Source organism: Mesorhizobium cantuariense (assembly GCF_042647205.1).
Lineage (GTDB): Bacteria > Pseudomonadota > Alphaproteobacteria > Rhizobiales > Rhizobiaceae > Mesorhizobium > Mesorhizobium cantuariense.
Genome location: NZ_JBHRVD010000001.1, coordinates 2900218 through 3120381, shown reverse-complemented (window position 1 = coordinate 3120381; position 220164 = coordinate 2900218). Strand labels below are relative to the sequence as shown.

General features: G+C 61.9%; 234 protein-coding genes, 5 tRNA genes and 8 pseudogenes (2 of these 247 cut by a window edge). 97 read left to right on the top strand and 150 right to left on the bottom strand.

The window, feature by feature from the left end; translation table 11 throughout:
* Positions 1–690, top strand: the 3' portion of a protein-coding gene (locus tag ACFOJ9_RS14940) for a DmpA family aminopeptidase (protein ID WP_378979526.1). The gene continues 477 nt to the left of window position 1, outside the view; only the last 690 of its 1167 coding nucleotides appear in the window; its start codon lies beyond the left edge, outside the window; its stop codon occupies positions 688–690.
* A gap of 84 nt (positions 691–774) precedes the next feature.
* Here ACFOJ9_RS14940 and ACFOJ9_RS14935 read toward each other — a convergent pair whose 3' ends face one another.
* A complete protein-coding gene (locus ACFOJ9_RS14935) occupies positions 775–1815 on the bottom strand; it encodes a glutamine synthetase beta-grasp domain-containing protein (protein WP_056588638.1) in 1041 nt (346 codons plus the stop codon).
* Positions 1816–2130: 315 nt separating this feature from the next.
* Between ACFOJ9_RS14935 and ACFOJ9_RS14930 the strand changes: the two genes are divergently transcribed.
* Positions 2131–2328 carry a DUF2735 domain-containing protein gene (locus ACFOJ9_RS14930; protein WP_378979525.1) on the top strand — a complete coding sequence of 66 codons (198 nt, stop codon included), beginning with the start codon at positions 2131–2133 and terminating at the stop codon, positions 2326–2328.
* A gap of 100 nt (positions 2329–2428) precedes the next feature.
* On the opposite strand, the gene ACFOJ9_RS14925 is transcribed toward ACFOJ9_RS14930, so the two are convergent.
* The 41 genes from ACFOJ9_RS14925 to rpsL form a co-directional block, all read right to left on the bottom strand.
* The gene (locus tag ACFOJ9_RS14925; RefSeq protein WP_378979524.1) at positions 2429–4315 is read right to left on the bottom strand and encodes an MFS transporter; all 1887 of its coding nucleotides are present in this window, start codon (positions 4313–4315) and stop codon (positions 2429–2431) included.
* A gap of 195 nt (positions 4316–4510) precedes the next feature.
* Positions 4511–5302 (bottom strand): ATP12 family chaperone protein, encoded by a 792-nt coding sequence (locus ACFOJ9_RS14920; RefSeq protein WP_378979523.1) that lies wholly within the window; start codon positions 5300–5302, stop codon positions 4511–4513.
* An 11-nt stretch (positions 5303–5313) separates the two neighbouring features.
* Positions 5314–6186, bottom strand: a complete 873-nt coding sequence (locus tag ACFOJ9_RS14915) for a DMT family transporter (RefSeq protein ID WP_378987781.1) — start codon at positions 6184–6186, stop codon at positions 5314–5316.
* 47 nt (positions 6187–6233) lie between these two features.
* Positions 6234–7214: an RluA family pseudouridine synthase gene (locus tag ACFOJ9_RS14910; protein ID WP_378979522.1), complete on the bottom strand. Its 981-nt coding sequence runs from the start codon at positions 7212–7214 to the stop codon at positions 6234–6236.
* Positions 7215–7275: 61 nt separating this feature from the next.
* Positions 7276–7650, bottom strand: a complete 375-nt coding sequence (gene crcB / locus ACFOJ9_RS14905) for a fluoride efflux transporter CrcB (RefSeq protein ID WP_095091657.1) — start codon at positions 7648–7650, stop codon at positions 7276–7278.
* 131 nt (positions 7651–7781) lie between these two features.
* A complete protein-coding gene (locus ACFOJ9_RS14900; RefSeq protein ID WP_378979521.1) occupies positions 7782–9440 on the bottom strand; it encodes a hypothetical protein in 1659 nt (552 codons plus the stop codon).
* A gap of 309 nt (positions 9441–9749) precedes the next feature.
* A complete protein-coding gene (locus ACFOJ9_RS14895; RefSeq protein ID WP_378979520.1) occupies positions 9750–10568 on the bottom strand; it encodes an aspartyl/asparaginyl beta-hydroxylase domain-containing protein in 819 nt (272 codons plus the stop codon).
* A 160-nt stretch (positions 10569–10728) separates the two neighbouring features.
* Positions 10729–11397, bottom strand: coding sequence for a DUF930 domain-containing protein (locus ACFOJ9_RS14890; protein ID WP_378979519.1), 669 nt, complete (start codon positions 11395–11397; stop codon positions 10729–10731).
* A gap of 5 nt (positions 11398–11402) precedes the next feature.
* Positions 11403–12710, bottom strand: coding sequence for a replication-associated recombination protein A (locus ACFOJ9_RS14885; RefSeq protein WP_378979518.1), 1308 nt, complete (start codon positions 12708–12710; stop codon positions 11403–11405).
* A gap of 47 nt (positions 12711–12757) precedes the next feature.
* On the bottom strand, positions 12758–14245 hold the full coding sequence (locus ACFOJ9_RS14880) for a DegQ family serine endoprotease (protein WP_378979517.1): 1488 nt from the start codon (positions 14243–14245) through the stop codon (positions 12758–12760).
* 200 nt (positions 14246–14445) lie between these two features.
* Complete coding sequence (gene rplQ / locus ACFOJ9_RS14875) at positions 14446–14877, bottom strand: 50S ribosomal protein L17 (protein ID WP_378979516.1); 432 nt, start codon at positions 14875–14877, stop codon at positions 14446–14448.
* A 97-nt stretch (positions 14878–14974) separates the two neighbouring features.
* The gene (locus ACFOJ9_RS14870; RefSeq protein ID WP_378979515.1) at positions 14975–15985 is read right to left on the bottom strand and encodes a DNA-directed RNA polymerase subunit alpha; all 1011 of its coding nucleotides are present in this window, start codon (positions 15983–15985) and stop codon (positions 14975–14977) included.
* Between the two features lie 104 nt (positions 15986–16089).
* Positions 16090–16479, bottom strand: a complete 390-nt coding sequence (gene rpsK / locus ACFOJ9_RS14865; protein ID WP_006205444.1) for a 30S ribosomal protein S11 — start codon at positions 16477–16479, stop codon at positions 16090–16092.
* Positions 16480–16605: 126 nt separating this feature from the next.
* On the bottom strand, positions 16606–16974 hold the full coding sequence (gene rpsM, locus ACFOJ9_RS14860; protein ID WP_023757968.1) for a 30S ribosomal protein S13: 369 nt from the start codon (positions 16972–16974) through the stop codon (positions 16606–16608).
* Between the two features lie 191 nt (positions 16975–17165).
* A complete protein-coding gene (locus ACFOJ9_RS14855; protein WP_378979514.1) occupies positions 17166–17762 on the bottom strand; it encodes an adenylate kinase in 597 nt (198 codons plus the stop codon).
* Complete coding sequence (gene secY / locus ACFOJ9_RS14850; RefSeq protein WP_378979513.1) at positions 17759–19099, bottom strand: preprotein translocase subunit SecY; 1341 nt, start codon at positions 19097–19099, stop codon at positions 17759–17761. Before secY ends, ACFOJ9_RS14855 begins: the two co-directional genes overlap by 4 nt.
* 192 nt (positions 19100–19291) lie before the next feature.
* Positions 19292–19768 (bottom strand): 50S ribosomal protein L15, encoded by a 477-nt coding sequence (gene rplO, locus ACFOJ9_RS14845; protein ID WP_013531434.1) that lies wholly within the window; start codon positions 19766–19768, stop codon positions 19292–19294.
* A gap of 22 nt (positions 19769–19790) precedes the next feature.
* The gene (rpmD, locus tag ACFOJ9_RS14840) at positions 19791–19988 is read right to left on the bottom strand and encodes a 50S ribosomal protein L30 (protein WP_006205449.1); all 198 of its coding nucleotides are present in this window, start codon (positions 19986–19988) and stop codon (positions 19791–19793) included.
* 24 nt (positions 19989–20012) lie between these two features.
* Positions 20013–20576 (bottom strand): 30S ribosomal protein S5, encoded by a 564-nt coding sequence (gene rpsE / locus ACFOJ9_RS14835; RefSeq protein ID WP_006333394.1) that lies wholly within the window; start codon positions 20574–20576, stop codon positions 20013–20015.
* 131 nt (positions 20577–20707) lie between these two features.
* Positions 20708–21067 carry a 50S ribosomal protein L18 gene (gene rplR / locus ACFOJ9_RS14830; protein ID WP_378979512.1) on the bottom strand — a complete coding sequence of 120 codons (360 nt, stop codon included), beginning with the start codon at positions 21065–21067 and terminating at the stop codon, positions 20708–20710.
* Between the two features lie 137 nt (positions 21068–21204).
* Positions 21205–21738, bottom strand: a complete 534-nt coding sequence (gene rplF / locus ACFOJ9_RS14825; protein ID WP_013531432.1) for a 50S ribosomal protein L6 — start codon at positions 21736–21738, stop codon at positions 21205–21207.
* A 110-nt stretch (positions 21739–21848) separates the two neighbouring features.
* On the bottom strand, positions 21849–22247 hold the full coding sequence (gene rpsH / locus ACFOJ9_RS14820; RefSeq protein WP_006205453.1) for a 30S ribosomal protein S8: 399 nt from the start codon (positions 22245–22247) through the stop codon (positions 21849–21851).
* A 12-nt stretch (positions 22248–22259) separates the two neighbouring features.
* Positions 22260–22565, bottom strand: a complete 306-nt coding sequence (gene rpsN, locus ACFOJ9_RS14815) for a 30S ribosomal protein S14 (protein ID WP_010909282.1) — start codon at positions 22563–22565, stop codon at positions 22260–22262.
* A gap of 27 nt (positions 22566–22592) precedes the next feature.
* Entirely contained in the window at positions 22593–23192 is a 600-nt protein-coding gene (gene rplE / locus ACFOJ9_RS14810) for a 50S ribosomal protein L5 (protein ID WP_013531429.1), read from the bottom strand.
* Positions 23185–23499, bottom strand: a complete 315-nt coding sequence (rplX, locus tag ACFOJ9_RS14805; protein ID WP_013531428.1) for a 50S ribosomal protein L24 — start codon at positions 23497–23499, stop codon at positions 23185–23187. Before rplX ends, rplE begins: the two co-directional genes overlap by 8 nt.
* Positions 23500–23511: 12 nt before the next feature.
* The gene (gene rplN / locus ACFOJ9_RS14800; protein WP_006205457.1) at positions 23512–23880 is read right to left on the bottom strand and encodes a 50S ribosomal protein L14; all 369 of its coding nucleotides are present in this window, start codon (positions 23878–23880) and stop codon (positions 23512–23514) included.
* 71 nt (positions 23881–23951) lie between these two features.
* Entirely contained in the window at positions 23952–24191 is a 240-nt protein-coding gene (rpsQ, locus tag ACFOJ9_RS14795) for a 30S ribosomal protein S17 (RefSeq protein ID WP_010909280.1), read from the bottom strand.
* A gap of 11 nt (positions 24192–24202) precedes the next feature.
* Positions 24203–24403 (bottom strand): 50S ribosomal protein L29, encoded by a 201-nt coding sequence (gene rpmC, locus ACFOJ9_RS14790; RefSeq protein WP_006205459.1) that lies wholly within the window; start codon positions 24401–24403, stop codon positions 24203–24205.
* 13 nt (positions 24404–24416) lie between these two features.
* On the bottom strand, positions 24417–24830 hold the full coding sequence (gene rplP, locus ACFOJ9_RS14785; RefSeq protein WP_013531427.1) for a 50S ribosomal protein L16: 414 nt from the start codon (positions 24828–24830) through the stop codon (positions 24417–24419).
* A gap of 27 nt (positions 24831–24857) precedes the next feature.
* A complete protein-coding gene (gene rpsC, locus ACFOJ9_RS14780) occupies positions 24858–25583 on the bottom strand; it encodes a 30S ribosomal protein S3 (protein WP_013531426.1) in 726 nt (241 codons plus the stop codon).
* Positions 25583–25972: a 50S ribosomal protein L22 gene (gene rplV / locus ACFOJ9_RS14775; RefSeq protein WP_006205462.1), complete on the bottom strand. Its 390-nt coding sequence runs from the start codon at positions 25970–25972 to the stop codon at positions 25583–25585. The genes rpsC and rplV overlap by 1 nt, the downstream gene beginning before the upstream one ends.
* A 2-nt stretch (positions 25973–25974) precedes the next feature.
* Entirely contained in the window at positions 25975–26253 is a 279-nt protein-coding gene (gene rpsS / locus ACFOJ9_RS14770) for a 30S ribosomal protein S19 (protein ID WP_006205463.1), read from the bottom strand.
* Positions 26254–26269: 16 nt separating this feature from the next.
* Positions 26270–27103 (bottom strand): 50S ribosomal protein L2, encoded by an 834-nt coding sequence (gene rplB, locus ACFOJ9_RS14765; RefSeq protein ID WP_027026960.1) that lies wholly within the window; start codon positions 27101–27103, stop codon positions 26270–26272.
* Between the two features lie 22 nt (positions 27104–27125).
* Positions 27126–27419 carry a 50S ribosomal protein L23 gene (locus ACFOJ9_RS14760; protein WP_013531424.1) on the bottom strand — a complete coding sequence of 98 codons (294 nt, stop codon included), beginning with the start codon at positions 27417–27419 and terminating at the stop codon, positions 27126–27128.
* Complete coding sequence (gene rplD / locus ACFOJ9_RS14755) at positions 27416–28036, bottom strand: 50S ribosomal protein L4 (protein WP_013531423.1); 621 nt, start codon at positions 28034–28036, stop codon at positions 27416–27418. Before rplD ends, ACFOJ9_RS14760 begins: the two co-directional genes overlap by 4 nt.
* Entirely contained in the window at positions 28036–28764 is a 729-nt protein-coding gene (gene rplC, locus ACFOJ9_RS14750) for a 50S ribosomal protein L3 (RefSeq protein ID WP_378979511.1), read from the bottom strand. Before rplC ends, rplD begins: the two co-directional genes overlap by 1 nt.
* Before the next feature lie 61 nt (positions 28765–28825).
* Complete coding sequence (gene rpsJ / locus ACFOJ9_RS14745; RefSeq protein WP_010909272.1) at positions 28826–29134, bottom strand: 30S ribosomal protein S10; 309 nt, start codon at positions 29132–29134, stop codon at positions 28826–28828.
* 69 nt (positions 29135–29203) lie between these two features.
* The gene (tuf, locus tag ACFOJ9_RS14740) at positions 29204–30379 is read right to left on the bottom strand and encodes an elongation factor Tu (RefSeq protein ID WP_095090666.1); all 1176 of its coding nucleotides are present in this window, start codon (positions 30377–30379) and stop codon (positions 29204–29206) included.
* 98 nt (positions 30380–30477) lie between these two features.
* Positions 30478–32568, bottom strand: a complete 2091-nt coding sequence (gene fusA, locus ACFOJ9_RS14735) for an elongation factor G (RefSeq protein WP_378979510.1) — start codon at positions 32566–32568, stop codon at positions 30478–30480.
* A 29-nt stretch (positions 32569–32597) separates the two neighbouring features.
* Entirely contained in the window at positions 32598–33068 is a 471-nt protein-coding gene (gene rpsG, locus ACFOJ9_RS14730) for a 30S ribosomal protein S7 (RefSeq protein WP_008875664.1), read from the bottom strand.
* Positions 33069–33128: 60 nt separating this feature from the next.
* Positions 33129–33500, bottom strand: a complete 372-nt coding sequence (rpsL, locus tag ACFOJ9_RS14725; RefSeq protein ID WP_006333356.1) for a 30S ribosomal protein S12 — start codon at positions 33498–33500, stop codon at positions 33129–33131.
* A gap of 495 nt (positions 33501–33995) precedes the next feature.
* On the opposite strand from rpsL, the gene ACFOJ9_RS14720 reads away from it, so the two are divergent.
* The 3 genes from ACFOJ9_RS14720 to ACFOJ9_RS14710 all read left to right on the top strand — a co-directional run bounded on the left by ACFOJ9_RS14720 (position 33996) and on the right by ACFOJ9_RS14710 (position 36422).
* Positions 33996–34277: a transcriptional regulator gene (locus tag ACFOJ9_RS14720; protein WP_378979509.1), complete on the top strand. Its 282-nt coding sequence runs from the start codon at positions 33996–33998 to the stop codon at positions 34275–34277.
* Between the two features lie 16 nt (positions 34278–34293).
* Positions 34294–35406, top strand: coding sequence for a PLP-dependent cysteine synthase family protein (locus ACFOJ9_RS14715; RefSeq protein ID WP_378979508.1), 1113 nt, complete (start codon positions 34294–34296; stop codon positions 35404–35406).
* Between the two features lie 89 nt (positions 35407–35495).
* Complete coding sequence (locus ACFOJ9_RS14710; RefSeq protein ID WP_378979507.1) at positions 35496–36422, top strand: Gfo/Idh/MocA family protein; 927 nt, start codon at positions 35496–35498, stop codon at positions 36420–36422.
* A 299-nt stretch (positions 36423–36721) separates the two neighbouring features.
* Here the strand turns inward: ACFOJ9_RS14710 and ACFOJ9_RS14705 are convergent, their stop codons facing one another.
* The 13 genes from ACFOJ9_RS14705 to tuf (ACFOJ9_RS14645) form a co-directional block, all read right to left on the bottom strand.
* Complete coding sequence (locus ACFOJ9_RS14705; RefSeq protein ID WP_378979506.1) at positions 36722–37384, bottom strand: O-methyltransferase; 663 nt, start codon at positions 37382–37384, stop codon at positions 36722–36724.
* 83 nt (positions 37385–37467) lie between these two features.
* Entirely contained in the window at positions 37468–41664 is a 4197-nt protein-coding gene (rpoC, locus tag ACFOJ9_RS14700) for a DNA-directed RNA polymerase subunit beta' (RefSeq protein WP_024505639.1), read from the bottom strand.
* A 129-nt stretch (positions 41665–41793) separates the two neighbouring features.
* Positions 41794–45930: a DNA-directed RNA polymerase subunit beta gene (gene rpoB / locus ACFOJ9_RS14695; RefSeq protein ID WP_378979505.1), complete on the bottom strand. Its 4137-nt coding sequence runs from the start codon at positions 45928–45930 to the stop codon at positions 41794–41796.
* 251 nt (positions 45931–46181) lie between these two features.
* On the bottom strand, positions 46182–46559 hold the full coding sequence (gene rplL, locus ACFOJ9_RS14690) for a 50S ribosomal protein L7/L12 (protein WP_126069215.1): 378 nt from the start codon (positions 46557–46559) through the stop codon (positions 46182–46184).
* 54 nt (positions 46560–46613) lie between these two features.
* The gene (rplJ, locus tag ACFOJ9_RS14685; RefSeq protein ID WP_013531412.1) at positions 46614–47132 is read right to left on the bottom strand and encodes a 50S ribosomal protein L10; all 519 of its coding nucleotides are present in this window, start codon (positions 47130–47132) and stop codon (positions 46614–46616) included.
* A 393-nt stretch (positions 47133–47525) separates the two neighbouring features.
* The gene (gene rplA, locus ACFOJ9_RS14680; protein WP_109672641.1) at positions 47526–48224 is read right to left on the bottom strand and encodes a 50S ribosomal protein L1; all 699 of its coding nucleotides are present in this window, start codon (positions 48222–48224) and stop codon (positions 47526–47528) included.
* A gap of 4 nt (positions 48225–48228) precedes the next feature.
* The gene (gene rplK, locus ACFOJ9_RS14675; RefSeq protein WP_056590915.1) at positions 48229–48657 is read right to left on the bottom strand and encodes a 50S ribosomal protein L11; all 429 of its coding nucleotides are present in this window, start codon (positions 48655–48657) and stop codon (positions 48229–48231) included.
* 178 nt (positions 48658–48835) lie between these two features.
* Positions 48836–49363, bottom strand: coding sequence for a transcription termination/antitermination protein NusG (gene nusG / locus ACFOJ9_RS14670; RefSeq protein ID WP_013531409.1), 528 nt, complete (start codon positions 49361–49363; stop codon positions 48836–48838).
* Between the two features lie 27 nt (positions 49364–49390).
* A complete protein-coding gene (gene secE, locus ACFOJ9_RS14665; RefSeq protein ID WP_378979504.1) occupies positions 49391–49594 on the bottom strand; it encodes a preprotein translocase subunit SecE in 204 nt (67 codons plus the stop codon).
* Between the two features lie 364 nt (positions 49595–49958).
* A tRNA-Trp gene (locus tag ACFOJ9_RS14660) sits at positions 49959–50034 on the bottom strand.
* Positions 50035–50224: 190 nt separating this feature from the next.
* On the bottom strand, positions 50225–50710 hold the full coding sequence (locus ACFOJ9_RS14655) for a group II truncated hemoglobin (protein ID WP_378979503.1): 486 nt from the start codon (positions 50708–50710) through the stop codon (positions 50225–50227).
* A 103-nt stretch (positions 50711–50813) separates the two neighbouring features.
* On the bottom strand, positions 50814–52460 hold the full coding sequence (locus tag ACFOJ9_RS14650) for a COG3904 family protein (protein ID WP_378979502.1): 1647 nt from the start codon (positions 52458–52460) through the stop codon (positions 50814–50816).
* Positions 52461–52623: 163 nt separating this feature from the next.
* Positions 52624–53799 (bottom strand): elongation factor Tu, encoded by a 1176-nt coding sequence (gene tuf / locus ACFOJ9_RS14645; RefSeq protein WP_095090666.1) that lies wholly within the window; start codon positions 53797–53799, stop codon positions 52624–52626.
* 293 nt (positions 53800–54092) lie between these two features.
* On the opposite strand from tuf (ACFOJ9_RS14645), the gene ACFOJ9_RS14640 reads away from it, so the two are divergent.
* Together ACFOJ9_RS14640 and ACFOJ9_RS14635 are read left to right on the top strand one after the other, a co-directional pair.
* The gene (locus ACFOJ9_RS14640; RefSeq protein WP_378979501.1) at positions 54093–54980 is read left to right on the top strand and encodes a DMT family transporter; all 888 of its coding nucleotides are present in this window, start codon (positions 54093–54095) and stop codon (positions 54978–54980) included.
* Positions 54981–55103: 123 nt separating this feature from the next.
* Positions 55104–55241, top strand: coding sequence for a hypothetical protein (locus tag ACFOJ9_RS14635; protein WP_378979500.1), 138 nt, complete (start codon positions 55104–55106; stop codon positions 55239–55241).
* An 81-nt stretch (positions 55242–55322) separates the two neighbouring features.
* On the opposite strand, the gene ACFOJ9_RS14630 is transcribed toward ACFOJ9_RS14635, so the two are convergent.
* On the bottom strand, positions 55323–55580 hold the full coding sequence (locus tag ACFOJ9_RS14630) for a GlsB/YeaQ/YmgE family stress response membrane protein (RefSeq protein ID WP_378979499.1): 258 nt from the start codon (positions 55578–55580) through the stop codon (positions 55323–55325).
* A 130-nt stretch (positions 55581–55710) separates the two neighbouring features.
* On the opposite strand from ACFOJ9_RS14630, the gene ACFOJ9_RS14625 reads away from it, so the two are divergent.
* On the top strand, positions 55711–56175 hold the full coding sequence (locus tag ACFOJ9_RS14625; RefSeq protein WP_378979498.1) for a YidB family protein: 465 nt from the start codon (positions 55711–55713) through the stop codon (positions 56173–56175).
* 126 nt (positions 56176–56301) lie between these two features.
* Here ACFOJ9_RS14625 and ACFOJ9_RS14620 read toward each other — a convergent pair whose 3' ends face one another.
* From ACFOJ9_RS14620 to ACFOJ9_RS14610, 3 genes are all read right to left on the bottom strand, one after another.
* On the bottom strand, positions 56302–56715 hold the full coding sequence (locus ACFOJ9_RS14620; protein ID WP_378979497.1) for an MAPEG family protein: 414 nt from the start codon (positions 56713–56715) through the stop codon (positions 56302–56304).
* A gap of 48 nt (positions 56716–56763) precedes the next feature.
* Positions 56764–57252 (bottom strand): SRPBCC family protein, encoded by a 489-nt coding sequence (locus ACFOJ9_RS14615; RefSeq protein WP_378979496.1) that lies wholly within the window; start codon positions 57250–57252, stop codon positions 56764–56766.
* A gap of 67 nt (positions 57253–57319) precedes the next feature.
* Positions 57320–58281 (bottom strand): IS630 family transposase gene (locus ACFOJ9_RS14610; protein WP_378979495.1). Its coding sequence is split into 2 segments (ribosomal slippage): positions 57320–57940 and positions 57943–58281, totalling 960 coding nucleotides; the frame shifts between segments, so codons are not numbered across the junction.
* 148 nt (positions 58282–58429) lie between these two features.
* Between ACFOJ9_RS14610 and ACFOJ9_RS14605 the strand changes: the two genes are divergently transcribed.
* Positions 58430–59181 (top strand): IS5 family transposase gene (locus ACFOJ9_RS14605; protein WP_378979099.1). Its coding sequence is split into 2 segments (ribosomal slippage): positions 58430–58760 and positions 58760–59181, totalling 753 coding nucleotides; the frame shifts between segments, so codons are not numbered across the junction.
* 206 nt (positions 59182–59387) lie between these two features.
* Here the strand turns inward: ACFOJ9_RS14605 and ACFOJ9_RS14600 are convergent.
* The 7 genes and pseudogenes from ACFOJ9_RS14600 to ACFOJ9_RS14570 form a co-directional block, all read right to left on the bottom strand.
* A tRNA-Gly gene (locus tag ACFOJ9_RS14600) sits at positions 59388–59461 on the bottom strand.
* Between the two features lie 133 nt (positions 59462–59594).
* Positions 59595–59729, bottom strand: a pseudogene (locus ACFOJ9_RS14595) (IS481 family transposase); the annotation flags it as partial.
* A 47-nt stretch (positions 59730–59776) separates the two neighbouring features.
* Entirely contained in the window at positions 59777–61027 is a 1251-nt protein-coding gene (locus ACFOJ9_RS14590; RefSeq protein WP_378979494.1) for an NAD(P)/FAD-dependent oxidoreductase, read from the bottom strand.
* Complete coding sequence (locus ACFOJ9_RS14585) at positions 61024–61749, bottom strand: methyltransferase domain-containing protein (protein WP_378979493.1); 726 nt, start codon at positions 61747–61749, stop codon at positions 61024–61026. The genes ACFOJ9_RS14590 and ACFOJ9_RS14585 overlap by 4 nt, the downstream gene beginning before the upstream one ends.
* A complete protein-coding gene (locus ACFOJ9_RS14580; protein WP_378979492.1) occupies positions 61746–62921 on the bottom strand; it encodes a type III polyketide synthase in 1176 nt (391 codons plus the stop codon). Before ACFOJ9_RS14580 ends, ACFOJ9_RS14585 begins: the two co-directional genes overlap by 4 nt.
* A 108-nt stretch (positions 62922–63029) precedes the next feature.
* Positions 63030–63233, bottom strand: a pseudogene (locus tag ACFOJ9_RS14575) (L,D-transpeptidase); the annotation flags it as partial.
* Positions 63217–63570 (bottom strand): annotated as a pseudogene (locus tag ACFOJ9_RS14570) (phosphoketolase family protein); the annotation flags it as partial. The pseudogenes ACFOJ9_RS14570 and ACFOJ9_RS14575, both read right to left, overlap by 17 nt.
* A 281-nt stretch (positions 63571–63851) precedes the next feature.
* Between ACFOJ9_RS14570 and ACFOJ9_RS14565 the strand changes: the two are divergent.
* The 3 genes and pseudogenes from ACFOJ9_RS14565 to ACFOJ9_RS14555 all read left to right on the top strand — a co-directional run bounded on the left by ACFOJ9_RS14565 (position 63852) and on the right by ACFOJ9_RS14555 (position 66668).
* Positions 63852–65844: pseudogene (locus ACFOJ9_RS14565) on the top strand (protein-L-isoaspartate(D-aspartate) O-methyltransferase).
* Positions 65845–65944: 100 nt separating this feature from the next.
* Positions 65945–66196: a hypothetical protein gene (locus ACFOJ9_RS14560; protein ID WP_378979491.1), complete on the top strand. Its 252-nt coding sequence runs from the start codon at positions 65945–65947 to the stop codon at positions 66194–66196.
* A 3-nt stretch (positions 66197–66199) separates the two neighbouring features.
* Positions 66200–66668: pseudogene (locus ACFOJ9_RS14555) on the top strand (YbhB/YbcL family Raf kinase inhibitor-like protein).
* A gap of 119 nt (positions 66669–66787) precedes the next feature.
* Here ACFOJ9_RS14555 and ACFOJ9_RS14550 read toward each other — a convergent pair.
* Entirely contained in the window at positions 66788–67216 is a 429-nt protein-coding gene (locus ACFOJ9_RS14550; RefSeq protein ID WP_378987778.1) for a hypothetical protein, read from the bottom strand.
* 211 nt (positions 67217–67427) lie between these two features.
* Between ACFOJ9_RS14550 and ACFOJ9_RS14545 the strand changes: the two are divergent.
* Positions 67428–67637: pseudogene (locus tag ACFOJ9_RS14545) on the top strand (copper oxidase); the annotation flags it as partial.
* A 174-nt stretch (positions 67638–67811) separates the two neighbouring features.
* On the opposite strand, the gene ACFOJ9_RS14540 reads toward ACFOJ9_RS14545, so the two are convergent.
* Positions 67812–68195, bottom strand: coding sequence for a hypothetical protein (locus ACFOJ9_RS14540; RefSeq protein ID WP_378979490.1), 384 nt, complete (start codon positions 68193–68195; stop codon positions 67812–67814).
* A 275-nt stretch (positions 68196–68470) separates the two neighbouring features.
* Between ACFOJ9_RS14540 and ACFOJ9_RS14535 the strand changes: the two genes are divergently transcribed.
* Positions 68471–68866 carry a hypothetical protein gene (locus tag ACFOJ9_RS14535; RefSeq protein WP_378979489.1) on the top strand — a complete coding sequence of 132 codons (396 nt, stop codon included), beginning with the start codon at positions 68471–68473 and terminating at the stop codon, positions 68864–68866.
* Between the two features lie 62 nt (positions 68867–68928).
* On the top strand, positions 68929–70119 hold the full coding sequence (locus ACFOJ9_RS14530) for an NADH-quinone oxidoreductase subunit D (protein ID WP_378979488.1): 1191 nt from the start codon (positions 68929–68931) through the stop codon (positions 70117–70119).
* Positions 70120–70365: 246 nt separating this feature from the next.
* Here ACFOJ9_RS14530 and ACFOJ9_RS14525 read toward each other — a convergent pair.
* Positions 70366–70450 (bottom strand) — tRNA-Tyr (locus tag ACFOJ9_RS14525).
* 202 nt (positions 70451–70652) lie between these two features.
* Between ACFOJ9_RS14525 and ACFOJ9_RS14520 the strand changes: the two genes are divergently transcribed.
* Positions 70653–71510: a TrmH family RNA methyltransferase gene (locus tag ACFOJ9_RS14520; RefSeq protein ID WP_378979487.1), complete on the top strand. Its 858-nt coding sequence runs from the start codon at positions 70653–70655 to the stop codon at positions 71508–71510.
* A 116-nt stretch (positions 71511–71626) separates the two neighbouring features.
* Here the strand turns inward: ACFOJ9_RS14520 and ACFOJ9_RS14515 are convergent, their stop codons facing one another.
* The 3 genes from ACFOJ9_RS14515 to gcl form a co-directional block, all read right to left on the bottom strand.
* Positions 71627–72511 carry a 2-hydroxy-3-oxopropionate reductase gene (locus tag ACFOJ9_RS14515; RefSeq protein ID WP_378979486.1) on the bottom strand — a complete coding sequence of 295 codons (885 nt, stop codon included), beginning with the start codon at positions 72509–72511 and terminating at the stop codon, positions 71627–71629.
* A 238-nt stretch (positions 72512–72749) separates the two neighbouring features.
* Positions 72750–73547, bottom strand: a complete 798-nt coding sequence (gene otnI / locus ACFOJ9_RS14510; RefSeq protein ID WP_378979485.1) for a 2-oxo-tetronate isomerase — start codon at positions 73545–73547, stop codon at positions 72750–72752.
* A 27-nt stretch (positions 73548–73574) separates the two neighbouring features.
* Positions 73575–75356, bottom strand: coding sequence for a glyoxylate carboligase (gcl, locus tag ACFOJ9_RS14505; protein ID WP_378979484.1), 1782 nt, complete (start codon positions 75354–75356; stop codon positions 73575–73577).
* A gap of 213 nt (positions 75357–75569) precedes the next feature.
* Between gcl and bhcR the strand changes: the two genes are divergently transcribed.
* Entirely contained in the window at positions 75570–76391 is an 822-nt protein-coding gene (bhcR, locus tag ACFOJ9_RS14500) for an HTH-type transcriptional regulator BhcR (RefSeq protein ID WP_378979483.1), read from the top strand.
* A 68-nt stretch (positions 76392–76459) separates the two neighbouring features.
* On the opposite strand, the gene ACFOJ9_RS14495 is transcribed toward bhcR, so the two are convergent.
* The 4 genes from ACFOJ9_RS14495 to ACFOJ9_RS14480 form a co-directional block, all read right to left on the bottom strand.
* Positions 76460–76765, bottom strand: a complete 306-nt coding sequence (locus tag ACFOJ9_RS14495) for a BA14K family protein (protein WP_378979482.1) — start codon at positions 76763–76765, stop codon at positions 76460–76462.
* A 252-nt stretch (positions 76766–77017) separates the two neighbouring features.
* Positions 77018–78310: an IS4 family transposase gene (locus tag ACFOJ9_RS14490; protein ID WP_378979481.1), complete on the bottom strand. Its 1293-nt coding sequence runs from the start codon at positions 78308–78310 to the stop codon at positions 77018–77020.
* A gap of 435 nt (positions 78311–78745) precedes the next feature.
* Complete coding sequence (locus ACFOJ9_RS14485) at positions 78746–78967, bottom strand: hypothetical protein (RefSeq protein ID WP_378979480.1); 222 nt, start codon at positions 78965–78967, stop codon at positions 78746–78748.
* 248 nt (positions 78968–79215) lie between these two features.
* The gene (locus ACFOJ9_RS14480; RefSeq protein ID WP_378979479.1) at positions 79216–79383 is read right to left on the bottom strand and encodes a hypothetical protein; all 168 of its coding nucleotides are present in this window, start codon (positions 79381–79383) and stop codon (positions 79216–79218) included.
* Positions 79384–79538: 155 nt separating this feature from the next.
* On the opposite strand from ACFOJ9_RS14480, the gene ACFOJ9_RS14475 reads away from it, so the two are divergent.
* Positions 79539–79614: transfer RNA gene (locus ACFOJ9_RS14475), tRNA-Thr, on the top strand.
* A 169-nt stretch (positions 79615–79783) separates the two neighbouring features.
* Positions 79784–80533, top strand: a complete 750-nt coding sequence (locus tag ACFOJ9_RS14470; RefSeq protein ID WP_378979478.1) for a sulfotransferase domain-containing protein — start codon at positions 79784–79786, stop codon at positions 80531–80533.
* A gap of 244 nt (positions 80534–80777) precedes the next feature.
* Here the strand turns inward: ACFOJ9_RS14470 and ACFOJ9_RS14465 are convergent, their stop codons facing one another.
* Entirely contained in the window at positions 80778–81347 is a 570-nt protein-coding gene (locus ACFOJ9_RS14465) for a DUF2569 family protein (protein WP_378979477.1), read from the bottom strand.
* Positions 81348–81869: 522 nt separating this feature from the next.
* Between ACFOJ9_RS14465 and ACFOJ9_RS14460 the strand changes: the two genes are divergently transcribed.
* Positions 81870–83219: a hypothetical protein gene (locus ACFOJ9_RS14460; RefSeq protein ID WP_378979476.1), complete on the top strand. Its 1350-nt coding sequence runs from the start codon at positions 81870–81872 to the stop codon at positions 83217–83219.
* Between the two features lie 307 nt (positions 83220–83526).
* On the opposite strand, the gene ACFOJ9_RS14455 is transcribed toward ACFOJ9_RS14460, so the two are convergent.
* Positions 83527–83805 (bottom strand): hypothetical protein, encoded by a 279-nt coding sequence (locus ACFOJ9_RS14455; protein WP_378979475.1) that lies wholly within the window; start codon positions 83803–83805, stop codon positions 83527–83529.
* 146 nt (positions 83806–83951) lie between these two features.
* On the opposite strand from ACFOJ9_RS14455, the gene ACFOJ9_RS14450 reads away from it, so the two are divergent.
* Positions 83952–85301, top strand: a complete 1350-nt coding sequence (locus ACFOJ9_RS14450; RefSeq protein ID WP_378979474.1) for a hypothetical protein — start codon at positions 83952–83954, stop codon at positions 85299–85301.
* Positions 85302–85616: 315 nt separating this feature from the next.
* On the opposite strand, the gene ACFOJ9_RS14445 is transcribed toward ACFOJ9_RS14450, so the two are convergent.
* Positions 85617–86231: a TetR/AcrR family transcriptional regulator gene (locus tag ACFOJ9_RS14445; protein ID WP_378979473.1), complete on the bottom strand. Its 615-nt coding sequence runs from the start codon at positions 86229–86231 to the stop codon at positions 85617–85619.
* A 92-nt stretch (positions 86232–86323) separates the two neighbouring features.
* Here ACFOJ9_RS14445 and ACFOJ9_RS14440 point away from each other — a divergent pair, with 92 nt between their 5' ends.
* Genes ACFOJ9_RS14440 through ACFOJ9_RS14420 form a run of 5 tightly spaced genes read left to right on the top strand, consistent with a single transcriptional unit; the run spans position 86324 to position 90922 of the window.
* The gene (locus ACFOJ9_RS14440; RefSeq protein ID WP_378979472.1) at positions 86324–87409 is read left to right on the top strand and encodes a polyamine ABC transporter substrate-binding protein; all 1086 of its coding nucleotides are present in this window, start codon (positions 86324–86326) and stop codon (positions 87407–87409) included.
* Positions 87410–87422: 13 nt separating this feature from the next.
* Entirely contained in the window at positions 87423–88304 is an 882-nt protein-coding gene (locus ACFOJ9_RS14435; protein ID WP_378979471.1) for an ABC transporter permease, read from the top strand.
* A 1-nt stretch (position 88305) separates the two neighbouring features.
* Positions 88306–89088 (top strand): ABC transporter permease, encoded by a 783-nt coding sequence (locus ACFOJ9_RS14430; RefSeq protein WP_378979470.1) that lies wholly within the window; start codon positions 88306–88308, stop codon positions 89086–89088.
* Positions 89085–90149, top strand: coding sequence for an ABC transporter ATP-binding protein (locus ACFOJ9_RS14425; RefSeq protein ID WP_378979469.1), 1065 nt, complete (start codon positions 89085–89087; stop codon positions 90147–90149). The genes ACFOJ9_RS14430 and ACFOJ9_RS14425 overlap by 4 nt, the downstream gene beginning before the upstream one ends.
* Positions 90150–90151: 2 nt before the next feature.
* Positions 90152–90922 (top strand): MBL fold metallo-hydrolase, encoded by a 771-nt coding sequence (locus ACFOJ9_RS14420; protein ID WP_378979468.1) that lies wholly within the window; start codon positions 90152–90154, stop codon positions 90920–90922.
* Here ACFOJ9_RS14420 and ACFOJ9_RS14415 read toward each other — a convergent pair.
* The 6 genes from ACFOJ9_RS14415 to ACFOJ9_RS14390 all read right to left on the bottom strand — a co-directional run bounded on the left by ACFOJ9_RS14415 (position 90919) and on the right by ACFOJ9_RS14390 (position 97165).
* Positions 90919–91668: a TetR/AcrR family transcriptional regulator gene (locus tag ACFOJ9_RS14415; protein ID WP_378979467.1), complete on the bottom strand. Its 750-nt coding sequence runs from the start codon at positions 91666–91668 to the stop codon at positions 90919–90921. The two genes, ACFOJ9_RS14420 and ACFOJ9_RS14415, sit on opposite strands and share 4 nt — an antisense overlap.
* Positions 91669–91757: 89 nt before the next feature.
* The gene (locus ACFOJ9_RS14410) at positions 91758–93188 is read right to left on the bottom strand and encodes an amidase (protein ID WP_378979466.1); all 1431 of its coding nucleotides are present in this window, start codon (positions 93186–93188) and stop codon (positions 91758–91760) included.
* Between the two features lie 88 nt (positions 93189–93276).
* A complete protein-coding gene (locus tag ACFOJ9_RS14405; protein WP_378979465.1) occupies positions 93277–94311 on the bottom strand; it encodes an extracellular solute-binding protein in 1035 nt (344 codons plus the stop codon).
* Between the two features lie 53 nt (positions 94312–94364).
* Complete coding sequence (locus ACFOJ9_RS14400) at positions 94365–95165, bottom strand: ABC transporter permease (protein ID WP_378979464.1); 801 nt, start codon at positions 95163–95165, stop codon at positions 94365–94367.
* Positions 95158–96078 carry an ABC transporter permease gene (locus tag ACFOJ9_RS14395; RefSeq protein WP_378979463.1) on the bottom strand — a complete coding sequence of 307 codons (921 nt, stop codon included), beginning with the start codon at positions 96076–96078 and terminating at the stop codon, positions 95158–95160. The genes ACFOJ9_RS14400 and ACFOJ9_RS14395 overlap by 8 nt, the downstream gene beginning before the upstream one ends.
* A 4-nt stretch (positions 96079–96082) precedes the next feature.
* Positions 96083–97165, bottom strand: a complete 1083-nt coding sequence (locus ACFOJ9_RS14390) for an ABC transporter ATP-binding protein (RefSeq protein WP_378987775.1) — start codon at positions 97163–97165, stop codon at positions 96083–96085.
* Positions 97166–97507: 342 nt separating this feature from the next.
* Between ACFOJ9_RS14390 and ACFOJ9_RS14385 the strand changes: the two genes are divergently transcribed.
* From ACFOJ9_RS14385 to ACFOJ9_RS14375, 3 genes are all read left to right on the top strand, one after another.
* Positions 97508–100345 carry a caspase family protein gene (locus ACFOJ9_RS14385; RefSeq protein WP_378979462.1) on the top strand — a complete coding sequence of 946 codons (2838 nt, stop codon included), beginning with the start codon at positions 97508–97510 and terminating at the stop codon, positions 100343–100345.
* A gap of 518 nt (positions 100346–100863) precedes the next feature.
* Positions 100864–101637 (top strand): NAD kinase, encoded by a 774-nt coding sequence (locus ACFOJ9_RS14380; protein ID WP_378979461.1) that lies wholly within the window; start codon positions 100864–100866, stop codon positions 101635–101637.
* A gap of 192 nt (positions 101638–101829) precedes the next feature.
* The gene (locus ACFOJ9_RS14375) at positions 101830–103404 is read left to right on the top strand and encodes a DEAD/DEAH box helicase (RefSeq protein WP_378979460.1); all 1575 of its coding nucleotides are present in this window, start codon (positions 101830–101832) and stop codon (positions 103402–103404) included.
* Positions 103405–103562: 158 nt separating this feature from the next.
* On the opposite strand, the gene ACFOJ9_RS14370 is transcribed toward ACFOJ9_RS14375, so the two are convergent.
* The 8 genes from ACFOJ9_RS14370 to ACFOJ9_RS14335 form a co-directional block, all read right to left on the bottom strand.
* Positions 103563–104168, bottom strand: coding sequence for a hypothetical protein (locus tag ACFOJ9_RS14370; protein ID WP_378979459.1), 606 nt, complete (start codon positions 104166–104168; stop codon positions 103563–103565).
* Positions 104169–104428: 260 nt separating this feature from the next.
* A complete protein-coding gene (locus ACFOJ9_RS14365; RefSeq protein WP_378979458.1) occupies positions 104429–105079 on the bottom strand; it encodes an OmpA family protein in 651 nt (216 codons plus the stop codon).
* 176 nt (positions 105080–105255) lie between these two features.
* Complete coding sequence (locus ACFOJ9_RS14360; RefSeq protein ID WP_378979457.1) at positions 105256–105624, bottom strand: GFA family protein; 369 nt, start codon at positions 105622–105624, stop codon at positions 105256–105258.
* A gap of 114 nt (positions 105625–105738) precedes the next feature.
* Positions 105739–106116 (bottom strand): hypothetical protein, encoded by a 378-nt coding sequence (locus ACFOJ9_RS14355; RefSeq protein ID WP_378979456.1) that lies wholly within the window; start codon positions 106114–106116, stop codon positions 105739–105741.
* Between the two features lie 193 nt (positions 106117–106309).
* Positions 106310–106732, bottom strand: coding sequence for a GFA family protein (locus ACFOJ9_RS14350; protein WP_378979455.1), 423 nt, complete (start codon positions 106730–106732; stop codon positions 106310–106312).
* Positions 106733–106772: 40 nt separating this feature from the next.
* Positions 106773–107904 (bottom strand): peptide chain release factor 2 gene (gene prfB / locus ACFOJ9_RS14345; protein WP_378979454.1). Its coding sequence is split into 2 segments (ribosomal slippage): positions 106773–107837 and positions 107839–107904, totalling 1131 coding nucleotides; the frame shifts between segments, so codons are not numbered across the junction.
* Positions 107905–108021: 117 nt separating this feature from the next.
* Positions 108022–110478: a penicillin-binding protein 1A gene (locus ACFOJ9_RS14340; RefSeq protein WP_378979453.1), complete on the bottom strand. Its 2457-nt coding sequence runs from the start codon at positions 110476–110478 to the stop codon at positions 108022–108024.
* 213 nt (positions 110479–110691) lie between these two features.
* Positions 110692–111954: an N-acetylmuramoyl-L-alanine amidase gene (locus tag ACFOJ9_RS14335; protein ID WP_378979452.1), complete on the bottom strand. Its 1263-nt coding sequence runs from the start codon at positions 111952–111954 to the stop codon at positions 110692–110694.
* Between the two features lie 655 nt (positions 111955–112609).
* Here ACFOJ9_RS14335 and ACFOJ9_RS14330 point away from each other — a divergent pair.
* Entirely contained in the window at positions 112610–115576 is a 2967-nt protein-coding gene (locus ACFOJ9_RS14330; RefSeq protein WP_378979451.1) for an Rne/Rng family ribonuclease, read from the top strand.
* A gap of 105 nt (positions 115577–115681) precedes the next feature.
* Here ACFOJ9_RS14330 and ACFOJ9_RS14325 read toward each other — a convergent pair whose 3' ends face one another.
* Both ACFOJ9_RS14325 and ACFOJ9_RS14320 read right to left on the bottom strand, forming a co-directional pair.
* Entirely contained in the window at positions 115682–116629 is a 948-nt protein-coding gene (locus ACFOJ9_RS14325) for a glutaminase (protein WP_378979450.1), read from the bottom strand.
* A 4-nt stretch (positions 116630–116633) separates the two neighbouring features.
* The gene (locus tag ACFOJ9_RS14320; RefSeq protein ID WP_378979449.1) at positions 116634–117782 is read right to left on the bottom strand and encodes a pyridoxal phosphate-dependent aminotransferase; all 1149 of its coding nucleotides are present in this window, start codon (positions 117780–117782) and stop codon (positions 116634–116636) included.
* A gap of 145 nt (positions 117783–117927) precedes the next feature.
* Here ACFOJ9_RS14320 and ACFOJ9_RS14315 point away from each other — a divergent pair, with 145 nt between their 5' ends.
* The 6 genes from ACFOJ9_RS14315 (at position 117928) to aat (ending at position 123241) form a co-directional block, all read left to right on the top strand.
* The gene (locus tag ACFOJ9_RS14315; protein WP_378979448.1) at positions 117928–119322 is read left to right on the top strand and encodes a M48 family metalloprotease; all 1395 of its coding nucleotides are present in this window, start codon (positions 117928–117930) and stop codon (positions 119320–119322) included.
* A 61-nt stretch (positions 119323–119383) separates the two neighbouring features.
* Positions 119384–120187: a DsbA family protein gene (locus ACFOJ9_RS14310; RefSeq protein WP_378979447.1), complete on the top strand. Its 804-nt coding sequence runs from the start codon at positions 119384–119386 to the stop codon at positions 120185–120187.
* 150 nt (positions 120188–120337) lie between these two features.
* Positions 120338–120772: a type II 3-dehydroquinate dehydratase gene (gene aroQ, locus ACFOJ9_RS14305; RefSeq protein WP_057145774.1), complete on the top strand. Its 435-nt coding sequence runs from the start codon at positions 120338–120340 to the stop codon at positions 120770–120772.
* A 26-nt stretch (positions 120773–120798) separates the two neighbouring features.
* Complete coding sequence (gene accB, locus ACFOJ9_RS14300; protein ID WP_378979446.1) at positions 120799–121257, top strand: acetyl-CoA carboxylase biotin carboxyl carrier protein; 459 nt, start codon at positions 120799–120801, stop codon at positions 121255–121257.
* A gap of 10 nt (positions 121258–121267) precedes the next feature.
* Positions 121268–122611 carry an acetyl-CoA carboxylase biotin carboxylase subunit gene (gene accC, locus ACFOJ9_RS14295; protein WP_378979445.1) on the top strand — a complete coding sequence of 448 codons (1344 nt, stop codon included), beginning with the start codon at positions 121268–121270 and terminating at the stop codon, positions 122609–122611.
* A gap of 12 nt (positions 122612–122623) precedes the next feature.
* Positions 122624–123241: a leucyl/phenylalanyl-tRNA--protein transferase gene (aat, locus tag ACFOJ9_RS14290; protein WP_183452866.1), complete on the top strand. Its 618-nt coding sequence runs from the start codon at positions 122624–122626 to the stop codon at positions 123239–123241.
* Between the two features lie 9 nt (positions 123242–123250).
* Here aat and ACFOJ9_RS14285 read toward each other — a convergent pair whose 3' ends face one another.
* The 3 genes from ACFOJ9_RS14285 to ACFOJ9_RS14275 all read right to left on the bottom strand — a co-directional run bounded on the left by ACFOJ9_RS14285 (position 123251) and on the right by ACFOJ9_RS14275 (position 124828).
* A complete protein-coding gene (locus ACFOJ9_RS14285; protein ID WP_378979444.1) occupies positions 123251–123637 on the bottom strand; it encodes a hypothetical protein in 387 nt (128 codons plus the stop codon).
* A gap of 75 nt (positions 123638–123712) precedes the next feature.
* On the bottom strand, positions 123713–124306 hold the full coding sequence (locus tag ACFOJ9_RS14280; RefSeq protein WP_378979443.1) for a DUF2155 domain-containing protein: 594 nt from the start codon (positions 124304–124306) through the stop codon (positions 123713–123715).
* Positions 124307–124429: 123 nt separating this feature from the next.
* Positions 124430–124828, bottom strand: a complete 399-nt coding sequence (locus ACFOJ9_RS14275; protein WP_378979442.1) for an NADH:ubiquinone oxidoreductase subunit NDUFA12 — start codon at positions 124826–124828, stop codon at positions 124430–124432.
* A gap of 332 nt (positions 124829–125160) precedes the next feature.
* Here ACFOJ9_RS14275 and panB point away from each other — a divergent pair, with 332 nt between their 5' ends.
* Positions 125161–126003, top strand: a complete 843-nt coding sequence (gene panB / locus ACFOJ9_RS14270; protein WP_378979441.1) for a 3-methyl-2-oxobutanoate hydroxymethyltransferase — start codon at positions 125161–125163, stop codon at positions 126001–126003.
* On the top strand, positions 126000–126851 hold the full coding sequence (gene panC / locus ACFOJ9_RS14265; RefSeq protein ID WP_378979440.1) for a pantoate--beta-alanine ligase: 852 nt from the start codon (positions 126000–126002) through the stop codon (positions 126849–126851). The genes panB and panC overlap by 4 nt, the downstream gene beginning before the upstream one ends.
* A 53-nt stretch (positions 126852–126904) precedes the next feature.
* Here the strand turns inward: panC and ACFOJ9_RS14260 are convergent, their stop codons facing one another.
* From ACFOJ9_RS14260 to gatB, 3 genes are read right to left on the bottom strand one after another with little or no spacing between them, the layout of a single operon-like run.
* Positions 126905–127342, bottom strand: a complete 438-nt coding sequence (locus ACFOJ9_RS14260) for a VanZ family protein (protein WP_378979439.1) — start codon at positions 127340–127342, stop codon at positions 126905–126907.
* Between the two features lie 26 nt (positions 127343–127368).
* Complete coding sequence (locus ACFOJ9_RS14255; RefSeq protein ID WP_378979438.1) at positions 127369–127857, bottom strand: GNAT family N-acetyltransferase; 489 nt, start codon at positions 127855–127857, stop codon at positions 127369–127371.
* Positions 127858–127861: 4 nt separating this feature from the next.
* Entirely contained in the window at positions 127862–129361 is a 1500-nt protein-coding gene (gene gatB, locus ACFOJ9_RS14250; protein WP_378979437.1) for an Asp-tRNA(Asn)/Glu-tRNA(Gln) amidotransferase subunit GatB, read from the bottom strand.
* 281 nt (positions 129362–129642) lie between these two features.
* Here gatB and ACFOJ9_RS14245 point away from each other — a divergent pair, with 281 nt between their 5' ends.
* On the top strand, positions 129643–129900 hold the full coding sequence (locus ACFOJ9_RS14245; protein WP_023759402.1) for a YjhX family toxin: 258 nt from the start codon (positions 129643–129645) through the stop codon (positions 129898–129900).
* 48 nt (positions 129901–129948) lie between these two features.
* Here ACFOJ9_RS14245 and ACFOJ9_RS14240 read toward each other — a convergent pair whose 3' ends face one another.
* Together ACFOJ9_RS14240 and ACFOJ9_RS14235 are read right to left on the bottom strand one after the other, a co-directional pair.
* Positions 129949–130380 carry a CBS domain-containing protein gene (locus ACFOJ9_RS14240; RefSeq protein WP_109671710.1) on the bottom strand — a complete coding sequence of 144 codons (432 nt, stop codon included), beginning with the start codon at positions 130378–130380 and terminating at the stop codon, positions 129949–129951.
* Positions 130381–130467: 87 nt separating this feature from the next.
* Positions 130468–131226 carry a rhomboid family intramembrane serine protease gene (locus tag ACFOJ9_RS14235; RefSeq protein WP_378979436.1) on the bottom strand — a complete coding sequence of 253 codons (759 nt, stop codon included), beginning with the start codon at positions 131224–131226 and terminating at the stop codon, positions 130468–130470.
* A 389-nt stretch (positions 131227–131615) separates the two neighbouring features.
* Between ACFOJ9_RS14235 and ACFOJ9_RS14230 the strand changes: the two genes are divergently transcribed.
* From ACFOJ9_RS14230 to ACFOJ9_RS14215, 4 genes are all read left to right on the top strand, one after another.
* Positions 131616–132248, top strand: a complete 633-nt coding sequence (locus tag ACFOJ9_RS14230) for a PAS domain-containing protein (RefSeq protein ID WP_378979435.1) — start codon at positions 131616–131618, stop codon at positions 132246–132248.
* 184 nt (positions 132249–132432) lie between these two features.
* Positions 132433–133050, top strand: coding sequence for a PilZ domain-containing protein (locus tag ACFOJ9_RS14225; protein WP_378979434.1), 618 nt, complete (start codon positions 132433–132435; stop codon positions 133048–133050).
* Positions 133051–133320: 270 nt separating this feature from the next.
* Positions 133321–133929 (top strand): transglutaminase-like cysteine peptidase, encoded by a 609-nt coding sequence (locus tag ACFOJ9_RS14220; protein ID WP_378979433.1) that lies wholly within the window; start codon positions 133321–133323, stop codon positions 133927–133929.
* Between the two features lie 268 nt (positions 133930–134197).
* Positions 134198–134758: an ankyrin repeat domain-containing protein gene (locus tag ACFOJ9_RS14215; protein WP_378979432.1), complete on the top strand. Its 561-nt coding sequence runs from the start codon at positions 134198–134200 to the stop codon at positions 134756–134758.
* Between the two features lie 44 nt (positions 134759–134802).
* On the opposite strand, the gene ACFOJ9_RS14210 is transcribed toward ACFOJ9_RS14215, so the two are convergent.
* Together ACFOJ9_RS14210 and ACFOJ9_RS14205 are read right to left on the bottom strand one after the other, a co-directional pair.
* Complete coding sequence (locus ACFOJ9_RS14210; protein WP_127383253.1) at positions 134803–135330, bottom strand: gamma carbonic anhydrase family protein; 528 nt, start codon at positions 135328–135330, stop codon at positions 134803–134805.
* 19 nt (positions 135331–135349) lie between these two features.
* Positions 135350–135691 (bottom strand): DUF6949 family protein, encoded by a 342-nt coding sequence (locus ACFOJ9_RS14205; RefSeq protein ID WP_378979431.1) that lies wholly within the window; start codon positions 135689–135691, stop codon positions 135350–135352.
* A 125-nt stretch (positions 135692–135816) separates the two neighbouring features.
* On the opposite strand from ACFOJ9_RS14205, the gene ACFOJ9_RS14200 reads away from it, so the two are divergent.
* Positions 135817–136542, top strand: coding sequence for a hypothetical protein (locus tag ACFOJ9_RS14200; protein ID WP_378979430.1), 726 nt, complete (start codon positions 135817–135819; stop codon positions 136540–136542).
* A 67-nt stretch (positions 136543–136609) separates the two neighbouring features.
* On the opposite strand, the gene ACFOJ9_RS14195 is transcribed toward ACFOJ9_RS14200, so the two are convergent.
* Complete coding sequence (locus ACFOJ9_RS14195; protein ID WP_006200852.1) at positions 136610–136813, bottom strand: DUF3126 family protein; 204 nt, start codon at positions 136811–136813, stop codon at positions 136610–136612.
* 151 nt (positions 136814–136964) lie between these two features.
* On the bottom strand, positions 136965–137813 hold the full coding sequence (gene cysE / locus ACFOJ9_RS14190) for a serine O-acetyltransferase (RefSeq protein ID WP_378979429.1): 849 nt from the start codon (positions 137811–137813) through the stop codon (positions 136965–136967).
* A 147-nt stretch (positions 137814–137960) separates the two neighbouring features.
* On the opposite strand from cysE, the gene ACFOJ9_RS14185 reads away from it, so the two are divergent.
* Positions 137961–138566: an HD domain-containing protein gene (locus tag ACFOJ9_RS14185; protein ID WP_378979428.1), complete on the top strand. Its 606-nt coding sequence runs from the start codon at positions 137961–137963 to the stop codon at positions 138564–138566.
* Between the two features lie 30 nt (positions 138567–138596).
* On the opposite strand, the gene ACFOJ9_RS14180 is transcribed toward ACFOJ9_RS14185, so the two are convergent.
* Positions 138597–139502 (bottom strand): LysR family transcriptional regulator, encoded by a 906-nt coding sequence (locus ACFOJ9_RS14180; protein WP_292182780.1) that lies wholly within the window; start codon positions 139500–139502, stop codon positions 138597–138599.
* Between the two features lie 121 nt (positions 139503–139623).
* On the opposite strand from ACFOJ9_RS14180, the gene ACFOJ9_RS14175 reads away from it, so the two are divergent.
* The 7 genes from ACFOJ9_RS14175 (at position 139624) to speB (ending at position 145497) form a co-directional block, all read left to right on the top strand.
* The gene (locus tag ACFOJ9_RS14175) at positions 139624–140616 is read left to right on the top strand and encodes an ABC transporter substrate-binding protein (protein WP_378979427.1); all 993 of its coding nucleotides are present in this window, start codon (positions 139624–139626) and stop codon (positions 140614–140616) included.
* 104 nt (positions 140617–140720) lie between these two features.
* On the top strand, positions 140721–141503 hold the full coding sequence (locus tag ACFOJ9_RS14170; protein WP_378979426.1) for an ABC transporter permease: 783 nt from the start codon (positions 140721–140723) through the stop codon (positions 141501–141503).
* Between the two features lie 9 nt (positions 141504–141512).
* Complete coding sequence (locus tag ACFOJ9_RS14165; RefSeq protein ID WP_378979425.1) at positions 141513–142283, top strand: ABC transporter ATP-binding protein; 771 nt, start codon at positions 141513–141515, stop codon at positions 142281–142283.
* A complete protein-coding gene (locus tag ACFOJ9_RS14160) occupies positions 142280–143035 on the top strand; it encodes an SDR family NAD(P)-dependent oxidoreductase (RefSeq protein ID WP_378979424.1) in 756 nt (251 codons plus the stop codon). The genes ACFOJ9_RS14165 and ACFOJ9_RS14160 overlap by 4 nt, the downstream gene beginning before the upstream one ends.
* Complete coding sequence (locus tag ACFOJ9_RS14155) at positions 143029–143736, top strand: SDR family NAD(P)-dependent oxidoreductase (RefSeq protein WP_378979423.1); 708 nt, start codon at positions 143029–143031, stop codon at positions 143734–143736. Before ACFOJ9_RS14160 ends, ACFOJ9_RS14155 begins: the two co-directional genes overlap by 7 nt.
* A 12-nt stretch (positions 143737–143748) precedes the next feature.
* Positions 143749–144519 carry a creatininase gene (locus ACFOJ9_RS14150; protein ID WP_378979422.1) on the top strand — a complete coding sequence of 257 codons (771 nt, stop codon included), beginning with the start codon at positions 143749–143751 and terminating at the stop codon, positions 144517–144519.
* A gap of 12 nt (positions 144520–144531) precedes the next feature.
* A complete protein-coding gene (gene speB / locus ACFOJ9_RS14145) occupies positions 144532–145497 on the top strand; it encodes an agmatinase (protein ID WP_378979421.1) in 966 nt (321 codons plus the stop codon).
* Positions 145498–145540: 43 nt separating this feature from the next.
* Here speB and ACFOJ9_RS14140 read toward each other — a convergent pair whose 3' ends face one another.
* The 4 genes from ACFOJ9_RS14140 to ACFOJ9_RS14125 are packed head-to-tail and all read right to left on the bottom strand — an operon-like array spanning position 145541 to position 147912.
* Positions 145541–145882: a hypothetical protein gene (locus ACFOJ9_RS14140; RefSeq protein ID WP_378979420.1), complete on the bottom strand. Its 342-nt coding sequence runs from the start codon at positions 145880–145882 to the stop codon at positions 145541–145543.
* Positions 145883–145938: 56 nt separating this feature from the next.
* Entirely contained in the window at positions 145939–146706 is a 768-nt protein-coding gene (locus ACFOJ9_RS14135) for an alpha/beta fold hydrolase (RefSeq protein WP_378979419.1), read from the bottom strand.
* A gap of 20 nt (positions 146707–146726) precedes the next feature.
* Positions 146727–147290, bottom strand: a complete 564-nt coding sequence (locus ACFOJ9_RS14130) for a DUF192 domain-containing protein (RefSeq protein ID WP_378979418.1) — start codon at positions 147288–147290, stop codon at positions 146727–146729.
* Between the two features lie 25 nt (positions 147291–147315).
* The gene (locus tag ACFOJ9_RS14125) at positions 147316–147912 is read right to left on the bottom strand and encodes a cold-shock protein (protein ID WP_378979417.1); all 597 of its coding nucleotides are present in this window, start codon (positions 147910–147912) and stop codon (positions 147316–147318) included.
* A gap of 218 nt (positions 147913–148130) precedes the next feature.
* On the opposite strand from ACFOJ9_RS14125, the gene ACFOJ9_RS14120 reads away from it, so the two are divergent.
* A complete protein-coding gene (locus ACFOJ9_RS14120) occupies positions 148131–148571 on the top strand; it encodes a VOC family protein (protein ID WP_109671723.1) in 441 nt (146 codons plus the stop codon).
* Between the two features lie 113 nt (positions 148572–148684).
* Positions 148685–148978: a DUF2218 domain-containing protein gene (locus ACFOJ9_RS14115; RefSeq protein ID WP_378979416.1), complete on the top strand. Its 294-nt coding sequence runs from the start codon at positions 148685–148687 to the stop codon at positions 148976–148978.
* A 5-nt stretch (positions 148979–148983) separates the two neighbouring features.
* Here ACFOJ9_RS14115 and ACFOJ9_RS14110 read toward each other — a convergent pair whose 3' ends face one another.
* A complete protein-coding gene (locus tag ACFOJ9_RS14110; RefSeq protein ID WP_378979415.1) occupies positions 148984–149544 on the bottom strand; it encodes a DUF1697 domain-containing protein in 561 nt (186 codons plus the stop codon).
* Entirely contained in the window at positions 149541–150797 is a 1257-nt protein-coding gene (gene ilvA, locus ACFOJ9_RS14105) for a threonine ammonia-lyase IlvA (protein ID WP_378979414.1), read from the bottom strand. The genes ACFOJ9_RS14110 and ilvA overlap by 4 nt, the downstream gene beginning before the upstream one ends.
* A gap of 170 nt (positions 150798–150967) precedes the next feature.
* Here ilvA and ACFOJ9_RS14100 point away from each other — a divergent pair, with 170 nt between their 5' ends.
* The 3 genes from ACFOJ9_RS14100 (at position 150968) to ACFOJ9_RS14090 (ending at position 154853) form a co-directional block, all read left to right on the top strand.
* On the top strand, positions 150968–152371 hold the full coding sequence (locus ACFOJ9_RS14100) for an aminopeptidase P family N-terminal domain-containing protein (RefSeq protein WP_378979413.1): 1404 nt from the start codon (positions 150968–150970) through the stop codon (positions 152369–152371).
* 101 nt (positions 152372–152472) lie between these two features.
* Positions 152473–153546: an alpha/beta hydrolase gene (locus ACFOJ9_RS14095; protein WP_378979412.1), complete on the top strand. Its 1074-nt coding sequence runs from the start codon at positions 152473–152475 to the stop codon at positions 153544–153546.
* A gap of 143 nt (positions 153547–153689) precedes the next feature.
* Positions 153690–154853, top strand: coding sequence for an alpha/beta hydrolase (locus ACFOJ9_RS14090; protein ID WP_378979411.1), 1164 nt, complete (start codon positions 153690–153692; stop codon positions 154851–154853).
* A 258-nt stretch (positions 154854–155111) separates the two neighbouring features.
* Here the strand turns inward: ACFOJ9_RS14090 and ade are convergent, their stop codons facing one another.
* Complete coding sequence (gene ade, locus ACFOJ9_RS14085) at positions 155112–156929, bottom strand: adenine deaminase (protein WP_378979410.1); 1818 nt, start codon at positions 156927–156929, stop codon at positions 155112–155114.
* 197 nt (positions 156930–157126) lie between these two features.
* On the opposite strand from ade, the gene ACFOJ9_RS14080 reads away from it, so the two are divergent.
* The 5 genes from ACFOJ9_RS14080 to ACFOJ9_RS14060 all read left to right on the top strand — a co-directional run bounded on the left by ACFOJ9_RS14080 (position 157127) and on the right by ACFOJ9_RS14060 (position 159840).
* Positions 157127–157792 carry an outer membrane protein gene (locus ACFOJ9_RS14080; RefSeq protein WP_378979409.1) on the top strand — a complete coding sequence of 222 codons (666 nt, stop codon included), beginning with the start codon at positions 157127–157129 and terminating at the stop codon, positions 157790–157792.
* Between the two features lie 273 nt (positions 157793–158065).
* Positions 158066–158150, top strand: a tRNA-Leu gene (locus ACFOJ9_RS14075).
* Between the two features lie 108 nt (positions 158151–158258).
* Positions 158259–158636 (top strand): type II toxin-antitoxin system RelE/ParE family toxin, encoded by a 378-nt coding sequence (locus ACFOJ9_RS14070; protein WP_378979408.1) that lies wholly within the window; start codon positions 158259–158261, stop codon positions 158634–158636.
* 15 nt (positions 158637–158651) lie between these two features.
* Entirely contained in the window at positions 158652–158975 is a 324-nt protein-coding gene (locus ACFOJ9_RS14065; RefSeq protein ID WP_378979407.1) for a helix-turn-helix domain-containing protein, read from the top strand.
* A gap of 91 nt (positions 158976–159066) precedes the next feature.
* On the top strand, positions 159067–159840 hold the full coding sequence (locus ACFOJ9_RS14060) for a restriction endonuclease (protein WP_378979406.1): 774 nt from the start codon (positions 159067–159069) through the stop codon (positions 159838–159840).
* On the opposite strand, the pseudogene ACFOJ9_RS14055 reads toward ACFOJ9_RS14060, so the two are convergent.
* The 4 genes and pseudogenes from ACFOJ9_RS14055 to ACFOJ9_RS14040 all read right to left on the bottom strand — a co-directional run.
* A pseudogene (locus tag ACFOJ9_RS14055) lies at positions 159838–160269 on the bottom strand (IS630 family transposase); the annotation flags it as partial. The gene ACFOJ9_RS14060 and the pseudogene ACFOJ9_RS14055 overlap by 3 nt on opposite strands.
* 7 nt (positions 160270–160276) lie before the next feature.
* Positions 160277–160669 carry a helix-turn-helix domain-containing protein gene (locus ACFOJ9_RS14050; RefSeq protein WP_378979405.1) on the bottom strand — a complete coding sequence of 131 codons (393 nt, stop codon included), beginning with the start codon at positions 160667–160669 and terminating at the stop codon, positions 160277–160279.
* An 895-nt stretch (positions 160670–161564) separates the two neighbouring features.
* A complete protein-coding gene (locus tag ACFOJ9_RS14045) occupies positions 161565–162353 on the bottom strand; it encodes a hypothetical protein (protein ID WP_378979404.1) in 789 nt (262 codons plus the stop codon).
* Positions 162326–163723, bottom strand: a complete 1398-nt coding sequence (locus ACFOJ9_RS14040; RefSeq protein ID WP_378979403.1) for a KAP family P-loop NTPase fold protein — start codon at positions 163721–163723, stop codon at positions 162326–162328. Before ACFOJ9_RS14040 ends, ACFOJ9_RS14045 begins: the two co-directional genes overlap by 28 nt.
* 953 nt (positions 163724–164676) lie before the next feature.
* Between ACFOJ9_RS14040 and ACFOJ9_RS14035 the strand changes: the two genes are divergently transcribed.
* A complete protein-coding gene (locus ACFOJ9_RS14035; RefSeq protein WP_378976343.1) occupies positions 164677–165498 on the top strand; it encodes an IS5 family transposase in 822 nt (273 codons plus the stop codon).
* 50 nt (positions 165499–165548) lie between these two features.
* Here ACFOJ9_RS14035 and ACFOJ9_RS14030 read toward each other — a convergent pair whose 3' ends face one another.
* Entirely contained in the window at positions 165549–165977 is a 429-nt protein-coding gene (locus ACFOJ9_RS14030) for a hypothetical protein (RefSeq protein WP_378979402.1), read from the bottom strand.
* Positions 165978–166518: 541 nt separating this feature from the next.
* Here ACFOJ9_RS14030 and ACFOJ9_RS14025 point away from each other — a divergent pair.
* Positions 166519–166713 (top strand): hypothetical protein, encoded by a 195-nt coding sequence (locus ACFOJ9_RS14025; RefSeq protein WP_378987772.1) that lies wholly within the window; start codon positions 166519–166521, stop codon positions 166711–166713.
* On the opposite strand, the gene ACFOJ9_RS14020 is transcribed toward ACFOJ9_RS14025, so the two are convergent.
* Positions 166706–167284 (bottom strand): NUDIX domain-containing protein, encoded by a 579-nt coding sequence (locus ACFOJ9_RS14020; protein ID WP_378979401.1) that lies wholly within the window; start codon positions 167282–167284, stop codon positions 166706–166708. The genes ACFOJ9_RS14025 and ACFOJ9_RS14020 overlap by 8 nt on opposite strands.
* A gap of 154 nt (positions 167285–167438) precedes the next feature.
* On the opposite strand from ACFOJ9_RS14020, the gene ACFOJ9_RS14015 reads away from it, so the two are divergent.
* From ACFOJ9_RS14015 to ACFOJ9_RS14000, 4 genes are all read left to right on the top strand, one after another.
* On the top strand, positions 167439–168542 hold the full coding sequence (locus ACFOJ9_RS14015; protein WP_378979400.1) for an NADH:flavin oxidoreductase/NADH oxidase: 1104 nt from the start codon (positions 167439–167441) through the stop codon (positions 168540–168542).
* Positions 168543–168676: 134 nt separating this feature from the next.
* Entirely contained in the window at positions 168677–169012 is a 336-nt protein-coding gene (locus ACFOJ9_RS14010) for an SH3 domain-containing protein (protein ID WP_378979399.1), read from the top strand.
* Positions 169013–169165: 153 nt separating this feature from the next.
* A complete protein-coding gene (locus ACFOJ9_RS14005) occupies positions 169166–169444 on the top strand; it encodes a DUF982 domain-containing protein (RefSeq protein WP_352629032.1) in 279 nt (92 codons plus the stop codon).
* Between the two features lie 29 nt (positions 169445–169473).
* Positions 169474–169713, top strand: a complete 240-nt coding sequence (locus ACFOJ9_RS14000) for a DUF2188 domain-containing protein (RefSeq protein ID WP_378979398.1) — start codon at positions 169474–169476, stop codon at positions 169711–169713.
* A gap of 63 nt (positions 169714–169776) precedes the next feature.
* Here ACFOJ9_RS14000 and ACFOJ9_RS13995 read toward each other — a convergent pair whose 3' ends face one another.
* Entirely contained in the window at positions 169777–170061 is a 285-nt protein-coding gene (locus tag ACFOJ9_RS13995) for a hypothetical protein (protein ID WP_378979397.1), read from the bottom strand.
* 100 nt (positions 170062–170161) lie between these two features.
* Positions 170162–171130 (bottom strand): alpha/beta fold hydrolase, encoded by a 969-nt coding sequence (locus ACFOJ9_RS13990; RefSeq protein ID WP_378979396.1) that lies wholly within the window; start codon positions 171128–171130, stop codon positions 170162–170164.
* A 238-nt stretch (positions 171131–171368) separates the two neighbouring features.
* Between ACFOJ9_RS13990 and ACFOJ9_RS13985 the strand changes: the two genes are divergently transcribed.
* The 8 genes from ACFOJ9_RS13985 to ACFOJ9_RS13950 all read left to right on the top strand — a co-directional run bounded on the left by ACFOJ9_RS13985 (position 171369) and on the right by ACFOJ9_RS13950 (position 179771).
* Positions 171369–172112, top strand: coding sequence for a competence/damage-inducible protein A (locus tag ACFOJ9_RS13985; RefSeq protein ID WP_378979395.1), 744 nt, complete (start codon positions 171369–171371; stop codon positions 172110–172112).
* Between the two features lie 81 nt (positions 172113–172193).
* Positions 172194–173027, top strand: a complete 834-nt coding sequence (locus ACFOJ9_RS13980) for a universal stress protein (RefSeq protein ID WP_378979394.1) — start codon at positions 172194–172196, stop codon at positions 173025–173027.
* A 250-nt stretch (positions 173028–173277) separates the two neighbouring features.
* Complete coding sequence (gene gpt / locus ACFOJ9_RS13975; protein ID WP_120017341.1) at positions 173278–173778, top strand: xanthine phosphoribosyltransferase; 501 nt, start codon at positions 173278–173280, stop codon at positions 173776–173778.
* A 210-nt stretch (positions 173779–173988) separates the two neighbouring features.
* Positions 173989–174477 carry an NUDIX hydrolase gene (locus ACFOJ9_RS13970; RefSeq protein ID WP_378979393.1) on the top strand — a complete coding sequence of 163 codons (489 nt, stop codon included), beginning with the start codon at positions 173989–173991 and terminating at the stop codon, positions 174475–174477.
* 123 nt (positions 174478–174600) lie between these two features.
* Positions 174601–174912 (top strand): PilZ domain-containing protein, encoded by a 312-nt coding sequence (locus ACFOJ9_RS13965; RefSeq protein WP_378987769.1) that lies wholly within the window; start codon positions 174601–174603, stop codon positions 174910–174912.
* Positions 174913–175570: 658 nt separating this feature from the next.
* Positions 175571–179353: a vitamin B12-dependent ribonucleotide reductase gene (locus ACFOJ9_RS13960; RefSeq protein ID WP_378979392.1), complete on the top strand. Its 3783-nt coding sequence runs from the start codon at positions 175571–175573 to the stop codon at positions 179351–179353.
* 6 nt (positions 179354–179359) lie between these two features.
* Positions 179360–179563 (top strand): type II toxin-antitoxin system HicA family toxin, encoded by a 204-nt coding sequence (locus ACFOJ9_RS13955; RefSeq protein ID WP_378979391.1) that lies wholly within the window; start codon positions 179360–179362, stop codon positions 179561–179563.
* A gap of 1 nt (position 179564) precedes the next feature.
* A complete protein-coding gene (locus ACFOJ9_RS13950) occupies positions 179565–179771 on the top strand; it encodes a type II toxin-antitoxin system HicB family antitoxin (protein WP_024504399.1) in 207 nt (68 codons plus the stop codon).
* A 50-nt stretch (positions 179772–179821) separates the two neighbouring features.
* Here ACFOJ9_RS13950 and ACFOJ9_RS13945 read toward each other — a convergent pair whose 3' ends face one another.
* The 3 genes from ACFOJ9_RS13945 to ACFOJ9_RS13935 all read right to left on the bottom strand — a co-directional run bounded on the left by ACFOJ9_RS13945 (position 179822) and on the right by ACFOJ9_RS13935 (position 181961).
* Positions 179822–180436 carry a hypothetical protein gene (locus ACFOJ9_RS13945; RefSeq protein ID WP_378979390.1) on the bottom strand — a complete coding sequence of 205 codons (615 nt, stop codon included), beginning with the start codon at positions 180434–180436 and terminating at the stop codon, positions 179822–179824.
* A 4-nt stretch (positions 180437–180440) separates the two neighbouring features.
* Positions 180441–180842 (bottom strand): hypothetical protein, encoded by a 402-nt coding sequence (locus tag ACFOJ9_RS13940; protein WP_378979389.1) that lies wholly within the window; start codon positions 180840–180842, stop codon positions 180441–180443.
* 153 nt (positions 180843–180995) lie between these two features.
* Entirely contained in the window at positions 180996–181961 is a 966-nt protein-coding gene (locus ACFOJ9_RS13935; RefSeq protein WP_378979388.1) for a DUF3592 domain-containing protein, read from the bottom strand.
* A 244-nt stretch (positions 181962–182205) separates the two neighbouring features.
* On the opposite strand from ACFOJ9_RS13935, the gene ACFOJ9_RS13930 reads away from it, so the two are divergent.
* Complete coding sequence (locus tag ACFOJ9_RS13930) at positions 182206–182577, top strand: VOC family protein (protein ID WP_378987766.1); 372 nt, start codon at positions 182206–182208, stop codon at positions 182575–182577.
* A gap of 43 nt (positions 182578–182620) precedes the next feature.
* Here ACFOJ9_RS13930 and ACFOJ9_RS13925 read toward each other — a convergent pair whose 3' ends face one another.
* Both ACFOJ9_RS13925 and ACFOJ9_RS13920 read right to left on the bottom strand, forming a co-directional pair.
* Positions 182621–183229 carry a class I SAM-dependent DNA methyltransferase gene (locus tag ACFOJ9_RS13925; RefSeq protein WP_378987763.1) on the bottom strand — a complete coding sequence of 203 codons (609 nt, stop codon included), beginning with the start codon at positions 183227–183229 and terminating at the stop codon, positions 182621–182623.
* A 39-nt stretch (positions 183230–183268) separates the two neighbouring features.
* Positions 183269–183439 carry a hypothetical protein gene (locus ACFOJ9_RS13920; protein ID WP_378979387.1) on the bottom strand — a complete coding sequence of 57 codons (171 nt, stop codon included), beginning with the start codon at positions 183437–183439 and terminating at the stop codon, positions 183269–183271.
* Between the two features lie 104 nt (positions 183440–183543).
* Between ACFOJ9_RS13920 and ACFOJ9_RS13915 the strand changes: the two are divergent.
* Positions 183544–184454: pseudogene (locus ACFOJ9_RS13915) on the top strand (LysR family transcriptional regulator).
* Between the two features lie 10 nt (positions 184455–184464).
* Here ACFOJ9_RS13915 and ACFOJ9_RS13910 read toward each other — a convergent pair.
* The 5 genes from ACFOJ9_RS13910 to ACFOJ9_RS13890 all read right to left on the bottom strand — a co-directional run bounded on the left by ACFOJ9_RS13910 (position 184465) and on the right by ACFOJ9_RS13890 (position 188476).
* On the bottom strand, positions 184465–185544 hold the full coding sequence (locus ACFOJ9_RS13910) for a glycoside hydrolase family 25 protein (protein WP_378979386.1): 1080 nt from the start codon (positions 185542–185544) through the stop codon (positions 184465–184467).
* Between the two features lie 149 nt (positions 185545–185693).
* Positions 185694–186473, bottom strand: coding sequence for a phosphodiester glycosidase family protein (locus ACFOJ9_RS13905; protein WP_378979385.1), 780 nt, complete (start codon positions 186471–186473; stop codon positions 185694–185696).
* A gap of 69 nt (positions 186474–186542) precedes the next feature.
* Positions 186543–187415, bottom strand: a complete 873-nt coding sequence (locus ACFOJ9_RS13900) for an undecaprenyl-diphosphate phosphatase (RefSeq protein ID WP_378979384.1) — start codon at positions 187413–187415, stop codon at positions 186543–186545.
* 187 nt (positions 187416–187602) lie between these two features.
* Positions 187603–187800, bottom strand: coding sequence for a hypothetical protein (locus ACFOJ9_RS13895; RefSeq protein WP_136617393.1), 198 nt, complete (start codon positions 187798–187800; stop codon positions 187603–187605).
* Between the two features lie 277 nt (positions 187801–188077).
* The gene (locus ACFOJ9_RS13890) at positions 188078–188476 is read right to left on the bottom strand and encodes a GFA family protein (protein ID WP_378979383.1); all 399 of its coding nucleotides are present in this window, start codon (positions 188474–188476) and stop codon (positions 188078–188080) included.
* A gap of 115 nt (positions 188477–188591) precedes the next feature.
* Between ACFOJ9_RS13890 and ACFOJ9_RS13885 the strand changes: the two genes are divergently transcribed.
* Positions 188592–188927, top strand: a complete 336-nt coding sequence (locus ACFOJ9_RS13885; RefSeq protein ID WP_378979382.1) for a hypothetical protein — start codon at positions 188592–188594, stop codon at positions 188925–188927.
* Complete coding sequence (locus ACFOJ9_RS13880; RefSeq protein WP_378987760.1) at positions 188899–189621, top strand: 2OG-Fe(II) oxygenase family protein; 723 nt, start codon at positions 188899–188901, stop codon at positions 189619–189621. Before ACFOJ9_RS13885 ends, ACFOJ9_RS13880 begins: the two co-directional genes overlap by 29 nt.
* Positions 189622–189674: 53 nt before the next feature.
* Here ACFOJ9_RS13880 and ACFOJ9_RS13875 read toward each other — a convergent pair whose 3' ends face one another.
* The 3 genes from ACFOJ9_RS13875 to ACFOJ9_RS13865 form a co-directional block, all read right to left on the bottom strand.
* Positions 189675–190631, bottom strand: coding sequence for an alpha/beta fold hydrolase (locus ACFOJ9_RS13875; protein WP_378979381.1), 957 nt, complete (start codon positions 190629–190631; stop codon positions 189675–189677).
* Positions 190632–190657: 26 nt separating this feature from the next.
* Positions 190658–191143 (bottom strand): SRPBCC family protein, encoded by a 486-nt coding sequence (locus tag ACFOJ9_RS13870; protein WP_378979380.1) that lies wholly within the window; start codon positions 191141–191143, stop codon positions 190658–190660.
* A gap of 397 nt (positions 191144–191540) precedes the next feature.
* On the bottom strand, positions 191541–191789 hold the full coding sequence (locus ACFOJ9_RS13865) for a ParB N-terminal domain-containing protein (RefSeq protein ID WP_013532091.1): 249 nt from the start codon (positions 191787–191789) through the stop codon (positions 191541–191543).
* A 200-nt stretch (positions 191790–191989) separates the two neighbouring features.
* Between ACFOJ9_RS13865 and ACFOJ9_RS13860 the strand changes: the two genes are divergently transcribed.
* Positions 191990–192406: an acyl-CoA thioesterase gene (locus ACFOJ9_RS13860; RefSeq protein WP_378979379.1), complete on the top strand. Its 417-nt coding sequence runs from the start codon at positions 191990–191992 to the stop codon at positions 192404–192406.
* A gap of 15 nt (positions 192407–192421) precedes the next feature.
* Here the strand turns inward: ACFOJ9_RS13860 and ACFOJ9_RS13855 are convergent, their stop codons facing one another.
* Positions 192422–193381, bottom strand: a complete 960-nt coding sequence (locus tag ACFOJ9_RS13855) for a LysR family transcriptional regulator (protein WP_378979378.1) — start codon at positions 193379–193381, stop codon at positions 192422–192424.
* Between the two features lie 135 nt (positions 193382–193516).
* On the opposite strand from ACFOJ9_RS13855, the gene ACFOJ9_RS13850 reads away from it, so the two are divergent.
* The 9 genes from ACFOJ9_RS13850 to ACFOJ9_RS13810 all read left to right on the top strand — a co-directional run bounded on the left by ACFOJ9_RS13850 (position 193517) and on the right by ACFOJ9_RS13810 (position 202180).
* The gene (locus tag ACFOJ9_RS13850; RefSeq protein ID WP_378979377.1) at positions 193517–194299 is read left to right on the top strand and encodes an ABC transporter substrate-binding protein; all 783 of its coding nucleotides are present in this window, start codon (positions 193517–193519) and stop codon (positions 194297–194299) included.
* Positions 194300–194363: 64 nt separating this feature from the next.
* Positions 194364–195011, top strand: a complete 648-nt coding sequence (locus ACFOJ9_RS13845) for an amino acid ABC transporter permease (RefSeq protein ID WP_109669723.1) — start codon at positions 194364–194366, stop codon at positions 195009–195011.
* A 12-nt stretch (positions 195012–195023) separates the two neighbouring features.
* Positions 195024–195683 (top strand): amino acid ABC transporter permease, encoded by a 660-nt coding sequence (locus ACFOJ9_RS13840; RefSeq protein WP_378979376.1) that lies wholly within the window; start codon positions 195024–195026, stop codon positions 195681–195683.
* The gene (locus ACFOJ9_RS13835; RefSeq protein ID WP_378979375.1) at positions 195680–196444 is read left to right on the top strand and encodes an amino acid ABC transporter ATP-binding protein; all 765 of its coding nucleotides are present in this window, start codon (positions 195680–195682) and stop codon (positions 196442–196444) included. The genes ACFOJ9_RS13840 and ACFOJ9_RS13835 overlap by 4 nt, the downstream gene beginning before the upstream one ends.
* A gap of 8 nt (positions 196445–196452) precedes the next feature.
* The gene (locus ACFOJ9_RS13830) at positions 196453–198096 is read left to right on the top strand and encodes a N,N-dimethylformamidase beta subunit family domain-containing protein (protein WP_378979374.1); all 1644 of its coding nucleotides are present in this window, start codon (positions 196453–196455) and stop codon (positions 198094–198096) included.
* Between the two features lies 1 nt (position 198097).
* Positions 198098–199483, top strand: coding sequence for an aminotransferase family protein (locus tag ACFOJ9_RS13825; protein WP_378979373.1), 1386 nt, complete (start codon positions 198098–198100; stop codon positions 199481–199483).
* 4 nt (positions 199484–199487) lie between these two features.
* Positions 199488–200417 carry a BKACE family enzyme gene (locus ACFOJ9_RS13820; protein ID WP_378979372.1) on the top strand — a complete coding sequence of 310 codons (930 nt, stop codon included), beginning with the start codon at positions 199488–199490 and terminating at the stop codon, positions 200415–200417.
* Between the two features lie 135 nt (positions 200418–200552).
* A complete protein-coding gene (locus tag ACFOJ9_RS13815; RefSeq protein ID WP_378979371.1) occupies positions 200553–201155 on the top strand; it encodes a GNAT family N-acetyltransferase in 603 nt (200 codons plus the stop codon).
* Positions 201152–202180 carry a histone deacetylase family protein gene (locus tag ACFOJ9_RS13810; RefSeq protein ID WP_378979370.1) on the top strand — a complete coding sequence of 343 codons (1029 nt, stop codon included), beginning with the start codon at positions 201152–201154 and terminating at the stop codon, positions 202178–202180. Before ACFOJ9_RS13815 ends, ACFOJ9_RS13810 begins: the two co-directional genes overlap by 4 nt.
* 18 nt (positions 202181–202198) lie before the next feature.
* On the opposite strand, the gene ACFOJ9_RS13805 is transcribed toward ACFOJ9_RS13810, so the two are convergent.
* From ACFOJ9_RS13805 to ACFOJ9_RS13795, 3 genes are all read right to left on the bottom strand, one after another.
* Positions 202199–203464 carry a cysteine desulfurase-like protein gene (locus tag ACFOJ9_RS13805; RefSeq protein WP_378979369.1) on the bottom strand — a complete coding sequence of 422 codons (1266 nt, stop codon included), beginning with the start codon at positions 203462–203464 and terminating at the stop codon, positions 202199–202201.
* A gap of 52 nt (positions 203465–203516) precedes the next feature.
* On the bottom strand, positions 203517–204584 hold the full coding sequence (locus tag ACFOJ9_RS13800) for an aldo/keto reductase (protein ID WP_378979368.1): 1068 nt from the start codon (positions 204582–204584) through the stop codon (positions 203517–203519).
* A gap of 117 nt (positions 204585–204701) precedes the next feature.
* The gene (locus ACFOJ9_RS13795; RefSeq protein ID WP_378979367.1) at positions 204702–205190 is read right to left on the bottom strand and encodes a hypothetical protein; all 489 of its coding nucleotides are present in this window, start codon (positions 205188–205190) and stop codon (positions 204702–204704) included.
* A gap of 393 nt (positions 205191–205583) precedes the next feature.
* On the opposite strand from ACFOJ9_RS13795, the gene ACFOJ9_RS13790 reads away from it, so the two are divergent.
* Positions 205584–205748, top strand: coding sequence for a hypothetical protein (locus ACFOJ9_RS13790; protein WP_109669696.1), 165 nt, complete (start codon positions 205584–205586; stop codon positions 205746–205748).
* A 59-nt stretch (positions 205749–205807) separates the two neighbouring features.
* On the opposite strand, the gene ACFOJ9_RS13785 is transcribed toward ACFOJ9_RS13790, so the two are convergent.
* Positions 205808–206314: a DUF1993 domain-containing protein gene (locus tag ACFOJ9_RS13785; RefSeq protein WP_378979366.1), complete on the bottom strand. Its 507-nt coding sequence runs from the start codon at positions 206312–206314 to the stop codon at positions 205808–205810.
* A 138-nt stretch (positions 206315–206452) separates the two neighbouring features.
* On the opposite strand from ACFOJ9_RS13785, the gene ACFOJ9_RS13780 reads away from it, so the two are divergent.
* Positions 206453–207505, top strand: a complete 1053-nt coding sequence (locus ACFOJ9_RS13780; RefSeq protein WP_378979365.1) for a DUF1176 domain-containing protein — start codon at positions 206453–206455, stop codon at positions 207503–207505.
* Between the two features lie 27 nt (positions 207506–207532).
* Here the strand turns inward: ACFOJ9_RS13780 and ACFOJ9_RS13775 are convergent, their stop codons facing one another.
* The 7 genes from ACFOJ9_RS13775 to ACFOJ9_RS13745 all read right to left on the bottom strand — a co-directional run bounded on the left by ACFOJ9_RS13775 (position 207533) and on the right by ACFOJ9_RS13745 (position 214057).
* On the bottom strand, positions 207533–208384 hold the full coding sequence (locus tag ACFOJ9_RS13775; RefSeq protein WP_378979364.1) for an alpha/beta hydrolase: 852 nt from the start codon (positions 208382–208384) through the stop codon (positions 207533–207535).
* 269 nt (positions 208385–208653) lie between these two features.
* On the bottom strand, positions 208654–210264 hold the full coding sequence (locus tag ACFOJ9_RS13770) for an NTP transferase domain-containing protein (RefSeq protein ID WP_378979363.1): 1611 nt from the start codon (positions 210262–210264) through the stop codon (positions 208654–208656).
* On the bottom strand, positions 210261–210965 hold the full coding sequence (locus ACFOJ9_RS13765) for an XdhC family protein (protein WP_378979362.1): 705 nt from the start codon (positions 210963–210965) through the stop codon (positions 210261–210263). The genes ACFOJ9_RS13770 and ACFOJ9_RS13765 overlap by 4 nt, the downstream gene beginning before the upstream one ends.
* Before the next feature lie 6 nt (positions 210966–210971).
* Positions 210972–211310: an XdhC family protein gene (locus tag ACFOJ9_RS13760; protein WP_056594403.1), complete on the bottom strand. Its 339-nt coding sequence runs from the start codon at positions 211308–211310 to the stop codon at positions 210972–210974.
* Between the two features lie 45 nt (positions 211311–211355).
* Positions 211356–212600 carry a vWA domain-containing protein gene (locus ACFOJ9_RS13755; RefSeq protein ID WP_378979361.1) on the bottom strand — a complete coding sequence of 415 codons (1245 nt, stop codon included), beginning with the start codon at positions 212598–212600 and terminating at the stop codon, positions 211356–211358.
* A 3-nt stretch (positions 212601–212603) separates the two neighbouring features.
* Positions 212604–213533 (bottom strand): AAA family ATPase, encoded by a 930-nt coding sequence (locus tag ACFOJ9_RS13750; protein WP_127327566.1) that lies wholly within the window; start codon positions 213531–213533, stop codon positions 212604–212606.
* On the bottom strand, positions 213530–214057 hold the full coding sequence (locus tag ACFOJ9_RS13745) for a flavin reductase (protein WP_292645515.1): 528 nt from the start codon (positions 214055–214057) through the stop codon (positions 213530–213532). The genes ACFOJ9_RS13750 and ACFOJ9_RS13745 overlap by 4 nt, the downstream gene beginning before the upstream one ends.
* A 193-nt stretch (positions 214058–214250) precedes the next feature.
* Here ACFOJ9_RS13745 and ACFOJ9_RS13740 point away from each other — a divergent pair, with 193 nt between their 5' ends.
* Positions 214251–215324, top strand: coding sequence for a branched-chain amino acid ABC transporter substrate-binding protein (locus ACFOJ9_RS13740; RefSeq protein WP_378979360.1), 1074 nt, complete (start codon positions 214251–214253; stop codon positions 215322–215324).
* Positions 215324–216349 carry a P1 family peptidase gene (locus tag ACFOJ9_RS13735; protein WP_378979359.1) on the top strand — a complete coding sequence of 342 codons (1026 nt, stop codon included), beginning with the start codon at positions 215324–215326 and terminating at the stop codon, positions 216347–216349. The genes ACFOJ9_RS13740 and ACFOJ9_RS13735 overlap by 1 nt, the downstream gene beginning before the upstream one ends.
* Before the next feature lie 14 nt (positions 216350–216363).
* Here the strand turns inward: ACFOJ9_RS13735 and ACFOJ9_RS13730 are convergent, their stop codons facing one another.
* Positions 216364–216618, bottom strand: coding sequence for a DUF2171 domain-containing protein (locus tag ACFOJ9_RS13730; protein ID WP_013532118.1), 255 nt, complete (start codon positions 216616–216618; stop codon positions 216364–216366).
* Positions 216619–216753: 135 nt separating this feature from the next.
* Between ACFOJ9_RS13730 and ACFOJ9_RS13725 the strand changes: the two genes are divergently transcribed.
* From ACFOJ9_RS13725 to purB, 3 genes are read left to right on the top strand one after another with little or no spacing between them, the layout of a single operon-like run.
* The gene (locus ACFOJ9_RS13725) at positions 216754–217479 is read left to right on the top strand and encodes a DUF2259 domain-containing protein (protein WP_378979358.1); all 726 of its coding nucleotides are present in this window, start codon (positions 216754–216756) and stop codon (positions 217477–217479) included.
* Positions 217476–217997, top strand: a complete 522-nt coding sequence (locus ACFOJ9_RS13720; RefSeq protein ID WP_378979357.1) for a hypothetical protein — start codon at positions 217476–217478, stop codon at positions 217995–217997. The genes ACFOJ9_RS13725 and ACFOJ9_RS13720 overlap by 4 nt, the downstream gene beginning before the upstream one ends.
* Before the next feature lie 59 nt (positions 217998–218056).
* Positions 218057–219364: an adenylosuccinate lyase gene (purB, locus tag ACFOJ9_RS13715; RefSeq protein WP_378979356.1), complete on the top strand. Its 1308-nt coding sequence runs from the start codon at positions 218057–218059 to the stop codon at positions 219362–219364.
* 71 nt (positions 219365–219435) lie between these two features.
* On the opposite strand, the gene ACFOJ9_RS13710 is transcribed toward purB, so the two are convergent.
* On the bottom strand, positions 219436–220164 hold the 3' portion of the coding sequence (locus ACFOJ9_RS13710; protein ID WP_378979355.1) for a VOC family protein. It continues 84 nt past the right edge of the window; 729 of the gene's 813 nt are visible here — the last part of the coding sequence; the start codon falls outside the window, past its right edge — the gene reads right to left on this strand; it ends in the stop codon at positions 219436–219438.

The window sequence follows — 220164 nt, the reverse complement described above, 5'->3', positions numbered from 1 at the left end:
GTCACCGTCGACCACGCCATGGCAGCGATCGACAGCGCTGCCTCCGGCAATATCGAGGAAGGCTCGGTCGGCGGCGGCACAGGCATGAACTGCTACGCCTTCAAGGGCGGCTCAGGCACCGCCTCGCGCGTGATCGGCTACGGCCACCGCGATTACACGGTCGGCGTGTTCCTGCAGGCCAATTTCGGCTCGCGCCACGAACTCAACATCGCCGGCGTACCGATTGGGCAGGAACTGGCGGCCGACAATCCGATGGAAGCCTATTTCAGCGGCCAGCCGACAGGCGCCGGCTCCTGCATCGGCATCGTCGCCACCGACGCGCCGTTGCTGCCCGGCCAATGCAAGGCGCTGGCGCGGCGGGTGCCGCTAGGCCTGGCGCGGACCGGCACCACCGGCTCGCATTTCTCCGGCGACATCTTTCTCGCCTTCTCGACCGCCAACCCGGACGCGCTCAACGGCCGCTTCCCGCAGGGTCCGGCGAATGAGCAGAGCTACGGCCATATGAACTTCATACCGTGGGGGCGGATGGACGCTTTCTACGCCGCTGTCGTGCATGCGACCGAGGAGGCCGTGCTCAACGCCCTGGTCGCCAACCAGGAGATGATCGGCCGCGACGGCAACCGTACGCCCGCCCTGCCGCATGACAGGGTTGTGGCTGCGCTGAAAGCGCGTGGTGCAATCCCCGGCTAAAGTTGCGCCACATCACCAGCCCACAAGCAAAAGGCCCCGGCGCACAAACGCCGGGGCCTTTTTTTGTCGTTCACGCCGAAACGCTTACGCGGCGGCCGAAACCTGGGCGCTCGCCGGCACCGAAGCGATCGTCTTCAGTATCTGCGAGGCGATCTGGTAGGGATCGCCCTGCGAGTTCGGGCGGCGGTCTTCCAGATAGCCCTTGTAGTCGCTCTTGATGAAGGAATGCGGCACGCGGATCGAGGCGCCACGGTCGGCAATGCCATAGGAGAACCTGTTCCACGGCGCGGTCTCGTGCTTGCCGGTCAAACGCTTGTCGTTGTCCGGGCCGTAGACGGCGATATGGTCCATCAGGTTCTTGTCGAAGGCCGCCATCAGCGCTTCGAAATAGGCCTTGCCGCCGACTTCCCGCATATAGGCGGTCGAGAAGTTGGCGTGCATGCCCGAACCGTTCCAGTCGGTGTCACCGAGCGGCTTGCAGTGATACTCGATGTCGATGCCGTATTTCTCGGTCAGGCGCTGCATCAAATAGCGGGCCATCCACATCTGGTCGGCGGCCTTCTTGGAGCCCTTGCCGAAAATCTGGAATTCCCACTGGCCCTTGGCCACTTCGGCGTTGATGCCTTCGTGGTTGATGCCGGCGGCGAGACAGAGGTCGAGATGCTCCTCGACAATCTGGCGCGCGACGGAGCCGACATTGGAATAGCCGACGCCAGTGTAGTACGGGCCCTGGGGTGCGGGATAGCCGCTCTCGGGGAAGCCGAGCGGGCGGCCGTCCTTGTAGAAGAAATATTCCTGCTCGAAGCCGAACCAGGCGCCCTCGTCATCGAGGATGGTGGCGCGCTTGTTGGAGGCATGCGGCGTGACACCATCGGGCATCATGACTTCGCACATCACCAGCACGCCGTTGGTGCGGGCGGGATCGGGATAGACGGCGACCGGCTTCAGCACGCAATCGGAGCTGTGGCCCTCGGCCTGCTGGGTCGAGGAACCATCGAAGCCCCACAGCGGCAGCTGCTCGAGTGTGGGAAATTCGGCGAATTCCTTGATCTGCGTCTTGCCGCGAAGGTTGGGGACCGGGGTGTATCCATCGAGCCAAATGTACTCGAGCTTGTATTTCGTCATTCTAGCCTCTCGTTGCTTGATCACCGAACCTGGATGACGCCGGCGCGCCGAGCCATCCAGCAGCCCAGCTGCCAAGTCGATAAAATGCAATTCGTGTGCCATTTCCGCTGCGCGGGGTGCGTCAAAAATGCCCCCTCATCCCGGCGATGCAGCCAAGCCGCCTAAGTAATGCGCCAAGATCGACCAAAGGCAGAATTTGCTTAAATAACAGGCAAATGCTGATCTTTCTTTAGGCATCTTGCCTAACCGTATTGCAGGACCTACTTTGGTGGAAAGGTGAATCGACAAGGTTCGGCAGAAGAAAGGATCCCGACAATGGAAATCATTTCCACGCGACCGTCGGCCAAAATTCTGATGTTCCCGGCGGCAGCGCGCGTCACTGCCTCAAATTTGAGCGGAAAGGCTAAGTTTGCAGCAGAGCTTGCCTCGCTGCGCGGTGTACGGACGGATTTCGGCGACGGCTGGTACCACGATGCGGCCATCGAGGAAGAGGCCCAGGGCCACAAGAGCTGACAACAAGGGCGACCGGCCCTCGTCAACGAATTGGCCTGAAAAGATAAAGCCCGGCGCGATTGCTCGCGCCGGGCTTTTTCTTTTATGCTGGAGCTGTCAGCTACTGCTTGTCGTGCAGGTTGGTTCCCAGCGTATCCCTGACGAAGATCATGCCGATGATCAGCGACATCGCCGCGATCACCACCGGATACCAGAGACCGTAGTAGATATCGCCCTTGGAGGCGCTGAGCGCGAACACGATCGCCGGCAGCAGGCCGCCGAACCAGCCATTGCCGATGTGATAGGGCAGCGACATGCCGGTATAGCGGATGCGGGTCGGGAACATCTCGACCAGGATCGCCGCGATCGGCCCGTAGACCATGGTCACGTAGAGGACCAGGATGAACAGGATGCCGATGACCTTTGCCCAGTTGACCGCCGCCGGGTCGGCAAACATCGCGAACGCACCGGCCGCCGGAACACTGTAGACGGTCACGTCCGTGGCGCCGGCAGCGTCATCGGCCGTCAGCAGCTTGTCCTTGACCGCCTGGGCGAGCGGGACAGTGGCCTTTTCACCGGCGCGAATGGCTGCCGCGTCGAGCTTCAGTTCGGGATTGGCCGCGACAAAGGCGTCGAGCTTTTGGTCAGCAACCTTGGCGGCGGCACGCTTCAGCGGATAACCGCCATCCTGAAGCGCCAGGTTGATCGCCTTCTTGAAAGCCGCATCGCTTGGAGCTGCCTTATCAGCGGCCGCCACGGCGTCGTAAGACATCACGGTCTCGGCGCCAATCTTGACGCTGGCCGCTGTTCCCGCTGCCGCTGTCGTGAGGATGTCATAGGGCACCGAGCTCTTGGCCAGGAAGTCCGTCGCAATATCGCATGAGGTGAGAGGCTTGCGTGTTCCGGTCGGATTGAACTGGAACTTGCAGTCCCCCGGTGCAGCGGTCACCGTCGCACGCGTGTTCTGCTGCGCGGTGGCGAGCGCCGGGTTGGCGGCCCAGGTCAGCGCCTTGAACAGCGGGAAGGTGGTGACGATCGCCAGCGCGAGACCGGCCATGATGATCGGCTTGCGGCCGATCTTGTCGGATAGCCAGCCGAACACGACGAAGAAGACCGCGCCGAGCGCCAGCGCAATCGCGATCATGATGTTGACCGACTGTGGGTCGACCTTGAGCACATTCGCCAGGAAGAACAGCGCGTAGAACTGGCCATTGTACCAGACCACGGCCTGGCCGGCGGTGAGGCCGAACAGCGCGAGCAACGCGATCTTGGCATTCTTCCATTGGCCGAAGGCTTCCGTCAGCGGCGCCTTGGAGCCCTTGCCCTCGTCCTTCATGCGCTGGAAGGTCGGCGATTCGGCAAGCGAAAGGCGGATCCAGACCGATATGCCGAGCAGGATGGCCGAGAGCAGGAATGGAATACGCCAGCCCCAGGCCGCGAAATCTTCCTTGCTCAGCGAATTCTGCACGATCAGGATTACGATCAGCGACAAGAACAGGCCGAGAGTGGCCGTCGTCTGAATCCACGACGTATAGAAGCCGCGACGATCGTCGGGAGCATGCTCGGCGACATAGGTCGCCGCACCGCCATATTCACCACCGAGCGCCAGGCCCTGCAGCATGCGCAGCCCAACCAGGATGATGGGCGCCGCGATGCCCCAGCTCGCCGAACCTGGAAGCAGGCCGACCAGGAAGGTCGACAGGCCCATGATCATAATGGTGACGAGAAATGTGTATTTGCGGCCGACGAGATCACCGATGCGGCCGAACACCAGCGCGCCGAACGGGCGCACCAGGAATCCGGCGGCGAAAACCAGCAGCGTGAAAATGTTGCGCGTCGACTCCGGATAGGAGGCGAAGAATGTGGCGCCGATCGCCGCCGCCAGTGCGCCGTAGAGATAGAAATCATACCATTCGAAAACGGTGCCGAGCGAGGAAGCGAAGATGACTTTCTTCTCTTCCCGCGTCATGCCGCGGCTTGCTTCGCCGGCGGTTGATGCCATTGCCATTGAGTTGTCCTCCCGTGAGACCCTTGTCCTCGATGCTGCGCGACATTTGTCCGTGTTCTCCTCCGAACGCGGACTCAAGCACAGCCATCACGGAAAAAATGACAGAAAGCAGCCGCCAAAGGCAGCGCGTCTTTGGGATTATGACTTTGGTATTAGGTGCGCTGCGGGATGAAGCGGAGCGAGCGGCGAAACCCGTTAGCCCTTGAGCGCTTCGAGCAGGCCGATAGCGGCCATCATGTCGCGCTTGCGAGCCGAGCGGCGCGCGACCGCTTCGGCGTCCTGCCCCCAATGCTCGATCTGCCAGTCCTCGTCGACATGACCGGCGGCCCAGGCCGCCTCGGCGTCGAGGTCGCCGAAATCGACAGCCAGTGCCAGCAGCGCCGAACCGGTCAGCGACGTCATCACATGGATGGCGGCCAGCCGCAGCGGCTCAGTTCGCTGGGCAAGATGGCTGCCCAGCACGGCGATGCTTTCGCGTGGCTGCTCGACATGGATGATCCCCTCGGCGAGATTGAAGCGAACCCCGAGCGTCGCCCTCGCCCAGTCGATCACCGGGTCCCAATGCTGGTTCTGCCGCTCCACCAGCCCCTGCGGCGCGTCGGCGCGGTAGCAGAGCAGATCGGACGAGGCAAAGCGCAGAATGTCTTCCAGCACCGCCTGCGGGTCGCTGGCGACGCCATCGATTGCGGTGTTCACAAGGCGCATCACCGGCATGGTCACCGGATCGATGGTCTCGCCTTGCGCGGCGAACTCGTCGGCGACGAGTGCCGCCGCCGCCTCGGTCGGCAGCGCCAGCAGCGCCTTGCCCGGCGTGCGCACCGGCTTGCCGTCGAGATGCACGGCAAAGCCATTGTCCACCGGCGCGACAGAGACGGTCTTGTAGAAGCGCTTCGGCAGATGTGTCTTCATCTGGATCTGGGCGCGGCGCACCGGGTCCGGGTCGGAAAGATATTTGCCCGCTTCGAGATCGTTGAGGATATCACGCATAAAAGTCTCTCTCACACCGGCGTCAGCTTGCGCACCGGCCGGTTGACGATGATCAGGCCGGCGGCAATCAGGGCAAGTGCCAGGGAAATGCGCATGGTCAGCGGCTCATTCAAGAACATAGCGCCGCACAGAACGCCGAAAACCGGTGACAGGAAGGTGAAACTGGACAGGCCGGACGCCGGGCAGCGCCGCAACAGCCAGAACCACAGCACATAGGTGAAGGCGACGATGTAGACGGCCTGGAAAAGCAGAGCCAAAGTCGGCAGCACGGTCGGATCGCGAACGGGCGGACCAGCGAGGGGCAGCACCAATATGCCTACGATTGCAGCCCCGGCGAGCTGGTAAAGCAAGAGCTTCTCGGCGCTCGCCTCGACCAGCTTCGACCGCTTGATCAGGATGTTGGTCAAAGCCCAGAAGAGTCCGGAGCCGAGGCTCAGCAGATCGCCGAACAGCATGTCTCCGCTACCGCCAAGCTTGTCGGAAAAAACCGCGGCAAGGCCGGCAAAGGCCAGCAGCAGACCGAGGAATTTTCTCAACGTGATCTGCTCGCCGAGCAGGAAATGGCCGCCGAGCAGCATCCAGAATGGCATTGTGTTGACCAGCAGCGTGTTGCGGGCAACGGTGGTGTGCTCCAGGCCGACGTAGAGGCACAGGAACTCGATGCCGAAAAGCACGCCAACCGCGATGCCGGCGAGCAATGTTCCATCACGGGTGAAAAGCGCTATGCCGCGCCAACGGCACCAAACAAAGACGCAAAGACCGCCGATGATCGAGCGCGCGATCGACAGGAAGACCGGGTCGTAGCCGGCATAGGAGATCTTGGCGGCGACGTAATTCAGCCCCCAGGAAAAGGTCAGGCCGACCATGATGGCGGCGGCGGCCATGTCGACCGTGTCGCGCCGGTCGAGCGCGTCGGTGGCGCCGCTCACAATCAGTCCTCCGCGCTGGCGTCGTCGAAGCCGATCAGGTTCCAGCTCTGGCGCATATGCGGCGGCATTGGCGCGGTGACATCGATGACGCCTTTGTCGGGATGCGGAATGATGATGCGGCGCGCGTGCAGATGCAGGCGGTTTTGAATACCGCCGGGAAAATCCCAGTTGGTGTCGGCCTCGAAATATTTCGGATCGCCGAGGATCGGGCAGCCGATGTAGGCGGCATGGACGCGAAGCTGGTGGGTGCGGCCGGTATAGGGCTCCATTTCCAGCCAGGTCATCGTCTGCGCCGCCTGCTCGATGATGCGGTAGTAAGTTACCGCGTGGTCGGCGCCCTTTTCGCCATGCGCGGCGACACGCACGCGGTCACCGTCCGGCGTCGGCTCCTTGATCAGCCAGGTCGAGATCTTGTCCTCGCGCTTGGGCGGCACGCCCTTGACCAGCGCCCAATAGGTCTTCTTGGTCTCGCGGGCGCGAAACGCTTCCGACAGCTTCATGGCGGCAAGCCGGGTGCGGGCAACAACCAGCACGCCCGAAGTGTCGCGGTCGAGCCGGTGGACCAGCCTGGGCTTCTCGCCCTTCTGGCTGCGCCAGGCTTCCAGCATGTCGTCGACATTGCGGGTGACGCCCGAGCCGCCTTGCACGGCAAGACCCGCCGGCTTGTTGAAGACGAAAACCTTGGGGTCTTCATGGATCAGCATTTTCGCCAGGACGTCGGCATCGCCCTGGTTGCGGATCGAGTGACCGGTCAATGCGCTCTCGCCCTTCTTGTCGACCTCGAGCGGCGGAACGCGGACCATCTGGCCGGGCTCGACGCGGGTATCGGCCTTGACGCGACCGCCATCGACGCGGATCTGGCCGGAGCGCAGCAGCTTTTGCAGGTGGCCAAAACCAAGGCCCGGGAAGTGGGTCTTGAACCAGCGATCGAGCCGCATGCCCGCCTCGCCGGCCTCCACCGTGATCTGTTCAACGCCTGCCATATTCTTTTCGCTTATCCGTTTCCCGAGCAGGGCTCGGCCTGCTCTCGGCGCGGCAATAGCATTATGAAACGGTTCTTGCGAGCCAAAGTCCCAGAAACAGGGCGATAATGGCGCCAATGACGCTGGCAAGGGCATATCCAAACGCCGGCAGCGTGGCTCCCCGCTCCCAAAGCGTCGCGAAATCAAGCGAGAAGGCGGAAAAGGTGGTGAAGCCGCCGAAGATGCCTGTGGCAACGAACAGCCTGAGCTCGTTCGATCCGCCGCGGCGCGCCAGGGTGGCGATGAACAGGCCCATGGCGAACGAGCCAACGATGTTGATGGCCATCGTGCCCCAGGGATAGTTGGGGCCGACAAGGCGCAGCGCGCCAATGTTGGTGAGGTGGCGGATGCCGGCGCCGATGCCACCGCCAACCACAACGAGAAGAAGATTGAACATCTTCGTCTACTGCCCCTACACAGGCGGCCTGGTCAATCCCCAATGCGTGTGAGGCCCCGAGGCGTACGGAGCCGCCAGGCTCGGACAGTCGAAACCGTCAGCAACCGCCTCGCCCTTGCCAGACCTGATCGTCACCACGCAGGCGTTGCCCAGCCCGGATATTTCTTCCTGAACTCGCTGTACAAGGCATCGATTTCCGTTTTGCTGACCGGGCGCACCTGTTCGTAGAGGTAGCCCTTGACGCCGCCGGACAACTGGTATGCCGCAATGCGCTTATACGCGGCGCCGATGCCATTCCCTTCGATGATGGCTTGGTCTGGTATCGTGACACAGAGCTGCGCACCGGGCTGCAAATGGGTAACAGGAGGGTCGGTTACGACGACATATCTGGACTGCAATGCTTTCGGTCCGAATTGATCACGACTATCCACCTGGCAAGTCCATTCGATGTGAGCGTACAGGTCTTCGTTCATGCCAAACAAAAGCCAGTCGTTCATGACCGAACCTGAGGCAAATACGGAAACACGGTCCTCAGGCCCCATCTTGTCGAGGAGCTCATCGACGAGGCGTCTGTATTCGGAGACATTGTCAAGATGAAGAGGAAGCGTGTCCTCCCTGGCAAAAACGTAGCTGACCGGCGACAGCAACTGACGGCCGATCGGAAAAAATGTGCCCAAAAAAGCAAGTCCAGCGACAACGGCTATGGCGATGGTTGACCATCGCGATCTCAGCGCCGGTATCGAAACGATGGCGACGATTGCCTGGGCGTAGGCAGGAAAGAGCCAAAGAAATATCGGCATTGAATGATGGCGGTCCGGATCCTGAGTCCGGGTGAAGAGGAAAAAGGTGAGCGCCGATGCAACGGCACAGAACAAGGAAAATCTGTTGCGTCGTATGACAGAGATGTAGAGGCCCAGTATGATCAACAGCCAGTTTATATAACTGAGCCGGGATATCATCTGATCAATTTGGGAGGCGAAATTCGTCCTGTATCCGCTGTAAAGGTCACCGTAGCTGGTTCCTAGAATCTTGATGATCAAGGGTAGCTGGAAGATCCATGCTGCTCCGGCAATAACAAGAATCGCGCACACGCCCCCTAGCGCAGGTTTCCACAGTGCCGAAAAGTTCCGCTCTTCCGCGACCTGCAGCACACAAAAGAATGCTGCAGAAATCCCAATTCCTATGGCGGCGAACGCATACCAGCGGCGGAGCGTGAACGCCAACCACAGATAGGCACCGACGCGTATTCCACTGATCACCGGTCCATGGATCAGGAATCTCGATTTCCAAAGAAAATAGGTCGCCGCAGAAAGCACCAGACAACCGGCAACATCTGGCATCCCGCGCAACGTCGCTGCCCAGAACGGAGTGTAGAGAAAAGCCGCAATCCATACGACGAGCCAGATTCGAGGTGGAGAAGTCGTGGAGACAGCCTCCAGGTAACTCATTCTGCCTATGAAAAGAGCGGTCGGAACAAGGTAAATCGTGACTATTGCGGCGACGAATGAAAGCCTTGAACCGCCGAAGAGTATGTAAAACGGCATCAGAGGGGCAAAAATAGCCGCACTATAATCATCTGTCTCGATAGAGGCCCTCAATTGCGGCAGCCATTTGAGGGGACTCTTCAGCAGGAACGCCCCCTGCTCGTTAAACGCATTGAAATAAGAAACGAAGTCCCAATAATAGACGGGTTGTTCGAGATTTATATATAAGGCGGCGAAAACAACACCCAGAAACACGGTGCATATGTAAGTCTTTACCCAGAATCCGATTGTGTCGTTCTTCGTCACGTGAGGCCACCAGGAACGGAAGAGGCACAAGCTGCCAAGGCTAACCGGAATAGGGCCGATGCAGCCAAAAGCGATACAGCAAAATGGGAATCACTTAAGATTCGTATTATGAACTAACGTAAGCTTGAATGGGATGGATACCTAAACGAACGAACACAGAAGCGTCGAAAACGCCTTGAAGAACTCCGCAAAGACAATCGGCTTTGCTGCATCAACGCTTGGCGATGCCTTAAGGCGTGCATAAGCAATCCGCCACATTCAAGCACCCGAATGCCGCCGGCGAAGCCGGCAGCGTTGATGATCCCGGGCTCAGGTCGTCTCGGGCTTCTTCGGCTTGGTCGAACCGATCATCTTCCAATTCTTGTAGAACATGGAATTGATGCGCTCGACGCTCACCGAGACGATGGCGAGCATGGCCGCGATCAGCCCGGGAACCGGGGACGGCCTGATAATGTCCATGAAAACGCAGTAGCGGCGCCCGTCATACTCGTTGACCGAGCGATGCAGCAGCGTGTCATCGAAGATGAACAGCGGATTGTCGTACCAGTAGTTCTTGACGTTGCCGCACTCGACGAAAATCTCCGATTTCACCGGGATCAGATTGTAGAGAATGCGCAGGCTGAGCCGCAGCGGGCCGAAGTGCCAGGACGTCGATTCGCGCTTGCTGAAGACGGAAACGGCGATGGTCTTGATGTATTTGAAATCCTTGTTGAACTCGGCGACGTTGTCTATTCTGTGCTTGCCGTACCACTGATAGACATACATGCCGCGCCGGCCAACGCCGAAATTGGCGTCGATATCGGCGATGATCTCGTCCTTGCGCGCCTTGAAGATGTCCAGGACCTCATTGACCTCGCGCTGATAGTCGGCGGGAAACTGCTCCAGCTTCCACACGCCCGGATTTCGGTAGCACAAGAGGTCGACCAACAGGTTGAAGGGCGAAAGCAGCCAGGTGAACAGGCCGTTGCCGAGGAAGTAGCCTGAGAACAGCGACAGATCCTTGCGATCGTTGCGCAGCACATCGATCAGGCCACAGATGATGAAGATCGTCGTCAGGATCGGGATGAAATAGAAGCCAAGGGCGAGAAGCGGGATGGCAATGGCGAATTTGCGAAGGGTTTTTGTCATTTTTCCACGCGCCAAGCGCGATCCTGTTGCGAATGAGATGCCAAAATCACGACAACGACCACCGCCCGGCCGTGCGCCTTGATAAGGTTTTTTGGGTCACCACACAACGGCCCTGCTATTGCGGCCGGCTGGCTGCCTGATGAAGCCTGCCGGTATCAGGTCAATGAACCGCCGGCAGGCCAAGCTCGTCCCATTTTTCCCTGGGAACCAGATCGCCAACCAGGAATTCGAAGCCGACGACGCTTTCGCCATCGCCAGCCAGTTGGCATCTGAACTTCAGACCATACCAGTTTCTGCGACTGCGGAAAGCCGCACCACTCGCGGCGATCGTGGTTCCAGTGATTTTTTCCTCCGCCGTTGCGTAGGGCACGACCCGCTCCGGCTGATAATCCGTGCGCCATCGGCGAATCTGGTCCATCGCCTCGAGATTGCACAATTGCACCATGCGCTCGTCGGACGCGAAGGTGGCGAGATCGGCGCGCGCCTGCCGGCTGCGCGGATCGGCCAGCGTCTTGGCCGACAGCATTTCGGTCGGCCGGATCATGGCCGGCGCGGTGGGCGGTTGGGATACGGGTGGGGTCGCGGCCGGCAGTGACACCGCTGCCGGTATCTTAGGCGCCGCCGGCGTCGGTGGTGGTCTGGTCGAGGCCTCGAACTGTTGCGGCGTCAGGAGGTCGACCGACACCCGCTCCTCCTCCAGCCGTTTCGGCGGCTTCGGCAGCGGCATCAAGGCCAGCATCGCGGCGAGCAGCGCGTGGAGACCGACCGCGGCGGAAATGCCCCAAGGCGAAGCCTCGTTTCGAAGCGTGACGACGACCGGGCCACGCAAGCCTGCTATTCCCGGTCTTTGCGCAGCTTCGCCCAATAATCGAGCCGCTTCCTGATGTCGCGTTCGAAACCGCGCTCGGGTGGATCATAAAAGGTCTGGCGGCCCATCTTCTCCGGAAAATAATCCTGCCCCGAAAAGGCATCCGGCTCGTCATGGTCGTAACGATAGCCGGCGCCGTAATCCTCCTCTTTCATCAGCTTGGTCGGCGCATTGAGGATGTGCTTGGGCGGCAGCAGCGAGCCGTGTTCCTTCGCGGCCCGCGTGGCCGCCTTGAAGGCGTTGTAGACGGCGTTGGATTTGGGCGCGGTGGCGAGATAGACGGTGGCCTCGGCAAAGGCGAGTTCGCCCTCGGGCGAGCCAAGATAGTCGTAGGCATCCTTGGCGGCGTTGGCGACGACCAGCGCCTGCGGGTCGGCAAGGCCGATGTCCTCCATCGCCATGCGCACCAGCCGGCGGCCGAGATAGAGCGGATCCTCGCCTGCGTCGAACATACGCGCGAGATAGTAGAGTGCGGCGTCGGGGTCCGAACCACGCACCGATTTGTGCAGCGCCGAGATCAGGTTGTAGTGGCCGTCCTGGCCCTTGTCGTAGATCGGCGCGCGGCGCTGGACGATGCGCTGCAGTCCCTCGGGATCGAAGACCTCGCCGGGTTTTGCTGCCCGCCAGACTTCCTCCGCGAGGGTAAGAGACGCGCGGCCGTCGCCATCGCTCATGCGGATGAGCATGGTCCGCGCCTCGTCGTCGAGCGGCAGCGCCCTGCCCTCGGTTTCCTCCGCCCGCGCCATCAGCTTGGCGATGCTCTCCTCGCCGAGCGAGTGGAAGACCAGAACGCGTGCGCGCGACAGCAGAGCGGCATTCAGTTCGAAGGACGGGTTTTCGGTGGTGGCGCCAACCAGCACGACGGTTCCGTCCTCCATGACAGGGAGGAAACTGTCCTGCTGGGCGCGGTTGAAGCGATGGATCTCGTCGACGAACAGCAAGGTCTGGCGGCCATTGGCCCGGCGCAGCTTGGCTGACTCGAACACCTTCTTCAGATCGGCGACACCGGAAAACACAGCCGATATCTGCTCGAAGGCCAGGCTGGTTTCGCCGGCAAGCAACCGTGCCACCGTCGTCTTGCCTGTGCCCGGCGGACCCCAGAAGATCATCGAGCCTAGCAAACCCGAGCCGATCAGCCGGGTCAGCGCACCGTCGGGGCCGGTCAGATGCTCCTGGCCGACGACCTCGCCAAGATTCTTCGGCCGTAGCCTGTCGGCCAGCGGCCGCCCGGGCGGCGTCTTTTCCGGTTCATCGGCACTGAACAGATCGGCCATGCACTTCTTTTTGGTTGGAGCATGAGCCCGTTTGCACGGGCTCTGCCCTAATAACGCAACACCTGACGCAGTATCTGCCCGCCACGCTCGACGGTAAAGCGCCACCAGCGCGTATCCGTCTTGGCCGCCAGCTCCAGGGTTGCCGCGGTATCGATGGCGGTGCCGTTCACCTCGCGCACGATGTCGCCCGGCTGGAAGCCGAAATCGGCGGCCGGGGAATCGCGGTTGATGTCGACCACGGTGACGCCCTTGATATCGGTGCGCAGGCCAAGCCGCTGGGCGAGCCGGGGCGACAGCTCCGCCACCTTGGCACCTGAGAACGGGCTGCGGCCGTGCAGCGTCAGTTCGGCAGCCCTCATGCCTTCCGGAGCGCGCTCCAGCGCGATGTCCATCGCCGCCTGCTGGCCCTTGGTCAGAACCGCGAAATTGGCATTGGTGCCGATCGACAGCGTCGCCATCCGGTAATCCAGCGCTTCGATGCTATCGACCGTCTTGCCGTTAAGCTGCAGCACGACGTCGCCGGGCTTAAGCCCTGCCTTGGCGGCCGGCCCGGTCGCCTCGACCGACGAGACCAGCGCACCGGTCGGCTTCTCCATGCCGAGCGATTCGGCAATCTGCGGCGTCACCGCTTCGAACTCGGCACCGATATAGGGCCGCTCGAAGAAGTCGAGCCCGGCCTTGGCCGCGTCGGCAAAGGCGCGAACCATGTTCGAGGGAATGGCGAAGCCAATGCCGATCGAACCGCCGCTGCGGCTGTAGATGGCCGTGTTGATGCCGACCAGCTGGCCGCCCATGTTGATCAACGCGCCGCCGGAATTGCCGGGATTGATGGCAGCGTCGGTCTGGATGAAGAAGCTGGAGTCCGACACGCCAATATGGCTGCGGGCAAGTGCCGAAACGATGCCGCTGGTGGTGGTCTGGCCGACGCCGAAGGGATTGCCGATCGCCAGCAGCAGATCGCCCACTTCGAGCGCGTCGGAATCGCCGATGGCGATCACCGGAAACGGCTTGTCCGAGGTGATCTTGAGCACGGCGAGGTCGAACGTCTCGTCCTTGAGCAGCACCTTGCTGTCGAATTCGCGCCCATCCGCAGTCGCCACCTTGACCTGATCGGCATCCTTGATGACGTGGTAATTGGTGACCACGACGCCGGTCGGATCGACCAGCACACCAGAGCCCAGAGACGACTGCGCGCGCGGCTGCGAGCGGCCGAAGAATTCCTCGAAGAACGGATCGCCGTCGAAAGGCGACGTCACCTTGGCGGTCTGCGAGGCATAGACGTTGACCACGGCCGGCGCCGTCTGCTTGACCAGCGGCGCAAACGACAGCTGCACCTCCTCGCGGCCGAACGGCACGCGCTTGTCGGGACCGGATGTGGCGTTCTCGCCCTCGACGCCATGCAGCAGGTCGGTCAACACATCGGACAGGCCGGGGTCGGTCTTGGCCTCCTCGGCCAATGCCTGCCTGACCACCGGTGCGGCCGCGAACGCCAGCATGGCGAAGAGCAGAACAAGGGACAGTCGGGTGGCGCGCATTCACGAATCCTCCAAGGCGAGTTCGGGGGCATTGTCCCGACGATTGTGCAAAATGAAAGGCTAAGCCGCTGAAATCCGATTATTTTGGCCAAGGACGGTTGCTTCCGGCCCGAAATCGGCTGTGGCCGCTGGTTTCAACTTCCGGAAAACAAAAAAGGGGCCCGCAGGCCCCTTTGGATTCACTCGGGAAAGATCGAGCCTTATGCGGCTTCGGCGTCCGCGTCGGTGCCTTCGGCTTCGATGCGGGCGCGGTCGCCGGCGCCCTTGGCCGAGGTGTCGCGATCGACGAACTCGATGACAGCCATGGCGGCGTTGTCACCGTGACGGAAGCCCGCCTTCATGATGCGCAGATAGCCGCCATTGCGGGTGGCATAGCGCGGGGCGATGGTGTCGAACAGACGCTTGACGACGCCTTCATTGCCGATCTGCGCGATCACCTGGCGGCGGGCGTGCAGGTCGCCGCGCTTGCCGAGCGTCACCAGCTTCTCGACGATCGGACGCAGATCCTTCGCCTTCGGCAGGGTGGTGACGATCTGCTCGTGCTCGAGCAGCGACACGGCCAGGTTGGCGAACATCGACTTGCGGTGGCTTATGCTGCGGGCGAACCGGCGGCCTTTAAATCCATGGCGCATGGCTCTTCTCCTTCATTGCGGGTTCGAGAGGCCTCAGCCTCAATGGGTTAGCCGCATGATCTTGTCCGAAAAGTCGTGCAACTTTTCGGGATCATGCTCAATATTGATCTTCGTAACGCTTGGCGAGGTCTTCGATGTTTTCCGGCGGCCAGTCCGGCACTTCCATGCCGAGGTGCAGGCCCATCGCCGCCAGGACTTCCTTGATCTCGTTCAGCGACTTGCGGCCGAAGTTCGGGGTGCGCAGCATCTCGGCTTCGGTCTTCTGGATCAGGTCGCCGATATAGACGATGTTGTCGTTCTTCAGGCAGTTGGCCGAACGCACCGAAAGCTCGAGTTCGTCGACCTTCTTGAGCAGCGCCGGGTTGAAGGCGAGCTCGGTGACGGCCTCGGTGGCGACTTCCTTCTGCGGCTCGTCGAAGTTGACGAACAGGCCGAGCTGGTCCTGCAGGATGCGGGCGGCGAAAGCCACCGCGTCCTCGCCGGTGATGGAACCGTCGGTGTCGATCGTCATGGTCAGCTTGTCATAATCGAGAACCTGGCCCTCGCGGGTGTTCTCGACCTTGTACGAAACCTTCTTGACCGGCGAATAAAGGCTGTCGACCGGGATGAGGCCAATCGGCGCGTCTTCGGCGCGGTTGCGGTCGGCCGGCACGTAACCCTTGCCGGTGTCGACGGTGAATTCCATGCGGATTTCCGCACCCTCGTCCAGCGTGCAGATGACGTGGTCGGGGTTGAGGATCTCGACGTCGCCAACCGTCTGAATGTCGCCGGCGAGAACCGCACCCGGTCCCTGCTTGCGAACGACCATGCGCTTGGGGCCATCGCCTTCCATGCGGATGGCGATTTCCTTGATATTCAAGACGATGTCGGTCACGTCCTCGCGCACGCCGGCGATGGACGAGAATTCATGCAGAACGCCGTCGATCTGCACGGCGGTAACAGCCGCACCGCGCAGCGAAGACAGAAGCACGCGGCGCAGCGCGTTGCCCAGCGTCAGGCCAAAGCCACGCTCGAGCGGCTCGGCGACCAGCGTGGTCAGCGTCTTCTTCTTCGACGAGAACTCGATCTTGTTCGGCTTGATCAGTTCTTGCCAATTTTTCTGGATCATGATGCTTTCCTTCCGTTGACCCGCCACCATCCAATCGTGGCGGGCGACCTGGAATGCCGTGGAGGAGCGCCCAAAGGGCGCTCGCGCGACGTTCGGTAAATTGCTTAGACGCGACGCTTCTTGCGCGGGCGGCAGCCATTGTGCGGGATCGGCGTCACATCACGGATCGAGGTGATGGTGAAGCCGGCCGCCTGCAGGGCGCGCAGTGCCGATTCACGACCGGAGCCAGGTCCGCAGACCTCGACTTCGAGCATGCGCATGCCGTGTTCCTGGGCCTTCTTGGCAACGTCCTCGGCAGCCATCTGGGCAGCGAACGGGGTCGACTTGCGCGAACCCTTGAAGCCCTGGGCACCGGCCGACGACCAGGCAATCGAATTGCCCTGTGCGTCGGTGATGGTGATCATCGTGTTGTTGAAGGTCGAATTGACGTGGGCAACGCCCGACGAGATGTTCTTGCGTTCGCGACGGCGAACACGAGCGGCTTCCTTGGCCATGATAGTCCTTTCAGTTGATCTCTACACCGCCGTAATGCCAGCGGCTCCACCTTTGAAAGCGAGTAGGAAGTAGGGATTAGCGAATAGGGACCCCTACTCGCTAATGGCTACTCGCTATTCGCTCACTTACTTCTTCTTGCCGGCGATCGACTTGGCCGGACCCTTGCGGGTGCGCGCATTGGTATGCGTGCGCTGGCCGCGGACCGGCAGCGAGCGGCGGTGACGCAGGCCGCGGTAGCAGCCGAGGTCCATGAGCCGCTTGATGTTCATCGAGACTTCGCGGCGCAGGTCGCCCTCGACCTGATAATCGCGGTCGATCGCCTCGCGGATCTGCAGCACTTCCGCGTCGGTGAGCTGGTTGACGCGACGCTCGGCCGGAATGCCGACCTTGTCGACGATCTCCTGGGCGAACTTCTTGCCAATGCCGTGAATGTACTGAAGCGCAATGACGACGCGCTTGTTGGTCGGAATGTTGACGCCGGCTATACGAGCCATGTTCTTCTCTTCTCCATGTGGGCCGGACAAACCGGCGCTATCTTAAGTTGCCCCGCGTCCGGTGGAGGCCGGCCCATGCGGGAGTTTCCAGTTCAAAGCGGCTGCCTTGCCCTTGCGGACAAGCAAAGCCCATGCCTGATAGGAAGACGGGCCGCCATACCGCAGCGAACCGCTTCCGTCAAGTGCAATCGTTAATTTCCCCGCGTTGCGTCCTTGAGCACCGCTTCGATCTGCTCCGTCACAGCATCGATATCGGCCATACCGTCGACACTCCGGAGCTTGCCCTTGGCATAGTAGTAGCCAATCAGCGGCGACGTCTTCTTGTAGTATTCTCTCAGACGCTCCTCGAACACGGTCGGATTGTCGTCCTTGCGAACGGGCAGGCCAGCGGCCTGTGCTTCGTCGGCGCGCTTGACGATTCGGCCAACCAGCGCCTTATCGTCGACGACAAGTTCAATGACAGCGTCGAGGCCCTGGGAGCGATCCGAAAGCATCCGCTCGACCGCGTCCGCCTGCACCAGGGTCCGCGGATAGCCGTCGAGGATGAACCCCTTGGCGCAGTCGGGCTGATCGATACGCTCGGCGACGATAGCGTTGACGATGGCGTCGGACACCAGCTCACCGGCATCCATCACCGCCTTGGCGCGCTTGCCGACTTCGGTGCCTGCCTGAACGGCAGCACGCAGCATGTCGCCCGTCGAAAGCTGGGGTATGCCGTGTTTCTCTACCAATCTTTGTGCTTGCGTCCCCTTGCCCGCTCCTGGCGGCCCAAGCAATATCAACCTCATCTGGCTTTCTTTCCCCCGCGCAGCTTCGACTTCTTGATCAGGCCTTCATACTGGTGCGCAATCAGGTGGCCCTGAATCTGCGCAACCGTATCGAGCGTGACACTGACCACGATCAGAAGCGATGTGCCACCAAGGTAGAATGGTACGCCAGTCGCCGAGATCAGGAACTCCGGCAGCAGGCAGACCAGCACCAGATAGATGGCGCCGACGACGGTGATGCGGGTGAGAACGTAATCGATGTAATCGGCGGTGCGTTCGCCAGGACGATAGCCCGGGATGAAGCCCGAATGCTTCTTGAGCTGGTCGGCGGTGTCCTTCGGGTTGAAGACAATCGCAGTGTAGAAGAAGGCGAAGAACGCGATCATAGCGGCGTAGAATGCCATATAGAGCGGCTGGCCATGGCCGAGTGCGGCCAGGATTGTGCTTGCCCAGGCCGGCATGTTGGTCGTCTGCGAGAAGCCGGCGACAGTGGCCGGCAGCAACAGCAGCGACGAGGCGAAGATCGGCGGAATGACGCCCGCCGTGTTGAGCTTCAGCGGCAGGTGCGAGGTATCGCCCTGGAACATGCGGTTGCCGACCTGGCGCTTCGGATACTGGATCAGCAAGCGGCGCTGGGCGCGCTCGAAGAACACGATCAAGGCGATGACGACGATGGCGAGCACGATGATCGCCAGGATCAGGCCGGTCGACAGCGCGCCGGTGCGGCCAAGCTCCAGCGTGCCGGAGATGGCGTGCGGCAGGCCGGCGACGATGCCGGAGAAGATGATCAGCGAAATGCCGTTACCGATGCCGCGGGCGGTGATCTGCTCGCCGAGCCACATCAGGAACATGGTGCCGCCGACCAGTGTGACGACGGTCGAGATGCGGAAGAACATGCCGGGATCGCTGACGATGCCGTTGCCACCTTCCAGACCGACCGAAATGCCATAGGCCTGAACCAGCGCGAGCAGCACGGTGCCGTAGCGCGTGTACTGGTTGATGACCTTGCGGCCCTGTTCGCCTTCCTTCTTCAGCGCTTCAAGCGACGGGATGACCGAGGTCATCAGCTGCATGATGATGGAAGCGGAGATGTAAGGCATGATGCCGAGCGCGAAGATCGCCATGCGCTGCACGGCGCCGCCGGCGAACATGTTGAACATGCCGAGCACGCCCTTGCTCTGCGAGGAGAAGGCCTGGGCGAAGGCGTCGGGATTGATGCCGGGAAGCGGGATGTAGGTGCCGAGGCGATAGACGAGCAGCGCGCCGATCGTGAACCAGATGCGTTTCTTCAGGTCCTCCGCCTTGGCGAAGGCCGAGAAATTCAGATTCGAGGCTAATTGTTCAGCAGCCGAAGCCATGCCTGATTCTCCGCTTGGTAACGCTTGATGGCCCTGAGGTCAGGCGGCGCGTTTCACCGAAGCTCACGAGATAAGCTCCGGGCTCTAAACATGCAAGCGGCCGCGTTGACGCGGCCGCCTCGTTGAGCAGATCAAAGCGCAATCGTGAGCAAAAACGGGTCCCACTTTTGCCGATCGCGCTTCAAATTGCCGTTACTCGGCAGCTGCCTTTTCCTGCGGCAGCTTGACCGAACCGCCGGCCTTTTCGATCTTCTCGATCGCGGCCTTGGAGGCGCCGGCAACGTCAAAGGCGAGCTTCGCCTTGATCTCGCCGTCCGAGAGGATGCGCACGCCGTCCTTGACGCGGCGGATAACGCCGGCGGCAACCAGCGATTCAGCCGTCACTGTCGCCTTGGCGTCAAGCTTCTTGGCATCGATGGCCACCTGAATGCGGGCCAGCGACACGACGGTGAAGCTCTTGGCGAAGATGTTGTTGAAGCCACGCTTCGGCAGGCGCCGGTAGAGCGGCATCTGGCCACCCTCGAAGCCGTTGATGGCAACGCCGGAGCGCGCCTTCTGGCCCTTGACGCCGCGACCGCCGGTCTTGCCGGAGCCGGAGCCGATACCACGGCCGAGACGCTTCTTGGAGTGCGTCGCGCCGTCCTTGTCACGCAGATCGTTGAGTTTCATCTGAGTTCTCCTGCGCTCTGGCTCAGCCCTCGTCCACGACGCGGACGAGATGCTGGACGGCAGCGATCATGCCGCGCACGGAGGGCGTATCTTCCAGCGTGCGCTGCTTGTGCATCTTGTTGAGGCCGAGGCCGACCAGCGTCGCGCGCTGTTCCTTCGGACGGCGGATCGGCGAACCGATCTGCTCAACGGTGATGGTCTTGGTTGCTTTCTTGGCCATGGTCAAAATCCCTGGTCAGATCGACTATTCTTCAGCCGCAACGGCGGTGCCGCGGCGGGCCTGAAGGGTCGAATACTTGATGCCGCGAGCAGCAGCCACATCCTTGGGATGCATCTGGCTCTTCAGCGCGTCGAAGGTGGCGCGAACCATGTTGTAGGGGTTCGACGAACCCATCGACTTGGCAACCACGTCATGCATGCCGAGCGTCTCGAAGACAGCGCGCATCGGGCCACCGGCGATGATGCCGGTACCTTGCTTGGCAGCGCGCAGCAGCACGCGTCCGGCGCCCCAGCGTCCCTCGACGTCGTGATGCAGAGTACGACCCGAGCGCAGCGGCACGAAGATCATGTCGCGCTTGGCCGATTCAGTTGCCTTGCGGATAGCTTCCGGCACTTCGCGCGCCTTGCCGTGACCAAAGCCGACGCGGCCCTTCTGGTCGCCGACGACGACGAGTGCTGCAAAACCGAAGCGACGGCCGCCCTTGACGACCTTGGCGACGCGGTTGATGTGGACGAGCTTGTCCACCATGCCGTCATCGCGTTCTTCACGATCGCGGCCGCGGCCGCCATCCCTACGTTCCTGTGCCATATCCTGTTCCTTGTTTTTTTCCGGAAGCACGGTTGCTGATAAGATCCGGCGCCTCTGTGGGTCACCGGGGGCGAAATCATTCCCTTCGCATAATCTTTATCCGAAAAGTCTGCAACTTTTCGAGATTATGCTTAGAAGCTCAGACCACCTTCGCGGGCAGCCTCGGCGAGCGCCTTGACGCGGCCGTGATAGATGTAGGCGCCGCGGTCGAAGACGACTTCCGTGACGCCGGCCTTGGTGGCGCGCTCGGCGATCAGCTTGCCGATCGCGGCGGCAGCGGCGGTGTCGGCACCGGTCTTGAGCGAACCCTTGAGGTCTTTCTCAAGCGTCGAAGCGGCAGCGATGGTGTGGCCCTTGGCGTCGTCGATGACCTGCACGTAGATGTTCTTCGACGTGCGGTGAACCGACAGACGCGGACGCTCACCGGCGACCTTCTTGATCTGGCGGCGGACGCGCTGCGCGCGGCGCTGGATGGATTCTTTGGTAGCCATGATAGTTCCTTGCCTTCAAAAAACGGGGGCCGCCATGTGCGGTAGGCGAAAGCGCCTCCCGCGGCCGCTCCCCGCGGCGTTACACTTCTTAGCTTGGTCCTTTCCGAAAAGTCTTCAACTTTTCGGAGCCAAGCCCACTACTTCTTCTTGCCTTCCTTGCGGACGATCTTCTCGCCAGCGTAACGGACGCCCTTGCCCTTGTAAGGCTCGGGGCCGCGGTATTCGCGGATCTCGGCGGCAACCTGGCCGACTTGCTGCTTGTCGATGCCGGCCACGGTGATTTCGGTCGGCTTCGGCACGGTGATGGTGATGCCCTGCGGCGTCTCGTAGACGACGTCATGGCTGAAGCCAAGTGCCAGCTGCAGGTTCTTGCCCTGAAGTGCTGCGCGATAGCCGACGCCGGTGATCTCGAGCTTCTTTTCGAAGCCGTCCTTGACGCCCTGCAGGATGTTGACGATCTGCGTGCGCGACATGCCCCACTTGGAGCGGGCGGTCTTGGTCTGGTCGCGCGGCTGGACAGCGATCTCGCTGCCTTCCATCTTGACCAGAACTTCGTCGTTCACCACGAACTTCAGCTCACCCTTGGGGCCCTTCGCCGTCACGGTCTGGCCGTTGACGGTCGCGGTCACGCCCTGCGGCAGCGAAACGGGTTTCTTTCCAATACGAGACATTTTGTTGTCCTCGTCACTTCTCTTGTTTCAGGTCTCTGTCTTCGGGCATGATCCCGAAGACCGGATTCCAATTTTCCCACGCTAGATTAGAAGATCTGGCACACGCCAGATCAGAAGATCTGGCAGAGGATTTCACCACCGACGTTCTGTTCGCGCGCTTCGTGGTCGGCCATCACGCCCTTCGGTGTCGAAAGGATGGCGATGCCGAGGCCGTTGGCGACGTGCGGAATCGACTTGGCCGAAACATAGACGCGGCGGCCTGGCTTCGAGACGCGGGCGATTTCGCGCACGACCGGCGCGCCGTCGAAATACTTCAGCTCGATCTCGATTTCGGACTTGCCGTTGTCGAAGTCGGTCTGGCTGTAATCGCGGATATAGCCTTCAGCCTTCAGCACGTCGAGGACGCGGGTGCGCAAACGCGAGGCCGGCGTCGAAACGCTCGACTTCTTGCGGCCATACGCGTTGCGGATGCGGGTCAGCATATCGCCGAGAGGATCGCTCAATGACATGTTATGTCCTCCTTACCAGCTCGACTTGACCAGGCCCGGGATCTGGCCGTTGTTGCCGAGATCACGAAGCGCGATGCGCGATACTTTGAGCTTGCGATAGTAGGCGCGCGGACGGCCGGTGACTTCGCAGCGGTTGCGGATGCGGATCTTGGCCGAGTTGCGCGGCAGGGCAGCAAGCTTGAGCTGAGCGCGGAAGCGCTCTTCCATCGGCTTGGACTGATCCATGATGATCGCCTTGAGGGCAGCCCGCTTGGGACCGTACTGGTCGGCAAGCTTGCGGCGCCTGTTGTTCTTCTCGACTGAGCTGGTCTTTGCCATTTCAGATTTTTCCTTTTCTCGCTGCCGTTACTGGCGGAAGGGGAAGTTGAAGGCCTTGAGCAATGCCCTGGCTTCGTCGTCCGTCTTCGCAGTCGTACAAACGATGACGTCCATGCCCCAGATCTGATCAACCTTGTCGTAGTTGATCTCCGGGAACACGATGTGTTCCTTGATGCCCATGGCGTAGTTGCCACGGCCATCGAAGCTCTTCGGATTCAGTCCGCGAAAGTCGCGGACGCGCGGCAGTGCGATGTTCACGAGGCGGTCGAGGAACTCATACATGCGTTCCTTGCGCAGCGTGACCTTGGCGCCGATCGGCATCTTCTCGCGGACCTTGAAGCCGGCGATCGAGTTGCGGGCGCGGGTGACGACGGCCTTCTGGCCGGCGATCATCGCCAGGTCTTCGGCCGCGATCGAAGGCTTCTTCGAATCGGCGGTCGCTTCGCCAACGCCCATGTTCAGCACGATCTTGTCGATGCGCGGAACCTGCATCTCGTTGTCGTAGCCGAACTGTTCCTGCAGCGCCTTGCGGATGGTCTCGTTGTAGACCTGCTTGAGGCGCGGCGTGTTCTGAGCCTTGGACTGTTTGCTTTCAGCCTTGGGCTTCGTGGTTTGAGCCTTAGCCATTGATGACTTCTCCCGAGCGCTTGGCGACGCGCACCTTCTTGCCGTCCTTCTGGAAGATGAAACCGACGCGGGTCGGCTTGCCATCCTTGGGGTCGGCCAGCGCGATGTTCGACAGCTGGATCGGCGCTTCCTTGGTGATGATCCCGCCCTCTTGGGACTGGGACTGCTTCTGGTGACGACGGATCATGTTGACGCCGCGCACCAGCGCGGTGTCTTCCTTCGGCTGCACCGAGAGGACTTCGCCCGAACGGCCCTTGTCCTTGCCGGCCAGCACGACGACCTTGTCGCCTTTTCTAATCTTTTGCATTGGTCCGGCTCCTTACAGCACTTCAGGCGCGAGCGAGATGATCTTCATGTGGTTCTTGGCGCGGAGTTCGCGCGGAACCGGTCCGAAGATACGCGTGCCGATCGGCTCTTTCTTGTTGTCGACGAGAACGGCCGCGTTCTTGTCGAAACGGATCACGCTGCCGTCCGGGCGGCGGATGTCCTTGGCCGTGCGAACCACGACCGCCTTCATCACATCGCCCTTCTTCACGCGGCCGCGCGGGATGGCTTCCTTGATCGACACCACGATGATGTCGCCCACGGAAGCGTATTTCCGCTTCGAGCCGCCCAGCACCTTGATGCACATGACACGACGGGCGCCGGAATTATCCGCGACGTCGAGGTTTGTTTGCATCTGAATCATGACTGGCCGCCTTCTTCTTTTCTAACGGGATGGGCTCAAAGCCCCTCCCCGGTCTGTCCAAAATTCGTTGTTTACGCCTGGTCCGAAGACACGACGATCCAGCGCTTATCCTTGGAAATCGGCTTCGATTCCTGGATGAACACCTGATCGCCTACCTTGTGGGCGTTGTTCTCGTCGTGCGCCTTGTACTTCTTGGTCATGCGCACGGTCTTCTTCATCACGGGATGCGTGAAGCGCCGTTCGACCTTGACGACAACCGTCTTCTCGTTCTTGTCGCTGACGACGGTGCCCTGCAGAATGCGCTTTGGCATGGTTTTCGTCCTTAAGCCTTCTTAGCCGCGGACTTTTCCGCAGCGATGGTCTTGATACGCGCAATATCCTTACGGACCTGTCTCACGCGCGCGGTCTTCTCAAGCTGGCCGGTGGCCTTCTGGAAGCGCAGGTTGAACTGCTCCTTCTTCAGGCTGGCCAGGTCGTCGGTCAGCTGGTCCTGGGTCTTGGTCCGGATGTCTTCGGCTTTCATGATCAGCCCGTCCTTATTCTGCGATGCGCTGCACGAAGCGCGTCTTGACCGAGAGCTTGGCCGCGCCGAGACGCAGTGCCTCACGGGCGGTTTCTTCATTGACGCCGTCGATCTCGAACATGATGCGGCCCGGCTTGACGCGCGCCGCCCAGTAATCGACCGCGCCCTTACCCTTACCCATGCGGACTTCGGTCGGCTTCGAAGTGACCGGCACGTCCGGGAAAATACGGATCCAGACGCGACCAGCGCGCTTCATTTCACGCGTGATCGCGCGGCGGGCCGCCTCGATCTCACGTGCGGTGACGCGGTTCGGCTCAAGCGCCTTCAGCCCGAAACCACCGAAATCCAGATTGGTGCCGCCCTTTGCGGTACCATGGATACGGCCCTTGAACTGCTTGCGGAACTTTGTGCGCTTTGGCTGCAGCATCGTTCTAACTCCAAATTCCTAAATGTCTCAGGCGTTTTCGCGACGACGACCGCGCTCGCGATCACCACCACCGCCATGCGCTGCATCGCTTTCGCTGGCCCGACGCTCCGAAGCCATCGGGTCATGCTCGAGGATCTCGCCCTTGAACACCCAGACCTTGACGCCGCAGATGCCATAAGCGGTATGCGCTTCGGCCGTGCCGTAGTCGACGTCCGCACGCAGCGTATGCAGCGGCACGCGGCCTTCGCGATACCATTCCATGCGCGCGATCTCGGCACCGCCGAGACGGCCGGCGCAGTTGATGCGGATACCTTCGGCACCGAGGCGCATCGCCGACTGGACGGCACGCTTCATGGCGCGGCGGAACGCGATACGACGCTCGAGTTGCTGGGCAATCGACTGAGCGACCAGGGTCGCGTCGATTTCCGGCTTGCGCACTTCAACGATGTTGAGGTGCGTCTCGGACTTCGTCATCTCCATCAGCTTCTTGCGAAGCTTCTCGATGTCGGCGCCCTTCTTGCCGATGATCAGACCCGGGCGCGCCGCATGGATGGTGACGCGGCACTTCTTGTGCGGACGCTCGATGACAACCTTCGAGATGGCAGCCTGCTTCAGTTCCTTCTCGAGATACTTGCGGATCTTGATGTCCTCATGCAGCAGCTTGCCGTACTCGCCGGTGTTCGCGAACCAGCGCGAATCCCAGGTCCGGTTGATGCCGAGGCGAAGACCGATCGGATTGACTTTCTGGCCCATTATGCGGCCTCCCCTTTTTCTTCGACTTCACGAACGACGATCGTGAGGTGCGAGAACGGCTTCTCGATACGGCTGGCGCGACCACGACCACGGGCATGGAACCGCTTCATGACGATCGACTTGCCGACATAGGCTTCCGCCACGATCAGTGCATCGACATCCAGGTCGTGGTTGTTTTCCGCGTTGGCGATTGCCGATTCCAGCGTCTTCTTGACCGTGCCGGAAATCCGCTTGGCCGAGAATTCGAGATCGGAAAGCGCTGTCGCGACCTTCTTGCCGCGGATCAGCGCGGCAACCAGGTTGAGCTTCTGCGGGCTGATACGGATCGTGCGCAACACGGCGCGCGCTTCGTTGTCAGCAAGCCTGCGCGGAGCTTTGGCCTTGCCCATGATTATTTCCTCTTCGCCTTCTTATCCGCGCCGTGACCGTAATAGGTCCGGGTCGGAGCGAATTCACCGAACTTGTGACCGACCATGTCCTCGTTCACCGAGACGGGAACATGCTTCTGGCCGTTGTAGACACCGAAGGTGAAGCCGACGAACTGCGGCAGGATGGTGGAGCGACGGCTCCACATCTTGATCACCTCATTGCGACCACCTTCACGAACCTTGTCCACCTTCTTGAGAAGGTAGCCGTCAATGAAGGGGCCTTTCCAAATCGAACGAGTCACTTGGCGTTACCTCTTCTTAGCTCTTGCGCTGATGGCGCGAGCGCAGGATGAACTTGTCGGTCGCCTTGTTGGACCGCGTCTTCTTGCCCTTGGTCGGCTTGCCCCAGGGCGAAACCGGATGGCGGCCACCCGAGGTGCGGCCTTCGCCGCCGCCGTGCGGATGGTCGACCGGGTTCATGGTCACGCCGCGATTGTGCGGGCGCTTGCCACGCCAGACCGTGCGACCGGCCTTGCCGTCATTGATGTTGCCGTGGTCCGGATTGGACACGGCGCCGACAGTGGCCATGCAGGAGCCGTGAACGACACGCTGCTCGCCCGAATTGAGGCGCAGGATCGCCATGCCCTGGTCACGACCGACCAGCTGGCCATAACCACCTGCCGAACGTGCGACCTGGGCGCCCTTGCCCGGCTTCAGCTCGATGTTGTGGACGATGGTGCCGACCGGCATCGAAGCCAGCGGCATCGCATTGCCCGGCTTCACGTCGACGGCTTCGCCGGACACGATCTTGTCGCCGGGAGCCAGACGCTGCGGAGCGATGATGTAGGACAGCTCGCCATCGTCATACTTGATCAGCGCGATGAAGGCGGTGCGGTTCGGATCATATTCGATGCGCTCGACCGTGCCAACGACGTCGAACTTGCGGCGCTTGAAGTCGATGATGCGGTACGAACGCTTGTGACCACCGCCGATGAAGCGGGCGGTGATGCGGCCGTGATTGTTGCGGCCGCCCGACTTGGTCAGGCCCTCGGTCAGACCCTTGACGGGCTTTCCCTTGTAGAGGCCCGAGCGGTCGACGATGACCAGCTGACGGGTGCTGGGCGTTACCGGGTTGAATTTTTTCAGTGCCATGTTTCTGTCCTCGCGGCCTTGCTCAGAGACCCGTCGCGACGTCGATCGACTGGCCATCGGCCAGCGTCACAACCGCCTTCTTGACGTCGCTCTGGCGGCCAACCGTGCCACGGAAGCGCTTGATCTTGCCCTTGCGGACAAGCGTGTTCACGGCCATCACCTTGACGCCGAACAGCGCTTCGACGGCGGCCTTGATTTCCGGCTTCGACGCCTTCTTGGCGACGTTGAAGACGACCTTGTTCTGCTCGGAGGCCATGGTCGACTTTTCGGTGATCGCCGGCGAGACGATCACGTCGTAGTGACGAAGGTCGGTCATTTAAAGCGCTCCTCGAGAGCCTCGACGGCGGCCTTCGAAAGGACCAGCGTGCCGCGGCGCAGAATGTCGTAGACGTTGATGCCCTGGATGGGCAGCACGTCGATGTTGGGGATGTTCGTCGCCGCCAGCTTGAAGTTCTTGTCAAGCTCGGCGCCGCCGATCAGCAAAGCGTTGGTCAGGCCCAGCGTCGCGAAATTCGCGATCAGCGCCTTCGTCTTGGCCTCGGTCAGCTTCAGCTCGTCGATGATGATGATCGACGCGCTCTTGGCCTTGGCCGAGAGAGCATGCTTGAGGCCGAGAGCGCGAACCTTCTTCGGCAATTCGTGCTCGTGGCTGCGAACGACCGGGCCGTGGGCCTTGCCGCCGCCGCGGAACTGCGGAGCGCGTGCCGAATGGTGACGGGCGCGGCCCGTACCCTTCTGCTTGTACATCTTGGCGCCGGTGCGCGCGATCTCGGCGCGGCCCTTGGTCTTGTGCGTGCCCTGCTGCTTCTTGGCAAGCTGCCAGCGCACGACGCGCTGCAGGATGTCTTCGCGCGGATCAAGGCCGAAAATCTCGTCGGAGAGTTCCACCTTGCCGGCGTCCTTGCCGCCCAGCGTTGTGATCTTGAGATCCATTATTCCGCTCCCTCTGTGGCCGGAGCCTCGTTCTTGGCGCCACTTTCGGCAGCAACGGCGCGGATCGCGGCAGGCTTCGGCGCATTGGCCGGCAGTGCCACCTTGGCCGCATCGCGGACCAGGATCCAGGCGCCCTTCGATCCGGGAACCGCACCGCGGATCAGGATCAGGCCGCGGTCGGCGTCGGTCGAGACGATCTCGACATTCTGCGTGGTGACGCGGGTGTCGCCCATGTGGCCAGCCATATGCTTGCCCTTGAACACCTTGCCCGGGTCCTGACGCTGGCCGGTCGAACCATGTGAACGGTGCGAAACCGAGTTACCGTGCGTGGCGCGGCCACCACCCATGTGGTGGCGCTTGATAACGCCCTGAAAACCCTTGCCGATCGTCGTGCCCGTCACATCGACCTTCTGGCCGGCGACGAAGTGCTCGACGGTGAGCTCGGCGCCGACATCGATCATGTTGTCGGCGGAGACGCGGAACTCGGCAACCTTTGCCTTCGGCTCGACGGAAGCGGTCGCGAAATGGCCGCGCAACGCCTTCGACGTGTTCTTCACCTTGGCCAGGCCAACGCCGAGCTGAACAGCGGTATAGCCATTCTTCTCTTGCGTGCGCTGGGCCACGACCTGGCAGTTCTCCATCAGGAGAACAGTGACGGGAACATGTTCCCCGGCATCGTTGTAGATGCGGGTCATTCCCACCTTCTTTGCAATCACACCTGAACGCATCGGTTCAATTCCTTTAGAGTTCCGGGCCAGGGGCACCGCCCCCTACCGCGCTCTCATTCCCTTAGAGCTTGATCTCGACGTCGACGCCGGCGGCCAGATCGAGCTTCATCAAAGCATCGACTGTCTGCGGGGTCGGATCGACGATGTCGAGCAGACGCTTGTGCGTGCGCATCTCGAACTGCTCGCGGCTCTTCTTGTCGACGTGAGGCGACCGGTTGACCGTAAACTTTTCGATCCGCGTCGGCAGCGGAATGGGGCCGCGGACGTTGGCACCGGTGCGCTTGGCCGTCGACACGATTTCCTTCGTCGAGGCGTCGAGCACGCGGTGGTCAAACGCCTTCAGGCGGATGCGGATATTCTGTCCGTTCATGCGTCACTTCCTTGTTCTGGCGCGGCGCGGGCAACTCCTGCGCCCGCGACAGATCGGTTTAAGTCCAAATTACTCTTTGATGGTGACGACGATGCCGGCACCGACGGTGCGGCCGCCTTCACGGATAGCGAAGCGCAGCTTCTCTTCCATGGCGATCGGCACGATCAGCTCGACATCGACCGTGATGTTGTCGCCCGGCATCACCATCTCGGTGCCTTCCGGCAGCGACACGATGCCGGTCACGTCGGTCGTGCGGAAGTAGAACTGCGGACGGTAGTTGGTGAAGAACGGCGTGTGACGGCCACCTTCGTCCTTGGTCAGGATGTAGGCTTCAGCCACGAACTTCTTGTGCGGCTTCACCGTACCGGGCTTGGCCAGAACCTGGCCGCGCTCGACACCTTCACGATCAACGCCGCGCAGCAGCGCGCCGATGTTGTCGCCAGCCTGGCCCTGATCGAGCAGCTTGCGGAACATCTCGACGCCCGTGCAGGTCGTCTTGGTCGTCGGACGGATGCCGATGATCTCCAGCTCCTCGCCGACCTTGACCACGCCGCGCTCGACGCGACCGGTCACGACCGTGCCACGGCCCGAGATCGAGAACACGTCTTCGATCGGCATCAGGAACGGCTTGTCGAGCGGACGAACCGGCGTCGGGATGTAGGCATCGACCGCAGCCATCAGCTCACGGATCGCGTCTTCACCGATCTTCTTGTCGCTGTCTTCAAGAGCAGCCAGAGCCGAACCCTTGACGATCGGAATGTCGTCGCCGGGGAATTCGTTCTTGGTCAGAAGCTCGCGAACCTCGAGCTCGACCAGTTCGAGCAGCTCGGCGTCGTCGACCTGGTCGACCTTGTTGAGGAACACCACGATCGACGGCACGCCGACCTGACGGGCAAGCAGGATGTGCTCGCGGGTCTGCGGCATCGGGCCGTCGGCAGCCGACACGACCAGGATCGCGCCGTCCATCTGCGCGGCACCGGTGATCATGTTCTTCACATAGTCGGCGTGGCCGGGGCAGTCGACGTGAGCGTAGTGGCGGGCAGCCGTCTCGTATTCGACATGCGCCGTCGAGATCGTGATGCCGCGCGCCTTTTCTTCAGGGGCAGCGTCGATCTGGTCGTAGCGCTTGTATTCGCCAAAATACTTGGTGATCGCCGCCGTCAGCGACGTCTTGCCATGGTCGACGTGGCCAATCGTGCCGATGTTCACGTGAGGCTTGTTACGCTCGAATTTACCTTTGGCCATAATCGTTCTCCGTCTATTCTACCCGCTTGGGGGAAATTGTTATTCGCTCTTCAGATCCGGCACCGCGCAAGGGACGCGATCCGGCAGCTAAGGAACCCTTACGCGTATTTCTTCTGGACTTCCTGGGCCACCGCCGTAGGGACCGGCTCGTAGTGATCGAACTGCATCGTGTAGGCCGCACGGCCCTGGCTCATCGAGCGCAGGTTGTCGACGTACTTGAACATGTTGGCGAGCGGCACCATCGCATTGATGACCACGGCCACGCCACGCGCTTCCTGACCCTGAATCTGGCCACGACGCCCGTTCAGATCGCCGATGACGCTGCCGACGTAGTCTTCCGGCGTCACCACTTCGACCTTCATGATCGGCTCGAGCAGCTGCACGCCAAGCTTGGGTGCGGCTTCACGGAAACAGGCGCGGCCGGCGATTTCGAAGGCCAGAACGCTGGAGTCCACGTCGTGGTAGGCACCGTCGATCAGCGTCGCCTTGACGCCGATCATCGGGAAGCCCGCGAACGGACCCGAGGTCATGACGCTGTTGATGCCCTTTTCGACACCGGGGATGTATTCCTTCGGCACAGCGCCGCCAACGATCTTGGTTTCGAACTGGAATTCGCTGCTGTCCGGGTTCGGCTCGAAAACGATCTTGACGCGAGCGAACTGACCGGTACCGCCGGTCTGCTTCTTGTGCGTGTAATCCTGCTCGTGCCTGCGGGTGATCGTCTCGCGATAGGCCACCTGCGGCGCGCCGACATTGGCCTCGACCTTGAACTCGCGACGCATGCGGTCGACGATGATGTCCAGGTGAAGTTCGCCCATGCCGGAAATGATGGTCTGGCCGCTTTCCTCGTCGGTCTTGACGCGGAAGGACGGATCCTCGGCGGCCAGGCGGTGAAGGGCGAGGCCCATCTTTTCCTGGTCGTTCTTGGTCTTCGGCTCGATGGCGATCTGAATAACCGGATCGGGGAATTCCATGCGCTCGAGGATGACCGGATGCAGCGGGTCACTGAGCGTGTCGCCGGTGGTCGTGTCCTTGAGGCCAGCCAGAGCGACGATGTCGCCAGCAAAAGCCTCTTCGACGTCGGCGCGCGAATTCGCATGCATCTGCAGCATGCGGCCGATGCGCTCTTTCTTGCCCTTCACGGTGTTGTCGACCGAGATGCCCTTGGTGAGCTTGCCCGAATAGATGCGGGCAAAGGTCAACGAACCGACGAACGGGTCGTTCATGATCTTGAAGGCGAGCATCGACAGCGGCTCGTTGTCGTCGGCGTGACGCTCAATCTCGGCATCGGTCTTGGCATCGACGCCCTTGATGGCGGGAACATCGGCCGGCGACGGCAGATATTCGACGACGGCGTCGAGCAGCGGCTGCACGCCCTTGTTCTTGAAGGCCGAGCCACAGAACATCGGGTAGAACTTCACCGCGATGGTGCCCTTGCGGATCAGCGCGCGGATCTCGTCATTCGATGGCATCTTGCCTTCGAGGTAATTCTCAAGCGCCGTCTCGTCCATTTCGACGGCGGCTTCGATCATCTTCTCGCGGTATTCTTCGGCACGAGCCTTGAGGTCGTCCGGGATCTCGACGATGTCCCAGGCAGCGCCCAGCGTCTCGTCGCGCCAGACCAGCGCGTTCATCTCGACGAGATCGACAACGCCCTTGAACTCGGTCTCGGCGCCGATCGGCAGCTGCATGACAACGGCATGCGCACCGAGGCGCGAACCGATCATCTCGACCGAGCGGTAGAAGTCGGCGCCGATCTTGTCCATCTTGTTGCAGAAGATCATGCGCGGAACGCGATACTTGTCGGCCTGACGCCAGACGGTTTCCGTCTGCGGCTCGACACCGGCATTGGCATCGAGCAGCGCGATGGCGCCGTCGAGAACGCGCAGCGAACGCTCGACTTCGATGGTGAAGTCGACGTGGCCGGGGGTGTCGATGATGTTGAAGCGGTACATCTTGCCGCTGCGACCCTTCCAGAAGGTCGTGGTCGCGGCGGACGTGATGGTGATGCCGCGCTCCTGCTCCTGCTCCATCCAATCCATGGTGGCAGCGCCGTCGTGGACTTCGCCGATCTTGTGCGACTTGCCCGTGTAATAGAGGACGCGCTCGGTGGTCGTCGTCTTGCCGGCGTCAATATGCGCCATGATACCGAAATTGCGGTAGTCTTCGATTTTGTATTCGCGGGCCATCGTAGCTGCCTCTCAGTCTCGTTCGCGCTTTACCAGCGGTAGTGCGCGAAAGCGCGGTTGGCTTCAGCCATCTTGTGGGTGTCTTCACGCTTCTTGACGGCCGTGCCGCGGTTGTTGGCCGCGTCCATCAGCTCGCCGGAGAGGCGGTCGACCATCGTGGTCTCGTTGCGGTTGCGGGCCGCGGCGATCAGCCAGCGAATGGCCAATGCCTGGCGGCGCTCGGGGCGCACGTCGACCGGAACCTGGTAGGTGGCGCCGCCGACACGACGCGAACGCACTTCTACATGCGGCGCGACATTGTCGAGCGCCTGATGGAAGACCGTGACCGGCTCCTGCTTGGTCTTCGACTGAACCTGATCGAGTGCGCCGTAGACGATGGTCTCGGCGACCGACTTCTTACCGTCATACATGACGGCGTTCATGAACTTGGTGACGATCAGATCGCCGAACTTCGGGTCCGGATTGATCTCACGCTTTTCTGCACTGTGACGACGCGACATGGCTTTTGTCTCTCAATCTCATAACCCGACGCACTCAAGCAGCGCCAAGGCCGGAAAATCTTACTTCGGACGCTTGGCGCCGTACTTCGAACGGCGCTGCTTGCGGTTCTTCACACCCTGCGTGTCGAGCACGCCGCGGATGATGTGGTAGCGAACGCCCGGAAGATCCTTGACGCGGCCGCCGCGGATCATCACCACGGAGTGTTCCTGAAGGTTGTGGCCTTCGCCGGGGATGTACCCGATCACTTCAAAACCATTGGTCAGGCGGATCTTGGCCACCTTGCGCAGCGCCGAGTTCGGCTTCTTCGGCGTCGTTGTATAGACGCGCGTGCAGACGCCCCGCTTCTGCGGGTTCTGCTGCATGGCCGGGACCTTGTTGCGCTTCACCGGCGCAATGCGCGGCTTGCGGATCAGCTGGTTGACGGTAGGCATTAAACCCTCTTGTCTCTCAATTCCGTGTCTCGCCCGGTCAGGGCCGCTCAAAGCGTCATTTCCATACGCAAATTCGGGCCACAAACCGCGCCTCGCGGTCTTGCCCGAACAAATGGCAGAGGAAGCGGAACCGCTTCGTGCACGCCGGAAATGTCTTTTCGCTCGTAAAACGAACCCTGTTTGAGGCAAACTCCAAAGCGTGTCGCTTCGGAAGGGAGAGCCTCACATCGGTTCTGACTGGGCGGCTTCTACTCGTAAGACCGCGGACCGTCAAGCCCGGAGCACCAAATATTGCGCGCCGACCAAGGCTTGGCAGCCATGCGAAAAACGCATGTAATTTTCTTTCGCAATTTTGCAAGGGCAAGGAAGAAAGTGCCAAGCCTTTAGCAAAGTGAATGGCTTTGCGCTGTTGCGCTGCCCTTCTTCATGCGAAAAGGCCGCATGAGCAGTCATAACCCCCTCGCCCGACCACACACTGCCAAGAGGAATCGGCCCGTGAACGACAACGAAGAACGCCCGGTCACCATCATCACCGGTCGGGTGTGGAAGAAAAAGGGCGGCAAACCGGAAGGCGTCCACGTCATGCTGGTCGCGCCCGACGACGATTCGGCGGTGCGCCGGGCGCTCGAATCGCTTGCCGCGGAAGGTTACGCCGAGGCCGAGCTCGACCAGATCGGCGACATGGACGGCATACCTGACGAAGAGCCGCATATCTCCGCCTTCCAGGGCGCGCTCGAAGGCGAAGTGTCGATCGTCACCTTCGACATGCCGATCTGAAACGAGGGCGCCGATCATGGCAGGATCAAAAGCTATTGGACCTGCATCCCGGGACTGGGCCGACCGGGCGGTCGCCGCGATCGAAGCCGACCAGCACCGCTCGGCCGATACGCACCTCTGGAAGCTGGATCTGCCGGCACTGGCTGGCATCGACTTCTACCTCAAGGACGAATCCACCCATCCGACCGGCAGCCTGAAGCATCGGCTGGCGCGTTCGCTGTTTCTTTATGCGCTGTGCAACGGCCTCATCCGGGAAGGTTCGCCCGTCATCGAAGCGTCGTCGGGCTCGACGGCGGTGTCGGAAGCCTATTTCGCCCGCATGATCGATGTACCGTTCTATGCCGTTATGCCGCGATCGACCTCGCGCGAAAAGATCACCGCGATCGAGCACTATGGCGGCAAGTGCCATTTCATCGACGACGGCCGGCGCATCTATGCCGAGTCGGCCGAACTCGCGGCGCGGCTCGGCGGTCATTTCATTGACCAGTTCACCCATGCCGAACGCGCCACCGACTGGCGCGGCAACAACAACATCGCCGATTCCATCTTCGGGCAGATGCGCGAGGAGCAGCATCCTATCCCAAGCTGGATCGTCATGAGCGCCGGCACCGGCGGCACCACCGCCACGATCGGCCGCTATCTGCGCTACAAGCGGCATGCAACGCGGCTGTCGGTCGCGGACGTCGAGCGCTCGGCCTTCTTCGACAGCTTTGCCACGCATGACCGTGACTGTCGCTGCGAGCAGCCGTCGCGCATCGAGGGCATCGGCCGGCCGCGCGTCGAACCCTCCTTCGTGCCCGGCGTCATCGATCACATGCTGCGGGTGCCGGACGCGGTGTCGCTGGCGGCGATGCGGGTGCTGTCGCGCCGGCTCGGCCGCCGTGTCGGCGGGTCGACAGGCACCAACTTCGTCGCCATGTGCTTTCAGGCCGCGCGCATGGTTGAGGCGAGGAAGGCCGGCTCGCTGGTGACGCTGATCTGCGATTCCGGCGACCGCTATGCCAACACCTACTATTCCGACGACTGGCTGGGCGCGAACGGCCTCGACCCCTCACCTTTCGAAGCAGCTATCGAGGCCTTTCTGGCCGGCGAAAGGCTGGCGCTGCAGTTCGAGGAAAGCTGGGGCTGACCTTTCGGCGTCAGCTTGCCGGCTCCGGCTTGCCCGGGGCAAGTGTTCTGATAAGAAACGCTCATCATCACTCAATAGACGGAGCGGCCGTGTCCCAGCCCATCAAGATAGGCGTCGTCGGCGTCGGCAAGATCGTCCGCGACCAGCACCTGCCGGCCCTGGCGAAAGACCAGAACTATCGCCTCATCGCGGCTGCCAGCCGGCATGGCAAGGTGGAAAACATCCCGAATTTCCCTGATATCGAAACCATGCTCGACGCCGTGCCCGAACTCGAGGCCGTATCGCTCTGCATGCCGCCGCAGTTCCGCTACGATGCGGCGCGCACCGCGCTGATGGCAAAGAAGCATGTCTTCCTGGAGAAGCCGCCAGGCGCCACTGTCAGCGAGGTCGAAGACCTGAAGGCATTGGCCGTGAAGAACGGCGTCTCGCTGTTCGCCAGCTGGCACTCGCGCTATGCGCCGGCCGTGGAGGCCGCTCGGGCTTTTCTTAGCTCAGCCCGCATCAGCTCGGCCGCCATCAACTGGAAAGAAGATGTGCGCCGCTGGCACCCGAACCAGGAATGGATCTGGGCTCCCGGTGGCTTCGGCGTCTTCGATCCCGGCATCAACGCGCTGTCGATTGCCACCCATATCCTGCCGGCGATGTTCATCACTTCGGCGGTGCTGGATTTTCCCGAAAACCGTGCATCCCCGGTTGCGGCCCGCGTCGCCTTCCGCACCTCGAATGGATTGCCGGTGACGATGGATCTCGACTGGCTGCAGACAGGCCCGCAAAGCTGGGACATCCTGGCCGATACCGACAAGGGCGCAATGGTGCTGTCGGGCGGCGGCTCCAAGCTCGCCATCGACGGCAAGGTGGTTCATGACGAGCCGGAGGCCGAATACCCGATGCTCTACCGGCGCTTTGCCGAAATCGTGCGCGCCGGCGTCTCCGATGTCGATCTGGCGCCGCTGCAGCATGTCGCCGACGCCTTCATGCTCGGCAAGCGCAACGTGGTCGAAGCGTTCTTCGACTGATTTATGCACGCGACGGGATCGCGGACCTGGCTTGAATGCACGCTCGTGCCAGGTCGACCCCCACTCCGTCTCGGCTACGCCGAGCCACCTCTCCCCCGATCGACGGGGTAGAGGAAGGGCGCGAACCTATTGCCACCAACGCTCGTCCAACGCGGCTTCCTTTCCCTCCGGAGGGGGAAAGGTGGCGCTGCGAAGCAGCGACGGATTGGGAGAAGCCGGTCGTCAAACGAACAGCCGATGACAAGTGAATACAACCGAGTTGGTCTGATATCAGCGTCATTCAGACAATCATGGTGATATCACTCGACGATCGCAATCGCAAAACCGTCATAGCCCTTGGCGCCGACTGTCTGGATAGCGGTGCCATCCAGACAGTCGGCGCCGATGAAGGAGAATGCCGCGCGTGCGCCTTCTACATTGGGATCACGGCCACCCTGATCGAGCACTGCGCCGTCGCGGATGACGTTGTCGCAGATGATCACGGTCCCCGACCTCGAAAGCCGCATGGCCCAGGACAGATAATTCGGGTTGTTCGGCTTGTCGGCGTCGATGAAGATGAGGTCGAACGGACCGGCATTCTCGGCGCTGAGTGCAGCGAGCGATTGCAGCGCCGGCCCGACCCGCAGATCGACCCGTGCCGACACCCCTGCCCGTTCGAAATTCGACTGCGCGACGCTGGCGTGATGCGGGTCGAGTTCAAGCGTCACGATCTTGCCGTTCGCAGGCAAAGCCCGCGCCATCCAGATCGTGGAGTAGCCGCCCAGCGTGCCGATTTCGAGAACCTTCCTCGCTCCCTGAATGCGCGCAAGAAGCGAAAGCAGCTTGCCTTGCGCCGGCGACACGTCGATCGCCGGCAGGCCGTGATCATGGTTGGCCGCCAGAACGGCATCAAGGACGGGGTCCGCCTCAAACAGGGAACCGACGATGTAGTCGTCGACAGCCGCCCAGGTCCTTTTGCTCATCGTTTTCTTCTCCGATCCAATTGGGGACCTAAACGCGAAAAGGGGCCGCTTGGGCCCCTTTTCTTGTCTCTTTCGGTCCGCGCTTACTGCGCGGCAGTGGTCATGTCGGCCAGCATCGGCTCGGCGACTTCCACACCGGAGGCCTTGCGGCGCTCGTCGATGATCAGTTCGTCGCGCGAGGTGGCGATGCGCCGGATCTGGCTCATCGTGCCGCCGGTGCCGGCCGGGATAAGCCGGCCGACGATGACGTTTTCCTTCAGTCCCTGCAGCATGTCGGTCTTGCCGGCAACCGCGGCTTCCGTCAGCACTCGGGTCGTCTCCTGGAAGGAGGCGGCCGAGATGAAGGATGGCGTCTGCAGCGATGCCTTGGTGATGCCGAGCAGCACCGGCAGGCCTTCGGCCGGCTTCTTGCCGTCCTCGACCAGACGCTCGTTGACCTCTTCCAGTTCGATCACGTCGACATGATCGCCTGGAATGTAGGTCGAGTCGCCCTGCACCGTGATCTCGACCTTCTGCAGCATCTGGCGAACGATCACCTCGATGTGCTTGTCGTTGATCGACACGCCCTGCAGACGGTAGACTTCCTGGATCTCGTTGACGAGGTAGGAAGCAAGTGCCTCCACGCCCTTGATCGCCAGGATGTCGTGCGGCGCCGGATTGCCGTCGAGGATGTAGTCGCCCTTCTCGATGACGTCGCCGTCCTGGAGATGGAACGGCTTGCCCTTCGGGATCAGGTATTCGACCGGCTCAAGCGTCGAGTCATGCGGCTCGATGATGATGCGACGCTTGTTCTTGTAGTCGCGGCCAAAGCGGATCGTGCCGTCGATCTCGGCGATGATGGCGTGATCCTTCGGACGACGTGCCTCGAACAGTTCGGCAACACGCGGCAGACCGCCGGTGATGTCCTTGGTCTTGGCGCTTTCCATCGGGATACGCGCCAGCACGTCGCCGGGACGAACCTGCGAGCCAGGCTCGACCGAAAGAATGGCCTCGACCGAGAGCAGGAAGCGGGCGTCGCCGCCCTTCGACAGCTTGCCGACCTTGCCCTTGGCGTCCTGGATGGCAATCGCCGGCTTCAGGTCGTTGCCGCGTGGCGTCGAGCGCCAGTCGATGACCTCACGCTTGGTGATGCCGGTCGACTCGTCGGCCGTTTCCTGAACGGAAATGCCGTCGACCAGATCCTCGTACGACACCCTGCCCTCGATTTCGGTGAGGACTGGACGGGTATAGGGATCCCACTCGGCGATACGCTGGCCGCGCTTCACCTTGTCACCATCGTCCACGAAGATGCGCGAACCATAGGTGAGGCGGTGCGAGGCGCGCTCCTTGCCGGCTTCGTCGAGGATCAGCACCGCCATGTTGCGGCCCATGACCATCTGCTGGCCGTCGGAGTTGCGCACCACGTTGCGGTTGCGGATCTCGACCTTGCCCTCATAGGAGGCTTCAAGGAACGAGCTGTCCACCACCTGCGCGGTGCCGCCCATGTGGAAGGTACGCATGGTGAGCTGGGTGCCCGGCTCGCCGATCGACTGCGCCGCGATGACGCCGACAGCTTCACCCTGGTTGACCGGGGTGCCGCGGGCAAGATCGCGACCGTAGCAGACCGCGCAGACGCCAACCCTGACTTCGCAAGTCAGTGCCGAGCGGATGCGAACCGACTGGACGCCGGCCTTTTCGATCTGTTCCACGTCACGCTCGTCCATCAGCGTTCCGGCCTTGACCAGAATCTCGCCCGACACCGGATGGGTGATGTCGTCGAGCGACGTACGACCCAGCACGCGCTGGCCGACCGAAGCGACGACCTGACCGGCATCGACGATCGGCTGCATGGTGAGGCCCTTGTCGGTGCCGCAGTCGACGGAGTTGACGATGCAATCCTGCGCCACGTCGACCAGACGACGGGTGAGGTAACCCGAGTTCGCCGTCTTCAAGGCGGTGTCGGCCAGACCCTTGCGGGCGCCGTGGGTCGAGTTGAAGTACTCGAGCACGGTCAGGCCTTCCTTGAAGTTCGAGATGATCGGCGTCTCGATGATTTCGCCCGACGGCTTGGCCATAAGGCCGCGCATGCCGGCGAGCTGACGCATCTGGGTGGGCGAGCCACGCGCACCGGAGTGCGACATCATATAGATCGAGTTCATCGGCTTTTGACGGCCATTGTCCTCGAACTCGACCGCCTTGATGCGGGCCATCATCTCGTCGGCGACCTTTTCCGAGCACTTGGCCCAGGCGTCGACGACCTTGTTGTACTTCTCGCCCTGCGTGATCAGGCCGTCATTGTACTGCTGCTCGTATTCCTTGGCCAAAGCCTCGGTGTCGGAGACCAGCTTGATCTTGGCGTCCGGGATCAGCATGTCGTCCTTGCCGAACGAAATGCCGGCGCGGCAGGCATGGCTGAAGCCGAGTGCCATGATGCGGTCGCAGAAAATGACCGTCTCCTTCTGACCGCAGTGGCGGTAGACGGTGTCGATCATCTTGGAGATGTTCTTCTTGGTCATCTCCTGGTTGGCGGTCTCGTAAGGCACGTTGACGTTCTTCGGCAGAAGCTCGCCGATGATCATGCGGCCAGGGGTGGTGTCATGGATCTTCGACACGACCTTGCCTTCGGCGTCGACCGTGCGGAAACGACCCTTGATCTTGGAGTGCAGCGTCACCGCCTTGGTCTCGAGCGCGTGCTGGAGTTCGCCCATGTCGGCAAACACCATGCCTTCGCCCGGCTCGTTCTGGTTGACGATCGAGAGATAGTAGAGACCGAGAACCATGTCCTGCGACGGCACGATGATCGGCGCGCCGGAAGCTGGGTGCAGGATGTTGTTGGTCGACATCATCAGCACGCGGGCTTCAAGCTGCGCTTCCAGCGACAGCGGCACGTGAACGGCCATCTGGTCGCCGTCGAAGTCGGCGTTGAAGGCCGTGCAGACCAGCGGGTGCAGCTGGATCGCCTTGCCTTCGATCAGGATCGGCTCGAACGCCTGGATGCCGAGACGGTGCAGCGTCGGCGCACGGTTCAACAGCACCGGATGCTCGCGGATGACCTCGTCGAGGATATCCCAGACTTCCGGACGCTCCTTTTCGACCAGCTTCTTCGCCTGCTTGACGGTCGAGGAATAACCCTTGGCGTCGAGACGGGCGTAGATGAAGGGCTTGAACAGTTCGAGCGCCATCTTCTTGGGCAGGCCGCACTGGTGCAGCTTGAGCTCGGGACCGGTCACGATGACCGAGCGGCCGGAATAGTCGACGCGCTTGCCGAGCAGGTTCTGACGGAACCGGCCCTGCTTGCCCTTGAGCATGTCGGACAGCGACTTCAGCGGGCGCTTGTTGGCGCCGGTGATGACGCGGCCGCGACGGCCGTTGTCGAACAGCGCGTCGACGGCTTCCTGCAGCATGCGCTTTTCATTGCGCACGATGATGCCGGGGGCGCGCAGCTCGATCAGCCGCTTCAGACGGTTGTTGCGGTTGATGACGCGACGATAGAGGTCGTTCAGATCCGACGTGGCGAAGCGGCCGCCGTCCAGCGGGACGAGCGGGCGCAGGTCCGGCGGGATCACCGGGACCACCTTCATGATCATCCATTCCGGACGGTTGCCGGATTCCATGAAGTTCTCGACGACCTTGAGCCGCTTCAGATACTTCTTCTGCTTCAGCTCGGAGGTGGTCGAAGCCAGTTCCGAACGCAGGTCGCCGGCGATCTTCTCCAGGTCCATGCCGGCCAGAAGGTCATGAATGGCCTCGGCGCCGATCATGGCGGTGAAGCTGTCCTCGCCATACTCGTCGACGGCGATCATGTACTCTTCCTCGCTGAGCAGCTGGTGCTCCTTCAGCGCGGTGAGGCCAGGTTCGGTGACGATGTAGTTCTCGAAGTAGAGGACGCGCTCGATGTCCTTCAGGGTCATGTCGAGCAGCGTGCCGATGCGCGACGGCAGCGACTTCAGGAACCAGATATGGGCGACGGGCGCGGCCAGTTCGATATGGCCCATGCGCTCGCGGCGAACGCGCGACAGCGTCACTTCGACGCCGCACTTCTCGCAGATGACGCCCTTGTACTTCATGCGCTTGTACTTGCCGCACAGGCACTCATAGTCCTTGATCGGGCCAAAAATGCGCGCGCAGAACAGACCGTCACGCTCCGGCTTGAAGGTGCGGTAGTTGATGGTCTCCGGCTTCTTGATCTCGCCGAAAGACCAGGACAGAATCTTCTCAGGGCTGGCAAGCGATATCCGGATGGAATCGAACACCTGCGCAGGCGCCTGCGGATTGAAGAGATTCATGACCTCTTGGTTCATGCCGTTCTCCTTTTCGGGGTCCTCGAAAACCCCTTGCATCTAGCGCGGGCCAAACGCCCGCCGTCGTGTGTCGGCCACCGGCCGAAGAATTCGTAGGCGCGCCGCGGCATTGCGCGGCGCGCCGTTGCCTTACTCGGCCGCGTCAGGCAGCCGGATCGGGTTGTCATCGAGCTTGGTGTTCTCCAGCTCGACATTGAGGCCGAGAGACCGCATTTCCTTGACGAGAACGTTGAAGCTCTCGGGAATGCCGGCCTCGAAAGTGTCGTCGCCACGGACGATCGCCTCGTAGACCTTGGTGCGACCGGCGACGTCGTCCGACTTCACCGTCAGCATTTCCTGCAGCGTGTAGGCGGCGCCGTATGCTTCGAGCGCCCAGACCTCCATCTCGCCGAAGCGCTGGCCACCGAACTGCGCCTTGCCGCCCAGCGGCTGCTGGGTGACGAGCGAGTACGGACCGATCGAACGCGCGTGGATCTTGTCGTCCACGAGATGGTGAAGCTTGAGCATATATATGTAGCCCATCGTCACCTTGCGATCGAACGGCTCGCCCGTGCGTCCGTCATAGAGCTGCGACTGACCGCTGGTGTGCAGGCCCGCCTGCTCCAGCATAATGTTGATGTCAGCCTCATGCGCGCCGTCGAACACCGGGGTCGCGATCGAGACGCCGCGGCGCATCTGCTCGCTGAGGCGAACAATGCTCTCGTCGTCATACTCGCGAACCGGTTCGTTGCGGTCGTTGGCCGGGATGAAGCTTTCGAGCGTCTTGCGCAGCGGCTTGATGTCGCCCGCCACCTTGTACGCGTCGATCAGCTCGCCGATCTTCTTGCCCATGCCCGCGCATGCCCAGCCCAGATGCGTTTCCAGGATCTGGCCGACATTCATGCGGCTCGGCACACCCAGCGGGTTGAGCACGATATCGGCATGCGTGCCGTCCTCGAGGAAAGGCATGTCCTCGACCGGAACGATCCGCGACACGACACCCTTGTTGCCGTGACGGCCGGCCATCTTGTCGCCGGGCTGCATCTTGCGCTTCACAGCCACGAAGACCTTGACCATCTTCATGACGCCCGGAGGCATTTCGTCGCCGCGTTGGACCTTCTCGACCTTGTCCATGAAGCGCTGTTCGAGCGCCTTCTTGGAGTCGTCGTACTGGCCACGGAGCGCCTCGAGTTCGCTCTGGAGCTTTTCGTTCTCCACGGCAAACTGCCACCACTGCGAACGCGGATACTCGTCGAGCGTATCCTTGGACAGCGTCGAGCCCTTCTTGAAGCCCTTCGGTCCAGCGATCGCTTCCTTGCCGACGAGTACGTCGGAAAGACGCGCGTAGACGTTACGGTCCAGAATGGCCTGCTCGTCGTCGCGGTCCTTGGCCAGGCGTTCGATCTCCTCGCGCTCGATCGCCATGGCGCGCTCGTCCTTCTCCACACCGTGGCGATTGAAGACGCGCACCTCGACGACGGTGCCGAAAGTGCCCGGAGGCATGCGCATCGAGGTGTCGCGCACGTCGGATGCCTTTTCGCCGAAGATGGCGCGCAGAAGCTTCTCTTCCGGCGTCATCGGGCTTTCGCCCTTCGGCGTGATCTTGCCGACCAGGATGTCGCCCGGCTGAACTTCGGCGCCGATGTAGACGATGCCGGCTTCGTCGAGGTTCTTCAGCGCTTCTTCCGAGACGTTTGGAATATCGCGCGTGATTTCCTCCGGTCCGAGCTTGGTATCGCGCGCCATGACCTCGAACTCCTCGATATGGATCGAGGTGAAGACGTCATCGGCGACGATGCGTTCGGACAGGAGGATCGAGTCCTCGTAGTTGTAGCCATTCCACGGCATGAACGCGACCAGCACGTTGCGGCCGAGCGCCAGATCACCGAGCTCGGTCGACGGACCGTCGGCGATGATGTCGCCCTTGTTGACCCGGTCGCCCATACGAACCAGCGGACGCTGGTTGATGCAGGTGTTCTGGTTCGAACGCTGGAACTTCATCAGCCGGTAGATATCGACGCCGGACTTGCCCGGATCGAGATCTTCGGTGGCGCGGATAACGATACGCGTCGCGTCCACCTGGTCGACGATGCCGCCGCGGCGGGCACCGATGGCGGCTCCCGAGTCACGGGCGACGATCGGCTCCATGCCGGTGCCGACGAACGGCGCCTCGGCGCGCACCAGCGGCACGGCCTGACGCTGCATGTTCGAGCCCATCAGAGCGCGGTTGGCGTCATCGTTTTCCAGGAACGGGATCAGGGCCGCGGCCACCGACACCATCTGCTTGGGCGACACGTCCATCAGATCGACGTTTTCGCGCGGCGCCATCATCACTTCGCCGGCGCTGCGGCAAATGACGAATTCGTCGACGAAACCACCGTTCTTGTCGAGTTCGGCGTTGGCCTGCGCGACATGGTGCTTGGCCTCTTCCATCGCCGAGAGATAGACGACGTCATTGGTCAGCTTGCCGTCGACGATCTTGCGGTACGGGCTCTCGATGAAGCCGTACTTGTTGACGCGAGCGAAGGTGGCCAGCGAGTTGATCAGGCCGATATTCGGGCCTTCCGGCGTCTCGATCGGGCAGATACGGCCGTAATGCGTCGGGTGCACGTCGCGCACCTCGAAGCCGGCGCGCTCGCGGGTCAGGCCGCCCGGTCCAAGCGCCGAGAGGCGGCGCTTGTGGGTGATCTCCGACAGCGGGTTGGTCTGATCCATGAACTGCGACAGCTGCGAGGAACCGAAGAACTCGCGCACGGCGGCAGCCGCCGGCTTGGCGTTGATCAGGTCCTGCGGCATGACCGTGTCGATCTCGATCGAGGACATACGCTCCTTGATCGCGCGCTCCATGCGCAGCAGGCCGACGCGGTACTGATTTTCCATCAGCTCGCCGACCGAACGCACGCGGCGGTTGCCGAGATTGTCGATGTCGTCGATCTCGCCCTTGCCGTCACGCAGTTCGACCAACGTCCTGACCACGGCCAGGATGTCGTCCTTGCGCAACACGCGCACGGTGTCCTCGGCCTTGAGCTCGAGGCGCATGTTCATCTTGACGCGGCCAACGGCCGACAGATCGTAGCGCTCTGAGTCGAAGAACAGCGAGTTGAACATGGCTTCGGCGGTTTCGAGCGTCGGCGGCTCGCCGGGGCGCATGACACGATAGATGTCGAACAGCGCGTCCTGGCGGCTCTCGTTCTTGTCGACGTTGAGCGTATTGCGGATATAGGCGCCGACATTGACGTGGTCGATGTCGAGAACCTTGATCTCGTCTTCGCCGGTGCCGAGCAGAACCTTAAGCGTCTTCTCGTCGATCTCGTCGCCGGCTTCGAGGAAGATCTCGCCGGTGGCGAAGTTGACGATGTCCTCGGCCAGGTAGTTGCCGAGCAGATCCTCGTCGGTCGCCTTGATTGCCTTCAGACCCTTTTCGCCAAGCGCCCTCGCCTGACGGGCGGTGATCTTCTTGCCGGCTTCGACAACGACCTCGCCGGTATCGGCATCGACCAGGTCGCCGACGGCCTTGAGGCCGCGGAAACGCTCGACGTTGAACGGAATGCGCCAATGGTCGCCGGCGCGCTTGTAGGTGATCTTGTTGTAGAAGGTCGACAGGATCTCTTCGCCGTCCATGCCGAGTGCCATCAGCAGCGACGTCACCGGAATCTTGCGGCGACGATCGATGCGGGCGTGCACGACGTCCTTGGAATCGAACTCGATGTCGAGCCACGAACCGCGATAGGGAATGACGCGCGCGGCAAACAGAAGCTTGCCCGACGAGTGCGACTTGCCCTTGTCATGATCGAAGAAGACGCCCGGCGAACGGTGCATCTGCGAAACGATGACGCGCTCCGTGCCGTTGACGATGAAGGTGCCGTTCAGGGTCATGAGCGGCATGTCGCCCATGTAGACGTCCTGCTCCTTGATGTCCTTGATGGACTTGGCGCCGGTATCCTCGTCGATATCGAACACGATGAGGCGCAGCGTCACCTTGAGCGGCGCGGCATAGGTGAGATCGCGCTGACGGCATTCGTCAACGTCGAATTTCGGTCCTTCGAACTCGTACTTCACGAACTCCAGCATCGAGGAGCCGGAAAAATCGGAGATCGGGAAGACCGACTTGAAAACGGCCTGCAGTCCCTCGTCCGGACGCCCCCCCTTGGGCTCCGCCACCATCAGGAACTGGTCATAGGATGCCTTCTGAACCTCGATCAGGTTCGGCATCTCCGCAACTTCCGGGATCTTTCCGAAGAACTTGCGTACGCGTCTGCGGCCATTGAAAGTCTGGGTCTGGGCCATCGTCGCTCCTTAGCTCTAAACTCGGGACGAGCCTCGCCGCGGCTCGCCTTGCATGCTGGGCCACCTTGGCGGCAACCCTCTGTCTGTTTTCCCGGCGCCTGTCGGCGGCCGGCTAGAACGGGAGAAAACCCGTTTCCTGAAGGCCGGTTTTCGGCCCTCAGGAAAGAGGTTCTCGTACGTCTCGCGCTACGCCTCCTCCCTTACAGCGAAGGGAGTGGCGGGCGGCGCGAGGCCGCCCGCCGTTTATACGCTTACTTCAGTTCGACCTTGGCGCCGGCTGCTTCCAGCTGGGCCTTGAACTTGTCAGCGTCGGCCTTGGAAACGGCTTCCTTGACCGGCTTCGGAGCCGCTTCGACCAGATCCTTGGCTTCCTTGAGGCCAAGACCGGTGATGGCGCGGACTTCCTTGATGACGTTGATCTTCTGAGCGCCTGCCTCGGTGAGGACGACGTCGAATTCCGTCTTTTCCTCGGCCGGAGCAGCAGCGGCCGCAGCGCCGCCAGCAGCGGCAACCGCCACCGGAGCAGCGGCGGAAACGCCCCACTTTTCTTCCAGAAGCTTCGACAGCTCGGCCGCCTCGAGGACGGTCAGCTTCGAAAGGTCGTCTACGATCTTTGCGAGATCAGCCATTGTTGTATTCCTTCATCAGGTTCGAACGTGTGTTTGTGATAGCGAGGAACGGCCTCATGCCGCCTCGTCCTTCCGGGCGTAAGCGCCGATGACGCGCGCGACCGAGGCCGCTGGCGCATTGACGATCTGGGCGATCCGGGTTGCCGGCGTGGCGATCATGCCAACCAGCCTGGCGCGCAGCTCATCGAGCGACGGAAGTGTGGCGAGTGCCTTCACACCGTCGGCGTTGAGCGAGGTGGTGCCCATTGCGCCACCGAGAATGACGAGCTTGTCATTTCCCTTGGCGAAATCGGACGCGACCTTCGGCGCCGCAATCGGATCCTCCGAATAAGCAATCAGCGTCTGTCCCTTGAACAGCTCGATGATCGATGCGGAGTCCGTGCCCTGAAGAGCGATTTTGGCGAGACGGTTCTTCGCGACTTTGACGGTGCCACCGGCGGCGCGCATTTTCGACCGAAGGTCGTTCATTTGCGCGACGGTGATACCGGCGTAGTGGGCCACGACCACTGAACCTGCGTTCGAGAACGCACCGTTCAGGCCCGTGACGAGTTCGCGTTTTTCCGCTCTGTCCACTGCCTATCTCCAGTTGACCCCAATCCTGTTAACGGGAACATCCCATTCACGAGGACAGGCGTCGGGTTGCCTTTTGTCGGCCGGGCCATCCAGTAACGGATCTCCCGAACGACGCTCGAGGATCCTGCCCCCTTTCGCCACATCGACAGTCAAGCCGGCGATGCGCAGACAAAAGGCAAACACGGTTCGAACCTTTCATTGGAGCAATCGCTCCGTTGTCCGGTCTTCACCCGTCTCATGCAGGCCCAAATCGAATTAAGGCTTCTGGGCCGCCTGCAATCTCGGACAGGATGTCCGGAAACCTCTCGGCTTCCGGCACCGGGCCGCCGACAAGTCGGAGGCCCGGAATTCACTTGCGGATCAGCCCTTTAGCGGCCGATCCAAATGTTCGTATCAGGACGCGGTGAGCGTCGCGACGTCGAGCTTGAGGCCCGGGCCCATCGTCGAGGTGACCGACACCTTCTTGACGTAGTTGCCCTTGGCGCCAGCCGGCTTTGCCTTGGTCACGGCGTCGGCGAAGGCACGGATGTTCTCTTCCAGAGCCTTGACCTCGAACGAGACCTTGCCGACGCCGGCGTGAACGATGCCAGCCTTCTCGACGCGGAACTCGACGGCGCCGCCCTTGGATGCCTTGACGGCGGCGGCAACGTCGGTGGTGACGGTGCCGACCTTCGGGTTCGGCATCATGCCGCGCGGGCCGAGCACTTTGCCGAGACGGCCGACCAGCGGCATCATGTCCGGCGTGGCGATGCAGCGATCGAAATCGATCGTGCCCTTCTGGACGATGTCGACCAGATCCTCGGCACCAACGATGTCGGCGCCGGCGGCGCGAGCTTCGTCAGCCTTGTCGCCGCGCGCAAACACAGCGACGCGCACCGAGCGGCCGGTGCCGTTCGGCAGGTTGACCACGCCGCGGACCATTTGGTCGGCATGGCGCGGGTCGACGCCGAGGTTCATGGCGACTTCGATGGTCTCGTCGAACTTCACCGAGGAACGGTCCTTGAGCAGCTTCAGCGCATCACCCAGGGCATAAGCCTTGTTGGGATCGATGCCTTCACGGGTCTTCGATACACGCTTTGCAATCTTTGCCATGATCTTAGCCCACCACTTCCAGACCCATCGAGCGGGCGGAGCCCTCGACCATGCGCATGGCCGCTTCGACGTCGTTTGCGTTCAGATCCTTCATCTTCGCGGTCGCGATCTCGCGGACCTTTTCACGCGAAACCGTACCGGCCTTGACCTTGCCCGGCTCCTTGGAACCAGACGTCAGGTTAGCCGCCTTCTTCAGGAAGTAGCTCACCGGTGCCGTCTTCATGACGAAGGTGAAGGACTTGTCCTGATAGTAGGTGATGACGACCGGAACCGGCGATCCCTTTTCCATTTCCTGGGTCTGCGCGTTGAACGCCTTGCAGAATTCCATGATGTTGATGCCACGCTGACCAAGCGCCGGGCCGATCGGGGGAGACGGCGTGGCCGATCCCGCTTTCACCTGGAGCTTGAGCTGGCCTGCAATTTTCTTAGCCATCTCTTTTCCTGCCTTTGTCTATGCCGGCCCCCACTGTCTGGGAAACCCCGGCGGTTGCAGTCTGGTGGTGCGATCCATGCGGCCGGCTAAAGCCGCACTCGTCTCCCACCGTTCTCAAGGCCGCACGTTTTCTTGCGCCGCCTCCCCTGACCGCCAAACCGGCGACAGGGATTTCGGATCAGCCCTTTTCGACCTGTCCGAATTCCAGATCGACAGGCACGGCGCGCCCGAAGATCGAAACTTCCACCTTGAGCCGCGCCCGCTCCTCGTCCACTTCCTGGACGAAACCGTTGAACGACGCGAAGGGACCATCCGAAACGCGGATCGCCTCGCCGATCTCGAACGTGACCGAGGGCTTTGGCCGCTCGACGCCTTCCTGCACCTGGTTCAGGATGCGCTGCGCTTCCGCCTCGGTGATCGGCACCGGCTTGGAGTCACCCAGGAAGCCGGTGACCTTCGGCGTGTTCTTGACCAGCGAAAACACGGCGTCGGTCAGGTTGGCCTTCAGGAGCACATAGCCCGGGAAGAACTTGCGCTCGGCATCGACCTTGCGGCCGCGACGAACTTCGACGACCTTCTCGGTCGGCACCACGATCTGGTGGATATCGGCGGACAGACCCTTCTGCTTGGCCTTGTTCTCGATATCCTCGGCGACCTTCTTTTCAAAGTTCGAATAGGCGTGGACGATGTACCAGCGCGCGGTCATTTCAAGACTTCTCCGTAATCGCCGGACTCAGCGTCCGATGCCCAGAATCTGCTCGACCGCGAGGCCCATGAGCTGATCGGCGGTGAAGAAAAAGATCATCGCGATCACAGCGAAAGCCAGGACCATGACCGTCGAGATCATCGTTTCGCGTCGCGACGGCCAAGTCACCTTGGCGGTCTCCGCGCGGACCTGCTGGATAAAGACGAAAGGATTTGTGGTTTTCGAAGCCATATGCCGCTCTGTCTTCAAGACCCGTTGGCCGGGTCTCCTGGATGATCCCGCTGGCCGGGACGTGCCGCCTGAGCCCAATCTCGCGCCGAATCAGCGCAATCATTTCGCCCATGCAAATCAGACGCGTAAAGCCGGCTTCCCAGCTCCACGCGTCGCGTGTCTGTTTCGTCTACATAAAACCGATTCTTGATCCACGCAAGTGGCAAGTGTCCGCTTTATGACCAAACGCCGCCTCGGAACCATCCAGTCGTTCCGTCCCGGCTATGGCGCCCTTATGCCCCAAGAGCGCTAATATGGCAAGCGGGTCGCCGATTTTCAAAGGGCAGACCGTAGAAATATCGTTTTGAAACGCCATTTCGGGAAATGGCACGGGCAGCAGGGCTCGAACCTACGACCTGCGGTTTTGGAGACCGCCGCTCTACCAACTGAGCTATGCCCGTATCGTGCGCATGTCGGCGCAGCAGGGGCTTCCTAAAAGCTTCCGCGCGCTCTGTAAAGAGTGGTTTGCAAGCAAACGCGCCTTAACCCCTGCGCCAGAAATCGGGATAGCTGACGACCAGCCCGTCGCGGCCGATCTCGAGTTCCCGCCTGTGGGCACTATTCCGGATGCTTGCGCCCGGCTCCGCGCCGTCATGGCTTCTTATCCGGTGACCGATAGGGGCCGCCCGGCACGCCCCAGCCCCAGGCCGGCATCGGTTCCGTCTCGGGATCGCAGGTCTCGCCGAGATTGGAGTTCATCTTGGCCAGCCGCGATCCCCATTCGACATAGCCCATGAAGGCCGAACGGAATTCCGGATCGTCAGGCAGGCCGACCGCGTCGGCGGCATCGGCGAGGAGGCTGATCCAGCGGCGGCGCTGCTCCTCGGTGAGATGCTTGCCCAGATGGTGCATGACCATCTCGCGGTGGCCGCCAAATTGGTCGCTGTAGGTTTTTGGTCCGCCGAAAACCTCGCCGATGAAGGCCGCGACATGGGCGGGATGATCCGGCGACATGGTCTTGAATACCGGCCCGACGATCGGGTCCTGCGCCACCTTGTCATAGAAAGTCTGGGTCAGCCGGTTCAAGGCCTCGCTGCCGCCGGCCCATTCGTAGAGTGTCGGGATATCCTGGCTCATTCTCGATCCTCCGCCAGCCCCGGCGCCGCCAGCAGTGACGATAGCGGAAAAATCGAGAGTGTCTCAACCTGCCTCGATGGCCAGTTTCCGACGTCGCCGCGCTCTACAATTTGGCGGGCGCGTCGGCCTCGGCATTGGCGGAAGGCCGGATCCGGCAATTCTCGGGTCTCGGCACCGCCTCGCAGATGGTGGCACCGGTCAGCGCGTCGACCGATTGCAGGCTCGTCGTCAGCCCGACCTTCAGCATCATGTCGGGTTCCAGCTGGCGCTCGACCGAGCGCCGCTCGGTGGCTGCGAACAGAGCGGGATCGATCGCCATCTCCTCGAGATAGGCCTTGACCATCTGCTTTTGCCCCATCGGGTACAGGCTAAGCTGCGCCCGGGGACCGACAAGCCGCCTGACGCCACCGGCAAGCATCAGCGCGCAGGCCGAATCGCACTCCACGCCCGCATCGGTGCTCAGCCCGGCATAGGCGCCCTCTTTGGCCAGGCAACTCCACGCTCCCGGGTCACAGCCGACGAAATCGGTGCGGCCAACAGCGACGTCGAGCTTCTTTTCATGGATAAGCCGTCCGGCCGCCAGAGCGCTGAACAGGTCGCCTCCCGTTGAGCTGATCACGACCGGCAGTTGCCGGTTGCCGAGCATGGCGAGCAACTGCCGCAGCTTCTGCGGGGTCCGAGGTGTGATCACGCCTTGCGCCGAAATCCATTCCGGGCAGTCGGGATTGCAGAGCGGGTTGCTGCCGCGAACCACGACAAAGCGCATGTCTTCATCGCGCTGCACGCCCTCGGGCTCCACCGGTAGCGGGGTGGGTTTGGCTGAAGCTGTCAGGCCATCGGCTGGCTTGTTCCCCGGTATTTCGAGGCAATTCGCGGCCAACCGGTCCGGCCTGCACAGGCTTGCGGCGGTCAACAGGTCTACAGCGTCCGCACTGGTGACCAACTTCATCGCCAGCATGTCGTCGAGGGCGATCTGGTGGATGTCGGTGGCCGGGGTGCCCTTCATCGTTTCGAGCACGCTTTGTTCGATGCCCATCTGGTTGAGATAGGCCGCCAGCTTTTTCTCCACCGACTTGCTCATCTCGTAGGTCTTGTAGCTGCCGGCCTTCTTGCGGCTGACGATCTTTGTGTTGAGGACCTTCTTCTTGCCGCCCACGATGCGGTAGGTCGTCCGGTATTGCAATTTCGTGCGGATGTAGGTCGTGGTGATCTGATGGACGCCGAGATAGGCCCATTCGCCCGCTACACGTCGGACGCCGCCGGCAAACATCAACGGACAGGCGGAATTGCACATGGCGCCATAGTCAATGACATCGCCTGAGTAGCGGGCGCCATTCTTGCTACGGTCCTGGCAACCCTTCGCTTCGGGCTGGCAACCGGAGAACACCGTCTTGCCAATGGCGATATCGAGCTTGTTCTTGCGGATCAGCCGGCCAAGCGCCAACGCTGCGTCAACATTGCCGCCGGGAGAATTGACGACGATCGGCAGCTTTCGCCCGCCAAGCGCCTTCAGCATGCGTTTGAACAGAGCCGGCGTTCCGGCTTCTATCGAGCCTTCTGCCGAGATCCACTCCGGGCAGATCGGCTCGCACCCCGGTGTATTGCTGCGGACAATACCAAACTGCATCGTCGGGCCGAGATCCGGGGCCGTATCCGCCGCAAAGGCACGTCCCGTGACAAGCAACGCCAGCAGGCAGATCAGCCGCAGCGACCACAATGCCCGACAATGGTGAAGGCGCCCTGGAACCATCTGGAAAAAAGCCCCTCGATGCAACCTATACTAGACGAGGTCCAAAGGCTTGCAACAGGGTCCGGGCGACAACAGGTGGCGCCGATCTCTGGGGCAAAAGAAAAGGACGGCCCCAAGGACCGCCCTTTCCGTTTCGAACCTGACCGGCACAGGCCGGTGTCGATTACTCTTTGATGGTGACGACGATGCCGGCACCGACGGTGCGGCCGCCTTCACGGATGGCGAAGCGCAGCTTCTCTTCCATGGCGATCGGCACGATCAGCTCGACATCGACCGTGATGTTGTCGCCCGGCATCACCATCTCGGTGCCTTCCGGCAGCGACACGATGCCGGTCACGTCGGTCGTGCGGAAGTAGAACTGCGGACGGTAGTTGGTGAAGAACGGCGTGTGACGGCCACCTTCGTCCTTGGTCAGGATGTAGGCTTCGGCCACGAACTTCTTGTGCGGCTTCACCGTGCCGGGCTTGGCCAGAACCTGGCCGCGCTCGACACCTTCACGGTCAACGCCGCGCAGCAGCGCGCCGATGTTGTCGCCAGCCTGGCCCTGATCGAGCAGCTTGCGGAACATCTCGACGCCCGTGCAGGTCGTCTTGGTCGTCGGACGGATGCCGATGATCTCCAGCTCCTCGCCGACCTTGACCACGCCGCGCTCGACGCGACCGGTCACGACCGTGCCGCGGCCCGAGATCGAGAACACGTCTTCGATCGGCATCAGGAACGGCTTGTCGAGCGGACGAACCGGCGTCGGGATGTAGGCATCGACCGCAGCCATCAGCTCACGGATCGCGTCTTCACCGATCTTCTTGTCGCTGTCTTCCAGGGCAGCCAGCGCCGAACCCTTGACGATCGGAATGTCGTCGCCGGGGAATTCGTTCTTGGTCAGAAGCTCGCGCACCTCGAGCTCGACCAGTTCGAGCAGCTCGGCGTCGTCGACCTGGTCGACCTTGTTGAGGAACACCACGATCGACGGCACGCCGACCTGACGGGCAAGCAGGATGTGCTCGCGGGTCTGCGGCATCGGGCCGTCGGCAGCCGACACGACCAGGATCGCGCCGTCCATCTGCGCGGCACCGGTGATCATGTTCTTCACATAGTCGGCGTGGCCGGGGCAGTCGACGTGAGCGTAGTGGCGGGCAGCCGTCTCGTATTCGACATGCGCCGTCGAGATCGTGATGCCGCGCGCCTTCTCTTCAGGGGCAGCGTCGATCTGGTCGTAGCGCTTGTATTCGCCAAAATACTTGGTGATCGCCGCCGTCAGCGACGTCTTGCCATGGTCGACGTGGCCAATCGTGCCGATGTTCACGTGAGGCTTGTTACGCTCGAATTTACCTTTTGCCATAGTCTCTTTCCTTGGACGGCCTGGACCTTCAGTTCAGTCGAATGCGGGGCGATTAGCGACAAAGGCCAAAAAACACAAGCATCTTTTGGCCGGGTGCCGCCTCACCCAGTCCGAACCATCGATCCGATTGCGGGGATGTGACGCTGATGTAGGAAGGCTGGAGACGAAATGAAATGGGTAGCGGGCCGACCGATCGAGGCCACGACAGCGCTGGCTTGCCTGCCCGTCCTGTCTGATTCAAGGCCAGGCCATGGCCCATTGCCGTCGTAACGGGGGTCTGATCTTGTGACCGAATGCATTTCATCCCTGCCTCCATCCGCGGCCCGCTGTTCATGATCGTTTCGACGGGGTCGTATCTCGTCAACGACACGATGATGAAACTCGCGACGGCAGGCCTGCCGTCCTACGAAGTGCTGTTTCTGCGGGGTGCCGCGGCAGCGCTCTGGGGCTTCCCGCTGCTGTTCGCACTGGGCTACGGCAAGCAGATCCCGCTGATCTTCGACGGCCAAGTGCTGCGCAGGAACCTGCTCGAGCTGGCGGCGATCCTTTGTTATGTCGTCGCGCTCGCCAACATGCAGATCGCCGATTCCACCGCACTCGGACAGATCACGCCGCTCTTGATGCTGGTCGGCTCCTCGATCCTGTTTGGCGAACGGATCGGCGGCCAGCGCATGGCGCTGATCGGGCTCGGCTTCATCGGCGCACTGATGGTGGCGCAGCCGACCATGCAAGGCATTTCGGTCTACGCCCTGCTGGCGCTCGGCAACGCCGCATTTGCGGCGGCGCGCGACCTTGCCGGCAGACGGGTCGCGGCCGAGGTGCCGGGGATGATCGTGGCGATTTCCGCCATCGTGGTGGTGCTGATCGGCGCCGGTGCCGGGCATCTGGTTTCCGAGCGCTGGGTCATGCCCGGGACGCACCACCTGCTGCTGATGGCCGGCGCCGGATTTTTCCTGATCTTCGGCCATTTCTTCATCTTCATGGCCTATCGCGTCGGACCGACCAGCGCCGTGGCACCGTTCTACTATAGCTTCACCGTCTGGGCGGTCATTTCAGGTCTGCTGGTGTTCGGGCAATTCCCCAACGCGCTGGCGGTCTGCGGCATCCTGCTGGTTGCCGGCAGCGGGCTGACCATCGTCTCGCTGGATCAGCGTCAGCGCCGGCTGGCCGTCGTCGCATAGCCCATTGTCAGGCGGGCGCTTACGCACGTTTCTACGCGCTGTTGCCGAGCCGAAAAAGATCGTCTAATCGGCGAAGACCCGTCCATCGACGACGGCATGATCAATCAGCCAAGGGAGTTCCCCATGACGGATTTTGACCAGAACAAGAACTCCGGTGCCGAGCACAAGGCCGCCATCCGCAAGTCGCTTGTCGGCTGGGCGGTGTTCATCGCGGGCACGCTGATCTTTTTCGCCGCCGCCGACGCAGTGTTGATGCCATAGGCGAGCCGCTGCTGGGTATGCCGGCCCTAAGCCGGTCTTGCCTCTGCAGAAATTCGAAACCTCAGACGATCCGGCTAGCGCCTAAAGCGTCCGCCTTGCGCTGAACTGATGGTAGGCCCACAGGACGACCACCGCGCCAACCACCGCGACGATCAGGCTGTAGATGTTGAGGCCGGTGACGCCTGACGCGCCGAGGGCGCTGAAGATCAGGCCGCCGACAATGGCGCCGACGATTCCGAGCACGATATCCATGATCATGCCCTGGCCGGTCTTGTTGACGATCTTGCTGCCGATGAAGCCGGCGACCACGCCGAGAATGATCCAGCTGATGATACCCATTTTTTCCTCTCCATCCCCCCGCCAGCCGGACATTTTCATAGGATTGTCAAAACCTCAAGCCAACTTGAAATTCCGCCCGAATGCTCCATTGTGAGGAGGGGTCGGGCTTGGTCGTTATGGAGGATCCACTATGGGACTTTTTGACAATGCCGTTCCCGGCGGCAACATCACCAAACCACTGATGATCGCACTCGGCGCATTGCTGGTCGGAAAATTGCTGAGCGGCAGAAATGCCGAAGAGCCCGAGCAGTCTCCCGCTCCTGCTCCGACCGGCCCAGCTCCGACGGAAACCACGTCCGCCGATGGCGGCCCGGTTGGCGGATTGGGCGGCCTGCTCGACAAGCTCAGAAATGCCGGCCATGGCAATGCCGCGGACTCCTGGGTCGGCACCGGGCAAAACCAGTCGATCAACGCCAATGATCTCGGCACTGCGATCGGCCCCCAGATCATTCGCGAGATCGCGCAACGGACCGGAATGGACGAGCAGGAACTGCTCAAGCAACTGTCCACTGCCTTGCCCGGCATCGTCGACAAGCTGACGCCGAACGGCCAGGTGCCGCAGCAGCACCAGGTCGCATCCGCGTTCAACAGCTAGCGCGGCGCGGGCTGTTCTTGTCCAAAGGGCGCTGCGCGCGCTGCCGCGCGGCGTTCGGTCTGTCGTTTCCGCCGCCTCATGTGCGGATGCATGCAGCTCTTGATTGCAAGCTCGTTGTGCGGCTGGTCATTGGATGGCCGCCCAGCCCGTCACAATGACCAGGACAACCGTGACGACGGCCCCCGAGACGTAGAGGATCGTCCTGACACTACCTCCCTTGGCAGCGTTGCCGCCACGAATGTAGACTCCCAGGTGAGCCAGCCGGATCGCCAGATGCAGCCAAACGATTGCTGCCAGTGTGGCGGGCCCCACGCCAACCATCATCGCCAGCAAAGCAGGGACGACGAAAGGCGCCAGCGCCTCGACCGAATTCATGTGCACGCGGTCGATCCTGTAGAGCAGGTTGTCGTCGTCTGCCGGGAGTACTGGACCTGAAAGCACTCCGACACGGCCCTTTGACGAGCCCGAGTAGATCGCCAGCAGGACTGACAAAAGGCAAAGCGCGAGCACTCCGACGATACTGAGCCAGTAGGCTTGCATTCTTCCCTCCGATTCTTCGGATGAATCCTTGTGGTTGTCAGACGGCCGTCAGGTCGCCTGATGAGAGAAAAGGTCGTGGAACCGCCGCAGGTAAAGTGGCCAGCCCTGATCGCTACCGACGCTATCGCGCACACCTTCCCAGCCTTCGCCATGCCGTTCGAGATTCCGGTGCACGATCTCGACCCGGGTCCGGCTATCCGTCTCCGCCGTGAAGTTGACTTCCCACTCGCTGGTCTTGTCCGGATCGGTTTCAATCTGCCATTGAGGGCTGATGTCCCAGCTTAGAAGCAGTCTGTTGGGCGGCTCGTAGGCCAGAACCCGGGCCCACCGGCACTCGCTGCCGTCGACGCCTCGGTCATAGATGTGACCGCCGACTCGAGGCTCGAAGACCGTGTCGGCGATCGGCACTGCGAGTATGTTGTGCTCTCGGGGTTTGAAACTGCCGAAGTCCTCGGTGAAGACCTTGAAGGCCTTTGCGATCGGAGCCTCGACGACGACGGAGTGTCTCACAAGCGTGGGAACTTGATGCGTGCTCATTTCTGCTCCTTCGACGATTGTTCGACGGCCACCTTGTAGGCCGCGAGAGTCTTGTCCCAGAATCGGTCTAGAGCGGGATGAATTTAGGTTGGGCATATCCGGCCTCAGTGAAGTAATTTCGGCATTCGGTTGAAGTGACGGTGCCGAGGATTTGGCCGATGGCGTCACAGACAGTTTCGACTGTTCGCTTGGCAGCCTTGCGCAGCCAGTGCTTGAGCTTGGCGAAGAGCTTCTCGATGGGGTTGAGGTCGGGCGAGTATTTCGGCAGCAAGAACAGCCTGGCGCCGGCTGATCGAATGGTGCGGCGCACGGCCTTGCCCTTGTGCGAGCCGAGATTGTCCATGATGACGATGTCGCCGGACTTGAGGGTTGGGACAAGAACCTCATCGACATAGAGCTGGAAGCGCTCGCCGTTGATCGGTCCGTCGATCAGCCATGGTGCTTCGACACGGTCGTGGCGCAGCGCCGCCAGGAAGGTCATGGTCTTCCAATGGCCGTGCGGCACCTTGGCTTTGATCCTCTCGCCGCGCGGCGCCCATCCCCTGAGTGGAGCCATGTTGGTTTTGGTCCATGTCTCGTCGATGAACACCAGGCGGGAAGGATCGATACGATCCTGATATTTTGCCCACTGTGCCCGCCGGCGCGCCACATCTGGGCGATCCTGCTCGGCCGCGATCAGCGTCTTTTTTTGTGACTGAGCTTCTCGGCGTGGACGAACTCCCATACCGAGCGGTAATCAACCTTCAGGCCGCGCTCAGCCAGTTCGGCCACCAGTCCGCGCAACGTGAAATCAGCGGCCCGGCAGCGCAGCAACAGCCACTCCCGATGCTCTCCGGCAATGTTCTTCGGTCTGTGCCCACCCATCTTGCCGGGCGCAAGACTGCTCGTCTCGCGCAAGCGGCTTACCCATCTGATGACGGTGCTGATCCCAACCCCAAAGCGCACTGCTGTCTGCCGCCGCGACAGCCCCTCCTGCTCAACTGACGCTACAACCCGTTCGCGAAGATCCATCGAATAAGGCTTGCCCATCCATGCCGGCCTCCTTGTCCAGCCAGCATGTTGAATCAGATTTGCAAGCCTTAGGGAATCCCATCCGATTCAGCCTCAATTCATTCCGCTCTAAGGCTTGTTGAGATTCAGGATTCCCCCTGAGCTTGGATTGTGATTCAAGCTTTGGATGGAACGATTTGTGCTGACGGACGCCCAATGGGCGAAGATGGAACCGCATTGCCTGGGCAAACCAACCGATCCCGGACGAAGTGGGGGTGACAATCGCCGCTTCATCGAAGCCTTGCTTTGGATCGTGCGGACAGGAAGTCCGTGGCGCGACCTTCCAGCCTTCTTCGGGAGCTGGAACACCGTTTTCAAACGCTACCGCGATTGGGTCAAAGCCGATGTTTTCATTCGGCTTTTCGAGGCTTGTTCGGACCAGCCGGACATGGAGTACGCCATGGTTGATGCTACCATCGTCAAGGTCCACCGCCATGGACAGGGCGCAAAAGGGGGACTCAAAGCCAGGCCATAGGCCGCTCCAAGGGCGGCATGACCACCAAAATTCTGGCGCTCACTGATGCGCTTGGCAATCTTGTGCGCTTTGTTCTTTTGCCCGGCCAGCGGTTCGATACGGTGGGCGTCGCACCGCTCATCGATGGCGTCTGTTTTGGTGGCTTGATTGCCGACAAAGCGTTCGACAGCAACAGCATCATTGCCGACCTGAATGAGCGCGGCGCCAGGATCGTTATCTCACAGCACTCACGTCGTACTTTTCCCCTGCCACTCGACAAGGAACTCTACAAATGGCGCCACCTGATCGAGAACTTCTTCTGCAAACTCAAGGAATTCAAGCGTATCGCCATGCGAGCCGATAAAACCGATCAGAGCTTCGCTGCCTTCATCAATCTCGCAGCCGCCGTCATAAACTCACGCTGAATCTCAACAAGCCTTAGTTCAGCGCGTAGGCTTGCGAGGCCTTCCGGATCGACCCGGTAGATGCGTTGCTTGCCGAAGTCGCGAGGCGCTGCCGGGTCGCTGGAATCACAGCGCAGTGACGCCAAGCGCACCGACACGGCTATGACATCAGTGCCCCGGCAAAATCGGCATTAAGAGAAATTTGGAAAAAAGATCAGATGACTATCTGGAGCGGGTAGCGGGAATCGAACCCGCATATTCAGCTTGGAAGGCTGCTGCTCTACCACTGAGCTATACCCGCACACGCGAGCCTTAGCTATTCGACGATGTCTCGAAGGTCAAGGAGCCTCCCGCGACCTGGCCGAGATAGCTTCGTCAGTCGCGCGGGTTCCGAGGAAAGGTCACCTCGCCCCGAACAGCCCGTCGAACAAGTGCTAGGTGTTTAGTCCCGGCATTTGATGGTTGGGATCAAGTCGGAACCGTTTAGGCTCTTTTGTCCAGATTTTGTAGATGAATTCATAGGGTATGAGGCCTTTTAAGGCCTTGAACCCGCGCGCGAAGTTGTAGGCCCGCTTCAGGCAATGCTGTGGGCGGTGGCGAAGCGCTGTGGCGCCGGTCATGTAAGACCGGGGACCGGCCTCGTCTTGCCGCTCATATGCGCGCCAAATGTCAGGGCTTGCGGGAAATTCCTGACAGCCACCGCCATAAATGCGGGGCCGCCGGGGCCGAGGGCCATTCGGGCGATGGCTGCAGCTGCGTAGACCCGCGTCGAAAACAATCCTCGCCAGGCCGCTTGATAGCGTCTGCCGGCAGCTTCGCGCCCTGCCCTGCCACTCGGCGCGCCAGCAAGTTCCCTGGCTAGCAGCCAACCGGACTGAAGCGCCATCGAGATGCCTTCGGCGATGATCGGATGAGACTCCCCGGCGGCATTGCCGACACGGAAGATATCCTTTTCATAGCAGGCGCGGATGCCAGGACGGATCGGGCCGGCTGCAAGCCACCGCCCGTCGAGGCGGGCTCCATCCAGAGCATCGCTCACGCCCCGGCAAGAAGCCATGAGATGATGGAAGACCGCGTCAGCGGCCGACACAGGGCAACCCCTCTCGGCGCCATCATGTCCAGAGCCACAATTCCTGCGCAGTCGCGCGAGCATGTCGCGCCTTATGCAGCACGAGATCGACAGCCGGCCACGATCGGCCAGGACCATGCCGCCATAGCCGCCGGGAAACGCCAGCAGCGGCATCAGATCGGGCGCGAGCGACGACCCGGTGAAATGCGCCTTGAAACCAAGCAGGTCCCACCGGCGGCTGGTCTTTTCGAGCTGGCTTGGCAGCGGTCCCGGTTCCCAGGAACCGTGCGCTGCGACAATCACCGGCGCCCGCAAGGTCGTTGTCTCGTCGCCCGAATTCTCGTCCCTCGACTGAATGCGCACCCTTTGCATGTCCCCATCCCGATCGATGACGACGGCCCGGCAAGGCTGGAAGATTTCGGCGCCCGCCGATCGGGCCGCCTGCAAGAGCAGAGCGTCGAGAACGTCACGGCCCAGCGCCCGGCCGAAGCCGTCTTTTGCAGGAGGACCATATTTTGCGTCCGGCATCGGCGCCTCGACGCGGGTCTCGCCGGAAAAGAAGCCTACGCAGCGGATTTCGGGGCCAGCATCAAGGCGCCAGGCATCGCCGATCTCCAGTCGGTCGAGAAGGGCGAGATTGCTGGCTGAGATGTATTCGCCACAGACCTTGCGGCGCGGGAACGCGCTCTTTTCCACGATCGCTACGGACCATCCATGTCGGGCTAGTGTCAGTGCGGCAGAAGCGCCCGCCGGGCCAGCGCCGATGACGATCGCATCATGGGTCGATAGGCTCCTCACGGGTTCAACTCAAAACCGGCATTGTCGCTGGCGCCGACAAAAACATGGGAGAAAGGACCGGCGCGTCGTTCCTCGAGCGGCTTGCGGCCGGCCGCGAGCCAGAGACCGGACAGTTCGCTGCCGCGAAAGCCGGCACGCACGCTCTGGGCCGCATCATGTCGTGTCACGTCATTGACGCCGATCGCCGGCAGAAGATGGGCCGCGGCCAGCGCCGGCATCGATCTCAGCGGTTCCGTCGCAAGGAGCAGCGGAGCCTTCGGCGCCAGTAGGGAAAACAGACGCACCAGCCTGGCGTCGTCAAAATGATGCAGGAACAGATTGACGGTGATCGCGTCGAACCGCCGGCCGCCAGCGCCTTCTGCCCAGTCGAACACGTCTCCGGTGATGCCTTCGACGGTCCACCCCAGCCTGCCGAAATCAGCGGAGAGCTCAGCTGTGAGGAGACCGACGCGATCGAGCATTGTCAGCTCCACCCGAGGCCAATATCTGGCCATGCGCCGCGCCACAGCAAGCATGAAGGTGCCGTCGCCCGCGCCTATCTCCAGAATGCGCCGTGGCGGCTTCGGCGCGAATTTCCGCAGCAACGACGCCATGATCCGCGCCTGGAACATCAGCGCATTGATGCGGCGGAGATCGCGGCGCGAGGCGAGCGCCCGCAGATCGTCGATCGCCAATCCGTCAAGGATTTCCGGGACAAGGCGACGTTGGTTCAGTTCGCTCATGATACTGTTCGAAAAAGCATGGTTTCGGCTGTCAGTCCGGGTCCGAACGACATGCCGCAGCCGAGCAGGCCCGGCGGCGCCTTCAGCATCTCTTGCATCGCGAACATGACCGTCGCCGACGACATGTTTCCGTATCGGCGCAGCACCTCGCGCGACGGCTTGAGCGCGGCGGGAGCAAGGTTCAGCGCCCTTTCAACAGCGTCGAGAATCGAGCGCCCGCCGGGGTGCACCGCCCAGAGATCGATCGCTTCGGTTGGCCGGCCGCCGAGGAAGGCATGCTGGTTACTCAGCAACGCGTCGTGGATCGCCGCAGGGACCTGGCCAGAAAGAACCATGTCGAAGCCATGGTCGCGAATGTCCCACCTCATCAGGTCCCGCCGCTCGTCCGCGACAGCGCAGTGGAAGCTGTCGAGCTTGATGCCGGACGGCTCGGCGGTGACGAGTGCGGCCGCGCAGCCGTCGCCCCAGAGGCAGAAGGACAGCAGCTTTTCCAGTTCGGTGGTTTCCCTGAGATGCAACGTGCAGAGTTCGATATTGACCAGCAGGACTCTCGATTGCGGGTCGGAGCGAACGATGTGACGGGCCAGCTTGAGGGCGTTGACCGCAGCGTAGCAGCCCATGAACCCGATCATGGTGCGCTCGACGCTGTCCGACAGGCCGCAGCTCCGAACCAGGTCCAAGTCGATGCCTGGCGCGGAAAACCCGGTGCAGGTGGTGACGATGAGATGGGTGATGCGCGACGCTTCGTTGCCAAGCTGCAATCCGTCGACGCCTTTTTTTGCAAGTACAGGGGCGGCTTCGCAAAACATCGCCATTCTCGCGGCCGTTCCGGGGAATGCACCGCGGACAAAGGTTCCGGCACGGTCGACATATGCTCCCTCCGGGTCGAGGGCGGGCGCAAAGCAGGAATAGCGGCTCTCGATGCCGGCAAGGCCGGCCATGCGTTCGAAGATCCTCCGGCGGTTGGCAGCAAGCATGGAAGCCGCGAACCGCAGATAGAATTGATGAACCTCATGTTCCGGAACCACTGTCGCGATCCGGTTGATGTAGGCGTCAGCAGACATTTCCGGTCTCACTGGGCGTAGTGCGCTGCGTCGCGCTGCTGCCACAAAGGGTCTTTGCTCAATGGGCACCAATGTTGAGGCGCCGGTTTTGAGCATTGCCTGCTTCACCAACGTTTCCGAAAACGAGTTTCGTCCCAGGCATAGGCGGCCTACCGGATTCGAGGTTGTCCGCCATGCCCCTCCAACGACAGCGCCGTCCCAGGCGCCGCTTTCGGGCTACTGAGACCGCTCGTCGCCGACATCCGCCATCTCGTCCTTAAAGTTAATTTTCGTGCCCTTCTGCACCACAGAGGCGAGGTCTTCGGCATCCCAGTTGGTCAGCCGGATACAGCCGTGCGAGAACGTCGTGCCGATCTTGCCGGGTTCCGGCGTGCCATGAATGCCATAGCTTTCGATGGAAAGGTCCGTCTTCGCCCTGCCCGATATCCGGATAGATCTCGCTGTAGGTGCCCTCGAGCCAGGTATTGGCGACCATTGCGGGGCCGCCATGGCCTGGGCCGCAGATAAACAGGACATCGAGGTCGCGTTCGCGGATAACGCGATTCAGATGCAGATAGAGAAAATTTAGGCTCGGTGTCGTGCCCCAATGGCCGAGCAGCCGCGGCTTGACGTGCTCCGCCTTCAAGGGTTCGCGCAACAGCGGATTGTCGAGCAGATAAATCTGGCCGACCGAGATGTAGTTCGCGGCCCGCCAATAGCGGTCCATGAGATTGATCCGTTCGCGGCCGATCGCCTGCGTCGGCGTCTTGTCATTCATCGACAGTCTCCAGCATCGGTTCGCTGAAGGTAACTGGAGCGGCTTCACCTCCGAGCAAGCCCAAATTGGCGATCGCGCTTCAAACCCACGTCAATCCCATGACAAATAGAAACCATCGGCAATCCGTCAGGGTTTGCGAGCCTGTTTGGCGACAGAGGAGGAACTTTGAGGTTCTTCGGCGGTTAGAGACTGAACCGGCGAGCCGCTCAAGGCAGTGGTCGGCTGTCGCCCAAACACATCATTGAGGAATTACGGACAAGAGCCGCCAAAGGAGCCAGAAAATGCTCGGTCTTTCCCGTGCCCGCGATCGAATGGTCAATGTCCATGTCAGCCGGCGAGGCATCCACGACCGTGAGATTCTGCAGGCAATGCGCGAAGTTCCGCGCGAAGCTTTCGTCGATCCTGGCTTCGAAGAATTCGCTTATGAAGACGGACCGCTGCCCATCGCTGACGGTCAGACGATATCGCAACCTTACATCGTCGCGCTCATGATCGAGATGGCGGATGTCAAACCTGGTGACCACGTGCTCGAAATTGGCACCGGCTCGGGCTATGCGGCCGCCGTGATGAGCAGGATGGTCGAACAGGTGTACACGATCGAGCGTCATCCCGGTTTGGCTGAGACCGCGAAGCGGCGGTTTGAAAAACTCGGCTATCAAAACATCGAGGTCCGGACCGGCGACGGCACCAGGGGTTGGCCGCAAGCGGCGCCCTTCGATGCCATCGTGGTGACGGCCAGCGGGCCCGGTGCGCCGCTAGCCCTTCAGGAACAACTCGATGTCGGCGGCATACTTGTCATTCCGGTCGGCAATGATCCGGATTTGCAACGCCTGCTCAAAATCACTCGAACAGGCGCCGCAACCTACAGCGAAGAGGATTTCGGCGGCGTGCGGTTCGTCCCGCTCATCGGCGAGCAGGGCTGGCCCGAAAACGGCACGCCGGCCGAGGTCGATCGTCCCCTTCGACATCCGCATCCGCTCAGCCTGCCTGAGATGATCGCGATGGCGGCTGAACCGCTTCCGGATTTCGATAACCCGGCCTTCGGCGAATTGTTCGATCGGTTCGCCGACCGGCGGGTCGTTCTGCTTGGTGAGGCAAGCCATGGCACGTCGGAGTTTTACAAGGCGCGCGCGGCGATCACCCGCAGGCTCGTCGAACGGCACGGTTTCACCATCGTTGCGGTCGAGGCGGATTGGCCCGATGCCGCCGCGATCGACCGCTACGTTCGCCATCGTCAGCCGCGAGCCGGCGCCATCGCGCCGTTCCAGCGGTTTCCGACATGGATGTGGCGCAACGCCGATTTTGCGGCCTTCACCGAGTGGATGCGCCGTCACAATGAGAAGCTTGAGCCATCGGGGCAAGCAGGGTTCTACGGCCTCGACATCTACAACATGAGCGGGTCCATCGCCGCTGTTCTCGACTATCTCGACCGGGTCGATCCGCAGGCGGCAAAGATCGCACGCGAGCGTTATGGCTGCCTGACCCCTTGGCAAAACGAACCATCCACCTACGGTCGTGCGGTGCTCACCGCCGGCTATCAGAAATGCGAGAAAGCGGTGCTTGAGCAATGCCGGGACCTGCTCGCCAAACAACTCGATTATGCACCACGCGACGGTGTGGACTTCCTCGACGCCAGCCAGAATGCCCGGCTGATTGCCTCCGCCGAACATTACTACCGGATCATGTACTATGGCGGCGCGGAGTCCTGGAACCTGCGCGACACGCATATGTTCGAGACCCTGGAGCATCTGCTGGATGCCAGGCGGTCCCAATGCCAAGGCAGTCGTGTGGGCGCACAATTCCCACATCGGCGATGCCCGCTATACCGAGATGGGCGTCGTCAGGGACGAACTGAACATCGGTCAGCTCTGCCGGCAGCGTTTCGGCGATGAGGCAGCGCTGATCGGTATGGGTACGCATTCCGGCACTGTGGCCGCCGCCAGCGATTGGGATGGCGAAATGGAGGTGAAGCAGGTGCGCGCCTCCCACGCCGACAGCTACGAGCGGCTTTGCCACGATTGTCGTGTACCGCGCTTTCTGCTCGACCTCGGGCGCGAAAAGGCGCTGCGCGAGCGCCTGCTGGAACGCAGGCTGGAGCGCTTTATCGGCGTGATCTACCGGCCGGAAACCGAGCTGCGAAGCCACTATGCGGACGCTTCCCTGCCCCAGCAGTTCGACGCATTCGTGTGGTTCGACAAAACCACCGCGGTGACGCCGCTTGGGCCGGAGCCTGCCAGAGCAGGTGTTCCCGACACTTATCCGTTCGGACTCTAACCGACACGCACGGCGAGCCCGTGAAGAAGAGAAGTGGAACCGGAACAATTCATCCGGCTTGCGGTTTTGAAACTGAAATCCCCTTTTAAGGAGTTTTCTCATGACCGGAACCAAACATCCAAAGTGGAAAAAACCGAGCGATGCCGACCTGGCGAACAACCCCGGTATCGGCACCTCCAAGGGAACCATCAAGGAAGGCGACGAACTCGAACTTGAAGGCGAGAACACGGTTGAAGGTGACGTCGAAAACGACACGACCGCCAGCGGCGGGATCAATCCGAGACAGAAGGTGCGGACCAACAAATTGCATGCCGTGTTGCATCGTTGCGATCAACCGACCCCGAAGGAGTGAATCATGCCCCTCACGCTCAGCAGTGCCGCCTTTGCCGAAGGCGGTGAAATTCCCGAAAAATACACCCGAGACGGCAAGAACGTGTCGCCGCCGCTGAAATGGTCAGGCGCCGGACAAGACGAAGAGCCTCGTTCTCGTCGTCCAGGATCCCGATGCGCCGAGCGGAACGTTCGGCCATTGGGCAGTATTCAATATCTCTCCGGACACCCAGGAGCTTCCCGAGGCGGAAAGCGGCAAGCCGGGCCCGCAGGCCATCAGGCAGGCGACGAATGATTTCGGCAACGCCTATTACGACGGCCCTGAACCGCCAGTCGGGCACGGCGTCCATCACTACCATTTCCGGCTGGCCGCGCTCGACACGCCGAACCTTGCCATCCCTGCGAGTGCGGGCGTCCAGCGCATCTGGCAGGAAGCGCGAAAACATGCGCTTGAGCAAGCCGAACTCGTTGGAACATACGAACGCAATCGATAATTTGGACGCCGCTCAACGATCCAATCGCCTCGCCCATATCTTCATGAGCGGAGCGGATTTCGGGCAAGGCAGGGGACCGTATGCCGCTGCAGCCAGGCGACGACGATCCCCACCTACGGTCAGCGCATTATCCTTTGCCGCAACCACGCAAAGAACCTGCCGCTGACAGCTGAGCGGACCCGTGTGGCAGCCCAGCGCGCTTTCATGGTTGAGCCGACGTGGCAATCGCAGACGATGTCGTGCAGTTGCCAGTCGTTCAGCTCGAAGAAGCGCTTTGCTTCACCATATGTGTCGTCTTTCAAACCCGACGCGCGCAGCACCGGGTCTTCGAAGGCAACCGAAATTGCCGACCCCTCGCCACGTATCGTTGCACGTGCTTCAGGGTGCAGATGTTCGGTGCCTGTAAAAGCGCCAAGGCATCGCTCGGGATTACGATCGAGCAGTTCAGCCCAACGCTCGATGCGCTGATTTCGTGTCATTGCTGAATATGCAGCCGAGGATTCAATCTTGGCGACGGCATGCAGTTGGTCGAGTGTTTGATGTTTCATGGCCAGCTCCTGTTGAGACGGCGAAGCGCCCACGCCTTCAGAAGCGCCCACGCCTTCAAGGGAATTATCGCGCGGCAATGCTTCGGCAAGAGCGGCAAGCCGGAGAATTCGACACGACCGGAATCGGCCGGCGGGATCATAAACATGCGGGCTGCGTTCATCGACGAGGACCGCTTGTGACAAGCCGCTGATCCGCGATCGGGATGCATCCATGTTCATCCAGCCAATCGACTATTCCCTTGCCGTCTGGTTCGCTCTTGCAGCTGCCTCGACGCTCTATGTCGGCTTTGACCAATACCGCAACAATCCCGAACCGGTGGTGATGAAATGGGTTTCATCCTGGTGACTCTATATGGGTCCGTTGGGGCTGCTGCTTTATGTGCTTGCCGACAAGGAGCCACATCCCGCATCACACCACGAACAACAATGTCGAGGAAAAAGGTGGCGGCGGTCTGATGGTCATCATCGACGTCATTGAGGCTGAATCGGCGGCGAATTCCCTTAGCCGAGGCGGCAGATACCATCCAACCTAAGGTCCCGCACGTGCCAACTCTTGCAAATTTGCGGTGTCGTCCGGAGGTTGCGTTGTTGCACCCTACTTCTTGATAATGTTTCCGTCGCGCAGGTCGAATGCGTCGGTGCCGCGAGCCTGGCGGTAGAAGTCATCCTGGAGTTCGCCCCATTCGCCGAGAAAAGCACCGCAATTGCTGCAATGAATTGGCGTCGACTCCTTGGCGTTGTCGGGAATGTCCATTTGGATAGTCCCGCAAGCCTTGTCGCGGGATTCAAAAAGGACGGCTAGTCCCAGTTCCCTTGCCAGGTTGACGATCGTCTCAGTCAACTCGTCATCCGTATCCTGCAAATGAGGCGCGTCCCTGCGAGCGGCTTCTATCGCCGCTTTGACCGAGACGATATCGCCGTATCGCGCACTTCCAAGCTCCGACGCCAGAAACTCCCTGGCGGTACCGACATTGCCCATCTGGCGATGCTCATGCGGTTCCTCCCCATGGTCACCCCTCGGCTTCATTTTTGGTCCCATCCAAGATGCAGAGCAATCGATGGTACGATTCCGCACGAAACGGCTCAGCCGGTAAGGTGGCAACAGCTTAATGAGGTCGCTCGGGCCTCGATTTTGGGCCTCTCGAAAGTTGACCGGAGCGACCTCGTCCGGGTTTGGCCAACGTGCCCTACGGAACCATCGCTCGGCACAAGGGTTTCCTCAAAATGTCCCTCGAGAGGATGCAAGGAGTGACCATGCGTATGTTGACGATAGTTGTCGCACTTTCCGGGGTGGTCATCACTCAGCCCATCTACGGGCAAACCATCGATCCACAGCTCCCCCAGGTGATGCCACCGCAGGGCGAAGCTCAACCGGAGGAGACGCTGCCTGATCAAGGCTCTCCTGATTTGAATTTCACCGGCGTTGCCATCGTCGCCGTCGAGGATTTGCCTGCGGAAATCAAGGCGCAGGCGGATGCCGTAATCGACCAGACCAGCGCCGAAGATTTGCTTCGCCTGCAAAATTCCGTCGATGCTTCGCCTCAGGCAACATCGGCGTTGAGGGCGAACGGGCTCAACTCCTCGCAAGTCGTCGCGGCAAACATCGATGGCGATGGCACTCTGACGCTGATCATCCAGACGACGACTTGAGCGGCGCCGAACCATACAGATCACGCCGTGAACCACCGAAACGCAACTCGCGGAGAGCCGTCATGGTCGAAGCCGCCGTTCGCAACTTCACCATAAATTTCGGACCACAGCATCCCTCTGCCCACGGCGTTCTTCGGTTGGTGCTCGAACTGGACGGCGAGATCGTCGAGCGCGCCGATCCGCATATCGGCCTGCTCCATCGCGGCACGGAAAAACTCATAGAGCACAAGAACTATCTGCAAGCGCTGCCCTATTTCGACCGGCTCGATTATGTCGCGCCGATGAACCAGGAGCATGCGTTCTGCATCGCCGCCGAAAGACTGCTCGAAATAACGGTTCCCAAGCGCGGCCAGCTTATCCGCGTTCTTTTTTGCGAGATCGGCCGGCTGCTGTCGCATCTCCTCAATGTCACGACGCAGGCCATGGATATCGGCGCGCTGACGCCGCCGCTTTGGGGATTTGCGGAGCGCGAGAAACTGATGGTCTTCTACGAGCGCGCCTCCGGCGCCCGCATGCATGCGAATTATTTCAGGATTGGCGGCGTGCACCAGGACCTGCCTCCAAAGCTTCTGGACGATATCCAGGCCTTCTGCGACCCCTTCCTCAAGGTCTGCGATAATCTCGACGATTTGCTCACCGGCAGCCGCATTTTCAAGCAACGCAATGTCGATGTCGGCGTAATCGGGCTGGATGACGCCTGGGCTTGGGGTTTTTCCGGCGTCATGGTGCGAGGGTCGGGCGCGCCATGGGATTTGCGCAAGGCACAGCCATACGAATGTTACCCGGACATGGATTTCGACATTCCCGTCGGCAAGAACGGAGACTGCTATGACCGCTACCTCGTCCGCATGGAGGAAATGCGCCAGTCGGTGCGGATCATGAGGCAATGCCTAGAAAAACTGCGGTCGCCTGAAGGCCAGGGGCCGGTCGCGATTCCGGACCAGAAGATCACGCCGCCGCCGCGTGCGACGATGAAACGCTCGATGGAAGCGACCATCCACCATTTCAAACTTTACACCGAAGGGCTTCATGTGCCGGCCGGAGAAGTCTACGCCGCCGTAGAGGCGCCAAAAGGAGAATTCGGCGTCTATCTGGTTTCGGACGGGGGCAATGTTCCTTATCGGTGCAAGATACGCGCGCCGTCCTTTGCTCATCTGCAGGCGATGGATTTTCTGTCCCGAGGTCACATGATCGCCGACGTTGCCGCGATCATCGGATCGCTCGATATCGTGTTTGGCGAGATTGATCGCTGACCGGTGCGCAGATCACATGCATTGTCGAAATCGGTGGCCTCGCCCGCATGGCGAATCATACGGCGAAAGCTCATCGAGATATGGGCGCGCCTTATATGGCCGATCGATTCCCAGTCCCCGATCCCAATAGAAGGCGGCCAGGCTTTATCCCGTGTGCGTCAGATTTCGAGCAAGGCAGATACCGAAAAAGCGCCATGGCACTTTCGGTCCGATTCCTTTCGCGTTTCAGGGCTTCCGGGCCGGCAGTGGTGGAGAGGGTTGGATTTGAACCAACGTAGGCATAGCCAACGGATTTACAGTCCGTCCCCTTTAACCACTCGGGCACCTCTCCAGTCTGCCGCCGGAGCCATGCAACGAGGCATCAACGCGTTGGGACCGCCTCAGCAGCCTTCCGCGAAGCGCCTTATGGCGGCACTGCCCAAAACTGTCAACCGCAAGATCCCGCCAAAACGCGCTGAATTTCGTCTGCCATCCGGCAAGCCGTTCGATGCGGCAGTATCCATTGCCGCGCGACACGGTTATAGAAGCCGGTTATGAGCAACGACAGCAATTCCAAGACGCCGAAAGACACCCATTACGCCAAGCTGCGCCGCGCCTATCGCGACGAGAAAAGCGGCGGCGCGCCGGCTTTCAGGCCCCGACAGCCGGTTCCGCCGGGCGAAAATGCCGCGGACGGCCTGGTGCGGCTCTATGGCTTGCACACGGTGCGCGCCGCACTCGACAACCCGCGCCGCAAGATCAGGAAGATGCTGGTGACGCGCAACGCGGCCGAGCGCCTGGAAATAGCCGATCTCGCCACCCTGCCCTTCAAGACGGAACTGGTGGAACCCAGGGACATCGACAAGATCACCGGGTCGGACGCCGTGCATCAGGGAGTGCTGATCGAGGCCGAGCCGCTGAAACCGAAGCGGCTTGATGCACTTGGCGATGCAAGACTGGTGCTGGTGCTCGACCAAATCACTGACCCGCACAATGTCGGCGCCATCCTGCGCTCGGCGGTGGCCTTCGGCGCCGGCGCGCTGATCACCACGGCCCGCCACAGCCCGCAGGAATCGGGCGTGCTGGCGAAATCCGCCTCTGGCGCGCTGGAGCATATCGACCAGATCGAGGTGAAGAACCTCGCCGACGTGCTCGGCCAGTTGCACGAAGCCGGCTTCCGCACCATCGGCCTTGATTCGGACGGGCCGGCCGAACTCGAAAAAAGCTTTGCCGGAGAAAAGATCGCGCTGGTGCTGGGCGCCGAAGGCAAGGGCCTGCGCCAGAAGACGCGCGAGACGGTGACCACGCTGGCGCGGCTCGACATGCCCGGCGCGATCCATTCGCTCAACGTATCGAATGCCGCGGCGATCAGCCTTTACGTGGCGCGGAAGTTTTTAGCAAGTAGCGAGTAGCGAGTAGCGAGTAGCGAGTAGCGAGTAGCGAGTAGCGAGTAGCGAGTAGCGAAAGTCGAATCCCGGCTATCCGTGGCTGCAATCCCTATTCGCTATTCCCTACTCGCTATTCGCTCCTACCCCAGCTCATGCCCGGCCATCCGCTCCAGCGCCCTGACCAGCGCCGAATGATCCTCCTTGGCGCCGCCATTGGCCGCGCAGGAATTGAAAAGCTGCTGCGTGGTGGAGGTGTTGGGCAGCGACACCCCGAGCGCTTTCGCGCCCTCCAGCGCGAGGTTCAAATCCTTCTGGTGCAGTTCGATGCGGAAGCCCGGCGCGAAGGTGCGCTTGACCATGCGCTCGCCATGCACTTCCAGGATGCGCGAGGCCGCCAGCCCGCCCATCAGCGCCTGCCTGACCTTGGCCGGGTCTGCGCCGGCTTTCGATGCAAAAACAAGCGCTTCGGCGACGGCTTCAATGGTCAACGCGACGACGATCTGGTTGGCCACCTTGGTGGTCTGGCCGACGCCGTTCGGTCCGACCAGGGTGATGTTCTTGCCCATCTTCTCGAAGACGGGTTTGGCGCGTTCGAACGGCTTTTCCTCACCGCCGACCATGATGGTGAGCGATGCCGCCTTGGCGCCGACCTCGCCGCCCGAGACCGGTGCATCGAGATAGTCACAGCCCAGATCGTTGATCTTCCTGGCAAAGGTCTTGGTCTCGATCGGTGAGATCGAGCTCATATCGATGACCAGCTTGCCCTTCGACAGTCCCGATGCGACGCCATTCTCGCCGAACAGCACATCGGCCACCTGCGGGGTGTCGGGCACCATCAGGATGATGATTTCGGCAGCCTTGGCCACGGCGGCATGGCCGATGACCGACTTCAGGCCCTTATCGACGAGATCGGCAGGCGGCTTGGAGCGATGGTCGCTGGCGATGACATGATAGCCCGCATCCAGCAGGTGCCCTGCCATCGGCGCGCCCATGATGCCGAGGCCGATGAAGCCGATGGTTTCCATTTTGGTTCTCCGTCTTTTGTTAAGCCGCGTTCTGTCACGCCCCCCTCTGTCCTGCCGGACATCTCCCCCACGAGGGGGGAGATTGGATGTCACCGCTGCCTTCGCCAATTTTTCGAGCGTCAGAAAGTCAAAGGCCGACGCCGAAGCGGCCGATCTCCCCACCCGTGGGGGAGATGGCCGGCAGGCCAGAGGGGGGCGCGAAGGAACGCGAGTTCAAATACGATAGCCCTTAGGGTGCTTACGCCGCCGCACTGCCCTGCCCGGCTAGTGCTTGAAACCAACCCAACCCAGCTTCCGTCCCCGCCTTCGGCTTGTATTCCGCCCCGACCCAGCCGGAATAACCGATGCGGTCGATGTGCTCGTACAGGAAAGGAAAATTGATCTCGCCCGTCCCCGGCTCGTGACGGCCGGGATTGTCCGCAAGCTGGATATGCGCGATGCGGCTAAGGTTAGCCTCGATGGTACGGGCGAGATCCCCCTCCATGATCTGCATGTGATAGATGTCGTATTGCAGGAACAGGTTTTTTGAGCCGACACGATCCATCAGCGCCAAGGCTTGATCCGAGTAGTTGAGGAAGAAGCCCGGAATATCGCGCGTGTTGATCGGCTCGATCAGCAGCCTGATGCCGGCCTGCTCCAGCTTCTCCGCCGCGAAGGCGAGGTTTTCGGCAAAGACATCCTCCAGCACCTTGCGATCGACGCCGGCGGGGGCGATGCCGGCCAGGCAATTGACCTGCTGGCAGCCAAGCGCCTGCGCGTAGGTGATTGCCTTGGCGATGCCCTGGCGGAATTCCGGCACGCGGTCCGGCAGCGCGGCAATGCCGCGCTCGCCCTTGTCCCAGTCGCCAGCCGGCAGGTTGAACAGCACCTGGGTCAGGCCGTTCTTCTTCAACCGGGCAGCGACGACATCGGGCGCATGATCATAGGGGCCGATATATTCGACGCCCTTGAAGCCGGCGCGGGCGGCGGCATCGAAACGGTCGAGGAAGTCATGCTCACCAAAGAGCATCGACAGATTGGCTGAAAAACGCGGCATTCTTTTTCTCCTTTTCTCCGCCAAGCCTTAGTCCAACATGACGATCGCCGTCGGCGCATCTTCGTGGCTCTCGGCAAGGTCCTCGAATTCGGTGACCTTGTCGATCTCGGTGCCCATAGAGATGTTGGTGACGCGTTCGAGGATGAATTCGAGCACGACGGGAACCCGGTGCTCTTTCATCAGCCGCTGCGCCTCCTTGAACGCGGCGGCGAACTCTTCCGGCTTGCGCACCCTGACCGCCTTGCAGCCCATCGCCTCGGCGACGGCAACGTGATCGACGCCATAGCCAGCCTCGGGATCGCCTGATCGGTTGATGTTCTCGAAGGCGAGGTCGACCTCGAAGTCCATCGAAAAACCGCGCTGCGCCTGGCGGATCAGCCCGAGATAGGCGTTGTTCACGACGACATGGAGATAGGGCAATTTGTGCTGTGCGCCGACCGCCAGTTCCTCGATCATGAACTGAAAATCATAGTCGCCGGACAGCGCCACGATGGTGCGCTCGGGATCGGCGGCGCGCACGCCAAGCGCCGCCGGCAAGGTCCAGCCCAGCGGGCCGGCCTGGCCGCAATTGATCCAGTTGCGCGGCTTGTAGACATGCAGGAACTGCGCGCCGGCGATCTGCGACAGGCCGATCGTGGTGACATAGGTGACGTCGCGGCCAAACGCCTTGTTCATCTCCTCGTAAACGCGCTGTGGCTTCAGCGGCACCTGGTCGAAATGCGTCTTGCGCTTCATCGTCTTCTTGCGGGCCTGGCACTCCTTCGCCCAGCCGGACCAGTCGCGCAACCTGCCTGCCATCTTCCACTCGGTGGCGACGTCGAGCAGCATCTTCAACGCCGCACCCGCATCCGAAACGACGCCGAGGTCCGGCGCGAAGACCCGACCGATCTGCGTCGGCTCGATATCGACATGGATGAACTTTTTCCCCTTGGTGTAGACATCCACGGAGCCGGTGTGCCGATTGGCCCAGCGGTTGCCGATGCCAAAGACGAAGTCGGCTTCCAGCATCGTCGCATTGCCATAGCGGTGCGAGGTCTGCAGCCCGCACATGCCGGCCATCAGCCGGTGGTCGTCAGGGATCGCACCCCAGCCCATCAGTGTCGGGATGACCGGCACGCCTGATATTTCGGCGAATTCGATCAGCAAGTCCGACGCATCGGCGTTGATGATGCCGCCGCCGGCGACGATCAGCGGCTTTTCCGCCGCGTTGAGCATTGCCAACGCCTTTTCGGCCTGCGCGCGTGTCATCGCGGGCTTGAACGGCGTCAACGGCTCATAGGCATCGATGTCGAACTCGATCTCGGCCAGTTGGACGTCGACCGGCAGGTCGATCAGCACCGGACCCGGCCGCGACGAGCGCATCAGGTGGAAGGCCTTCTGCAGCGCCATGGGGACGAGATAGGGCTCCATGACGGTGACTGCCCATTTGGCGACCGGCGCGGCAATGGCTGATATGTCGACGGCCTGGAAATCCTCCTTGTTCAGCCGCGCGCGCGGCGCCTGCCCGGTGATGCACAGGATCGGAATGGAGTCCGCGGCGGCCGAATAAAGCCCGGTGATCATGTCGGTGCCGGCCGGACCCGAGGTGCCGATGCACAGGCCGATATTGCCTGCCTTGGCGCGGGTATAGCCTTCCGCCATGTGCGAGGCGCCCTCGACGTGGCGGGCAAGCACGTGGCGGATCGTCCCCCTCGCCTTCAGCGCCGAATAGAACGGGTTGATCGCCGCGCCCGGAACGCCGAAAGCGCAGGAAATGCCTTCCTTTTCGAGAACGAGAACCGCAGCATCGACAGCGCGCATCCTGGCCATTTTCCAGCCCTCCACAGGGTTTGTCATTGTTGGATTGGCTCAGGATGTCAGCAAGCCGGCTATTTTTCAATTTTTTCAGAATATTTTTTCATTTCCAGAAAACGGCTGCTTCTTACTGATTTCTTTTGACTTTTCGTTTTCCAGGAATTCATCTCGCGCCGAGTGAAAAACTTTTTCATTGTGTGTTTGACGAAATCGATCGAGAATGGCGCCATGGAAACGACCGAAAAACGCCAGCGCGGCCGGCCGCGCGCTTTCAACGGGCCATCGGAGGCCAGTTCGGTGCAGTCGCTCGATCGGGCATTGCGGATCCTGGCTATTGTCGCGGAAGGGAGCGGCCTGTCTCTCAGCGAGATCTCAGCGCAGAGCGGGCTTGCCGCCTCCACCGCCTATCGCATGCTGACGACGATGCAAAACCACGGCATGGTCGAATTCGACACCGGCGACCAGCTTTGGTCGATCGGCGTCGAGACCTACCGCATGGGTGCGGCTTTCCTACGCCGCCGCAAGCTGGTCGACCGCGCCCGTGTCGTCATGCAAGAGTTGATGGAGAGAACCGGCGAGACCGCCAATCTCGGCGTCGCCGAGGATGATTGCGTGGTCTTCGTCAGCCAGGTCGAGACGCATCAGGCGATCCGCGCCTTCTTTCGGCCGGGCACGCGCAGCCCGTTCCATGCCTCGGGCATCGGCAAGGCGGTACTGGCGCATCTCGAGCCGGAGCGGGTCGGAACCATCCTGCGCAAGGCAGGCCTGCAGCGCTTCACCGACAGGACGCTGTCCGACATTTCGGCGCTTGCCCACGATTTGGCGAGAATAAAGTTGCGCGGCTGGTCGGTGGACGACGAAGAGCGGCATCCCGGCATGCGCTGCGTGGCATCAGCCATCTTCAACGAATTCGGCGAACCGATCGGCGGCGTCTCGGTGTCGGGGCCAACGGTGCGGGTGACACCCGAGCGGCTGGCCGAGATCGGCCCGCTGGTGCGCGATGCCGCCGCCGAGGTGACCAGGATGATCGGCGGCGTCAGCTCAGCTTGAGATCATACGAACAGCGAAAAGAGGGGTGGTGGGGCGCCCCTCTTTTCAGCTGATTGAAACGCCCCTCCTCAGAGCCGGCAGTAGTGACGATAGCCGTCGTGGCCGAGATAGGTGTCGGAGTCCACGTCGTAGCTCTGGTAGCGATCGTAGCAGCGGCGGACATGCCACGAGCCGCCGCCTTCGTCGACATAGACGGTGCGCGGTTGGGCGAGCAGGCTGCCGAGGACGAAGCCGCCAACGCCGGCGGCAATGCCGATGCCGATTTCGCGGTTGTGGTGATGGCTGTGGGCGGCTGAGGGCTGGACGGTGCCGACCAGCATGGTGGCGGCGACGGCGGTGGCGATGAGGCCGGAAACGAGTGTGCTCTTGAACATAATGATCTCCTTGCTTCGTTGACCAAGGCGACATCCGCCTCTTGATCGTCAGTCGTCGCGGCCAGGAAAAAGGTTCGAATCTTTTTTCTGAAGCCGGCCAAATCGTATGGACCGAGGTCGTGCTGACGGTGACCTGCAAGAGCTTGGCGAGGACGTTGACGCGGCTGATCTCCCCCCTTTCGGGCAGGGCAATCGGATATGGCGCTCCCCCACTCCGTCGAGCTTCGCTCGCCACCTCTCCCCCGATCGACGCTAGGGCATATACACATCTCGCAAGGCCCAACCATCGGCACAGGCACGGAAGTAGGCCAAGCCGTTGTAGAAGGTGATAGGGCCTGGTGGCCTTGAGGAGGCATAACCGTTCCAGCCGCCGAGCCTTGCGATGATCCAGGCCGCCCATGCGAGTGAGTTTTTGGGGTAGGGATTGGATTGCAGCCGCGTCTTGCCCTTGAAGCGTGTCTCGATCGCCGAGAGCGTATCGATCTCGTTGGACGTGAAGGCGAGGCTCGCCTGTTGATCGCCTTGGCCATTGCGGGCCTGCACGAGCTGCATGACGATGATGGCGGCCTTGGCGGCGATGGCGACGAGCTTTTCCAAGCGCGCGGCCGATTGCAGCTGGCTGTCTTCGATCTTCAAGCCTTGGCTCTTCATCACCCGGAAGAACTGCTCGATGACCCAGCGCTGCTTGTACCAGTCGACGATCTGCCAGGCCTGGGAGGGTGTGGCCACCGCATGGGTGGTCAGCAGCAGCCAGTGAAGCGGCTCCACGTCGGCGGGCGCAGCCGTCTCGATGACTTCGACCCAGCGCAGCGTCACGCCTTTGGGCAGGTTGGCCTCGCGCAGGTTGCCCGGCCGCCGGATCGTGGCTTCGCCAAAGCGCAAGCAAAGCTCGGCTCGACGCGCCGGGCGGTCGGCCCGTTCGCGCAGCTCGATCACCTGGGTGTCACTGAACGCCACCTCCTGCACGGCACGGCGCAGCGTTGTGCCCGAAAGCAGTGCGCGGTCATGCATGACGCGTGTCAGCACGTGGAAAGAGCCATCCGGCACACGCGCCCACATCATATAAAAGTCACTCTCACGATCGGCGATGAAAGTGACCATACGGGCCCGGGCCAGCACTGGCTTGGCCGCTTGCGCGGTTTCGACCCAGCGGCACGATTCCTTCTCGCTCAACGAGCGATCAGCGTGCGGTGGCAGCTCTTCATCGCCCCGTGTCCAAACCCGCCCGCCCACAAGACCAAGGCAAGAACCGCGCTCGGCATCAAGGGCGAGCATCGGATGCAGCAGCATGCCCCAGCAATTGCCCTTCTTGATCCTGCCAAGATCGCGCCGGTTGTCCTGCGTCGTTGGGAATCTGATCTCGCTGGTGTCTTGCAGCGCCAAAACATGCCGGCCGTCCACTGCAACCCGCGTCGGTTGGCTCCAGCCTTCAATCACCCGCTCGACCGTCACCGCATCATTGCCGAGAAAGCGCCCATAGCGGATCTCCTCGGAATGGTTGCCGCCAGAAAGCTGGCGCAAGCACACCGTTTCGCGCAGCACCATGCCTTGGAGCAGCGACGCCCCCCTTTATCGAGGCGGCGATCTCCAAACAAACCTAATGACCACGACGGGCACGACATCGGCGACAATCCTTGCAAATCAGACCGTCGCAGAAAAAATCATACCTCAGGCATTCGCGGAATCCGACCCAGCCAAGGCGAGTCAATCCGCCGCACCGAGATATGTATATGCCCTAGCACATCGTGGGGGAGAGGAAACGCCACCGCCGAGGTCGCGGCCTTGAAAGGCTTGGGTTTCCTCTTCCCCCTGGGGGAGAGGTGGCCGCGCAGCGGCCGGAGTGGGGGGCTGGCGCCGCCATTTGCGATTGCCCTGCCCTTGCGGGGGGAGATCGCCGGCTTTGCCGTCCCACTTCACAAGGTGATCGCCAACGCAAAAAGGGCGGCCGAAGCCGCCCTCTTGGAAGAATGGGTCCCTCCATCAAAGGAAAATGATCACCTTGCCATGCTTGTGGTGATGATGGTTGTGGTGGTGGTTGTAGTGCTTCCACCAGAACTTCTTGAAGTGCTTCTTGTGATGGTTGTGGTGGTGATGATGATGGCCGTGCATGCCGTGGGCGGACGACGTGCCGACAGTGCCGGCGAGCGCGCCGGTGGCGACGAAAATGGCGACGAGGCCTGAGGTAAGAGTGCGCTTGAACATGATGATCTCCTGGATCCTTGATCGAGGCGACCCATTCGCCTCTGACCATCAGTCGGCGCGATGCGGCAAAAGGTTCGAAAGGTCGAGGAGATTTTTGTGGAGTGGCGCTTGGTGCAAGCGAATAGCGAATAGCCAGTAGCGAGTAGCGAAGGCAAGGACACCAAGGAATCCCTATTCCCTATTCCCTATTCCCTATTCCCTATTCCCTATTCCCTATTCCCTATTCCCTATTCCCTATTCCCTCTCTCTCACCCCATGCCCGTCACATGCCGAAGCCAGAAGGCGAGCACGATGAAGCCGATGATGGTGGTCACGCCGGTCCAGTCGACATTGGCCTTCTTCACATCGCTGATGATCCTCACCAGCAGCATCCAGGCCACGAAGATGATCGGGAGAATGATGACAAATCTGATCATGCGGCACCCCTGCGCGAAGCGATTGCACCTTCCCGCTATGTAGGAAGCAATCCGGCGGTTTTCAGGGTGCCCTCCCCGACGGCCCATGCGGCATGCCGGGAAAAAACGGAGTTTTGTCTTTACTGGCGCAACAAATATGCTAACCGGAGCGCCGTGCCCTTGTAGCTCAGCTGGTAGAGCAGCGGTTTTGTAAACCGAAGGTCGGCGGTTCGATTCCGTCCGGGGGCACCAGCAAATCAATCACTTAACGCCTTTTATATGGTGGCTTTTAGCTGAAAAATTTCTTTCGGGTATGCTCAGGGGTAATATCAAAGGGGTGTGCGAACATGGCGATTTGCCTTTGACTCGTCAAATCCGATTGTTCAATGGATGATTGGCAATGCAACGTAGAGCCATTCATATGACCACGCACCCACTCGCACAAAAGCCCGTCTGTGAATCAGTCATCCTGTACTCGTTCCCCAAATGCGGCAGGACATGGCTGCGCTATATTTTTCTCCATCTTTATGACCAGCACCTCGCCGCTGAACACTTCGTCGACCTCGCCAACACCAGGCTCAAGATCGTCCTCGTGAGGAACATCCTCGACGCGATGGTTTCGTATTACTTCGAGGTCAAACATCGCGCAGGTTTCGTCGGCGATGCCGATCGCAAGAATGAGCTTCTGGATAGATGGTGTAAGAGCGACAGGTCGATGCGATCGTTCGTGAGGTTCGGAGTCGCTGACGACTTCTTGAATTTCTATGACGAGTGCGCCCGGCTGACCGGTGAGAGAATTCTCGTCCGATACGAAGATCTCCAAAGCGATACGGTCGGCACCGTGACACGCATCGCCACGCGACTTGCCCCTGTACTCGGGAGGGAGCTAAGCGCGTCCGCGATCGGCGCCGCCGTCAGCGCCTGCAGTTTCGAATCGATGAGAGCGCTGGAAATCTCTGGTCAGGGGATTCCCGGAGTTCAACACATGGGCACCTGGCTGCCCAACTTGATCCCCGGTTCTCTGGACAACCCGGCCTCTTACAAGACCAGAGAAGGGAAAGTCAGGGGCTACACGGCACATCTGTCGCAGGACGATGTGAGATATCTTGCAGACGTGGCGCAGCGACACGACATGTACCGGTCCTTTTATCCCGACGTCGTTCAAGAGTGAGCGTCCGGCGAACGCATTTTTCGGCTTGGGTTGAGGCGTAGGGTTGGGGTTGGCGGCTTAACGTTTTGGCTCGTCTGCCATTACGCGCTCGATCATTTCGGGATCTCATTGTTCATCGACCAGCAATTCCTGGCAAGCCGCACGATGGCGACCCTGCCAACGAGCAGGATAATTGACGAACTACTCGCCAGAGTCTCCGGGCGCCCCCAGCCTTCCGGACGCGATTACGAGGCGCCGATAGCCCCTATGAGGCGCTCGCGATTTGGGCAGATGCGTTCATCCTGGTGAACGTGTTCCGCACCCTGACAGACTTGTAGACGTATGCGACCCAGAGCCCTGTCAGCACAAACGAGACTATGGGTGCCAACAGCGCATCCCCTGCGAGCACCTGGTTCACCGAAACCCTCAGAATTGACGAAATCCAGATCGTGTCCAGGATAAACACGACCGGAATCGCAAACCACTGGTACAGAAACAATTGCGGGAAGCGGTGGCTTCGCCGCAGCATCGAAACGAGCACAACCAGCTGAAGCGCCAGAAATGCCAGATTGAGAGCAAGCTCGCCATACACCGCCAGCGGGCCGTTCGGGAGGGTCATGAGTTGCTGGTAGCCGTCGGCCGAATTGGCGAAGTCGGCGAGTGTGCGCAGCGGCGACAATGCCTGCCCGATCGCCAGCAGCATCAGCCAGCCGCCGAAGCCCACAAGCGCTTCAGGATTCTGTGACGGCTTCGCGGCCGATCGAACAGCAAAGAAAACAGGCACGCCGATCAACAGCAGCAAGATCGCCCAATGCCAGATGGAAAACGTCCCCATTTACCCCTCCCCCTTTTATACCCCTCTAAGTTGTACCAGATTTCAAATTCAACTCAAGAGGCGAGCCCTCGTGTGAAATGGCAATATGCCGAATCGACGATTTCTCCTGTCTGCTGCTGACTCCCTCACACCCAATCGCCGCCACCAGAATCGTTCTGCCGGCGGATCGCCGGGCGCAGCTCCGGTATCTTCGCCGCGTCGCGCTTCACGAATTCAGTTCGCCGAGCGCCGCCCCGTCAATGTCCTGGCACACAAGGCCGAGCACCTGCAGACGCGTGATCAGGGCTGGGTCGAGCGCGGTAAGCGCGGTATAGGCCGGGCTGTCGGCCGGTTGCTTCGAAATCGTCGTCGCCTGCCGCCTCCTCGCTGGGATAGTGCAGCGAGTGCCCGATAGGGATCATCATTCCATATTTGTCACACTTAGTGATTTGCTTATAGGGGCGACGCACTTCAGGTGGGCGCAGGCCATTCCGGCTTCAGGCACTTGGCGGAAACGGCGGGGGGTGCGAAAGGTGGCCAAGCATGGTCCAAACAAGCACCATTATTTTGAACGGCGACTATGGTTACAGCAGCTATAAAGCATCCAGTCTCGCCGCCGACACCATTATCGATGCCACTAACGCTTCGTGGGTCGTTGCCAATCAGGGAAGCCCCACCAACCTCTATCCCTTCGCGGTCACCAACCCCGGCGACAACCTCCTGGTTTCGGGCGGCACGGTCAACGGCACGGTCTCCCAGACCGGCGACTGGGAGAACATTTACATCAACTCCGCGGCGGTCCGTGTAAATTCAGCCCACAGCTTTGTCATCGACGACTGGACGATCACCAAGCCCTGGGATGGCATCCGTGTCGGCGGCACTGGCACGTTCCTCATCGACGATAGCTATGTCGGCTACTCCCGCGACGACGCGGTTGAGAACGACGACGTCATCGGCGGCACCATCCGGGATTCCTTGTTCGACCACGTGTTTTCCGGAGTGAGCCTTGGCGACGGTGACGTGGATGGGTCTGACAACACGGTCATCATGGATGGCATGCTTCTGGGCATGGGAGAGTACCTTCGCCAGGGCGAGATGACCCACGGCTCGCCGTTCAAACTCGACAAGGGCACAGGCTCCGACGATGTCGTGCCCAGCCTGCACTTTATCGATTGTGTGGTGGCGATCTCCGACGTCAACCACAACGGCTTTGAACGGGTGCAGCGGGCCTGGGACAAGACGGTCGAGTCGCACGGCAATTACTACCTCAACCTCTCTGACACGCCGCTGCCGTCCAATTATCCAAGGCCGCCCGCCGGCTGGACGGTCCTTGAAGGCCAGGCGGCCCGCGACTACTGGGCCAACGCCAAGGCGGTCTGGCACGCAACCCATGACGGGACCGATGCGCTACCGTCACCTGCGACACCGCCGACCGACCTAGCCACGGGGACCACCGGGAACGACACTTTTGTCGGCACTGGCGCGGCCGATACCTATGATGCCCTGGCTGGCAACGACACATTGCGGGGCGGTGGTGGCAACGACGTGCTCAGCGGTGGCGCCGGCAAGGACAGCTTCGTGTTTGACTCGGCCTATGGACCCGGCAATGTCGATAAACTCACCGACTTCCACGCGGCCGATGACTCGCTTTATCTCGACAACGCCGTCTTCACCAAGCTCGGCACCGGTTCCTTGTCCAGCCCGACGCAGGTGAACTCGTCCTATTTCGAGTTGCGCGAACACGCCACCAGCCACAACGATCACCTGCTCTACAACCGGACCACGGGCGTTCTGTCCTATGACCCCGATGGCTCGAACTCGACCCCCCAAGTGGAAATCGCCCATCTGGAGGCCGGGGCAGCCCTGACCTTTCACGACGTGTTCATCATTTGATCGCTCATGCGATCCAATGGCACTGCCAAGCGCGAGCGCGTCAGCCTAACTCCAGCCAGCAACGCTGATAGAGATTAGAGCAAGGTTGCTGTGTCGATTCGAACGCGAATCGGCACGGCGACGCCTTGCGTGTGGTGGTCCCAATTCCCTTTCCGCCCAAACAGGTGGTTCTGACAGTCTGTAACAGATGTGGAATTCGTCCATTTGGTCGAGCACATCATGGCCGGCGTCTTCGGCATGATCGCGCGGAACCTCATGGCGTTCTTCAACAATTCCGGTTTCAACCAGTTCGCCGGCTCCTGACTCTTCACACCCCAATCGCTGCCACCAAAATGCGGTGCTGCCGGCGTATCGCCGCGCGCAGCTCGGCAATCCTCGCCGCGTCGCGCTTCACGAATTCGATGAACATCATGTTCATGTTGTTGAAGATCAGTTCGCCGAGCGCTGCTCCGTCGATGTCCTTGCGCACCAGGCCGAGCGCCTGCAGCCGGGCGATCAGGGCGCGGATCTGTTCGGTGAGCGCGCGGTCGAGTGCGGTGTAGGCCTGTCCGAACGGGCTGTCGGGCAGTTGCGTCGAGATCGCCATCGCCTGCCGCCACATTTCTGCGAGTGCATCCGTTTTTTTACATTTTGTGATTTGCACAATACCGTTAACGCGCCTCTGGTGGATGCAGGCCTTTCTGGCTTCAGGCACGTGGCGAAAAGGGCGAGGGGTGTGAAAGGTGGCCAAGCATGGCCTATACGAACACCATTGTCTTGAGCGGCGACTATGGCTACCGCCAATATAAAGTATCCGGTCTGCCCGCCGACACCATAATCGATGCCACCAGCGCCTCGTGGATCGTCGCCAATCAGGGAAGCCCCACCAACCTCTATCCCTTCGCGGTCGTCAACCCCGGCGACAACCTCGTGGCTTTGGGCGGCACGATCAACGGCACGGTCTCCCAAACCGGCGACTGGGAGAACATCTACGTCAACTCCGCCGCAGTCCGTGTGAATTCAGCCCACAGCTTTGTCATCGACGACTGGACGATCACCAAGCCCTGGGATGGCATCCGTGTCGGCGGCACTGGCACATTCCTCATCGACGATAGCTATGTCGGCTACTCCCGCGACGACGCGGTCGAGGACGACGACGTCATCGGCGGCACCATCCGGGATTCCTTGTTCGACCACGTGTTTTCCGGAGTGAGCCTTGGCGACGGTGACGTGGATGGGTCTGACAACACGGTCATCATGGATGGCATGCTTCTGGGCATGGGAGAGTACCTTCGCAAAGGCGAGATGACCCACGGTTCGCCGTTCAAACTCGACAAGGGCACAGGCCCTGACGATATCGTGCCCAGCCTGCACTTTATCGACTGCGTGGTGGCGATCACCGACGTTCACCACAACGGCATGGAGCGGCTGCAGCGGGCCTGGGACAAGACGGTCGAGGCGCACGGCAATTACTATCTCAACCTCTCTGACACGCCGCTGCCGTCGACTTATCCAATGCCGCCCGCCGGCTGGACGGTCCTTGAAGGCCAGGCGGCCCGCGACTACTGGGCCAACGCCAAGGCGGTCTGGCACGCAACCCATGACGGGACCGACCCGTCACCGTCACCTCCGCCACCGCCAACCGATCCGGCCACGGGGACCACCGGGAACGACACTTTTGTCGGCACTGGCGCGGCCGATAGCTATGATGCCCTGGCTGGCAACGACACACTGTGGGGCGGGGGTGGCAACGACGTGCTGACCGGTGGCGCCGGCGAGGACACCTTCGTGTTAGACACGGCCTATGGCCCCGGCAATGTCGATACACTCACCGACTTCCACGCGGCCGATGACTCGCTTTATCTCGACAACGCCGTCTTCACCAAGCTCGGCACCGGTTCCTTGTCCAGCCCGACGCAGGTGAACTCGTCCTATTTCGAGTTGCGCGAACACGCCACCAGCCACAACGATCACCTGCTCTACAACCGGACCACGGGCGTTCTGTCCTATGACCCCGATGGCTCGAACTCGATCCCCCAAGTGGAAATCGCCCATCTGGAGGCCGGGGCGGCCCTGACCTTTCACGACGTGTTCATCATTTGATCGCTCATGCGATCCAACGGCACTACCTAGTGCGAGCGCGTCAGCCCAACTCCAGCCAGCAACGCTGATAGAGGTTAGAGCAAAGTTGCTGTGTCGATTCGAACGCGAATCGGCACGGCGACGCCTTGCGTGTGGTGGTCCCAATTCCCTTTCCGCCCAAACAGGTCGTTCTGACAGTCTGTAACCGATGTGGAATTCGTCCATTTGGTCGAGCACATCATGGCCGGTGTCATGTGTCTTCGGCATGATCGCGTGGAACCTCATGCCGGACCTCAACAATTCCGGTTTCAACCAGTTTCGACGGCTCCTGACTCTTCACACCCCAATCGCCGCCACCAGTATCCGGTTTTGCCTCCGTATTGCCGTGCGCAGCTCGGCAATCCTCGCCGCGTCGCGCTTCACGAATTCGATGAACATCATGTTCATGTTGTTGAAGATCAGTTCGCCGAGCGCTGCCCCGTCGATGTCCTGGCGCACCAGGCCGAGCGCCTGCAGCCGGGCGATCAGGGCGCGGATCTGCTCGGTCAGTGCGCGGTCGAGCGCGGTGTAGGCCTGGCCGAACGGGCTGTCGGGCAGTTGCGTCGAGATCGCCATCGCCTGCCGCCACATCTCCTTGCTGAGATAATGCAGCGAGTGCTCGATATAGATGCCGACCAGCGTGTCCAGCGCGTCGCCGACATTCGCCGGCGGCCTGGCGACGACGCCTTGGCCGGCATTGAGCACCTCGTTGACCTCCAGCGAGACGATGGCGCCGAGGATGTCGCCCTTATTCTCGTAGTAGTTGTAGATCGTGCCGACAGAGACCTCGGCCTGGGCGGCGATCGCCTCGATCTTGGCGCCTTCATAGCCGGCCTCGCGAAACAGTTCCGCCGCCGCCTCGATGATGCGCCGGTGCCGGTCCGCCTTTTGCCTTGCCCGCAATCCGCTCATCCCAGCCTCTTGCCATAAAAACAGAATTGACTCAATTTTAGAATTGGTTCAATTTTTTGCAAGAAGCCACAAAGGCAAAGGGAGAACACTCGATGTCCGCTAAACACACAGCCTGCAATCCGCTTTCCATCCTGAAGACCCATTTTCGCGCCGCGACCGCAGCCGCAGCGCTGCTGCTTGCGACCGGTGCTCAAGCCGCCGATCTCAACGCGCTGATCTGGTGCGATCATGCCGACCCTGCGCTGCTGCAGCCTTTCGAAGAGGCCAACAACGTCAAGGTCAACGTCAAGGAGTTCGAGGGCACCGGCGCTGGCCTCGCCATCGTCGAACAGTCGCAGCCCGGCGACTGGGACGTGATGGTGATCGATAGCATCGACGTGCCGCGCGGTGTCGAAAAGGGCCTGTTCGAGCCGCTGCCGGAAGACCAGCTGCCGCTGGCCGACCTGTTTCAGCAGGTCAAGATGGACGGTTCCACCGTCGTCGGCGGCAAGCGCTACGGCGTCACCGAAAAGTTCGGCTACAACACGATCGGCTACAACAAGACCAAGGTCGACCCGGCCGACATGCAGTCGATGGCAGCACTCACCGGCGAGAAGTACAAGGGCAAGGTCGCTATCTACGACTATTACCTGCCGGTCATCGGCATGGCGGCACTGGCCATCGGCAAGAAGACGGCCGATCTCACCGAAGCCGACCTGCCCGCCATCAAGGACGAGCTTCTCAAGATGAAGGCCAACGCCAAGCTGGTCGGCGAAGTGACCGCCAGCCAGACGGCGCTGGCGACCGGCGAGGTCGACATACTGGTCGGCGGCGGCGAATGGGTGACGGCGGGGCTGGCCAAGGAGAACCCGGCGCTCGACTTCTCGATCCCCAAGGAAGGTGCGGTGCTGTGGTCGCAGTCGCTGGCCATGTTCAAGGATTCCAAAAACAAGGACATGGCGCTGAAATTCATCCAGTACATTATGAGCCCGGAAGGCCAGGCGCGGCTTGCCACCTCGTCCTGCTACTGGGGCATGCCGGCCAACACCAAGGCGGCGCTGACCGACGACCAGAAAAAAGTCCTGCGCTTCGACGAGCAGCCGGGCTTCCTGGCGCGCGCCCAGGCCTATCCTGCGCCGAACGCCGATCTCGACAAGAAGATGCAGGACATGTGGACTGAAATGCTGCAGGCGAAATGAGCAGATATCGCTCATGAGCACCTCGGCAAACAACCCCCTGCCTCGGGCGGGCCGCGCCCTGCCCCGGGCGAGCTCTGCTCTGCCCTGGGCGCTTGTCACGCCGGCGCTCGGCTGGACGCTGCTTTTCTTCGTGCTGCCCTTCATCGCCATGGGGTTTTCCAGCCTGACGGCGCATGAGGGCGGCGGCTTCACGCCGTCCAACTACAGCCAGTTCTTCACCAACCCTTCCTACTGGCAGGCGATGGTGAACTCGCTGCAGGTCACAGCGATCGTCACAATGGTCTCGGTGCTGCTCGCCTATCCCTTCGCCTGGATCCTCGCCGAACAGGTGCCGGAACGCTGGCAGCGGCTGGCGCTGATGCTGGCCGTGCTGCCGTTCTGGACCTCCTATGTCGTACGCTCCTACTCGTGGCTGCTGGTGCTGGCGCAGAACGGCGTCATCAACCGGGTGCTGACCGGCTCTGGCCTGATCAGCGAGCCGCTGCAACTCGCCAACACGCGTTTCGCCACCGTCACCGGCTTCGTGCATTTCTTCGTCATGCTGTTGACGCTGACGATCTTTGCCAACCTCAAGCAGTTGAGCCCGAGCTACCGCAAGGCCGCCGCCGATCTCGGCGCCGGGCCGGTGCGCACCTTCCTGCATGTCGTGCTGCCGCTGACCTTGCCCGGCATCATGGTCGGCGCCTTTCTGACCTTCGTGCTGTGCATTGGTGACTACATCACGCCGCAGATCCTGGGCGGCAACAACGAGCTGCTGATGCCGCAGCTGGTGATGATGCAGATCGGCCGGCGCGGCGATTTCCCGCTGGCCTCGGCGCTGTCGATCATCCTGATGGCGGTGGTCACCATCGCCTACCTCGCCTGCGCCCGCTGGCTGAAGATCGAACGGGCCTGAGATGCGCAGGATTGTCCGCATCGCCTCCTGGCTCTACGCGATCGCCGTCTACGGCTTCATCTTCCTGCCGGTCGTGGTGCTGGTGCTGTTTTCGCTGCAGGCGACGTCGTTTCCGATCCCGCCCTTCACCGGCCCGTCGCTGCGCTGGTACGACGCGGTTCTCTCCGACGTCAGGCTGACCTCGGCGCTCGTCAACTCGCTGCTGGTGGCGTCCATCTCGTCGGTCGCCGCGGTCACGCTCGGCTTCCTCTCCGCCTGGGGCTTTGCGCGCTTCGTCCTGCCGGGCTCCGGCCTGTTGCGCGGCCTGATCACCCTGCCGCTAACGGTCAGCTATCTCATCATCGGCATGGGGCTTCTGGTGCTGTTCAACTGGGCCGGCGTGCCGAAATCGCTGCTGGCCGCCGGCATCGGCCATGTCGTGATCAACCTGCCGCTCTGCTTTGCCATCATCTACAGCCAGATGGGCGACCACCAGATCAACATCGAGCGCGCCGCGCGCGACCTCGGCGCACCGGAATGGAAGGTGCTGCTCTTGATCACCGTACCGGTCATGGCGCCTGCCATCTTCGCCGCCTTCTTCCTGTCGATGACCTTTTCCTGGGACGAGTTCGTGATCTCCTTCCTGCTCACCCGCTTCGACACCACGCTGCCGGTCGAAATCTGGAACCTCTTGCGTTCGGGCCTTAATCCCAAGACCAACGCCGTCGGCTCGCTGGTCTTCGCCGTTTCCATCGTGCTGGTGGTGCTGTTCGAACTGACATTGCTGCGCAGGAGAAAGGCATGACCGCGCCTTTGGTCGATATTCGCTCCGTCTCGCACCGCTTCGGCCAGCACACCGTGCTGAAGGATGTCTCGCTGCAGATCGAGCCCGGCAGCTACACGATCCTGCTCGGGCCCTCGGGCTCCGGCAAGACGACGCTGCTCTCCATTCTGGGTGGCTTCGTCACACCCAGCGAAGGCAAGGTGTTCATCCGTGGCGAGGACTGCACGTCGATGCCGCCAGCGAAACGGCCGACGACGACGGTGTTCCAGGACTATGCGCTGTTTCCGCATATGAGCGTCGGCAGCAATGTCGGCTTCGGCCTGCGCATGCAGGGTGTCGACGGCACGACACGGGCGGCAAAGGCGCGCGAGGCGCTGGCGCTGGTCGGATTGGCTGCCGCCTTCGACAAGAAGCCGCATCAGCTCTCCGGCGGTCAGCGGCAACGCGTAGCGCTGGCGCGTGCGCTGGTGATCGAACCGGCGGTGCTTTTGCTCGACGAGCCGCTCGGCGCGCTCGACCTCAAACTGCGCCGGCAGATGCAGGACGAGTTGAAGGCGATCCAGAAGCGCGTCGGCACCGCCTTCATCCATGTCACCCACGACCAGGAAGAGGCGATGGCGCTGGCCGACCACTGTGTGGTGATGAATGACGGGCGCATCGAGGACGAAGGTCCACCCGAACGCGTCTACGCACGGCCGGCGACGCGCTTTTCCGCGACCTTCATGGGCGAAAGCACGATCCTTGCCGGCACAGTCACGGAGGCCGGGGACCGGACAAGCACTGTCGCGACGCCTGTCGGGCCGATTTCGCTGCCCGGCGCGTTACCCGTCGGCTCTGCCATCGTGCTGGCCATACGGCCGGAGCATCTTGTCCTCGGCACGGCCGCAGGCACCGTCAAGCTCGGCACGGCTGAGGTGAGCGACGTCGTTTTCCAGGGCAGCTTCAAGCGCGTGCTCGCCGTTTCCGTCGAAGACCCATCGCTTCACTTCATCGCCAGGCTGCCCGCGACAGCCACCGCCCGGCCGGGCGACACGGTTGCCGTTTCGTGCGATACCGACCAGATCATCCTGCTGACGGACTGAACATGGGTACGCTTGCGGTCATCGACGCACCCGACTGGTACGAGACCATCCGCATGAGCGATGGCGTCACCTTGATCCACGAGCCATGGATCAAGCCGTTCTTCCGCTGCAATATGTGGCATGTGCGCGGCCGCGACCGCGACCTTCTGTTCGACACCGGGCTTGGTCATTTCAGCCTCAGGCGCCACGTGCCGCTGGTGAGCGAGCGCAAGTTGACCTGCGTCGCCAGCCACACGCATTTCGACCATATCGGCTGCCACCACGAATTTCCCGAGCGCTGTGTGCACGCGGCCGAGGCTCAAATCCTCGCCGATCCGCGCAATGAATGGACGGCCGCCGGTACCTATGCGACGGACGAGATGTTCGATGGCATGCCGCAAGGCTGGGACACGGCGCGCTACCGCATTCTGCCCGCACCTGCCGGCCGCCTGCTCGCGCAGGGCGACGTCGTCGATCTCGGCGACCGCGCCTTCGAGGTGATCCACACGCCTGGCCATTCACCCGGTGGCATCGCGCTCTACGAAAACAGGACGGGCATCCTGTTATCCGGCGACATCATCTATGACGGCCCGCTGATCGACGACGTCTATCACTCGGATATCCCAGACTACATGGCGACACTCATGCGCCTGCGCGACCTCGATGTCTCGGTCGTGCATGGCGGCCATTTCCCAAGTTTCGGCAAGGTGCGCTACCGCCAGCTTGTCGACGAGTATCTGGCACAAAAGCGGCAGGCGGGCTGCCATCTGCGGCAGCCCTGGAAAGCGGGTTAACGCATCAGTTCGAAATGCCGCGGAAATGCCTGGTGCAGCAGGAGCAGCATGGTCTTGCGCAGCACGTTGGTGTCACGGCTGGACGGATTGAGATGATCCCAATACCAGGCGCCATGAACCAGATAATTCAGGCTCTCTGACAGGGTGTCGATGTCGACGCCGGTATAACCGCTGCGCGAAATCTCGATCAGCAGCTCGCGCGCCTCGGCAGTGTAGGCAAGGTCGCTCGGCAGGCCGATCTCGTTGTAGATCTGCATGCTCTTGCGGTCGCTGGAGAACACGACAAAGACCGAAACCCATTTGGGATGCTGCCGGGCGAAGTTTTGCGCGCAGTTGACCGCCCCGAGCAGGCGCTCGACCGGCGACAGGCCGGGCGCCCGCACCAGCGTAACCCACAATTCATCGTATCGATCGCTGAGATACTGCAGGACGGCCCGGAACAGGTTCTCCTTGCTGCGAAAGTGGAAGACGACCAAGGCATTGGACGAGCCGACATGTTCGGCGATGCGCTGCATGGTGACGCTTGCCAGCCCCTCCTCCGCGATGAGTTCGATGGTGGCGTCGATGATCCGCTGCACGCTGGCTTCGCCGCGTTCGCGCCGACGGTCCTTGGGCGGCGCGGCATCGTTTGCCGAAACCCCGTCCTTGGCCATTGCGCCTTTGTGTTTTGCCGCTGTCGCCTTGCGTTGCGCCATCTTCGTCCAGTCCCTTTCGAACCTTGCGGCGGCGATCGCTGTCGCCGCCACGGATCCGTGTATTCGAGGTGTCCGGCATCGGCTCACCACAACGCAAGCCGGAGATCAAGCACCAGTGCGGCAAGGGCCGCATCGCCCGATCAGAGCGACGGACGCGTTTCGGTGTTTGTGTACCATTGTCCCTTAGCCGTCTCATAGGCCATGGCCGCGCGGAAAACATCGGCATCGCAATAGGTGCGGCCGACAATCTGGATGCCCGTCGGCACGCCGCTTGCCGCCCGGCCCGAAGGGATGGAGAGAACCGGACAGCGGCTCAGCATGTTGAACGGCGTCGTCATCACCCAGCCAAGCGACGGGTTTACCTGCTTGCCGTTGATCTCGACCGTACCCGTGGTCTGATCGAACTCCGCCGGCACAGAGGGAAGCGCGTTGGTCGGGCAGATCAGCACATCGTAGGTCTCCAGCAGCGGGCCCAGCGTCTGGTACATCCTGGCCGCTACCTCCAGGGTGGCGACAAAGTCCGTGGCCTTGGACTTTTGCCCGTCCTCGGCGAACTGCCTGGCATAGGTCGTCATGTCCTTGCCGTGTTCCTTGAGCAGCTGCGACAGCGAAGCGCCGAACAGATGTTCGAGATAAGCCATGCCGGCCTTGAGCACGTCGTCGCCCCAGCCCAGGTCAACTTCCTCGACCGTGGCGCCAAGCGAGCGGAACACATCGCAGGCGGCGAGCGTGTTCTTGCGCACGTCCGGGTCGACTTCAAAGGAGCCAAGGTCCATCGAGAAAGCAATCTTCCAGCCCTTGATCGGCTTGTAGTCGAGCGGCAGCCGCAGTTTTGGGCGCAGCGTGGCGATGTCGAGCGGGCTTGGTCCGGCCATGACGTTCTGCAGCAAGATCGCATCCCCAACGTTTCGCGCCAGTGGTCCGGTGTGGCAGTAGAAGTCGAGGTTGAACGGCGGCTCGTCCGGATTGCGCCCGTAAGGCGGCTTGAAGCCGACAAGGCCGCAGGCCGACGCGGGAATGCGGATCGACCCGGCAATGTCCGAACCGGTGGCGATCGACGACGTGCCGGAAGCCAGCGTCGCCGCGGCACCGCCGGATGAACCGCCCGGTGTGAAGTCGCGATTCCATGGATTGCGCGTCACACCCCAGCGTCTCGACCAGGTGTAGCCGGCGCAGCTGAATTCAGGCGTCGCCGTACGGGCATGGACGATGCCTCCGGCCTTGATGATGCGTTCGTTCATCGTCGAGGTATGACCACCGATGGCATCCTTCGACAGCAGCGAGCCGTTCGATGTCGGCTTGCCCTTGATATAGCTCTCGTCCTTGATGCCGATCGGCAGCCCCTCGAGCGCCCCGGTCCGGGCGCCCCTGGCGTATTTCGCCTCGGCTTTCCTGGCCAGGTCCATCGCCTCGTCGAAATGCGTGAAGGTGAAGCAGTTGATCGTCGGCTTGGTGGCCTCGGCGCGCCGGATGGTGGCCTGCATCAATTCAACGGGCGAAAGCTCCTTCGCCTTGAACAGCCGCAGCGCCTCGCTGGCCGGCATGTAGCAAAGGTCGAGATCGGTGGTCATGGGAAGTCTCCTGCGATCGCCGGATCGCGTTTGGCATGGACGGGAGGTGGCCGCGCCGCGTGTCGCGGCGCGGAGAATCCGGATCAGGTTATTTCTGAAGGTCGGTCCAGATTTTCGTGTAGAGCGCCTGCACATCCGGCGGACAGGCCTGCATAAATTGGCCCTTGGCAGCGAATTGCGCGGGAACATCGACTTCCGGAGCGCCTTTCATGTCCGCGGGCATGAAGGCTTCCGAGCCCTTGATGCCGTTGGCATAGCGGGCAAAGGCCGAGATCATCGCGGCATTTTGCGGATCCATGACGAAGTTCTGGAAGAGTTTGGCATTTTCGACGTTTTTGGCGTCCTTCAGCACAGCGACATTGTCCATCCAGATCGGGTAGCCTTCCCTAGGATAGCCGTAGACGATCTTGTCGTTCTGCATCCGCTGGCGCAGCGAGATGCCGTTCCAGTTGACGCCGGCGGCGATGTCGCCCTTGCCCAGGCCATCGACGGCGCCATAGTCGAAGGACAGCCATTTCGCCTTGGCCTCGACCAGCTTGTCGCGCACCTTCTTCAGCAGCACCTTGTCGGCGGTGCAGTACTGGCCGCCTTCATAGGCGATGGCGAGGAACATGATGTCACCCATTTCGGGGACGACATTGATCTTGCCGACGAGCTCGGGCGGCGGGTCGAGGAAGATCGCGGACGTGTTGATGTCGCCGGAATAGACCGACTTGTTGACCGACACGCCGGTCGTGCCCCACTGCCACGGAACAGTGTATTTGCGGCCCGGATCGAAGGGCACATCGACCCATTTGGGGGCTACATTCTTGAAATTCTCCATCTGGTCCGGGCGCGATTCAAGCAGCAGGCCTTCGCTGATCCAGATCGGAACGACGCTTGCCGAAGGCACGACGATGTCGAAACCGGCGCCGCCCTGGCGGATCTTGGCCAGTGCGGTGTCGTTGGAATCGAAGTCGGTGACGGTAACCTTGACCTTGTAGGTCTCCTCGAACTTCTTGATCAGCTCGGGGCTGGTGTAGTTGCCCCAATTGTAGATGTTGAGCTCGCCCTCGGCACGGGCCACGCCCGTCGCGGCCAGCAGCGACAACCCAAGGGCGGTCGCGGTCAGTTTCCAGTTCATGCTACTTTCTCCCATTATTAGCTCCCATTGTTGGGACCCGGGGCAAAGCCGCCTCAGGTCCGTTTCCTGCTGACGAAAAAGAAGGCGGTGACGATGCCGATCGACAGCAGCAGGAAGGCTGTCGAGATTGCATTGATCTCGGGTGTAACGCCGCGGCGGATCTGGCCGAGCATGTAGGTCGGCAGCGTGTCCTGGCCGCCTGATTTGACGAATTCGGTGATGACGACGTCATCCAGCGAGACGACGAAGGCGAGCATCAGCCCGGCCAGAATGCCCGGCCAAAGCAGCGGCAAGGTCACGTGCCGGAACGTCTTCCATCTGGTCGCATAGAGGTCGGCCGCCGCGGTTTCGAGCGCCAGGTCCATGCTTTCGAGCCGCGCCCGGATCGGCAGATAGGCAAAGGGGATGCAGAAGGCTGTGTGTGCGGCGACGAGGTAGCCGAGGCCGGAATAGCCGGTCCAGATCTTGATGCGCGAAAACACGATCAGCAACGCCACCGCGGTGACGATCTCCGGCACCATCAGCGGCTGGTTGATGAAGGCGTATTTGAAGGTCAGTCCGCGATAGGGTTTGGTCCGGGTCGTCGCCAGCGCCGCCATGGTCGCCGAGATCGTCGCTAGCAGCGCGGCGACCGCCGCGATCTGGAACGAGCGGATCGACGATTCGATCACCAGCCCGTTGCTCCAGGCCACATGGAACCAGCGCAGCGAGAAGCCCTTCCAGATCGCCAGGGAATCGTTGTCGTTGAAGGCGTAGACCACCAGCGTGGCGATCGGCAGATAGAGCAGGAAGAAACACAGTATCGCCAGGCTGACGAAGCCGTTCTGCCGCCGGACGTCGAAGCGCTTAGCCATGGGCGCCATCCGACCTGGTCGTGTTGCGGACATAGAAGAGCAGCGCCACCATGACGATGACCATCAAGGTGATCGACAGCGCGGCACCGAGCGGCCAGTTGCGACCTGCCCCGAACTGCAGCTCGATCAGATTGCCGATCATCAGATTGGTGCCGCCGCCCAGCACGCGCGGCGTCACATAGGCGCCAAGCGAAGGAATGAAGACGAGGATCGAGCCGGCGACGATGCCCGGCGTGACCAGCGGGATGATGATGCGCCTCAACACGTCGAACCGCGTCGCGTAGAGATCATAGCCCGCCTCGACAAGGCGGAAGTCGATCTTCTCTATGCTGGCGTAGAGCGGCAGCACCATCAGCGGCAGGAAGACGTAGACCATGCCGGCCAGCACGGCGAAATTGGTGTACATGAGCTGGATGGGATGATCGGTGACCCCAAGCGCTTGCAGCGCCGAATTGATGATGCCGTCATTGCGCAGCACCTCCTGCATGGCGAAGGTGCGGATCAGAAGGTTCGTCCAGAACGGTATGGTGATCAGGAACAGCCAGATATCGCGCTGGTGATCCGGCCGCGTGGCGATGAAATAGGCGGTGGGAAAGCCCAGGATCAGGGTCAGCACGGTGGTTGCCAGCGACAGCGACACCGAGCGCCAGAAGATCGACAGATAGGCAGTGGCGAAGGACAGCGTGTCGTCGAAGACATCGCGCTCGAACAGCACGCTCACCCAGGCGTCGGCCGAGAACTGCCATTTCACATCGCCGTAATTGCCTGGCGTCAGGAAGGAATAGACGACCACGATCAGCAGTGGCCCAAGGGCCGCGAGGAAGACGATCAGCAGCGCCGGGGCCGAAAGCAGCCAGCGCAGCCGGATATCTTCACGTTCGGCCTTTTCGGCGACCTCACTCGCGGTTGCCATGGCCCTAGTCCTTCAGCAACTGGGCGGCGTCATCGCCGATGGAAATGCCGACCCTGGTGCCGTTTTCGAAACCGCAGCCGGCGCTGCGCGAATTCTGCTGGCGCACCATGAAGACATCGCCTTCGTCCAGCCGGACATGGATATGCGTGTCGGTGCCAAAATAGACGATGTTCTCGATCGTGCCGCTGAGATCACCCCGGCCTTTGACGAGCTTGGCATGTTCGGGCCGGACCATCAGCGTTGCGTTGCTGCCGGTGCGGAAGTCGACGCCGGCGGTCGCGCGGATTTTCGCACCCGAGCGCAAGGCGACCTGCGCCTGACCATTGCCTGCATTTTCGACCGTGCCGGTCAGGAAGTTCGTCTCGCCGATGAAGTCGGCGACGAACCGCTCCGCCGGGTGGTCATAGATTTCCCAGGGCGAACCGACCTGCAGGATATTGCCCGACGACATCACCGCGATGCGGTCCGACATGGTCAGCGCTTCTTCCTGGTCGTGGGTAACGAAGATGAAGGTGATTCCGGTCTCGTGCTGCAGCCGCTTCAGCTCGATCTGCATTTCCTTGCGCAGCTTGTAGTCGAGCGCCGACAGCGGCTCGTCGAGCAGCAGCACTTTCGGCTGCGGTGCGAGCGCGCGGGCCAGCGCGACGCGCTGCTGCTGGCCGCCGGAGATCTGGCTGGTGCGCCGGTTCTTCAACTCCTGCATGTGGACGAGTTTCAGCATCGCGTCGACACGCGCCTCGATCTCGGCCTTCGGTCTGCCCAGCATCTTCAGGCCGAAGCCGATATTGTCGGCGACCGTCATGTGCGGGAACAGCGCGTAGGACTGGAAGACGGTGTTGACCGGCCGCTTGAACGGCGGCAGCGGCGCGATATCCTGGCCATAGAGCAGGATCTCACCGTCGGTCGGAAAGTCGAAGCCCGCGATCAGCCGCAGCAGCGTCGTCTTTCCGCAGCCGGATGGGCCAAGCAGCGTGAAGAATTCATTTTCGCGGATTGCGACGGAGACGTTGTCGAGCGCTCTGACCGAATCCTGACCGGTTCCCCGAAAGACCCTGGTGACGCCCTTCGCCTCAACGGCGGGCCGCATGGCTGTCAAGATATTTCCCTCTCCTTCGTGACCATTCACCGGCACCGCCGGCTGGCCATCCTCGACGTTACGGATAACTATGACTAAACATACAGTCAATATCTTTTTGCTGGATGTAGCAGTGGGGTGACCATCGGTCATGCGGACCCGTGATTGCCTCCGGAACTCGCGCCTTCTGCCGTCAAAGCCGAAAATCCGATGCGCCGATGCGCCGATGCGCCGATGCGCCGATGCGCCGATGCGCCGACGATCCCGTCATGATATGGTCAAAGACGAGGCTATTGATGAAATTGGGGCAAGCTCTGGCGCACCAGCCGCTGCTTGCAGGCTTGGGTCAGGTTCATGCGCCTTCTTCTGGCGACCATGCTGCTGATGACCATGGCGCTCTTTTCCGCCGCGCGCGGCGAGGAGCGGCTCGCGCTGGTTATCGCCAATCCGGGCTATGAGAGCGCACCGGCCATCGCCAACGCCGAACTCAGCGCCGAACTCGTTGCGACAAGCCTACGGTCCCTTGGTTTCACTGTCCGGCAAGTGGCTGATGGCGATCGCGCCGATGTGGCTCACGCCATGTATGATTTCGCCAAGTCCCTGGCCAACCCGGATGCCGTCGGCATCTTCTACTATGTCGGCCATACGGCTCAGGCCAATGACCGAAACTATCTGCTGACGCGCGACGCGCGGACCGATTCGACGGAAGCAGTAGACCAGACAGCGCTCCCCCTCGATCTGTTCATCCAAGCGCTCGAGGCCACGCCGACACTCAAGGTGGTTCTGCTGGACAATCCCGGCGATGCAAACAACCCCACCCACGGCGTGATGCAAGGTCTGGCGGCGGTCGATCCGCTGTCCAGCGCCATCGTCGCCTTTTCCGCCCAACCGGGAACCGTCGCGCTGAACGAAGCCAAACCGGTCACGGTGTTTGCCGACGCGCTCACGGCAGCGCTGAGCAGGCGGGGCATGAACATCCGCGCCATACTCGCCTCGGTCACGCAAACCGTTGCCGACAAGACATTCGGTGCTCAGTCGCCGTGGGCGGCCTATGGCCTTTCGGCAGACGGCCAATTTGTGCCGGCGCCGGACGAGCCGGTCGCCGCCGCACCTGCACCGACCGAGGCACCGCCGAAAGCCGTTGCGCCTGAACCCGCACCGCCACCCGGCTACGATTCCGAGGGGGGCGGCTGGGGCGGCGGCAGTGACTATGGCTCCGGCAGCTTCGATGGCAGCAACCAGGAGCCTTACCCGATGGACGTTGCACCGGGGTCCGGTAGTCCCGATTCTTGGGCGGGAAGCAGTACCGCTGAGGCCGCCGCATACGAAGAATACAAACGCCAACAACAACAGCAACAGCAACAACGGCAGAATGAGGAGCAGGCTCGAAAACAGTACGAAGAGGAGGCGGCCAAGCCCGCCGCCGCGGCGCAGGCAACCGCCGAAGAGCCTCCTGTGCCGCCGTTGGACGCGCCTCCTGGCATGGTTTCACCACCCGCCGACAGCAATGCGGTCGAAATCGTGCGGCATCCGACCATCGATGCGCCGGACGAGATTGTCGCCGGCGAGACGGTGACCGTGTCGATCGCGCTGACCGAAGAGCAATTGACGCCTGAGGTGAAAGTGAAAGCGGCTCCCGGTTCGACGGTGACGGCAAACGGCGCCTTGGCTATGGCCATGCCGGCCGGGGCAGAGCTATGGCCCATCGACATCGATCTCTTCGCCAGCGGTTTCGACCTTGCCGACGGCGGTAAATGGAGCCGGCAGACGACCCTCTATCGCCAGGGCGACAGCGATTTCATCCGCTTCGACCTCAAGGCACGACCCATTGCAAAAGACAGCAAGCCCGCCCAGTTCATCGCCCGCATCTACAGCGCCGGGCGGTTTCTCGGATCGGCGTCGCGACCCGTCATTGTTCGTCGAACGGCGCCCGTTGAAGCCAGCACCCAGGATGCGCCAGCCAATCGCCCAGCCGCGCCTGCCATGCTGATGCTGGCCTCCGCGCCACCGCAACCGGCGATGACAGGCAATATCAGGCTTGGCGGCAGCACCGGCGATGACGTCCCCGATCTTGATGTCACCATCCTTTATGACGACCCGAGCGGACTGGGTCCTGGCCAGATCATCATCCATTCGCCGCATCTGGCCGGCCCGGTGACCGATACGTTCTCGACGCCGCCGCAAATGGCGGCATGGCTGGACTCGCAGTATCTACGGCTGCTGCAACTCGGCCTCAGCCTGCGCGGCGCGGTGTCGCTGCAGCAGCCTGCTGCCGCAAGCAGCGACCCGGACGCGCAAAAGCGGTTTGTCACGCTGGCCGCAGAAGGCTTTGGCGACGCGCTCTACCGCGATTACGTGCCGGAGGCGTTCAAGGATGTGTTCTGGTCGCTGCGCGACAAGGGCGAACTGCATTCGATCCAGATCACCTCGAACAGCCCCACCCTGCCCTGGGAGCTGATCCGTCCGCAAAGCGCGGATGGCGCAACCCTCGACGGCTTCCTCGGCATGAGCTACCGGCTGGCGCGCTGGGCGCCGCGCAGCACGTCCTCGCATGTCGACAATCCGCTCGACCGCATGGCTTTCACCGGCGTCGCGGCTGTCGCTCCCTCTTATGTCGACAAGCGGTCGCTGCCGTTTCAAGAGGTCGAGATCGAAGCTCTGAGCAAGCTCACGGGCTACCGTCGCTTCGATGGCGATTTCGTCTCTTTCGAAAAACTGGTCGGCGAGGTCTCGACCGGCTTCATCCATTTCTCCGGCCACGGCGCCGTCAACCAGCCGAGCAGCGGCCGGCCGGTCTTTGCCATCGACCTCGTCGACCAGTCGCTCGACCCCGACACCTGGCGGGCGCTGGTCGCCGCCGCGCATGGCAAGGGCAATCCATTCTATTTTTTCAATGCCTGCGATACGGGCAAGTCCCAGATGCTCGGTGGTTTCGTGCAGGGCTGGGGTCCAGCGGTGCTGGCAGGCGGCGCATCGGGCTTCATCGGCGGCATGTGGCCGCTGACCGACCGCGCCGCCGCCGCCTTCTCAAGCGATTTCTACGGCGGCATCAGCGTGCGGCTCAAGGACGGGCCGGTTTATCTGGCCGAGATGCTGCAAGTGGTGCGCAAACGCTTCTACGAAACCGGCGACCCGACCTATCTTGCCTACACGTTCTACGGCAACGCCAATCTGCAGGTGGTGACGCAGTGAGCGGCGATTTCAGCGTCACATCCTCGACCGCATAGGCGCCGACGCCGCTGGTCATCAGGCAGATGATCGGTATCCCCAGGATTTACAGCGCCCTTTGCGGGCATGGCGCTCCGGCTGCATCGCCGCAGCGCGACGCCGTGGGCTGAGGTCGGAAGCTCGTCTCTTCGGACTGGCGCACCAGTTCGGCAAAGAGAAGCGCGAAGCTTCCCAGCATCAGAAAGACGATGATCAGGCGTGTTACCGGCAATATGTCGGCCTCGACTGGCTAGCCCCCACGCCACCCATCCACTGCCGGCTAACATGACCGATCCGGCTTTACGAGACTTTAAGGCCAGTCTTAACCATCACATTCACGTAGCCTTTGACATGATGCGCGAACGGCGAGTCCGCATCCCGCCGTTCCGCGGTCGTTTTGTCGCGCGTGCCGGCTCTCTTTGCAGACATGCCCCGCCCATGCTACCCCGGCGCTGGCGTGGCCCAGCAATCGGCCGCTGCCAACCGGTCGTCATCGGGGAGCCATGAGCAAAGCCGCCAGCCGCATCGCCTTCGTCTCGTCCGACACCGCTGACGCCAAGACGGCGCTGGAAAGCCTGTCGGCGCGCTATGGCCAGTCCTCCGTCGAGGATGCCGGGATCGTCGTTGCGCTTGGCGGTGACGGCTTCCTGCTGCAGACCCTGCGCGACACGATGGGGACCGGCAAGAAGGTCTACGGCATGAACCGGGGCACCATCGGTTTCCTGATGAACGAATACCGGTCCGGTGGCCTCACCGAGCGTCTCGCGGCCGCCGTCGCCGAAACGATCCGCCCGCTGGAAATGCTGGCCGTCACCTCGGAAGGTGAGACGATTTCGGCGCTGGCGATCAACGAGGTGGCGCTGTGGCGCCAATCCTATCAGACGGCCAAGATCCGCATCACCGTCGACGAGCAGGTCAGGCTTGAGGAACTAAGCTGCGACGGTGTGATGATCGCGACGCCTGCCGGGTCCACCGCCTACAATCTTTCCGCGCACGGGCCGATCCTGCCGCTCGATGCGCCACTGCTGGCGCTGACCCCGGTCAGCCCGTTTCGCCCGCGCCGCTGGCGCGGCGCGCTGCTCTCCAACAAGGCGACCGTGCGCTTCGACATTCTCGAGCCGGAAAAGCGGCCGGTGAACGCGGCCGCCGACCATACCGAGGTCAAGGCGGTGACCTCGGTAACGGTGCGGGAATCACCGACTGCGACCGCCACGTTGCTGTTCGATCCCAATCATTCCTGGAACGAGCGTATTCTCGCGGAACAGTTCAGGTATTGAGCCGGCGCTGCGACCGGCAGCTCGATTAAGCATCCCGATTAAGGTTACAACTTCACAATCGTGCCATTGCTGCCCGTTTCTGTTGACAAATCGAGGGCTTGCTCCTAATTGCATTACCAATCTTGCAGGCGCGTGGCGCTTGCCGCGACAGACGCCGTTGCGCTTCCCCGAACCAGCCAAAGACAGCAACACTTGTCCTCAGACACCACGATCGCTCCAGAAGCGTTGACCTTCGCAGACCTCGGCCTGTCGCCGAAGGTTCTTTCCGCAGTCACCGACGCCGGCTACACCCAGCCGACGCCGATTCAGGCTGGTGCCATTCCGCACGCCTTGCTCGGCAAGGATATTTTGGGCATTGCCCAGACCGGCACCGGCAAAACGGCTTCCTTTGTGCTGCCAATGCTGACCCGCCTCGAAAAAGGCCGGGCTCGCGCACGCATGCCGCGCACGCTGATCCTGGAGCCGACGCGCGAACTCGCCGCGCAGGTCGAAGAGAATTTCATCAGATACGGCAAGAATCACAAGCTCAACATCGCGCTCTTGATCGGCGGTGTGTCGTTCGACGAACAGGACAAGAAGCTGGAGCGCGGCGCCGACGTGCTGATCGCGACGCCCGGCCGCCTGCTCGACCACCGCGAGCGCGGCAAGCTGTTGCTCAACGGCGTCGAGATCCTCGTCATCGACGAAGCAGACCGTATGCTCGACATGGGCTTCATCCCCGACATCGAGCGCATCTGCGAGATGATCCCGTTCACCAGGCAGACGCTGTTCTTCTCGGCGACGATGCCGCCCGAAATCACCAAGCTCACCGAGAAATTCCTGCATGCGCCGGTGCGCGTCGAGGTCTCCAAGGCCGCGTCCGCGGCGACCAACATCATCCAGCGCCTGGTCAAGTCCGGCTCCAAGCCATGGGACAAGCGCGAGACGCTGCGCAACCTGATCAAGGCCGAAGACGCCGAGCTGAAGAACGCCATCATCTTCTGCAACCGCAAGGTCGAGGTGGCGGAGCTGTTCCGCTCGCTGCTGAAGTATGATTTCGACGCCGGTGCGCTGCATGGCGACATGGACCAGCGCGCGCGCATGCAGATGCTGGCCAATTTCCGCGACGGCAAGCTGCGCTACCTCGTCGCTTCCGACGTCGCCGCGCGCGGCCTCGACATCCCCGATGTCAGCCACGTCTTCAACTACGACGTTCCCATCCATGCCGAGGACTATGTTCACCGCATCGGCCGTACCGGCCGCGCCGGGCGCTCTGGAAAATCCTTCACCATCGCGACCAAATCGGACACCAAATATATCGACGCCATCGAACGGCTGATCGGCAACAAGATCGAGTGGCATGACGGCGACCTGTCGACAGTAGTCGCCAGCGAAGGCGAGGACGACGCTCCTCGCCGTGGCAAGGGCGCGCCGCGCCGCGCCGGTCGCAAGGACGATGACCGCAAGGAGAGGGGCGAGCGCAAACCACGCGAACGCCACGCCAAGCACAGCGAAGATGCGGCACCGGAAACGGTACGCGAGGATCAGCCGGTGGCCGAGGCCGCCGACATCGGCGAACGGCGCTCGCGTAAGGAAGCGATCCGTTCGGAGAACACCGAGCGTAAATCATCCGATCGCAACGAACAGCGCGCACCCGAGCGCGGCGACACCAGACCGCAGCGCGACAGCAGCCGCCCTGCCCGCCAACGCCACCAGGAAGACAACGATTCCACCGTCGGATTCGGCGATGACATGCCGGCCTTCATGCGGATCGTCGCCAAGGTCTGATCCCCGATCGCATTGAGGGCAAGCCAGCCATCCGGCTTGCCTTCTTGGTAAGTTCCTAAAGCGCGTCGCGTTCGAACGGACTTAGACGACGCACTTGCATGTCATTGTCCCAAAACCGGGGCCACTCTTTGAGCGACATGCCCTGCCTGGCTCGCCCGTTACATCGGTCCAGGCATCATCTTGGTCGGTTTTTCCAGCATCGGGAACTCGGCCGTGCTGCATTCCACGTTCGGGTTCGTCGGACTGAACATGCCGTTCGGGTTGTCCCCGAGCCAGGCGTGAAGGTCATAGTGGACGAACTCCTTCGGGATGAGCGGATAGTGTCCCTCCATCGGGCCCATGAAGGTCTGGCCAAACAGCTTCGGGGGTTCCTTGGTGTCCGGCGTCAGGGGCACCAGCCATTCCACGCCCACCAGGCGCAAGCCCTTCTTGGTCGGTTCGTAGATCAGGACATTGGGACGCATCGGGTCGAGCTTTTGGCCGACACTCGGGACATTGACGAAATGGATGCCCATGGCGCCCTTCGGGTAATCCATCGCACCCGCTATCTTTTCCCCACTGTAGTAGACGCAGCCGACTGTCGACAGATAAAGGTCGCGGACGGCGGCGGTGTAGTCCTCATATTTGGCGAGCGACTTTTTCAAGGCATCGATGTCGGCCTTGTTGGCCTCCTCGGCCCGGGCCGTAGCGACGCCCAACCATGCGCCTACGAAACCTGTTAAAACGAGGACGCCGCAGCGCCCAAGGCTGGCTGTTCTTGTCATGCATTCCTCCCAGATTTCTGTTCTGGCCGTGCAAGACCGAGGCGGAAAAAATGCTATTGCGCGGCCAGTTGTACCGCCTCATCCTCTCCTGAACAGCGAGGATGCTATTCCTTTCCAGGGCTGCGGGAAAGCGGTGTTTTAGCAACAACTAATTCAACGACGCCATCTGAAGAGCGCCGACATCCGCTCAAACAAAAACGGCCCACATGGGGTGCCCACATGCACATGGGGCCGTTTCACATTCGCTTGCCGAACAGAGCTCAGGTGAGCGGCGACAACTGGATCTCGACACGGCGATTCTGGGCGCGGCCTTCGGCCGTCGCGTTGGATGCGACCGGACGCGTCTTGCCGAAACCGGTGACGGCGAAGCGGCGCTGATCGACGCCCTGGCCGGACAGATAATTGGCGACCGCCAGCGCGCGGCGCTGCGACAGGTCGAAATTGTGCTGCTCACCGCCGGTCGAATCGGTATGGCCGAAGACGTCGACCGTGGTCTGCTTGAACTTCTTCAGCACCAGCGCGACCGAGTTCAGGACCTGGTAGAAGCCGGGCTTCACCGCATCCTGATCGACGTTAAAGGTGATGTCGGACGGCATGTTGAGGATGATCTGGTCGCCGCTACGGGTGACGCTGACGCCGGTGCCCTCGAGCTGCCGGCGCAGTTCGGCCTCGTTCTGATCCATGGTGGCGCCGATGGCGCCGCCGGCCAGCGCGCCGATGCCGGCGCCGATCAGTGCGTTGCGGCGGTCATTGCCGCCGGCAAGCAGGCCAAGGCTGGCACCCGCCAGGGCGCCAAGGCCGGCGCCGGCCGCCGTGTTGGAGACCTTCTGGTCGCCGGTATACGGATCGGTGGTGGTGCAGGCACTCACGAGCACAGCCGTCGCCACGACGACGAGCACAGTCTTTTTCATAGGATGGTCCCTCTCCAAGTCACGCCTTGCGGTGGCGCCAAATCAGCCCTTCTGGCGACTTGTACCATGAAATGCGGCGAAAAGCGGAACGGCAAAAGCGCAGCCCACGGCTTTTCCCGGAGGACCAATCCCCGGCGATAGCGCCGCATCGCCGTGCCGGAATGGTCTAGATCAGGCTACCAGAGATTCTTGCCATCGATGACCACCACTTCGACCTTTTCGAGAGCGAAATCATCGAACAACCGCGCGTTGACGCTGATCTTGGGATTGTTGAAATCCGGCTCGCCGGTCGACCAGTCCGGCGTTTCGGTGAAGGTGCCGCAGCCGCAGGTGGCGCAAAAACCGTGCTTTACGGTTTCTGACCCCCACCGGTAGAAAGAAACGTTCTCCACCGGGGTGGTGAGCTTGAATTGCGACGGGATGTAATAGGCCCAGAGCGAACCGCGTTTCGAGCAGAACGAACAGGTGCATTGCGTCACCGTCTGCGGTGCTTGCGAAACCTCGAACGTCGTCGCCTTGCAATGACAGCTTGCCTTGATGGTCATGAACGCTTTCCTCTCCATTGCCCGCTGCCCCGTGCGGCAAAGGCAACATAAAGGAACGCTCCTGACAACCGTCTGCCAGCTATCGCCGTTGGACCGCCGAACGCCGCCTTCCCGTCAATAGGAACGCGGCGGCACGAACAGGCAGATTGTCTTGCCGGCGTCGAGACCGGCCTGATGCGCGCACCAGTGGAACTCGCCGTCCGGGCTCTCCTTGACGCGCTTGTCGCTCATCGGAACAACCTCACCCGTGCCGGCGATCACATAGCCCTCGGGTTTTTCCAGCACTTCGCCTGTATGGGTCGTACGACAATCATAGTCGGCGCAGCAGGCGAATGGATAACTCCAGCCTTGTGGCTTTGCCGCCGTCGGCGTGGCGTCGTGCGCGACGGCAGGTGCCGTCAGCATTGCGATCGCCCCGATTGCGAACAGGAAAAAAGGAAGTCGGCCAGCCGGTTGAACGGCATTGGCCGATCTGGATGTGGCAGCAGACATGGAACGATCCTTTCAAACGAGTATCAAGCGCTTCGCTTGCCCGTTCCCGGAACGTGTCTTCCCAGCGGCCAGATCGTCAGCTTGCAGATATGCCGCGCCCGGCCATAAATGCTTTTTGTCTCTCCCTCGATATGGGTGATGGTGAGCGCAAATGTGAGTCGGCGCAAGAAATTGCTGCGTGGCCGGCCGAAGCCTATTCGTCGACGGATCCCGCAGCCACCACGTGCTCTTCATATTGCGGCAGGTCGTCGGTGATGGTGAACCAGCTCGCCTTCGAGCCGACGAAAATGTGCGCGGTCGGGCGGATGGCCGGATTGTCGACAAGCGTTCCCATGGCGACATGGACGTAGGCGCCGCCGCGCACGAGCGAATAAAGCAAGGAGCCGCACAGCTCGCAATGCGCGTCATGGCCGCTTTCGTCGCCGAAGATCAGGAGCTTGTCATGCCCCGCGGCGAGAGCAAACTTGCCGCGTTCGATGCCGGCGACAGGCTTGAAGGCCGAACCGGTGGTGCGCCGGCAGTTCGAACAATGGCAATTCACGGCATAGATGAATTCGTCCGCGACCTCGTAGTGAACCGCGCCGCAAAAGCACTTTCCGGTGAGCTTGCTGGTCACCCGTTCCTCCTTTGCCTCCACGCCGGGATCTGTTCAGATTCTAGTCCAGGTCCGCCACGGCTTCGCCCGCACCGCCTTCGATGCGCTGCGACAACGAGGCTTCCATGAAATCGTCGAGATCGCCATCGAGCACGCTCGACGGGCTGGTGCTCTCGACGCCGGTGCGCAGATCCTTCACCAGCTGATAGGGCTGCAGCACATAGGAGCGGATCTGGTGACCCCAGCCGATATCGCTCTTTGACGCTTCGGTGGCGTTTGCAACCGCCTCACGCTTCTTCAACTCTTCCTCGTAGAGGCGCGAACGCAGCATCTCCCAGGCCTTGGCCTTGTTCTTGTGCTGCGAGCGCTCCGCCTGGCAGGCGACCGCAATGCCGGTGGCCAGATGCGTGATGCGTACGGCCGAATCGGTGGTGTTGACGTGCTGGCCGCCGGAGCCTGACGAGCGATAGGTGTCGATGCGGACATCGGATTCGGAAACGTCGATCTCGATCGTGTCGTCGATGACCGGATAGACCCAGACGCTGGCGAAGGACGTATGCCGACGCGCATTGCTGTCATAGGGCGAAATACGCACCAGGCGATGCACGCCCGATTCCGTCTTCATCCAGCCATAGGCATTGTGGCCCTTGATCATCAACGTGGCGGACTTGATGCCGGCCTCTTCGCCGTCATGCACTTCCAGCACCTCGACCTTGAAGCGCCGCCGCTCGGCCCAGCGCGTGTACATGCGCAGCAGCATCGACGCCCAATCCTGGCTTTCGGTACCGCCGGCACCGGCATGGATTTCCAGATACGTGTCGTTGGAGTCTGCTTCACCCGACAGCAGCGTCTCGACCTGGCGGGCTTTTGCCTCGCCCTGCATCGAACGGATCGCGGCTTCCGCCTCGGCGATCACGCCCTCGTCGCCCTCTTCCTCGCCGAGCTCGATCAGGCCGATATTGTCTTCCAGCGCCTGTGTCAGACCTTTCACCGAGGCGATGCCTTCCTCGAGGCCCTGGCGTTCGCGCATCAGCTTCTGCGCTTCCAGCGGTTCGTTCCAGAGGCTGGCGTCCTCGGCCCGCACGTTGAGGTATTCAAGCCGCTTTATGGCTTGATCCCAGTCAAAGATGCCTCCTCAGCAGGGTTATCGCCTGCCTGATCTCATCGACAATATTCTGCGTTTCCGCGCGCATGGCTGGCTGTTCTGTCCTGTTTGCTGAAATCGGTCGGCGCGATACATAGGCAGGCCGCCGCCGGCTGTAAAGCAAAATGGGCTGGCGCAAGGCCAGCCCATCCGCTCGTAAAAATCGTCAGTAGAGGCCGCCGCCGCCGGACTGGATGGCCTGGTTGGCCTGCGGCGACAGCGCACCGCCGGTGGCATTGGAGCCGTCGGCGCCCATGCCGATCACCCAATAACTGTCGGCGGGACCGGTGCCCGGCTTGAAGGCTTCAATGATGGTGCCGGGATCGCCCGATGCGGCACGCATGCCGGTCTTGCGATTGATGGCGACCAGATTCATGCCTTCCGGGACCTTGAAGTCGACATTGGGCGTGCCGTCGAGCGCCACCCGCATGAAATCCTTGAAGATTGGTGCCGCGAGACCACCACCGGTCGCGCCATGGCCAAGGCCGCGGGGCGTGTCGTACCCCATATAGAGACCGACGACGAGGTTGGGCGTGTAACCGATGAACCAGGCGTCCTTTTCGTCATTGGTCGTTCCGGTCTTGCCGGCGATGTGGCGGCCAAGTTCGCCGATGGTGGCGCCGGTGCCGCGCTGCACGACACCTTCCATCATCGAGGTGATCTGGTAGGCGGTCATCGGATCGAGCACCTGCTCGGAATTGTCGACCAGTTCCGGCTCCGACTGATTCTGCCATTCGGGTGCATTGCAGCCCTGGCAGCCACGTTCGTCCTGCTTGAACACCGTCTTGCCGTAGCGGTCCTGGATGCGGTCGATCAGCGACGGCTTGATCGACTTGCCGCCATTGGCCATGATCGAATAGGCCGACACCATACGCATTACGGTCGTTTCGCCGGAGCCCAGCGCCATCGGCAGATAGGGCGCCAGATGGTCGTAGACACCGAAGCGCTCGGCATATTCGACGACCAGCTTCATGCCCATGTCATTGGCCAGCCGCACCGTCATCAGGTTGCGCGACTTCTCGATGCCGGAGCGCAGGGTTGCCGGACCGGCGACGGTGCCGTCGTAGTTCTTTGGCGTCCAGGTCGTGTTGCCGCTCTGGATGGTGATCGGCCCGTCCATGATCACCGAGGCCGGCGTATAGCCATTGTCGAGCGCGGCCGAATAGACGATCGGCTTGAACGAGGAGCCCGGCTGGCGCATGGCTTGCGTCGCGCGGTTGAATTCGGACTGCGCGTAGGAGAAGCCGCCGACCATGGCCAACACGCGGCCGGTATGCGGATCCATGGCGATCAGGCCGCCCTCCACCTCGGGAACCTGGCGCAGGCTGTAGGCGCCATCGGAGCCATCGTTCTTCTGCACGAAGATGACGTCGCCAGGCTTCAACACCTCCGCCGGCGACTTGGCCTTGACGGTCTTGCCGTCGACCACATGGCGCATGGCAAAACCCATGTCCTCCTTGCTGACGGTGCCTTCGACGCGTTCCTTGACGATCTCGCCCGACGCCTGGCGCGCTGGCTGCAGGCCGATCGACAGGCCGGTCGCCGAACTGTCGAGCACGACGGCGAGCGACCATTCTGGAACATCCTCCAGCCCCTTGACGTTGCCCAGCGGCACGCCCCAGTCGCCGGACACGTCGATTGATTTCACCGGCCCGCGATAACCGCGCAGGGTGTCGTATTTCATCAACCCGTTCTGCATCGACTTGCGGGCGATGAGCTGGACCTTCGGATCGAGTGTGGTGCGGACGGAAAGGCCACCTTCGTAAAGTGCATTCTCGCCGTAACGGGCGATGATCTGGCGGCGCACCTCCTCGGTGAAGTACTCACCGGCGAACAGATAGGTGCCGTTGCGGCGCGGCGTCACGCCCAGGGGCTCGGCCTTGGCCTTGTCGCCTTCCTCACGCGTGACGTAGCCATTCTCGACCATCTGGTCGATCACCCAGTTGCGGCGCTCCAGCGCGCGATCGGCATGCTTGAAGGGGTGGTAGTTGTTCGGCCCCTTCGGCAGGGAAGCCAGATAGGCGGCCTCGGCCACGCTCAGCTCGTTGACCGACTTGTCGAAATAGGTCAGCGCCGCACCGGCGACGCCATAGGCGCCGAAGCCGAAGAAGATTTCGTTGAGGTAGAGCTCGAGAATACGATCCTTGGGATAGGCCTGCTCGATGCGGAAGGCGAGGATCATCTCCTTGATCTTGCGTTCGTAGGTCTGGTCCGAGGACAACAGGAAGTTCTTCGCCACCTGCTGGGTGATCGTCGAGGCGCCGACCTGACGCCTGCCCGAGCCGAGATTCTGCAGGTTGACGATGATGGCGCGGCCGAGGCCGGTCACGTCGATGCCGGGATGGTTATAGAAGTTCTTGTCTTCCGCAGACAGGAAGGCCGCCTTGACGCGATCCGGTATGGCCTGGATCGGCAGGTACAGGCGCCGTTCGCGCGCATATTCGGCCATCAGCGCGCCGTCGGAAGCATGGATGCGGGTGGTCACCGGCGGCTCGTATTTGGCCAGCACCTCGTAGTCGGGCAGATCCTTCGACAAGTGGCCGATGTAGATGGCAACGCCCGCCGCGACCAGAAGGGCCAGCGTCGTGCCGATGCCGAAAAAATAGCCAATGAGACGAATCATACCCGCTCCAGTCCTTGGTTCGGGAATTTCCTAAACGAAGCCGCCTTTCGCGCAAGCTTTCGAGCCGGTCCCAATCCGCAATCGAAAACCCTTGTCGCCACCATGTGGACAAAATACGGCAATGCCGGATTTCGCAGCCACGAGCCGGAAATAAAAGCACCGGGTGTTGTCGTCGCGCAACGCTGCCTCTGGTTGCAGGCGCCGCCCGTCATGTCAGCCTCCGGCCCTCGCTCCGGCCTTGGCTGAAGCGAAAAGCGCGACGGCATTGCTTATGCTCTGGGCCGCCTTGCCCCGCCAGTCGGCGTTGAGCAGCTGTGCCTCGTCCTTGGCGTTCGAGAGATAACCCAGTTCGACCAGCACGGATGGCACATCGGGTGCTTTCAGCACCTTGAAGCCCGCCGAACGCTGCGGATTGTTGATGAGGCCGACGCTGGTCGACAGCTGGCCGACCAGCGTGTGCGCGAAACTCATCGAGAAATTGTGTGTTTCGCGGCGGATCAGGTCGATCAGGATGTCGGTGACTTCCTTGTTGTCGTTCTTGATTTCCATGCCGGCGAACTGGTCGGAGAGGTTTTCACGGTCGGCAAGCGCCTGCGCCTGGGGGTCCGAAGCCTTGTCGGAGACGGTATAGACGGTGGCGCCACGAATGCCCTTGACGCTGATTGTGTCGGCATGGATGGAAATAAGCAGGTCGGCCTCATGCTGCCGGGCAATGCGCACGCGATCGTCCAGACGCAGGAATTCGTCGGTGTCGCGCGTCAAGAACACATCGTAATTGCCGACGGCCGCGAGTTTGTCGCGCAGCTCCCTGGCAAAGGCGAGCGTGACGTTTTTCTCGATGGTGCCGTTCAGGCCCTCGGCGCCGCCGTCGATGCCACCATGGCCGGGGTCGATGACGACGGTGAAGCGATGGCCCGGATTGGAGACCGGTCCGGTGCCGACTCGCCCTCCCTTGTCGGTCGAAACCGTCGATCCGGTGGTCAGCGCCTGATTGGCAAGTGCGGCATCGAACTCGCGTGCGGAGACTGCCGACATGTCGATGGCGATGCGGTAACCGGTTCCGTCCTCGTTCTTGAGCACATCGAGCTTGTCGACGGCAAAGGGTCCCTTGCCGGTGAGGATCAGCCGCGAAACGCCCTCGCCGAGCTCGCCCAGGCGCACGCCCTTGACCAAGCCGCGCGCCTTCAAGTCCTTGGCGTCAATGGCGAATCTCGTATTCGCGAGATCGATGACAAGGCGGTTGGGACCGCGCAGCAGGAACCATTTGATATCGGGTTCGCGATCGAAATCCATGACGATGCGCATTTTGGTGGCATCGCCCGCCATCTTGTAGCCTTTTGCCACCAGCGGAGCGTCGGCGGCATTGGCAATCGAGGAAAAGGCAGACGAGATCGTCAGCAGCAGCAAGAGGCAGAAAGCGGCCAGAATCCGGCCGCCAACACGACATCCCTTGTCTGTGAAGTCTGCCAATCCCATTTCTCTTCCAGTCGCTCCCGGTTTGGCGCCAGGCGCCCCGTCGTTTCGTCGAAAAGCCGGTTAGGCCGCGAACTCGATTAACGATTGGTATCCAGAGAAGGTTAACCAAGCCTTTTCACGCAAGGGTCGAAGCCCAGACTTACGCAACGGAACTGCTTTTTGCCGGCATCGGAAATCGGGGTTGCCTTCCACCCCGCCAAATCATAAAAGCGATGGTGGATCACTGCAATCCTGGAACCGCCCTCCTCCGCAGCTTCCTGCTACAGGGTCAGATGAAAAAGGCGGCTCCTTTCGCTTCACGCGAAAAGGGTTCAGGTGATCGCGACGAATTTCGCAGGTGCTAGCCCGTGGCGGGGGAATCACCTGCGTGAGGAAAACGGCCGGGTTTGTTCCCGCGCCGGCTCTGTATGAGCAAACAAGCTGGTCCGGTTCGTCCGGGCTTTGGTTCAAAAGGTTCTGCTGGTGACGATGGCTTCAAGCGCAATCATGGAAAGGTCCGCATCAAACCGCGCCATTATGGCTGCGGGCGGCACCGCCATGGCGCTCAAGCGGCGGCCGGCGGACGTTCAAATATCCGGCACCCACATTCCAGACACGCAGCAGCAGGCTTTGCCTCGCAAGCTGCGGCTGACGGCTGCCGGGGGGAAACGAAATAATGCCCAACAAAATGCTGATAGACGCCTCCCACCCGGAGGAAACACGCGTTGTCGTCGTTCGCGGTAACCGTATTGAAGAATTCGACTTTGAATCCCAGGACAAGAAGCAGCTCAAAGGAAACATCTACCTAGCCCGCGTAACGCGCGTAGAGCCCTCCCTTCAGGCAGCCTTTGTCGAATATGGCGGCAACCGTCACGGTTTTCTCGCCTTCAGTGAAATACACCCCGACTACTACCAGATCCCGGTCGCCGATCGTCAGGCGCTGCTGCGCGCGGAAGCGCAAGAAGCAGAAGACGAGGAGAACGAGGACGGCGACGGCGATGATCGCCAGAGCCGCGATCGTGGACGCCGCGGCCGTCGGCGCGGTGGCAAGACCCGCGACCGCGGTGAGCACAAGCGCGATGCAACTGATTCCGACGAGGCAAGCGAAGGTTCCAGCGAGCCAAGCGAAGGCAGCGACAATGGCGACATCGTTGTCGAGGAGATCTCCCACACCTCCGAGATCATCGAACACGCGGCCGATACGTCCGAACATGCCGATGCGTCCGGACATGGCGAGGGTTCCGCCGATGACGACGAAGCCGAACCTCGCGAAGGCGGTCCGACGTCGATCGCAGCCTCGGTCGAAGCCGATGTGATTTCCGAAACCGTTGCGCAAGCGGAACAGGGCAGCGAAGCCACGTCCGGCGACAATGATCGCGGCATGCTCGAGGAAGTGCAGTCCTCTCATCTGGACGATCACGAAGTCGAATCGGTCGGCGCCGAGGATGCGCTGGAAGAGGTGCGCAATCGCCGCAAGCCGGTGCGCCGCCAGTACAAGATCCAGGAAGTGATCAAGCGCCGGCAGATCCTGCTGGTGCAGGTCGTCAAGGAAGAGCGCGGCAACAAGGGTGCGGCCCTCACCACCTATCTGTCGCTTGCCGGCCGCTATTCGGTGCTGATGCCGAACACGGCGCGCGGCGGCGGAATTTCGCGCAAGATCACCAGCGCGGTCGACCGCAAGCGCCTGAAGGAGGTCGTTGCCGATCTCGAAGTGCCGCAGGGCATGGGCGTCATCCTGCGCACGGCCGGCGAGAGCCGGACCAAGGCCGAGATCAAGCGCGATTACGAATATCTGATGCGGCTTTGGGAAAATGTCCGCAATCTCACCTTGCAGTCCACGGCCCCTGCCCTGGTCTATGAGGAAGGCAGCCTGATCAAGCGCTCGGTGCGCGACCTCTACAACAAGGATATCGACGAGATTCTTGTGTCCGGCGAGGAAGGCTATCGCGAGGCCAAGGATTTCATGCGCATGCTGATGCCGAGCCACGCCAAGGTGGTTCAGCCATTCCGCGACACGACGCCGATCTTCGTGCGCAACGGCATCGAGGCACAGCTCGACCGCATGCTGCAGCCGCAGGTGACACTGAAGAGCGGCGGTTACATCATCATCAACCAGACCGAGGCGCTGGTTGCCATAGACGTCAATTCGGGCCGCTCCACCAAGGAGCACTCGATCGAGGACACCGCGCTCCACACCAATCTGGAAGCGGCCGAGGAAGTCGCGCGTCAGCTCAGGCTGCGCGATCTCGCCGGCCTGATCGTCATCGACTTCATCGACATGGAGGAGAATCGCAACAACCGCTCCGTCGAGAAGCGGCTGAAGGATCACCTCAAGAACGATCGCGCGCGCATCCAGGTCGGCCGCATCTCGCATTTCGGCCTGATGGAGATGTCACGCCAGCGCATCCGCGCCAGCGTGCTGGAATCGACCATGAAGCCCTGCCCGCATTGCGGCGGCACCGGCCATGTGCGGTCCGATTCGTCGGTGGCGCTGATGGTGGTGCGGGCGACCGAGGAATTCCTGCTCAAGGATTCGCGCAGCCACATCACGGTACGGACGCCGGCGGCGACCGCACTCTACGTGCTCAACCACAAGCGCGGCACGCTGGTGGAACTCGAAAGCCGCTTCGGGCTGACGATCACCGTCGAAGCCGACGATTCGGTCGGCTCGCAGCACTATGCGATCTTCCGCGGCGCGCTGGCTGAAAAGCCGGAAGGCTTTGTCGAGGCGCGCAGCTTCCCGGCCTATGTCGAGCCGGAAGAGCCCGAGGACGAGATTGTCGTCGTCGAGGAAGACGATGAGGCGCCGGTGCAGGCCGAACGGCCACGCCAGCAGCCGCAGCAACAACAGCCACGGCCCGCTGCCGGTGGCGAAGAAGGCGAAGGCCGCGACCGCAAGCGCCGCAAGCGTCGGCGCCGTCGCGGCGGCAAGGATCGCGACCGCGAACATGGCGCCCCTGCGGACGGTGCTTCCGTCTCGGCGTCGGCCGATGAGTTCTCCGACTCGGCCGCCAGCGATAGCGACGCGGAAGCGGACGATAACGTCCCCGTTGGTGTCGCCGAAACGTCGGAAACGGTTGAGGCTTCGGACGAAGGCCAAGGCACTTCGGATGAAGGCCCGGGCAAGAAGCGCCGGCGCGGCAAGCGCGGCGGTAAACGCAATCGCCGCGAAGACGGCGAAGGCGAGGCCGAGGCAGGTGCTGGCGAAACAGCCGACGCATCCGAACTCGAAGTCTCCGCAACCGAGGTGATCGCCAGCGAGCCGGAAATCGCCGCATCAGCCGAAGAGCCGGTGGCGCTTGCTCCGGCCAATGACGACGCGCCGACAACAGAGAAGCCGAAGAAGCCCCGTCGTGCCGCCAAGCCGAAGAAGGCCGCGGCCGAGGCCGTCGCCGAGGAGCCGGCTGCCGAAGCGGTCGCGGAAGAAGCACCGGTCGAGACACCAGTCACCGCATCCGACGAGGCAGTCATCGCGCCTGTCAAGGAGGCGCCGAAGGCCCGCCCGTCGCGGCGCAAGCCGGCGGCGGCGGTGAATGCGTCGGTCGAACCCGTGGTGTCTTCGACCGTCGCGGAAGAACCCGCGGCCAAGGCCGAGGATAAGCCGAAGCGCGCCGGCTGGTGGCAGCGGAAGGGCTTTTTCTAAGCCTTTCAGCCACTTGAAGTGATTTTCTGACAAAAAGAATCCCGCGCCATCGAAAGACGGCGCGGGATTTTTCTTATCTGGTATCCCGATGGGCCGCGAACCGCTTTACGGCGCGAAGATCGACCAGTTCATCATCCTGGCCAGCTTTTCCAGGGCGATCGACCCCAGCTTGGAATTGCCATTGGCATTGAGGCCGGGCGACCAGACGGCAAGCGACGCCACGCCCGGCACGATGCCGAGTATGCCACCGCCGACGCCGCTCTTGCCCGGAATGCCGACGCGGAAGGCGAAATCGCCGGAGCCGTCATAATGGCCGCAGGTCAGCATCATGGCGCCGATGCGGCGCGCCCGCTCGGCCGACACCACGGAGTGCCCGGTTGCCGGGTTCTTGCCGCCGTTGGCGAGGAAGCGGCCGGCGAGCGCCAGTTGCCGGCAACTCATGGCGATGGCGCAATGATGGAAGTAGACGCCCAGCGCAAGCTCTGGCGCATGGTGGAGATTGCCGAAGGATTTCATGTAGTTGGCAAGCGCGAAGTTGCGGTAGCCGGTGGCGCGCTCGGACGCCGCGACCTCGCGATCGATGATGATCGTTTCGTCGTCGGCCAGAAACTGAATGAAGCGCAGGATCTCGCCGATCGCCTCGCGCGGCTGGTGGCCGGCAAGCAGGATGTCGGAAATGACGATGGCGCCGGCATTGATGAACGGATTGCGCGGAATGCCGTTCTCATGCTCGAGCTGCACGATCGAGTTGAACGGATTGCCTGACGGCTCGCGCCCGACCCGCTGCCACAGCGCGTCGCCGACATTGCCGAGCGCTAGCGTCAGGGTGAACACCTTCGAGATGCTCTGGATCGAAAAGGCCTGTTCGGCGTCACCCGCCATCAGCACGCGGCCGTCGTTGGTGACGGCGGCGATGCCGAACTTCTTCGGATCGACCTTACCCAGCTGCGGAATGTAGGTGGCGACATCGCCGCGATCGGTGCGATCGGCCATTTCGGCGGCGACTTCGGCCAATGCCTGATCAAGTTTGGGGGCCTGTTCGAGTTCCGGCATGGTGCTACCTCAACCAGCGTTCAATGCGCGCCATTGCCTCGACCATGTCGTCGTGGCTGCCGGCGTAGGAAAACCGCATCGTGCGGTGCCCCGCCTGGGTGTCGAAGTCGCGGCCGGGTGTTGCCGCGACATGCGCCTCGGCCAGCATTTTTCGCGCAAAGGCCATGCTGTCGTTGGTATGCCTGGTGACATCGCAGAAGGCATAGAAGGCGCCGTCCATGGGCGCTGCCAAGGGGAAGCCGAGTTCCGGCAGACGTTTCATCAAGAGTTCGCGATTCCAGGCGTAACGGCCTTTCACCGCCTCCAACTCCTCGGTCGCCTTGAACGCCTCGATCGCGGCAATCTGCGACAGTTCCGGCGGCGAGATGTAGAGGCTCTGGGCGACGCGCTCGACCGGCCGCACCAGGTCTTGCGGCAGCACCATCCAGCCGATGCGCCAGCCGGTCATGCAATAGTATTTCGAGAACGAGTTGATCACCGTCACGTCGCCTCCGTAGGCAAGCGCCGTGGTGTCGGGGGCGGCATAGGCCAGCCGATGGTAGATCTCGTCGGAGATGACGGCGATGCCGAGTTCTTGGGCCGTCTTCACCAGGGCCGCCAGTTCATCGGCAGGAATGACCGCGCCGGTCGGATTGGCCGGGCTGGCGAACAAGACGCCTTTCAGCGGCTTTTCACGATGCGCGGTCTCCAAATGGCCGGCATGCAGATAGGCGGCGTCACCGAGCTCGATCTCGACCACGTCGATGCCGAGTGCGGCCATGATGTTGCGGTAGGCGGGATAGCCCGGCGCCGCGATGGCGACGCGGTCGCCCGGATCGAACATCGCCAGGAAGGCGAGGTTGAAGGCGGCCGACGACCCGGTGGTCACCGCGATCCGGCCGGGCTCGATATCAAGCCCATAGTGATCGGCGTAGTGTCCGGCGATCGCCTTGCGCAGGGCGGCGAGGCCGAGCGCGTCGGTGTAGCCGATGCGTCCGTCCTGCAGCGCCCTGGCTGCTGCCGCGCGAACCAGAACCGGTGCGGGATCGGACGGCTGGCCGACGGCCATGGAAATGACCGGCACGCCCTGGGCCTTCAGCCGGTTTGCCTCGGCCAGAATGTCCATAGCATGGAAGGGCTCGACATTGCCACGGTGTGAGAGTGAAACGACCATTTTATCCCTATCCCGACGATCAAGCGCGCCAAGCCCCTGACGCATGCGCCGCACAAATGCCCGATTGATGTGAGGATCACAAGTTGAGGAAGTTTCCGGCGCCGACTTTTCATCTTTCGCCCGCTCGTCTACCAGTGGAGCCATCATGTTGAGCCGACCCAGATCGACGATTGCCCAGGCAGCGCGCGTCTTCGCGACGCTTTCGCTTGGCGTTGCCGTTGCAATGGCGAGTTCGGTCAGCGCCTTTGCCCAGAACGTGCCGGTGGTGCGCGACGCCGAGATCGAGGCGCTGGTGCGCGATTACGCGCGGCCGATCTTCAGGGCGGCCGGCCTGGCGAATGACGGCATCGACATCGTTCTGGTCAACGACCAGAGTTTCAACGCCTTTGTCACCGGGCGCCGGCTGTTCATCAACACCGGCGCGCTGATGGCGGCCGAAACGCCCAACGAGATCATCGGCGTCATTGCCCACGAAGCCGGCCATATCGCCGGCGGCCACCAACAGAAGCTGCGCGACCAGCTCGAACGCGCCAAGACGATGGCCATCATCGCGACATTGCTTGGCGCCGGCGCCATCGTCGCCGGTGCAACGACCAACAGCCGCGGCCTCGCCGGTGCGGGCATGGGCGTGGCAGCTGGCGGCGGCGAGATGGCACAGCGAAGCATCCTCGCCTATCAGCGCACCGAGGAGATGACGGCCGACCGCTCGGCGATCACCTATCTCAACGCCACCGGCCAGTCCGGCATGGGCATGCTGAAGACGTTCCACCGTTTCCAGACGGCGCTGTCGCTGTCGGGCGCGCAGGTCGATCCCTACCGGATCAGCCATCCGATGCCGCAGGATCGTATCTCCAATCTCGAAGTGCTGGTGAAACAGAGCCCCAACGTCGACAGGCTGGACCCGCCTGCGCTGCAGCAGCGCCATGACATGATGCGGGTGAAGATCGCCGTCTACATGGACGGCCAGGCCGCCGCGTCGCGGCTGATGCGAAAGATGCAAGGGACCCTCGCCGCGCTATATGGCGACGCCCAGTCGACCTACCTGTTCGGCAACATCGCCGCCGCGCTCGCCAAGACCAATGCGCTGATCAAGGCGCAGCCGAAGAACGCTTATTTCCAGGAACTGCGCGGCGACATCCTGATGAAGGCAAACAAGCCCAAGGAAGCCGCGGACGCCTATGCCAAGGCAGTCAGCCTCGATACGGCACGGTCCGGCTTGCTGCCGGTGTCCATGGGTCAGGCGCTGATGGCGGTCGGCACACCCGACTCTCTGAAAAAAGCCGTCGTGCAGATCAACAATGGCCTCGGGCGTGACAAGGAAAACTCAGCCGGGTATCGCTATCTTGCACAGGCCTATGGCGAGCTGGGCGATATACCCGGCGCCGAACTTGCCACCGCCGAGGGCCATTTCTATTCTGGTAACTACAAGGATGCGAAGATTTTCGCCATGCGGGCGCAGCAGCAGATGAAACGCGGCGAGCCGCGCTGGCTTCGCGCTCAGGATATCATAAACTACAGGTCATCAACCAAGATCAAGTGAACCTTCCGGTCGCGCGCTGCGACATAGCCAGACCGGAAAACAGGTAAAAGGAACAGGAACGATGAAAAAAGCACTGCTGCTGGGCACCACGGGGGTTGCGGTCGCCCTGGCCATGCTGGCTTTCGGATTCGTGGCCGGAAGCCCGCAGATTGCTAAGGCTGGTACGGCGCAGCCCGTCGAGACGGCGGCGGCCGACACCAAGATCGACCGCAGCGAGGTCGAAGGCATCATCCGCGACTATCTGTTGAAGAACCCGGAAGTCCTTCTGGAGGTCCAGGACGCGCTGGAGGCCAAGCAGAAGGAAGAGCAGCGCATCGCCCACCTCGGCGTGATCAAGAACGCCAAGGACCAGATTTTCAACTCGGCCTTCGACGGCGTCGTCGGCAATCCGAACGGCAAGGTCACCATCGTCGAGTTTTACGACTACAATTGCGGCTTCTGCAAACGCGCCATGGACGACATGCAGGCGCTGACCAAGACCGATCCGGACCTGCGCTTCGTGCTCAAGGAATTCCCCATCCTTGGACCGGAATCGCAGAAGGCAAGCGTCGTCTCGATGGCCTTCCACCTGATGATGCCGGAAAAGTACGGCGAGTTCCACAATGCGCTGCTCGGCGGCCAGGGGCGTGCCACCGAGGCGTCGGCGATCAAGGTCGCGCTGTCGCTCGGTGCCGACGAAGCAGCGCTGCGCGAGAAGATGAAGGACCCGACGATTAACGAGGCCCTCGCCAAGACCTATGACCTTGCCAACAAGCTGGCGATCACCGGAACGCCGTCCTATGTGGTCGGCAACGAGGTGGTGTTCGGGGCGCTCGGGCAGGAAGTGCTGGCTGAAAAGATCGAGGCGGCGAAAGCCGCGCTCTGATCTTGCTCGCGAGCACATTTCTCACGGGCACATTTCCGCCTGTTGTGGACAGTGAAAGAACGCACTTGCGCTCTTTCCGCGGGCGGTTATGCCCATTATAGAGGGCCCAGCGCGCCGGCTTGATGCCGGCGCCGGGAAAGGTCGGCTTTTTTGAAAACGGTTTTCGTCCTGAACGGTCCCAATCTCAACGCGCTCGGCAAGCGCGAGCCGGGCATCTATGGTGGCAAGACGCTTGCCGCGATCGCCGACGACTGCAAGCAGGCCGGCACGGCGCTTGGGCTCGAGATCGATTTCCGCCAGTCGAACCATGAGGGCGACCTTGTCGACTGGATACAGGAAGCCGGCGACAAGGCTGTCGGCATCGTCATCAATCCAGGCGCCTACAGCCACACCTCGATCGCCATCCACGACGCCATCCGCGCCATAGCGCCGCTGCCCGTCGCCGAAGTTCATCTTTCCAACATCCATGCGCGGGAACCATTCCGCCACGTCTCCATGGTCGCGCCGGTCGCCGTCGGCATGATCTGTGGCTTTGGGCCGCTCGGCTACACGCTGGCATTGCAGGCGCTGGCAGCACGCCTATGACCGGCCAACAAACAGAAGGCTCGAAAATGTCGATAAAGAAGACCGGTGTTGACCAGCAGCTGATCCGCGATCTGGCGGGCATACTGAACGACACCAATCTCACCGAGATCGAGGTTGAACTGGGTGACCTGAAGGTGCGCGTATCGCGGCAGGCGCCGGCTGTTCATGCGATCGCAGCGCCGCAGCCGGCCTATGCTCCTGCCTCGGCGCAAGCTGCCGCCGTTGCTATGCCCGTTGTAGCAGACCTTTCCAAGAATGCGGTCACCTCGCCGATGGTCGGCACCGCCTATCTGGCGCCGTCGCCGGACGCCAAGGTGTTCATCGAGGTCGGCCAGAAGGTCAAGGAAGGCCAGACGCTGCTGATCATCGAAGCGATGAAGACGATGAACCAGATCCCCTCGCCGCGCGCCGGCACGGTGACGGCGATCCTGTTCGAGGATTCGCAGCCGGTCGAATACGGCATGCCGCTTGTCGTGATCGAGTAGAGCGGGCCGGATGTTCCAGAAAATCCTCATCGCCAATCGCGGCGAAATCGCGCTTCGGGTGCTGCGTGCCTGCAAGGAACTCGGCATCCAGACGGTGGTGGTGCATTCGACCGCCGACGCCGACGCCATGCATGTGCGGCTCGCCGACGAGAGCGTCTGCATCGGCCCGCCGCCATCGCGCGACAGCTATTTGAACATCCATCAGATCGTCGCTGCCTGCGAGATCACCGGCGCCGACGCCGTGCATCCGGGCTACGGCTTCCTGTCGGAGAACGCCAAGTTCGCCGACATACTGGCTGCCCACAACATCACCTTCATCGGCCCGACCGGCGACCACATCCGCATCATGGGTGACAAGATCGAGGCCAAGCGCACCGCCAAGCGCCTTGGCATTCCGGTGGTGCCCGGTTCGGACGGCGCCGTCACCGATCAAAAGGAAGCCAGGCGCATTGCCGCCGAGATCGGCTATCCCGTGATCATCAAGGCATCCGCGGGTGGTGGCGGGCGCGGTATGAAGGTCGCCCTTACCGAGGCTGACCTCGAGATCGCCTTGCAGACGGCGAGCACGGAAGCTGGTGCGGCCTTCGGCGACGATGCCGTCTACATCGAGAAATATCTGGAAAAGCCGCGCCACATCGAGGTGCAGGTGTTTGGCGACGGCTTTGGCCGCGGCGTCCATTTCGGCGAGCGCGACTGTTCCTTGCAGCGCCGCCACCAGAAGGTCTGGGAAGAGGCGCCCTCGCCGGCCCTCAATGCCGAAGAGCGTGCCCGTATCGGCGGCATCTGCGCCAAGGCCATCGCCGATCTCGGCTATTCCGGTGCCGGCACCATCGAGTTCCTCTACGAGAATGGCGAGTTCTATTTCATCGAGATGAACACGCGCCTGCAGGTCGAGCATCCGGTGACGGAAGCGATCACCGGCATCGACCTCGTGCACGAGCAGATCCGCGTCGCCTCCGGCGGCGGCCTCTCGGTGAAGCAGGAGGACATCAAGTTCAACGGCCACGCCATCGAATGCCGCATCAACGCCGAGGACCCGCGCACCTTCACCCCGTCGCCCGGTACGATCACCCATTTCCACACGCCGGGCGGCCTGGGCATCCGCGTCGATTCCGGCGTCTATTCGGGCTACAAGATCCCGCCTTATTACGACAGCCTGATCGGCAAGCTGATCGTGCATGGGCGCAACCGCGTCGAGTGCATGATGCGGCTGCGGCGGGCCCTGGATGAGTTCGTCGTCGACGGCATCAAGACGACGCTGCCGCTGTTTCGCGATCTCGTCGGCAATGCCGACATCGCCAATGGCGATTACGACATCCACTGGCTGGAAAAATACCTGGCCAAGGAAGAGTAGCGCGGAGACGCGATGACCCGTCCTTACGCACCCGGCTATCGCATCCCCACCGACCTCCTGCTCAAGGCCTATGCCTCGGGCGTCTTCCCGATGGCCGAAAGCGCCGGCGACCCGGAGGTGTTCTGGGTGCGGCCGGAGACGCGCGGCATCATCCCGCTCGATGGTTTTCACGCGCCGAAAAGCCTCAGGAAAACGATCAAGAAGCATCCTTTCGACATCCGTTTCGATTTCGATTTCGAAGCCACCATCGACGGCTGCGCCGAAAAGCGCGCGGAGCGGCGCTCGACCTGGATCAATGCGCCGATCCGCGAAGCCTATGTCGAACTGCATCGGATAGGACATTGTCATTCGGTCGAGGCGTGGCGCGAGGACCGGCTGGTCGGCGGGCTCTACGGCGTGTCGCTCGGCCGGGTGTTTTTTGGCGAAAGCATGTTCGCCAGGGAGACGGACGCCTCCAAGACCTGCCTTTATTATCTCGTCGAGCGGTTGAAGGCGCGCGGCTTTGCTCTGCTTGATACCCAGTTCACCACCGAGCACCTCAAGCGCTTCGGCGCGGTCGATGTGCCGCGCGGAAAATACGAAAAAATGCTGGCCGACGCGCTGAAGGGCGAGGCCGTATTCTATCCCTGACGATTGAGCCTACTTCCCGGTGGCGGCTTCCAATGGAGTCTGCGAATGGAACATCATCTTCCAGCCGTTGACGCGATGGACATAGCCGGTGCTGACCAGCGCGGCGTAGGGTTCGCCGTTCTCGCGTGTCGCATGTGCCTCGTAGGTCAGCATGATGATGTCGCTGCCTGGCTCGATAATGCCCTTAAGATCGATCTTCAGGTCCCGCCAGCGGTTGGGCTTGGTTGCGGTCTTGGCGAGATCGGCATTGTCCATCGCCTTGGCCATCTGCGGAAATGCCACCAGGCATTCGGTGTCGGCATTTGCCGCGTAGTAAGCCGCGTCGCCCGTCCAGAACCCCTTTTCGAGTTCCAGTAGCTCTTCCTTGCCGGCCGTGATCCGCTTGCTGTCTGACATCGGAATATCCTCCTTGCGCATAAATGCGCGGTCGTCCGTGATCCAACGCGTGATGGACAGGGCGGTTCCGGAGGATCAGTTGGAGTCGGTCGTATCGGGTTCGGAAACGTCCGGCTCAGTCACATCCGGCTCTGTCACGTCCGGAGTGGTCGTGGCCTTCGGTTGGGCTGCGGCGGGCTTGGGAGCGTCAGCTTTGGTCGCGTCGGCCTTGGCGCCGTCGGGCGCCGGCACATCCGACTTCTGCTTGCATTCCTTCAGCCAGACGTCATAGACGGCATGTTCGACGGCGTTGAGGCCGGGGCTTTCGGCAAACATCCAGCCGGTGAAGATACGGCGGATTTTGCGGTCGAGCGTGATTTCGTCGACCTCGACGAAGGAATCTGTCTTCGGCTCTTCGGTCTGCGGTCGCGAATAGCAGACACGCGGCGTCACCTGCAAAGCACCGAACTGCACCGTCTCGTCGATATAGACATCGAAGGTGATGATGCGGCCAGTGATCTTGTCGATGCCGGCAAACTCGGCGACAGGATTGGTGACCCGCTCCGCTCCCGCGGGCGGCGCCGGCGCCGGCGCGGCGGGTTCAGGCGAAGCGGCAAAGGCCGCGGTGCTGACGGCAAGGCTGGCGGCTACCATCAGGCCGCCCATCGATGTCAGGCTGAAAAAGCTCATATAGGGGTACCGGTGGTTCGCGCCCGGGTGATTCTATCGATCGCCAAGGCTAGTCGCCGTTTTCTGATCAGCAAGCAGCTAAACACCAATTGTGGCGATAAAGGACCGGCTTGCACCCTGTCGTTACGACCCGGGTGTCCAGGCGTCGTAGTCGCCCGTGACCTGCGGACGGTGCTGATTGGTCAGCACCGAGCCCTTCGGGCGATAGGCCGCCGGGCTGCCGGTCAGATTGGGCTGATGCGGCTTCTGCCAGTCGCGCGGCTTGTAGTCTTCGCTCGACGGCGCGACGTCGACCCGGTGATGGATCCAGCCGTGCCAGCCGGGCGGTATGGCAGAGGCTTCCGAATAGTTGCGGTAGATGACCCAGCGGCGCGTGCGGCCTTCCGAATCGATGCCGCCCTCATAATAGATGTTGCCCGTCTCGTCCTGGCCGACCCTCTTGCCATGCCGCCAGGTGTGCAGGCGCGTACCCAGCGTCTGGCTGTTCCACCAGGTGAAAAACTGCGTAAGAAAAGTCTTCATCTTAGAACCCTCGCGCCGGCAGCGCCCGTTTCCTGCTTATGGCGTCAGGCCTTGCCGAAGGCAAGGCTTTTGCCACAGCGGGCGCGCAAATGGCTTGCCGGAAACCCGACACAAGCCCGTGATCTTTCCAATGCATGCCGCCCAAAAGTGGCCCCCGGTTTTGGGAGAACGACATGCATAAAATCAAAGACCTGAAGCGCGTCGCCTCAATCCGTTCGAACGCGACACGCTTCAGGCGGCAGGATGGGCGCTTGCCAAGCCATTGCGGTCTTTCTAAAGCTCTGCGCGCCATGCAGGGTATCCAACCTGGCTGCAGTCTGAAGAGGTGACGATTGGCCACGGAATTGCCGACCACCGACATCCGCATCAGCACTGAGGCGATTCGCCGCCGCAAGGGCGGCACTCCGATTGTCTGCCTGACCGCCTACACCTACCCCGTCGCCCGCTTGCTCGACGAGCATGTCGACCTGCTTCTGATCGGCGACAGCGTCGCCATGGTGCTGTATGGGCACAAGACGACGCTGGGCGCCTCGCTGGAGATGATGATCGCGCATGGACAGGCGGTGATGCGCGGCTCGGCCAGGGCCTGCGTCGTCGTCGACCTGCCGGCTGGCACTTATGAGGCTTCGGCGACACAAGCCGTTGCCTCGGCGCGGCGGGTCGTCGACGAAACCGGCTGCCAGGCGGTGAAACTCGAAGGCGGCGTCGACATGATCGGGCAGATCGCGGCCATCGTCGATGCCGGCATTCCGGTCATGGGACATATCGGCCTGCAGCCGCAATCGGTCGAGAAGGACGGCGGCTACAAGATCAAGGGCCGCACCGAGGAGGCTGTTGCGGCTTTGGTTCACGATGCGCTCGCCGTCGAAAGCGCCGGCGCTTTCTCGGTGGTTATCGAAGGCACGGTCGAGGCCGTCGCCGCCGATATCACCCGCCGCATCGCCATTCCAACCATCGGCATCGGCGCCAGCGGCGACTGCGACGGCCAGATCCTGGTCATCGACGACATGGTCGGGCTGACCGTCGACAGGGTACCGAAATTCGTCAAGGAATACGCCGATCTGCGCAGCGTGATTTCGCATGCCGCCCAAACCTATGCAGCGGAGGTGCGAAGCCGGACATTCCCCGGCCCCGGCCATGTCTTTTCGGCGACAAAGAGCAGGGACGACGCATGAGCCGGCCCGTCGTCGTCGACAGCGTTGCCGCACTTCGCGCCCAAATCCATGACTGGCGGCGCGATGGCCTTCGTGTCGCCATGGTGCCGACCATGGGGGCGTTGCATGACGGGCACATCTCCCTGGTCAAAATTGCGCTCGAAAAAGCCGATCGCTGCGTCGTATCGATCTTCGTCAACCCGACGCAGTTCGCGCCGACCGAGGATCTCGACAAATACCCGCGCCAACTCGCCCGCGACCTCGACCGGCTGGGCGTGGCAAAGGCCGACCTTGCCTTCACACCGACGGTCGGCGAGATGTATCCTACCGGCTTCGCCACAAAAATCTCGGTCGGCGGCCCCTCCGCCGGGCTCGAATCGGACTTTCGGCCGACCTTTTTCGACGGCGTCGCCACCGTGGTGGCAAAACTCCTCCTGCAGGCAACGCCTGACTGTGCGGTCTTTGGCGAGAAGGACTACCAGCAGCTTTGCGTCGTCAGGCAGCTCTGCGGCGATCTCGACCTGCCCGTCGAGATCATCGGCGCACCGACGATACGCGATGCGCATGGTCTCGCCATGTCGTCACGCAACGCCTACCTCGACGAAACCGAACTGAAGATCGCCCGCCAGTTCAACGTGATCCTGAGAAAGACGGCCGCAGAACTGGCGGCGGGCGCCGACCGGAAGGGTGCAACCGAAGAGGCCAGCCGTGCCCTTGTCGCCACCGGGTTCCGCGAGGTCGACTATGTCGAGGCACGCGAAAGCCTGACGCTTGCGCCATGGCGTCGAGACCGCGAAGGGCGCCTGCTCGCGGCCGCATGGCTCGGCAAGACCAGACTGATCGACAATGTCGACGTTTCCTCTGCCTAGCCGAGCTCGAGACGAAGTCTGGCCCATCGGCGTGGCGGGTTTTCTGCCCGCGCCTACCGCTCTCCTAGTCTTCCGCTGCTCCTGACGAACAATTGCCCCACGAGGATCCCGACAATGCCTGCGCAGGCTTTCACGAGTGCATCGGCAATGTGCGCGTGGCGACCGGGATCAATGATCTGAAGCAGTTCCAGTACGCCGGCGGTCACAGCCACAAAGACCACGGCTTGATACAGTCGGTTGGGGAAGCCGAGCGCCAGGGCGAAGCCCAACAGCACATAAGCCAAGGCACGCTCAATGTTCGCTTCGGCGATGTGCGGCCGCATCTGGATCGGCGACAAGGTTGCGAAAATGATGATGGCGAGCAGCGCCATCGCTACAGTGCGGGACAGTTTGGTCATGCCCTTGCATATCCGTCGTGAGCCGGCACAGCAAACGCCGCGATGACGCATGGCCGGATCGCTGCCCGGTGAACCGTTGACGATGAAATTCATGCTGGCGCCAAAGAAGGCCCTGCATCCTATCCGAGCGGCTTCTCGAAACTCAGCGTCGTCGGCCCTGAGGCCTCACGGGGATCTGCGGTGTGGTCGGCGGGCAAGAACCCCTTCGATCGGTAGAAGGCGATGGCGCCGCCATTGGCCTCCTCGACCTCGACGCGCAGCGTTCGCGCTTCCGGGAAACTGGCTTCGACCTCGTCGAGCAGTGCTTGCCCGACCCCTCGCCTTTGGCAGTCCGGATGGACGTAGAGCTGGTTCAACAGGATGATTTTCGCATCGGCGGTGGCGGCGGCGAAAGCCATGCCGCCGATCCGCTTGCCGTCATCGGCCACCAGGAATTCCGAGTTCGGCCGTGTTAGTCGCAAGCGGAGCGAGGCAATCGAGTGCCATTCATCCGTGATCTCGATCACCTTGGCAGCGCCATAAATGGCATCATAGGTCGCATGCCAGGTCTCGACCAGCAGCGTCCGCACAGCGGCAAGGTCGCGCTCCCCGGCGGTGCGGACGAACATGGCCTTACTCGATGCCCAGCTTGGCCTTGACGAGGTCGTTGACCGCTTGCGGGTTGGCCTTGCCGCCGGTCGCCTTCATCACCTGGCCGACGAACCAGCCGGCCATGCTCGGCTTGGCGCGCGCCTGTTCGACCTTGTCGGGGTTGGCAGCGATCACCTCGTCGACCGCCTTCTCGATGGCGCCGGTGTCGGTGACCTGCTTCATGCCACGGCTCTCGACCAGCTGGCGTGGGTCGCCGCCCTCATTCCAGACGATCTCGAACAGGTCCTTGGCGATCTTGCCGGAGATGGTGCCATCCTTGATCAGATCGATGACCGCGCCGAGCTGGTCGGGCGAAATCGGAGCGTTTTCAATGTCTTTTCCGGCCTTGTTCAATTGCCCAAGCAGATCGTTGATGACCCAGTTGGCGGCGAGCTTGCCGTCGCGGCCGGCGGCAACCTTCTCGAAATAATCGGCGATCGGCTTTTCCGACACCAGGATCGAGGCATCATAGGTCGACAGGCCGAGCGACGCGATCAGCCGCGCCTTCTTGTCGTCCGGCAGTTCCGGCAATTCCCCAGCCAGCGCGTCGACATAGGCCTGGTCGAATTCCAGCGGCAGGAGGTCCGGATCGGGGAAATAGCGGTAATCATGCGCCTCTTCCTTGGAGCGCATCGAGCGCGTCTCGCCCTTGACGGCGTCGAACAGCCGCGTTTCCTGATCGATCTTGCCGCCATCCTCGAGGATGACGATCTGCCGGCGCGCCTCGTAATCGATGGCCTGGCCGATGAAGCGGATCGAGTTGACGTTCTTGATCTCGCAGCGCGTGCCGAACTCGCCGCCCGGCTTGCGCACCGAGACGTTGACGTCGGCGCGCATCGAGCCTTCGTCCATGTTGCCGTCGCATGTGCCGAGATAGCGCACGATGGTGCGCAGCTTGGTGACATAGGCCTTGGCCTCGTCGGCCGAGCGCATGTCCGGCTTTGAGACGATCTCCATCAGCGCCACGCCGGAGCGGTTGAGATCGACATAGGACATGGTCGGATGCTGGTCGTGCATCGACTTGCCGGCGTCCTGCTCCAGATGCAGCCGCTCGATGCCGACCTCGATGTCCTCGAATTCGCCCTGGCGGTCCGGGCCGACCGAGACGATCACGGTGCCCTCGCCGACGATCGGCTGCTTGAACTGCGAGATCTGGTAGCCCTGCGGCAGGTCGGGATAAAAGTAGTTTTTCCGATCGAAGACCGACTTGTGGTTGATTTGCGCCTTCAGCCCAAGGCCGGTGCGGATCGCCTGCTTGACGCATTCCTCGTTGATGACGGGCAGCATGCCCGGCATGGCCGCGTCGACCAGGCTGACATTGGCGTTGGGCGCCGCGCCGAAGGCGGTCGAGGCGCCCGAAAACAGCTTTGCTTCCGAAGTGACCTGCGCATGGACCTCGAGGCCAATGATGATCTCCCAGTCGCCGGTAGCGCCGGGGATCAGGCGTTTCGCGTCGGGGGTACGGGTGTCGATGAGGGTCATGGCAGCCTGCGAATTGGTGTCGAGAAATATGCAAAATGCAGAATGCATATTTTCGATCTTCGCTAGTGCAAACCGCCAAAAGAGACAAGCGCAAAGCCACGGACTGGCCTTTTCAGCCGCTTTCGCCTATAGGACGTCCATTCCAATGGAGAGTGGATGTCCACTTACGCTCAGTCCCGGTAAGGCCCTGACCTCCTAGCGAGGCAGGGCAGAAAAACCTGAAACCCCGTGCCGCGAAGCTTCGCGGCGGCGGCATTTTCTGTTTTCCCGGAAACTCTCCCATGGATATTTCGCGCATAGAACAGCGCATCCTGCACCTGCTCGCGCAGGGCGGACGCATTGAAATCGAAAAGAACGAGAAAAAGCGGATCGCCTCCGTCAAATGCCTGACCCGTGACGGCTGGCATTATCCGGGCGTCGATCTCGACATGTTTCGAAAGCTGAAGCGGAAGAAGGCTGTTTCTTCGTCAGGTGGCGGACCCTACCGCATCACCCGGCGCGGGCTGGAACTCGTCCGCTCCGAACTCGACAACAGGTAGAATACCCCTCCGCCGGTCGGTCTTCCGGCCGGCGGTTCCCTTCACCGTTCAGGCGGTGGCAATATAGGCCCTGATCTCGTCGGCTTCGCGCTCGACATCCTCGATGCGGCGCTTGACCACGTCGCCGATGGACACGATGCCATCGAGCATGCCGTCCTTTTCCACCGGCAGATGGCGGAAACGGCCGCGGGTCATGATTTCCATCACCTCGTTGACGGTGTGGTTTTCATTGCAGATCTTCACCTTCGGCGTCATCGCCGAACGCACGGCGATATCGAGCGCGGCTCCACCTTCCCGGGCGACAACCCGCACGATGTCGCGCTCCGAAAGGATACCGACGATCTTGTGATCGCCATTGGTGATGACCAGCGCACCAATCTTGTGTTCGGCCAGGATGCGGATGGCTTCGCTAAGCTTTTCGTTCGGCCCGAGCGTGAACACGTCATGGCCTTTTTTCTCGAGAATTGCCTTAACCGTCATGGCGTCCTCCTCTGCTTTGCCTGCCGGTTCCTGCCCTGACCGGCCTTCACATAAGAGTGAACATCGTGCGCCGTGATCGGTTGCATTTCAAGTGCGGTGGTCGGGGCTCTCCCATTCGGGCGCCTGCCATCGCCTGTCGAACCAGCGCAGGCCGAAGAAGCCGGCGACAAAGCCGCCAATATGGGCCTCCCAGGCGATCTGGCCGTCTACACCTGGGGCAAGGCCGAGAAGGCCGGTGGCGAGGTTGATGATCATCCACACGGCAAGGAAGATCACGACACCGCGCAAGCGCAATACGAATGCGATCGGCAGCACGGGACCGGCGAAGGCAGCCTTGCCCGCTGAACGGTCGGTGCGGAAGCCGAAACGCGCCGCAGCCCCCATCATGCCGGAAATCGCACCGGAGGCGCCGACCAGTGGCGCTTCTCCGTAGGGATGCACCGCCCAGTAAAGCGCGACCGAGGCCAGCCCGGTCACGGCGAAAAACAGCGCGAACCAGAGCGTACCCAGACGATTGGCCAACGGCGAGCCAAAGGCTGCAAGCCAGACCATGTTGATGGCGATATGGGCAAAACCACCATGCATGAAGGCATAGGTGAAGGGCCGGGAAAACAGGAACCAGTCGAAGCCGTATTGGCCGGTGTAGAGAACAGGGATGAAGGCCCCGTCATACAGCAATGTCATCTGCTGGGATTCGCTCAACACATACTGCTCCAGCAGATAGACGGCAGCACAGATGCCGATCACCGCCAGCACGACGGGCGGCAGATTGAACACCGGCTCGCGCCGCGGTTCAGGTGCGCCCTCGACGGGGTCGACTTCCGAGGGAGATGCCGGTTCACTCATTTGAAATTGCACTCTGCGGGGATTCGGGGTTCGAGCATCTAGATCACCGCGGACCGAACCGCAAACCGCGAATCGCCGCGGCGCGAATCAAAAAAGAAGCCGTTCAAGGTTTCCCTTGAACGGCTGGTCGAGCCCCCTGCTCCCCTAAAACTCTTGACTGAAGTGCTGCCGATCGTCGCGAAACGACCGCTTCTGGAGTGGTTTTTGTGTGCCACGGGGCTCGCTTCGATGCAACGTAAACCACTTGTTAACCTTAACGGCCCCGACCCGTGAACAAGTGTTAACGACGCTGGCACGCTTCCTGCTCCGCAACGCATGTAGGTCATCGGAGGGCGCCCTTCTGTTCACCGATGGGACATCAGACGACAGAATGCGCGGAGCAGCATAGCATGAACCAGAATGGATCGATCACGCTGTTCCAATATTGGAACCGCCTGCGTGACGGACGCCCTGCCCCGAAGCGTTCGGAGGTCGAGCCAGCCGACATCAAGTCGCTGCTGGCCGACACCTTTATCCTGGAGCGGGACACGCGCGGGCAAGCCGTATTCCGGCTCGCCGGCACCAGGCTTTGCGCCTACTATGGCCGAGAACTCAAAGGGTTTTCCTTTCCGTCGCTGTGGCGCGAGAAGGATCAGCGGCTCGTCTCGCGGCTGATCCACGGCGTCTTCGACCAGAAGTCGGTCGTGCTCATCAGCTATGAGGGCTTCAGCCGCAACGGGCGCTCCAACAAGTTCGAACTGCTCGCCCTGCCACTTGACGGCGGCGTCGAAAATCCGCGTTGCCTGGGCGTCATTAGCGCCGTGGACAAGCCCTTCTGGCTGGGCGCCGACCCGATCACCGACGCGTTGATCGATTCGATCCGCGTCATCGATCCGGAGAAGGAGCTCCTGAACAACCGTCCGGCGATCGATGTTCCCTCGCTCGTTCCCGATGAATTCGAGGCACCCGAGACGATCTCGGCGCTCGGCCGGGCGCGCCGCATCCGCCATCTCGTCGTCTTCGATGGCGGGCGCGAGGAATAGTCCGCAATCTCGCGGCTTGATGCATGCCGGCCCAAAAGTGCGCAGCGGTTTTGGGACAACGGCATGCATAAAAAGGAAAGCCCCAAAGCGCCCGCTTTTCCCCTTTGTTAACCCGCTTTGTTGTACTTCTCTGATGAAGTTCCTCGCATCGACGCGTGGGATGCCAAACGGGGTGTAGGCAGTCATGAGGTCAGCGGCGATCGACCATGCGCCGTCCCAAGCTGAAAGGCGTAACTTTCAGCGCGTCCGGGTCAAGATTTACGGGCGCTTCATGCTGGAAGACCGCACCGAGCATCCCTGCCAGGTCGTCGACATGTCACCGGGCAATGTCGCGTTTCGCACCGACCGCATCGGCATGCCCGGCGAAAAAGTCATCGCCTACATCGATCATATCGGCCGCATCGAAGGTGTCGTCACGCGCACCTTGCAAGACGGTTTCGCGATGACCGTCATCGCGTCGGATCGAAAGAAGGATAAGCTTGCCGCGCAATTGACCTGGCTTGCCAACAAGCATGAACTCGACCTGCCGGAAGACCGTCGCCATGAGCGCGTCGCGCCACGCAATCCGACCAGCGTGCTGCAGCTCACCGACGGCCGTCAGTACCAGTGCCGTATCATCGACCTTTCGCTTTCCGGCGCTGCGATCGAGATCGACGTCAAGCCGGCGATCGGCATCCAAGTCATGCTCGGCACCATGCGCGGGCAGATCGTGCGCCATTTCGAGGATGGCGTCGCCATCGAATTCGCCGTCATCCAGCGCCCCGAAACGCTCGATTCCGAATTCAACACGTCACGCGCCTGACAAGGCCCTTCAGCAACACTCAGGAAACCGGCCCTTGCGGCCGGTTTTTTGTTTTTTGCGCCCATGACCAGCGTGCTTCGGCCGCTCCCGGCAGGATCTGCGCGGCATCAATAGCCGAGAGCCGGGGCTTAAACTCCAAACAATTCAATACTCAAATGATTCAAATTTTATGTTTATTCTACTGGCGTTTTACTCAATATCTACTTCGCGCTTTTGCCTCAAGTAAATCCACATGTGGCAATGTCTCCTTCGAACGGGGAGACTACAACAATGAAGAAAACGAGGGGCAAGCTGTTGCTGGCGGCAATGGCGATGCAGCTTTCCGCTTGGGGATCAGCATATGCCGCGGGACCGGCCTATATGCACACCGGCGGGCGCACCACACAACCTGTTGGCCATTATGAATTCTGCCAGCGCATAGCCGGCGAATGCAGCGAAAGAACCCGCAAGGGCGCGCCGGTCGAACTGACCCGCAAACTGTGGGCGACGATCGTCAACATCAACAATTCGGTCAACACCCGCATCAAGCCGCGCACCGACATGGAAAACTACGGTGTCGAGGAATACTGGGCCTATCCCGACAATGGCTATGGCGATTGCGAGGACTACGCGCTGGAAAAGCGTCGCGAATTGATGGATGCGGGCGTGCCTGCCGGCAATCTGCTGATGACGGTCGCGCGCCAGCCGAATGGCGACGGTCACGCGGTGCTGACCGTGCGCACCAGCCTGGGCGAATTCATCCTCGACAATCTGGAAACCAAGGTGCTGTCCTGGACGGACACCGACTACACCTATCTCAAGCGCCAGTCGGATCAGAATTCCGGCGTTTGGGTGACGATCAACGACGGCCGCTCCGACGCGGTCGCCAGCGTCCGCTAAAACAGAGATCAAGCGCGCCGCATGAGTGCGAGGTGCTTCAGGAGAAACCCGGTCGAGTCCCCACCCTCCCCGTCCCCAACGACCGGGTGAAAGGAGCCGGCCCCGTCCCCGGGCCGGCTCCGCCATTTCTGGCGGAGGCCGTTCGAAAACCAGTCCGCTTGGGGTGGCTGGAAAATCGCAATCTCATTCAGTCGAATCGTCCCGCCTTCCCCCGCACAGAAGATCGAGGCACTATAGGCCGTCAGTTTCGCCCTTCTGGATCACTGCGATGTTGGAAATCCCGGAAGATCGATGCGAGCGCCACCGCCTGTTCAAGGCCATCGACGATGCCTTCAAGGCCGGCGACTTCGACGGCCTTGGCGTGACCTTGGGCGGCTCTTCCCGCTGGTTCGACGAGCGCATGCCGTTCGAGCTCGGCCTCGGGCATCCGCTGGAATATGCGATCTATTGGAGCCCCGTCGGCTTCATCTCGATCCTGCTGGATGCCGGCTCGGATCCGAATTATCAGGATCACGGCGGGTTTCCGTCCATCATTGCGGCGTTGTCCACCGACCGAGCCGACAGGCTGGACATAGTGCGGGTATTGATCGACGGCGGCGCCGACCCCAACATGCGGGGCGTCAACGACTGGACTCCGCTTCACTATTCGGTGGCAATCCGCAGTGTCGATGCGATCCGCCTGCTTTTGGCGGCGGGCGCCGACCCGGCGCTCGAAACCCGCATCGATGACTACAGGACAGCCATCAAGGAAGCCGAGATTGCCGGCTTTGAAGCCGGTGCTTCATTGCTGCGCGATGCGATGGCCGGGCGCAGCTCTGACGGACAGTGAGTTGGAGCGCGACGAACCACCGCCGACACGTGGCCAGGCTGGCCTCAAACTTTCTTCAACCCAGCCTTGAAGCGTTTGCCATTGGCGACATAGTGCGCCGCCGAGCCGCGCAGTCTGGCAACGGCCGCGTCGTCCAGAACCCTGATCGCCTTGGCAGGTGAGCCGACGATCAACGAATTGTCCGGGAATTCCTTGCCTTCGGTGACCAGCGCGCCGGCGCCGACCAGCGAATTCCTGCCGATTTTCGCGCCGTTCAGCACGATGGCGCCCATGCCGATCAGGCTGTTGTCGCCGATGGTGCAACCATGCAGCAAGGCGCGGTGGCCGATCGTGCAGCCCTCCCCGATGGTCAGCGGGAAGCCGGGATCGGTGTGCATCACCGTATGTTCCTGCACATTGGTGTCGGCGCCGATGACGATGGGCTCATTGTCGCCGCGAATGACGGTGCCGAACCAGAAGCCGGCGTTGCGGCCAACGCGCACATCGCCGATCAGCGTCGCATCGGGCGCGATCCAGTTAGAGTCCGCATCCGCGAAGCTGGGCTCCGTTCCATCGATCGCATAAAGCGGCATTTTCGGTCTCCGAATCGTCTTAGGCTGGCAATTCGGACCCTAGGAGACGGATCGTCCATGAGGCAATGGCAAGCACGACGACGCCTAGTGCCAAGGCCCATGCAATTGCCGTGCAGCCGCAGGACATCAGCGCGAGCGTCGAAATGCGGCGCTCACGCCGCGCATCGATGGCATCGTTGACCAGCATGAAGGGCCCGGCACAAGCAGTGGCGAGCAGCGAGCGCAAAACATGTGACGGCGACACATAGGGTTCGGTGAAGGCGACCTTGCGGCCCGACACCAGCTCCATGGCCGACCCAGCCAGCCCGCAGGCCGTCAGCCCGACGGCAAAAGCAAGGAGAGTGAGTTCCAGCGGTCCCATCTTAACTTTCCATTTACCATGAAATTGCACAGTCGTTCCATGAAGGCTGCAAGAGTTGTGCCGTGCGATGTGTGCCGCCCAGGGACACCAGTGGCGTACAGGCGGCCCGAGATCCGAGGACTGAGATGAAGCAGGCAGCGCTCGCCACCGAACTCACCGTGGTCGATTCCAGGCTGATGAAGCGGGTGTTCTACGGGTTCGCGGCGCTGGCCCTGCTGTCGGTGGCGATCAGCCTTGGCGGCAAATGGTTCGGCCATTCGATTGCCATGGCCGGATACACCGACGACGCAACGGTCCATCAGGTGGTGATCGGCAACAATGTCATTGCCGTGCCGGCCAACGCCATCCGTTTCGCCCAGGCCCGGCGCGACGGCATCGCTTCGCGGCTCGACCTCTATCTGCGCTATCCCCAAATGGACGGCTACAGCGAGGCCGCGCGGGACGATTTCAACCATACGGGCACAGCCAAGAGCGTCATCTTCCTGTCCTTCGAACAGCAGATGATGTCGCGTGACATGAGTGGCCGCTTCGCGCCGATCTACAGCGCGTTGATCACCCAGCCCGGCATTGCGGGCCCTGGCGGCACGACGGTGTACGGTTTCAATGAGAAATCAGGCTATCTGAACGAGGTGTTGGTTGTCGGCAAGCGCCCCGGCAAGGACCCGTTCGTGGCCCGCTGCCTGAGCGGGCCGAGTGCCGACCAATCGCTGGCGCCTTGCGAGCGCGACATCCAGGTCGGCGACGACCTCAGTCTCACCTATCGCTTCCCTAGGGAGTTTCTGGGGGATTGGCAGGCGCTCGACGCGGCAATCGCCACCGAAGCCGGGCGTGTCCTGAAAACAGGACATTAAGAAAGCCTCGGAAATCCGGCTGGCCGGCCGCATCGGGGCGGAGCCGGCCGAGCGCAAAATCGCTGGCTCAGGCCAGATCGATGTCGAGGATCGCCATCGAGAAATTGTAGTCGCCGTCGTCCTCGTCCTTGAAGACGATGCCGAGGAATTCGTCGCCGACATAGACCTCGGCCGAATCTTCCTTGCGCGGCCGTGCCTTGACCTCGAGCTTGGGGTTCTGGAAGACGCGCTTGAAATAGGCGTCCAGCTTTCTGATTTCGTCCGGCTTCAACAGTCTTCTCCGATCATCGGGCTTGCTCGTTCGAACGCGCTTCTGGCACGTCGACAATGGCGATGTAAAGGCAAGCGGCCTGATAAGGCGAGACAACCACCCACTCATGCCGGCGGCCGGAATCCGGCAGCAGGAGGCGGCCTCGTGAAAATCAGATGTCGAAGCTGACGACCTGATCCATCGTCTGCGACGGCAGAAGCTGGTCCATCTGGCGCGACGGCTGATCGCAGCCGGTCTCACCGACGACGCGGGCCGGCACGCCGGCAACCGTCTTGTTGTGCGGCACCGGCGACAGCACCACCGAGCCCGCCGCGATCTTCGAGCAATGGCCGATTTCGATGTTGCCGAGGATCTTGGCGCCGGCGCCGATCAGCACACCGTAGCGGATCTTGGGGTGACGGTCGCCGCCGGCCTTGCCGGTACCGCCCAGCGTCACGCCATGCAGGATCGACACGTCGTCCTCGATGACCGCCGTCTCGCCGACCACAAGGCCGGTGGCGTGGTCGATGAAGATACCCTTGCCAATGCGGGCGGCCGGGTTGATGTCGGTCTGGAAGACCGAGGACGACCGGCTCTGCAGATAGAGCGCGAAATCCTTGCGGCCCTGATTCCACAGCCAATGCGCCAGCCGATGCGTCTGGATGGCGTGGAAACCCTTGAAATAGAGCACCGGCATGATGAAGCGGTCGCAGGCCGGATCGCGGTCGTAATAGGCCTGAATGTCGACGCGCACGGTCGTCGGCCAGTCCTTGTCGTCGGCCAGCATGGACTTGAACGTCTGGCGGATGAGATCGGAGCCGATGTCCTGGTGGTCCAGCCGCTCGGCGAGCCGATGGATGACCGCTTCCTCCAGGCTGTCCTGGTTGAGGATAGTCGAATACAGGAACGCGGCGAGCAGCGGGTCGCGGTTGACCGCCTCCATCGCCTCGTCTCGGATCGAGCGCCAGATCGGATCGACCGGCTTCAATGCGCTGTGTCGGGAAATGCTGATGCTGTTCATCGCCGTCTCGTCCTGCGTCCTGCCGGGCTTGCCTGTTGCGCTTGCCTGTTGTCTGGCGGCACATATAAGCCAGATCATAGCACGATTGAACTCAATTTTCCTTAGTGCTTTGTCAAATGGATTTGGTTCGCGGGAATTCAAGCAGCCATGGAAAACGAACCCTTGATCGACGACGCGCTCAAAAGCGAGCTTTCGGCACTCTACCAGGCCGGGGATCGCCACTACCACAACCTTGCCCATATCGAGGCGATGCTGGCGCTGGCAGGCGACTATCGAGGGTTGCTCGGCGATCCCGAGGCGATCGAAGCGGCGATCTGGTTCCACGACGCCATCTATGACAGCAAGGCCAAGGACAACGAGGCGCAAAGTGCCGACCTTGCCGAGAAAAGGCTGGCGGGCCGCGCGGATCCTTCACGTCTCAACCGCATCTCGGCGATGATCGTCGCCACCGCCACGCACCAACTGCCGTCGTTCGACGACGCGACCGCCACACGGGACGCAAGTCTTTTCCTCGACATGGATCTATCGATCCTGGGTGCCGTGCCGGATGCCTTCGACGCCTATGAGCGCGCCGTGCGGCGCGAGTATCACTGGGTGGAGGAGCCGATGTGGCGGGCCGGACGCAGTGCTGTCCTGAAGAGTTTCCTCGCCCGCCCGCACATCTTCCACACCGAAGAATTTCGCCAGCGCTTCGAACCGCAGGCCCGGGAAAACATCACGCGGTCATTGCTGGCCTTGCAAACCGCTTCGTGATCTTCGTCGGCGACGCACCCGCATGTCGCCCTATCCTGCCGCGGGCGTTGCATCGAACAATGCACCGAGAAACGCCTGAACAAGCGAGCGCTGGGCGTCGGTTTTGCGATAGGCGACGCGGTGTATGGAACTGAACGCATAGGCCCTTGGCTTGATTGCCCGCATGTCTCCGGCCGCGACCCAGGGATCGGCAAAATGGCACGGCAGAAAGCCGATGAAATTGCCCGACAGGATCAGCATCAACTGCGCTTCCATATGCACCACCGATGCACTCGCCCTGGGATGGCCGACAAGGTAGAGATCGTCGAAATGCCGATAGCTGCGCACCGAAAACCGCGCGGCGTCGACAGCGCTTTGGTCGATCCTTGAATCGGGCACCGCAAAAAGCGGATGCCGGCGGCCGCAATAGAGAAGATGCGGTTCGCCGCAGTAGTCCCGATAGACGACGCCGGGCGCCTTTTGCGACAGCGGTCCGATGACGATGTCGCGGCCGCCATCGGCGACTTGTTGCTCGAGTTCGGACGGCGTGCCCACCGAAAGGTCGATGAAGACGTCGGAATCCGGCCCCATGAAGCGGCTGAGCGCGTGCTGGATACCCAGTTCACCACTGGTGAAGACCCCATCCGACGTCCCGACCCGCAAGCGGCCCGACAGGCTGCCGCTGGCTGCATTGATGCGATGTCCGAAATCGTCGAGGTCGCGGAACAGCTTCTGCGCCGCATCGTAGGTCGCCTGCCCGACCTCGGTCAGCCGGAATTGCTTGCGCCCGCGATGGCAGAGCTGGGCACCGATGCGTTTCTCCAGTTCCGCCAGATGCGTGCTGAGCGTCGGCTGCGACAGGTTGAGCGTGATTTGCGCGGCGGCGAACCCGCCTGAATCGGCCAGCGCCACGAAAACGCGCAGCAGGCGGATATCGATGTTGTCCAGCCGGCGCATGCTACTCCCTCTGATGCACAGAACGATACATCGATATTATTCGATGTATCGTTCTAAATAAACTCATTTACATCAATGTCAGAAATCGCGAGCCTGCGCGGAACAAAATTGGGGAACAATCATGAAACCGTTATTCGGCACCGCGTTGTCCGCAGCCCTTCTGCTCGCCAGTTCGCAGCTCGCCCTCAGCGCCGACCAGATCCGCATTCTCGCACCGACATGGCTGGGATTTGCGCCTGTCCATATCGCCAGCGACCTTGGCTGCTTCACGGCCAAGGGCCTCGACGTCAGCATCAAATTCGAGGACGACCTGACCAACGTCATGGCGGCGATGGCGCGCGGCGACATCGAGATGCAGATGCGCTCGGTCGGCGAATATCAGGGGCGACCGCGCGACGCCTCGACGCCCGGCATCATCATCGGCACGATCGATGAATCCGTCGGCGGCGACGGCGTCATCACCGACGAGAAGATCAAGTCGGTGGCCGATCTCAAGGGCAAGGTCGTCGCGGCCGAACCCAACATTCCCTCACGCCTGCTGCTGCAGATGGAGCTGAAGCAGGCCGGCCTGTCGTTGAAGGATCTGCAGATCAAGGACATCGCGACGGCCGATACGGGCGCGGTTTTCGTCGATGAATCGATCGCCGCGATCGCGACCTACGAACCGTTCATGTCGCAGGCGCTGAAGGCCTCCACCCGCCCCGGTGCCCGCATGCTGATCTCGTCCAAGGATCATCGCGGCATCATCATCGACGCGATCATCGCCCGCAACGACGACTTCAAGGCGAACCCCGACAAGTACACAAAATTCCTCGGCTGCATCTACGAGGCGGTCGACTTCATCAAGGCCGAGCCGGAAAAATTCGCCGACATGGCGTCCAAGCATTTCGGCCTGACGCCTGCCGAAGTGACCGACATCGTCAACTCCAGCCTGTCCTACACGACGCTTGCCGAATCCCTCGCCTATATGGGCAAGCCGGGAGAAAAAGGCACGCTGCACGGGATCTTCGACACGGTGATGGATCTCAACCTGGAAAATGGTGCCGCCGACAACAGACTGGTGGCGGCCGACCAGATCGACAATTCGGCAATCAACAAGGTCCCGGCAAAATAGCGGCCGCGTGGCCCGACCGGCAGCCTCTCTCGGCTGTCGGCAGCGATGTCATTCCGGCTTGCCGCCGGTGACGGCCGTTCTTTCGATCACCCGGGGATAGTGATTTGTTCAGCAGCCTGTTTGTCTTCCGCGGTCGCGCGTCGCCGATGCTGGAGTTTGCCGTCAGCGTCGCCGCAGCCGTGCTCGTCATTGCCCTGTGGGAACTGGCGGCGCGCGCGGGCATCATTGCACCGCAGTTCCTGCCGTCGCCGAGCCGCGTCGTCATCGCGCTGTGGACAATGCTGACCGGGCAGAACCTCCTCTGGCACGTCGCGGTTTCGACCACCCGTGTCTGGATTGCCTTCCTGCTGGCCGCCGTCATGGCGATCCCGATCGGCATCATGATGAGCAGCTACCGGATCGTCGGCGCCGCCCTGGAGCCGATGATCGATTTCATCCGCTATTTGCCGGTCCCCGCACTCGTGCCGCTGTCCATCATCTGGTTCGGCGTCGGCGAGGAGACCAAGATCTTCCTGCTCTGGCTGGGCACGTTCTTCCAGCTCGTTCTGCTCGTCGCCGACGACATGCGGCGCGTGCCGCAGGAGTTCGTCGAGGTCGCCCGCACCGTCGGCGCCAATTCCAGGCAAGTCATGATCGACGTCGCCCTGCGCTGGATGGGACCAACGCTGCTCGACAATCTGCGCATCACGCTCGGCTGGTGCTGGACCTATCTGATCATCGCCGAGATCGTCGCCGCCGATTCCGGCATCGGCTATGTGATCTGGACGGCCCGGCGCTTCGTCAAGACGCCGGAGGTCATGGCCGGCGTCGTCGTCATCGGCCTGATCGGCCTGGTCACCGACCAGCTTCTACGCCTGCTTCACCGCCGGCTGTTCCGGTATCTGTGAGGACCTGACATGACCGGATATGTTCAATTCGTCGACACGGCCAAGTCCTTCGGCCCCATCGATGTCGTGCGAAAGACCAGCCTTGGCCTCGACCGCAATTCGCTGGTCGTCTTCCTCGGCCCGTCGGGCTGCGGCAAGACCACCTTGATGCGCTTGGTCGGCGGCCTCGACCAGCCGAGCTCGGGCTCGATCCTACTCGGCGGGGAAAAGGTCGTCAGGCCGGACCGTCGGCGCGGCATGGTGTTCCAGTCCTATTCGTCGTTTCCCTGGCTGACCGTCAAAAACAACATCGCCTTCGGCATGCGCTACAGGAAGGACCTCGGCGCAACCGAAAGGGCCGAGCGTATCAGCCACTATCTCAAGCTGTTCGGGCTCGCCGACTTTGCCGACTCCTATCCAAACCGGATCTCGGGAGGCATGCGCCAGCGCGTGGCCATAGCCCGCACGCTCGCCGCGGGCTCGGACGTGCTGTTGATGGACGAGCCCTTCGGCGCCCTCGACGCGCTGACGCGCGAGCGGCTTCAGGTCGAGCTGCGGCAGATCCAGATCCGCGAGGAAAAGACCATCATCTTCGTCACCCACGACGTGGAAGAAGCGGTATTTCTCGCCGACCGGATCATCCTGTTCTCGCGTCGTCCGGCCTCGATTGTCGCCGATATCGACGTGGCGACAGAGCTTGGCCCGGACCGGCCGCTGGAGATTCGCGAAACCCAGAAATTCTTCGAGCTGCGCAACAAGGTCCTGCATCTGATCCGCAACGAAACCGGAGTGGTCGTATGAGCCTCTCCTTTTCCGGAAAGACGATCGTGATCACCGGAGCGAGCCGCGGCATCGGGCTCGGCATCGCCAAGGGCTTCGCCAAGGCCGGCGCCAGCCTGCACCTCATTGCCAACGACGCGGCCGTGCACGAACGGACCCGCGAATTGGGCGCCACCGGCATGGAGGCCGACATCGCCGACCGCGAGGCCGTCAGGGCGGCACTCGAACCGATCTCCCGGATCGACGTGCTCATCAACAATGCCGGCCTCGAGCTAATGACGCCGATCACCGACAGCAGCGACGAGGCCGAAGCTGCCTTCCGGCGCATCATCGAGATCAACATCATCGGCACGGCGCTGGTCACCGCGCGCGCCTTGCCGCGCATGCAGGCGGGCGCTTCGATCATCAACACCGCGTCGATCTGGGGCCGCGTCGCCGAAGCGCGGTTCGGCGCCTATGTCGCCTCCAAGCACGCCATCATCGGCCTGACGAAAACCTGGGCCAAGGAACTTGGATCGAAGGGCATCCGCGTCAATGCAGTCTGCCCCGGATGGGTCCGCACGGAAGCATCGATGCGCTCGCTTGGCCGCATGGCCGAACAAGGCGCGGTCAGCGAAGCAGCACTGCTCGAAGACATCGTCGGCGCGCAGGCCCTGCCCGGCCTGATGGAGCCGGCCGACATGGCCGGCACCTACCTGTTCCTGGCGTCGGATCTCGCGGCCAACATCACCGGGCAGTCGCTCGGCGTCGACAGGGGAGAAGTGCCTTGGTAACTCCACTGCACGGAAAACGCGCGCTGGTCACCGGTGCGGCCAGCGGCATCGGCCGCGCGACCGCGCTCGCCTTGCGGGACGCCGGGGCCATAGTTCTCGGGTTCGATCTCAAGGCATCCGAAGGCGATATCCCGATCCTTGCCTGCGACCTTGCCAGCGAGGCCGACATCATTGCCGCAGTCAAGCAGGGCGCGCAACGGATCGGCGGCTATGACATCCTGGTCAACAATGCCGGCATCCTCCAGGAAGCACCGCTTGGCGTGATTTCGCTCGACCATGTCGACCGCATGTTTGCCGTCAATGTGCGCGGCGCCATCATCGTGGCACGGGAAGTCCTGCCGCACCTTCCCGATGGCGGCCGCATCGTCAACATCGCTTCCGAACTCGCCTATCTCGGCCGGTCCGGCGCCTCGGTCTATTGCGCGACCAAGGCGGCATTGCTCGGCCTGACCCGCTCCTGGGCGCGCGAGCTTGCCCCTCGCATCCTGGTCAACGCCGTGGCGCCGGGGCCGACCGACACGCCGCTTCTCGGCTTCGAGGCGCTGAGCGAGAGCCAGCGCGCGCTGGAAACGACACACCCGTTGGGGCGGATCGGCCGGCCGGATGAAATCGCCTCCGCGGTGGTCTTCCTTGCCGGCCCCGGCGCGACCTTCTTCACCGGACAATGCCTGGGCGCCAATGGTGGCGCGGCGATGCTTTGAAATGAGATGACCATGAAAGACCGAGTTTTCCTCGCTGAACTGCCATGGCCCGAAGCCGAGAAGCGGATCGCCGCCGGCGCGCCCATCTTCCTGCCGCTCGGCGCGACCGAACAGCACGGCCACCACATGGCGATGAATGTCGATGTCATCATCCCGACCGCCATCGCCGAGAAGGTGGCGAAGCAGGTCGGTGGCCTCGTCGCGCCGACCATCGCCTATGGCAACCGCTCGCAGCCAAGAACAGGCGGCGGCCCGGCCTTCCCCGGCACGATCAACATCACGGCGCATACATTTTCGCTGCTGGTCAAGGATGTGATCTGCGATCTCTATCGCCAGAAGGTCCGGCGCATCGTTGTGCTCAACGGCCACTACGAGAACATCGGCCCGTCGATCGAGGGCATTGAACTGGCGCTCGATGCCATTGGCCGCGAGCGTGCGGCGGATCTGACGATCCTGCGCATCGACCATTGGGAAATGGTGCGCGCCGAAACGCTGGCGAAGGTCTTCCCCGACGGCTACCCCGGCATCGAGCTCGAACATGCGAGTGTCATCGAAACCTCGATGATGATGGCGCTGCGCCCCGAACTCGTCGATCTCGGCAAGGCGCTGCATGACGGCCCCGCGCAATTCAGGCCCTACGACCGCTATCCCAAGCCGGCGGAGGAAGTACCGCCGTCCGGCGTGCTGTCTTTGACCGAGGGCTCATCGGCGGAAAAGGGCCGGTGGCTGCTCGACGACTGCGAGACCCGCATTGCGGAAATCGTCAAACGTGAATTCTTCTGAGGTGCCGACACCATGAGCAGCAATTTCTTCCAGCCGATTGACGCTTCCGCCGTTCCTCGTTTCGCCGGACTTTCGACCTTCATGAGACTGCCGGCTGTGGCAAGCGCGGAGGGGCTCGACATCGCGCTCGTCGGCATACCGTGGGATGGTGGCACCACCAATCGCGCCGGTGCACGGCATGGCCCGCGCGAGATCCGCAACCAGTCGAGCCTGATGCGGCGCGCCCATCACGTCTCGGGGACCGAGCCATTCAGCATCGCCAATGTCGCCGATGTCGGCGATCTCTCGGTCAATCCGATCAACCTGCTGGACGGACTGAAGCGCATCGAGGACGGCATCGCGGCGATCGTCGCGGCGGGCGCCATTCCGCTTGCCGCGGGCGGCGATCATCTGACGACGTTGCCGGTGCTGCGCGCCGTTGCCCGCAAGGCGCCCGTCGGCATGATCCATTTCGACGCGCATTCCGACACCAATGACCGCTATTTCGGCGACAACCCCTATACGCATGGCACGCCATTCCGCCGCGCCATCGAAGAGGGGCTGCTCGATCCCAAGCGCATCGTCCAGATCGGCATCCGCGGCTCGATATACGAACCCGGCGAACATGACTGGGCGGTCGCCCAGGGCATCCGCATCATCTACATGGAGGAGTTCGTCAGGCGGGGCGCGGCCAGCATCATGGAAGAGGCGCGCAGCATCGTCGGAAACACGCCCATCTATGTGACCTTCGACATCGACTGCATCGACCCATCGATGGCCCCCGGGACTGGTACGCCCGAGCTAGGCGGCTTCACAACCCGCGAGGCCCAGGAGATGGTTCGCCTGCTCGACGGATTGAATATTGTCGGCGCCGACGTCGTGGAGGTGGCGCCGCCTTTCGACTTCGGTGGAATGACGGCGCTCGCCGGCGCGACGATGATGTTCGAGCTGCTGTGCGTGATGGCGAAGTCGGTTCAAGCAGCAAGGGCGCCGGACTGACCCAGCATTGTCGCGACCCACGGCAAGCCGGGATGGCGCAAGATCAGGTAAAAGCACCTATCGTCGACGCCATTGCCACCAGGAGAGCGAGCCCCGCCATCACCGACAGCCCGTTGAGGATGATCCCCAGAACGCCAAGCGCGCGGCTGTCGTTCGAACGCACCAGCGCCATCACGCCAAAAATCGCGCCGGTGATATGCGCCAGCGGAGCGGCGAGCAGAAACACCGCCATGAACAAGCCCGTTGCGATGTTCTGCGCAAGTTTCGAGGCGTCACTTGGCATCGCCACCAGGATGGTTATCGCAAGTACCCCGGCCGCAAACGCCAACAATGCCAGTATAACCGAACGTTTGCCGAGCCTGCCTTGCGCCACCGCGCCCGGCACGGCGGCCGTGCTTCGTCCCCATTGTGCCACTGTTGCCCGCCCCCCTCGCCGTCCGCTCAGAGCGGATTTTCGGCATAGAACTCCAGCACGCGCTGCTTGAAGGTCTTGTCCCCAACGGCCAGCATATGGTCACGGCCCTCGATGTGAAAGGCCCTGGCGTTCGGCATCAACGCCGCAAGTTCATCGGGCGAGCTGCCAATGTCGTCCGTCGTGCCGACGGCGACCAGCGTCGGCTGGGCAATGCGGGCAATGTCCTGCTCGCTCAGCAATTCCCGCGATTTGGCGATACAAGCGGCCAAGGCACGGCGATCGCTGCGGGTCTGGTCGGCGAAGGCGCGAAACGACCGGCCGCGCGGATGGCTGGTCGCGGCCGGATCGTCGGCAAGCAGGGCGGCTGCAATGGGATCCCAATCGCCGACGCCATCGATCATGCCGATGCCAAGGCCGCCGAAGACCAGCGTCGCTACCTTGTCCGGATCGGACAGTGCCATGAACGCCGCGATTCGGGCGCCCATCGAATAGCCCATGACATGGGCACGCCCGATGCCGAGATGGCCGAGCAAGGCGGCGGCATCCCCAGCCATCTTGACCGGCGTATAGTCGGCCTCCTCATAGCTCTTGGACGACGAGCCGTGGCCGCGATTGTCGAAGGCAATGGCGCGGTAGCCGGCATCGTTCAGCGTCTTGAACCAGCCGGGCGATACCCAGTTGACATAATGGCTCGAGGCAAAGCCGTGGATCATGAGCACCGGATCGCCCTCGCCCGATGCCGGCTGGCGGTCGAGGAAGGCAAGGTCGAAGCCGTCATGGGTGAAAAACTGCATCTGCGATCCCGCCCCCGTGCTCAACCACCACCGCCATTGGGCGCATCGCCATTGTCGGCTGGCGGCATGCCGGGGCCGGATGCGGTGCCCACGGCCGGATGGCGCAAAAGGTCGCCATACTCGATGCCGTTCCTGGCGGCAGTGCCAGCCTTGAGTTCGAGCACGAAACGCACCGGTACACCGGGCGAAATAACGGCGTCGGATTGCGGCTCGCCATGCTTGACCGCCCGGATCTTGCCGTCCTGGCCGACAAAGACCAGATCGAGCGGCATCGGCGTGTTGTGCATCCAGAAGCCAACCTGCTGCTGGACCTCGAAGACGAACAGCATGCCATGGTTGTCCGCCATGTCCTGGCGATACATCAAGCCGGCCTCGCGCTCAGCGGCGGTGTCGGCGACTTCAATGGAAAAGGAGCGATCGCCGCCTTTCGTCACCACGACCAACGGCGCCGGATCGGCCGGAAGGATCATCGCCCGGCTGTCCGCCGAGGTCGGCTTTTCGGAATAGAAATAACCACCGGCAGCAGCGACGACGGCGATTGCGACGCACATCACGCCCGCAGTCAGCCAGTTCCTGTAAGCCATTCGAGATCCTCGGCCGGAAATCGTCCTAGTGCGAGACCGGCAAGGTCCCCATATCGGGGTGAATTTCGGCGGCCATAAGGCCTTTGTCACCGCGTCCGAAACGAACCAGCACGACCTGCCCGGGCCGAAGCTCGGTGATGCCGTAACGGCGCAAGGTCTCCATGTGGACGAAGATGTCCTCGGTGCCCTCGCCGCGGGTGAGAAAACCAAACCCCTTTGTGCGGTTGAACCATTTCACCAAGGCGCGTTCGAGGCCGCTCTCCGGGGTCACCGCGATATGGGTACGCTGCTCCTGCATCTCGGCCGGATGGACTGCGGTGGTGAGATCCATGGAGAGCACCCGAAAGGCCTGCAATCCGCGGTCGCCATGCTTGACGAGACAGACCACGCGCGCGCCCTCCAGGGCCGTCTGAAAGCCGTCCTTTCGAAGACATGTCACATGGAGGAGGATATCGCCCGAGATGCCGTCATCCGGGAGGATGAAACCATAGCCCTTGGCCACATCGAACCACTTGATGGCGCCGGCTACCTCGAGCAGATCAGAGGCGTCGCCGCCTTCGTCACGCTGCAAGGCGTCGCCAAGGGTTCCGTCCCGCCCCGTCAAAGAGGCCTTTTCCCCCATAAGAATGCCCCCTTGTTTCAAGAACACCGCAACTGATTCTTGACACCAGATTAACACCGCGGCTTCCGGTGTGTGCAAGACCTGCCGTGCCTTTTTTCACGGTTCATTTGGGGGAATACCGGATTTGTTCTTTGCCGGCATTGCGCAGTGCCGCATGATTGCCCTTTGACAGGGCCGACCCTATGTTGCACCGCAACGCAATTTATCGAGGAAATCACATGCGCTATCTGCACACCATGGTCCGCGTCGCCGACGTCGATGCCTCGCTTGATTTCTACTGCAACAAGCTCGGCCTCAAGGAGGTGCGCCGCTACGAAAACGAGCAAGGCCGCTTCACGCTGATCTTCCTCGCTGCCTCCGAAGACGAGCAAAGCGGCATCGCCGACAAGGCGCCGCTGGTCGAACTGACCTACAATTGGGATCCGGAAGACTACAAGGGCGGGCGCAATTTCGGCCACCTCGCCTATGAGGTCGACGACATCTACGCCACCTGCCAGCATCTGATGGACAATGGCGTCATCATCAACCGGCCGCCGCGCGACGGCAACATGGCCTTCATCAGGTCGCCGGACGGTATTTCGATCGAGCTTCTGCAGAAAGGCCCGGCCAAGGCCAAGGCCGAACCATGGGCTTCGATGGCAAACACCGGAAGCTGGTAGTCAATCACGCTATCTTGAGCGGATAATGCTCGGCTGACAGGCTTGGCACCGTTTGGTTTTTCCGGAACGGTGCCTATCTGTCCGGCTAAACAGGCGCTTGCCCAGGAGAGTTCATGCCGACCAGCCATGCCGATGTCGCCACCGAACATGCCAGCCGCTATCTGCAGCAGCTGTGCAAACACTGGGCGCACAAATTCCCCGTCGAATTCGATCCCACCCATGGCACCATCGATCTCTCAATGGGCCGCACAATTCTGGACGCAGACGCGAATGCGCTACATATCGCGGTGACGACTGACGAGGGCGGATCGCTCGAGCGCCTGGAAAGCGTCGTCGCCGATCACATCAAGCGCTTTGCTTTCCGCGAAGAACTGACTTTCGACTGGAAGCCCGTTCCGGCAACGTAAGTACCCTATTTCCCACCGGCCTGAGCGGCCATCTCCAGCAGCGCCAGCACCGAGCGCCAGTTGCGCGCGGTGCCCGGCACTTTCAGCGTGCGCGGGATGAGCCCGGCAAACACCGATTTGCCCAGCCCGTCCGGCGCGCTGAGGTAGAGCACATCGCCCTTGATCTCGAAGCGTTCGGGGCCGGTGCACTTTTCGGCCAGCCGCGCCGCCTCATCGGCGGTCGGTTCGCGTTCCAGCACATAGGCGTGCAGCTTCGTGTGGTCCGCGGCAACTTCCGGATAGGGATTTTCGCTTACCAACCGCTCGAACCATGAGAGATCGCGCACCATGATGCGCGAATGGAAACCCCATTTCTTCTCGAAGGCTGCTTCGAGCTGCTTCGTCAGCGTCACCGCGTCGCCCTTCTTCGCCCGGAACACGGCATTGCCGCTCTGCACATAGGTGGCGACATCGGAAAAGCCGAGATCCTCGAAGAACGACCGCAGCTCCGCCATCTTGACGATGCGGTTGCCGCCGACATTGATTCCGGAAAACAGCGCGACGAAGATTTTTACGGCACCGCTCATATGATGAACCCGGCCAATGTCTCGTTGTCGGTGATGTCCTGATACTGGACGCCCTCGGCCTCGAAATTCGCCTTGAGCAAATCGAAATTGCGGCGGTCCTTGGTTTCGATGCCGATCAGCACCGAACCGAAATTGCGTGCCGATTTTTTCAGATATTCGAAACGGGCGATGTCGTCGTCGGGCCCGAGCAGTTCGAGGAAGTCGCGCAGCGCGCCTGGCCGCTGCGGGAAGCGAATGATGAAGTATTTCTTCAGCCCCTCGAAGCGCAGCGCCCGTTCCTTGACGTCCGGCAGCCGCTCGAAATCGAAATTGCCGCCCGAAACCACGGCAACGATGGTCTTGCCCCTGATCTCCTTCTTCGAAAAATCCTTGAGCGCATCGATCGCCAGCGCGCCGGCCGGCTCCAGCACGACGCCCTCGACATTGAGCATCTCGATCATGGTGGCGCAGAGCCGGTTTTCCGGGATCAGCCGCACCGTGTCGGCTGGAAAATCCCTGAGATGCCGCAACGGCTCGCGGCCGATCTCGGCCACCGCCGCGCCGTCGACGAAATTGTCGACCTTGGCGAGCTTGAGCCGTTTTCCCGCGGCGAGGCTCTCGCGCAGGCTTGGCGCACCCGCCGGCTCGCAGAAGACGAAGCGCGCTTCCCGGCCCTGATCGGCGAAATAATGGGTGACGCCGGCGGCAAGCCCGCCGCCGCCAACCGGCAGCATGATGATGTCGGGCATGCGGGCGCCTGGCATCTGGTCCGCGATCTCATAGGCGACGGTCGCCTGCCCCTCGATGATGTCCTTGTGGTCGAAGGGCGGCACCATATGAGCACCGGAACTCTCGGTGAATTCGAAGGCGGCGCGGTAGCAGTCGTCGAAGAAATCGCCGACCAGCCTGATCTCGATGAAATCGCCGCCGAACAGCCTGGTCTTGTCGATCTTCTGCTGCGGCGTCGTCACCGGCATGAATACAACGCCTCGTCTGCCGAAATGGCGGCAGACGAAAGCAAAGCCTTGCGCATGGTTGCCGGCGGAAGCGCAGACGAACAATTCGGCCTCGTTGCCGGCAGCGAGCGTCTTGCGGAAGAAATTGAAGGCGCCGCGAATCTTGTAGGAACGCACCGGCGACAAGTCCTCACGCTTGAGCAGCACCCGAGCACCGGTCTTTTTCGACAGATAGTCGTTTTCCTGCAGCGGCGTTTCCGGGAATATCTGGCGGATCGCGGCGGCAGCGGCAGCGACGCGGGAAGAAAAACTGTTCATTGGAAAACCACCTCGCGCCGATTGTCGCCTGCGGGCCTCTATCATTGATCGGACCGCGCAGCGGTCCCGCCTATTGCATATCCGGCCCCGCGACGCCATTGTCCGGCCATTCATGCCCTTCCGCAACGGGCATTCGCAGAATCCTTGCAAGCACTTGGAGGCGTTTGTTCATGCCTGTGGCATCGGTTGGCCTGAAATCCATGTCCTTGCCGGAATTCGGCGAGCCGACGATCATGCCGCTCGTTGCGCGCACCACCCACGAAAAGCGCATCGAGGCGCTCATGGCAGCGGGCGCCAGGGCCGGCCTCGATGCCTTCGCCGTCTATGGCGACCGCGAACACGCAGCCAATGTCGCCTACCTCTCAGGCTATGATCCGCGCTTCGAGGAAACGCTGCTGGTCATCGTTCCCGGCAGGCAGCCATGGCTTCTCGTCGGCAATGAGGGCTGGGGCTATGCCGAACTCTGCGACGGGCCGTACGAACGCGTCCTCTACCAGACCTTCTCACTGCCGGCGCAGCCGCGCGACCGCTCGGACGCGCTTTCCGACATCCTTGCCGATTGCGGCCTGAAACCCGGCCAGAGGATCGGCGCCATCGGCTGGAAGCCGTTTGGCGCCGGCGATGCAGGGTTCAACGAAACGACGCTCGACCTGCCGTCCTTCATCGCCGACACGCTGCGCACGCTGGTTGGCGACAAGGGCGCGGTTGTGAATGCCGCCAATCTGCTGATGAACCCCACTGACGGCTTGCGCGCCATCAACGAAGCCGACCAGCTGGCCGCCTTCGAGTTCGCCGCGACCTTCACCTCGCAGGGGCTGCGCAATGTCCTGCAAGGCATCGAGCCCGGCATGACCGAACTGCAGGCGGCCCGGCTGATGGGCATGAACGGCTTGCCGCATGGCTGTCACCCGATGCTGTCGGCGGGAAAGCGCGCAGCCTATGGCCTGCCGAGCCCTCGCCTCGATGTCATCAAGCGCGGCGACCCGATTACCATGGCCTATGGCATCCAGGGTGCGCTCAATGCGCGTGCCGGCTTCCTCGCCGAGGATACATCCGAACTTGCCCCTGGCATCCGCGACTATGTCGAAAGACTGGTCGCACCCTATTTTGCCGCCGTCGTCGACTGGTACGAAGCGATCGGCATCGGCACCACCGGCGGCACGCTGTGGAAGGCGGTGCATGATCGCATAGGCGACCCGTTCTTTGGCGTCTCACTCAATCCCGGCCATCTCGTCCACATCGACGAGTGGATGCATTCTCCGGTGTTTTCCGGCTCCGACATCGAGCTGAGATCGGGCATGGCGCTGCAGGTCGACATCATTCCAGCGACCGGCAGCGACTACTTCACCACCAACATCGAGGACGGCATCGCGCTTGCCGACGAGAGGTTGCGCGAGGAGATCGCGGCGCGCTATCCCGAGGCTTGGAGCCGCATAGAGGCGCGGCGCGGCTTCATGAAGGATGTGCTCGGCATCCGCCTCAAGCCGGAGGTGCTGCCCTTCTCCAACATTCCGGCGTTTCTCCCGCCATTTTGGCTTTCGCGCAACACTGCGATGGCTGTAATCGGGCGCTGATCACATTTCGACTGGACACGACTTAGTTCTGCCGCACTCTCCCTGTCCGGGAGGTGTCGCGGGGGTAGACAGGCCTTTCGGCCGGAGTTGGAATTTCAGGCGTGCCTTTGAAGAAGATCTTTACCGTTGTCCTAGCCTTGTTCGTCGCCGGCTGCGCCGGCTCGCAAACACAGGAACTGCTGGGTAGCACCATGGTGTCCGCTCCGGTGACGGAGATCGCCGGCAACCACAGCATCTTCATCGCCACGACGCGCAAGAAATCCGACGATCCCAACAAGGTTTTCGATGGCGAACGCTCGGCGACGCTGAACTACGCCCGCGTCAACGTCACCGTTCCGGGGCTCCACAAGACCGGCCAGATCGAGCGGCGCTCGCGCGGCAGGTCGGACGACCCGGCGAAATATTTCATGGCTTCCGAAGTCGTCGGCTACGACACACAGCCGAAATTCTCCAGCGCGCTCAACGCCGACATCGCGGCGCGTGGCGGCCGCGTCATGGTCTTCGTGCATGGCTACAACACCGGCTTCGACGCCGCCGTCTATCGCCTGACCCAGATCGTCCATGATTCCGGCTATCCCGGCACGCCTGTGCTGTTTTCCTGGGCATCGGGCGCCAGGACCACCGACTATGTCTATGACAAGGAAAGCGCCAGTGCTGCCCGCGACCAGCTGGAAGTGACGCTCAGGATGCTGGAGCAGTCGGGCGCGCGGCGCATCGACATCGTCGCGCATTCGCTCGGAACCTGGGTCACCATGGAAACGCTGCGCCAGATGGCCATCACCGGCGACCGCGATCTCGGCGGCAAGCTCGGCGACGTGGTGCTGGCCTCGCCCGACATCGATGTCGACGTGTTCAAGAGCCAGATGCGGCGCTACGGCAAGCCCGACAAGCCGTTCATCCTGCTGTTGTCCGACGACGATCGGGCGCTAAGGCTCTCCGGCCTGATCGCCGGCTCACGGCCGCGCGTCGGCGACTACAAGGATGCCGCCGATCTTGCCTCCTACGGCGTGACGGTCGTCGACCTCTCCAAGGTCAAGGGGAGCGACAGCTTCAACCATACGAAATTCGCCGACAATCCGGCGCTGGTGAAGATGATCGGCCAGCGACTGCGCGAGGATGACGGCTTTGCCAGCGACCGTGACGTGACAGACCGCATCAGCCTGCTTGGGCAATAGATGCGGTCCCGCGGTTTTCGCCGTGCCTGTTCACCATTGCGGACGTATCGATTCACTTTGAACTGGACCGCGCCGGTCTCTGGCTTTATCGGAATAGCCAGCGACGTCATGCGTTTGACGTCCCCCTTTGCGGGAGCCGGCGTGTGACCGTGCGTTCGAAGAGTTACCTCGTCGTTGCTTTCGCGCTCGCCGTCACCGGCTGCGCCGGCGGGAACACGCATGACCTGCTCAACAGGACGACGGTCTCGGTGCCCGCGTCCGACATTGCGGCCACGCATGAGATCTTCGTCGCCACGACCCGCCAGAAGGCAACCAAGGAACCGCGACAGGTGTTCGACGGCGATCGCTCGCTGACCACCAGCTTTGCCCGTGTCGACGTCACCGTTCCGAAAAGCCATCAGGTCGGCGCCATCGAACGGGTCAAGGGATCCGCAAACAGCAATCCGGCCAAGGATTTCACCGCCAAGGACGTGACCTTCTACGAAGGCGCGCCGCAATTCGCCAAGGCGGTCGGCGCCGACATCGCCATGCGCGGCGATCGTGCGCTGGTTTTCGTGCACGGTTTCAACAACGGCTTCGATGACGGCATCTACCGGCTGACGCAGATCGCCCACGACACGAAATATCCCGGCACGCCGGTGCTGTTCTCATGGGCTTCGAGCGGCAAGACCACGGGCTACATCTACGACAAGGAAAGCGCCAACGCGGCGCGCGACGACCTCGAAGCGACGCTCAGGATGCTGGCCAAAACGAAGGTCAAGAGCATCGACATCATCGCCCATTCGATGGGAACCTGGGTGACCATGGAGGCGCTGCGCCAGCTTGCCATCACCGGCGATCGCGATCTCGGCGGCAAGCTCGGCTATGTCATCCTGGCCTCGCCCGACATCGACGTTGACGTCTTCAAGAAGCAGATGATCCGCTACGGCAAACCCGACAAGCCGTTCGCCATCCTGCTCTCGGCGGATGACCGGGCTCTCAAGCTCTCCTCGCTGATCTCGGGCGACAAGCCGCGCGTCGGCGACTACGGCAACGCGGCCGACCTCGCCAGCTACGGCGTGTCGGTGGTCGATCTTTCCCAGGCCAAGGGCGGCGACCGCCTCAACCACGCCAAATTCGCCGACAACCCGATGCTGGTGCAACTGCTCGGCGACCGGTTGCGGGCGCCGGCGGGCCTCGCCTCGGACGAACCCGACCCGACACAGCTCAACAATCTCGGCCAGGGCCTCGGCAAGGCGGTCGGCTCGGTCGCCGAGATCGTCATCACCACGCCGTTCAAGGTTCTGACCATCGCCACCGGCGGGTGAAGGATTTTATCTCATGCCGTACTCGATGTGGATATTTGGCGGAACTGGCGTTGCGATTCTGGTTTATTTCAATCCTTTTGATAAGAATACGCAGCGGTGGCGAAAAATAGAAAATAGAAACGATTTGTGCGCTTACATTGCCCTCCATGGATCTATTGTCGTCGGAATTGTGGGGTCTTTCGTTGAAAATTATCTCTTCTAATTCCGCTTACGGAAACCCATTCAGAGCTACGGCGGGCTCGCATAATCCGAGAAAGTTTATACGAACAGATCGACTTTCTGGAACGTCGTCACGTCGATCAGGCCGACATCGGAAATCCTGAGTTCAGGGATGACGACCAGCGCCAGCAGTGAGTGCTGCATGTAGGCGTTGTTCAGCGAACAGCCCATCTTGCGCATCGCCTCGGTCAGTTTCTCGGCCTTGGCCGCGACGATTTCGGCCCGCTCGTCCGACATCAGGCCTGCGATCGGCATTTCGACCAGCGCCAGTTCCTTGCCCTTGGAGAACAGCACGACGCCGCCGCCGACCTCGCCCAGACGGTTTACGGCCAGCGCCATGTCCTGCTTGTTGGTGCCGACGCAGATGATGTGATGGGCGTCATGCGCGACGCTGGACGCCATGGCGCAGTCGCCCATATAGCCGAAGCCGGAGACGAAGGCGTTGGTGACGCCGCCCGTGCCCCTATGGCGCTCGACCAGCGCGATCTGGCAGATGTCGTTGCGGCGATCCATGGCGACCAGTCCGTCCTCGACCGGCAGATCGGCCTCCAGCGCGCGCGTCGGCGCCTGGTTCTCGATGACGCCGATGACGCGCACCCTGACTTCATTGGCGCCCTTGGGGGCGGCGATGTCGAAGTCGCCAGCCTTGAGCTTCTTGCCGAGCTTGACGGTGTTCTTCGCCGTGCGGGGATAGTCATAGGCCGGAATGTCGATTTCGAGCTTGCCGCCCTTGGCCAGCCTGACGCCCCGCGCGTAGACCTCGTCGATGGTCATCGCGGCGAGATCCGAGACGATCAGCAGGTCGGCCAGCCGCCCCGGTGCAATCGAGCCGATCTCGCGCTCCAGTTTGAAATGCTGGGCGGTGTTCAGCGTTGCCATCTGGATCGCGGTCACCGGCTTCAACCCCTGTTGGATGGCGTGGCGCACCACGCGGTCCATATGGCCTTCCTGGACCAGCGTGCCGGAATGGCTGTCGTCGGTGCACAGGATGAAGTTGCGCGGATCGATGCCGCTTTCCGTCACCGCCTTGATCTGTAAGGCGACATCGTACCAGGCCGAGCCCAGCCGCAGCATCGCCTTCATGCCCTGGCGCACCCGGGCGATGGCGTCCTCGGCGCGCGTGCCCTCATGATCGTCCTCGGGGCCACCGGCGACATAGCCATGGAACGGCAGACCGAGATCGCGCGAGGCGTAGTGACCGCCGACCGTTTTTCCCGCTTTCACCGTCGCGGCAATCTCGCCCGACATCACCGGATCATTGGCGACGACGCCGGGAAAGTTCATCACCTCGCCCAGGCCGATAATGTTCTCCCAGGTCATCGCTTCCGCCACATCGGCGACCGTCAGCTCGGCGCCGGCATGTTCGAGCCCCGGCGCTGAAGGCACGCAGGACGGCATCTGCACATGAACGTTGATGGGCATGGCGACGGCCTCGTCATGCATCAGCCGCACGCCGGGCAGGCCGAGCACATTGGCGATCTCGTGCGGGTCGATGAACATCGAAGTGGTGCCGTGCGGAATGACCGCCCGGCAGAACTCAGTCACCGTCACCATGCCGCTTTCGACATGCATGTGCGCGTCGCAGAGGCCGGGCACCAGATAACGCCCGCCGGCGTCGACCACCTTGGTGCCCTGGCCGATGGCATGGCTGGCGTTCGGCCCGCAATAGGCGAAGCGCCCGCCGGCAATGGCGATGTCGGTGCCGGCGATGATCTCGCCCGAATGGACATTCACCCAGCGGCCGTTGCGGACGACGAGATCGGCCGGTTTGCGCCCCATGGCGACATCGACCAGATGTGTCGCCATCTCGGTCCACGGTTTGGGTTTTGTCGCATGCGCCGATGGCTTCTTTGCCATGAAAGACTCCTGTTTGCCCGACTGTGCCAAGCCAGCGGGGTTTTGACCAGCGCGGAACGGTCTCTGTGGCTGTTGATCGCCGGATTACGCCGCCTTCACCACAAACCGGCAACAGTCAGAAATAGGATTCCGTTTTGCGGCAAATCGGGTTACCTTCCCCGCAAGGACCTTTCTGAACCGCCATTTCGGGGAGTTCGATGCGTCGATTGATGGTCGCAAGTGCCGGTTTTCTTGCCGCTCTGGCCGTGCCGGCTTTTGCAGCCGACCCGGCCATCGAGGTACCGATGACCGCACCCGGCTTCGACTGGACGGGCTACTACGCCGGTCTGCAGGCCGGCTATGGCTGGGGCCAATCCGATATATCAGGGACGGAAGGCGCGCCGTTTTCGATCACGCCCGACATTGACGGCGGTTTCATCGGCGGCCATGTCGCCGGCCTGTGGCAGTTCGACCAAGCGGTGCTCGGCGCCGAGGCAGAGCTCAACTATTCCTGGATCGACGGCACGACGGAATCGGGCCTGGGAAGCACATTCGGCACCGACATCAAGTGGTTCGGGTCGGTCAACGCCAAGGCCGGCTATGCCGTGGATCGCCTGCTGGTCTACGGCGTTGGCGGCGTCGCCTTTGCCGGCATCGAAACATCGCAAGTCGCGGGTCCGGCGTTCGCCAGCACGCGCACAAATGTCGGCTGGACCGTGGGTGCCGGCGTCGACTACGCGCTGACCGACAAGTTCGTCGTCGGCGCGCAGTATCGCTACTATGATTTCGGCTCCGAGCACTATGACGCGCCGGAACCCTTTAACGACCGCGATCAGAACGTGAAGCTGAACACGGTCGGCATCAATTTGAGCTACAAGTTCTGAGCTGCGCCACAATCGCAACGCTGCCGACCAAGGCCACCGCTCTTCGTGGGAGCGTCGGCCGACGCTCCCAGTGGGCGGGGGGATTGGGTTGGGCCTGAGAGGCGCCGGCCTTGGCGGATGAAATCCGCCGTACAGACATCGTACCACTGCCCGCGGCGCCGGTAATTCCGTGATCGCGCCAGTATCACCAAGCCGCCTGGTCTGTTGCGCGTTCGGCCAGGCTCAAGAACACGACTTGACGGCCTGTGTCTGGCGTCTGAAAAGGGCTGGCCTGCGGACGTGGCGGAATTGGTAGACGCAAGGGACTTAAAATCCCTCAGCTACGGCTATCCGGGTTCGATTCCCGGCGTCCGCACCATATGCAATGGATTGCGCAGGGCGATCACTTGGATGTGGTCATGATCGCATTCGGTATGGCACCACTCAGCGTTTGCCAGATTATACCCGAACAGGTATATTGCCTCTGATGAGTCCGGCCCCATATCTTTACGGCGAAAAGCCGCTTCACTGGGTGGGGTCGTCCAAGCGGGACTTCCTCGCTTTTCCTGATCCGGTGAAAAGCGACATGGGGTATGCGCTCGGGCTGGCTCAGCTGGGCGGCAAGCATCCGCACGCCAAGCCATGGAAGGGCGAAGGTGCTGGGGTATTCGAGGTGGTGGAAAGCCACGACGGCGACACCTACCGGGCGGTGTACACCGTGCGCTTCGAGGGTGTGGTCTATGTGCTTCATGCCTTCCAGAAGAAAAGCCCGTCCGGCAAGCGCACCGCCACGACCGATGTCGACCTTATCGGTGAGCGGTTGAAGCGGGCACGGGAAGACCACGAAGCAAGACAGGGCCGGTGAACGCAGGAGACGGATATGACGATCGATATGGAACACGGGACGGGTAACGTCTTCGCTGATCTTGGGCTACCCGATGCTATCGGCCGGCAGACCAAGACGCGCCTTGCTCTCGCCCTCAACGAGATCGTCAAGGCGCGCAAACTGCGTCAGGTCGCGACAGCGAAGTTACTCGGCATTCCACAATCCAAAGTGTCGGCGCTGGTAAATTATCGTCTAGACGGATTTTCCGTCGAACGACTCATGGGTTTTCTCACGCTGCTCAATCGCGACGTTGAAATCGTCATCCGCCCTAGCCGTGATGATCGGGAGGGGCACGTTTCCGTGCACGCCTTGCGATGAGTGTCAGAATCCTCGCAGCTCGCGGCAGTCACGCGGCCCTAGCGTTGCAGGATCGCATTAGCAGTCGGACTTTGGGATAGTGGGGACACCAATGGCGCGCTTATCTCGTCTAGTTCAGAGAATCCACTTTGAGGACTTTGGCGGAGTTGAGTTCGAACGACTGGTCTTTGCCTACCATGTTCGCGCAGGATGGACCGACGTCGCCTGGTACGGACAGACAGGAAGCGACAATGGCCGTGATATCGTCGGAAACGAACCGCTGGCCGACGGGACCTTTCGCGAGGCAGTGATCCAGTGTGTCAACCGTGACGCCCTCTCACAAGCCAAGGCCGAACAGGACATGGACGGCGCGGTCGCTGCATCGCTGTCAAAACCCGCTTTCAAATTCGTGGTTCGAGGAAAGGTATCTGCGACGCGACGAGATGCGGTGCTTGCAGCGGCTAAGCTGCGTAGTATCACGCACATGACGATTTGGGCGGGTGTTGAGTTTGAGGAAAACCTTCACCTTATTGCGCCGGACCTGTTGCGCCGCTTCTGCGACGGTGAGTCCTTTCCTGACGAAGGTGCTGATCTAAGACGTTTCGCTGATGATTTTATCGGTCTGAGTGACGACGACGCGCTTGCTCAAATGGCAGCGGTGTTTGACCGCCCGGCTTTCCGCACCCCGTTTCAGCAAGAGAGTTCTATCCCCGCGTTTCACCACGCCATTGAGGATACGCTCGCCGCACAAAGCGTGTCGCGATTAATTGGCCTCATATCCGGCCGCTTTGAAGAAGTTTCTGCATTCGGTTGGCTCGAACAGATGGCAGATATCGCCGAGAGCCTCGCTGAGTGCATCGAAGGTTCTGGCCGCCTTCTTTCGTAACCGCGCCTTGAGTTTTGAGTAAGCCATCTCGATCGGGTTGAGGTCGGGCGAGTATGGCGGCAGGAACAGCAGCCATGCGCCCCTTTGGCGAACCAGTTGTGCGGCGCGCTCGTTCTTGTGGAAGGCGACATTGTCGAGAATGACGACATCGCCGGGCGACAGTTCTGGAGCGAGTTGGGTTTCGACGTAGCGTTCGAAGATGGCGGCGTTCATCGGCGCGTTGACGATCCATGGCGCGACAAGACCGTGGCAGCGCAGGCCGGCAATGAAGGTCTGCGTCTGCCATTTGCCGAATGGCGCATGCGTTCTGAAGCGCTCGCCCTTCGGCGCCCAGCCGGTGCGTTTGGTCAGCTTGGTGTTGGTCGACGTCTCATCGATGAAGATCAGCCGCGCCAAAGCCTTGTTGAAGAAGCGCTTTCGCCGCCCCATCCACAGTTCACGCGCCTGGCGCACGTCGGCTCGCTGCTGCTCGCTGGCCAGTAGAGTTTTTTTTATGACTGAGCCCCAGGCGATTGAGCAGACGACCGACATTGGAGCGGTGCACGCTCACCCCACGCACCTCCAGTTCGACGCAAAGCTCATCCAGCGTCAGCTCACCGGTCTCGGCCAACCGCAAGCGGACAAACTCGGCATGCCGCTCAAGCTTCCCGCCTCCCACATGGCCCTGCCGGCGCGCTTCAAGCGAACCGGTCTGCCGGCGCAGTTTGATCAGATTGTTCACAAAGCGAGGCGAAACGCGGAAATGGCGCGCAGCCTCGCGGTGACCATGGCCCTCATCGACATACGTAACAACACGCCTACGCAACTCAAGCGGCAGCGGTTTGCCCATCGCGGTATCCTTTCAACCGCAATGAATCACGAACTCTAATCAAGGGGAATCCTGAATCCCTTAAAACGCGACACGCTTTAAATACCGGCGTGTGGCGAACAAGAGACGGCGATGAAATTCGCCGAATTCCTTCCTGGCATCATTTGCGTGACGCTCGAAAAAAGGCTCAGGTCTCACAAGCCGTCCATCTCGTCGACAAGTTGCGTCGCGTATTCGTTTCAGGTCTTCGCGATGGCAGCATCCGACCATGCGCCTGCGGGAACCCCGAGTGTCCTGTGTTTATGTTGGACCGGTCGGCTTCGGACCAGTTGGATCTCGTAAGGTGCCAAGCGCTCGCTGCCTTCCAGGCGGCTTATCGCCCTTTCAATGTGACCGTCGCGTAGCCAGATGAAAAGCGCGGTCCCCGAAGCCATTCCATGCCAAATCTTTTTGGTTTCTTGTGCAGTCCAGGTGCTTCGCGATGCTGTGCTAACTCTGCTTCGGCTGTCCTCTTTAACTGGTCTCATCGTTGCAGCTTGTGCCGCATCCCGACCCGTCGTCCGGCGAAAGTGCTGCGCGCTCCTGCGGCTTTTCTTCAGTTTTTGAAGGGAAGCCAAGGGGCGCTGCCCCTTTTCTCCCTAACAGGCTGTGGAAAAAGGGACGGAGATACCCGTTTTGAATCTGGTTTGTGCTCGGTCTGATTCTGATACGTTCCGTGAACAAAACAGTTTTTCAACAGCCTGCTAAAGCGAAATCGACACGGCCGTGGCTCCGCGCCGTGCTTGTGCGCCCGCACCAAATCCGCATCGATTTCGCTTGTCCCTCCCAACCCCGGTCTCGCCGACGGGCAAGGGTTCAACGCAGAGCTTGAACCCGCCCTAGTCCTTAGCCAAGAAAGAACAAGGCGATCCAGGTATCAATCCCTTTCGCCCGATCGCTTACGATCCCAAGCGTCGAGAAACAGCCACACGGCTTTCATGGAGTCGGCATCAAGCTTGGCCTCTCGGACTATCCGCTCCAGCGCCTGCCGGAATGCCTGGGCGTCAATGATGTCTTCGTCGTCGCCGATATGTGCGACGGGGGTCATTTTTGAGACCCGATCGCCCATGCTGCCAAAGCCGCCCATGCCGAACGAGTACGACTTTCCAGTTAACTCACGGGCAAGGATTACCAACGAACTATCCTCGTTGAGTCGGGCGTCGGTCCATGCACGCACTTCCGTTGGATCGTTGTTGAGAAACTCACGCCAGCGATAGAGTAAGTACACAAGTTCAGGATGGTGAAGCAGTGATCCATCCGCTGCTGCGCCGCGAATGGCGCTAAGGGCAATGGCGGTTAGCGGCCTGATAGCGTCATTGGTGACGAGGCAATCCTCTTCCCGTGTAGGCCCGCCCTTTGATTCACGCAGATAGTCACCACGGGCCGAAGAGACGAAATCAACCAGCCATCCAAGTGTCGCCGATGGTATGGCAGCGAGATAGAGATCACTGCGTTCGTTCAACGTGAACCTATCACGGACAAGGCGGCGAATGAGCCAATGAAAACGCAGGCTTGTATTCCCCATGCCATTGAAGCCTCGATCGGCATCCTTCTCCAAATCGATCTCATCATGGATTTCGAAAAGCGCCCTCAAGAACGGCTCGGCCTTCGATTTTTCGATCCGCTTCGCGTGCGTCCTCAATTCATCGAGATAAACCGGCACCATTGAGCGTCCATTTCGGCGCACACTCTTTGCAGCATGACGAAGCTTCTCTTTAATAAAATCAACGTCGTCGGCGCGTTGCACGAGCTCGTCGATCTGTTTGGACGAGAGTGATTCATCACTGAGAGAGAGCCGGAAATAGGTGTCAAAATGAGCCTCAACGCGCACACCCTTCGTTCTGCATCCCATTCGGCGATCCATTCGCTCCCGTATCCCATCTCTTCAAGCTTCGGGAACAGCCTTTGCAGCGCATCCTTCGCAAGTTCACGGCGGCTTTCCGGCACGTCATCCAATAGCGGATCGAAACGCTTATACTTGTCGTAGTTACGCGCTCCAAAATCACGCACACCGCAGATATCGGATTTGTTTGCCCTTATCACTATAAACAAGCCCGGCTCATACAATCGTAAAGTTTCCAATGCGATGAAGTCGGCTAAATTCACCTCGCCCGCTATACTTGGCCAAGTGACGCTTATTGCGTTGTGGAAGCGTGCCACGTGCCGAGGTGTCGTCATATATGGAGCGACTACGTCATAAAAAATGTTCATGATTCGAACGACTTGCGATTCGTCCGGGTCGCCGCACACATCAGTGATTGACGCGAGTATGGCATTGTTCAAATCGGTCGGCAGCGGTACCGGTAGCTCGAAACCAGCCTGCACAATCTTCTCAAGGAAATGTGGACCCTCGGACGGATAGCGCTCCTGAACCGCCTTTTCCGCCAACTCCCTGTCGAAAACCAAAAGATACATTACGTTGGGCAACCGACCTATCGACTTCACCAGTCGGAATATCGCGATCGCTTCGTCGGGGTTGAGACGATCGATATCATCGATGACGACGAGGAATCGACGATCCTGCTTCTCTAGAACTTCGGCCAGTTTGCGGAAGGTCTTTTCGACGGTTTCGCCGTCAGGAAAGAATATGCTGGCAAATTTAGATGCCCCTGGGATCAATGTTGCCCAAGCGTTCCCACTTGCCAATGACACCGCAGTTCCGATTACCGGGCCTGCTTGGAGCAGGCGCTGGGTAAGGCGCGGGATTAGGTCCTTGACCCTGTCCCCCAAACTGGCTCGCAACACGCCGTTGAGGTTTTGAAGGAATGCTAGGGCAAGCGCCTCCTCTCCCCGATACCACCAACACTTGAAGTCAGTGACGACGAGTCCGTCATTCTTTTCGTCGCGAAGGGAGGACCTGATCAGATTGACGGCACTGCTTTTGCCGGAACCCCATGGACCATTGAGCGCAATGGTGGTTCCAATCGGCTTGTTGATGCGCAAGATACTTCTCGCGATCGACGTGGCAAATCCAGCCATGCCGTAGCGATCGTCTTCGGCAGTTTCAATTGGGCTATCGTTGAAGTAGCTGGTCATCGAATCTATAAGTCTGTGGGTTTGCGGCTAATAGAGTAGCATAATCACGATCTTGAAATTTTGAGCTGAATAAACCGAACCGCTCTCCGGGTTCTATATCACCGCCATCCAAGCTTTATTGCAATATTTGTGTAGCAGTTGGGCCGAATTGGCGAACTGACGAAAGGGCCTGCACGTCGTGATAGTGCGGCGGGGCCTGCTGACCGAGGGCAAGAGCTTCGCTTGATTCTGGCTTGCCGCAGGGTACGCGTGAGGGTTCGTCTCCCACCCCCTCTAGCCGGACAACGGTCGGAGCCTTTGCCTCAAAAGCGGAACCCTTTGCTGGCGGGGTCCTTTGACCCCTGTTTTGTCAGGCCCTCTGGCCTTCGGCTGTGGAAATAGTGGCAATTTTGGCACGATTTTTACACAGAATCCTACACATAGATGCATATGTAAGTCAAATAGCTGAATTATCTCAATAGGATGCTGTCAGACACAAGGGACTTAAAATCCCTCGATCTCTGATCGTACGGGTTCGATTCCCGGCGTCCGCACCAGCAGATAATTCTCATCCTATTTCCTCACGCCGTCAGCGTCGGAAAAGCGTGCTTGGCAGCCGCCAAGTTTCGAGTGCGGCTTTTTTGTTGTGCTGCCGCGACAATGCATGCGGACTATGGATGATACCATAAGTCGTTAAGATTGCTACAGTTTCACTATAAGAGTGAAATGCCACTATTTGCTGTGCAGATCGGGGCCGGAGCTTCTGATGATGTCGAAAGCTTGGGCGACGTGTTCATCTGTCAGGTGAATGGCGAAGTACCAGTCCGTTCTGTCACGCGGCACAAAACCGGTCGGGAAAACGTCGCTCCAGCTTTGCCGAAGAGCGTTTCCTAAGTGTCTGACCCGAAAAGAAGTTGGGTGATATCAGCGGCTTGTGATTCAGTCGGTGTTGCGAAGCATCGACGGAGAATCCCATGTGGACCGATATCACCCGAGCCAAGCATGCCCGCAAAGGGCTGCGGTATTCAAGCGATTTGACGGATATGGAGTGGGCGGTTCTTGATCCGGTGATTCCGCCCCGGTCCCGACTTGGGCGCCCGCCGAAATGGTCGCGGCGCGAGATCATGAATGGACTGTTCTACGTGCTGCGCAGTGGCTTGCCATGGCGGATGCTGCCCAGGGACTTGCCGCCGGTGTCGACGCTGCAGCGCTACTTCTACGCTTGGCGCGACTGCGGCCTTTGGAGCACCATCAATCATCTGCTGCTGATGAGCGTGCGTCTGGCCACCGGTCGCCAAGCCTCACCCAGCGCCGGCGTGATCGACAGCCAAAGCGTGAAAACCACGGAGAGCGGCGGGCCTTGCGGTTACGATGCCGGCAAGAAGATCAAAGGCCGCAAGCGCCATATCCTCACCGACACCCTGGGTTTGCTCGTCGGCGCGGTCATCCATACCGCCGATATCCAGGACCGCGACGGCGCTCCCGACGTTCTGGCCTCCATTCGAGCCAGCTTTCCTTGGCTGCGCCACGTCTTCGCCGACGGCGCTTACGCCGGTGAGAAGCTTGAGACCGCCCTTCATGGGAAAGGCGACTGGACGCTCGAAATCATCAAACGATCCGACACCGCCAAGGGCTTCGAAGTGCTTCCACGTCGATGGGTCGTCGAGCGCACCTTTGCATGGTTCGGACGAAACCGACGCCTGGCCAAGGACTTCGAGGCCACGATCGAAAGTTCCACCGCATGGCTCTTGCTGGCCTCCGCTCAGCTCATGACGCGCAGGCTGGCAAACCATTGATCCGCTTCAAAAACATTATGAGTCAGACTCTAACTTGTCTCGATTGTGCTTCAACGTATTGACCAGATCACGGACTGCGTCGAGCTTTGGATTAATGGAGATGCCCTTCGCAATTGTGAGGCTTCGAGTCTTTTGTGATCGGCCACGTCGTCGTAGGTTGTGACTCGGATCGCCCTCTCCCAGTGATGATAAAACGCAATTACGAATGCCTTTCGCAAGCCCATCAAAGCCTCGCCGGTGGCCTCAATTCGCGCCTCCAGTACATCTTCCTGATCCCAAATAACGTAGCCTTCTTCCGCGTCTCTTTCACCTTCCCACGGACCGCCTTCAGCAAGTGACTTTTGATAGTCCTGAGCGGCGGCTTCCGCCCGTTGAACATCGGCTTTCAGCGCCCCCGCAGCGGATTGGAAACTGGTCAGGAGAGTCTTTGCGCCTTCCTGAAACTCATAGCCATGGAGGTTAAAGTGAAGCGTGGCCATCGTGCCTCCCGCGAGCGGTTACAGTACCGTTTTACAGGATCACTTGCTAACCAATTGATTCCAAAAGCGCATGGTTCCCGGCGTCCGCACCATTCCTAGCCGATATAGATGTTAGATCGCCTCTTTATTGCGGACTCGGTAGCCCCTTTGCGCGGGTGCGCGCGTCTGGTGCGCTGCTCTGGCGACCTTCGGATGGCACGCCAAGCGTGGCACGATTCTTGCTTCCACAGCTTCAGGCATGCCGGGCGCAAGGACGCTGTTCCACATCGACACCGGCATGTGAGGTTGGGACAATGATGTCGCGCAAGCTTCTGTTCGGCCTTCCCGCAGCGTTCCTGGTCACGGCCTTGGGAGTAGCGCTGCTGTCGTCCGAGACCTCATGGGGATTTCTGACCGCGACCCAATCCGGTTCGGTCTTTTGTTCAAGCGGACCATCACGCGACACCGTATCGGCGTCGGCCTCGCGGGCTTTGCCATCATGTGGATAGCACAGACGAAATTCGGAAATGAACAGCCTTCGGCCTCTTACAGAGATTGGGCCATGGAAGGTTGGGCCTTGATCACTCGGTTGGCATCCGCCTTTCGCGAATTCGTTGCCCCACGCTACCGGCCAGAACTCCACTATATGCGCGGCCCGGGGCCGGCCTGCGCGCGCCGCGCGAGCGCAGGCCGATCTCTTGCAGTGAGACCGATCATTTCGCCGCGGCGCGCCAGAAAGCCGTCACGACTCAAATAGCGATCGGATTCAGCTTCAGGTGTTGGATCAGGATAATGGTCTTGGCATCGATGATGCGGCCATCGGCGATACCGGCGAGTGCCTCGTCGAGCGGCATTTCCAGCACCTCGATGTCCTCGCCTTCTTCCGGGGCGCCGCCACCGGCTGAGATGCGGTCGGCGGGCGAATAGCGGGCGATGAAGAACCAGAGCCGTTCGGTGACGCTGCCCGGGCTCATATAGGGCGAAAACAGCCGCTCCACGTCCTTCAACCGGTAACCGAGTTCTTCCTCAGCTTCCTTGCGGATGGCGGTCTCTGGATCGTTCTCGTCGAGCAGCCCGGCACAGGCCTCGATCAGCGGCTCGCGGTGGCCGGTGACGTAGGCGGGATAGCGGAACTGGCGCACCAGAAGCACGGTCGAACGCGAGGGATCGTAAGGCAGGATCACCGCGCCGTCGCCGCGATCATAGGTCTGGCGCACCTGCGTCTCCCACTGCCCGTCACGCCGGCGGTAGTCGAGGACGGTCTTCTTCAGGACGGCCCAGTCGTCTGAGAGGATCTCCTCCGAACGGATGCGAATGCGATCTTCCATCATGGTCTCCATGCTGTCTGCGGCGCGGCGTAGCCGCGAACCGGCGTTTCGGCAATGCCGTCAGTGATTGGTCCAGAAGCCGTTTCACCGCCTCGTGTCTGGCGAAGGCTCGATCGGTTGCTTAAATAGCTGCTAACACTCCCCGGAGTTTCTCATGACAGCATCGCTTTTCCAGCCGATCACCCTCGACGGCCTCACCTTCCCCAATCGCATCGCCGTCGCGCCCATGTGCCAGTACTCCGCCGAAGACGGCTCGGCCAGCGACTGGCACCTCTATCACTGGATGAACCTCGCAATGTCCGGCGCCGGCATGGTCACGGTCGAGATGACCGATGTCGAGCGGCGCGGGCGCATTACGCATGGCTGCCTCGGCCTTTATTCCGAAGACAATGAGGCTGCCGCCCGCCGGGCGCTGGATGCGGCAAGACGGGTCGCGGCTCCCGGCACGAAGTTCGGCTCCCAGCTTGCCCATGCCGGCCGCAAGGCCTCGAACCGCAAGCCGTGGCAGGGCGGCGGGCCGCTGCAGCCGAACGAGGATCCCTGGCAGACCGTGTCGGCCTCGGCCATCGCCTACGACACAGGCTGGAACGTGCCGCACGCGCTCGAGGACGAGGAGATCCAGCAGCTTATCGAACGCTTCACTGATGCGGCAAGGCGGGCCGAACGCGCCGGCTTCGATTTCCTCGAACTGCACGCAGCACACGGCTATCTGATCTTCCAGTTCCTGTCGCCATTGTCCAACCAGCGCACGGATCGCTGGGGCGGCTCGCTGGAAAACCGCGTGCGTCTTGTCGTCGAGATCGCCAAGGCAGTGCGAAAGGCAACGCCAAAGCTGATGCTCGGCGCGCGGCTGTCGGTGAAGGATTGGGTCGATGGCGGTTTCGACGTGGAGGACGCGATCGAAGTGGCGAAAGCACTCAAGGACGAGGGCGTCGCCTATCTCTGCTGCTCGAGCGGCGGCAATTCGCCGTTGCAGAAATTGCCCGCCGGCCCCGGCTACCAGGTGCATCTGGCGGAGGCGGTACGCAAGGGTGCTGATATTCCGACCCGCGCGGTCGGCCTGATCGACGACCCGAAGCAGGCCGAAGCGATCCTCACTGAGGGCCGCGCCGACATGGTGGCGCTGGCGCGCGCCTTCCTGGCCGACCCGCGCTGGGGATGGCGTGCGGCGGCGACATTCAGCGAGACAATCCACCCGGCGCCGCAACTTGCCCGCTCAGTCACCACGATGCAGCATTGGATGAAGGCGGCGGGCTGACCGGCGCGCGCTCCTGACAACGGCGCGATCTCCCCTAGCTCCGGACAGTTTGCCGCGGCTTCGCTTCAATTCTGTCCGCAACCTGTTACGTTTGGTGAGGCTGCGGCGGGCGCGGCAGGGCTTGGGAGGAAATCATGTCGTTCAGGGCATTCTTGCCGGTTGCAGCGCTGACCCCGGTTGCAGCGCTGACCGTTGTGGCCGGATTTTGGATCGGCACATCGACGCCGGCCGACGCACAATATTGCGAGGGCACGGTGCACGGCCTGTCCGGCCGCTACAATCTGGCGACCGGCAGCGGCTTTCTCGCCGTTCGGACACGACCGAACTCGTCGTCGCGGATGATCGGCCAGCTGTTCAATGGCGATCACACAGAGATCTTCGACCAGCGCGGCAACTGGTATCAGGTCGAAATCGGCGGCCGGACCGGCTGGGCAAACGCCCGCTGGCTGCGCAACGATTGCGGCTACTGAGACGCCCGTGCAGTTCACCCAAAAGTGGATCCGGTTTTGGGATAACGACATGCATCAACCAAAGACCTAAGGCGCGTCGCAAACGCGACGCGACTTTTGGGCGCAGGCTGAAGGCCATGGTTGCAACCAAATTGGCTGCTTTGCGTTGCGGCCATGATGGACAACAAACCTTTTGAAGTGCCGGTCGTCGTCGAACTCGGCCACGTCGGCAAATATCGCCATATCCGCAGTGCCCAGGAGGCGGCGGAGTGCCTGATGACGGTGTGGCCGCTCAATCGCGGTCCGCGCCATCGTGATGCCCTCGACACTTGCCTCAAAGTGCTGGAAGGTTATCGTTCGACAGCAGATGCGCGCCGGGCGCTGATTGAAGCCGCCAAGGAATCGGAAGTGCTGGTGCCCGACGACAAACTGCCCGACGACCGGCTGCATTGAACAGACGGACCTTTCAACTGGAGGTTTTCATGGCGAAGCTGACCTACAAGATCGTCGAGCATGACGGCGGCTGGGCCTACAAGGTCGGAGCGACCTTTTCCGAGACTTTTTCCACGCATCAGGACGCTCTGCGCGCCGCCGAAATCGCTTCGGCCGAGCAGCAGATCGCTGGCGCCACGGACGGCATCCAATACGAGGACGCCGAAGGCAAATGGCACGAGGAACTGGCCGACGGCCGGGACCGGCCGCAAACAGAAGTTTCCGACTAAGGCAGGGCGCCGGCCACAAACGTCCGGAGAGAAGACGTTCCGCAGCCAGCAATGCCCATAGCTCTATTTGCCGCAGTACTGATCGTTGACGTTCTGCCCGGCATTGGCATCAGGACCAGGCGTGTGATCGGCACATGGGCCGACCGCGCCGGTGTTGCCCAAGGTGTTCAACCCGGAGCCGTCTGCATTGATGCTACCGGTGGTGCTGGGATCGACAGTCGTCTGGTCTTCATTGCCGAACAGCCACCAGTTGTGACGGCTGGAATAGGTGCTGTCCGACGACTGCGCCATCGCCGACGTGGCGAGACCGATCGTCAGGACGGATGCTGCGAGAAGTTTTGTATACATTTGAATTACTCCATATCTTCGTCGTCTTGGGGTGCGACACGGGTAAAACCCGGCAATCAGCCGAATGGTTCCTTGAAATTGTCGTGAGGCCGCGGTGATGTCAGCTGGAAAATGCCCGGCTGGCAATGCGCTCGACGAATGCGGCGATCCGCTCCGGCGCGACGAATTGCGGCATGTGCCCCATTCCCTCGACCAACTCGAAATCGAGCCCCTCGATCCTTGACGCCATCGGCTCACCCTGGGTGCGAAAGCTGGTCACGCCATCGGCATCGCCGAAAAGAATGCCGGCCGGCATGGCGATCTCGCCATAGCGGCCCTCGATGCGGCCAAGGTCGCGCTCGATCGCCACGACATCGCAGGACATGGCATAGAAATGGGCTGGCCTGAGTCCGAGCCACCCGCCTCCCGCGACCATGTAGTCGCCGGGCAGGACCTGCGGCGCGAAGATGTATTCCATTGTCGGCCGCGCATATCTGAGGCTCGTCGGTATCGCCAGGGTATAGCTCATGATCCGGCGCCACAGGCGTGACGGGATATAGAGCGAGCCCAACTTTTCGCGCGCACCGGCTTCCATATGAGTCAATGGCGACAACAGGGCGATACCGGAAATCGCCTCAGGGTGCTCCACGGCAAGGGTCAGTGCGACGGCGCCGCCCAGCGAATGACCGACCACCAGCGGCCTTTCCAGCCCAAGCGCTTCGATGAAGCGGCGTACGATCTCGGCCTGTTCGGGCAGCCGGCCGGTGGCGCCGCTCGCCCGCACCGAATAGCCCGCCCCCGGTCGATCGAGCGCGATCAGCCGATAGCCCGGACCGAACTGGCCGAACAGAGTGTGCCGGAAATGATGGAGTTGGGCACCAAGCCCGTGCACGAAGACGATCGGCCGCCCCTCACCCTGATCGACATAGTGGATGCGGTTGCCGTCGATCTCGATGAATTTTCCAACCGGCGGCACCAGCCTTTCGGCCTTGGCCGCGATCCACAACGTCGCCAGCACCAGACTTGCGACCACGAGGACAGCCAGCAACAACAGGACGACCAGCAGCCACGACAGAATCGACAACAGCATTGTTCACCCGAACCAGAGCCAGCTTGAGCTTAGCTGCCTCCGATCCAGGTGCAACCTTCCGTCGAAACGGGCGAGCGCGAGGGCCGCCCGTTTCGACGGTCGATTTCTGTGATGCGGCGGGCGGTCGGGCATTCAATGGATATCTCGGCATATGGGTGCAGATTGTTCACCGTTCGGGCGGATTGCGGCCGCTGCCGCACCGCGCTATCTCAGGCGACCTTTCTTGCCGGAGCTTCCCATGCCTGAAATCGTAACCGCCGCCATGCTCGTCATCGGCGATGAGATTCTGTCCGGCCGCACCAAGGACAAGAACATCGGCCATCTCGCCGATATCATGACGGCGATCGGCATCGACCTGAAGGAAGTGCGCATCGTCCCGGACGAGGAAGACGAGATCATTGCTGCGGTGAACGCCGTGCGCAGCCGCTACACCTATGTGTTCACCACCGGCGGCATTGGCCCGACCCATGACGACATCACGGCCGACTCCATTTCCAAGGCCTTCGGCGTGCCTTGCGAATACGATGCCAAGGCCTATGCGATGCTGGAGGCAAGCTATGCCGCGCGCGGCATCGAATACACCGAGGCGCGCAAGCGCATGGCGCGGATGCCGCGCGGCGCCGATCTCATCGACAATCCGGTGTCGGTTGCGCCCGGCTTCCGCCTCGGCAACGTGCATGTCATGGCCGGTGTGCCGTCGATTTTCCAGGCCATGCTCGACAATGTCGTGCCGACGCTGAAGGCCGGCACCAAGATGCTGTCGGCGACCGTGCCCTGCCCCTTCGGCGAAGGGCTCATTGGCGGGCCGCTTGGCGACATTCAGAAAGCGCATCCGGACACGATCATCGGCTCTTACCCGAAATATGGCGACGGCAAGTTCTGGACCGAACTTGTCGTGCGTGCCCGCAGCCAGGAGGCGCTGGACGCCGCCCGCGCCGATGTCGAGGCAATGGTGGCCGGGTTCGCCAGCAATCCCGGCTGATCTGGTCCAGACCGGAACCAAGCACGACGCTGCAACGTTTCTTCGGCACGAGTTCGATAGCTCGTAGACTGAGGGATTATCATGCGATTCAAAACCATCGTCGCCATTCTGCAGAACGAGCAGGACGCGGAGCGGGTGCTCGACTGTGCCATTCCGCTCGCCACCCGGTTCCAGAGCCATCTGGTCGGCATCCATGCCGAAACGCTTCCCGTGCCCTACACTTCGGCCACAGGCTTTCCGGACACCGAGTTCCTGCAGGTTTCGGCCGACATGAACCGAGAGCGGGCCGAGAAGCTGCAGGCCTTGTTTCTCAGCCATATCCAGGATTCCGGTCTTTCCTTCGAGTGGCGAAGCCTGGAAAGCTTTTCGGGCGACAGCGCGCTGACCGGCATTTCGAGCGTGCGCGCCGCCGATCTGATCATAGCGGCGCAGCGCGAAACGGGCGGTGACTCGAGCGCGGATGTCGACACGCTGGTTTATGACGCCGGCCGGCCGGTGCTGGTGGTGCCGCATGCGGGTCCGCTGGTCACCACCTTCAAACACGTGCTGCTCGCCTGGAACGGCAGCAAGGAAGCGGCGCGCGCCGCCTTCGACGCATTGCCCTTCATCATCGAAGCCGAGAAGACCGACATATTGGTCATCGACCCCCCTGAAACGCTTGACGACAGCCCAGAGGCCGCCGGCGCCGAAATCGCCTCCGCGCTATCGCGCCACGGCGCCACCGTCAGCGTCTCGGTGCAACAATCGGGTGGCAATTCGATCGACGACATCATCCAGACCAGGATCGCGGAGACCGGCGCCGATCTGCTGGTGCTCGGCGCCTACAGCCACTCATGGCTGCGCCAGCTTCTGTTCGGCGGCGTGACACGCAGCGTGCTGCGCACCGCGCCGGTGGCAGCCTTCCTGTCGCGCTGATGCAGGTCGCTCAAAAGTGGCTCCGGTTTTGAGACAACGACTTGCATGGGATAGAGACTTAAAACGCGTCGCATGAATCCGTTTCGACGCGACGCACTTTAAGTCCACAGCGATCGCTGGCCCCTGCCCCTGCCAGGCCCCTGCTCTTGCCAAGACCCTACTCTTGCCAAGAAGGGGGCTTTCCGGCTAATTCCGCGCGCATTCCCCTGTTTTCTTGCGCGCGATCCCCGCGTGCTGCGGAGTGCGCGACATGTCCCTTCCCGAAAAAGCCTTTCCGGTCTCCTGGGACCAGTTCCATCGCGACGCCCGCGCGCTCGCCTGGCGGCTGGCCGGCGCCAACAAGGGGCAGTGGAAAGCGATCGTCTGCATCACGCGAGGCGGGCTGGTCCCCGCGGCGATCATCTCGCGCGAACTCGGCATCCGCGTCATCGAGACGGTCTGCGTCGCCTCCTATCACGACTATACGAGCCAGGGGCAGCTGCAGGTCCTCAAAGAGATCACCCCCGCCCTACTCGTCGATGACGGCGCCGGCGTGCTGATCATCGACGACCTGACCGACACCGGCAAGACGGCGGGCATCGTGCGCGCGATGATGCCCAAGGCGCATTTCGCCACCGTCTACGCCAAGCCGAAAGGCCGGCCGCTGGTCGATACTTTCGTCACCGAAGTCAGCCAGGACACCTGGATCTATTTCCCATGGGACATGGGCTTCACCTACCAGAAGCCGATCGCCGACGACCACGCCGGCTGATTCGCAACAACCTGCCTGTTACATACAAGCAGCTTGCGCCGGGCATGATTTGCTTTCGCAAACGGGCCCGGCAGGTAGGATATTTTGCGAAATCGACGCCTATTGGTGGAAATCAGCCAGGCGAATGAAATTTTTACTTTTATTGCCGACAATTAGCCGTAAGATTTGTAAGACGGCAAACGATTCTGGAGGCTGGGGCTAGCTTCTTCGATGTTGACGAGGCCAACGACACACAATCATCTGGCCGAAAGGGTCCGACGGCTCTTCGGCACGGCGCCGTGCCGCCTGCAGGTTGCCGCCCTGCCTTGGCGCGATACCGGGAACGGTGTCGAGATCATGCTGATCACCAGCCGCGATACCGGTCGATGGGTGTTGCCTAAGGGTTGGCCCGAGGCCAGGGAGCCACTGTGCGAGGCCGCAGCGCGCGAGGCCGGCGAGGAAGCCGGGCTGCGCGGCAGTGTCTCTCATCTCGAAGCCGGCCGTTACTTCTACGCCAAGGTGCTGGCTTCCGGCGAAGAAGTGCCGTGCGAGGTCCTGGTGTTCCCGCTGCACGTCGACAAGATCGCCGACCGCTGGAAGGAAAAACACTCCCGCACCCGCAAATGGGTCCGTTCCAGCGAAGCGGTGCGCATGATCAACGAACCCGATCTTTGCCAGATCATCGCTTATTTCTGCGCCGACCCGCACAGCTTCCCCTGACGGGCGGCCACACCGCGCCCTTTGCAAACGGTTTGCAAAGGCAGACACACATTGCCGCGCATCGACGTGAATGCTTTGCTAAGTAATCGAGGGTACGATTCGGCAGCTCTGGTATTTTCATCGATGGCGAACCCTGCAAATCCAATTCCGGACGAGTCCGACGAGCCCCAGCGCGAGCATCGTCCGCGCGTGCTCAAGGGCGGTTCGATCATCACCGGAATTTCGAATTCGGAAGTCGGTTGCACGCTGCGCAATCAGCACGAAGGTGGCGCCGAACTGAAGATACCGCTCGAAGCCCGGGTTCCCGATCGCTTTCTTCTCTATGTGCCGCTCGACGGCATTGCCTATCGGTGCGAGGTCCGCTGGCGGCGTAACGACCGTATTGGGGTGCAGTTCACCAGCACCGAGCCAAAACCCAGGCTGCATTACGGCTGATCCTCCCGGGACGCGGTGGTTGGCAGGCTCGCGCCTCACGACACTTTGGATCGTTGCCGCACCTGCGCTGCCCGCCGGCGACAAAATCGCGATCGCTGCACCGCCATTCTATCCCCGTTATCCACATATGTGACACACAAGATGTTGGGGTCACAAAAGCTACGCAAACGAATCCTTGACGACGCAAAACGAGTCGCCTTTTATAGGCCATGCGCTCCTGTTGAGAGTGCGACCGGAAAGTTCTGAGCCCGGTCTTTTTCCCGGATTATGTGCGTTTTGCTCGCATTTCCGCCTGTTTACGAGGCCGGCGGAAGCGTTGGAATTGTGGGGCGGTTGGGGACGATAGGGACAATTGCCGGACTTGAATAAATTGTCTGTTAATACTATATTTAGTGTTTGCAGGTAGGTTCGACGCTAGATAGTGTGAATTTCCCTCGAGCGAGGGAATCGAAAAAAATCAGTTTTGAGGACCCGCAGGGTTCGTCAGCGCGTTGGACAGGCACTTCGCAAGGAGTTTGACCAGCAGGGCCGGCGAAGACTGCGAAATGGAGAGCCGGCCGTTTTCGAACGCCGGCAGACGGCGGACATGCGCGTTTCGCATCGGGGGGCAGAAATCCCTGGGGAAAAGCGCTATATATAGACAAAAGGGACCGGACCAATGCGCATCGAGCGTCGTTTCACCAAGCCAGGACAATCTGCCTATGCGGAGATCGAATTCCGCAAGGCGCTTTCGGAGATCAAGAATCCGGATGGTTCGGTGGTGTTCCGCTTGGACAATATCGACGTGCCGGCGCAGTTCTCCCAGGTTGCCGCCGACATCCTGGCGCAGAAGTATTTCCGCAAGGCCGGTGTCCCCGCGCGCCTGAAGAAGATCGAGGAGAACGATGTCCCCTCCTTCCTGTGGCGCTCCGTCGCCGATGAGGCCGAACTGGCCAAGCTGCCGGAAGCCGAGCGCTACGGCTCCGAGATCGACGCCCGCCAGGTCTTCGACCGGCTGGCGGGCACCTGGACCTATTGGGGCTGGAAGGGCGGCTACTTCAAGGCGTCGGAGGAAGACGCGCGCGCTTTCCGTGACGAGCTTGCATACATGCTGGCCACCCAGCGCGTGGCGCCGAATTCGCCGCAATGGTTCAACACCGGTTTGCATTGGGCTTATGGCATCGACGGCCCGAGCCAGGGCCATTTCTATGTCGACCCGTTCACCGGCAAGCTGACCAAGTCGAAGTCCTCCTACGAGCATCCGCAGCCGCATGCCTGCTTCATCCAGGGCGTGCAGGACGACCTCGTCAACGAGGGCGGCATCATGGACCTTTGGGTGCGTGAAGCGCGCCTGTTCAAATACGGCTCAGGCACCGGCTCCAACTTCTCGCTGCTGCGCGGCGAAGGCGAAAAGCTGTCGGGCGGCGGCCGCTCGTCCGGCCTGATGAGCTTCCTCAAGATCGGCGACCGCGCGGCGGGCGCCATCAAGTCGGGCGGCACGACGCGCCGCGCCGCGAAAATGGTCATTGTCGACGCCGACCACCCCGATATCGAGGAATTCATCGACTGGAAGGTCAATGAAGAGCAGAAGGTCGCCTCGCTGGTGACCGGCTCCAAGATCGTCAAGAAGCATCTCGAAGCGATCATGAAGGCCTGCGTCAACTGCGAAGGCAATGGCGACGACTGCTTCGACCCGTCGGTCAACACCGCGCTGAAGCGCGAGATCAAGGCGGCCAAGAAGTCCGCCGTGCCGGAGAACTACATCTACCGCGTCATCCAGTTCGCCAAGCAAGGCTACTCCCAGATGTCGTTCAAGACCTACGACACCGACTGGGATTCGGATGCCTATCTCACCGTATCCGGCCAGAACTCCAACAATTCGGTGTCGCTGAAGGACAATTTCCTGCGCGCCGTCGAAGACGATGCCGACTGGCACCTGACCGCCCGCAAGGACGGCAAGGTGATGAAGACGCTGAAGGCCAGGGATCTCTGGGAAAAGATCGGCTACGCCGCATGGGCGTCCGCAGATCCCGGCCTGCACTTCAACACGACGATGAACGACTGGCATACCTGCGCGTCCGCCGGTGCGATCCGGGCGTCCAATCCGTGCTCGGAATACATGTTCCTCGACGACACGGCCTGCAACCTCGCCTCGATCAACCTGCTGCCCTACCGCAACGCGGACGGCACCATCGATATCGCAGCCTACGAGCACACCGTGCGGCTGTGGACCGTCGTTCTGGAAATCTCCGTCATGATGGCGCAGTTCCCGTCGAAGGAGATCGCCAAGCAGTCCTACGAATACCGCACGCTCGGCCTCGGCTATGCCAACATTGGCGGCCTGCTGATGACATCAGGCATTCCCTACGATTCCGACGAGGGCCGCGCCATCTGCGCCGCCCTCACCGCGATCATGACCGGCGTTGCCTACGCCACTTCGGCCGAGATGGCTTCCGAGCTCGGCGCCTTCGCCGACTACGACCGCAATGCGCAAAACATGCTGCGCGTCATGCGCAACCATCGCCGTGCCGCCTATGGCGAGAAGCAGGGCTATGAGAAGCTCGCCGTCAACCCGGTGCCGCTGGTCGCTTCCGACCTGAAGCAGCAGGACCTTGCGACCCACGCCAAGGCCGCCTGGGACCGCGCCATCGAGCTCGGCGAAGAGCACGGCTACCGCAATGCGCAGGCAACCGTGATCGCGCCGACCGGCACGATCGGCCTGGTCATGGATTGCGACACCACTGGCATCGAGCCTGACTTCGCGCTGGTGAAGTTCAAGAAGCTGGCCGGCGGCGGCTATTTCAAGATCATCAACCGCGCCGTGCCGGAGGCGCTGCGCACGCTCGGCTACTCCGAAGCCCAGATCGGCGAGATGGAGGCCTATGCGGTCGGCCACGGCAACCTCAACCAGGCGCCGGCAATCAACCCCGGCGCGCTCAAGGCCAAGGGTTTCACCGACGACAAGATCGTGGCGCTCAACGCGGCGCTGAAGTCGGCCTTCGACATCAAGTTCGTCTTCAACCAGTGGACGCTCGGCGCCGACTGGGTGAAGGAGACGTTTGGCTTCACCGACGAGCAGCTCAACGATTTCTCGTTCGAGATCCTGCCGGCGCTGGGCTTCTCCCGCAAGGACATCGAGGCCGCCAACATCCATGTCTGCGGTGCGATGACGCTGGAAGGCGCGCCCTTCCTCAAGGCCGAACATCTCGCTGTGTTCGACTGCGCCAGCCCGTGCGGCAAGATCGGCAAGCGCTCGCTGTCGATCAACAGCCACATCCAGATGATGGCGGCAGCGCAGCCCTTCATCTCCGGCGCCATCTCCAAGACCATCAACATGCCCAACGATGCGACGGTGGAAGACGCCAAGGGCGCCTACATGCTGTCGTGGAAGCTGGCGCTGAAGGCCAACGCGCTCTACCGCGACGGCTCGAAGCTGTCGCAGCCGCTCAATTCCTCGCTGCTCGCCGATGGCGAGGACGACGAGGATGAAGCCCTGGAGCAGCTGATCGCCGCACCGGCGGCGGCCCGCGCGGCACAGATCACCGAGCGGATCGTCGAGCGCATCATCGAGCGTGTGTCGCGCGAGCAGGAAAAGCTGCCCGGCCGCCGCAAGGGCTACACGCAGAAGGCCAAGATCGGTGGCAACACCATCTTCCTGCGCACCGGCGAATATGACGATGGCCGTCTCGGCGAGATCTTCATCGACATGAACAAGGAAGGCGCGACGCTGCGTGGCCTTCTCAACAACTTCGCCATCGCCATCTCGCTCGGCCTGCAGTACGGCGTGCCGCTCGACGAATATGTGCACGCCTTTACCTTCACCAAGTTCGAGCCGGCCGGTATAGTGCAGGGTAACGACGCCATCAAGAGCGCGACGTCGATCCTCGACTACGTGTTCCGCGAGCTGGCGATCTCCTATCTCGGCCGCAACGACCTCGCCCATGTCGACCAGTCGGACTTTTCCAACACCGCGCTTGGCCGTGGCATCAGCGAAGGCAAGACCGACGCCGTCTCCAAGGGCCTGACCCGTGGCGCCTCGCCGGTGAAGCTGGTGTCGCGGGTGAGCGGCAACGATCCGAAAGGCTTTGCGGCGCCCTCGGGCACCCCTGCCCGCTCAGTGCCGACCGCCTTCTCCGGCTCCAACGTGCTGGCGCTGAAACCGGCCAGCGACGAAGCGGTCGCCTACAAGCGCGACTATGAGGAGCGGGCGAAGGAACTGGCCGAGGACATCGCCTTCGAGGAGGCGGTGGGTGCTGCGTCCGACACCACGGCGGCGCTATTCACCGACGCCGCCGCCAATGAAGCGGCCGAGGCGAAGAAACTCGCCAACGACCGCCGCGCCAGGTCGCTGCTGCAGGGCTACACCGGCAATTCCTGCTCCGAGTGCCAGAATTTTACCATGGTGCGGAACGGGACTTGCGAGAAGTGCGACACGTGCGGCGCGACGAGCGGGTGCAGCTGAGAACTGATGCCGCCTCGGCTTACGGTTCGCGAAGTCATTCGCCTGCTGGAGGCTGACGGCTGGTATCTGGTTGCAACCAAAGGCAGTCATCGCCAATATAAGCACAAGATCAAAGCCGGCCGCGTCACCGTGGCCGGCAAGCCGTCTGAAGAGGTTGCGCCAGGGACACTGAACAGCATCCTCAAGCAGTCCGGTTTGAAGGAGTCATGACATGCGTTACGCGGTAGTAATCGAAAAAGCAGGGAATAATTTTTCTGCCTATGTGCCGGACCTGCCAGGCTGCATCGCAACCGGCGCGACAGTCCCTGAGGTAGAAACCGAGATTCGCGACGCAATACGCTTTCACATCGAAGGTTTGCGCGCCGATGGGCTGGACGTGCCCAAAGGTGTCAGCCTCGCGGAGTACGTAGAGGCATAGAAGGCGCTGCTGCGATCCATTCAATCCGGATCAGCCTCTGACCTCAGCGCCTATTCCGCCGGCAAGACCTGCAACGTCTGCTCATCGAACAGCGGCTCGTCCTGGCCGATGCGGACGAACAGCACTTTGCGCGCCTCACCCGCAGGCACCTCGAAATACTGGATGCCGTCAGGCATTTCGCCCCAGGCGCCGCAGGGCGGTTCGGGGACTTCATCGGGGCTGGCAAGCGCTTTCAGCTCTTTCGCATAGGCGGCGTCGGGGCTGAATGTGTAGCGTTTGATGCCGGCGGGTACGGTGCCCTCGGTGTAGGGCGCCAGCACGCAGCGCGCGCTGACCGTCTTGTCGGTCTTTTCCAGGAACAGGCGCTGCAAGGCAGCCTCGGCGGTTTCACCTGATATGATGTCGAAGACCTCGACAAGAGGGTCGGCCGCGCCGCCATCGCTGTATTTGATGGCAAGCGCATTGCCGGCGAATTCGAAGTGAATCTGGCGGAAGCCGAAGTCGCAGCGTTGCACCCAGGCGGCCAGCCCAACAGTCTTGTCGGAAAGCCTCTCCCAGACGCATTTGTCGATGGGCGGGCGCGAGGGCGCCGGCTCGTCAGCCCGCGCCACGGCGGATATCGTCGCAGATGCAAGCAGGGCGCTGGCCCAGATAATCGATCTCATGGCGCTATTCATTGCTGCATCCTGTCAAAGTGAAGGCGTCCGACGCCGAACCCTCGGGATTGGCATTGGCGAAATCGGCTCCTTCGGCGAAAGCCACGCCGAAATCGGGCAAAAGCAGCCCTTTCGGCGCCGGTGTCGCTTCGCGCGAATTCAGCTGCTCGGCGCCACCGCCGGTCAAGGCATAGACCTGTCCATCCCATATCCTGCACAGCCCGCTGCCGTCCTGCAGCCCCGCTTCGCGGTCATCGTCGGTGCAGGTGTGGCGGATGGTGCCGAGCGGAAAGGAATTCCTGCCGTTGGTCCAGGTGATGTCGGCCGGCAGGCTTGTGCCGGTGTTGGGCACGGTCAGCGAAAACACTTGCGTCGTCAGCGCCGCCGGCTCGTTGGCGAGCGGCCGGAATTGCATGACGGCGCCGAGCGCGGCTCCCGATAGGTGGCGTGGCTCAGCAGGCAGTCTTTTGCAAAGGCCGCCTGCATCGGGCCGAGCAGCCCCAGGAGGACGAAGGCCAGTCTGCGGGTGATCATCGGAAATGCCCTGGAAGCGTCATGAAGGCCACGCTCAGAGCAGCCCGACCAGAAACGCAGCGCCGCCGAGAAAGCCAGCCGAACAGACCCACAGCATCCAGAGCCCGCGCACCCGGCATTCGAGCACCGCCGAGCCGGGGTTGGCGGGGTCATAGTACACGTCGACCTTGCTGCCCTCGACATACTCTCGTGCCTGGCCGCCGACGAGGCCGGGCAACGAAGCCGTCACGGTGGCGCCGAAGGTCACACGATCGGCGCTGTAGCGCTGGCCGGCGACGCCATAGGAGTAGACGATGCGGGATTTGAAGACGGTGCGCCAGCGTCGATAGCCTGAATGGGTTCGAAGCGCCTGCAGGCCCGAGGCATCGATGCGGCCGGCGGTGACCGGCCATTTTGCAGCCTGCTCGGCTAGCGATTTCTGGGCGAAACCCATGCGCAGGATAAACAGCCCCATGAACAGTAGCAGCGCTCCCGCCCCGAGGTTCTGCGGCTTGGGCAGATGCGGGCCGATCGCCTCCAGCACGCCGCCGACGGAAAACACCAGCACCAGTGCGCCGACCACCAGTCCGGCCGAAAGCTGGACCATGAACTTGAAGGCGCCGTCCGGCATGGTGCGCTCGATCACGGCTTTGCTCGGATCGGCCGGATTGTAGAAGGCAGTCACCTCCGCGCCTCGCGGAAACTGGGCAAGGGTTTCGGCGACTTCGAAATTCCCCAAATTCTCCTTCACGCTGTAGCGTGAGCTTTGAAATTTCTTGCCGCCGACCTTGTATTCAAAGGTGATCGCCGGAAAATTGCGCATTTCGGTGGTATCAGTGCTGTCCGAGCCAACGCCCGAGCGTCTCACTTCACGGGCTTCGACGCGCGAAGAGATGATCTTTCCCGGCGTCGGCAGCCAGCGGCTGAGTGCCTTCACCTCTCGCCATTTCAGGAAGGTGATGAGCGACAACATGCCCGCGACCACGCAGGCAAAGCCGACAAGCATAATCTTGAGTTCCAACTCGTCTCCCCCCAGGAGTGCAGGAGCCTTCAGATAGACAGCATGGCGGCGGCAATGTCTTGTATTTTCGCAGAGTCTAAAGTGGTCAGCCAACCGAATATGCCCGAGCGCAAGTCGGCGTCGGAACGTCATGCCGGCTGGCGCGTGCTGGCCCGGCGTATCGCCGCCCTTGACGTCGCCACCATTGTTGAGCATCCACCGCAGCGGCAGTCATCCCGCGCGCTCGAAATCCCTGGAAGACAACATGATTGATCATATGACCATCGAAGTTGGCGACCTGGAGAAGAGCAAGCTCTTCTACGAACGCGCTTTCGCGCCGCTGGGGTATCGCCTCTCCTTTGGCAAAGAGGGCGTGTTCTGGGCTTTTGATGTCGGCAATGGCTGCCTGTTCGAGATCCAGCGAACGAACGAGAAGCAGCCGCTCACCCATCTGCATGTCGCTTTCCGGGTCGCCAGCAAGGCAGAGGTCGATGCATTCTATCGTGCAGCACTCGAGGCCGGTGCGAAAGAGAATGGCGCGCCCGGGCCGCGCCCGGACTATGCGGAGAACTACTACGCCTGCTTCGTGCTGGATCCGGATGGATACAATATCGAGGCGATGATCAACCAGGTGTGACGGGAGCGCTTCCTTCCACCTGTTTTGGGAGAGGAAGCGACGGTCATGCTGGCCTCACGGCCAGGAACGTGTTCCATTCTTCGCTATCGCGGCCGACGTTGAAATCATCCCTGATCAGAACCAGCCCGGCGCTTTCGAGGCGGGCCGCGAAATCGTCCCTGCGCCAGTAGACCCTGTGATATTCGCCTGATGTCTCGCCATCGCCATTGCGCATCGAGACGAGAAAGACGCCGCCCGGCCGCAGCGACCCGGCTATCTTGGCAAGCACCTGGTCGGTCTGGTCGCGCGGCACATGGATCAGGACGCACAGGGCCAGGACCGCGTCGTAGGGGCCGCCGAGATCGTCGGTGAGGAGATCGAGGAGCTCACCCTTCTTGCCGCGCGCGGCCTGCAGCTCCAGAAACCGCTTGGTTGCATCGGTGCGCCGAACCTTGACGCCCAAATTCTCGAGAAAATCGGCATCGTATCCAGCACCGGATCCGACTTCCAGAATCCGACCGCCTGTGCCGGCGATCGCCACAAGGCGCTTCAGCGATGCCTGCTCTCTCTCGTTGGGAACATGGCGCACGATGGCATCATACTGTTCCGCATAGTCCTCATAAGCACTGATCGTTTGACGGCTCTTCGTCAGAGCATCCGATGACACACCCATCTTGTCCTCCCCTGCATCGATGTTGGTCAAAGAGTTTCCTTAGCGAATGCTGCCGGCGGAAGCGTGCCCATCGAGCAAGCCGATATCGCGCTTGAAATGGTCCGACAGCGCACGCTGGTCAAGCAGGCCGCGTGAGCGGGTCCTGAAGGGAGCGGCGAAAAGGTCGAGGATCGGACGACGAAACGTGCCGTGCGAGGTGATGAAGGTCATTGCCATGTCCTTTCGGGTTCGAGTTGATGAACAGAGCATGCCTGTTTGCAGCCTTGGATTCCAATCGAACGTCGAGTACCATGCATCAGGAGGATTGATGTGTCATGAGTTGGGAGCTACCGCCGTTAGGCGCTATCAGGGTGTTTGAAGCCGCGGCGCGGCTGGGCAGTTTCACCAAAGCCGCCGAAGAACTCGGCATGACCCAGTCAGCCGCCAGCTATCAGATCAAGGTGCTGGAAGAACGCGCCGGAACGCCGCTTTTCATAAGAAAAACAAGGCAAATCGCCTTGACCGAGGCAGGACAGCAGCTGGCGCCGCACGCAACGGGCGCGTTCTCAGCCCTGGCGGATGCGTGGGTCGCCACCAAGGGCGGAGCGGCCGGCGTGCTTTCCGTCACAACCATGGCAACATTTGCATCGAACTGGCTGGCCGTATGGCTTGGAACATTCCAGTTGATGCATCCCGATCTCGCCGTGAAGGTGGATACATCGTCCCGGCTGGTGGATTTCGCGCGCGAGGACATGGATATCGGCATTCGAACCGGCACTGGAAAATGGCCCGGCCTGGCGGCTCATTATCTGTTCAAGGCGGATTACACGCCAATGCTCAGTCCAGAACTGGCCGAAAGCGTGGGCGGTATTCGGCACCCTGAGGATCTCTACAAGGTAGCGCTATGCGGTCCTGACGACCCCTGGTGGAAAACCTGGTTTGAAGCAGCCGGTGCGGTCTTCGATCGTGATCGCGTCATCGCCGGTCCGGCACTCGGTGGCCAGGCTTACGACGCGATGGCCGCACTGACCGATCAGGGCGCTGCAATCCTCACGCACAACCTCTACAGCGCCCTGCTTGCAAAGGGACAGTTGCTACAGCCGTTCGAAGTCGTCGGATCTGATGGCGATGGCTATTGGCTGGTGCATCTGGAAAGTCGCCGCAACACGCCGAAGATCAAGGTGTTCAGGGATTGGGTGCTCTCCCAGACAGCGGACACCGGGAGAGCGAAGGACGCCGCGCCTGATGGACTTGTTTCAGTTGGCGTCGGCTACGGTCTGCCGTCCGCCAGCCCAGGCGCGCCAGGCGCGTTCGTCGCCGTGGAAGACGTTGAGGTCGATGCGGCCGGTGACGCCGTGCGACAGGCCGGAGCCGGAATATTGCCAGAACAGCCATTTGCGGTCGGGGTAGACCTTTGACGGGTGCCGCGCCACGGCCCGCAGCCAGAACGGATAATCGAGGAAGGCGCCGCGCAGATTGTCGCGGTAGAAGTCAGGCGCGGTGTAGATGATGGGCCGCTGGCCGTAGTGGCGCTCCAGCCTGTCCATGAACACCTGCATCTTCTCCAGCACCTTTTCGCGCGACGGCCGCCGCTTGCAGCTGGACTCGCCGTTCCACTCGACGTCGATCACCGGCGGCAGCGCGCCTTCGACCCTGGGCACGTTGCGGATGAACCAGTCGGCCTGCTCGCCGGCCGTGCGGCACCAGTAGAAGAAATGATAGGCGCCGCGCTTCAGGCCGGCGGCGTCGGCATTGCGCCAGTTCCTGGTGAACATCGGATCGAGGTGGTCGCCACCGTCGGTCGCCTTGATGTAGGCGAAGTTGGCGCCCTGGGCGCGCAGCTTGTTCCAGTTGACGTTGCCCTGCCAGCGCGAGACGTCGACGCCGTGCACGGCAAGGTGGCGGGGCGAACCCTTGCCGAAATTGATCGGCTTGGCATCGCGAAAACCGTAGCGGGTGACCGGCCCGGCAAGCATCGGGGGTGCCGCGCGGCTCAGCAGCCTCGGCGGCGATACCAGGGCCGCCGGCTCGATTGAGGGCTCGACGCTATCGGACGGTTCAGGCGCTGAAAGCGCCACCGTTTGTTCCTCCGCCAGCCCGAAGGGCCGTGGACTTTCGTCCGGGGCATTGTCAGACATGGGCGCCATTTCGGCCCTCGTCGCGCGTCTGGCCATTGCCTGCGGGACGGCCGCTATAGGTGCCGGCGGCCGGATCACGGAACTGGTGGTCTCGCTCGACGGCTTCTGCAAATCCAGCGCGTCGACGCCGGCCGTCGACGAGCAGCCGGCAAGGCATAGCGATGCGATCAAGAAACTGATGGCGCCCGAAATCCGCATCTGGACCTGTACTCAAAACACAACAGACCGAGGGCGAAACGACAGCCGACGGACAAACCAGATCGATTATGAACGAGAAATTACCAATAAAGTTTGAATCAAGTTTTTTTTCGCCCATACAGCGTGCGGCAAGGGCGATGGAAAACCGGCTAGGATTTCCTGAAAACGCCGATCATCGGCCCGAGATTCCAGTAGTCGTCGCTGCGGCCAATGGCAGGCGCGAACAGGCTCGATATCGTTCCGTCGAGGAACAGCGCGTTCTCGCAGCCGAGCGCGTCGCGGAACAGACGGGCGAAGGCATGGAAGGTCACCGTGCCGTTCGAAATCGCAAAGACCGCGACGCCGTCCTTTCGCACCCCGACACCGTCGCGGGTTTTTCGCGAGGTGCCGTCGGCCTGGAACTTCGGATGCAACTTGCCGTCGATCACCAGCATCGGCCCGGATTGCGTCGCATAGTCGACGCTCGGACGCTTTTTCACGAAATCCCTGGTGGCACGGACCGCGGCCTTGCCGTCGTGCATGTAGAAAATGCCGTTCGGCTGCAGGGAAAAATTGCCGCTTCCCGAACCCGTCTTCACCGTGGCCATTTGCTGGCCACGCTCGACATATAGACCGACCGGCGCGAGGTTCGGGTGATACATGCCGGCATTGATGCCAAACAGCATGGTGCGCCCGGCCGCCTGTTGCGAGGCATGAAGATTGTGCAGCGACTGAAACGGCTTGCCCGCCGGATCCTTCCAGAACAGCTCGACCTGATATCGTTTCGGATCAACCTCGCAAACGAGATAGCTGGTCGCCTCAAAGGCGAAGTCCCGGCATGGCGGCAGCGAAGCGACCCACTGACCAATTCCCATGCCGAGTGCCGCCACCGACGGCAACGCGCCCTTAGCCAGCAGCGGCAGCAATTGCAGAAGGGTCAAGAAATCCATGCGCGTACCGGAATCCAGATTCGGGTCGGTACGGATATAGCCCGTTTCAAGCGATACTGTGAAAGCCCCTTAGACAAGCCATCCCATCGCCACGCCCAGCAGCAGGACGACGCCGAGCAGGCCGCGATAGATCACGAACGGCCAGGCCGAAAACCGCTCGAGCACGCGCATCAGCCCCCATATGGCGAAGAAGGCGGAGATCGAGGCGACGACCAGCCCGACGGCGAGGACCGACCAGCCATGGGCGTCGAGATGGACCTTGTGCAGTTCCCAAAGCTCCTTGAGGCCGGCGAGCGCAATCGCAGGCAGCCCGAGCAGGAACGAGAAGCGCGCCGCCTCGGCCCGCTTGAAGCCGAGCCCAAGCGCCGCCGTCAGGGTTGAGCCCGAGCGCGACACGCCGGGGATCAGCGCGCCGATCTGGGCGACGCCGACGAGCAGCGCGTCAGTCAGCGACGCTTCGCCGATGCTGCGGCGGTGGCGGGCAAAAATCTCGGCAAGCGCCAGCAGGATCGCCATCGCGATGCAGGCCCAGCCGATCACCGTCAGGCTGCGCAGCGGCGAATTGCAGGCGTTGAGCACGCCCGATAGCGCAACGCCGGCGATGACGATCGGGATCGTCGCCAGCACGATCCACAGCGCCAGCTTGAAATGCCGGTCAGCGAAATCGCGTCGCGCCAGGGCGTCGAGCGAACCAAACAGGATATCCCTGACGTCGCTCCAGAAATAGCTGACCACCGCGACAAGGGCCGCGAGCTGCATAGCGGCGGAAAAGGCGGAGCCGGGATCCTGCCAGCCGAGCACGGCTGGCACGATGCGCATATGGGCGGTCGACGAGATCGGCAGCAATTCGGTGATGCCTTGCACGACGCCGAGGAACGCCACCTTGGCAAATCCCAAGCCGACGAAGCCCGTGTCCAGGCCTTGAGTGCAGATGTCGGCCAATGTCGAATTCCACGCATGAGAGATCGGGCTGGCGGACCGACCATTCGGTCAATCCCGGGCAAGCCTTATCGTCATGGGTGGGATAATCAATTTACGGATTTGTAAGGTGGTGCGCCGCGACGCACGCGATTCAAAACCGACCCACATTGGGGCCGGCTTGAGATTCATAGGGAAAACCGCAAGGCGGTTAGGGGCAGAGCCAGAGTTTTTGGCATGCCCTGGCGATCACATGCGCCGGCGGCACGTCAGGCTCGTCGACGGAAGGCCGGCGAACCCGTTCGAGCAGCATGCGCACCTGTTCGGGGCGCACACGATCGCGCTCCATCACAAGCAGGACCATCGGATCGCTCAAAAGCTCGTCCAGGGTGCTGATGCTGTCGTTCATCCGTCGTCTCCTCGAATGCCGTACCCGCGCCCCTTAAATAGGGAGACAAAGATGGCCCGCCAATGACGCTTTGCCGGCTATCTCGTGTCGATTTGGATTAAATTTCAGTCATGGTTGCGCTCTTCCTTCTCCCCCTGTGGGAGAAGGTGGATCGGCGCGCAGCGCCGAGACGGATGAGGGGTGTTCCAGCGGAGTGAGACGTCGGCATTCCCTGGAACACCCCTCATCGTCGCCTTCGGCGACACCTTCTCTCCACAAGGGGAGAAGGAAGAAGCTTTCAGCCTGGTGGCGGGGCGCCTTCGTGCTGCGGCAGGCCGTCATCGAGCACCACCCAGGGCTGCCTCGAGGCGGTGAAAATGTGCATTTGCGGCTTGAAAGCGGTCGGGTCGTCGAGCGAACCGGTGGTGACGCCGATAATGCCTGCGGAATCGCGCCGGGAAAACATCGTCGTGCCGCAGCTCGGGCAAAAGCCGCGCTTGAGGTCCGGCGAGGAGTTTATCGTCGCCAGTGGCCCGTCAACCGTCAAATCGTCGATGCGAAACAGCACGCGTGCGTTGAAGGCGGCGCCGACCGCCTTCTGGCAAACCCTGCAGTGGCAGACGCGTTCGTTGACGGGGGCCGCGTCCGCACGGTAGCGCACCGCCTTGCACAGGCATCCGCCCTGATATCTTGCCATTATCCGGATCCATTGGTGGAGAGGATGAGCGGCAAGGTAGCGGCGGACCGGTTGGGTCAATTCAAAAGCTTTGATACAACGCCATCGATTATGGTGATGGGGTGGAACTGAAGCTATGACGCCGGACATCGAAACCATCGAGATTGCGGACCTGTTCGGGCCGCCCTCGCCCGCCCGCGACCGCACCGACGCCAGGATCATGGCGGCCGCCTCCGGGATCGGCTTCATGGCGGTCCGGGACTTTCCCGGCGACGACTGGCTGACGCCGGACAAACGCGCACAATTGCTGCGCATCTTCTCGCTTGCCGACGCGCGAGAAGCGGAAATTGCTGCGCTGGAATTTCGACCGCACGAAGAAGAACGTCTATCGCGGCTGGTTCCCGCTGCAGCCGACAGCCGTCTCTTACAAGGAAGGCATCGACATGGGGCCGGATCTTGCCCATGTGGCTGATGCCTCAGCTTCCGACGATCCGTTGTGCGAGCCGACCCCCTTGCCGGCCGAAGACGCCTTGCCCGGCTGGCGCGCGGCGGCAGCGGATTATTATCGCGCGATGGAGACGGTGGGCAACGCGCTGATGCGCTCGATTGCCCGCGGGCTTGGCCTGCCCGAAACGATCTTCGATGCCTATTTCGAGCATGGCATCTCGACGCTGCGGCTGATCCGCTATCCCCTGCGTGACGCCAATGCCGGTGTCGATACCAGCGGGCCGGAGTTTTCGGTGGTCCACAAGGGCGAGACGCGCAGCATCATCGGCCGCGAGCATGCCGATTCCGGCTTCGTCACCTTGCTGGCGCAGGACGGCGTCGAGGGCTTGCAGGCCAAGAACCTTGCCGACGAATGGATCGATGTGCCACCGGCCAACGGCACGCTGGCGGTCAATTTCGGCCAACTGCTGGAACGCTGGACCGGTGGCCGCGTCAGGGCGACGCGACACCGGGTGATTGCCCCGAAGACGGCGCGCTTCTCGATCCCGTTCTTCTACGAACCGCGCGTCGATGCGGAGATCGCGTCTCTGCCGCTGAGTGGCACGGAATCCTTCGAGCCGTTTCTCTACGGAGACTATCTCTGGGAGGCGGCAACCAATTTTGTCGAGATGAGCGGTATCAAACATCTCAGGCAACCGCGCAAGGCAAAGGCTTCATAAACAGAACCGCCGGCCGCCTCATGGAGAGACGGCCGGCGGGAGCAGGCAGGCGGTCATTCCGTTTCGCTGACCACTTCGTCCCAGGTCTTCACCTTGGTCTCGCCGTTGAGGAACGGCAGCGCGGCGGCCGTCAGTTCGGGGGCGAAGAAGACGTCATAGTGGGTGCGGTTGGGCAGGATCGCCAGGCGGTTCTGCGACAGATTCTCGCGCATCCAGCCGGCGTCCTTCAGCCCGCCACCGAGCATCTGGTAGAACCTGATCTCATGCTCGGGCTTGTACATGTCGCTGTCGCCATAGGCCAGCATGACCGGCATCTTCAGCTTGGCGACGTCGGTGGAGTAGTCGTACTCCTGGCGCATGAAGTTGCCGAGCGCGTCGAGCAGCTTCGGGAAATCCTGCGGACGTGGCGCCACCGCGATGTAGGATTTGTACATCGGCGTGTCCTTCATGAAATCGGCCGCCGCCGCGCTGACCTGCGCCTGCTGGCCGCGCATCTCGGCGTAGAAACCATCCGCGGCGTAGCCGGTCGACACCAGGACGAGGCGGCGCACCGCTTCGGGATGCTGGACCGCCATGCGGAAGGCGACGCCGCCGCCCAGCGAATAGCCCATGACGTCGACCTTGTCGTAACTGAGCGCCTTGACGATATCAGCCATGTCGTCGCCCATCGCCTCCAGGCTGAACGGCCGGTCGCCGAGTGCGGTGCGGCCATGACCCTGCAGGTCGACACCGATGATGGTGCGGTTTTCGGCAAGCTTCGGCAGGATCGGCGCGAACATGTCCGTGGTGCCAAGACCGCCATGCAGCAGAAGCAGCGGCTCGCCCTTGCCGTAGATGGCATAATAGTAATTCAGGCCGTTGATCGGCAGCAGGCCGGACTTTTCCGGGTTCGGCAGTGCGTTCGTTTCGGTCGTCATGGCGGATTTTGCCTCCTCTGCATTGGTAATGCCCGGGCAGCCAAGAAGCGCTGCGGCCGAAGCAAGAATGGCGAAAATCAGGGTTTTGGACATATCAATCTCCTCTCGTCTTGCCGATCTCAAAGCGTTTTGGCGAGTTCTTCGAGCTGGTCGGCGCACTGGCCCCAGCCCTCGTGGAAACCCATCTTCTCGTGCTGCTCGCGGTCAGCGACGCTCCAGTGCCTGACCCGAGCGATATAGCGGGTCTTGCCGTTGCCCTCGTCCTCGAAGGTCAGCACGCCGGTCATGAACGGCTTTTCCGACGGCTCCCAGGCCTGAGTGTAGGCATCGGTAAAGACGATCTTCTTGCCGGGAACGACTTCGAGGAAGACACCTGGGTTGGGGAATTCGTTGCCATCGGGGCCCGCCATGACGACAAGGCTCGAGCCGCCGCTGCGCACATCCATTTCGGCACGCGGTGTCGTCCACGGCTTTGGCGCGAACCACTGCGTCAAAAGCTTGGTGTCGGTCCAGCAGCGATAGACGTTTTCGCGCGGCGCATCGATGATGCGGGCAAGGACCAGTTCACGGTCGTTGGCAGGGGCGATGTCGAGCTTGGTGGTCATGATGGTGTCCTCGGGTGTCGGTTTGATCTGGCTTCCGTCCCAAGGACGAGCCGATGAACCGCAAACCGACACCGGCCGCAAAGAAAATGTCGACACCCTCGATTGGCCGAAGCCTCCCCAATTTCGTCATCCACGGGCGGAGCAGGAGCGAAGCTCCGTCGCGGAGACCCTAGGATCCTGTGCCGCGGCCTTGGCCGAGGAATGCAGCGGAGCAGAATTCTGCACCGTTGTGACGCGTTGGAGTCGCGGCATGGATCCTCGGGTCTGCGCCGCGTCGCTGCGCTCCTTGCTCCGCCCGTGGATGACGAAGCGATGGGCGCGTTTCCGCCAATCGCCGAGGCATTCGGCTTATCAAAGCAGCATATCTGATCGAGAAACTGGGTGTTCTGTCGACCTATCAGTGACGCTTGGCTTGCACCAGATAGGCCTCGATCTCGGTCTCGCCGAGCCACTTTGCCGCCTCCAGCCGATGCAGGCCTTCGACGAGGATGTGGCGCTTGCCGTCATGGCGGACCTGGATCGGCGTCTTCATGCCGTTTTCCAGGATGTCCTCGGCCAGATGGCGGACGGTCTCGGGATGCAGCGTCTTCTTGCGCGCCGTCGGCACGTAAATCTCGTCGACCTTGACCTTTTGCACTCTGAGCATGCCGACCCCCGTGGCGGAAACGCCGCCTCCCCTGAGATAGCCCGTTTGATGGAGGCGGCCAAGGGCGCGGCTAACGAATACGAAGCGCGAAGGTTATTCCCGGTTCGAAGATGCCAGGGACTGCAGACCGTTTGCCTGTCTGCGTGCGTTTCGATATTGCGTCGGCGCGATCGTCGATGGCCACGGAGGCAAAAATCCCCATGAGCAAATCTCTCGTCACCTTCGTTGGCGTCGCTCATCCCTGGATGTGCGATGTGATGGGGCACGTGAATGTGCGTCACTACGCGGCGATGTTCGACGATGCCAGCTTCCAGCTTCTCGGCCATCTCGCCGGACAGGACGATAACCAGGCGTCGCAAATCGGATGGGCCGATGTGCGCACCGAAATCGACTATCGGCATGAAACGAAAGCCGGTGCGCTCATCACCATCCATTCGCATGTCGTGAAGATCGGCCGCACCTCCATCACCTTCGAACAGGTGATGTCGGGCTCGCTCGACGGCGTTGTCCGTGCATCGAGCCGGACGACCAGCGTGCGCTTCGACCTTGCCGCGCGTGCCTCGGTGGCTCTGGACGAGCCGATGCGCAACCGGGCGGCGGCCTTGCTGATCGAATAGGCCTGTCGCGGCCCGTCAGCCTTTGTAGGTGCGGTCCTCGAGCGGCGTCTCGGCAATCAGCGTCTGCAGCCCTGACAGCAGCGCCTTCTCGGCGCGGTTCATCACCTTGTCCGGATTGACCAGCAGGAAGATGTCGATAGCCGGCGGCGCGTCATAGGGCGGCAGCCGCCACAGCGCTCCATCAACCACATCGCGCCGCGCGACGTGCAGCGGCAGCGGGCCGATGCCGAGCCCGGCGACGATCATGCGCCGCACCTCTTCCAGGCTCGAGGACACGCCGACGACATCGGCGTTGAGCCGGGCTTCGCTGCGCAACAGCGCGACCGGCCGCAACGCATCCGAGATATGATCGGTCTGGAACGATACCGAGGGTTCGCCGCGGAGATCGGCCAGCGTCAGTCCGGTTTGCCCGTAAAGCCTGTGTTGCGGCCCGCAGAAGAAGCCGAAGAACTCGCGGTAGACCATCGCATATTCCAGCGCCGGATCGCGCTGGCTGACCAGGCAGATGCCGAAGGAGGCACGCCGTTCCCTGACCTGCTTGGCGACTTCGGTGCTTGCCGCCACCGAAATGGTGATGCTGGCGCGCGGATAGTTGCGATGGAACTCCGACAGCGCCTGATCGAACAATGGCGAGACGACATGGCTGGCCGTCGCGATCGTGACGTGGCCTGTGACGTCGTCGCTGATGCCGCGCATCAGCAGCGGCAGCTGCGATATGGTGCCGAACACCTCGACGCTCTGCTCATAGAGAAGGCGCCCGACCTCGGTGAGTTCGAAGCGTGTCGCATCGCGCTCGACCAGCCGCCGGCCGACCCGGTCTTCCAGCCGCCGCAGGGCATTGCTGACGCTGGGCTGCTTGAGGTTCAGCCGCTCGGCGGCGCGCGTGATGCTCTTCACTTCCGCGATGACGACGAACGTCCGCAGAAGGTTCCAGTCCAGATCCCAGACCAGCCGTTCGGGACGCGGCAAAGCCATTCCTGATATCTATGCTCCCTATTCCCATTATCTATTTGCGCAATGATACCGCAAAGGCAATCATTGAACACAGGAAAGCGTCTGTACGCCTCCCAAGAACAAACCTTGCGTGCCATCCAGAGGACAGGAAATCAGATGAATAGAGTATTTTCCGGCATCGCCGTTGCGGCCCTGCTGCTTGCGTCGACCTTCACGGCCGTTTCGGCCAGGGCCGACGACCTCGAGAAGATCAAGGCGGCGGGCGAGCTGAAGATTTCCATGAGCGGTCAGTATCCGCCCTTCAACTTCGTCAACGACCAGAACGAAGTCGTCGGCTTCGACGCCGATATCGGCAAGGCCATCGCCGAGCGCATCGGCGTCAAGGGCACCATCATCACCACGGCCTGGGACGGCATCATCGCAGGGCTGCTCGCCAACAAATACGACACCGTCGTCGGCTCGATGACGATCACGCCCGAGCGTGAGAAGGTGGTCGATTTCGTCGGACCCTACTACCACGCCGGCCGCGCGGTTTTCGTCAACGAGGCGTCCAAGGTGCAGAGCCTCGACGACCTCAAGGGCAAGACCCTTGGCGTGACGCTAGGCGAGACGCACGAGAAATGGGCGCGCGAAAAAGGCGGCTGGAATATCCGCACCTACAAGGGCCTGCCGGAACTGCTGCTGGAGTTGAGGGCCGGCCGCGTCGATGCCATCGTCGTCGACAACATTCCGATCATGGTGGCCGTCAAGGAAACGGGTGAGAAGGTCCGCAAGCTCAACACGCCCGATATCGAAGGCGGCGCCGTCGCCATCGGTATCGCCATCCGCAAGGACAATCCGGAGCTCAAGGCTGCCATGCAGAAGGCGCTGGACGACATGCTGGCTGACGGCAGCTACGAAAAGATCTCGACGAAGTGGGTCGGCAGCGACATCCGCTGATCCTTCCTGGTTTCAGGCGGCCAAGGCCGCCTGAAACCGAGCGTCACTCCTGCTGGGCCATTTCATGGATTTCTCCTTGATGCAGCGTGTCTTCCCGTTCTTCGTGGAAGCCGCCCTGGTGACGATCGAGATCACGGTGCTGGCCCTGATCCTGGGCCTTGCGGCTGCGGCACTGGCCGCGGCCGCCAAGATGTCGAGGTCGGCAATCCTGCGGACCATCGGCACGCTCTATGTCAGCCTGTTTCGCGGCACGCCGTGCCTGATCCAGCTCTTCGTGCTCTATTTCGGCGGCCCGCAGATCGGCATCAATCTGGAGCCATTCGCCGCCGGCGTCATCGGCCTCGGCCTCAACATCGGCGCCTATATGGCGGAATCGATCCGTGGTGCACTGGTCGCGGTCGACCGGGGCCAGACCGAGGCTGCCCGCACAATCGGCTTCAGCCGTTTCCAGACCTTGCGCAAGGTCGTGCTGCCGCAGGCGGCGCGGCTGATGATCCGGCCGCTCGGGGTCAATACGGTTGCTTTGTTGAAGGGATCAGCACTTGTGTCGACCATTTCAGTCGTCGAACTGACCTACACAGCCCAGCGCTTCATCGGCTCAACCTACAAGCCGTTCGAGATCTTCGGCGTTGCAGCCCTGCTCTACATGATCATGGTCTATGCGGTCGCGCGGGTCGTCGACCTGCTCGACAAACGCTTCGCCATCGTCTGACCGGAGAGCACGATGCAAGGTTTGGATTTCACCGTCGTCGCGCCCTACTGGGACCTTCTGTTGATTGGCGCCTGGTGGACCGCGGTGCTGACCGTTTCGGCGGGCGCGCTCAGCTTCTTCGGCGGCATCCTGTTTGCGGTCACCGTGCTCTACGCTCCGAAGATCGTCGCCTATCCCGTGCGCGCCCTCATGTGGGTGTTCATGGGCACTCCGCTGCTGCTGCAGCTGTTCCTGATCTATTTCGGCCTGGTGCAGATCGGCATCGACATTCCTGCCCTGGCCGCCGGCATTGTCGGGCTTGGCCTGCATTTTGCCGTCTACAATGCCGACATCATCCGTGCCGGCATCGTTGCCGTCGATGTCGGCCAGACGGAAGGCGCGCGCAGCATCGGCTTCGGCAAGTGGCAAACGCTGCGCCATGTCGTGATACCGCAAGCCATCCGCAACACGGCACCGCCGATCGGCGGCAATCTGATCGCGTTGCTGAAGGAATCCTCGATCGTCTCGGTCATCGGCATCGCCGAGCTGGTCCATTCGGCCCAGTTGGCGATCAGCGAAACGTTCCGCCCGTTCGAGTTCTATATCACCGCAGCGGCGCTCTACTACATTCTCAACCTTGTGCTTGAGGCGGCCTTGCGCCTGTTTGAACGACATGTGGAGGCTTCCCGATGAGCACACAGCGGCCCATGGTCGAGGTTCGCGGTGCGCGCAAATCGTTCGGCGCGGTTGAGGTCCTGAGAGGTATCGACCTGTCGGTCGACCGAGGGCAGATCGTCGCGATCATCGGGCCGAGCGGCTCCGGCAAGAGCACGCTGCTGCGCTCCATCAACCATCTGGAATCCCTGGACTCCGGTGAAGTCTGGCTCGACGGTGTGCAGGTCAACCAGCCCCTGCATGGCCAGGCTTTCGAGCGGCACATCAACAAGGTGCGCCAGCAGATGGGCATGGTGTTTCAGCACTTCAATCTGTTCCCGCATCTGACCGTGATCGAGAACATTTCCATGGGACCGATCATCCTCAAAGGCATGACCAAGACTGATGCACATGCGCTGGCGCATAGCCTCTTGTCCAAGGTCGGTCTCGCCGACAAGATCGATGCCTATCCCTCGCGGCTTTCGGGCGGCCAGAAGCAGCGTGTGGCGATCGCCCGTGCGCTGGCGATGCAGCCCAAGGTGATGCTGTTCGACGAAGCCACCTCGGCGCTCGACCCGGAACTGGTCGACGAGGTCAATGCGGTGATGAAACAGCTTGCCGCCGAACACATGACCATGCTCATCGTAACGCATGAGATGCGCTTTGCCGGCGAAGTGGCCGACAGGGTGCTGTTCATGGATGGCGGCGTTGTCGTCGAGGAAGGCCCGCCGGGCGACATGTTCCGCGCTCCGCGGAAGGAACGCACGCGCACCTTCCTCAAGAAATACCTTTCCGCCTGAGTATGACCATGACCAAACCAAACACGGAATTCCCCGATTTCGGACTGACGCCGGAGCAGCGCCGCCACGCGGTGCGCGGCCACTATTACGAATGGCCGGGCATGGATGGCGAGCGCGGCGAGATCTGGTGCTACAGCGACCGGTTTTCCTATCGCGCCGGCGAAACGGTGGCGTTGCATGTCAGTTCGACAGCTCCGACGTTCGGCATGACAATCACCCGGGATGGCGGCAGCGAGACCAAAGTGTTCGAGAAATCGGGCATCGCGGCGCGCTGGCAAGAAAGCCCGGACCAATGTTCGGCTGAAGGCTGCGGCTGGGAAGCCTCGTTTGAATTCCGTGTCGAGAACGACTGGTCGTCCGGAGCCTATCGGGTGACGCTGACGGCCGACGGGCGCGACGGCAAGCCGATCCAATGCCACCATCTGTTCATCGTCAGCCCGCAGCCAGGCCGCAAACCTGGCCGTGTGCTGCAGGTGGCGGCGACGGGAACCTGGTTGGCCTACAACACCTGGGGCGGCTCCAACCACTACCAGGGCATCACCGGGCCGGATCGCAACCAGTATTCACCCATCGTGTCGACGCAGCGCCCCTGGTGCCGAGGCTTCGTCGTGCTGCCCAAGGATGCGCCGCGCGTGCCACTGGAAGTCGCCGTGCCGCCGAAGACGGTGCCACGTTATCCCCACATGGAATGGGCGCTCGCCACCGGCCATTCGAAGAAATACGCGTCGTCGGGCTGGGCCAGCTATGACAGCCATTTCTTCCGCTTCGCCGAACAGGCCGGCTATGGCGTCGATCTCGTCAGCCAGCATGATCTGCATTTTTTGCCCGAAATTCTCGACGGCTACGACTGCGCCGTCTTCGTCGGTCATGACGAATACTGGACCTGGGAAATGCGCGATGCCGTCGACAATTATGTCGAGCGCGGTGGCCATGCGGCGCGCTTTGCCGGCAATTTCATGTGGCAGACGCGGCTGGAGGACGAGGCCCGCCGGCAGGTCTGCTACAAATATCGCTCCCGTGCCGAAGACCCCGCCTATCTCCCAGGCGGCGACGTCACCCGCGCAACCAACTCCTGGGAGGCGCCGGAAATCGGCCGGCCGGGTTCGGCGACCTTCGGGCTCAACGCCACGCGCGGGGTCTATACCGGTTGGGGCGGTTGCGCGCCGCGCGGCGTGCGTGGCTTTCCGGTCTACCGGCCCGAGCACTGGGCCTTCGCCGGCACCGGCATCTACTATGGTGACCTGCTGGGCGCCGACAGCCATGTCTATGGCTATGAGGTCGACGGGCTCGACTTCGAGATACGCGGCGGCCTGCCCTACCCGACTGCCACCAGCGGCGCGCCAGACGGCCTGCAGGTTCTCGCCGTCGGCATGGCGAGCCAGGTCGAGGAAAGCGCCGATATCCCGATCGAGGACCAGTTCCTCACCGACGAAGACGGCCGCTTCACCGCCGAAACGCTGTTCGGCGAGGCAAGCGACGCCAACCTGGAAAAGGTCAAACGCGGCAACGGCATGATCGTCAATTTCCCGCGTGGCAAGGGCGAGGTGTTCCATGCCGGAAGCTGCGAATGGGTCGCCGGCCTGCTAAGACAAGACCCGATGGTCGAACGCGTCACCAAAAATGTCCTCGATCGTTACCTCGGAAAGTCCTGACATGTCGAAAGTCCAGACCGCCACGCAAGACACTGACGCCCGGCGCCAATCGCATCTGTTCTATTTGTCCAGCCTGCGCCGACCGCTGATCGACCGCGCCGAGGGCATCTATATGTGGACGCAGGACGGCCGCCGCTTCATCGACGGCTCGAGTGGCCCGATGGTCGCCAATATCGGCCATTCCAACCGCAATGTGCTGGATGCCATGAAGCGGCAGATGGACCGCGCCACCTTCGCCTATCGCCTGCATTTCGAGAACGAGCCGGCGGAGGAGCTGGCGCGGGAACTGGCCGGCAAGCTGCCGGAAGGCATGGACCGCATCTTCTTCGTCTCGGGCGGCTCGGAGGCGACGGAATCCTGCATCAAGCTGGCGCGGCAATGGGCCGTTGCCACCGGACAGGCCAGCCGCTGGAAGGTGATCACGCGCTTCCCCTCCTATCATGGCGGCACGCTGGGTTCGCTGTCGATCACCGGCGACGATGCGCTGGCCGAAACGTTCGAGCCAATGATGCGGGTGATGCCGACCGTGCCGGCGCCGAATGCCTGGCGCGACCGCGACAATCTCTCGATGGACCAGCGCGGCATCCGCTATGCCGACATGCTGGAAGAAAAGATCCTGGCAGAAGGGCCTGAGAGCGTGGTGGCCTTCATCATGGAGCCGATCGGTGGCGCGGCGACCGCGGCCCTGGTCGCTCCCGACAGCTACTATCCGCGCCTCCGCGAGATCTGCGACCGCTACGGCATCCTGCTCATCCACGACGAGGTGATGAGCGGGGCCGGCCGCACCGGCAAATTCCTCGGCGGCGACCATTGGAACTGCAAGCCCGACATCGTCGCGCTGTCGAAGGGGCTGGGCTCCGGCTACGCGCCGCTTGGCGCGCTGGCCGCCCCGATGCGGCTGGTGCAGCCGCTGCTCGACTCGGGCGGCTTCCAGCACGGCCACACCTATGCCGGCAACCCGCTGGCCTGCGCCGCCGGGCTTGCCGTGCTCGGTGAAATGGACCGGCTCGACCTGATCGCCAATGCGGCTGCCATGGGTGATGTGCTGATGGACGGGCTGAAGGGGCTGGCGAAGCGGTTTCCATTCATCGCCGACGTGCGCGGCAAGGGCCTGCTCACCGGCGCCCAGATGGTTGCCGATCCCGAGACCATGAGGCCGATCGACCAGAACAAGAAAGCCACGCAGCGGCTGCTCGACCTCGCCTATGAACGCGGGTTGATTATCTATGGCCGCAGGGTCAAGGGCGGCGTCGACGGCGACAATTTCATGGTCGCGCCGCCGATGATCGTCACCAGGGAACAGGTCGGCGAGATCGTTTCCATCATCGGCGACTCGCTGGAGGTTCTCGCCTCCGAGCTCGACCTGCCGGTCGAAGGCCAGGGGTAAAAGAATGGGCCTGAGAAAAGTCATCATCACCTGCGCCGTCACCGGCTCGGTGCACACGCCGTCGATGTCGCCCTATCTGCCGGTGACGCCGGACCAGATCGCCGCCGACGCAATCGCGGCGGCCGAAGCCGGCGCCTCGATCCTGCATCTGCACGCCCGCGACCCGAGGGATGGCCGCCCGACCGCCGATCCGGACGTCTACATGCAGTTCCTGCCGCGCATCAAGCAGGCGACCGATGCGGTGATCAACATCACCACCGGCGGTTCGTCGCTGATGACCTTGGACCAGCGGTTGGCCGCCCCTTTGCGGACCGAGCCCGAAATGTGCTCGCTCAACATGGGCTCGATGAATTTCGCGCTGTTCCCGATGCTCGACAAGCCGCGGGAATGGCAGCACGAATGGGAGCCGAAGCTGCTCGAAGCGACGCGGGACACCATCTTCAAGAACACCTTCGCCGACATGGAGGGTGTGCTTGAGAGACTGGGTAAGGGCTGCGGCACGCGCTTCGAATTCGAATGCTACGATGTCGGCCATCTCTATTCGCTGGCGCATTTCCGTGATCGCGGGCTGGTGTCGGGACCGCTGTTCATCCAGTTCGTGCTGGGCATATTGGGCGGCATCGGCGCCGACCCTGACAATCTCGTCCACATGAAGCGGATCGCCGACAAATTGTTCGGTGACAGCTATCAGTTCTCGGTGCTGGCCGCCGGCCGCCAGCAGCTGCCGCTGATCTCGATCGCCGCGGCGATGGGCGGCAATGTCCGTGTCGGGCTGGAAGACAGTCTCTATGACGGCCGCCAGCTGGCGAAATCCAATGCCGACCAGGTGCGCCGCATCCGTGGCATTCTCGACGGTCTGTCGCTGGAGGTTGCCACGCCCAGCGAAGCGCGCGACATGCTGGCGCTCAAGGGCGGCGACCGGGTGGCGTTTTGAGATGATGGCGTTCAGAGGAAGACAATCTGACATGATTGCGTTCCTTCGCACCCCCCTCTGTCCTGCCGGACAACTCCCCCGCAAGGGGGGAGATCGGATGTCATCTCGGCTTTCGCTAATTTCCGACGTTTTAAAATGGGCGGCGAGATCAAAACTGCCAATCTCCCCCCTTGCGGGGGAGATGTCCGGCAGGACAGAGGGGGGTGCCTGGGCGCCCTGCCTGTCGTGAACAAACCGTCAAAAATCGTCCTCCGACCCGGCCGAATCGACGACGTCGAAACCATCCACGCGGCAATCCTGAAACTCGGCACCCATATCGGCGCGCCCGAGGAGATCATCTCGACGCCGGACGATCTCAGAACTTACGGCTTTGGTGAAAAGCCCGCCTTCTCCACCCTGATCGCCGAAGTCGGCGGCGAATTTGCCGGCCTCTGCCTGCATTTCCCGATCTTTTCGACCTGGATGGGGCGGCCTGGTGTCTATGTGCAGGACCTCTATGTCGAGGACCGGTTTCGCGGCCGCAAGATCGGCGAGCGGCTGCTGCGGCACGTTGCGGCGCAGTGCCGGAAGGAAGGCGGCGTTTATCTCCGACTGTCCGTCGACACCGACAATGAAGGTGCCAAGGCCTTCTACGAAAGGCTGGGCATCGCCTGGTCAAGCTACGAACAGACGCAAAAAATCATCGGCGAGGCCTTTTTTGCGTTCGCCGACGCGGCCGAGAATGGGGAGCAGGAATGAAAGCCTTCTATGCCGAGGAACAGAAGCGCCACGACCCCAAGGCCTTTCTTTCGAGCGGTGCGGCGCAGCCCAATCCGGAAAAGCCGGAGCGCGTCGAGATATTGTTAGCCGGCGCATTATCTGCGGGTTGCACGATCGAGCGGCCGGGCAATCATGGGCTCGGCCCGGTCTCGGCGGTGCACACGCCGGAATATCTGGATTTTCTTGAGCATATTTACACGCGCTGGCAGCGCATTGAAGGCGCGTCGGCTGAAGTGATCCCCAACATCCATCCGATTGCGCGCAACGGCTCCTATCCGGCCTCGGCGGTCGGCCAGGCCGGCTATCACATGGCCGACACCGCCTGCCCGATCTCGGGCGAAACATGGCAGAGTGCGCTGTGGAGCGCCTGGAGCGCGGTCGAAGCTGCTGAAGCCGTGATATCAGGCGCGCCGGCCGCCTACGCTCTGTGCCGCCCGCCCGGCCACCATGCCTTTGCCGATGTCGCCGGCGGCTTCTGTTTCATCAACAACTCGGCCGTCGCCGCGCAGGTCTTGCGCAGGACGGCGTCGCGGGTGGCGATCCTCGATGTTGACCTACATCACGGCAACGGCACGCAGGGCATCTTCTATGCACGGCCCGACGTGCTGACCGTCTCGCTGCATGCCGATCCGGTGCGCTTCTATCCATTCTTCTGGGGCCATGCCGACGAGCGCGGCGAAGGGCCTGGCCTCGGCTACAATTTCAACCTGCCGCTGCCGCGCAAATCGGCCGACGCGGCGTTTCTCGAAGCGCTTGAGGTGGCGTTCCAGCGCATCCGTGCCTTTTCGCCGGACGCGCTGGTCGTGGCGCTCGGCCTCGACGCGTTCGAGGGCGACCCGTTCGGCGGACTTTCGGTGACGACGCCTGGCTTCTCGCGCATCGGCGAGGCCATCGCAAAGCTCGGCCTGCCGGCGGTCATCGTCCAGGAGGGCGGCTATCTCTGCGACGAACTCGGCGACAATCTCACCGCGTTTCTCACCGGCTTCGGCGGCAAGACGCGGTGATCTCGTTCTGACAGCGTGTCAGGAGCGCTGCTGCCTGAGCATCGCAATGACCCGGTGTACGCTCTCCAGCGTCTCGTCGATTTCGGCCGCCGTGTTGTAGTGGGCGATGCCGATGCGCACGACGCCATGCTCGGCAGGAATGCCGAGCTGATGAACGATCTCCCAGGCGTAGTTGTGGCCGGACCACAGGAAGATGTTTTCGGCGTTCATCTGCCGAACGATCGTTTCGGGCACGATGCCGTCGACGGTGAAGGACACAGTCGGCACGCGATCACCAAGGCGCTTCGGATCGGTGATGCCGTGGATCGTCAAGCCCTCGATATCGGACAAGCCGTCGATCAGCTGTTGCGCCAGCGGATTTTCGTAGGCGATCGAGACTTCGAACGCCTTGGCAATCTTCTGTCTTCGCGACCCGCTCTCGCCTGCAGCAGCGCCGAGGTCGGCAAAATAGTCGACCGCGGCGGTGAGACCGGCCATCAGCTCGATCTGCGGTGTGCCGAGTTCGAACCGCTCCGGCAAACCGTTCGATGAACAGCGGCATTTGTAGGGCTGCAAGTCATCGATGACGTCACGCCGGCCCCACAAAATGCCCATATGTGGGCCGAAGAATTTGTAGGCCGAACAGATCAGGAAATCGCAGCCGAGCTCCTGCACGTCGATCAAGCCGTGCGGCGCGAACTGGACGGCGTCGACATAGACAAGCGCGCCTGTATTCCTGGCGATGGCGGTCAGCGCTTTCACCCGGTTGATCGAGCCGGTCAGGTTGCTGGCGTAGTTCAACGCGACCAGCCGTGTCTTCTCCGAAAGCAGGCCAGCCAGCGTCGCCTCTTCGACCTGCCAGCTCTTTTCATCGAATGGCAGCCAGCGCACGATGAGGCCGAGATCCTCGGCCAGCTGCAGCCAGGGCGATACGTTGCCCTCATGGTCCATGCGGGTAAGGATGATCTCATCGCCGGGCTTCATCGTGCGGCCGAGCGTGCGCGACATGTGATAGGTCAGCGTCGTCATGTTGGCGCCGATGATGATTTCCTCGGGGCTTGCCGCGCCAAGGAAATCGGCCATTGCCCGATGCGCTTCATCGACGACGGCCTGCGCGGCAATCGTCGTTTCGAAATAACCGCCAAGGTTGGCGTTGGTGGTCAAAAGACAGCGCGACACGGCGTCCGCGACGGCTTGCGGCACCTGCGTGCCGGCCGGATTGTCGAGATAGATGCGGCGGCGGCCCTTGTCGGTCAGGGACAGTGCGGGAAATCGTTCGCGGACCAGCTCTATCGGAAAATTCATGATTGCCCGGCTCCCTTGGAATTATTGAGTATTCGGCCGCAGCCAGTCCCGTTCAAGGACAGGGATTGCCGACCCGCTGGTGGATCGCATCCACCGCCTTCTGCATCTCTTCGGTCCAGACGATTTCGATGGAAGATAGCGCCATGTCGAGCTGCGCAAGCGTCGTAGCGCCGACGATGTTCGAGGTCACGAACGGCCTGCTCGAGACGTAGGCATTGGCAAACAGTGCCGGTTCCAGGTCAAAGGAGCGCGCCAGCTCATTGTATTCGAGCTGGGCTTCGGCGGCACCCAGCGTCTCGTAGCGCTGGCCGCGGTTGAACAGTTGCGAGCGTGACCCCTGCGGGCGCGCGCCATGGTCGTATTTGCCGGTGAGATAGCCCTGCGCCAGCGGCGAATAGGGCAGCAACGACACCTGCTCGCGCTCGCAGACCTCGGCGAGGTTCACCTCGAAGGTGCGGTTGACGAGATTGTAGGCGTTCTGGATCGACGCGACGCGCGGGCCGATGCCTTTGTCAGCCTCCGCAAGGTACCGCATGACGCCCCAGGAGCTCTCGTTCGACAGGCCGAAATGACGGATCTTTCCCGCCTTCACCAGTTCGTCGAACACCGCAAGCGTCTCGGCGATCGGCGTTTCGTCGGCCGGAGCGCCGACGGAATCGGCGCGCGGCGATACGGCGCCGACGCGCGTCGGGTTGGCGCCCCACGGAATGTCGCGTTCCGGCCAATGGATCTGGTAGAGGTCGATGTAGTCGGTGCCGAGCTTGGCCAGCGACTTGTCGACGGCGTCAAAAATATCGGCACGCACCAGTTGCGATGGCCTGTCGCCGCGAAACCATCTGTTGGCCGTGCGGCCGACGACCTTGGAGGCCAGGATCACCTTGTCGCGGTTGCGGTTGGCCTTCATCCAGCTGCCGATGATCTTTTCGGTCCACCCTTGCGTCTCCGCTTTGGGCGGGATCGGATAGAGTTCAGCGGTGTCGATGAAATTGACGCCGCGTGAAAAGGCCAGATCCATCTGGGCGTGACCGTCGGCCTCGGTGTTCTGCTGGCCCCAGGTCATGGAGCCCAGGCAAATCTGGGTAACAAGAAGATCGGTCCGACCGAGACGGCGTTTGTGCATGGAATTCGGCTCCGGAGGAAGGCTGGCGCGACTGCGCGGGAGGAAGCCGCATCTATAGGCAAAGCAGAGCCGCTCTCCAAGCCTCGCCAGACCGACCTTTGCGTGAACCAGCTGCGTTTAGCGGCGAGCGCCGGCCAGCGCGCGGCGCTTGGCCTCGTCGATCAGCATGTTGGCCACCTGCATGCGGATCATGGCGCGCTGGCGCAGATGCGGAGCGACACGGTCTGGATGGTTGGCGAAGGCAAAGCTGCGGCGCATGCGGCTGAAATCGGCGACCTGCTTGGACTGGTTGAGGCCAAGTTCGACCGCGATCGATTCGGGATCGATCGGCGGCAGCTTTTCCTCGGGCTTTGGCTCTTCGCCGGCGAGAGCCAGTTTGGCATGATCGAGCAAGGCGGCGAATTCGGTCGCCAGATCAGCACCCGCCTCGCGATATTCGGTGGCAAAGCCGCCGCCTGAAACCTTGATGCGGCCGGAATGGAGTTCATCGGCCACCGAGAGATAGTCGAACGGGATGGATGGACGAGCGCCGGCCTCTTCGCCTTCGATCCCGTCGCCCCCAATTCCGTCGCCCTTGTCGGAAGCGACGAAGAGGTCGTCGAGCAACGAAGCGAAATCACGCTTGGCGCCAGTAGCGATGTCAGCCTCCCCCTCGCCCGACCATTCGGGTGTCGAAGCATAGAACCGGCTCGTTAAAAATGCATGGCACCGATCTTAACTAATTTAGCCGTCGCCCCGCCGCTTGACCATCCGCAATCCCAGACAAAAAGCCGGACTGCACTTTCATGCAGCCCGGAATTCGCCAGGAGTGGCGAGGAAAAACCGGCCATGTAGCCAGCATTCGAGGCTACGATGCGCGCCGGGCAAAAGTTTCACCCGGTTGCAGAAATATCGCCAAGGAAATCACCAACACATGGCAGGCATGCAAATGCTGCACTGCACAATTGTCACGATTCACCTATATTGGCAGCCGTGGAGGACCAATTTGGGGCTTGAATCATGGGTTTCTTCACTGAAATGTTCGCCCGGCCGCGGCCGCAGGAACATCTGAGATACCGCTCGGCGCTCGCACTGCTCCATGCGATGAGCAATGCCGACCGCGCCGACATCGGTATCAAGCCGGCCGATTTTCCGCGCATCGCCCGCGAAATGTCCATTCGCTAGATGCGGCTGGTTGCGAGATGTCCCGGCTCAGTCCGGGACATCTCAAAAACCTCAATTCTTTAGCGCGCTCCCAGGAATGTCGCCTTGCCCAACGGCACGCCGTTGTGGCGAAGGATGTCGTAAGACGTGGTGAGATGGAAATAGAAGTTGGGCATGGCCACATGCAGCAGATACTGCATGCCGGGCATCGAGCTTTCGCGCCCGCCAAGCTTCAGTTCGATGATCTTGTCGTCGGAGCCGTCGAACTCTGCAGCTGAAAAGGTCGCCAGAAGGTCCAGGGTTTTCGTGATGCGTGCCTGGATATCGGCGAAACTCGCTTCGTTGTCTTCGTATCTCGGCACTTCGCGACCGGCGAGCCGGGACGGCGCGCCCTTGGCGTGATCGGTGGCGATCTGCACCTGCCGGGTCAGCGCGTACATGTCGGGCGCCAGCCGAGACGTCAAAAAAACCTGCGGGTCGATCTTGCGATCAAGCGCATTCTGTTCGGCGGTCGCAAGCACATTGGAAAGCGCCTTCAGCCTGGCTGAAAACACAGGCACGGATGCCTCATACATCGATATCGTCACGTCAAATCTCCTGCCCGGCCGAACGCCGGCGGACGCGACGTAGCGCCTTCGCACACGATTCTTCAAGTCCGCCGACGCCGCGTCACCACGTTGCCGCAATCGCCATCGTAGAATCTCCCCATCAAGTGGAGATTCCCGATGAGACGCGCCCTTTTCGCAGCGACTGCCTTTCTCTCCCTTGCCACCACAGGCCAGATCGCATTGGCCGCCGAAGATGCACCCGAAGCGCCCTATGTCGACGACCGGTCGAGCGCCGATGCGGTTGTCCGCTCGCTCTACAGCGCCATCAGCCGGCACGAATTCGCTCGCGCATGGGGGTATTTCGGCGATACAAAGCCGGCAAAGGATTTCGACAGTTTCGTCAAGGGCTATGACGGGACCGACAAGGTCGAGGTCGAGACCGGGGTTGTTTCCGACGAAGGTGCGGCCGGCAGCATTTTCTACAACGTCCCCGTCGCCATCCGCGCTACGGACAAGACCGGCGGCGAAAAGGTCTTTGCCGGTTGCTACACGCTGCGCCAGGTGAATGCCCAGATCCAGGCGGCGCCGCCGTTCGATCCGATCCATATCGAAAAAGGGGCGTTGGAACCCTCCACCGCCGACTTCGAGGAGGCGCTGCCGCCAAGCTGCGGCGACGGGCCGCCGCCACCGAAGAAGGACACGGCGCTGGAGCAGGCCAAGAAGGCCTTCCTGGCGACCTATGGCGACCAGTGCGACAAGCAGTTCCTCGCCAATGAGCCGACCGTCTTTTCAATCAAATACAAGGACAAGGATGCGGCATCAGGCGATCCCGACAAGGAAACGCGCCTGTTCCATTTTTCCTGTTCGGCCGCGGCCTACAATGAAAGCTCGATCTACTACATGACCGACGAGGTGTCGGGCGTGCAGCAGTTGCAGTTCGCCGAGCCCAAGATGGACATCCGCTACGAGAACAATGACAGCAACGGCAAATTGCTGGGTATGACCATCGTCGGTTTCCAGACGTCCGGCTGGGCGGTCAATTCCGACTATGACGAGGCTGCCCACACGATCACAACATTCAACAAGTGGCGCAGCATCGGCGATGCGTCCGACGCAGGGACGTATCTGTTCCGCAATGGCAATTTCTCGCTGGTCCAGTATGACGTCGATGCGTCCTATGACGGCGAGCAAAATCCGCAGACTGTCGTCGACTATAACACCCCGCCCTGAGCCTGGACGGGCTTTCCGCGGTGCCGGTCAAGGCGCCTTCGACAGCATCCAGTTGAGCGTGCCGCGCCAGTCGGTCATGCGGATCGGGGTGCCATGGGTGCCGGTCTCGAAGCGGACGAAGCGGGCCGGATAGGTCTTCGATTTGGCCAGGATCGAGCGAAAGAACGCCTCCTGCTTTGCCACGGGGTAGACCACGTCGTGGCTGCCCTGGCCGAAGAAGACCGGTACGCGGCGCTTGAAGGCCGGGCTGGTGAAAAAGCTCTCATCCCACAGCGAACCGAGCAGCAGCAGGCCATCGATGCGGCCGCCCGTATCCTTGCGCGCTGCAAGCTTCCAGCACAGTGCGCCGCCCATCGAGCCGCAGGCGACGAAGATCTTCGCGCCCGGCGACTGTTTGGCATAGTGGTCGATCAGCGCCGCCACCTGCGCCGCTCCCGTATCGCCGAAATCGGGGAAATCAGGACTGAGATAGAGGCCGCCATTGCCGGCCATCAGGTTCTTGAGCCGGTTGAAATTGCCGCCGAAGGTGAAGTCGTCGACGCCCTGCTTGCGGCTGCCGCCCTGCCCGTGCAGATAAAGCACGATGATACCGGCACCCTCGGTCTTGCCTGCGGCGACATGCCTGACATCGCCGGCATCGGTTTTCAGCAACAAATCCTGCTGCACCTTGCGCACGCTGGTGTCGGTGTACTGGGCGTTCACGCGGCGCTCCGGCACCTGGTCACGCTTGTTGATGTCGCGCAGCTCGCGGTAGTCGATGACCGTGTAGGCGCCGTTGGTGTCGGACGACAGCGTGGCCGGATAGGCGAACAGATCGTCCTTGAAGGGTTTTAGAGATAATTTGTCGGCGTAGGCGACCGAAGAAAACAAGAAAAGCATTGCTGTTAGGAAAGCGCGGCACGCCCCCCTCTGGCCTGCCGGCCATCTCCCCCTCAAGGGGGGAGATTGGACGCCACTTCGGCTTTCGCCAATCTCCAAAGCAAGATGGACGCCGCCATCGAAGCTGCCGATCTCCCCCCTTGAGGGGGAGATGGCCGATCCACCCTCCGCAGCTGCAGCGCAGCTGCTGCGGAGGACGGGCAGGCCAGAGGGGGGTGCGACGGTACGAATAGCCATACCCAAGGCATGCGTAATTCGGCCTGGGTTTGTCAATCCTGCAGCACGCCGCCGGCGCCTTCCAGCGCCTCGCGCGTGTCGACATCGACAGACGCCGCCGCGCCGATCTCGACATCGATGACATCGAGCCCTTCGGCCTCGACCAGATGGCGCGCGCCGGTGTCGCCTTCCAGATGGGCAATCGCCGGAAACAGCGAACGCGGCAAAAGCACCGGGTTGCCGCGCTTGCCGTCATGCGAGGCGCGAACCACAGAATTGCCGCCGGCCTTGCGGAATGTATCGATCAACCTGTCGAGATCGTCGGACGCGATGCCCGGCATGTCGCCGAGCACGATCATCACGCCGGCGCAGCCTTCCGGCAGATAGGCAATGCCGGCCTTCAGCGAGGTGGACAGGCCTTCGGTAAAATCGGGATTGTCGGCGAAGCTCACGTCGAGGCCCGCCAGCGCCGTGCGCACCCGCTCGCGCTGATGGCCGGTGACGACGATCGTGCCAGACGCCTTCGAGCCGAGCGCCCGCTCGGCGGTGCGGCGCACCAGCGGCTTGCCGTCAAACAGCGCCAAAAGCTTGTTCGGTCCACCCATGCGGCTCGAGCGGCCGGCCGCCAGCAGCACGATGCCGACCTTGAGCTGGCTTTTGGCCGGCAGCGGTTCCCGCGGCTGCGGCCGCGTCGGGATTTCCATCAGCAGCCCGCCGACCCCCATGCCGGCGATGTCGTTTGCGGTGACGTCGAGCCCAGCGATCAACCGATCCAGCACCCAGTCGAAACCATTCTCCTTGGGGCTGCGGGCGCAGCCGGGCGCGCCGATGACGCGCTTGCCGCCGAGCATGCCGAGCACCAGCAGATTGCCGGGATCGACCGGCATGCCCGCCCGGATGACAGTACCACCCGCCCTCTCGATCGCCGCCGGAACGACATCGGCGAAATCGCTCATCGCCGAGGCGCCGAAGATCACCACCATGTCGTTGTCGCGCGCCAGCGAAGCCGCGGCCTCCGCCACCGGGGCGATCTCATGCGGCGTGCGGCGCTCCGCCGTCAGCCTGCCGCCGGTGCGCGCCAGCCGCGCTTCGGTGACGCGTAGCGTCTTGTCGAGCACACTCGGCTTGATGCCCGGCAGAACCGTCTGGATGACGCCAACACGGACCGGCCGATAGGCATTGACGGCAAAGATCTCGCCACCCGCACAGATTTTTGTCGCGGCGTCGACCAGCGCTGAACTGACCGCGAAGGGAATGATCTTCACCGTCGCGACCATCTGGCCTTTCTCGACCGGCGCATGCTGCGCCAGCGTGGCAATGGTGATGGCGGGATCGATGGCATTGATGGCGTCGATGATAGCGGCATCGACCGTGAAGATGCCCGGCGCTTTGGCATGGAGATTGACCCGCCCGGTCGCGGCCGACCTGGCCTCGATGCCGCGAAAGGTCATACTCTCGGCGATCGTCTGCGCGGCGGCATCCTCGCCGAGGTCGTCGGCGGCCAGCACGGCTGCAACGACCTCAGAAATGCCGGCGGCCCGCAGCAGCGCCACATCTTCGGCGCTCAGCCTGTGCGCCTTGCGGAAGCGGCGTTCACCGGCGGTTGTGGAATGCGCCAGCACCGCGCCTTCCGCCGTCTCAATCGGGATCGGGCCGAATTTCACGCTGCCGCGCCCTTGGCATCGAGGCCGCGCGAGCGGAAGGCGTGGATCGCTTGCGCCAGCACCGCAACGGCGATCTCGGCCGGGCTGGCCGCACCGATATCGAGCCCGATCGGCGCATGAATACGGGCGATCTGCTCGGCGCTCGCGCCCAGCGCCAGCAGGCGTTCGACCCGCTTGGCATGCGTCTTCCTGCTGCCAAGCGCTCCGACATAGAAACAGTTGGCGTCGAGGGCCGCCTTCAGGGCGAAATCATCGACCTTCGGGTCATGAGTGACGGCGGCAAGCGCGGTGTAGCTGTCGAGCGGCTGGCGCTTCAGCACATCCTCCGGCCATTCGGCATGAAGCGCCACGTCGGGAAAGCGATCCGGCGTGGCGAAGGCGGTGCGGGGGTCTATGATCTCCACGGGATAGCCGGCGATCCTGGCCATCGGGGCCAGCGCCTGGCTGATATGAACCGCGCCAATCACGACCAGACGCGGCTGCGGCAGGTGTGCGTTGAGAAAGAAGGTTCGCCCCTCGGCCTCGACCGAACCGGAATTGCCGGTGCGGAACGCCTTGGCGATCGCTGCTCCGAGATCGCCGGCGACCTGGTCACCCTCGCGCACGATGCGGTCGCGGCCGTCACCGAGATCGGTGACAAGGATCGCCGCGCGGCGGGCGCGTCGTTCGGCGTTCAGTGTTTTCAGTGCATATGGATCCATTCGAGATCAGCCGAGCCTTTCGACATAGACCTTGATGCGGCCACCACAGGACAGGCCGACCTGCCAGGCGGTTTCATCCGCAACACCGAACTCCAGCATCCTCGCCTTGCCGCTGTCGATGACGTCGATTGCTTCCGTCACCACCGCGCCTTCGACGCAGCCGCCCGAGACGGAGCCGTGAAAATTGCCGTCAGCGTCGATGACCAGATGGCTGCCTACGGGTCGGGGCGCTGAACCCCAGGTCTCAACCACTGTCGCGATGGCCACGTCCTTGCCGTCCTTCATCCAGCCCTCCGCGATGATCAGGGGGTCGCGGGCCTCATCCAGATAAATGCTGTTTTCCATGACCGTTTCTCTAGGAGTCTGTTTTTTGATCAGGTAAAGATATGGTTATGCGGCGTGCCTCGCGCCAGCTTCCAGCCATCGGCGCGGATCGACGGATTGTGCCGACTTCTTGTCCAGCGACGCGCAAAGATCGGCGAGCGCATCGAGATTGTGCACCGAGCGGAACTCGTCGACATGCGGCAGCATCGCCTTGACGCCGCGGGCGCGCGCCTGGAAGCCATCGAAACGCAGCAACGGGTTCAGCCAGATCAGCCGCCGGCAAGATTTGTGCAGGCGCTCCATTTCTTCCGACAGGCCGGAGACATCGTCACGCTCCAGCCCGTCGGTGATCAGAAGCACAACCGCGCCCTGCCCCAGCACGCGGCGCGACCATATCAGGTTGAACTCGGCAAGTGTGTCGCCGATGCGGGTGCCGCCCGACCAGTCCTTGACCGCCGCCGAGCAGTCGGCAAGTGCTGCATCGGGGTCGCGATGGCGCATCTGCCGCGTCAGGTTGGTCAGCCTTGTGCCGAAGACGAACGTGTGCACGCGCCGGCGTTTTTCGGTCAGCGCATGCAGGAAATGCAGGAAAATGCGCGTGTACTGGCTCATCGAGCCGGAAATGTCGGCCAGCACAACCAGCGGCGGATGAACCTCACGGGCTGAGCGGAATTTCGGCAGGATCAGTTCGCCGCCGGTGCGCGCCGCCGAACGCATCATGGCGCGCGGATCGATGCGGCGGCCATGCGCGTCGGCCTTGAAGCGGCGCGTCCGCACCATGTCGAAAGGCAGCCGCAGTCGCGCGATCGCCTTCTTTGCGTCGGCCATCTCGGCGGCGTTCATCTGGGCAAAGTCCTTGGCCCGCAGCACCTCGTTGCCGGAAAAGGTGAAGCGGGCGTCGACCTCGATCTCGGGGATTTCCTGGGCCGGCTGGTTCTTCTGGTGGCCCTCGAACATCGCTTGGCTGACGCGGTTCTCGGCGGCGCGTGGCTTCTGCTTTTCCCTGGTGTCGGGCGCCACCGGCGAAAACATCGCCAGCATCTTTTCGATCAGCTCGCGCGACTTCCAAAACAGCCGGAACGCTTCGTCGAAAATGGCGTGATCCTCATGCCGGGACACCAGTACGGCGTGCAGCGTCCAGTAGAAATCGTCGCGCGAACCGATGCCGGCGGCGAGAACCGCCTCGATGGCGTCCTTGACCGAGGCCGGCCCGACCCGCATGCCGGCCTTGCGCAGAGTGCGGGCAAAATAGACGATGTTGTCGGCGATCCGCCCGTCCGCCGTCGCTTCTTTCGGTTCGGGGCGCGGCATCGCCTACTCCGCCGCCGAAAGCTCGGCCTTCACCTCGTTGAGGATGCGCCGGCCTTCGCCCTGTTCGATGCGGGCAATGTCGTCCTGGTATTTCAACAGCACGCCAATCGTGTCGGAGACGGTTTCAGGATCGAGCGCCACCTTGTCGAGCTCGGTCAGCGCGCCGGCCCAGTCGATGGTTTCGGCGACACCCGGCACCTTGAACAGCTCGATCTGGCGCAGCTTCTGGATGAAGGAGACCACTTCAGCCGAAAGCCGCTGGTTGGCCTGCGGCACCTTGCGGCGCACGATCTCCAGTTCGCGCTCGGCATTGGGATAGTCGACCCAATGATAGAGGCAGCGCCGCTTGAGCGCATCGTGGATCTCACGGGTGCGGTTGGTGGTGATGATGACGATCGGCGGTTCTTCCGCCTTGATGGTGCCGAGTTCGGGCACCGTCACCTGGAAGTCGGACAGGATTTCGAGCAGGAAGGCCTCGAACGCCTCGTCGGTGCGGTCAAGCTCGTCGATCAGGAAGACCGGGGCAGCGCCGGTCTTGCCGGTCAGCGCATCGAGCACCGGGCGGCGGATCAGGTACTTTTCGGAAAACACGTTGCGCTCCATGGCGGAACGCTCGACCGTGCCGGCTGCCTCCTCCATGCGGATCTCGATCATCTGCGCGGCGTAGTTCCACTCATAGACGGCGGACGAGACGTCGAGGCCTTCATAGCATTGCAAGCGGATGAGCCGGCGGCCGAGCGCCTGCGCCAGCACTTTGGCGATCTCGGTCTTGCCGACGCCGGCCTCGCCCTCGAGGAACAGCGGCCGCTTCATGCGCAACGACAGGAACAGCACGGTCGCCAGCGACCGGTCCGCCACATAATCCGCGCCGGTCAGGAGATCGAGCGTTTCGTCGATCGTCCGCGGCGCGGCGCGCGGTTTCAGCTCGGTCATTCTTTCTCCGTGAACGCCGCCGCTCCGCTTTCCAGTACGTGGTAGCCGCGGGCGTGGTAGATCAGCGGCCGCAAATTATCGCCCATCCGCAGACCTGTCACCTTGCCAAAAAGCACACGATGCGTGGCCAGGTCCTTGGTGTCGATCAGTTCGCAGTCGAACACCGCCAGCGCGCCTTTCAGCGTCGGCGCGCCGGTGGAGATCACGTCCCACTCGCCGAGCGCAAAACGCTCCTCGACCGGCAGGCCGGTGATGCCGGAAAAGCCGATCGACAGCGGCTCCTGGTGCGAAGCCAGCGTGTTCAAGGCAAACCTGCCGTTTTTCACGAACGGCTCGTTCTTGGGATTTTCACGGTTGAGGCAGACCAGAATGGTCGGCGGGGTATCCGATACCGAACAGGCCGCGATCACCGTCGCGCCGCGCTTGCCCGCCGGCCCGTCGGTGGTGACCACATGGACGTGGCCGGCAAAATGGCTCATCGCGTCGCGATAGGCCTGCGGCCCAATGTCGTTCTTCTTCAGCACCGGAAATTTACCACAGTCAGGAACCCTATCGCTATATATGGCGACATACGACAGGCCACAAGCGAGGCAACGGCCGAGCCTGCGCTCCTTCTCCCCAAAATTCGCGTGTTGCGCCAAGCCCGGCCAGCCTTTAGGTCTTGGCGTAATTGGCGCCCGCAAAGATGTCGCCAGCTTGGAGGAATTCTTCATCAGGATGCGCCGCAGGGCAACGATATCCGCCGCATTGGTCTGGCTGTTCACGGCCAGCGCCGCCGGCGCCCAGACGCTGCTGGTCGGCGTCGCCGCGCCCTTGTCGGGTCCATCGGCCGTTCTCGGCAAGCAAGTCGAGGCCGGCACCGGTTTGGCAGCCGAAGCGAACGGCATCGAACTGAAGACCGTGGATGACGCCTGCACCGCCGACGGTGGCGCTGCCGCGGCCAGGGAATTCGCAGCCGCCAAGGTCAACATCGTGATCGGTTTTCTCTGCACCGAGGCGATCGAGGCGGCGATGCCGATTCTCAAGGACGCCAACATTCCGGTCATCACCGTTGGCGTGCGAACCGAAAGCCTGACCGACCGCCGCGCCAAGACCGGCTGGCCGGTCTATCGCCTCGGGCCACGCGGCGACGATGAGCGCAACACCGTTGCCTCCGCCCTCACCCATCTGTGGCAGAACGAGCTGTTCGCCATTATCGACGACGGCACCATCTATGGCCGTGAGATGGCCGAGACGTTACGGGCGGCGGCCGAGCAGGCAGCACTGAAGCCCGTGTTCGTCGACACGTTCCGGCCACAGCTCGACAACCAGATCGGCATGATCGGCCGGCTGAAGAAGGCCGGCGCCACGCATGTCTTTGCCGGCGGCGACGGCGACGACATCGCCATCATGGGCCGCGATGCCGCACAGCTCCAGGCGGGCATCGTCTTTGCCGGTGGCGAGAATCTGCGCACACCGCCCGGCGACGTGCCCTATGCGACGGGCACGCTGATGATCGCACCGCCGGAATGGGCCGATGTGGCCGATCCAAAAGTGTTGGCGGCCTTTGCCACGCAGAAGATCGTGCCTGACGGCTATACGCTACCCGCCTATGCGGCAGTCGAAATCGCCAAGGCAGCGTCGGGCTTGTCCATGACGTCGGGCAAGCCGCTGGCCGAGGCCTTGACCGGACAGGATTTCACCACTGCGATCGGGGCAATCCGCTTCGATGCGAAAGGTGATCTCAGCCAGAACCCCTACCGCGTCTTCCGCTTCGACGGCACGCGCTTTGCGCCCTTGGAAAGCAACTGATGTTTCGCACCGGTTCGCGCAATCTGATCACCGACGTTGCCGGTCTGCGCGTCGGCAATGCGTCCGACGCCAGGCTGAAATCCGGCGTCACGACCATCCTTTGCGATGCGCCGACGGTGGCCGGCGTCCAGATCCTGGGCGGCGCGCCGGGCACGCGTGAGACCGATCTGCTCGAACCGCACAATTCGGTCGAGGTGGTCCACGCCGTGGTGCTTTCTGGCGGCTCAGCTTTCGGCCTCGACGCGGCGTCCGGCGTGCAGGCGGCGCTGCGTGAACGCGGCATCGGCCTGGAGGTCGGTGGCTTTCGCGTGCCGATCGTGCCATCGGCGATCCTGTTCGATCTGCGCAATGGCGGCGACAAGGATTGGGGTCGCTATCCACCCTACCGCGAGCTTGGCTATGAAGCCGCGCAAACCGCTGCCGCCGATTTCCAGCTTGGCACGATCGGCGCGGGCACCGGCGCGCTCACTTCGGGGCTAAAAGGCGGCCTCGGCTCGGCCTCGACGCTGCTGGACAGCGGCATCACCATCGGTGCGCTGGCCGCCGTCAATCCGACCGGCTCGGTGACAACAGGCCGAACCCGCCATTTCTGGGCAGCACCGTTCGAAATCGGCGACGAATTCGGCGGGCTTGGCTATCCCTCGCCGATGCCGGCCGCCGCGAAGCAGATTCTTTTGAAATACCGCGACAAACATGTCGGCAAGCAGATGGAAACCGGCGGCAACACCACAATCGCCGTCATTGCCACCGACGCGGTTCTCACCAAGGCTGCCGCAAAACGCCTGGCGATATCCGCGCATGATGGGTTCGTGCGCGCCATATGGCCGTCGCACACGCCGGCCGATGGCGACCTTGTGTTCGCGCTGGCGACCGGCACGAGTGGTATCGAACTGGCCGCCGATGCGGCAATCGATCTCTATGCTGCTGCCGGCGCCACCATGGCGCGTGCCATCAGCCGCGGCGTGTTTGCCGCGACGCCTGCCGAAAACGATCTGTTTCCAGTCTGGTCGTCACGCTTGGGATGAAGCGGAGGCGTTGATCAGACCGGATCGGACTTTTCTTCTTCGAAGGTCACCGCAACATCGGAATTCGCCGACAACCACACCTTCTTGCCATCGACCTCGGCAATCAGACTCAGCGGAATGTAATGGTGGTGTCCCTTGTGAGCGCCCTCGCCGCTATCGGCCTTGGTCAGCTTAATGCGCTGGCCGTCGACCTTGTCGACAGTGCCGACATGCACGCCATCGGCGCCGACGACTTCCATATGCTCGCGAATTTTGCTGGTGTCGGTCATGGTGGTTCTCCATTGGGACTGCCGACACTAACAAATGACGGGCCGATTGGATGCATCGGCTTTCGCACTGCACGACGTTTTGATTTCGTCGTGCTAGGGGATTGAAACGATCACGGCTGCCGGGGGTGAAAACCGATGCGAATGCTCTTTCTGTTTGCCGTTTGCCTGCTTGCGCAGTTTGCGACCCCGATCGTCGCCCGCGCAGGCGACGTCGCCGAACTTGAAATCCTCGGCTTCACCAAGGACGGCAGTGTCTTTGTTTTCGAGGAGTATGGCGTGCAGGACGGATCGGGCTTTCCCTATGCCAACCGCTACTACATCGACACCGGCACTGACAGCTTTCTGAAGGGCACACCTATCCGGGTCCGGCTTGAGGACGAGAATGCCAAACTGGACACAGCGCGCCTGCAGGCCCGGCAAAAAGGCGAAGCCATTGTCAGTCAGGCCGAGTTGAGCGCCAACCGCGGCATTACCGCGGGTTTTAACCCGGTGACCGAACTTTCGGCCGATCCGCACCGGATGGCGGTCAACCCGCGCCCGATCTTTTCGCCGGTCGACCCGCCGCTCGAGTTCCGCCTCGATGAGCTGGGCATGAACAACACCGAAGGCTGTGAGAGCCAGGGCGAGATCAACGGCTTTCGGCTGCTGCGTATCGAGGCGCAGGATGGCGGCACCACCAAGCTGCTGCACGAGGACAAGTCGATCCCCAAGAGCAGAGGTTGCCCGAACGGCTACCGCATCGGCGCTGTGCAGACCTTTTCCATGGACAGCCTCAGCGCCTATGCGGTGTTGATCGCGGTGCGCCAATACGGCTTCGAAGGGCCGGATTTTCGCTGGATAGCGGTGACCGGCCGCCTGTGACACCGCTTCAACCCGCCGCGCGCGACCGCGCCCTGAGCCGCCTTCGCCTCGCCATACCGACGCCGCGCACAGCGCTTTTCGGCGCCTTGTTGTGGGCGGTGACGATGGGCGCCAGCGCGCTCGTCACCCTGTTTTTGGACAACTGGGAGACACCGGCGAAAATCCGCATTGTCACCATGCTGTTCGCTGCGGGAGCTGCGCTTGCCTTTCCGATTGGCCTGTTTGCGGCACGGCTGGTGTCGCAGGGAAGGCGCTGGGAGGTCGCCTTCGCTGCGGCGTTCGTGTGCCTCGCTGCTGCGACGATCGGACTGACCGCTGGGCTGTTTGCCCTGCAGTACCGCTCCTATTATGCCGAGTGGCATGCACCTGCTTTTACCCACACCTGGGCCCTCCAGTTCGTCTTCACGACGCTGATTGCGCTCTATCAGTTCGTGGTGCTGGGCATCAGGCTTTATTTTCCGCTGGGTTTCCTCGCCTTGTTTGCCGCGGGCGTCTGGTTTGCGCGCCAGCAGCGTTGAGCATTTTGCCCGGCTCTGTTAGGACGCGGGCAAACTTCTCGATACGTCAGGACTGACCGATGATCCCTCGCTATTCCCGACCGGAAATGGTCGCCATCTGGTCGCCCGAAACCCGGTTCCGCATCTGGTTCGAGATCGAAGCCTATGCATGCGACGCGCTGGCCGAACTCGGGGTCATCCCCAGGCAAGCGGCCAAAACCATCTGGGAAAAGGGCAGTGCGGCGAAATTCGATGTCGAGGCGATCGACGAGATCGAGCGCGTCACCAAGCATGACGTCATCGCCTTCCTCACCCATCTTGCCGAATTCGTCGGGCCGGACGCCCGCTTCATCCACCAGGGCATGACGTCGTCGGACGTTCTCGACACCTGCTTTGCCGTACAGCTTACCCGCGCCAGCGACATCCTGCTCGCCGACATCGACGGCCTGCTTGCAGCACTGAAGCGCCGAGCGTTCGAGCACAAGGACACCGTCACCATCGGCCGCAGCCATGGCATCCATGCCGAGCCGACGACCTTCGGCGTCAAGCTGGCGCAGGCCTATGCCGAGTTCTCGCGCTGCCGCGAGCGCCTGGTGCATGCACGCGAAGACATCGCCACCTGCGCGATTTCAGGCGCGGTCGGCACCTTCGCCAACATCGATCCCTATGTAGAGGAACATGTGGCGGCAAAGCTCGGCCTGAAGCCGGAGACGGTGTCGACGCAAGTGATCCCGCGCGACCGCCACGCGATGTTCTTTGCCACGCTCGGCGTCATCGCCTCGTCGGTTGAGCGGCTGTCGATCGAAATCCGGCATTTGCAGCGCACCGAAGTGCTGGAAGCGGAAGAGTATTTTTCGCCGGGCCAGAAAGGCTCGTCGGCAATGCCGCACAAGCGCAACCCGGTGCTGACCGAAAACCTCACCGGCCTCGCCCGCATGGTGCGCTCCATGGCGCTGCCGGCGATGGAGAATGTGGCGCTGTGGCACGAGCGCGACATTTCGCACTCGTCGGTCGAACGCATGATCGGGCCGGACGCCACGGTGACGCTTGATTTCGCGCTGTCACGGCTGACCGGCGTTGTCGACAAGCTGCTCGTCTATCCCGACAACATGCTGAAGAACATGAACAAGTTCCGCGGTCTCGTGCATTCGCAGCGCGTCATGCTGGCGCTAACGCAGGCCGGCCTGTCGCGGGAGGACTCCTACCGGCTGGTGCAGCGCAACGCCATGAGGGTGTGGGAGCAAGGCGCTGATTTTCTTGAGGAATTGTTGGCCGACAAGGAAGTGACCGCTGCCCTGCCGGAAGCCGAAATCCGCGAGAAATTCGACCTGGGCTATCACACCAAGCATGTCGACACGATCTTCAAGCGGGTCTTTGGGGAAGCCTAAGGACCGGAATAGAAAGAGGTCCGCTCGGCCATGGCCGGCGGACCTCTTTTGTTTGATGCTCCTGAGGCCGGTCAGGCCTTGCCGGGAACAGTCCTGATCACCGTGCCCCACGGATCTTCGCGGGTCACCGGGCTCGTCACATTGTCCGACCGCATTTCGACCCAGGCCAGGCCAGACCGGGTGGAATCGCGGCGACCGGCGCCTGAACTCTGCCAGGCGTTGGCGCCGATGTGGTGGTGATAGCCGCCGGACGACAGGAACACCGCTTGGCCGCCATATTTGGCCATGGTGTCGAAGCCGAATTCCTGGTTCCACCAAGCTTCGGCGTCTTCCGGCCTGCCGACGCGCAGGTGGACATGGCCGACTATGCTGTTTTCCGGTGCGCCCTGCCAGCCCGCATCGCCTGCGGGCACCTCGGCGACGACGGACGGGATGTTTAGCCGCTCTGTCGCCATGGCAATCTTGTCGCCATTCCACTTCCAGTCCTTTGGGAGGCGGTCGGCGTAGATCTCGATGCCGTTGCCTTCGGGATCGGTCAGGTACAGCGCTTCGCTGACCAGATGGTCGGAAGCGCCCTCGATAGCGATCTTGTTGGCGATGGCGTGGTTGATCCAGCGGCCGAGATCGGCGCGGCTGGGCAACAGGAAGGCGGTGTGGAACAGGCCTGCGCTGCGCGGGTCATCCGGCTTGGCCGAAGCATCCGGCTCAAGCACCAGCAACGGACGGTTGGCGGCGCCGAGCGTGATCGCGCCGTCGGCACGGCTCAACTCCTGCAAGCCTACAACGTCCCGGTAATATGC

What these genes read in the sequence shown, in the direction of transcription:
- ACFOJ9_RS14630 (WP_378979499.1), bottom strand. Translation starts at nt 55,580, where the DNA reads ATGGGTATCATCAGCTGGATCATTCTCGGCGTGGTCGCCGGCTTCATC.
- rpsN (WP_010909282.1), bottom strand. Translation starts at nt 22,565, where the DNA reads ATGGCAAAGACCAGCTCAGTCGAGAAGAACAACAGGCGCCGCAAGCTT.
- rplV (WP_006205462.1), bottom strand. Translation starts at nt 25,972, where the DNA reads ATGGGCAAGGCCAAAGCTCCGCGCAGGCTTGCTGACAACGAAGCGCGC.
- accB (WP_378979446.1), top strand. Translation starts at nt 120,799, where the DNA reads ATGTCGATAAAGAAGACCGGTGTTGACCAGCAGCTGATCCGCGATCTG.
- cysE (WP_378979429.1), bottom strand. Translation starts at nt 137,813, where the DNA reads ATGAACAGCATCAGCATTTCCCGACACAGCGCATTGAAGCCGGTCGAT.
- ACFOJ9_RS14070 (WP_378979408.1), top strand. Translation starts at nt 158,259, where the DNA reads ATGAGTCCGGCCCCATATCTTTACGGCGAAAAGCCGCTTCACTGGGTG.
- ACFOJ9_RS14225 (WP_378979434.1), top strand. Translation starts at nt 132,433, where the DNA reads ATGAGGTCAGCGGCGATCGACCATGCGCCGTCCCAAGCTGAAAGGCGT.
- ACFOJ9_RS14020 (WP_378979401.1), bottom strand. Translation starts at nt 167,284, where the DNA reads ATGGAAGATCGCATTCGCATCCGTTCGGAGGAGATCCTCTCAGACGAC.
- ACFOJ9_RS13960 (WP_378979392.1), top strand. Translation starts at nt 175,571, where the DNA reads ATGCGCATCGAGCGTCGTTTCACCAAGCCAGGACAATCTGCCTATGCG.
- ACFOJ9_RS13895 (WP_136617393.1), bottom strand. Translation starts at nt 187,800, where the DNA reads ATGAACGACAGCATCAGCACCCTGGACGAGCTTTTGAGCGATCCGATG.
- ACFOJ9_RS14760 (WP_013531424.1), bottom strand. Translation starts at nt 27,419, where the DNA reads ATGACCGACCTTCGTCACTACGACGTGATCGTCTCGCCGGCGATCACC.
- ACFOJ9_RS14215 (WP_378979432.1), top strand. Translation starts at nt 134,198, where the DNA reads ATGTTGGAAATCCCGGAAGATCGATGCGAGCGCCACCGCCTGTTCAAG.
- ACFOJ9_RS14705 (WP_378979506.1), bottom strand. Translation starts at nt 37,384, where the DNA reads ATGAGCAAAAGGACCTGGGCGGCTGTCGACGACTACATCGTCGGTTCC.
- rpmD (WP_006205449.1), bottom strand. Translation starts at nt 19,988, where the DNA reads ATGGCCAAGAAAGCAACCAAGACCATCACCGTTGAGCAGATCGGTTCG.
- ACFOJ9_RS13945 (WP_378979390.1), bottom strand. Translation starts at nt 180,436, where the DNA reads ATGAGATCGATTATCTGGGCCAGCGCCCTGCTTGCATCTGCGACGATA.
- ACFOJ9_RS14435 (WP_378979471.1), top strand. Translation starts at nt 87,423, where the DNA reads ATGAGCACCTCGGCAAACAACCCCCTGCCTCGGGCGGGCCGCGCCCTG.
- ACFOJ9_RS14235 (WP_378979436.1), bottom strand. Translation starts at nt 131,226, where the DNA reads ATGAGTGAACCGGCATCTCCCTCGGAAGTCGACCCCGTCGAGGGCGCA.
- rplN (WP_006205457.1), bottom strand. Translation starts at nt 23,880, where the DNA reads ATGATTCAGATGCAAACAAACCTCGACGTCGCGGATAATTCCGGCGCC.
- secE (WP_378979504.1), bottom strand. Translation starts at nt 49,594, where the DNA reads ATGGCTTCGAAAACCACAAATCCTTTCGTCTTTATCCAGCAGGTCCGC.
- ACFOJ9_RS13885 (WP_378979382.1), top strand. Translation starts at nt 188,592, where the DNA reads ATGACGCCGGACATCGAAACCATCGAGATTGCGGACCTGTTCGGGCCG.
- ACFOJ9_RS14370 (WP_378979459.1), bottom strand. Translation starts at nt 104,168, where the DNA reads ATGACAAGAACAGCCAGCCTTGGGCGCTGCGGCGTCCTCGTTTTAACA.
- ACFOJ9_RS14100 (WP_378979413.1), top strand. Translation starts at nt 150,968, where the DNA reads ATGCCTGTGGCATCGGTTGGCCTGAAATCCATGTCCTTGCCGGAATTC.
- ACFOJ9_RS14340 (WP_378979453.1), bottom strand. Translation starts at nt 110,478, where the DNA reads ATGATTCGTCTCATTGGCTATTTTTTCGGCATCGGCACGACGCTGGCC.
- rpsK (WP_006205444.1), bottom strand. Translation starts at nt 16,479, where the DNA reads ATGGCCAAGGAAGCCGCTCGTGTTCGCCGTCGCGAACGCAAGAACATC.
- ACFOJ9_RS14365 (WP_378979458.1), bottom strand. Translation starts at nt 105,079, where the DNA reads ATGAAAAAGACTGTGCTCGTCGTCGTGGCGACGGCTGTGCTCGTGAGT.
- ACFOJ9_RS14480 (WP_378979479.1), bottom strand. Translation starts at nt 79,383, where the DNA reads ATGATCAGATTTGTCATCATTCTCCCGATCATCTTCGTGGCCTGGATG.
- ACFOJ9_RS14930 (WP_378979525.1), top strand. Translation starts at nt 2,131, where the DNA reads ATGGAAATCATTTCCACGCGACCGTCGGCCAAAATTCTGATGTTCCCG.
- ACFOJ9_RS13815 (WP_378979371.1), top strand. Translation starts at nt 200,553, where the DNA reads ATGGGCGGCGAGATCAAAACTGCCAATCTCCCCCCTTGCGGGGGAGAT.
- ACFOJ9_RS14515 (WP_378979486.1), bottom strand. Translation starts at nt 72,511, where the DNA reads ATGGAAACCATCGGCTTCATCGGCCTCGGCATCATGGGCGCGCCGATG.
- gpt (WP_120017341.1), top strand. Translation starts at nt 173,278, where the DNA reads ATGTCCCTTCCCGAAAAAGCCTTTCCGGTCTCCTGGGACCAGTTCCAT.
- ACFOJ9_RS14470 (WP_378979478.1), top strand. Translation starts at nt 79,784, where the DNA reads ATGACCACGCACCCACTCGCACAAAAGCCCGTCTGTGAATCAGTCATC.
- rplX (WP_013531428.1), bottom strand. Translation starts at nt 23,499, where the DNA reads ATGCAAAAGATTAGAAAAGGCGACAAGGTCGTCGTGCTGGCCGGCAAG.
- rpsL (WP_006333356.1), bottom strand. Translation starts at nt 33,500, where the DNA reads ATGCCTACCGTCAACCAGCTGATCCGCAAGCCGCGCATTGCGCCGGTG.
- rpsM (WP_023757968.1), bottom strand. Translation starts at nt 16,974, where the DNA reads ATGGCTCGTATAGCCGGCGTCAACATTCCGACCAACAAGCGCGTCGTC.
- ACFOJ9_RS14895 (WP_378979520.1), bottom strand. Translation starts at nt 10,568, where the DNA reads ATGACAAAAACCCTTCGCAAATTCGCCATTGCCATCCCGCTTCTCGCC.
- rplR (WP_378979512.1), bottom strand. Translation starts at nt 21,067, where the DNA reads ATGGCTACCAAAGAATCCATCCAGCGCCGCGCGCAGCGCGTCCGCCGC.
- ACFOJ9_RS14315 (WP_378979448.1), top strand. Translation starts at nt 117,928, where the DNA reads ATGTTGAGCCGACCCAGATCGACGATTGCCCAGGCAGCGCGCGTCTTC.
- ACFOJ9_RS14880 (WP_378979517.1), bottom strand. Translation starts at nt 14,245, where the DNA reads ATGCGCGCCACCCGACTGTCCCTTGTTCTGCTCTTCGCCATGCTGGCG.
- ACFOJ9_RS13985 (WP_378979395.1), top strand. Translation starts at nt 171,369, where the DNA reads ATGCCTGAAATCGTAACCGCCGCCATGCTCGTCATCGGCGATGAGATT.
- ACFOJ9_RS14080 (WP_378979409.1), top strand. Translation starts at nt 157,127, where the DNA reads ATGCGTCGATTGATGGTCGCAAGTGCCGGTTTTCTTGCCGCTCTGGCC.
- ACFOJ9_RS14655 (WP_378979503.1), bottom strand. Translation starts at nt 50,710, where the DNA reads ATGAGCCAGGATATCCCGACACTCTACGAATGGGCCGGCGGCAGCGAG.
- ACFOJ9_RS13780 (WP_378979365.1), top strand. Translation starts at nt 206,453, where the DNA reads ATGAGACGCGCCCTTTTCGCAGCGACTGCCTTTCTCTCCCTTGCCACC.
- ACFOJ9_RS14440 (WP_378979472.1), top strand. Translation starts at nt 86,324, where the DNA reads ATGTCCGCTAAACACACAGCCTGCAATCCGCTTTCCATCCTGAAGACC.
- ACFOJ9_RS14220 (WP_378979433.1), top strand. Translation starts at nt 133,321, where the DNA reads ATGAAGAAAACGAGGGGCAAGCTGTTGCTGGCGGCAATGGCGATGCAG.
- ACFOJ9_RS13995 (WP_378979397.1), bottom strand. Translation starts at nt 170,061, where the DNA reads ATGTATACAAAACTTCTCGCAGCATCCGTCCTGACGATCGGTCTCGCC.
- ACFOJ9_RS14560 (WP_378979491.1), top strand. Translation starts at nt 65,945, where the DNA reads ATGACCGGAACCAAACATCCAAAGTGGAAAAAACCGAGCGATGCCGAC.
- ACFOJ9_RS14050 (WP_378979405.1), bottom strand. Translation starts at nt 160,669, where the DNA reads ATGGGCAAACCGCTGCCGCTTGAGTTGCGTAGGCGTGTTGTTACGTAT.
- ACFOJ9_RS14150 (WP_378979422.1), top strand. Translation starts at nt 143,749, where the DNA reads ATGAAAGACCGAGTTTTCCTCGCTGAACTGCCATGGCCCGAAGCCGAG.
- ACFOJ9_RS14490 (WP_378979481.1), bottom strand. Translation starts at nt 78,310, where the DNA reads ATGGTGCTGCGCGAAACGGTGTGCTTGCGCCAGCTTTCTGGCGGCAAC.
- ACFOJ9_RS13890 (WP_378979383.1), bottom strand. Translation starts at nt 188,476, where the DNA reads ATGGCAAGATATCAGGGCGGATGCCTGTGCAAGGCGGTGCGCTACCGT.
- ACFOJ9_RS14615 (WP_378979496.1), bottom strand. Translation starts at nt 57,252, where the DNA reads ATGAGCACGCATCAAGTTCCCACGCTTGTGAGACACTCCGTCGTCGTC.
- ACFOJ9_RS13800 (WP_378979368.1), bottom strand. Translation starts at nt 204,584, where the DNA reads ATGCACAAACGCCGTCTCGGTCGGACCGATCTTCTTGTTACCCAGATT.
- ACFOJ9_RS14650 (WP_378979502.1), bottom strand. Translation starts at nt 52,460, where the DNA reads ATGGTTCCAGGGCGCCTTCACCATTGTCGGGCATTGTGGTCGCTGCGG.
- ACFOJ9_RS13980 (WP_378979394.1), top strand. Translation starts at nt 172,194, where the DNA reads ATGCGATTCAAAACCATCGTCGCCATTCTGCAGAACGAGCAGGACGCG.
- ACFOJ9_RS14240 (WP_109671710.1), bottom strand. Translation starts at nt 130,380, where the DNA reads ATGACGGTTAAGGCAATTCTCGAGAAAAAAGGCCATGACGTGTTCACG.
- ACFOJ9_RS14000 (WP_378979398.1), top strand. Translation starts at nt 169,474, where the DNA reads ATGGCGAAGCTGACCTACAAGATCGTCGAGCATGACGGCGGCTGGGCC.
- ACFOJ9_RS14200 (WP_378979430.1), top strand. Translation starts at nt 135,817, where the DNA reads ATGAAGCAGGCAGCGCTCGCCACCGAACTCACCGTGGTCGATTCCAGG.
- ACFOJ9_RS13870 (WP_378979380.1), bottom strand. Translation starts at nt 191,143, where the DNA reads ATGACCACCAAGCTCGACATCGCCCCTGCCAACGACCGTGAACTGGTC.
- ACFOJ9_RS14855 (WP_378979514.1), bottom strand. Translation starts at nt 17,762, where the DNA reads ATGAGGTTGATATTGCTTGGGCCGCCAGGAGCGGGCAAGGGGACGCAA.
- rpoB (WP_378979505.1), bottom strand. Translation starts at nt 45,930, where the DNA reads ATGGCCCAGACCCAGACTTTCAATGGCCGCAGACGCGTACGCAAGTTC.
- ACFOJ9_RS14915 (WP_378987781.1), bottom strand. Translation starts at nt 6,186, where the DNA reads ATGGCCGCCGCCGCCATCATGGTCGGCCTGACCTTTTCCTGGGGGCTG.
- ACFOJ9_RS14870 (WP_378979515.1), bottom strand. Translation starts at nt 15,985, where the DNA reads ATGATCCAGAAAAATTGGCAAGAACTGATCAAGCCGAACAAGATCGAG.
- ACFOJ9_RS14485 (WP_378979480.1), bottom strand. Translation starts at nt 78,967, where the DNA reads ATGTTCAAGCGCACTCTTACCTCAGGCCTCGTCGCCATTTTCGTCGCC.
- ACFOJ9_RS13810 (WP_378979370.1), top strand. Translation starts at nt 201,152, where the DNA reads ATGAAAGCCTTCTATGCCGAGGAACAGAAGCGCCACGACCCCAAGGCC.
- rplE (WP_013531429.1), bottom strand. Translation starts at nt 23,192, where the DNA reads ATGGCTAAGGCTCAAACCACGAAGCCCAAGGCTGAAAGCAAACAGTCC.
- secY (WP_378979513.1), bottom strand. Translation starts at nt 19,099, where the DNA reads ATGGCTTCGGCTGCTGAACAATTAGCCTCGAATCTGAATTTCTCGGCC.
- ACFOJ9_RS13860 (WP_378979379.1), top strand. Translation starts at nt 191,990, where the DNA reads ATGAGCAAATCTCTCGTCACCTTCGTTGGCGTCGCTCATCCCTGGATG.
- ACFOJ9_RS14330 (WP_378979451.1), top strand. Translation starts at nt 112,610, where the DNA reads ATGCCCAACAAAATGCTGATAGACGCCTCCCACCCGGAGGAAACACGC.
- ACFOJ9_RS14520 (WP_378979487.1), top strand. Translation starts at nt 70,653, where the DNA reads ATGAGCAACGACAGCAATTCCAAGACGCCGAAAGACACCCATTACGCC.
- ACFOJ9_RS14625 (WP_378979498.1), top strand. Translation starts at nt 55,711, where the DNA reads ATGGGACTTTTTGACAATGCCGTTCCCGGCGGCAACATCACCAAACCA.
- ACFOJ9_RS14110 (WP_378979415.1), bottom strand. Translation starts at nt 149,544, where the DNA reads ATGAGCGGTGCCGTAAAAATCTTCGTCGCGCTGTTTTCCGGAATCAAT.
- purB (WP_378979356.1), top strand. Translation starts at nt 218,057, where the DNA reads ATGATCCCTCGCTATTCCCGACCGGAAATGGTCGCCATCTGGTCGCCC.
- bhcR (WP_378979483.1), top strand. Translation starts at nt 75,570, where the DNA reads ATGGAAACGACCGAAAAACGCCAGCGCGGCCGGCCGCGCGCTTTCAAC.
- ACFOJ9_RS13940 (WP_378979389.1), bottom strand. Translation starts at nt 180,842, where the DNA reads ATGCAATTCCGGCCGCTCGCCAACGAGCCGGCGGCGCTGACGACGCAA.
- ACFOJ9_RS14390 (WP_378987775.1), bottom strand. Translation starts at nt 97,165, where the DNA reads ATGCGGCCCGCCGTTGAGGCGAAGGGCGTCACCAGGGTCTTTCGGGGA.
- ACFOJ9_RS14160 (WP_378979424.1), top strand. Translation starts at nt 142,280, where the DNA reads ATGAGCCTCTCCTTTTCCGGAAAGACGATCGTGATCACCGGAGCGAGC.
- ACFOJ9_RS14180 (WP_292182780.1), bottom strand. Translation starts at nt 139,502, where the DNA reads ATGCGCCGGCTGGACAACATCGATATCCGCCTGCTGCGCGTTTTCGTG.
- ACFOJ9_RS14205 (WP_378979431.1), bottom strand. Translation starts at nt 135,691, where the DNA reads ATGGGACCGCTGGAACTCACTCTCCTTGCTTTTGCCGTCGGGCTGACG.
- ACFOJ9_RS13805 (WP_378979369.1), bottom strand. Translation starts at nt 203,464, where the DNA reads ATGAATTTTCCGATAGAGCTGGTCCGCGAACGATTTCCCGCACTGTCC.
- ACFOJ9_RS14120 (WP_109671723.1), top strand. Translation starts at nt 148,131, where the DNA reads ATGCGCTATCTGCACACCATGGTCCGCGTCGCCGACGTCGATGCCTCG.
- ACFOJ9_RS14910 (WP_378979522.1), bottom strand. Translation starts at nt 7,214, where the DNA reads ATGGCAGGCGTTGAACAGATCACGGTGGAGGCCGGCGAGGCGGGCATG.
- ACFOJ9_RS14430 (WP_378979470.1), top strand. Translation starts at nt 88,306, where the DNA reads ATGCGCAGGATTGTCCGCATCGCCTCCTGGCTCTACGCGATCGCCGTC.
- ACFOJ9_RS14135 (WP_378979419.1), bottom strand. Translation starts at nt 146,706, where the DNA reads ATGCAGTTTTTCACCCATGACGGCTTCGACCTTGCCTTCCTCGACCGC.
- ACFOJ9_RS13970 (WP_378979393.1), top strand. Translation starts at nt 173,989, where the DNA reads ATGTTGACGAGGCCAACGACACACAATCATCTGGCCGAAAGGGTCCGA.
- ACFOJ9_RS14310 (WP_378979447.1), top strand. Translation starts at nt 119,384, where the DNA reads ATGAAAAAAGCACTGCTGCTGGGCACCACGGGGGTTGCGGTCGCCCTG.
- ACFOJ9_RS13835 (WP_378979375.1), top strand. Translation starts at nt 195,680, where the DNA reads ATGAGCACACAGCGGCCCATGGTCGAGGTTCGCGGTGCGCGCAAATCG.
- ACFOJ9_RS13990 (WP_378979396.1), bottom strand. Translation starts at nt 171,130, where the DNA reads ATGCTGTTGTCGATTCTGTCGTGGCTGCTGGTCGTCCTGTTGTTGCTG.
- rpsH (WP_006205453.1), bottom strand. Translation starts at nt 22,247, where the DNA reads ATGTCATTGAGCGATCCTCTCGGCGATATGCTGACCCGCATCCGCAAC.
- rplQ (WP_378979516.1), bottom strand. Translation starts at nt 14,877, where the DNA reads ATGCGCCATGGATTTAAAGGCCGCCGGTTCGCCCGCAGCATAAGCCAC.
- ACFOJ9_RS14450 (WP_378979474.1), top strand. Translation starts at nt 83,952, where the DNA reads ATGGCCTATACGAACACCATTGTCTTGAGCGGCGACTATGGCTACCGC.
- ACFOJ9_RS14395 (WP_378979463.1), bottom strand. Translation starts at nt 96,078, where the DNA reads ATGGCAACCGCGAGTGAGGTCGCCGAAAAGGCCGAACGTGAAGATATC.
- tuf (WP_095090666.1), bottom strand. Translation starts at nt 53,799, where the DNA reads ATGGCAAAAGGTAAATTCGAGCGTAACAAGCCTCACGTGAACATCGGC.
- rplK (WP_056590915.1), bottom strand. Translation starts at nt 48,657, where the DNA reads ATGGCTAAGAAAATTGCAGGCCAGCTCAAGCTCCAGGTGAAAGCGGGA.
- ACFOJ9_RS14585 (WP_378979493.1), bottom strand. Translation starts at nt 61,749, where the DNA reads ATGAGCGAACTGAACCAACGTCGCCTTGTCCCGGAAATCCTTGACGGA.
- ACFOJ9_RS14025 (WP_378987772.1), top strand. Translation starts at nt 166,519, where the DNA reads ATGGAAGGTTGGGCCTTGATCACTCGGTTGGCATCCGCCTTTCGCGAA.
- ACFOJ9_RS13910 (WP_378979386.1), bottom strand. Translation starts at nt 185,544, where the DNA reads ATGCGGATTTCGGGCGCCATCAGTTTCTTGATCGCATCGCTATGCCTT.
- ACFOJ9_RS14425 (WP_378979469.1), top strand. Translation starts at nt 89,085, where the DNA reads ATGACCGCGCCTTTGGTCGATATTCGCTCCGTCTCGCACCGCTTCGGC.
- rplC (WP_378979511.1), bottom strand. Translation starts at nt 28,764, where the DNA reads ATGCGTTCAGGTGTGATTGCAAAGAAGGTGGGAATGACCCGCATCTAC.
- ACFOJ9_RS13930 (WP_378987766.1), top strand. Translation starts at nt 182,206, where the DNA reads ATGATTGATCATATGACCATCGAAGTTGGCGACCTGGAGAAGAGCAAG.
- ACFOJ9_RS13750 (WP_127327566.1), bottom strand. Translation starts at nt 213,533, where the DNA reads ATGACCGAGCTGAAACCGCGCGCCGCGCCGCGGACGATCGACGAAACG.
- ACFOJ9_RS13830 (WP_378979374.1), top strand. Translation starts at nt 196,453, where the DNA reads ATGACCAAACCAAACACGGAATTCCCCGATTTCGGACTGACGCCGGAG.
- ACFOJ9_RS14185 (WP_378979428.1), top strand. Translation starts at nt 137,961, where the DNA reads ATGGAAAACGAACCCTTGATCGACGACGCGCTCAAAAGCGAGCTTTCG.
- ACFOJ9_RS13775 (WP_378979364.1), bottom strand. Translation starts at nt 208,384, where the DNA reads ATGCTTTTCTTGTTTTCTTCGGTCGCCTACGCCGACAAATTATCTCTA.
- ACFOJ9_RS14715 (WP_378979508.1), top strand. Translation starts at nt 34,294, where the DNA reads ATGGCAGGATCAAAAGCTATTGGACCTGCATCCCGGGACTGGGCCGAC.
- otnI (WP_378979485.1), bottom strand. Translation starts at nt 73,547, where the DNA reads ATGCCGCGTTTTTCAGCCAATCTGTCGATGCTCTTTGGTGAGCATGAC.
- ACFOJ9_RS14360 (WP_378979457.1), bottom strand. Translation starts at nt 105,624, where the DNA reads ATGACCATCAAGGCAAGCTGTCATTGCAAGGCGACGACGTTCGAGGTT.
- ACFOJ9_RS13845 (WP_109669723.1), top strand. Translation starts at nt 194,364, where the DNA reads ATGGATTTCTCCTTGATGCAGCGTGTCTTCCCGTTCTTCGTGGAAGCC.
- tuf (WP_095090666.1), bottom strand. Translation starts at nt 30,379, where the DNA reads ATGGCCAAAGGTAAATTCGAGCGTAACAAGCCTCACGTGAACATCGGC.
- ACFOJ9_RS13740 (WP_378979360.1), top strand. Translation starts at nt 214,251, where the DNA reads ATGCGCCGCAGGGCAACGATATCCGCCGCATTGGTCTGGCTGTTCACG.
- ACFOJ9_RS14035 (WP_378976343.1), top strand. Translation starts at nt 164,677, where the DNA reads ATGTGGACCGATATCACCCGAGCCAAGCATGCCCGCAAAGGGCTGCGG.
- rpmC (WP_006205459.1), bottom strand. Translation starts at nt 24,403, where the DNA reads ATGAAAGCCGAAGACATCCGGACCAAGACCCAGGACCAGCTGACCGAC.
- ACFOJ9_RS13925 (WP_378987763.1), bottom strand. Translation starts at nt 183,229, where the DNA reads ATGGGTGTGTCATCGGATGCTCTGACGAAGAGCCGTCAAACGATCAGT.
- ACFOJ9_RS14030 (WP_378979402.1), bottom strand. Translation starts at nt 165,977, where the DNA reads ATGGCCACGCTTCACTTTAACCTCCATGGCTATGAGTTTCAGGAAGGC.
- ACFOJ9_RS14245 (WP_023759402.1), top strand. Translation starts at nt 129,643, where the DNA reads ATGGATATTTCGCGCATAGAACAGCGCATCCTGCACCTGCTCGCGCAG.
- ACFOJ9_RS14065 (WP_378979407.1), top strand. Translation starts at nt 158,652, where the DNA reads ATGACGATCGATATGGAACACGGGACGGGTAACGTCTTCGCTGATCTT.
- ACFOJ9_RS14040 (WP_378979403.1), bottom strand. Translation starts at nt 163,723, where the DNA reads ATGACCAGCTACTTCAACGATAGCCCAATTGAAACTGCCGAAGACGAT.
- ACFOJ9_RS14550 (WP_378987778.1), bottom strand. Translation starts at nt 67,216, where the DNA reads ATGAAACATCAAACACTCGACCAACTGCATGCCGTCGCCAAGATTGAA.
- ACFOJ9_RS13955 (WP_378979391.1), top strand. Translation starts at nt 179,360, where the DNA reads ATGCCGCCTCGGCTTACGGTTCGCGAAGTCATTCGCCTGCTGGAGGCT.
- ACFOJ9_RS14325 (WP_378979450.1), bottom strand. Translation starts at nt 116,629, where the DNA reads ATGCCGGAACTCGAACAGGCCCCCAAACTTGATCAGGCATTGGCCGAA.
- ACFOJ9_RS14935 (WP_056588638.1), bottom strand. Translation starts at nt 1,815, where the DNA reads ATGACGAAATACAAGCTCGAGTACATTTGGCTCGATGGATACACCCCG.
- speB (WP_378979421.1), top strand. Translation starts at nt 144,532, where the DNA reads ATGAGCAGCAATTTCTTCCAGCCGATTGACGCTTCCGCCGTTCCTCGT.
- ACFOJ9_RS14380 (WP_378979461.1), top strand. Translation starts at nt 100,864, where the DNA reads ATGAGCAAAGCCGCCAGCCGCATCGCCTTCGTCTCGTCCGACACCGCT.
- ACFOJ9_RS14465 (WP_378979477.1), bottom strand. Translation starts at nt 81,347, where the DNA reads ATGGGGACGTTTTCCATCTGGCATTGGGCGATCTTGCTGCTGTTGATC.
- ACFOJ9_RS14015 (WP_378979400.1), top strand. Translation starts at nt 167,439, where the DNA reads ATGACAGCATCGCTTTTCCAGCCGATCACCCTCGACGGCCTCACCTTC.
- ACFOJ9_RS14540 (WP_378979490.1), bottom strand. Translation starts at nt 68,195, where the DNA reads ATGGGCAATGTCGGTACCGCCAGGGAGTTTCTGGCGTCGGAGCTTGGA.
- ACFOJ9_RS14335 (WP_378979452.1), bottom strand. Translation starts at nt 111,954, where the DNA reads ATGGGATTGGCAGACTTCACAGACAAGGGATGTCGTGTTGGCGGCCGG.
- ACFOJ9_RS14885 (WP_378979518.1), bottom strand. Translation starts at nt 12,710, where the DNA reads ATGGCCGATCTGTTCAGTGCCGATGAACCGGAAAAGACGCCGCCCGGG.
- ACFOJ9_RS14530 (WP_378979488.1), top strand. Translation starts at nt 68,929, where the DNA reads ATGGTCGAAGCCGCCGTTCGCAACTTCACCATAAATTTCGGACCACAG.
- rplO (WP_013531434.1), bottom strand. Translation starts at nt 19,768, where the DNA reads ATGAAACTCAACGATCTGCGTGACAAGGACGGCGCGACGCACTCCAAG.
- ACFOJ9_RS14230 (WP_378979435.1), top strand. Translation starts at nt 131,616, where the DNA reads ATGAACCAGAATGGATCGATCACGCTGTTCCAATATTGGAACCGCCTG.
- gatB (WP_378979437.1), bottom strand. Translation starts at nt 129,361, where the DNA reads ATGACCCTCATCGACACCCGTACCCCCGACGCGAAACGCCTGATCCCC.
- ACFOJ9_RS13965 (WP_378987769.1), top strand. Translation starts at nt 174,601, where the DNA reads ATGGCGAACCCTGCAAATCCAATTCCGGACGAGTCCGACGAGCCCCAG.
- ACFOJ9_RS14535 (WP_378979489.1), top strand. Translation starts at nt 68,471, where the DNA reads ATGCGTATGTTGACGATAGTTGTCGCACTTTCCGGGGTGGTCATCACT.
- ACFOJ9_RS13880 (WP_378987760.1), top strand. Translation starts at nt 188,899, where the DNA reads ATGGGGCCGGATCTTGCCCATGTGGCTGATGCCTCAGCTTCCGACGAT.
- ACFOJ9_RS14115 (WP_378979416.1), top strand. Translation starts at nt 148,685, where the DNA reads ATGCCGACCAGCCATGCCGATGTCGCCACCGAACATGCCAGCCGCTAT.
- ACFOJ9_RS14460 (WP_378979476.1), top strand. Translation starts at nt 81,870, where the DNA reads ATGGTCCAAACAAGCACCATTATTTTGAACGGCGACTATGGTTACAGC.
- accC (WP_378979445.1), top strand. Translation starts at nt 121,268, where the DNA reads ATGTTCCAGAAAATCCTCATCGCCAATCGCGGCGAAATCGCGCTTCGG.
- ACFOJ9_RS13905 (WP_378979385.1), bottom strand. Translation starts at nt 186,473, where the DNA reads ATGGATTTCTTGACCCTTCTGCAATTGCTGCCGCTGCTGGCTAAGGGC.
- ACFOJ9_RS14410 (WP_378979466.1), bottom strand. Translation starts at nt 93,188, where the DNA reads ATGACCACCGATCTCGACCTTTGCTACATGCCGGCCAGCGAGGCGCTG.
- ACFOJ9_RS14355 (WP_378979456.1), bottom strand. Translation starts at nt 106,116, where the DNA reads ATGTCTGCTGCCACATCCAGATCGGCCAATGCCGTTCAACCGGCTGGC.
- ACFOJ9_RS14400 (WP_378979464.1), bottom strand. Translation starts at nt 95,165, where the DNA reads ATGGCTAAGCGCTTCGACGTCCGGCGGCAGAACGGCTTCGTCAGCCTG.
- ACFOJ9_RS14495 (WP_378979482.1), bottom strand. Translation starts at nt 76,765, where the DNA reads ATGTTCAAGAGCACACTCGTTTCCGGCCTCATCGCCACCGCCGTCGCC.
- ACFOJ9_RS13865 (WP_013532091.1), bottom strand. Translation starts at nt 191,789, where the DNA reads ATGCTCAGAGTGCAAAAGGTCAAGGTCGACGAGATTTACGTGCCGACG.
- ACFOJ9_RS13855 (WP_378979378.1), bottom strand. Translation starts at nt 193,381, where the DNA reads ATGGCTTTGCCGCGTCCCGAACGGCTGGTCTGGGATCTGGACTGGAAC.
- rpsG (WP_008875664.1), bottom strand. Translation starts at nt 33,068, where the DNA reads ATGTCGCGTCGTCACAGTGCAGAAAAGCGTGAGATCAATCCGGACCCG.
- ACFOJ9_RS13760 (WP_056594403.1), bottom strand. Translation starts at nt 211,310, where the DNA reads ATGGAAAACAGCATTTATCTGGATGAGGCCCGCGACCCCCTGATCATC.
- ACFOJ9_RS14320 (WP_378979449.1), bottom strand. Translation starts at nt 117,782, where the DNA reads ATGGTCGTTTCACTCTCACACCGTGGCAATGTCGAGCCCTTCCATGCT.
- rpsQ (WP_010909280.1), bottom strand. Translation starts at nt 24,191, where the DNA reads ATGCCAAAGCGCATTCTGCAGGGCACCGTCGTCAGCGACAAGAACGAG.
- ade (WP_378979410.1), bottom strand. Translation starts at nt 156,929, where the DNA reads ATGGCAAAGAAGCCATCGGCGCATGCGACAAAACCCAAACCGTGGACC.
- gcl (WP_378979484.1), bottom strand. Translation starts at nt 75,356, where the DNA reads ATGGCCAGGATGCGCGCTGTCGATGCTGCGGTTCTCGTTCTCGAAAAG.
- rplP (WP_013531427.1), bottom strand. Translation starts at nt 24,830, where the DNA reads ATGCTGCAGCCAAAGCGCACAAAGTTCCGCAAGCAGTTCAAGGGCCGT.
- ilvA (WP_378979414.1), bottom strand. Translation starts at nt 150,797, where the DNA reads ATGAACAGTTTTTCTTCCCGCGTCGCTGCCGCTGCCGCCGCGATCCGC.
- ACFOJ9_RS14010 (WP_378979399.1), top strand. Translation starts at nt 168,677, where the DNA reads ATGTCGTTCAGGGCATTCTTGCCGGTTGCAGCGCTGACCCCGGTTGCA.
- ACFOJ9_RS13840 (WP_378979376.1), top strand. Translation starts at nt 195,024, where the DNA reads ATGCAAGGTTTGGATTTCACCGTCGTCGCGCCCTACTGGGACCTTCTG.
- ACFOJ9_RS13825 (WP_378979373.1), top strand. Translation starts at nt 198,098, where the DNA reads ATGTCGAAAGTCCAGACCGCCACGCAAGACACTGACGCCCGGCGCCAA.
- ACFOJ9_RS14275 (WP_378979442.1), bottom strand. Translation starts at nt 124,828, where the DNA reads ATGAAGACTTTTCTTACGCAGTTTTTCACCTGGTGGAACAGCCAGACG.
- rplD (WP_013531423.1), bottom strand. Translation starts at nt 28,036, where the DNA reads ATGGATCTCAAGATCACAACGCTGGGCGGCAAGGACGCCGGCAAGGTG.
- rpsJ (WP_010909272.1), bottom strand. Translation starts at nt 29,134, where the DNA reads ATGAACGGACAGAATATCCGCATCCGCCTGAAGGCGTTTGACCACCGC.
- ACFOJ9_RS13850 (WP_378979377.1), top strand. Translation starts at nt 193,517, where the DNA reads ATGAATAGAGTATTTTCCGGCATCGCCGTTGCGGCCCTGCTGCTTGCG.
- ACFOJ9_RS13920 (WP_378979387.1), bottom strand. Translation starts at nt 183,439, where the DNA reads ATGACCTTCATCACCTCGCACGGCACGTTTCGTCGTCCGATCCTCGAC.
- rplB (WP_027026960.1), bottom strand. Translation starts at nt 27,103, where the DNA reads ATGGCACTGAAAAAATTCAACCCGGTAACGCCCAGCACCCGTCAGCTG.
- rpoC (WP_024505639.1), bottom strand. Translation starts at nt 41,664, where the DNA reads ATGAACCAAGAGGTCATGAATCTCTTCAATCCGCAGGCGCCTGCGCAG.
- ACFOJ9_RS13725 (WP_378979358.1), top strand. Translation starts at nt 216,754, where the DNA reads ATGCGAATGCTCTTTCTGTTTGCCGTTTGCCTGCTTGCGCAGTTTGCG.
- ACFOJ9_RS13820 (WP_378979372.1), top strand. Translation starts at nt 199,488, where the DNA reads ATGGGCCTGAGAAAAGTCATCATCACCTGCGCCGTCACCGGCTCGGTG.
- ACFOJ9_RS13875 (WP_378979381.1), bottom strand. Translation starts at nt 190,631, where the DNA reads ATGTCCAAAACCCTGATTTTCGCCATTCTTGCTTCGGCCGCAGCGCTT.
- ACFOJ9_RS14640 (WP_378979501.1), top strand. Translation starts at nt 54,093, where the DNA reads ATGCATTTCATCCCTGCCTCCATCCGCGGCCCGCTGTTCATGATCGTT.
- ACFOJ9_RS14060 (WP_378979406.1), top strand. Translation starts at nt 159,067, where the DNA reads ATGGCGCGCTTATCTCGTCTAGTTCAGAGAATCCACTTTGAGGACTTT.
- ACFOJ9_RS14260 (WP_378979439.1), bottom strand. Translation starts at nt 127,342, where the DNA reads ATGAATTTCATCGTCAACGGTTCACCGGGCAGCGATCCGGCCATGCGT.
- ACFOJ9_RS13730 (WP_013532118.1), bottom strand. Translation starts at nt 216,618, where the DNA reads ATGACCGACACCAGCAAAATTCGCGAGCATATGGAAGTCGTCGGCGCC.
- ACFOJ9_RS14920 (WP_378979523.1), bottom strand. Translation starts at nt 5,302, where the DNA reads ATGCGTGATATCCTCAACGATCTCGAAGCGGGCAAATATCTTTCCGAC.
- rplA (WP_109672641.1), bottom strand. Translation starts at nt 48,224, where the DNA reads ATGGCAAAGATTGCAAAGCGTGTATCGAAGACCCGTGAAGGCATCGAT.
- nusG (WP_013531409.1), bottom strand. Translation starts at nt 49,363, where the DNA reads ATGACCGCGCGCTGGTACATCGTCCACGCCTATTCGAACTTTGAAAAG.
- fusA (WP_378979510.1), bottom strand. Translation starts at nt 32,568, where the DNA reads ATGGCCCGCGAATACAAAATCGAAGACTACCGCAATTTCGGTATCATG.
- panC (WP_378979440.1), top strand. Translation starts at nt 126,000, where the DNA reads ATGAGCCGGCCCGTCGTCGTCGACAGCGTTGCCGCACTTCGCGCCCAA.
- ACFOJ9_RS14285 (WP_378979444.1), bottom strand. Translation starts at nt 123,637, where the DNA reads ATGTCAGACAGCAAGCGGATCACGGCCGGCAAGGAAGAGCTACTGGAA.
- ACFOJ9_RS14255 (WP_378979438.1), bottom strand. Translation starts at nt 127,857, where the DNA reads ATGTTCGTCCGCACCGCCGGGGAGCGCGACCTTGCCGCTGTGCGGACG.
- ACFOJ9_RS14045 (WP_378979404.1), bottom strand. Translation starts at nt 162,353, where the DNA reads ATGGTGCCGGTTTATCTCGATGAATTGAGGACGCACGCGAAGCGGATC.
- ACFOJ9_RS14420 (WP_378979468.1), top strand. Translation starts at nt 90,152, where the DNA reads ATGGGTACGCTTGCGGTCATCGACGCACCCGACTGGTACGAGACCATC.
- rpsE (WP_006333394.1), bottom strand. Translation starts at nt 20,576, where the DNA reads ATGGCACAGGAACGTAGGGATGGCGGCCGCGGCCGCGATCGTGAAGAA.
- ACFOJ9_RS14635 (WP_378979500.1), top strand. Translation starts at nt 55,104, where the DNA reads ATGACGGATTTTGACCAGAACAAGAACTCCGGTGCCGAGCACAAGGCC.
- crcB (WP_095091657.1), bottom strand. Translation starts at nt 7,650, where the DNA reads ATGTTCAATCTTCTTCTCGTTGTGGTTGGCGGTGGCATCGGCGCCGGC.
- ACFOJ9_RS14385 (WP_378979462.1), top strand. Translation starts at nt 97,508, where the DNA reads ATGCGCCTTCTTCTGGCGACCATGCTGCTGATGACCATGGCGCTCTTT.
- ACFOJ9_RS14445 (WP_378979473.1), bottom strand. Translation starts at nt 86,231, where the DNA reads ATGAGCGGATTGCGGGCAAGGCAAAAGGCGGACCGGCACCGGCGCATC.
- ACFOJ9_RS13765 (WP_378979362.1), bottom strand. Translation starts at nt 210,965, where the DNA reads ATGGATCCATATGCACTGAAAACACTGAACGCCGAACGACGCGCCCGC.
- rplF (WP_013531432.1), bottom strand. Translation starts at nt 21,738, where the DNA reads ATGTCTCGTATTGGAAAGAAACCCGTTTCGCTGCCGCAGGGCGTGACC.
- aat (WP_183452866.1), top strand. Translation starts at nt 122,624, where the DNA reads ATGACCCGTCCTTACGCACCCGGCTATCGCATCCCCACCGACCTCCTG.
- ACFOJ9_RS13790 (WP_109669696.1), top strand. Translation starts at nt 205,584, where the DNA reads ATGGGTTTCTTCACTGAAATGTTCGCCCGGCCGCGGCCGCAGGAACAT.
- ACFOJ9_RS14130 (WP_378979418.1), bottom strand. Translation starts at nt 147,290, where the DNA reads ATGGCTTACAGGAACTGGCTGACTGCGGGCGTGATGTGCGTCGCAATC.
- ACFOJ9_RS14455 (WP_378979475.1), bottom strand. Translation starts at nt 83,805, where the DNA reads ATGGCGATCTCGACGCAACTGCCCGACAGCCCGTTCGGACAGGCCTAC.
- ACFOJ9_RS14005 (WP_352629032.1), top strand. Translation starts at nt 169,166, where the DNA reads ATGATGGACAACAAACCTTTTGAAGTGCCGGTCGTCGTCGAACTCGGC.
- ACFOJ9_RS14125 (WP_378979417.1), bottom strand. Translation starts at nt 147,912, where the DNA reads ATGGGGGAAAAGGCCTCTTTGACGGGGCGGGACGGAACCCTTGGCGAC.
- ACFOJ9_RS13735 (WP_378979359.1), top strand. Translation starts at nt 215,324, where the DNA reads ATGTTTCGCACCGGTTCGCGCAATCTGATCACCGACGTTGCCGGTCTG.
- ACFOJ9_RS14620 (WP_378979497.1), bottom strand. Translation starts at nt 56,715, where the DNA reads ATGCAAGCCTACTGGCTCAGTATCGTCGGAGTGCTCGCGCTTTGCCTT.
- rpsC (WP_013531426.1), bottom strand. Translation starts at nt 25,583, where the DNA reads ATGGGCCAGAAAGTCAATCCGATCGGTCTTCGCCTCGGCATCAACCGG.
- ACFOJ9_RS14405 (WP_378979465.1), bottom strand. Translation starts at nt 94,311, where the DNA reads ATGAACTGGAAACTGACCGCGACCGCCCTTGGGTTGTCGCTGCTGGCC.
- ACFOJ9_RS13950 (WP_024504399.1), top strand. Translation starts at nt 179,565, where the DNA reads ATGCGTTACGCGGTAGTAATCGAAAAAGCAGGGAATAATTTTTCTGCC.
- ACFOJ9_RS14280 (WP_378979443.1), bottom strand. Translation starts at nt 124,306, where the DNA reads ATGAGCTTTTTCAGCCTGACATCGATGGGCGGCCTGATGGTAGCCGCC.
- ACFOJ9_RS14175 (WP_378979427.1), top strand. Translation starts at nt 139,624, where the DNA reads ATGAAACCGTTATTCGGCACCGCGTTGTCCGCAGCCCTTCTGCTCGCC.
- rplL (WP_126069215.1), bottom strand. Translation starts at nt 46,559, where the DNA reads ATGGCTGATCTCGCAAAGATCGTAGACGACCTTTCGAAGCTGACCGTC.
- ACFOJ9_RS14210 (WP_127383253.1), bottom strand. Translation starts at nt 135,330, where the DNA reads ATGCCGCTTTATGCGATCGATGGAACGGAGCCCAGCTTCGCGGATGCG.
- ACFOJ9_RS13755 (WP_378979361.1), bottom strand. Translation starts at nt 212,600, where the DNA reads ATGCCGCGCCCCGAACCGAAAGAAGCGACGGCGGACGGGCGGATCGCC.
- ACFOJ9_RS14925 (WP_378979524.1), bottom strand. Translation starts at nt 4,315, where the DNA reads ATGGCAATGGCATCAACCGCCGGCGAAGCAAGCCGCGGCATGACGCGG.
- ACFOJ9_RS14165 (WP_378979425.1), top strand. Translation starts at nt 141,513, where the DNA reads ATGACCGGATATGTTCAATTCGTCGACACGGCCAAGTCCTTCGGCCCC.